General features: G+C 72.6%; 199 protein-coding genes (2 of these 199 cut by a window edge). 94 read left to right on the top strand and 105 right to left on the bottom strand.

What is annotated here, in order from left to right; translation table 11 throughout:
• Together OG439_RS06195 and OG439_RS06190 are read left to right on the top strand one after the other, a co-directional pair.
• Positions 1-897 carry the 3' portion of an aldo/keto reductase gene (locus OG439_RS06195; RefSeq protein ID WP_326948385.1) on the top strand. Its footprint begins 9 nt before the window's first position, so 897 of the gene's 906 nt are visible here — the last part of the coding sequence; the start codon falls outside the window, past its left edge; it ends in the stop codon at positions 895-897.
• Positions 898-982: 85 nt separating this feature from the next.
• A complete protein-coding gene (locus OG439_RS06190) occupies positions 983-1,375 on the top strand; it encodes a hypothetical protein (RefSeq protein WP_326948384.1) in 393 nt (130 codons plus the stop codon).
• Between the two features lie 30 nt (positions 1,376-1,405).
• Here OG439_RS06190 and OG439_RS06185 read toward each other — a convergent pair whose 3' ends face one another.
• Positions 1,406-2,062, bottom strand: a complete 657-nt coding sequence (locus tag OG439_RS06185) for a TetR/AcrR family transcriptional regulator (RefSeq protein WP_326948383.1) — start codon at positions 2,060-2,062, stop codon at positions 1,406-1,408.
• Positions 2,063-2,174: 112 nt separating this feature from the next.
• On the opposite strand from OG439_RS06185, the gene OG439_RS06180 reads away from it, so the two are divergent.
• Both OG439_RS06180 and OG439_RS06175 read left to right on the top strand, forming a co-directional pair.
• Positions 2,175-3,509 carry an MFS transporter gene (locus tag OG439_RS06180; protein ID WP_326948382.1) on the top strand — a complete coding sequence of 445 codons (1,335 nt, stop codon included), beginning with the start codon at positions 2,175-2,177 and terminating at the stop codon, positions 3,507-3,509.
• Positions 3,506-4,327: an SGNH/GDSL hydrolase family protein gene (locus tag OG439_RS06175; RefSeq protein WP_326948381.1), complete on the top strand. Its 822-nt coding sequence runs from the start codon at positions 3,506-3,508 to the stop codon at positions 4,325-4,327. The genes OG439_RS06180 and OG439_RS06175 overlap by 4 nt, the downstream gene beginning before the upstream one ends.
• Here OG439_RS06175 and OG439_RS06170 read toward each other — a convergent pair.
• Complete coding sequence (locus OG439_RS06170; RefSeq protein WP_326948380.1) at positions 4,324-4,788, bottom strand: hypothetical protein; 465 nt, start codon at positions 4,786-4,788, stop codon at positions 4,324-4,326. The two genes, OG439_RS06175 and OG439_RS06170, sit on opposite strands and share 4 nt — an antisense overlap.
• A complete protein-coding gene (locus OG439_RS06165) occupies positions 4,785-6,029 on the bottom strand; it encodes an MFS transporter (RefSeq protein WP_326948379.1) in 1,245 nt (414 codons plus the stop codon). Before OG439_RS06165 ends, OG439_RS06170 begins: the two co-directional genes overlap by 4 nt.
• A gap of 59 nt (positions 6,030-6,088) precedes the next feature.
• Between OG439_RS06165 and OG439_RS06160 the strand changes: the two genes are divergently transcribed.
• Positions 6,089-7,216: an ROK family transcriptional regulator gene (locus OG439_RS06160; RefSeq protein WP_326948378.1), complete on the top strand. Its 1,128-nt coding sequence runs from the start codon at positions 6,089-6,091 to the stop codon at positions 7,214-7,216.
• On the opposite strand, the gene OG439_RS06155 is transcribed toward OG439_RS06160, so the two are convergent.
• Entirely contained in the window at positions 7,197-7,709 is a 513-nt protein-coding gene (locus tag OG439_RS06155) for a GNAT family N-acetyltransferase (RefSeq protein ID WP_326948377.1), read from the bottom strand. The two genes, OG439_RS06160 and OG439_RS06155, sit on opposite strands and share 20 nt — an antisense overlap.
• A gap of 49 nt (positions 7,710-7,758) precedes the next feature.
• Between OG439_RS06155 and OG439_RS06150 the strand changes: the two genes are divergently transcribed.
• Positions 7,759-8,589, top strand: coding sequence for a helix-turn-helix domain-containing protein (locus OG439_RS06150; protein ID WP_326948376.1), 831 nt, complete (start codon positions 7,759-7,761; stop codon positions 8,587-8,589).
• Positions 8,590-8,651: 62 nt separating this feature from the next.
• On the top strand, positions 8,652-9,284 hold the full coding sequence (locus OG439_RS06145; protein ID WP_326948375.1) for a dihydrofolate reductase family protein: 633 nt from the start codon (positions 8,652-8,654) through the stop codon (positions 9,282-9,284).
• Here the strand turns inward: OG439_RS06145 and OG439_RS06140 are convergent.
• Both OG439_RS06140 and OG439_RS06135 read right to left on the bottom strand, forming a co-directional pair.
• A complete protein-coding gene (locus tag OG439_RS06140) occupies positions 9,264-12,125 on the bottom strand; it encodes an AfsR/SARP family transcriptional regulator (protein WP_326948374.1) in 2,862 nt (953 codons plus the stop codon). The two genes, OG439_RS06145 and OG439_RS06140, sit on opposite strands and share 21 nt — an antisense overlap.
• Before the next feature lie 77 nt (positions 12,126-12,202).
• Complete coding sequence (locus OG439_RS06135) at positions 12,203-13,438, bottom strand: NAD(P)/FAD-dependent oxidoreductase (protein ID WP_326948373.1); 1,236 nt, start codon at positions 13,436-13,438, stop codon at positions 12,203-12,205.
• Between the two features lie 148 nt (positions 13,439-13,586).
• Between OG439_RS06135 and OG439_RS06130 the strand changes: the two genes are divergently transcribed.
• The gene (locus OG439_RS06130; protein WP_326948372.1) at positions 13,587-14,345 is read left to right on the top strand and encodes an SDR family oxidoreductase; all 759 of its coding nucleotides are present in this window, start codon (positions 13,587-13,589) and stop codon (positions 14,343-14,345) included.
• Here the strand turns inward: OG439_RS06130 and OG439_RS06125 are convergent.
• A complete protein-coding gene (locus OG439_RS06125) occupies positions 14,323-15,036 on the bottom strand; it encodes a VOC family protein (RefSeq protein WP_326948371.1) in 714 nt (237 codons plus the stop codon). The two genes, OG439_RS06130 and OG439_RS06125, sit on opposite strands and share 23 nt — an antisense overlap.
• Positions 15,037-15,206: 170 nt before the next feature.
• On the opposite strand from OG439_RS06125, the gene OG439_RS06120 reads away from it, so the two are divergent.
• The gene (locus OG439_RS06120) at positions 15,207-15,983 is read left to right on the top strand and encodes an oxidoreductase (protein ID WP_326948370.1); all 777 of its coding nucleotides are present in this window, start codon (positions 15,207-15,209) and stop codon (positions 15,981-15,983) included.
• A 28-nt stretch (positions 15,984-16,011) separates the two neighbouring features.
• Here the strand turns inward: OG439_RS06120 and OG439_RS06115 are convergent, their stop codons facing one another.
• Both OG439_RS06115 and OG439_RS06110 read right to left on the bottom strand, forming a co-directional pair.
• Entirely contained in the window at positions 16,012-16,902 is an 891-nt protein-coding gene (locus OG439_RS06115) for a LysR family transcriptional regulator (RefSeq protein WP_326948369.1), read from the bottom strand.
• Positions 16,899-17,513, bottom strand: coding sequence for a TetR/AcrR family transcriptional regulator (locus OG439_RS06110; RefSeq protein ID WP_326948368.1), 615 nt, complete (start codon positions 17,511-17,513; stop codon positions 16,899-16,901). The genes OG439_RS06115 and OG439_RS06110 overlap by 4 nt, the downstream gene beginning before the upstream one ends.
• Before the next feature lie 90 nt (positions 17,514-17,603).
• On the opposite strand from OG439_RS06110, the gene OG439_RS06105 reads away from it, so the two are divergent.
• The 4 genes from OG439_RS06105 (at position 17,604) to OG439_RS06090 (ending at position 21,453) form a co-directional block, all read left to right on the top strand.
• Positions 17,604-18,341 (top strand): SDR family NAD(P)-dependent oxidoreductase, encoded by a 738-nt coding sequence (locus OG439_RS06105; protein ID WP_326948367.1) that lies wholly within the window; start codon positions 17,604-17,606, stop codon positions 18,339-18,341.
• On the top strand, positions 18,338-19,210 hold the full coding sequence (locus OG439_RS06100; RefSeq protein WP_326948366.1) for an alpha/beta fold hydrolase: 873 nt from the start codon (positions 18,338-18,340) through the stop codon (positions 19,208-19,210). Before OG439_RS06105 ends, OG439_RS06100 begins: the two co-directional genes overlap by 4 nt.
• Positions 19,207-20,040: an NAD-dependent epimerase/dehydratase family protein gene (locus OG439_RS06095; RefSeq protein WP_326948365.1), complete on the top strand. Its 834-nt coding sequence runs from the start codon at positions 19,207-19,209 to the stop codon at positions 20,038-20,040. Before OG439_RS06100 ends, OG439_RS06095 begins: the two co-directional genes overlap by 4 nt.
• A 213-nt stretch (positions 20,041-20,253) precedes the next feature.
• Complete coding sequence (locus OG439_RS06090) at positions 20,254-21,453, top strand: MFS transporter (RefSeq protein ID WP_326948364.1); 1,200 nt, start codon at positions 20,254-20,256, stop codon at positions 21,451-21,453.
• Positions 21,454-22,047: 594 nt separating this feature from the next.
• Here OG439_RS06090 and OG439_RS06085 read toward each other — a convergent pair.
• The 5 genes from OG439_RS06085 to OG439_RS06065 form a co-directional block, all read right to left on the bottom strand.
• Positions 22,048-24,879, bottom strand: coding sequence for a helix-turn-helix transcriptional regulator (locus OG439_RS06085; protein WP_326948363.1), 2,832 nt, complete (start codon positions 24,877-24,879; stop codon positions 22,048-22,050).
• Between the two features lie 645 nt (positions 24,880-25,524).
• The gene (locus tag OG439_RS06080; RefSeq protein WP_326948362.1) at positions 25,525-26,088 is read right to left on the bottom strand and encodes a YbhB/YbcL family Raf kinase inhibitor-like protein; all 564 of its coding nucleotides are present in this window, start codon (positions 26,086-26,088) and stop codon (positions 25,525-25,527) included.
• Positions 26,085-28,337 carry an MFS transporter gene (locus tag OG439_RS06075; RefSeq protein ID WP_326948361.1) on the bottom strand — a complete coding sequence of 751 codons (2,253 nt, stop codon included), beginning with the start codon at positions 28,335-28,337 and terminating at the stop codon, positions 26,085-26,087. Before OG439_RS06075 ends, OG439_RS06080 begins: the two co-directional genes overlap by 4 nt.
• A gap of 27 nt (positions 28,338-28,364) precedes the next feature.
• Entirely contained in the window at positions 28,365-28,805 is a 441-nt protein-coding gene (locus OG439_RS06070) for a MarR family winged helix-turn-helix transcriptional regulator (RefSeq protein WP_326948360.1), read from the bottom strand.
• Between the two features lie 80 nt (positions 28,806-28,885).
• The gene (locus OG439_RS06065; RefSeq protein ID WP_326948359.1) at positions 28,886-29,425 is read right to left on the bottom strand and encodes a helix-turn-helix domain-containing protein; all 540 of its coding nucleotides are present in this window, start codon (positions 29,423-29,425) and stop codon (positions 28,886-28,888) included.
• A gap of 77 nt (positions 29,426-29,502) precedes the next feature.
• Here OG439_RS06065 and OG439_RS06060 point away from each other — a divergent pair, with 77 nt between their 5' ends.
• From OG439_RS06060 to OG439_RS06050, 3 genes are all read left to right on the top strand, one after another.
• Positions 29,503-30,390: an alpha/beta hydrolase family protein gene (locus tag OG439_RS06060; protein ID WP_326948358.1), complete on the top strand. Its 888-nt coding sequence runs from the start codon at positions 29,503-29,505 to the stop codon at positions 30,388-30,390.
• 61 nt (positions 30,391-30,451) lie between these two features.
• Positions 30,452-31,264: a CPBP family intramembrane glutamic endopeptidase gene (locus OG439_RS06055; RefSeq protein WP_326948357.1), complete on the top strand. Its 813-nt coding sequence runs from the start codon at positions 30,452-30,454 to the stop codon at positions 31,262-31,264.
• A gap of 170 nt (positions 31,265-31,434) precedes the next feature.
• Positions 31,435-34,602 carry a family 78 glycoside hydrolase catalytic domain gene (locus tag OG439_RS06050; protein ID WP_326948356.1) on the top strand — a complete coding sequence of 1,056 codons (3,168 nt, stop codon included), beginning with the start codon at positions 31,435-31,437 and terminating at the stop codon, positions 34,600-34,602.
• Positions 34,603-34,870: 268 nt separating this feature from the next.
• Here OG439_RS06050 and OG439_RS06045 read toward each other — a convergent pair whose 3' ends face one another.
• Entirely contained in the window at positions 34,871-35,656 is a 786-nt protein-coding gene (locus OG439_RS06045) for an FAS1-like dehydratase domain-containing protein (protein ID WP_326948355.1), read from the bottom strand.
• A 22-nt stretch (positions 35,657-35,678) separates the two neighbouring features.
• On the bottom strand, positions 35,679-36,836 hold the full coding sequence (locus OG439_RS06040; RefSeq protein ID WP_326948354.1) for an acyl-CoA dehydrogenase family protein: 1,158 nt from the start codon (positions 36,834-36,836) through the stop codon (positions 35,679-35,681).
• 189 nt (positions 36,837-37,025) lie between these two features.
• On the opposite strand from OG439_RS06040, the gene OG439_RS06035 reads away from it, so the two are divergent.
• Both OG439_RS06035 and OG439_RS06030 read left to right on the top strand, forming a co-directional pair.
• Complete coding sequence (locus OG439_RS06035; protein WP_326948353.1) at positions 37,026-38,561, top strand: hypothetical protein; 1,536 nt, start codon at positions 37,026-37,028, stop codon at positions 38,559-38,561.
• Complete coding sequence (locus OG439_RS06030; RefSeq protein ID WP_326948352.1) at positions 38,558-40,015, top strand: MDR family MFS transporter; 1,458 nt, start codon at positions 38,558-38,560, stop codon at positions 40,013-40,015. The genes OG439_RS06035 and OG439_RS06030 overlap by 4 nt, the downstream gene beginning before the upstream one ends.
• A 58-nt stretch (positions 40,016-40,073) precedes the next feature.
• On the opposite strand, the gene OG439_RS06025 is transcribed toward OG439_RS06030, so the two are convergent.
• From OG439_RS06025 to OG439_RS06015, 3 genes are all read right to left on the bottom strand, one after another.
• Positions 40,074-41,534, bottom strand: a complete 1,461-nt coding sequence (locus OG439_RS06025) for an alpha/beta hydrolase (protein ID WP_326948351.1) — start codon at positions 41,532-41,534, stop codon at positions 40,074-40,076.
• Positions 41,535-41,643: 109 nt separating this feature from the next.
• The gene (locus OG439_RS06020) at positions 41,644-42,021 is read right to left on the bottom strand and encodes an STAS domain-containing protein (RefSeq protein ID WP_326948350.1); all 378 of its coding nucleotides are present in this window, start codon (positions 42,019-42,021) and stop codon (positions 41,644-41,646) included.
• Positions 42,022-42,326: 305 nt separating this feature from the next.
• Entirely contained in the window at positions 42,327-43,349 is a 1,023-nt protein-coding gene (locus tag OG439_RS06015) for a fatty acid desaturase family protein (RefSeq protein ID WP_326948349.1), read from the bottom strand.
• Between the two features lie 234 nt (positions 43,350-43,583).
• Here OG439_RS06015 and OG439_RS06010 point away from each other — a divergent pair, with 234 nt between their 5' ends.
• Positions 43,584-43,823, top strand: a complete 240-nt coding sequence (locus OG439_RS06010) for a hypothetical protein (protein WP_326948348.1) — start codon at positions 43,584-43,586, stop codon at positions 43,821-43,823.
• A 19-nt stretch (positions 43,824-43,842) separates the two neighbouring features.
• Here OG439_RS06010 and OG439_RS06005 read toward each other — a convergent pair whose 3' ends face one another.
• Positions 43,843-44,661 carry a phytanoyl-CoA dioxygenase family protein gene (locus OG439_RS06005; RefSeq protein ID WP_326948347.1) on the bottom strand — a complete coding sequence of 273 codons (819 nt, stop codon included), beginning with the start codon at positions 44,659-44,661 and terminating at the stop codon, positions 43,843-43,845.
• Between the two features lie 73 nt (positions 44,662-44,734).
• Between OG439_RS06005 and OG439_RS06000 the strand changes: the two genes are divergently transcribed.
• Complete coding sequence (locus OG439_RS06000) at positions 44,735-45,730, top strand: LacI family DNA-binding transcriptional regulator (protein ID WP_326948346.1); 996 nt, start codon at positions 44,735-44,737, stop codon at positions 45,728-45,730.
• Between the two features lie 101 nt (positions 45,731-45,831).
• Positions 45,832-46,659 carry an SCO6745 family protein gene (locus OG439_RS05995; protein WP_442792284.1) on the top strand — a complete coding sequence of 276 codons (828 nt, stop codon included), beginning with the start codon at positions 45,832-45,834 and terminating at the stop codon, positions 46,657-46,659.
• Positions 46,660-46,669: 10 nt separating this feature from the next.
• Here the strand turns inward: OG439_RS05995 and OG439_RS05990 are convergent, their stop codons facing one another.
• Both OG439_RS05990 and OG439_RS05985 read right to left on the bottom strand, forming a co-directional pair.
• Entirely contained in the window at positions 46,670-47,224 is a 555-nt protein-coding gene (locus OG439_RS05990) for a hypothetical protein (protein ID WP_326948343.1), read from the bottom strand.
• Positions 47,225-47,231: 7 nt separating this feature from the next.
• Positions 47,232-48,095 carry an alpha/beta fold hydrolase gene (locus OG439_RS05985; RefSeq protein WP_326948341.1) on the bottom strand — a complete coding sequence of 288 codons (864 nt, stop codon included), beginning with the start codon at positions 48,093-48,095 and terminating at the stop codon, positions 47,232-47,234.
• Positions 48,096-48,511: 416 nt separating this feature from the next.
• Between OG439_RS05985 and OG439_RS05980 the strand changes: the two genes are divergently transcribed.
• Complete coding sequence (locus OG439_RS05980) at positions 48,512-52,555, top strand: glycoside hydrolase family 3 C-terminal domain-containing protein (RefSeq protein ID WP_326948340.1); 4,044 nt, start codon at positions 48,512-48,514, stop codon at positions 52,553-52,555.
• A gap of 28 nt (positions 52,556-52,583) precedes the next feature.
• Here the strand turns inward: OG439_RS05980 and OG439_RS05975 are convergent, their stop codons facing one another.
• The 4 genes from OG439_RS05975 to OG439_RS05960 all read right to left on the bottom strand — a co-directional run bounded on the left by OG439_RS05975 (position 52,584) and on the right by OG439_RS05960 (position 55,881).
• Positions 52,584-52,895 (bottom strand): hypothetical protein, encoded by a 312-nt coding sequence (locus OG439_RS05975; protein ID WP_326948339.1) that lies wholly within the window; start codon positions 52,893-52,895, stop codon positions 52,584-52,586.
• 178 nt (positions 52,896-53,073) lie between these two features.
• Positions 53,074-53,652: a LutC/YkgG family protein gene (locus OG439_RS05970; protein WP_326948338.1), complete on the bottom strand. Its 579-nt coding sequence runs from the start codon at positions 53,650-53,652 to the stop codon at positions 53,074-53,076.
• A complete protein-coding gene (locus tag OG439_RS05965) occupies positions 53,649-55,088 on the bottom strand; it encodes a lactate utilization protein B (protein ID WP_326951498.1) in 1,440 nt (479 codons plus the stop codon). The genes OG439_RS05970 and OG439_RS05965 overlap by 4 nt, the downstream gene beginning before the upstream one ends.
• A 67-nt stretch (positions 55,089-55,155) precedes the next feature.
• The gene (locus tag OG439_RS05960) at positions 55,156-55,881 is read right to left on the bottom strand and encodes a (Fe-S)-binding protein (protein ID WP_326951497.1); all 726 of its coding nucleotides are present in this window, start codon (positions 55,879-55,881) and stop codon (positions 55,156-55,158) included.
• A gap of 519 nt (positions 55,882-56,400) precedes the next feature.
• Here OG439_RS05960 and OG439_RS05955 point away from each other — a divergent pair.
• From OG439_RS05955 to OG439_RS05940, 4 genes are all read left to right on the top strand, one after another.
• The gene (locus tag OG439_RS05955) at positions 56,401-58,005 is read left to right on the top strand and encodes a beta-1,3-glucanase family protein (RefSeq protein WP_326948337.1); all 1,605 of its coding nucleotides are present in this window, start codon (positions 56,401-56,403) and stop codon (positions 58,003-58,005) included.
• Between the two features lie 85 nt (positions 58,006-58,090).
• Entirely contained in the window at positions 58,091-58,699 is a 609-nt protein-coding gene (locus tag OG439_RS05950; protein WP_326948336.1) for a TetR/AcrR family transcriptional regulator, read from the top strand.
• A gap of 81 nt (positions 58,700-58,780) precedes the next feature.
• On the top strand, positions 58,781-59,185 hold the full coding sequence (locus OG439_RS05945) for an ester cyclase (protein ID WP_326948335.1): 405 nt from the start codon (positions 58,781-58,783) through the stop codon (positions 59,183-59,185).
• Positions 59,182-59,868, top strand: a complete 687-nt coding sequence (locus OG439_RS05940; protein ID WP_326948334.1) for an SDR family NAD(P)-dependent oxidoreductase — start codon at positions 59,182-59,184, stop codon at positions 59,866-59,868. The genes OG439_RS05945 and OG439_RS05940 overlap by 4 nt, the downstream gene beginning before the upstream one ends.
• 35 nt (positions 59,869-59,903) lie before the next feature.
• Here OG439_RS05940 and OG439_RS05935 read toward each other — a convergent pair whose 3' ends face one another.
• Both OG439_RS05935 and OG439_RS05930 read right to left on the bottom strand, forming a co-directional pair.
• On the bottom strand, positions 59,904-60,809 hold the full coding sequence (locus OG439_RS05935; RefSeq protein WP_326948333.1) for an NADP-dependent oxidoreductase: 906 nt from the start codon (positions 60,807-60,809) through the stop codon (positions 59,904-59,906).
• Positions 60,810-60,865: 56 nt separating this feature from the next.
• Complete coding sequence (locus OG439_RS05930) at positions 60,866-61,357, bottom strand: MarR family winged helix-turn-helix transcriptional regulator (RefSeq protein ID WP_326948331.1); 492 nt, start codon at positions 61,355-61,357, stop codon at positions 60,866-60,868.
• Between the two features lie 68 nt (positions 61,358-61,425).
• Between OG439_RS05930 and mug the strand changes: the two genes are divergently transcribed.
• The 3 genes from mug to OG439_RS05915 all read left to right on the top strand — a co-directional run bounded on the left by mug (position 61,426) and on the right by OG439_RS05915 (position 65,053).
• Positions 61,426-61,986, top strand: coding sequence for a G/U mismatch-specific DNA glycosylase (mug, locus tag OG439_RS05925; protein WP_326948330.1), 561 nt, complete (start codon positions 61,426-61,428; stop codon positions 61,984-61,986).
• 235 nt (positions 61,987-62,221) lie between these two features.
• A complete protein-coding gene (locus OG439_RS05920) occupies positions 62,222-63,382 on the top strand; it encodes a 4-hydroxybenzoate 3-monooxygenase (protein ID WP_326948329.1) in 1,161 nt (386 codons plus the stop codon).
• 15 nt (positions 63,383-63,397) lie between these two features.
• Positions 63,398-65,053, top strand: a complete 1,656-nt coding sequence (locus OG439_RS05915; RefSeq protein WP_326948328.1) for a methyltransferase — start codon at positions 63,398-63,400, stop codon at positions 65,051-65,053.
• 676 nt (positions 65,054-65,729) lie between these two features.
• On the opposite strand, the gene OG439_RS05910 is transcribed toward OG439_RS05915, so the two are convergent.
• From OG439_RS05910 to OG439_RS05875, 8 genes are all read right to left on the bottom strand, one after another.
• Complete coding sequence (locus OG439_RS05910) at positions 65,730-66,347, bottom strand: hypothetical protein (RefSeq protein WP_326948327.1); 618 nt, start codon at positions 66,345-66,347, stop codon at positions 65,730-65,732.
• A 26-nt stretch (positions 66,348-66,373) separates the two neighbouring features.
• Positions 66,374-66,922, bottom strand: a complete 549-nt coding sequence (locus tag OG439_RS05905; RefSeq protein WP_326948326.1) for a hypothetical protein — start codon at positions 66,920-66,922, stop codon at positions 66,374-66,376.
• Positions 66,923-67,165: 243 nt separating this feature from the next.
• Positions 67,166-69,880, bottom strand: coding sequence for a BTAD domain-containing putative transcriptional regulator (locus OG439_RS05900; RefSeq protein ID WP_326948325.1), 2,715 nt, complete (start codon positions 69,878-69,880; stop codon positions 67,166-67,168).
• 199 nt (positions 69,881-70,079) lie between these two features.
• On the bottom strand, positions 70,080-70,754 hold the full coding sequence (locus OG439_RS05895; protein WP_326948324.1) for a hypothetical protein: 675 nt from the start codon (positions 70,752-70,754) through the stop codon (positions 70,080-70,082).
• Between the two features lie 66 nt (positions 70,755-70,820).
• Complete coding sequence (locus OG439_RS05890; RefSeq protein ID WP_326948323.1) at positions 70,821-71,474, bottom strand: hypothetical protein; 654 nt, start codon at positions 71,472-71,474, stop codon at positions 70,821-70,823.
• Between the two features lie 33 nt (positions 71,475-71,507).
• A complete protein-coding gene (locus tag OG439_RS05885) occupies positions 71,508-71,882 on the bottom strand; it encodes a hypothetical protein (protein ID WP_247050018.1) in 375 nt (124 codons plus the stop codon).
• Between the two features lie 62 nt (positions 71,883-71,944).
• Complete coding sequence (locus OG439_RS05880; RefSeq protein ID WP_326948322.1) at positions 71,945-72,313, bottom strand: roadblock/LC7 domain-containing protein; 369 nt, start codon at positions 72,311-72,313, stop codon at positions 71,945-71,947.
• A 365-nt stretch (positions 72,314-72,678) separates the two neighbouring features.
• Complete coding sequence (locus OG439_RS05875) at positions 72,679-75,120, bottom strand: DUF7617 domain-containing protein (RefSeq protein WP_326948321.1); 2,442 nt, start codon at positions 75,118-75,120, stop codon at positions 72,679-72,681.
• A 371-nt stretch (positions 75,121-75,491) separates the two neighbouring features.
• On the opposite strand from OG439_RS05875, the gene OG439_RS05870 reads away from it, so the two are divergent.
• Positions 75,492-76,241, top strand: a complete 750-nt coding sequence (locus OG439_RS05870; protein ID WP_326948320.1) for a dienelactone hydrolase family protein — start codon at positions 75,492-75,494, stop codon at positions 76,239-76,241.
• 3 nt (positions 76,242-76,244) lie between these two features.
• Here the strand turns inward: OG439_RS05870 and OG439_RS05865 are convergent, their stop codons facing one another.
• Positions 76,245-77,162 carry an NADP-dependent oxidoreductase gene (locus OG439_RS05865; protein WP_326948319.1) on the bottom strand — a complete coding sequence of 306 codons (918 nt, stop codon included), beginning with the start codon at positions 77,160-77,162 and terminating at the stop codon, positions 76,245-76,247.
• Positions 77,163-77,287: 125 nt separating this feature from the next.
• Between OG439_RS05865 and OG439_RS05860 the strand changes: the two genes are divergently transcribed.
• Positions 77,288-78,139 carry a helix-turn-helix transcriptional regulator gene (locus OG439_RS05860; protein ID WP_326948318.1) on the top strand — a complete coding sequence of 284 codons (852 nt, stop codon included), beginning with the start codon at positions 77,288-77,290 and terminating at the stop codon, positions 78,137-78,139.
• 5 nt (positions 78,140-78,144) lie between these two features.
• Here OG439_RS05860 and OG439_RS05855 read toward each other — a convergent pair whose 3' ends face one another.
• From OG439_RS05855 to OG439_RS05845, 3 genes are read right to left on the bottom strand one after another with little or no spacing between them, the layout of a single operon-like run.
• Positions 78,145-78,444, bottom strand: a complete 300-nt coding sequence (locus OG439_RS05855; protein WP_326948317.1) for a hypothetical protein — start codon at positions 78,442-78,444, stop codon at positions 78,145-78,147.
• The gene (locus OG439_RS05850; protein ID WP_326948316.1) at positions 78,437-78,772 is read right to left on the bottom strand and encodes a DUF3253 domain-containing protein; all 336 of its coding nucleotides are present in this window, start codon (positions 78,770-78,772) and stop codon (positions 78,437-78,439) included. Before OG439_RS05850 ends, OG439_RS05855 begins: the two co-directional genes overlap by 8 nt.
• Positions 78,773-78,815: 43 nt before the next feature.
• Positions 78,816-79,301 (bottom strand): hypothetical protein, encoded by a 486-nt coding sequence (locus tag OG439_RS05845; RefSeq protein ID WP_326948315.1) that lies wholly within the window; start codon positions 79,299-79,301, stop codon positions 78,816-78,818.
• A gap of 165 nt (positions 79,302-79,466) precedes the next feature.
• Here OG439_RS05845 and OG439_RS05840 point away from each other — a divergent pair, with 165 nt between their 5' ends.
• The 5 genes from OG439_RS05840 (at position 79,467) to OG439_RS05820 (ending at position 88,606) form a co-directional block, all read left to right on the top strand.
• Positions 79,467-80,468: a LacI family DNA-binding transcriptional regulator gene (locus OG439_RS05840; protein WP_326948313.1), complete on the top strand. Its 1,002-nt coding sequence runs from the start codon at positions 79,467-79,469 to the stop codon at positions 80,466-80,468.
• Between the two features lie 179 nt (positions 80,469-80,647).
• Positions 80,648-81,019: a hypothetical protein gene (locus OG439_RS05835; protein ID WP_326948312.1), complete on the top strand. Its 372-nt coding sequence runs from the start codon at positions 80,648-80,650 to the stop codon at positions 81,017-81,019.
• 17 nt (positions 81,020-81,036) lie between these two features.
• Entirely contained in the window at positions 81,037-82,140 is a 1,104-nt protein-coding gene (locus OG439_RS05830; protein ID WP_326948311.1) for a DUF5005 domain-containing protein, read from the top strand.
• 11 nt (positions 82,141-82,151) lie between these two features.
• Complete coding sequence (locus OG439_RS05825) at positions 82,152-85,745, top strand: discoidin domain-containing protein (protein ID WP_326948310.1); 3,594 nt, start codon at positions 82,152-82,154, stop codon at positions 85,743-85,745.
• Between the two features lie 56 nt (positions 85,746-85,801).
• Positions 85,802-88,606 (top strand): NACHT domain-containing protein, encoded by a 2,805-nt coding sequence (locus OG439_RS05820; RefSeq protein ID WP_326948309.1) that lies wholly within the window; start codon positions 85,802-85,804, stop codon positions 88,604-88,606.
• A gap of 3 nt (positions 88,607-88,609) precedes the next feature.
• On the opposite strand, the gene OG439_RS05815 is transcribed toward OG439_RS05820, so the two are convergent.
• Positions 88,610-89,572: a GlxA family transcriptional regulator gene (locus tag OG439_RS05815; protein WP_326948308.1), complete on the bottom strand. Its 963-nt coding sequence runs from the start codon at positions 89,570-89,572 to the stop codon at positions 88,610-88,612.
• Between the two features lie 71 nt (positions 89,573-89,643).
• Here OG439_RS05815 and OG439_RS05810 point away from each other — a divergent pair, with 71 nt between their 5' ends.
• Complete coding sequence (locus tag OG439_RS05810) at positions 89,644-90,222, top strand: HD domain-containing protein (RefSeq protein WP_326948307.1); 579 nt, start codon at positions 89,644-89,646, stop codon at positions 90,220-90,222.
• Positions 90,223-90,263: 41 nt separating this feature from the next.
• Positions 90,264-90,590, top strand: a complete 327-nt coding sequence (locus OG439_RS05805; protein ID WP_326948306.1) for a hypothetical protein — start codon at positions 90,264-90,266, stop codon at positions 90,588-90,590.
• Here OG439_RS05805 and OG439_RS05800 read toward each other — a convergent pair.
• Positions 90,587-91,363 (bottom strand): endonuclease I family protein, encoded by a 777-nt coding sequence (locus tag OG439_RS05800; RefSeq protein ID WP_326948304.1) that lies wholly within the window; start codon positions 91,361-91,363, stop codon positions 90,587-90,589. The genes OG439_RS05805 and OG439_RS05800 overlap by 4 nt on opposite strands.
• A gap of 230 nt (positions 91,364-91,593) precedes the next feature.
• Between OG439_RS05800 and OG439_RS50010 the strand changes: the two genes are divergently transcribed.
• Both OG439_RS50010 and OG439_RS05795 read left to right on the top strand, forming a co-directional pair.
• Positions 91,594-92,004, top strand: coding sequence for a nuclear transport factor 2 family protein (locus tag OG439_RS50010; protein ID WP_442788228.1), 411 nt, complete (start codon positions 91,594-91,596; stop codon positions 92,002-92,004).
• A 51-nt stretch (positions 92,005-92,055) separates the two neighbouring features.
• Positions 92,056-94,905 (top strand): AfsR/SARP family transcriptional regulator, encoded by a 2,850-nt coding sequence (locus OG439_RS05795; protein ID WP_326948303.1) that lies wholly within the window; start codon positions 92,056-92,058, stop codon positions 94,903-94,905.
• A gap of 101 nt (positions 94,906-95,006) precedes the next feature.
• Here OG439_RS05795 and OG439_RS05790 read toward each other — a convergent pair whose 3' ends face one another.
• Positions 95,007-95,237: a hypothetical protein gene (locus OG439_RS05790; RefSeq protein WP_326948302.1), complete on the bottom strand. Its 231-nt coding sequence runs from the start codon at positions 95,235-95,237 to the stop codon at positions 95,007-95,009.
• A 249-nt stretch (positions 95,238-95,486) separates the two neighbouring features.
• Between OG439_RS05790 and OG439_RS05785 the strand changes: the two genes are divergently transcribed.
• The gene (locus OG439_RS05785) at positions 95,487-96,737 is read left to right on the top strand and encodes a helix-turn-helix domain-containing protein (protein ID WP_326948301.1); all 1,251 of its coding nucleotides are present in this window, start codon (positions 95,487-95,489) and stop codon (positions 96,735-96,737) included.
• 174 nt (positions 96,738-96,911) lie between these two features.
• Here OG439_RS05785 and OG439_RS05780 read toward each other — a convergent pair whose 3' ends face one another.
• The 12 genes from OG439_RS05780 to OG439_RS05725 all read right to left on the bottom strand — a co-directional run bounded on the left by OG439_RS05780 (position 96,912) and on the right by OG439_RS05725 (position 125,595).
• The gene (locus OG439_RS05780; RefSeq protein WP_326948300.1) at positions 96,912-108,428 is read right to left on the bottom strand and encodes a non-ribosomal peptide synthetase; all 11,517 of its coding nucleotides are present in this window, start codon (positions 108,426-108,428) and stop codon (positions 96,912-96,914) included.
• Positions 108,429-108,439: 11 nt separating this feature from the next.
• Entirely contained in the window at positions 108,440-109,651 is a 1,212-nt protein-coding gene (locus OG439_RS05775; protein WP_326948299.1) for an MFS transporter, read from the bottom strand.
• Between the two features lie 23 nt (positions 109,652-109,674).
• Entirely contained in the window at positions 109,675-110,847 is a 1,173-nt protein-coding gene (locus OG439_RS05770) for a cytochrome P450 (RefSeq protein WP_326948298.1), read from the bottom strand.
• A gap of 353 nt (positions 110,848-111,200) precedes the next feature.
• A complete protein-coding gene (locus OG439_RS05765) occupies positions 111,201-111,986 on the bottom strand; it encodes a thioesterase II family protein (protein ID WP_326948297.1) in 786 nt (261 codons plus the stop codon).
• Positions 111,983-112,249, bottom strand: a complete 267-nt coding sequence (locus OG439_RS05760) for a phosphopantetheine-binding protein (RefSeq protein WP_326948296.1) — start codon at positions 112,247-112,249, stop codon at positions 111,983-111,985. The genes OG439_RS05765 and OG439_RS05760 overlap by 4 nt, the downstream gene beginning before the upstream one ends.
• 1 nt (position 112,250) lies before the next feature.
• On the bottom strand, positions 112,251-112,445 hold the full coding sequence (locus OG439_RS05755; RefSeq protein WP_326948295.1) for an MbtH family protein: 195 nt from the start codon (positions 112,443-112,445) through the stop codon (positions 112,251-112,253).
• A gap of 18 nt (positions 112,446-112,463) precedes the next feature.
• Positions 112,464-116,774, bottom strand: a complete 4,311-nt coding sequence (locus OG439_RS05750) for an amino acid adenylation domain-containing protein (RefSeq protein WP_326948294.1) — start codon at positions 116,772-116,774, stop codon at positions 112,464-112,466.
• Positions 116,771-121,513: a non-ribosomal peptide synthetase gene (locus OG439_RS05745; RefSeq protein WP_326948293.1), complete on the bottom strand. Its 4,743-nt coding sequence runs from the start codon at positions 121,511-121,513 to the stop codon at positions 116,771-116,773. Before OG439_RS05745 ends, OG439_RS05750 begins: the two co-directional genes overlap by 4 nt.
• 161 nt (positions 121,514-121,674) lie before the next feature.
• Positions 121,675-122,928 (bottom strand): glutamate synthase-related protein, encoded by a 1,254-nt coding sequence (locus tag OG439_RS05740; RefSeq protein WP_326948292.1) that lies wholly within the window; start codon positions 122,926-122,928, stop codon positions 121,675-121,677.
• Positions 122,925-123,920, bottom strand: coding sequence for an asparagine synthetase A (locus OG439_RS05735; RefSeq protein ID WP_326948291.1), 996 nt, complete (start codon positions 123,918-123,920; stop codon positions 122,925-122,927). Before OG439_RS05735 ends, OG439_RS05740 begins: the two co-directional genes overlap by 4 nt.
• Positions 123,917-125,182 (bottom strand): methylaspartate mutase, encoded by a 1,266-nt coding sequence (locus tag OG439_RS05730; protein WP_326948290.1) that lies wholly within the window; start codon positions 125,180-125,182, stop codon positions 123,917-123,919. Before OG439_RS05730 ends, OG439_RS05735 begins: the two co-directional genes overlap by 4 nt.
• Positions 125,179-125,595 (bottom strand): cobalamin B12-binding domain-containing protein, encoded by a 417-nt coding sequence (locus tag OG439_RS05725; protein WP_326948289.1) that lies wholly within the window; start codon positions 125,593-125,595, stop codon positions 125,179-125,181. Before OG439_RS05725 ends, OG439_RS05730 begins: the two co-directional genes overlap by 4 nt.
• 206 nt (positions 125,596-125,801) lie before the next feature.
• Here OG439_RS05725 and OG439_RS05720 point away from each other — a divergent pair, with 206 nt between their 5' ends.
• The 3 genes from OG439_RS05720 to OG439_RS05710 are packed head-to-tail and all read left to right on the top strand — an operon-like array spanning position 125,802 to position 129,263.
• A complete protein-coding gene (locus OG439_RS05720) occupies positions 125,802-126,830 on the top strand; it encodes a TauD/TfdA family dioxygenase (RefSeq protein ID WP_326948288.1) in 1,029 nt (342 codons plus the stop codon).
• The gene (locus OG439_RS05715; protein ID WP_326948287.1) at positions 126,830-128,482 is read left to right on the top strand and encodes a non-ribosomal peptide synthetase; all 1,653 of its coding nucleotides are present in this window, start codon (positions 126,830-126,832) and stop codon (positions 128,480-128,482) included. Before OG439_RS05720 ends, OG439_RS05715 begins: the two co-directional genes overlap by 1 nt.
• A 13-nt stretch (positions 128,483-128,495) precedes the next feature.
• Positions 128,496-129,263, top strand: a complete 768-nt coding sequence (locus OG439_RS05710) for a thioesterase II family protein (protein WP_326948286.1) — start codon at positions 128,496-128,498, stop codon at positions 129,261-129,263.
• Between the two features lie 37 nt (positions 129,264-129,300).
• Here OG439_RS05710 and OG439_RS05705 read toward each other — a convergent pair whose 3' ends face one another.
• The gene (locus OG439_RS05705; protein ID WP_326948285.1) at positions 129,301-130,149 is read right to left on the bottom strand and encodes a phosphatase PAP2 family protein; all 849 of its coding nucleotides are present in this window, start codon (positions 130,147-130,149) and stop codon (positions 129,301-129,303) included.
• Between the two features lie 88 nt (positions 130,150-130,237).
• Between OG439_RS05705 and OG439_RS05700 the strand changes: the two genes are divergently transcribed.
• Together OG439_RS05700 and OG439_RS05695 are read left to right on the top strand one after the other, a co-directional pair.
• Positions 130,238-131,866: an FAD-dependent monooxygenase gene (locus tag OG439_RS05700; RefSeq protein WP_326948284.1), complete on the top strand. Its 1,629-nt coding sequence runs from the start codon at positions 130,238-130,240 to the stop codon at positions 131,864-131,866.
• 79 nt (positions 131,867-131,945) lie between these two features.
• On the top strand, positions 131,946-132,377 hold the full coding sequence (locus OG439_RS05695) for an ATP-binding protein (protein WP_326948283.1): 432 nt from the start codon (positions 131,946-131,948) through the stop codon (positions 132,375-132,377).
• 45 nt (positions 132,378-132,422) lie between these two features.
• On the opposite strand, the gene OG439_RS05690 is transcribed toward OG439_RS05695, so the two are convergent.
• On the bottom strand, positions 132,423-132,857 hold the full coding sequence (locus OG439_RS05690) for an SMP-30/gluconolactonase/LRE family protein (RefSeq protein ID WP_326948282.1): 435 nt from the start codon (positions 132,855-132,857) through the stop codon (positions 132,423-132,425).
• Positions 132,833-133,798 (bottom strand): ricin-type beta-trefoil lectin domain protein, encoded by a 966-nt coding sequence (locus OG439_RS05685; RefSeq protein WP_326948281.1) that lies wholly within the window; start codon positions 133,796-133,798, stop codon positions 132,833-132,835. The genes OG439_RS05690 and OG439_RS05685 overlap by 25 nt, the downstream gene beginning before the upstream one ends.
• 277 nt (positions 133,799-134,075) lie before the next feature.
• Here OG439_RS05685 and OG439_RS05680 point away from each other — a divergent pair, with 277 nt between their 5' ends.
• From OG439_RS05680 to OG439_RS05640, 9 genes are all read left to right on the top strand, one after another.
• A complete protein-coding gene (locus OG439_RS05680) occupies positions 134,076-135,851 on the top strand; it encodes a serine/threonine-protein kinase (RefSeq protein ID WP_326948280.1) in 1,776 nt (591 codons plus the stop codon).
• Positions 135,852-135,940: 89 nt separating this feature from the next.
• Positions 135,941-137,128, top strand: coding sequence for a right-handed parallel beta-helix repeat-containing protein (locus OG439_RS05675; protein WP_326948279.1), 1,188 nt, complete (start codon positions 135,941-135,943; stop codon positions 137,126-137,128).
• 6 nt (positions 137,129-137,134) lie between these two features.
• On the top strand, positions 137,135-137,926 hold the full coding sequence (locus OG439_RS05670; protein ID WP_326948278.1) for an FHA domain-containing protein: 792 nt from the start codon (positions 137,135-137,137) through the stop codon (positions 137,924-137,926).
• Positions 137,923-138,180: a hypothetical protein gene (locus OG439_RS05665; protein ID WP_326948277.1), complete on the top strand. Its 258-nt coding sequence runs from the start codon at positions 137,923-137,925 to the stop codon at positions 138,178-138,180. The genes OG439_RS05670 and OG439_RS05665 overlap by 4 nt, the downstream gene beginning before the upstream one ends.
• Positions 138,181-138,348: 168 nt before the next feature.
• Positions 138,349-138,999: a hypothetical protein gene (locus tag OG439_RS05660; RefSeq protein ID WP_326948276.1), complete on the top strand. Its 651-nt coding sequence runs from the start codon at positions 138,349-138,351 to the stop codon at positions 138,997-138,999.
• Positions 139,000-139,102: 103 nt separating this feature from the next.
• Positions 139,103-139,900 carry a universal stress protein gene (locus OG439_RS05655; RefSeq protein ID WP_326948275.1) on the top strand — a complete coding sequence of 266 codons (798 nt, stop codon included), beginning with the start codon at positions 139,103-139,105 and terminating at the stop codon, positions 139,898-139,900.
• Positions 139,901-139,979: 79 nt separating this feature from the next.
• Positions 139,980-140,420: a flavodoxin domain-containing protein gene (locus OG439_RS05650; protein ID WP_326948274.1), complete on the top strand. Its 441-nt coding sequence runs from the start codon at positions 139,980-139,982 to the stop codon at positions 140,418-140,420.
• A complete protein-coding gene (locus OG439_RS05645) occupies positions 140,417-141,355 on the top strand; it encodes a universal stress protein (protein ID WP_326948273.1) in 939 nt (312 codons plus the stop codon). The genes OG439_RS05650 and OG439_RS05645 overlap by 4 nt, the downstream gene beginning before the upstream one ends.
• Entirely contained in the window at positions 141,352-142,251 is a 900-nt protein-coding gene (locus OG439_RS05640) for a universal stress protein (RefSeq protein WP_326948272.1), read from the top strand. Before OG439_RS05645 ends, OG439_RS05640 begins: the two co-directional genes overlap by 4 nt.
• A 25-nt stretch (positions 142,252-142,276) precedes the next feature.
• Here OG439_RS05640 and OG439_RS05635 read toward each other — a convergent pair whose 3' ends face one another.
• The 5 genes from OG439_RS05635 to OG439_RS05615 all read right to left on the bottom strand — a co-directional run bounded on the left by OG439_RS05635 (position 142,277) and on the right by OG439_RS05615 (position 146,639).
• Positions 142,277-143,272 carry an inorganic phosphate transporter gene (locus OG439_RS05635; RefSeq protein WP_247049941.1) on the bottom strand — a complete coding sequence of 332 codons (996 nt, stop codon included), beginning with the start codon at positions 143,270-143,272 and terminating at the stop codon, positions 142,277-142,279.
• Entirely contained in the window at positions 143,272-143,886 is a 615-nt protein-coding gene (locus OG439_RS05630) for a DUF47 domain-containing protein (protein ID WP_326948271.1), read from the bottom strand. Before OG439_RS05630 ends, OG439_RS05635 begins: the two co-directional genes overlap by 1 nt.
• A 115-nt stretch (positions 143,887-144,001) precedes the next feature.
• Positions 144,002-144,646, bottom strand: a complete 645-nt coding sequence (locus OG439_RS05625; protein ID WP_326948270.1) for a phosphate signaling complex PhoU family protein — start codon at positions 144,644-144,646, stop codon at positions 144,002-144,004.
• A gap of 11 nt (positions 144,647-144,657) precedes the next feature.
• Positions 144,658-145,614, bottom strand: coding sequence for a threonine ammonia-lyase (locus OG439_RS05620; RefSeq protein WP_326948269.1), 957 nt, complete (start codon positions 145,612-145,614; stop codon positions 144,658-144,660).
• Between the two features lie 2 nt (positions 145,615-145,616).
• Positions 145,617-146,639: a LacI family DNA-binding transcriptional regulator gene (locus OG439_RS05615; RefSeq protein WP_326948268.1), complete on the bottom strand. Its 1,023-nt coding sequence runs from the start codon at positions 146,637-146,639 to the stop codon at positions 145,617-145,619.
• 219 nt (positions 146,640-146,858) lie between these two features.
• Between OG439_RS05615 and OG439_RS05610 the strand changes: the two genes are divergently transcribed.
• Genes OG439_RS05610 through OG439_RS05585 form a run of 6 tightly spaced genes read left to right on the top strand, consistent with a single transcriptional unit; the run spans position 146,859 to position 154,569 of the window.
• On the top strand, positions 146,859-148,508 hold the full coding sequence (locus tag OG439_RS05610; protein ID WP_326948267.1) for an ABC transporter substrate-binding protein: 1,650 nt from the start codon (positions 146,859-146,861) through the stop codon (positions 148,506-148,508).
• Positions 148,509-149,507 carry an ABC transporter permease gene (locus OG439_RS05605; RefSeq protein WP_326948266.1) on the top strand — a complete coding sequence of 333 codons (999 nt, stop codon included), beginning with the start codon at positions 148,509-148,511 and terminating at the stop codon, positions 149,505-149,507.
• On the top strand, positions 149,504-150,400 hold the full coding sequence (locus OG439_RS05600; RefSeq protein ID WP_326948265.1) for an ABC transporter permease: 897 nt from the start codon (positions 149,504-149,506) through the stop codon (positions 150,398-150,400). Before OG439_RS05605 ends, OG439_RS05600 begins: the two co-directional genes overlap by 4 nt.
• Positions 150,397-151,383 (top strand): ABC transporter ATP-binding protein, encoded by a 987-nt coding sequence (locus tag OG439_RS05595; RefSeq protein ID WP_326948264.1) that lies wholly within the window; start codon positions 150,397-150,399, stop codon positions 151,381-151,383. The genes OG439_RS05600 and OG439_RS05595 overlap by 4 nt, the downstream gene beginning before the upstream one ends.
• Complete coding sequence (locus OG439_RS05590) at positions 151,380-152,129, top strand: ABC transporter ATP-binding protein (RefSeq protein ID WP_326948263.1); 750 nt, start codon at positions 151,380-151,382, stop codon at positions 152,127-152,129. Before OG439_RS05595 ends, OG439_RS05590 begins: the two co-directional genes overlap by 4 nt.
• A 31-nt stretch (positions 152,130-152,160) precedes the next feature.
• Positions 152,161-154,569 carry a glycoside hydrolase family 2 protein gene (locus OG439_RS05585; protein ID WP_326948262.1) on the top strand — a complete coding sequence of 803 codons (2,409 nt, stop codon included), beginning with the start codon at positions 152,161-152,163 and terminating at the stop codon, positions 154,567-154,569.
• A 3-nt stretch (positions 154,570-154,572) separates the two neighbouring features.
• Here the strand turns inward: OG439_RS05585 and OG439_RS05580 are convergent, their stop codons facing one another.
• Positions 154,573-154,962 (bottom strand): hypothetical protein, encoded by a 390-nt coding sequence (locus OG439_RS05580; RefSeq protein ID WP_326948261.1) that lies wholly within the window; start codon positions 154,960-154,962, stop codon positions 154,573-154,575.
• Between the two features lie 123 nt (positions 154,963-155,085).
• Between OG439_RS05580 and OG439_RS05575 the strand changes: the two genes are divergently transcribed.
• Positions 155,086-156,201, top strand: a complete 1,116-nt coding sequence (locus OG439_RS05575) for a GDSL-type esterase/lipase family protein (protein WP_326948260.1) — start codon at positions 155,086-155,088, stop codon at positions 156,199-156,201.
• Positions 156,202-156,237: 36 nt separating this feature from the next.
• Here OG439_RS05575 and OG439_RS05570 read toward each other — a convergent pair whose 3' ends face one another.
• A complete protein-coding gene (locus OG439_RS05570; RefSeq protein WP_326948259.1) occupies positions 156,238-157,230 on the bottom strand; it encodes a glycoside hydrolase family 26 protein in 993 nt (330 codons plus the stop codon).
• A 193-nt stretch (positions 157,231-157,423) separates the two neighbouring features.
• Here OG439_RS05570 and OG439_RS05565 point away from each other — a divergent pair, with 193 nt between their 5' ends.
• On the top strand, positions 157,424-158,731 hold the full coding sequence (locus tag OG439_RS05565; protein WP_326948258.1) for an extracellular catalytic domain type 1 short-chain-length polyhydroxyalkanoate depolymerase: 1,308 nt from the start codon (positions 157,424-157,426) through the stop codon (positions 158,729-158,731).
• Positions 158,732-158,857: 126 nt separating this feature from the next.
• Positions 158,858-160,792: a hypothetical protein gene (locus tag OG439_RS05560; RefSeq protein WP_326948257.1), complete on the top strand. Its 1,935-nt coding sequence runs from the start codon at positions 158,858-158,860 to the stop codon at positions 160,790-160,792.
• A gap of 46 nt (positions 160,793-160,838) precedes the next feature.
• Here the strand turns inward: OG439_RS05560 and OG439_RS05555 are convergent, their stop codons facing one another.
• On the bottom strand, positions 160,839-161,132 hold the full coding sequence (locus tag OG439_RS05555) for an STAS domain-containing protein (RefSeq protein WP_247049910.1): 294 nt from the start codon (positions 161,130-161,132) through the stop codon (positions 160,839-160,841).
• A complete protein-coding gene (locus tag OG439_RS05550) occupies positions 161,132-165,223 on the bottom strand; it encodes a SpoIIE family protein phosphatase (RefSeq protein WP_326948256.1) in 4,092 nt (1,363 codons plus the stop codon). Before OG439_RS05550 ends, OG439_RS05555 begins: the two co-directional genes overlap by 1 nt.
• Positions 165,224-165,391: 168 nt before the next feature.
• On the opposite strand from OG439_RS05550, the gene OG439_RS05545 reads away from it, so the two are divergent.
• Entirely contained in the window at positions 165,392-166,606 is a 1,215-nt protein-coding gene (locus OG439_RS05545; protein WP_326948255.1) for an SGNH/GDSL hydrolase family protein, read from the top strand.
• 4 nt (positions 166,607-166,610) lie between these two features.
• Here OG439_RS05545 and OG439_RS05540 read toward each other — a convergent pair whose 3' ends face one another.
• Together OG439_RS05540 and OG439_RS05535 are read right to left on the bottom strand one after the other, a co-directional pair.
• Positions 166,611-169,217 carry a hypothetical protein gene (locus OG439_RS05540; protein WP_326948254.1) on the bottom strand — a complete coding sequence of 869 codons (2,607 nt, stop codon included), beginning with the start codon at positions 169,215-169,217 and terminating at the stop codon, positions 166,611-166,613.
• A gap of 211 nt (positions 169,218-169,428) precedes the next feature.
• The gene (locus OG439_RS05535; protein ID WP_326948253.1) at positions 169,429-169,809 is read right to left on the bottom strand and encodes an ATP-binding protein; all 381 of its coding nucleotides are present in this window, start codon (positions 169,807-169,809) and stop codon (positions 169,429-169,431) included.
• A 190-nt stretch (positions 169,810-169,999) separates the two neighbouring features.
• Here OG439_RS05535 and OG439_RS05530 point away from each other — a divergent pair, with 190 nt between their 5' ends.
• On the top strand, positions 170,000-170,482 hold the full coding sequence (locus OG439_RS05530) for a DUF6292 family protein (protein WP_326948252.1): 483 nt from the start codon (positions 170,000-170,002) through the stop codon (positions 170,480-170,482).
• Here OG439_RS05530 and OG439_RS05525 read toward each other — a convergent pair.
• Positions 170,374-171,324 carry a DMT family transporter gene (locus OG439_RS05525; protein WP_326948251.1) on the bottom strand — a complete coding sequence of 317 codons (951 nt, stop codon included), beginning with the start codon at positions 171,322-171,324 and terminating at the stop codon, positions 170,374-170,376. The two genes, OG439_RS05530 and OG439_RS05525, sit on opposite strands and share 109 nt — an antisense overlap.
• Before the next feature lie 66 nt (positions 171,325-171,390).
• Between OG439_RS05525 and OG439_RS05520 the strand changes: the two genes are divergently transcribed.
• Entirely contained in the window at positions 171,391-171,963 is a 573-nt protein-coding gene (locus tag OG439_RS05520; RefSeq protein WP_326948250.1) for a TetR/AcrR family transcriptional regulator, read from the top strand.
• Positions 171,964-172,043: 80 nt separating this feature from the next.
• Entirely contained in the window at positions 172,044-172,982 is a 939-nt protein-coding gene (locus OG439_RS05515) for a PfkB family carbohydrate kinase (RefSeq protein ID WP_326948249.1), read from the top strand.
• A 70-nt stretch (positions 172,983-173,052) separates the two neighbouring features.
• Here the strand turns inward: OG439_RS05515 and OG439_RS05510 are convergent, their stop codons facing one another.
• Together OG439_RS05510 and OG439_RS05505 are read right to left on the bottom strand one after the other, a co-directional pair.
• Positions 173,053-173,436: a VOC family protein gene (locus OG439_RS05510; RefSeq protein ID WP_326948248.1), complete on the bottom strand. Its 384-nt coding sequence runs from the start codon at positions 173,434-173,436 to the stop codon at positions 173,053-173,055.
• A 31-nt stretch (positions 173,437-173,467) separates the two neighbouring features.
• On the bottom strand, positions 173,468-174,433 hold the full coding sequence (locus tag OG439_RS05505) for a TIGR03557 family F420-dependent LLM class oxidoreductase (protein ID WP_326948247.1): 966 nt from the start codon (positions 174,431-174,433) through the stop codon (positions 173,468-173,470).
• 155 nt (positions 174,434-174,588) lie between these two features.
• On the opposite strand from OG439_RS05505, the gene OG439_RS05500 reads away from it, so the two are divergent.
• Positions 174,589-174,741, top strand: coding sequence for a hypothetical protein (locus tag OG439_RS05500; RefSeq protein WP_326948246.1), 153 nt, complete (start codon positions 174,589-174,591; stop codon positions 174,739-174,741).
• 3 nt (positions 174,742-174,744) lie between these two features.
• Here OG439_RS05500 and OG439_RS05495 read toward each other — a convergent pair whose 3' ends face one another.
• The 5 genes from OG439_RS05495 to OG439_RS05475 are packed head-to-tail and all read right to left on the bottom strand — an operon-like array spanning position 174,745 to position 178,849.
• Complete coding sequence (locus OG439_RS05495) at positions 174,745-175,074, bottom strand: DUF4387 domain-containing protein (protein ID WP_326948245.1); 330 nt, start codon at positions 175,072-175,074, stop codon at positions 174,745-174,747.
• Complete coding sequence (locus tag OG439_RS05490) at positions 175,067-176,443, bottom strand: acyclic terpene utilization AtuA family protein (RefSeq protein WP_326948244.1); 1,377 nt, start codon at positions 176,441-176,443, stop codon at positions 175,067-175,069. The genes OG439_RS05495 and OG439_RS05490 overlap by 8 nt, the downstream gene beginning before the upstream one ends.
• Positions 176,440-177,384 (bottom strand): phosphoglycerate dehydrogenase, encoded by a 945-nt coding sequence (locus OG439_RS05485; RefSeq protein ID WP_326948243.1) that lies wholly within the window; start codon positions 177,382-177,384, stop codon positions 176,440-176,442. Before OG439_RS05485 ends, OG439_RS05490 begins: the two co-directional genes overlap by 4 nt.
• Positions 177,381-177,572, bottom strand: a complete 192-nt coding sequence (locus tag OG439_RS05480; protein WP_326948242.1) for a hypothetical protein — start codon at positions 177,570-177,572, stop codon at positions 177,381-177,383. Before OG439_RS05480 ends, OG439_RS05485 begins: the two co-directional genes overlap by 4 nt.
• Positions 177,569-178,849 (bottom strand): MFS transporter, encoded by a 1,281-nt coding sequence (locus tag OG439_RS05475; protein WP_326948241.1) that lies wholly within the window; start codon positions 178,847-178,849, stop codon positions 177,569-177,571. The genes OG439_RS05480 and OG439_RS05475 overlap by 4 nt, the downstream gene beginning before the upstream one ends.
• 122 nt (positions 178,850-178,971) lie before the next feature.
• Here OG439_RS05475 and OG439_RS05470 point away from each other — a divergent pair, with 122 nt between their 5' ends.
• Together OG439_RS05470 and OG439_RS05465 are read left to right on the top strand one after the other, a co-directional pair.
• On the top strand, positions 178,972-179,694 hold the full coding sequence (locus OG439_RS05470; protein ID WP_326948240.1) for a GntR family transcriptional regulator: 723 nt from the start codon (positions 178,972-178,974) through the stop codon (positions 179,692-179,694).
• Between the two features lie 205 nt (positions 179,695-179,899).
• Positions 179,900-180,304 (top strand): histone-like nucleoid-structuring protein Lsr2, encoded by a 405-nt coding sequence (locus tag OG439_RS05465; protein ID WP_247049881.1) that lies wholly within the window; start codon positions 179,900-179,902, stop codon positions 180,302-180,304.
• Between the two features lie 119 nt (positions 180,305-180,423).
• Here the strand turns inward: OG439_RS05465 and OG439_RS05460 are convergent, their stop codons facing one another.
• Genes OG439_RS05460 through OG439_RS05450 form a run of 3 tightly spaced genes read right to left on the bottom strand, consistent with a single transcriptional unit; the run spans position 180,424 to position 182,194 of the window.
• A complete protein-coding gene (locus tag OG439_RS05460) occupies positions 180,424-181,695 on the bottom strand; it encodes an MFS transporter (RefSeq protein WP_326948239.1) in 1,272 nt (423 codons plus the stop codon).
• Positions 181,692-182,039 (bottom strand): VOC family protein, encoded by a 348-nt coding sequence (locus OG439_RS05455; protein WP_326948238.1) that lies wholly within the window; start codon positions 182,037-182,039, stop codon positions 181,692-181,694. The genes OG439_RS05460 and OG439_RS05455 overlap by 4 nt, the downstream gene beginning before the upstream one ends.
• Positions 182,039-182,194 carry a CopG family transcriptional regulator gene (locus tag OG439_RS05450; protein ID WP_247049876.1) on the bottom strand — a complete coding sequence of 52 codons (156 nt, stop codon included), beginning with the start codon at positions 182,192-182,194 and terminating at the stop codon, positions 182,039-182,041. The genes OG439_RS05455 and OG439_RS05450 overlap by 1 nt, the downstream gene beginning before the upstream one ends.
• 113 nt (positions 182,195-182,307) lie before the next feature.
• Here OG439_RS05450 and OG439_RS05445 point away from each other — a divergent pair, with 113 nt between their 5' ends.
• Positions 182,308-182,550, top strand: a complete 243-nt coding sequence (locus tag OG439_RS05445) for an aminotransferase class III-fold pyridoxal phosphate-dependent enzyme (protein WP_326951496.1) — start codon at positions 182,308-182,310, stop codon at positions 182,548-182,550.
• Between the two features lie 40 nt (positions 182,551-182,590).
• Here OG439_RS05445 and OG439_RS05440 read toward each other — a convergent pair whose 3' ends face one another.
• A complete protein-coding gene (locus OG439_RS05440; RefSeq protein ID WP_326948237.1) occupies positions 182,591-183,583 on the bottom strand; it encodes an SDR family NAD(P)-dependent oxidoreductase in 993 nt (330 codons plus the stop codon).
• A 5-nt stretch (positions 183,584-183,588) separates the two neighbouring features.
• Positions 183,589-184,611, bottom strand: coding sequence for an NAD-dependent epimerase/dehydratase family protein (locus OG439_RS05435; protein WP_326948236.1), 1,023 nt, complete (start codon positions 184,609-184,611; stop codon positions 183,589-183,591).
• An 86-nt stretch (positions 184,612-184,697) separates the two neighbouring features.
• On the opposite strand from OG439_RS05435, the gene OG439_RS05430 reads away from it, so the two are divergent.
• The gene (locus tag OG439_RS05430) at positions 184,698-185,252 is read left to right on the top strand and encodes a TetR/AcrR family transcriptional regulator (protein WP_326948235.1); all 555 of its coding nucleotides are present in this window, start codon (positions 184,698-184,700) and stop codon (positions 185,250-185,252) included.
• 18 nt (positions 185,253-185,270) lie between these two features.
• On the opposite strand, the gene OG439_RS05425 is transcribed toward OG439_RS05430, so the two are convergent.
• Both OG439_RS05425 and OG439_RS05420 read right to left on the bottom strand, forming a co-directional pair.
• Positions 185,271-185,921 (bottom strand): hypothetical protein, encoded by a 651-nt coding sequence (locus OG439_RS05425; RefSeq protein ID WP_326948234.1) that lies wholly within the window; start codon positions 185,919-185,921, stop codon positions 185,271-185,273.
• A complete protein-coding gene (locus OG439_RS05420; RefSeq protein WP_326948233.1) occupies positions 185,918-187,150 on the bottom strand; it encodes a 2-isopropylmalate synthase in 1,233 nt (410 codons plus the stop codon). The genes OG439_RS05425 and OG439_RS05420 overlap by 4 nt, the downstream gene beginning before the upstream one ends.
• Positions 187,151-187,466: 316 nt before the next feature.
• Between OG439_RS05420 and OG439_RS05415 the strand changes: the two genes are divergently transcribed.
• Positions 187,467-188,213, top strand: a complete 747-nt coding sequence (locus OG439_RS05415; RefSeq protein WP_326948232.1) for a GAF and ANTAR domain-containing protein — start codon at positions 187,467-187,469, stop codon at positions 188,211-188,213.
• Between the two features lie 34 nt (positions 188,214-188,247).
• On the opposite strand, the gene OG439_RS05410 is transcribed toward OG439_RS05415, so the two are convergent.
• Positions 188,248-188,472, bottom strand: a complete 225-nt coding sequence (locus OG439_RS05410; protein ID WP_326948231.1) for an Hsp70 family protein — start codon at positions 188,470-188,472, stop codon at positions 188,248-188,250.
• 335 nt (positions 188,473-188,807) lie between these two features.
• Between OG439_RS05410 and OG439_RS05405 the strand changes: the two genes are divergently transcribed.
• The 8 genes from OG439_RS05405 to OG439_RS05370 all read left to right on the top strand — a co-directional run bounded on the left by OG439_RS05405 (position 188,808) and on the right by OG439_RS05370 (position 193,513).
• A complete protein-coding gene (locus OG439_RS05405; RefSeq protein ID WP_326948230.1) occupies positions 188,808-189,278 on the top strand; it encodes a YbaB/EbfC family nucleoid-associated protein in 471 nt (156 codons plus the stop codon).
• Entirely contained in the window at positions 189,275-189,586 is a 312-nt protein-coding gene (locus tag OG439_RS05400) for a hypothetical protein (protein WP_326948229.1), read from the top strand. Before OG439_RS05405 ends, OG439_RS05400 begins: the two co-directional genes overlap by 4 nt.
• Positions 189,583-189,960, top strand: a complete 378-nt coding sequence (locus OG439_RS05395) for a hypothetical protein (protein ID WP_326948228.1) — start codon at positions 189,583-189,585, stop codon at positions 189,958-189,960. The genes OG439_RS05400 and OG439_RS05395 overlap by 4 nt, the downstream gene beginning before the upstream one ends.
• Positions 189,961-189,965: 5 nt before the next feature.
• On the top strand, positions 189,966-190,712 hold the full coding sequence (locus OG439_RS05390; protein ID WP_326951495.1) for a WXG100 family type VII secretion target: 747 nt from the start codon (positions 189,966-189,968) through the stop codon (positions 190,710-190,712).
• Positions 190,709-191,302, top strand: coding sequence for a DUF3558 family protein (locus OG439_RS05385; RefSeq protein WP_326948227.1), 594 nt, complete (start codon positions 190,709-190,711; stop codon positions 191,300-191,302). Before OG439_RS05390 ends, OG439_RS05385 begins: the two co-directional genes overlap by 4 nt.
• A 62-nt stretch (positions 191,303-191,364) precedes the next feature.
• Positions 191,365-192,027, top strand: coding sequence for a hypothetical protein (locus tag OG439_RS05380; protein WP_326948225.1), 663 nt, complete (start codon positions 191,365-191,367; stop codon positions 192,025-192,027).
• Positions 192,028-192,086: 59 nt separating this feature from the next.
• The gene (locus OG439_RS05375; protein ID WP_326948224.1) at positions 192,087-192,659 is read left to right on the top strand and encodes a TetR/AcrR family transcriptional regulator; all 573 of its coding nucleotides are present in this window, start codon (positions 192,087-192,089) and stop codon (positions 192,657-192,659) included.
• A gap of 77 nt (positions 192,660-192,736) precedes the next feature.
• Positions 192,737-193,513 (top strand): SDR family NAD(P)-dependent oxidoreductase, encoded by a 777-nt coding sequence (locus OG439_RS05370; RefSeq protein ID WP_326948223.1) that lies wholly within the window; start codon positions 192,737-192,739, stop codon positions 193,511-193,513.
• Positions 193,514-193,765: 252 nt separating this feature from the next.
• Here the strand turns inward: OG439_RS05370 and OG439_RS05365 are convergent, their stop codons facing one another.
• The 8 genes from OG439_RS05365 to OG439_RS05330 form a co-directional block, all read right to left on the bottom strand.
• Positions 193,766-196,036: an FtsX-like permease family protein gene (locus tag OG439_RS05365; RefSeq protein ID WP_326948222.1), complete on the bottom strand. Its 2,271-nt coding sequence runs from the start codon at positions 196,034-196,036 to the stop codon at positions 193,766-193,768.
• Positions 196,033-196,713, bottom strand: coding sequence for an ABC transporter ATP-binding protein (locus OG439_RS05360; protein WP_326948221.1), 681 nt, complete (start codon positions 196,711-196,713; stop codon positions 196,033-196,035). Before OG439_RS05360 ends, OG439_RS05365 begins: the two co-directional genes overlap by 4 nt.
• A complete protein-coding gene (locus OG439_RS05355; RefSeq protein ID WP_326948220.1) occupies positions 196,710-197,231 on the bottom strand; it encodes a PadR family transcriptional regulator in 522 nt (173 codons plus the stop codon). Before OG439_RS05355 ends, OG439_RS05360 begins: the two co-directional genes overlap by 4 nt.
• 56 nt (positions 197,232-197,287) lie before the next feature.
• Positions 197,288-197,521 carry a hypothetical protein gene (locus OG439_RS05350; RefSeq protein ID WP_326948219.1) on the bottom strand — a complete coding sequence of 78 codons (234 nt, stop codon included), beginning with the start codon at positions 197,519-197,521 and terminating at the stop codon, positions 197,288-197,290.
• A gap of 186 nt (positions 197,522-197,707) precedes the next feature.
• On the bottom strand, positions 197,708-198,484 hold the full coding sequence (locus OG439_RS05345) for an MHYT domain-containing protein (protein WP_326948218.1): 777 nt from the start codon (positions 198,482-198,484) through the stop codon (positions 197,708-197,710).
• Between the two features lie 32 nt (positions 198,485-198,516).
• Complete coding sequence (locus OG439_RS05340) at positions 198,517-198,906, bottom strand: DUF742 domain-containing protein (RefSeq protein WP_326948217.1); 390 nt, start codon at positions 198,904-198,906, stop codon at positions 198,517-198,519.
• A complete protein-coding gene (locus OG439_RS05335; RefSeq protein WP_326951494.1) occupies positions 198,903-199,409 on the bottom strand; it encodes a roadblock/LC7 domain-containing protein in 507 nt (168 codons plus the stop codon). The genes OG439_RS05340 and OG439_RS05335 overlap by 4 nt, the downstream gene beginning before the upstream one ends.
• Positions 199,410-199,414: 5 nt before the next feature.
• Positions 199,415-201,838: a sensor histidine kinase gene (locus tag OG439_RS05330; protein ID WP_326948216.1), complete on the bottom strand. Its 2,424-nt coding sequence runs from the start codon at positions 201,836-201,838 to the stop codon at positions 199,415-199,417.
• Positions 201,839-202,447: 609 nt separating this feature from the next.
• Here OG439_RS05330 and OG439_RS05325 point away from each other — a divergent pair.
• The gene (locus OG439_RS05325; protein ID WP_326948215.1) at positions 202,448-203,323 is read left to right on the top strand and encodes an SAM-dependent methyltransferase; all 876 of its coding nucleotides are present in this window, start codon (positions 202,448-202,450) and stop codon (positions 203,321-203,323) included.
• A 169-nt stretch (positions 203,324-203,492) separates the two neighbouring features.
• Complete coding sequence (locus OG439_RS05320; RefSeq protein WP_326948214.1) at positions 203,493-205,172, top strand: SIR2 family protein; 1,680 nt, start codon at positions 203,493-203,495, stop codon at positions 205,170-205,172.
• Between the two features lie 3 nt (positions 205,173-205,175).
• Here OG439_RS05320 and OG439_RS05315 read toward each other — a convergent pair whose 3' ends face one another.
• The 6 genes from OG439_RS05315 to OG439_RS05290 all read right to left on the bottom strand — a co-directional run bounded on the left by OG439_RS05315 (position 205,176) and on the right by OG439_RS05290 (position 212,392).
• Complete coding sequence (locus tag OG439_RS05315) at positions 205,176-205,340, bottom strand: hypothetical protein (RefSeq protein ID WP_326948213.1); 165 nt, start codon at positions 205,338-205,340, stop codon at positions 205,176-205,178.
• 236 nt (positions 205,341-205,576) lie between these two features.
• On the bottom strand, positions 205,577-206,401 hold the full coding sequence (locus OG439_RS05310; protein WP_326948212.1) for a DUF3592 domain-containing protein: 825 nt from the start codon (positions 206,399-206,401) through the stop codon (positions 205,577-205,579).
• Between the two features lie 9 nt (positions 206,402-206,410).
• Complete coding sequence (locus OG439_RS05305) at positions 206,411-206,938, bottom strand: hypothetical protein (RefSeq protein ID WP_326948211.1); 528 nt, start codon at positions 206,936-206,938, stop codon at positions 206,411-206,413.
• A gap of 54 nt (positions 206,939-206,992) precedes the next feature.
• The gene (locus tag OG439_RS05300) at positions 206,993-210,067 is read right to left on the bottom strand and encodes a hypothetical protein (RefSeq protein ID WP_326948210.1); all 3,075 of its coding nucleotides are present in this window, start codon (positions 210,065-210,067) and stop codon (positions 206,993-206,995) included.
• A gap of 1 nt (position 210,068) precedes the next feature.
• Positions 210,069-211,085: a hypothetical protein gene (locus tag OG439_RS05295; protein WP_326948209.1), complete on the bottom strand. Its 1,017-nt coding sequence runs from the start codon at positions 211,083-211,085 to the stop codon at positions 210,069-210,071.
• Positions 211,082-212,392, bottom strand: a complete 1,311-nt coding sequence (locus tag OG439_RS05290; protein ID WP_326948208.1) for a hypothetical protein — start codon at positions 212,390-212,392, stop codon at positions 211,082-211,084. The genes OG439_RS05295 and OG439_RS05290 overlap by 4 nt, the downstream gene beginning before the upstream one ends.
• A 58-nt stretch (positions 212,393-212,450) precedes the next feature.
• Between OG439_RS05290 and OG439_RS05285 the strand changes: the two genes are divergently transcribed.
• The 5 genes from OG439_RS05285 (at position 212,451) to OG439_RS05265 (ending at position 219,374) form a co-directional block, all read left to right on the top strand.
• Positions 212,451-213,704 (top strand): low temperature requirement protein A, encoded by a 1,254-nt coding sequence (locus OG439_RS05285; RefSeq protein ID WP_326948207.1) that lies wholly within the window; start codon positions 212,451-212,453, stop codon positions 213,702-213,704.
• A 634-nt stretch (positions 213,705-214,338) separates the two neighbouring features.
• Positions 214,339-215,922: an AMP-binding protein gene (locus OG439_RS05280; protein ID WP_326948206.1), complete on the top strand. Its 1,584-nt coding sequence runs from the start codon at positions 214,339-214,341 to the stop codon at positions 215,920-215,922.
• A gap of 459 nt (positions 215,923-216,381) precedes the next feature.
• A complete protein-coding gene (locus tag OG439_RS05275; RefSeq protein ID WP_326948205.1) occupies positions 216,382-217,479 on the top strand; it encodes a J domain-containing protein in 1,098 nt (365 codons plus the stop codon).
• Positions 217,476-218,081, top strand: a complete 606-nt coding sequence (locus OG439_RS05270; RefSeq protein ID WP_326948204.1) for a LysE family transporter — start codon at positions 217,476-217,478, stop codon at positions 218,079-218,081. The genes OG439_RS05275 and OG439_RS05270 overlap by 4 nt, the downstream gene beginning before the upstream one ends.
• 87 nt (positions 218,082-218,168) lie before the next feature.
• Positions 218,169-219,374, top strand: a complete 1,206-nt coding sequence (locus tag OG439_RS05265) for an IS30 family transposase (RefSeq protein ID WP_326948203.1) — start codon at positions 218,169-218,171, stop codon at positions 219,372-219,374.
• A gap of 31 nt (positions 219,375-219,405) precedes the next feature.
• Here the strand turns inward: OG439_RS05265 and OG439_RS05260 are convergent, their stop codons facing one another.
• Positions 219,406-221,865 carry a M14 family zinc carboxypeptidase gene (locus OG439_RS05260; protein WP_326951493.1) on the bottom strand — a complete coding sequence of 820 codons (2,460 nt, stop codon included), beginning with the start codon at positions 221,863-221,865 and terminating at the stop codon, positions 219,406-219,408.
• A gap of 210 nt (positions 221,866-222,075) precedes the next feature.
• Here OG439_RS05260 and OG439_RS05255 point away from each other — a divergent pair, with 210 nt between their 5' ends.
• The 3 genes from OG439_RS05255 to OG439_RS05245 are packed head-to-tail and all read left to right on the top strand — an operon-like array spanning position 222,076 to position 223,920.
• Positions 222,076-222,723 (top strand): DUF998 domain-containing protein, encoded by a 648-nt coding sequence (locus OG439_RS05255; RefSeq protein WP_326948202.1) that lies wholly within the window; start codon positions 222,076-222,078, stop codon positions 222,721-222,723.
• A 37-nt stretch (positions 222,724-222,760) separates the two neighbouring features.
• Positions 222,761-223,525, top strand: coding sequence for a LuxR C-terminal-related transcriptional regulator (locus OG439_RS05250; protein WP_326948201.1), 765 nt, complete (start codon positions 222,761-222,763; stop codon positions 223,523-223,525).
• Entirely contained in the window at positions 223,522-223,920 is a 399-nt protein-coding gene (locus OG439_RS05245) for a hypothetical protein (RefSeq protein WP_326948200.1), read from the top strand. The genes OG439_RS05250 and OG439_RS05245 overlap by 4 nt, the downstream gene beginning before the upstream one ends.
• A 3-nt stretch (positions 223,921-223,923) precedes the next feature.
• On the opposite strand, the gene OG439_RS05240 is transcribed toward OG439_RS05245, so the two are convergent.
• Positions 223,924-224,577, bottom strand: a complete 654-nt coding sequence (locus OG439_RS05240) for a GTP pyrophosphokinase (RefSeq protein ID WP_326951492.1) — start codon at positions 224,575-224,577, stop codon at positions 223,924-223,926.
• Positions 224,578-224,840: 263 nt separating this feature from the next.
• Between OG439_RS05240 and OG439_RS05235 the strand changes: the two genes are divergently transcribed.
• Positions 224,841-225,083: a hypothetical protein gene (locus OG439_RS05235; RefSeq protein ID WP_326948199.1), complete on the top strand. Its 243-nt coding sequence runs from the start codon at positions 224,841-224,843 to the stop codon at positions 225,081-225,083.
• On the opposite strand, the gene OG439_RS05230 is transcribed toward OG439_RS05235, so the two are convergent.
• The 3 genes from OG439_RS05230 to OG439_RS05220 all read right to left on the bottom strand — a co-directional run bounded on the left by OG439_RS05230 (position 225,080) and on the right by OG439_RS05220 (position 228,627).
• Positions 225,080-225,952 carry an LLM class F420-dependent oxidoreductase gene (locus tag OG439_RS05230; RefSeq protein ID WP_326948198.1) on the bottom strand — a complete coding sequence of 291 codons (873 nt, stop codon included), beginning with the start codon at positions 225,950-225,952 and terminating at the stop codon, positions 225,080-225,082. The genes OG439_RS05235 and OG439_RS05230 overlap by 4 nt on opposite strands.
• 77 nt (positions 225,953-226,029) lie before the next feature.
• Positions 226,030-227,163 carry an adenosylhomocysteinase gene (locus OG439_RS05225; protein WP_326948197.1) on the bottom strand — a complete coding sequence of 378 codons (1,134 nt, stop codon included), beginning with the start codon at positions 227,161-227,163 and terminating at the stop codon, positions 226,030-226,032.
• Positions 227,164-227,310: 147 nt separating this feature from the next.
• Entirely contained in the window at positions 227,311-228,627 is a 1,317-nt protein-coding gene (locus OG439_RS05220) for an alpha/beta hydrolase (RefSeq protein WP_326948196.1), read from the bottom strand.
• Between the two features lie 155 nt (positions 228,628-228,782).
• On the opposite strand from OG439_RS05220, the gene OG439_RS05215 reads away from it, so the two are divergent.
• On the top strand, positions 228,783-229,013 hold the full coding sequence (locus OG439_RS05215) for a hypothetical protein (protein WP_326948195.1): 231 nt from the start codon (positions 228,783-228,785) through the stop codon (positions 229,011-229,013).
• Here OG439_RS05215 and OG439_RS05210 read toward each other — a convergent pair.
• Positions 229,004-229,134, bottom strand: the final stretch of a protein-coding gene (locus tag OG439_RS05210; protein ID WP_326948194.1) for a hypothetical protein. It continues 877 nt past the right edge of the window; 131 of the gene's 1,008 nt are visible here — the last part of the coding sequence; the start codon falls outside the window, past its right edge; its stop codon occupies positions 229,004-229,006. The genes OG439_RS05215 and OG439_RS05210 overlap by 10 nt on opposite strands.

The raw sequence follows: 229,134 nt of genomic DNA, 5'->3' as shown, positions 1-229,134 counted from the left end.
CCCCCCATCGCCACCACCGCTCCGCTCGCCGGCCGCACCGTCAACCGCGTCGGGTACGGGGCGATGCAGCTCGAACGCCTGCACGACGACCGCGACGCGGCCGTCACGCTCCTGCGCCACGCGATCGACCTCGGCGTGAACCACCTCGACACCGCCGAGTTCTACGGCAACGCCTTCGTCAACGGCGTCATCCGCGACGCGCTCCGGCCCGGGGACGACGTGCTGGTCGTCAGCAAGGTCGGCGCCGACCCCAACCCCGGCGGGCCGATCCGGCTCCGCCCCGCGCAGCGCCCCCACGAGCTGCGCGCGAGCGTCGAGGACAACCTCAGGACCCTCGGCACCGAGCAGATCGGCGTCGTGAACCTGCGCCGCCTGGACACCCGGCCCGGCCTGAAGGCCGAAGGTGACCAGCTGGTCGACCTCGACGACCAGCTCGAGGTCATGACGGCGCTGCGCGACGAAGGCAAGATCGGCGCGATCGGGCTCAGCAGCGTGACCCTGGAGATCCTGCGCCGGGCGCTCCCGGCGGGCATCGCCTGCGTGCAGAACGCGTACAGCCTGGTGAGCCGCGAGGACGAGGACATGCTCGAGCTCTGCCTCGCCGAGGACATCGCCTGGGTGCCGTTCTTCCCGCTCGGCGGCGCGTTCCCGGGCCTGCCGAAGGTGACCGACGAGCCGGCCGTGCACACCGTCGCGGAGTCCCTCGGCGCCACGCCGTCGCAGATCGGGCTGGCCTGGCTGCTGCACCACGCGCCGAACGTCCACCTCATCCCCGGCACCGCGACCGCCAGGCACCTCGAGGAGAACGTCGCCGCCGGTTCGATCGGGTTCGACGACGCGACGCTCGCCATCCTCGACGCCGTCCCGTCGCGCTCCCAGGACATGGCGCTCGGCTGAGCCGTCGGTATGTCCGGAGTGCCGGGCCCGACCGCGGCGTGAGATGCTCCTCTCGCTGGAAGGTCTTAGGCGAGAGGCGGAGCGGGTGACCACCTGGACCGATGTGATCAACTTTGTCCGGACGCGGTACGAAGTCCTGGAGGAGCAAGGCGACTGGCTGCGGTTCCGCCTCGCCGGGCCGCAGGACCGGACGCAGCAGGCGACGGTGCACCACCTGCCCGAGCTGGACGGCGGCGCGTGGGTCGAGATCTCCTCGCCGGTCGGCTGGGCCGACAAGATCGACCTGCGGCAGCTGCTGGAGCTGGCCGGGGCCGCGGCCGCCGGCGGCGCGGCGGTCGTGGACGGGGTCGCGCTGCTCAAGCACACGCTGCCCCTGGAGGACCTCAGCATCGAGCTCGAGTTCGAGCGTCCCCTCAAGACGCTCGTCGCCCGGGCGGACGCCTTCGAGCACGAGCTGACCAAAGCGGACGAGTTCTGATCCCGCGCTGATAGGCGGCCGTGGCCGGGGTCAGCCGGCCAGGCCGCCGATCAGGAGGTCCACGACGCTGCGCGCCAGTGCGTGGATCTCCTCGGCCGGCTGGCCCTCGATCCGACGGAACCACGTGTCGACGGCGTTGAGGTTGCTCAGCAGGGTCCGCGTGGCCAGCGACGCGTCGACCGCGCGCAGGGAGCCGTCGGCGAGGCCGGCCTCCACCACCTTCCGGAACAGCTGCTCGTAGTCGCTGCGCAGCTGGTTCAGCTCCTGCAGTGCCGCGACTTGGCGCGCCTTCAGCGCGGTCGCCACCTGGCCGCGCACCGCCTGGTGGACGACGTGGTGGTAGGCCAGGTCCTGCATCAGGTTGACCACGTGCGCCTCCGACATCGCCACGAGCCGGTCGCGACCCGTGCCGTCGCCGTGGGCGAGCACCTCGATCCGCTCGCGCACGCGCCCCATCGCCTCCTCGTAGACGGCGAGGAAGATGTCGAACTTCGACCGGAAGTGGTAGTACACGAGGCCTTTGGTCGCACCCACGTCGCGCGCGATGTCGTCGATCGTGGCGTTGGCGAACCCGGTCGCCATGAAGGCCTCCGCCGCGGCGTCGAGGATCCTGCTCCGCGCACCGGGTTCGACGTCGGGGCTCGCGCTCACCTGGTCGTCCTCCTCGTTCTTCAGGTGTCCCATCATCCCATGTCCGGCTCGGGCTGTTGACACCAACACGCGCCGAACCCTACCGTGATACTCCGTAGTATTGCAGGTCAGACGGTATCAGCGTGAGAAGTCACCTGAAAGGCGTCCAATGACGAACGCACGAGACCTCCTGCACGAACTCGCCACCAAGAAGGCCGTGACCCGGCTGCTGCCGGTGCTCGGCCTCGCCTACTTCATGTCTTATGTGGACCGGACGAACGTCGCGCTCGCCAAGACCTCGCTCGCGGCCGACATCGGCCTCAGCGCGGCCGCCTACGGGCTCGGCGCCGGCCTGTTCTTCATCAGCTACGCGCTGCTCGAGGTGCCGAGCAACCTGATCCTCTACCGCGTCGGCGCGCGCCTGTGGATCACGCGCATCGCGATCACGTGGGGCATCGTCTCCGCCGCGATGATGTTCGTGGGCGACGACGTCTCGTTCTACATCCTGCGGTTGCTGCTCGGCGCCGCCGAGGCGGGCCTGTTCCCGGCGATGATGTACATGGTCACGCAGTGGTTCTCGCAGAAGCACCGCGTCACGATCGTCGGCCTGATCTACGTCGCGCCCTGCGTCGCGGTCATCATCGGCTCCCCCGTCGGCGGCGCGCTGATGGAACTGCAGGGTGTCGCCGGGCTGCGCGGCTGGCAGTGGATGTTCCTCGTCGAAGGCCTGGTCACCGTCCTCATCGGCATCGTCGTCTGGTTCGCGCTGCCCAGCCGGCCCACGGACGCGAAGTGGCTCACGGCGGAGGAAGCGGCCATGCTCTCGGAGCGGGCCGTCGGCGACACCGCGGCGTCGCCGACGCGCGTGCGCGGGAACCTGCGCCGGGCGTTCGGCCACCCGACCGTGCTGCTGCTCGGCGCGATCTACCTGATCAACCAGTCGATCGGCGGCGGGATCGGCTTCAACTTCCCCGCCTACATCCAGTCGCTCGGCCTGCAGAGCCCGTTCCTGATCGGCCTCGTGGCGGGCAGCGGCGGCATCTCGGGGCTGGCCGGGGTGCTGTTCTTCCCCTGGTTCAAGCGCCGGTACGGCCACGAGGTGACGCTCATCGGGATCTGCGCCGGCGCCGTGCTGCTGGTCCTCGTGGGCTTCCTGGTGTCGCGGAACCCGGTGTGGAGCATCAGCTTGCTCTTCATCTCGAACTTCTTCGCCTTCGGCACGCTGCCGCTGTTCTGGTCGGTCGCGATGTCACGCCTGTCCGGCCTGATGGCCGCGGCCGGGCTCGCGTTCATCAACATGCTCGGGATCACCGGCGGCTTCGTCGGGCCGTACGTCTACGGCCTCATCGAAGGCTCCACGGACAGCCTCGTCGCGCCCTACTACGTGTTCGCCGCCGCGGCCTGCGTCGCCGTCGCCCTGGTGCCGGTGCTGGGCATGTCGATCCGGCGCGCCGCGGTGCAGGACCAGGCCGTCACGGCGAGCGAAGGGCAGCCGGTCCAGTGAGGTACGTGCTGGTGCTGGTGCTGCTGGCCTGCCTGGCCGCCGCACCGGCGGAGGCGAGCGGGCGGATCCGGTACGTGGCGCTCGGCGACTCGTCGGCCGCGGGCCCGCTGATCCCGGATCAGATCGACGCGACGTGCCTGCGCTCCAACAGGAACTGGCCGCACGTCCTGGCCGGCCGGCTGGGCGCGACGCTGACCGACGTGACGTGCTCCGGCGCGACGACCGCCGACCTCAGCGGGCGGCAGGCCGGGATCGTCGCACCGCAGTTCGACGCGCTGCGCCGGGACACCGACCTCGTCACGCTCGCGATCGCCGCCAACGACATCGTCCTCAGCTCGGCGTTCGTGACGTGCGCGAGCCCGGACGGGCCCGTCGTCCCGTCGTGCCGGGACCAGTACACCACCGGCGGCGTCGACCAGTTCCAGGCGCGGATCGCCGCCACCGCACCGAAAGTGGCCGCCGCGCTGGCCGAGATCCACCGCCGCTCCCCCGCCGCCCGCGTGGTGGTCGTCGGCTACCTGACCTACTGGCAACCGGGTGGCTGCTACCCGGCCGACCCTTACACCGCCGCCGACGCGAACTACATCCAGGCCACGTTCGACCGCCTGATGGTGATGCTGGTCGGCCAGGCAGCCCGCACCAAGGCGTCCTATGTGGACATCCGGAACCCGAGTGCCCGGCACGGTTTGTGCGCGGCACCCGCGACCCGGTGGCTGGAAGGCGCGGTGCCGGCGTCCCCGGCGTACCCGTACCACCCGAACGCCGCGGGCATGGCCGCGGCGGCCGCGATCATCGCGGCCGCCGGGGTCGCCCGCTAGGAGGTGAGCAGGCCGCGGATCCGGTCGTACTCCGCGGCCATCTCGGGGGTGGCCAGCATGTCGTCCAGATCGGCGGACACCTGGAAGTCGACGTCCTCGATCGAGCGGATCGCCAGTTCGTAGAGCTCGCCGCGCCGGCCGCCCTGGAGGTAGCTGTTCCAGTGCATCAGGGCGGTCAGCGCGGCGACGATCCCGCGGTCGAGGTCGTCGTCGACCAGGATCCCCGCGTCGATCCGCTCGATCAGCGCCCCCAGCTCGCCGGCGTCGACGGTCAGGATCGACTCGCGGGCGGTGGCCAGCGCGGCCCAGGCGTCTTCGGAAAGTTCGTCCGGTACGGCGTCTTCCACGGCTTCTTCCCGGAGCAGCCGGGTGATCGTCGCGGCGCCGAACGCCGCGGCGCTCTCGTCGCTCGCCGCGATGACGAGGTTCAGGATCGCCGTTTCCAGTTCCGGGTATTTCACCCGCCGGACCCTATCCGGTCCCCTTCCGCGACCGCCGCCGGCCGGGCGGCCCGACGGCGCTCCACCGCCAAGCCCGCCACGGCCAGCGCGAACCCGATCGCGCTCACCACGACGCCGGCCCATGCCGTCGCGCGGTAGCCCAGGCCGACCGCGATGACCACGCTGCCCAGCGCCGCGCCGATGCTGTTGGCCGCGTTGAACGCCGACTGGTTGAGCGCCGCCCCCATCAGCTGGGCGCCCGGCGCCACCGCGATCAGCCGCGCCTGCAGGACCGGGCCCAGGAACAGGATCGTCCCGCCGATCAGGAAGGCGCCGGTGAACAGCCCGAACGCCGAGCCGGCGGTCAGTCCGAAGTAGACGTTCGCGACGATCACCGCGCCGAAGCCCGCCACCATGGCCCGGTGCAGGTTCCGGTCGGCGGACCAGCCGCCCAGGACGTTGCCGACGGTCATGCCCAGCCCGACGGCGACCAGGACCCAGGCGACCGACCCGGACGACAGCCCGGTGACCGACGTCGTGATCGGCGCCAGGTAGCTGTCCACCGCGAAAAACCCGGCGATCCCGATCGACGCGGTCGCCACGACCAGCCACACCTGCGGCCGCCGCAACGCCCGCAGCTCGTCGGCCGGCGACCCGCCCGAGGCCGGCGCGTCCGGCACCGTGAGCGCCACGGCCAGCAGCGCGAGCAGGAACACCCCGGCGATGACCAGGTACGCCGTCCGCCAGCCGACGGCCTGCCCCAGCCGCGTGATCACCGGGACGCCCGCCACGTTGGCGACGGTCAGCCCGCTCAGCACCACCGCGAACCCCCGGCCCTCGCTGCCGGGCCCCATCAGCGACGCCGCCAGCAGCCCGGCCGCCCCGAAGTACGCGCCGTGCGGCAGCCCGGCGGCGAACCGGGCCGCCAGGACCAGCCCGAACGTCGAGGCCAGCGCGGACGCCGCGGTGCCGAGCACGAACAGCACCAGCAACCCGAGCACCAGGCGTTTGCGCCGCAGCCGCGCGGTGATCGTGGCGATCAGCGGCGCGCCGACGACCACGCCCAGCGCGTACGCGGTGATCATCCAGCCGGCGTGCGCGACGGCGTCCGGTTCGGACCGGGCGTACTCGGCCCCGAGCACGCTGCGCGCGATGTCCGGCAGCAACCCGGCCGGCACGAACTCGGTCAGCCCGATCGCGACCGAGCCGAGGGCCAGTGCGAGCAGCGCGGCCCAGCGGCGCCGGCGGGTGAGATCCTCCATTCCGGCGACTTTAGCAACGCTGTTGCGTTAGTTCCAGACACCGGCGGTAAGGTGACGCGGTGCACCTGGCTTTCCTGCGGGACTACCACGAGGCCCTGGTGATCGCGCTGGCGCGAACCTTGCCCACCCTCGAGCGGGGCACGGTCGCCGAGGTCACCGGGCTGACCCCGCAGGCGGTGTCGAAGGTGCTGGCGCGCCTGGTCGAGGAGGGCCTGCTCGAACCGGCCGGCGTGCGGCGGCCGGCGCTGGGCAAACCGGCCGCGGTCTACCGGCTCGTCCCCGAAAGCCGCTGGGCGATCGGCGCGCAGGTCACCCGCCGCGAGCTGCGCCTGGCCCTGACGGACCTGGCCGGCACCGTCCGCGCGTCCGCCACGACCCCGCTGCCGGACGACTTCACCCCGGAGCAGCTGCTGGTCCGGCTCGCTGCCGGCGTCACGACGATGATCGCCGAACACCGCCTGAGCGCACCCGAGCCGGCCGCCGGCGCGGACCCGGCCCGGATCCTGGCGGGTGTCGGCGTCGGCATGATCGGGCCGCTCGACCAGTCGAGCGGCACTGTCCGCGGCGCGCACCGGCTGCGGCACTGGCGCGACGTCCCGCTGGCCGAGCTCGCCGAACGCGCGCTGGGCCTGCCGGTGGTGGTGGACAAGGACGTCACGGCCGGGGTCACCGCCGAAGCCTGGCGCCGCGGCCCCGCCTTCCGCGACGCCGCCCTGGTGGTGGTCGACGCCGGGGTCGGCGCCGGCCTGTGGCTGCGCGGCGCCGCCCACCGCGGCGCGCACACCAACGCCAGCGAGTTCGGCCACACGGTCGTCCAGCTCGACGGGCCGCGATGCGCGTGCGGCCGGCACGGCTGCCTGGAAGCCGTCCACGAACGGGCGGCCGACCCCGCGGCGGCCGCGGCCGTGCTCGCGACCGGCGTGGTGAACCTGCTGCAGACGCTCGACCTGGGCCACATCGTCCTCGGCGGCGCCGACCTGCTCCGCCACGGCGACGTCTACCGGGACGCCGTCGAGCACGCGGTGCGCACCCAGCTCCCCGGCGCCGACTGGCTCACCGTGGAGGTCAGCTTGACGACGCTGGGCACCGACGTGGTCGCGGCCGGCGCGGCCATGCAGGTGCTCAACACCCGCTACGGCCTGCCCGATCCGGCGGGCCTGCAGCCACTCACCGGCCGGCCGGCCTGACCGGCGACCACCGGCCGAGCCACTGCTGGGCGCCGTACGCCTCGTACGTCTCCACCTCGGTGAACCCCAGCTTCGCCGCGAGCCGCATCGAGGGGACGTTGGCGGTCTGGGTGCGCAGCGCCACCGGCTCGCCGGGGCGAACGCCGGCGAACCAGCCGAGCGCCGCCGCGCACGCCTCGGTGGCGTACCCGTGGCCCCACGCCGCCGGCAGGAACAGGTAGCCGAGCTCGGTCTCCGCGTCGCGCCGGTCGAGCGTGATCATGCCGATCATCGCGCCGTCGAGGTCGGCCGCGAAGAGGCCGAAGCGCCGCCCGGGCACCTCGGCCACCGTGCGCTCCAGCTCGTCGCGCGGCTGCGCGCCACCGATGTAGCCGCCGACCTCAGGCGAGGCGAACAGCTCGACGAACGCCGCGCGGTCCCGGGCTTCGGACTCGCGCAGCACGAGCCGCTCGGTCCTGATCGGGGCCGGGGGCCAGGGTCCGGGCTCGGTCATGGCGGGCAACCTATCGCGCGGGCCGGACCGGCCCGGCCACACTGGGCTCATGGAGTACGTCGGCCAGGTGCCCGCCCCGCCGCTCGACCGGTTCGTCGACGACGTCTACTGCCAGACCGGCGTGCCGGGCCACCGGCTGATGACCGTCCCGCCGATGCCGTCGGCGCACCTGTTCCTCAACCTGGGCGCGCCCGTCCGGCTGTACGACTCCGACCCTTCGGTGCCGCCGGCGGTGTTCGCCGACGGGTGGTTCATGGGGATGTGGACCCGGCGCTTCCGCGTCGAGTTCCCCGCGCGGGTGCGGCTCGTGGGGGTGCACTTCAAGCCGTGGGGGCTGTCGCCGTTCGTCGGCGTGCCGGCCAGTGAGCTGCGGGACCGGTGGGTGCCGGTCGACGCCGTCTGGCACCGGTCCCTCGACCGGATCCGCGACCGGCTCGGGGAGCTCGCGTCGGCCGGCGAGACGCTGCGGGTGGTCGAGGAGGAGCTGCGCGCCCGGCTCGCCGAGGCGCCGGCGCGTGGTCTCGACCTGGTCCGGCACACCGGCGGACGGCTGGCGACCTCCTACGGCGCGGTCCCGGTCGGCGCGCTGACCGAGGCCGCGGGGGTGAGCGGCAACCACCTGGCCGCGCAGTTCAAGGCCCACGTCGGGATCACCCCGAAACGGGTGGCGCGGATCTACCGCTTCGCACGGCTGATCCTCTCGGTGGACGCGCTGGGCCCGGCCGGCTGGGCGGATCTCGCGCACCGCGTCGGCTACTTCGACCAGGCGCACTTCGGCAAGGAGTTCAAGGACTTCACCGGCCACACCCCGACGGAGTTCCTGGCCCTGCGGCGCCGGTTCCCCGCCGAAGGGCCGTTCCCGCCGATGCCCGCCGAGTGATTTTTACAAGCGCGGCCCGGCCCGGGACACCAAGATCGAGCGAGACGACCTGAGGAGGGCCCGTGGGCACGGTGATCATGCAGAACGTGGTGTCGGTGGACGGCTTCATCGCCGACGAGCACGACGACGTCGGCCCGCTGCACGAGTGGTACTTCTCCGGCGACACCCCGATCACCGAGACGCCACCCGACGAGGAGTTCGACCATTCCGGGACGGGCAACGGCTTCCGGGTCTCGAGCGCGTCGGCGCCCTACGTCCGGGCGATGTGGGAGAGCATCGGCGTGATCGTCATGGGCCGCACGCTGTTCGACCTGATGAACGGCTGGGAGGGGAAGCCGCCCGCGGGTGAGCACGTGGTCGTGGTCTCCCACCGGCCCAAGCCGGCGGGCTGGCACCCCGAGGCGTCCTACCACTTCGTCGACGACCCGAAGGCGGCGATCGCCAAGGCCCAGGAGCTGGCCGGGGACCGGACGATCGCGGTGAACGCGGGCGAGGCGGGCAGCCGGATCTTCGCCGCCGGTCTGGTGGACGAAGTGGCGATGGACGTCGTGCCGGTGGTGTTCGGGTCGGGCAAACGCTTCTTCGCCGGCATCGAGGGGCAGCAGTTGCTCGAGGATCCGCACGTGGTCATCCAGGGTGACCGGGTGCTGCACCTGAAGTTCAAGGTGCGCCGCTCACCAGCCGGCGGGGCGTAGGTGGGGCAACGACTTCGGCCGGTCCAGGTCGAGCTGGGCGGCGATGTCCGCGGCGGCCCGCTCGTGGTCCCGCGCCGCTGACGGGTCGTCGCCGGTGCGGGCGAGTTCGGCGTGGGCCTGGGCTCGTTCGTGGAGGTGCTCGCCCCGGACCACGATCGTGAACTGCTCGACGGCCTCGGTTCCGTGGCCCAGCGCGAGCTGGGTCCGGCCCAGCTCGATCCGGGCGTAGGCCTGGAGGCGGACGTCGTCGTCGAGCATGGTCACCGCGGCGCGCTGCGGCTCCAGGGCGTCGTGGGCGCGTCCGGCCACGCGGTGGGCCGTGCCGATGAGCACCAGGGCCTCGGCTTCGCCTTCCCGGTCGCCGATCCGCTGCCGCAGGTCACGGGCCTGGCGGAGGTGGCCGAGGGCCTCTTCGCCGTCGCCGAGCGCGATGAGGCACCGGGCCAGCGCGGTGAGCACGTGGTCGTTGGGGCTGAACCGGCCCAGCTCGTCGCAGCCCGCGTAAGCCGTGCGCAGGAAGGCCAGCGCCGGCTCGTAGTCGCCGTTCAGCCAGCGGACGACGCCGCGGGTCCAGCAGGTGATGATCCGCGCGTCGATGCCGAGCGGGGACAGGCGGGCGAGGCCGGCCAGCTCGTCGGCCGCCGCCTGCGCGTGCCGCGCCGCCGGCTCGTGGTCGCCGCGTTGCAGGTGCATCAAGCCGAGCAGGGCGAGGGTGTGCGCGTGGGACTCGGTGTTCTCCGGCTGCTTCGCCGACGCCGTCAGCAGGTCGAAGGCCCGCGAGGTGTGGCCGGCGGACCAGTGGGCCAGCGCCAGCAACGTGCTCAGCAGGCCTTCGCCGCCCTCGGCCGTCTCCTGCGCCGCGGCCAGGCTCTGCTCCAGCAGCTCGATCGGGTCGCCGCCGAGGTCGCGCTCCAGGAAGTGCCAGAAGGAGATGGCCAGCTGCCAGGCGTGGGTGCCGTAGCCCTCGGCCGCGGCGCAGCGCGTCGCGGCCAGGAGGTTGCCGCGCTCGGCCAGCAGCCACGCGTGCGCCGCCGCCGCTTCCGGGCCGCCGGCCTCGAAGCTGGCCGCGGCGTCGGTGACGGCCGCCAGGTAGTGGTCGAGCATCTTCCCGGTCATCCGCGGGTCGTCGGAGAGCCCGCGGGCGTACTGGCGCAGCAGGTCGTGCTGGCGGTACCGGCCGGGCACGGCCTCCTCGGCCAGGTGGACGTCGACCAGCCGCTGCAGGGCGTCGTCGGCCCGGCCCACCGGCGTGCCGGTCATCGCCGCGAGGACGGCGGTGTCCGCGTCGGCGCCGGGATGGCGGCCCAGCGCGTAGAAGAGCTGCTGGTCTTCCGGGGGCAGGTGCTCGTGGGACATCCGGAACGCCAGCGCCACCTCGCGGTCGGCGAACAGCTTCGGCAGCCGCCGGCGCGCGTCGGCCAGCTGCGCCGACAGGTACGCGATCGGCCAGGCGGTGCGGTGCGCGAGCCGGGCGCCGGACAGCCGCAGCGCGAGCGGCAGGCCCGCGCACAGGCGGACGATGCGCGCCACGGCCTCGGGTTCGGCGGCCGCCCGGTCGGTGCCCACCAGCCGGGCGAAGAACGCCGTGGCCTCTTCCTCCGGCAGGACGGCCAGGGAGATCGGCCGGGCCCCGGCGAGGTCCGGCAGCCGGGCCCGGCTCGTCACGATCACGAGGCCGGGACCGGCGGGCAGCAGCGCGGCCACCTGCGTCTCGTCCACGGCGTTGTCGAACACGACCAGGAGCCGCAGCGCCGCGGTCTTCGCCCGCCACTGCGCTTTGGCGTCGCCGGTCGCCGCGAGGCCCAGCTGGCCCAGCAGCACGTCCAGCGCCTCGTCCGCGGTCAGCGGCATCTTGCCCGCGCTGTGCCCCTGCAGGTCCACGAAGACGACGCCGTCGGGAAAGCGGTCGGCCAGCAGGTGCCCGGCGTGGACGGCGAACGCCGTCTTGCCGACCCCGGCCATCCCGTCGACCGAGTAGACGGTGGCCCGGTCGCCGGTCGACGTCACCAGGCGGGCGAGCTCGGCGGCCCGCCCGGTGAAGTCCGGGAGGTCGCGGGGCAGGCAGTTGCGGCGGGCCGGGGTCCTTCCTGCACTGGCGGGCGGACGCGCTTCGCGATCCCGCCCGAGCAGCCGCCGGTGCGTGTCCGTCAGCGCGGCGGTCGGGTCGATGCCCAGGTCCTCGGACAGCCGGGCGTGGACCTCCCGGTAGTGATGGAGGGCGTCGGCCGTCCGCCCGGCCCGGTGCAGGGCCGTCATGTACAGGCCGGCGATGCGCTCGTCGTAGGGGTGTCCGACGGCCAGGGCGGCGAGCCCGGCGACCAGCTCGGTGCCCTCGCCCAGCCGCAGCCGCGTCTCGGCCAGGTCGAGCTGGGCCGCCAGCCGGGCCCGCTCCAGCCGGTCGCGCTCGGCGTCGGCCCAGTCGCCGGTCAGGCCGGTCAGCGCCGGTCCGTGCCACAACGCCAGCGCCTCGGTGAGGGTCGACACCACGCGCGCGTCGTCGCTGTCCGCGCCGGCCCGCGCGCAGAGGTCCTGGAAGACGTACAGGTCGACCGGGAGCGGCGTGGCGTCGGCGATCAGCGCGTAGCCGCCGGACCGGCGGACGAGGCTCACCCCCGGCACCGCGCTCACGGCGCGGCGCAGCCGGGAGATGTAGCTGTGCACGGTTTCGCGGCCGCGCAACGGCACCGCGGCGCCCCACACCCGCTCGGCGAGCCGGTCGGTCGACACGACCCGGCCGCGCTCGACGACCAGCGCGGCCAGCACGCACCGCTGCCGCGGGTGCCCGAGGTCCACCGGAACGCCGTCGACGGACGCGGCCACCTCCCCCAACAACCGCAGCACCGCACTCACCTCCCCGAGCGTCACGGAAACCGGACACAGCGTATACGCTCCGTCAGAGGCTCGGCACCGCCTGTTCGTCAGCCGGTCAAGTCGGCCAGCAGCGCCGCCGCCGCGCGTTGCCCGGACACCAGCGCTCCCTGCACCGACGGCGTGTCGCGGTGGTCGCCGCAGACGTAACGACCGGGGGCGAGCCGCACCGGACGTCGCAGCGGCGCACCGGGCCCGAACACCGGCAACGCCCGGGGCAGCGCATACGCGGACAGCAGGTCCCAGCCGCCGGTCCCGGTGCCGTAGATCCGGGCCAGCCGTCGCCGGACCTGCGGCTCCAGGCCGGCGTCGGTGCGATCGGGCACCGACGCGGAGATCAGCGCCGAGCCGCTCGGGGCGTACCCCGGGGCGACCTCGCTGAGCACCGCGGTGTTGAGCAGCAGCTCGTCGAGCCCGTCGACCAGCAGCGTCGGCGACCGCAACGGCGTCGCCGCGGCGCGGTAGTAGAACGTCGTCACCGCGTGCCAGGCGGGCGCCTCGACGCCGGGCAGCAGCCGGGCGGCGGTGTCGCCGTCGGTCGCCACGATCACGGCTCGCGCGGGCAGGTGCTCGCCGTCGCCCGTGCGGACGCCGTCGGCGGTGATCTCGGCGACCTCGACGCCGGTGCGGACCGTGCCGGGCGGCAGGCCGTCGGCCAGCTGACGCGGCAGGGCCTGCATGCCCTCGGCGGGCAGTACTCCGCCGCCACGCAGGAAACTGCGCCACAGCAGGTGGAACATCCGCGCGGACGTCCGCAACGACGGGTCGAGGAACACCCCGGCGAGGAACGGCCGCAGCACCTGCTCGACCGTGGCCGCGCTCAGGCCCCAGCGCCGCAGCTCCTCGGCCGTGCTGCGCCCGGCGTCGGCCCGGACGGTCGCGTCCGGCGCCAGCAGATCCCGGGCGGCCAGGGCCGCCATCCGCGCGGCGTCACCGGGGTGGCCGGCGGCGAACCCGGCGGCCCCGCCCACCGCGGGCAGCCCGTGCCACGGACCAGCCAGCCACCGGCGGCCCGTCTCGGTCACGGCGATCGTGCCGCGGGTGAACGGCTTGGGCCGCAACGCTTTCACGTCGACCAGCCGCCGCACCGCGGGGTACGCGGGCAGTAGCACCTGGAACCCGCGGTCGAGCCGGAACCCGTCGACCACGTCGGTGCGGACCCGGCCGCCGACGTCGTCGCCCGCCTCCAGCACGGTGGTCCCGATCCCGGCCCGGTGCAGCCGCGCCGCGGCACTCAGCCCCGCCAGCCCACCCCCGACGACGATCACACCCGATTCCCCGGCCATCCGCGCTCCCTTCGTCACGGTGCGGGGTTCCCGGCCCGGCCGAGTCCAACCGCGCCGGTCGCGAACCTCACCCACGCGAGGCGGGGATCGCCGGTCCCCCGATGTCCGCTCTCTGCCACCGCGCGGGCGGGTGCGTGATGCTCGGAGCATGGACATCACCGGAAACACCCTCTTCATCCCCGGCGCCACCAGCGGTATCGGGCTGGCGCTCGCGCTCGCCCTCCGGGAGCGGGGCAACACCGTGATCGTCGGCGGCCGGCGCACCGACCGGCTGGAGAAGATCGCCGCCGAGTACCCCGGCATCGGCACCGTGCGGATCGACACCACCGACGCCGCGAGCATCCAGGCCGCCGCGAAGGACGTGCTCGCCCGCTACCCCGAGCTGAACGTGCTCGTCACCATGGCCGGCGTGATGCGCGTCGAGGACTGGCACCGGCCGGAGTCGTTCCTGGAGTCGGCCGAGGAGGTCGTGACGACCAACGTACTCGGCCCGATCCGGCTGATCGCCGCGTTCGTCGAGCACCTGCGGAGCCGGCCGGACGCCACCATCGTGACCGTCTCGTCCGGACTGGCCTTCACCCCGCTCAAGGTCACCCCGAGCTACAACGCGTCCAAGGCGGCGATCCACATGCTCAGCGAATCCCTGCGGCTGCAGCTGGCCGACACCACCGTGGACGTGCTGGAACTCGTGCCGCCGTCGGTGCGGACGGACTTGCTGCCCGGTCAGGCCGAGAGCGAGCACGCCATGCCGCTCGACGAGTTCGTCACCGAGGTCATGACGATCCTGGAGACCCGGCCGGAGGCGAAGGAGATCCAGGTCGAGCGCGTCAAGTTCCTCCGCTACGGCGAAGCCCGCGGCGACTACGACCAGGTCGTCGCGACGCTCAACCAGGCCGATCCCCACTGAGCACGCGGAACTCGGTGCCGTCCGGATCCGCCAGCACGACGGTGCCGTCGTCGCGGACGCCGAGCCGAGCGGCGCCGAGGGAGATCAGCTCGTCGACCGCCGCCCGCTGGTCGCCGTCCGCCGGGAGCAGCTCGAAGCGCTGCCGGTTCGGCACCTCGGGCGTGCCATCCCACACGTCCCACGCGAGTTTCGTGCCACCGCGCGGTGACTGGATCGCGGTCTGCTCGCCCTGGTCCCACACCAGGGGCCAGCCCAGCGCCTCGCTCCAGAACCGGCCGACCTGCCGGGAACCGGCACAGGTGAGCTCACCGAGCGGGCCGCACCCGGCGAGGTAATCGTCGCCGGGCTCGATCACGCAGAACTCGTACCCGGCCGGGTCGCCCAGGACGACGTGCCGCTCCTCGGGACGCTGCCCGACGTCGACGTGACGGCCACCGAGCCCGATCGCCGTGTCCACCGTGTGCCGCTGGTCGTCGAGGTCGGCGCTGGTCAGGTGCAGGTGCATCCGGTTCGCGCCGAGCCGGCCGGCGCGGCCCGGGACGAACCGCAGGCCGAGCTGGGCGTCCCCGCCCGGCAGCAGCACACCGCCGGCGTCCTCGACGACCTCCCGGCCGAGCAGCCCGGCCCAGAACCCGGCCGCTCCAGCCGGGTCGTCCGCCTCGAAGGTCACCGCAAGCAGTCTCGAACGCATCACCGGAACGTAGACACCGCCCCAGGTGAGGGCAAGGCAATATCGACCCGGTTGCCCGCAATGGCGCCATAGGCGTTCCCTATAGCGGCTGCTGACAATTCGACTTTGCTTCCCGTGCTTTTCCGGACCTACCGTGGCCAAGACGAACACGGTAAGAAAGGACCGGTGGCATGACCACGATCGGAAACGGATCGGGACCGCGGGAACTCGCGGGAAAACGAGCCCTGGTCACGGGTGGCACTCGCGGCATCGGCGCGGCCGTCGTACGCCAGTTCCTGGACGCGGGCGCCGAGGTGCTCACGACCGCCCGCTCGGCGACGAGCACGGTGCCGGACGGAGCTTCCTTTGTGGAGGCCGACGTGCGGACGCGGGCCGGGGTGGAAGCGCTCGCCGCGGCCGCGGAGGAGGTGCTCGGCGGGGTCGACGTCCTGGTCCACAACGCGGGCGGGGCGCGACCGCACGCGGACTCGTCGGCCATCACCGACGAGGAGTGGCAGGACGCGCTGGACCTGAACTACCTGGCTTCGGTCCGGCTGGATGCGGTGCTGCTGCCGGGAATGCGGGACCGGCGCGCGGGGACGATCGTGCACGTCTCCTCGGCCGCGGTGCTCACCCCGGTCGGGCCGTTCCTGCACTACACGGCCGCGAAGGCGGCGCTGGAGAACTACAGCCGGGGCCTGGCGCTGGAACTGGCGCCGCTCGGCATCCGCGTCAACGCCGTTTCCCCGGGCCGCACCGCCACTCCCGGCGGTGAAGCGACGCGGGAACAGTGGGCGAGCCTGAGCGTGGCGCCGGCCGAAACCAACGCCGGGGACACCACGCCGCTGGGGCGCGACGGCCGGCCCGGGGACATCGCCGACGCGGTACTGTTCCTCGCGTCCGACCGGGCGAGCTGGCTGACCGGACGGAACCTCATCGTCGACGGCGGGGAATTCCCGATGGGCTGACGCTGTTCCGGGGAATTGTTCCCGGCCGTCAGGACACCGGCGAGAAAGAATGCGACCAGGTTTCCCGGCGCAGCAGTTCGAGCAACGCCGTTTCCGCCGGTCCCGGGCCTTTCCGGAGAACGGCGACAACGGGCTGGGTCACGGCCGGGAAGACCGGGCGGACGAGGTGCGCGTGGCCCTCGGGCACCGCCGAGGCCGGGACGAGCGTCACACCCAGCCCGGCGGCGGCCCACCGCACGGCCGTCGCCGTCTGGGACACGCGGGCGACCGCGCTCGGCGTCACGTCGTTGTCCCGCAACACGTTCAGCAGCACGGCGTCGAGCGCGCCGTCCCGGTCGAAGCGCACCCACGGCTCCCCCGCCAGCCCGCTCAGCTCGACCCGGTCCGCGGCGAGCCGCGGGTGCCCGGCGCCCAGCACCACGACGAACTCCTCGTCGCCGAGGTGGTGGGCGTCGTCGGGGGTCTGCTCGCACGCCGCCATCAGGGCGAGGTCCAGCACGCCCCGGCGGCCCAGCCGGTCCAGCTCGGCGGAGCTCGGCTCCTCGAAAACGGTGACCTCCAGCCGCGGGAAGCGGCGGCGCAACGCGCCCAGCGCGCCCGGCAGCTGCCGGGTGCCGAAACCCAGCTGCACCGCGACCGTCAGCTCGCCGACCAGCTCGTCGGCCCCGGCCCGGGCCGTCGCCCGCGCCCGCCGCGACGCGTTCACCGCGACCTGCGCCTCCCGCAGGAACGCGCGGCCGACCACCGTGGGCACCAGGCCGGACGGCGTGCGGGCGAACAACTGCACGCCGAGCTCCCGCTCCAAGCCGCGGATCTGCTGCGACACCGAGGGCTGGGCGACGCGCAGCCGTTCCGCCGCCGCCGTCACCGAGCCCTCGTCGGCCACGGCGAGGGCGTACTCGTACTGCCGGAGGCTCATCGGGCGCTCGCGGCGAACGAGTGGATGTAGGCCAGCGCGGCGTTCATCGACGCTTCGAGCGGCCGCACGTCAAGCATGGTCTGCGAGAGCAGGACCCCGCCCTGCAGGGCGGCGAGCAGCGAGAACGCGAGCTCGTCGAGGTCGGCGCCGGCCCGCAGCTCGCCGCGGTCGCGCATCGCGCGCAGGCCCTCCAGCAGGAGGTCCTTCCAGCGGAGGAAGCCGTCGGCCAGGTCGGTCCGGGACTCCTCGTCGCTGACGCTCAGCTCGCCGGCCAGCGCACCGAGGTTGCAGTCGCTGCGGCAGCCGTTCTCGCGCTGCCGCTCGATCCCGGCGTCGGCCCAGGCCCGCAGCGCCTCGAAGCTGTCGAGCGCCGAGATCCGCGGCAGGCCCGAGTCCGCCTGCCGGGTGATGACGGCCCGGATCAGCGCCTGCTTGCCGTCGAAGTAGTGGTAGAGCTGCGATCCGCTCACGCCGGCCGCGGCCCGCACGTCCTCGATCCCGGTGCCGGCCACGCCGTGACGGGCGATGAGCTCGGTCGCGGCTTCGATGATGCGGTCCCGGGTGGCGCGGCCCTTCGGTGTCAGGCGACGCGGTTTCGGCGCTTCGGTCACGGCGTCAGCCTACCGCAAGACTGGGTTGCGCAATCCAGAAACCGTCCCTACTGTTCTGGACAGAACAACCCAGAAAGTGAGGCCGACCCCATGTCCCCCACCCGCACCGCCCTCGTGACCGGCGCCACCGCCGGCATCGGCCGGGCCGTCGCGCTCGACCTCGCCGCCCACGGCATCGACGTGATCGCCCACGGCCGCGACCCCGAACGCGGCGCCCAGCTCGTCAAGGAGATCACCGCGGAAGGCGGCACCGCGCGCTTCGTCGGCGCGGACCTGACCGATCCCGGCGAGGTCGTCGCGCTCGCCGCAGCAGCCGGCGACGTGGACATCCTGGTCAACAACGCCGGCAGCTACGCGTTCACGAGCACGCCGGACACGACCGCGGACAGCTTCGACCGGCAGTTCGCGCTCAACACCCGCGCGCCGTTCCTGCTGGTCGGCGCGCTGGCGCCGGCCATGGCCGAGCGGGGGCACGGCACGATCGTCAACATCACCTCGACCGCGGCGACCTCGCCGGCGCCGATCGGCGGCGCCTACGGGGCGTCCAAGGCGGCCGTCGAGCTGCTGACGCGCTCGTGGGCCACGGAGTTCGGCGGCCGCGGCGTCCGGGTCAACGGCGTCTCCCCCGGCCCGGTCCGCACCGCGGGCACCACCGCCATGCTCGGCGACAACGTCGACGTCCTGGGCCGGGCCAACCTCCGCGGGCGCATCGGCGAACCCGAGGAGATCGCCCGGGTGGTCCGGTTCCTCGTGGACTCCGACAGCAGCTACATCAACGGCACCGTCGTCGTCGCCAACGGCGGCGAGCCGAGCGGGCTGCCCGCATGAGCACCTACGAATGGCTGCCCGAGGGCTTCGACGTCCGCACGGCCGACACGAACGGCGTCCGGCTCTCGGCCGCGGTGGGCGGCCACGGTCCGCTACTGGTGCTGCTGCACGGCTGGCCCCAGACCGGCCGCGCCTGGGCCCGGGTGATGCCCGCCCTCGCCGAGGACCACACGGTGGTCGTCCCCGACCTGCGCGGCACCGGGGCCAGCGAGCGGCCCGCCGGCGGCTACACCAAGGTCAACCAGGCCGACGACGTGCGCGGCCTGCTCACCGCACTCGGCCTGACCGGGCCCGCGGTGGTCGTCGGGCACGACATCGGCAGCATGGTCGCCTTCGCCTGGGCGCTGCACCGGCCCGCGGACGTCGCCGCCGTCGTGCTGCTCGACGCCTTCCTGCCGGGGGTCGACCTCGAGGAGTCGATGAACGTCGTCACCGGGGGTTCGTGGCACTTCGGGTTCTTCATGGCGCCGGTGTTCCCCGAAATGCTCCTGGACGGCCACGAGCGGGAGTTCGTCGAGGCGACCTTCACCGCCCGGAGCACGCCCTCGACGTTCACCGGTGAGGAACTCGACTTCTACGCGCGCTCCTACCGCGGCCGGGACCGGCTGCGCGGCGGTTTCGGGCACTACCGGACCCTGCTCGACGACGGCGTGGAGAACCGGGGCGTCCTCACCGAACGCGGGGTGAGCGTGCCGGTCCTGTCCATCGGCGGCCGGGATTCGGTGGGCGGGCAGACCACGGAAGCCCTGCGCCCGTACGCCAAGGACCTCACCGGCTTCATCGCCCCCACCGGCCATTTCGTCGCCGAAGAGGCCCCGGATTGGTTCGTGCGCACCCTGCGCGAGTACCTCGCGGGGGCCCGGCCGTGAAGGTCCTCGTCATCGGCGCGACGGGCTTCGTCGGCGGCGGCGTCGCGCGGCACCTCGCCGGAGCGGGCCACGACGTCACCGGCCTGGCCCGCTCCGGCGAAGCGGCCGGACGCCTGACGCGCCAATGCATCACGCCGTTGCGCGGCGACGTCGACGGCGGCCTCGCCGAGGTCGTCGCGGCCGCGACGGCGTCCGGCGCGGTCGTCTTCGCCGCCCAGCTCGACGCCGAGGCCGAGGAGCGCGTCGTCACGCGCCTGCTCGACGCGCTCGCCGGCTCCGGGAAGACGTTCCTGTTCACCTCCGGCAGCGGGGTCCTCCTCCAGCGCACCGGCGGTGCCTGGAGCGAAGACAGCTTCGCCGAGGACGACCCGTTCACGGTCGAACCGCTGGCCGCGCGGCGGCTGGCGGTCGAGGAGCTGGTGCGGGCCGCGGCCGGCCGGGACGTGCGCGCGATCGTCGTGCGGCCCGGCATGGTCTGGAGTCCGGGCGACCACGGCCACGTGCCGCTGATCCGCCGGTCGGCCGAGCGGACCGGCGCCGCGTGCTACGTCGGCGAAGGCCTCAACACCTACTCCCACGTGCACCTCGACGACGTCGCCCGGCTCTTCGGGCTCGCGCTGGCCCGGGGCACCGCCGGTGCGCTGTACCACGCGGTCGCGGGCGAGACCCCGACCCGGTGGATCGCCGAAGCCGTGGCCCGGGAGCGGGGGTGCGCCACGCGAAGCCTCACCCCGGCGGAGGCCACGACCGTCTGGGGTGCCTTCGACGCCCTGATCCTCGCCGCGTCGAGCCGGTGCCGCGCCCCGCGCAGCCGCCGGGAGCTGGGGTAGGCGCCCCGGCACACCGACCTGCTGGGCGCGGTCGGCGCACCCCCGTCCGGCCGTGCCGATGCACGCCCGTTCGCGGGCGTCCGAGACACCGCACTCCCTTGAGCTGCAACGGAACTTCATAGATCCGTCAGGTGACGGATGTCTGTTGTGGTCCGATCGCGAAGCATTGCTTCACGGGGCTCCACGCTCCGGCCTCGATACCGAGGAGGAGCGATGTCCCGTGCTACCCCTGTTTCGACCGTCGTGATCTTCATCTTGGCCCTCAATCTGCGCCCGGCCGTGACGAGCCTGGGCGCGGCCCTGCCGGACATCTCGGTCGCCGGGAGCCTGGTCGCCGCCGTGCTCGTCGCGCTGCCCCTGTGGGCGATCGGCCTCGGCGGCTGGGCGTCGCCCTGGCTGTGCGCCCGGATCGGGACGCACCGGATCGTCACCGTGTCCCTCCTCGGGCTGGCGGCGTCGCTGTTCGCACGGGTCCTCGGCGGCCCGGTGCCGCTGCTGGCCGGGACGGCGCTGGCGTGCCTGGCCATCGCCGCGCTCGGCACCGTGCTGCCGATGCTGGCCAAGGGGTCGGCCGCGTTCACCCTCGGGCTCGGGCTGGGCAGCACGGCGGGGGCGCTGATCACGCCCCTGGCGGTGCTGTCGTCGTCGTGGCGGGTCGGCCTGGGCGTGTGGGCGCTCACGGCCCTGCTGGCCCAGCGGGTGTGGCGGCGCACGCACGTCGAGTTCCTGGCGCCGAAGGTCGCGACCGGACCGGTGCGGGCCCGCGCCCTGACCCTCCACTTCGGACTCATCTCGACGGTCACCTTCCTGGTCATGGGCTGGCTCCCGGGAATCCTGCGCAGCGCGGGTGTGCCGCCGGCGAGTGCCGGCGCGTACCTCGCGCTGTCGATGGCCATGGGGCTGCCCATGATGTGGCTGGTGCCCGGCTGGACGCGCCGGTGGCGCAACCAGACCCTGCTCGTCGTCGTCCTGGCCGCGCCCAACGTCGTCGGCGTGGCCGGGCTGCTCATCGCACCAGCCGCCGCGCCCTGGCTGTGGGCCGCGGCCACCGGCGCGGGCATGGGGTCGCTGGCGTTCGTCCTGACGACGATCTCGTTGCGCAGCAAGGACAGTTCCCTGGCGCTGTCCGCCGTGGTCCAGGGCGTGGGGTACGTCATCGCCGGCTTCGGCGTGCTGGCCTGCGGCTGGCTGCACACGCACACCGGCGGCTGGCAGATTCCGCTGGTATTGGTGCTGGCGATCCTGCTCGGCCAGGTGGCCAGCGGGCACATCACGGTGTCCCAGCGGGTTCCGGCGGAACCGGAACCCGAACCGGCGCCCAAGCCGGAACCGGCTCCGGAGCCGGCACCGACGCCGGCCCCGCACGTCCTGCTCCCGGTGCACCAGCAGGACGCGCCCGAGGCCGCGGCCTGATGTTCCCTTCCCGGCCCGCTCCAGGCGCACCCCTGGTCGGGGTGCGCCCGGAGTTCACCCGTTTCAGCGATGGCGCTCGCTCATCAGTTCGATAACGTGGAGGGCGTGACGACAACCACGCGCATTCCCGCGGATCGGCCGAGCACTCTCGGCCCGTTCGTGGCGGCCGTGTGGCGGTGGTTCCGGCGCTTCCACCGCGCCGCGTCAGCCCGAAGCGGACCGATGCCGGGCGGCTTCCCGCGCGATGTCGATGCGCGAGTGGACATCGAGCCTGGTCAGAATGTGCGACAGGCGGAGGGCGTGACGACAACCACGCGCATTCCCGCGGACCGGCCGAGCACCCTCGGCCCGGTCGAGACGACCGCGCGCCGGTCGTTCGGCCGCTTCCGCCGCACGAAGTCAGCCCGAAGCAGACCGGTGCCGGGCAGCTTCCCGCGCGATGTCGATACGCGAGTGGACATCGAGCTTGGTCAAGATGTGCGACAGGCGGAAGGCGTGACGACAACCACGCGCGTTCCCATGAATCGGCCGAGCACCCTCGGCCCGGTCGAGACGACCGCGCGCCGGTTGTTCAGGCGCTTCCGCCGCGCCGCGTCAGCCCGAAGCAGACCGATGCCGAGCGGCTTCCCGCGCGATGTCGATACGCGAGTGCACGTCGAGCTTGGTCAAGATGTGCGACACATGCGTGCCGACCGTGCGCGGCGACAGGTACAGGCGGGCCGCGATCTGCGGGTTCGACAAGCCTTCCACGACGAGCGCGGCGATCTTGCCTTCCGTCGGGGTCAGGCTGTCCCAGCCGTGGGTGATCTGGCGGTGCTTCACCGTCGGGCCGCGCCGGATGCCGAACGCCCGGAACCGCGCGCGCAGCCTCGCGACGTCCCAGTGCGCGCCCAGCTCGGCGTAGAGGTCGAGGGCGTAGGTGAAAGCGGCCCGCGCCGAGCCGCGGTCGTCGGACCGGGTTTCGGCGAAGGCGATCGCGGCGGCTTCCAGGGCCTTGGCCCGCGAGAGCGGGCGGCCCGCGTCGCGGTAACCGTCGGCGGCCTGCAGCAGCGTCGCCGCGTCCAGCTCGAGCAGGCCGTGGCAGTACGAGGCCAGCGCGAGGCGGTGCGGCACGGTGGAACCGGCGGCGATCTTGCGGACCCGGGCGTCGATCTCCACCGCGGTCCGCGTGTCGCCGGTCGCCGCGGCCAGCCGGGCGGCGTCGGCGAGCAGGTCCTCGCCTTCGTCTTCGCCGGCCAGCGCGTCGGTGAGCGCGGCGAGCGCCCGCTCGGGCAAGCCGTCGTGCTCGAAGGCGAGGCTGCGGGCCCGGGCCAGGGACTCCACGACCCGGCCGCCGATGCGTTCCGAATACGGCGACGCGACGTCGAGGTGCTTGCGGGCCGCGGGTCCGTCGCCGCGGTGGAAGTGGATGATCGCGGCGACCCCGTGGTCGCAGCACGCCACGCTCGGGTCCTTGAGGTCGTCCGGGACCACGTCCACCTCGGCCAGCGCGTCGTCCCAGCGGCCGGTGCCCAGCAGCAGCTGCCCGAGCGCGCTCTGGGCCTGGGTCAGCCGCACGACGCTGCCGGTGCGGTCGGCCAGCTCGCGGGCGCGCGTGGCGGCGGCGAGCGCGTCGGTGTAGCGGTCGAGCGCCCCGAAGGTGACCGACTGGTTGATGCGCAGCAGCAGGCCGAGGTCGGTCAGCGCGGGATCGCCCTGCGCCTTGGCCATCGCGCGTTCGAACAGCGGCAGCGCCGCGGTCCACTCGCCGCGCATCATCGCCACCAGGCTCAGCACGTGCAGCGCCCACCCGGTGGCCCAGCGGTCCTCGACCTGGCCGGCCTCCTCCAGCGCCTCGGTGGCCACCCGGCTGGCGGTGACGACCTGGCCGAGGTCGCGGTGCGTGCGCGCGATGAGCACGAGCAACCGGGCCCGGTGCCGGGGTTGCAGGCCCGGCCGGGCCACCGCGTCGTTCAGCGCCGCCAGGGATTCGGCGGAGCGGCCGGTCATCCCGCGGCACTGGGTGACCGTCGTGTGCAGGTCGACGAGCAGGTCGGGGTCGTCGAGGTGTTCCAGTGCGCGGCACGCGATCCGCTCGGCCTGGCCGAAGTTGCCCAGCCGGTAGTGCGCGTCGGCCAGCCGGCAGGTCAGCGCGGCGGTCACGGCGTCACCGGGGCGCGCGTCCCGCACCGCGCGGCGCAGGAGCGCGACGGCGACCGCGGGCGCCTGGCCGATCAACGGCGCGGCCACCTCCAGCAGCCACTGCACGGCCCAGGCCGGCACCGGCACCCGGCTGTCGGTGGTCGACACCATCGGCAGCAGGTGCAGCGCGACCCGCTCGACCGGCGCGCCCGCCTCGGCCAGGGACCGCGCGGCACCCTGGTGCCAGGCGACCCGGACCGACGTCGGCATCTCGTCGTACAAGGCCTTGCGGATCAACGGGTGCCGGAACGCCAGGTCGTCGCCGGCCGCCACCAGCACCCCGGCGGTCCGGGCCTCGTCGAGGGCGGGCAGCAGGCCGGGAAGCGGGGAGCCCGTCACGGTCACGAGGTCCCCGACCGAGAAGCCGACCCCGAGCAACGCCGCCGCCCGCAGCACGGCCCGCGTCGGCTCCGGCAGGAAGCCCAGCCGGTCCGCGATCGCCTCCGGCAGGGAGTCCGGGGTGTCCCCCTCGGCGAGCTGGGCGACACCGGCGTCGTCGACGTCCAGGCACGAGCCCCTGGTCAGGGCGTCGAGCAGTTCGGTGAGGTACAACGGGTTCCCGGCGGCGTCGTCGGCCAGCCGCTCCAGCTCGGCCCCCGGTCTGCCGCCGGCCAGCGCGGTCACCAGCTCGATCACCGCCGGTTCGGCCAGCCGGCCCAGTCGTAACCGCTCGGCCGGGCCGACGATCCGGTACAGCGAGCGCAGGTCGTCGCGGCGCGGGACCGGGCGCAGCACGCCGATCAGCAGCAGCGGAAGCTGCCGGACCGAGCGGGCGAGCCGGCCCCACACGGCCACCGTCGTGCGGTCGGCCCACTGCAGGTCGTCGACGACCAGCACCACCGGTCCGTCCTGGCAGAGCTCGTCCACCAGCGCGAGCAGCTGCTCGGCGGCCGCGGCGGCGAGGTCGGCGCCCTTGCCCGCGACCGCACTCCCGTGCAACAGCCCGGAGATGGCACTACGACGGGAATCCTTCGCGGACGGCGTGATGTGCAACGCGTCCAGCAGCGGCAGGAGCGGCAGCGCCTGGCCCAGCTCGTCGCCGGCGCCCCAGTAGACCTGGCAGCCCATCCCGGTCGCGGCACCGCCACCGGCGCGCACCAGCGCGGACTTGCCGATGCCCGGTTCGCCGTCCACGAGCACGGCGCGACCACGGCCCGCGACCACCTCACGCACCCAGCCGACCAGCCGGGAGACCTCGTCGTCCCGGCCGATCAGGAGCTCGGCACCCTCCGTGAGCGGTCGCACAGGGGAGATAATAGGAGGGAAACTGTTACCCAACAAGATGTACACTGTGGTTGCCGGAACGTCGGCCGGGGTTGCCGAACCCTCCTCACGGGATAATAACAATTCGGCAATTGATCGGCTTTCCGGTTAAGCTCCATTCCGCCACTTGTCGTTGGGGGGTCATTAACCGCCCGTTGACCACCGGTTGCCCCGGCTCTGCGATGGTCCATCGAGGCCCGAACAGATCAGTCACGTACAATTGACCACCGGAGGAATCGATGCGGGTTCACCGAGCGGTCGCCGTCGGCGCCGCAGTTGCCCTGAACGTTTTGGCCCTGGCCGTCCTGGGTACTTCCCCCACGGCTGCTGCCCGTGACGAGAACGTGACATCGGCCCCCGTGAGCACGGCCGTTCCGGACGAAATGGGGTACAACCGCGTTTCGACCGACGAAATGGGTTACAACTAGGTCTCCCCGACCTCCCCGGCCACAGAATGGGTTACAACTCGGTCACCCCGACCCGACGGCCGCAGCCGGATCAATTCCCGGCTGCGGCCGTTCCGTGTCCCGGAGCGGCTCGTTCGATGATTTCGATGAATCGCCCCGGACTTCCCGTATCGTTTGCCGCGTCCGCGCCGGGTTGCCGATTAATCCGCGGGCAACCGGGTCAGCGTTCGAAAACGCCGGTCAGCCGGCCGCGGGCGAGAACGGGGCCGGTGATCACGGGCAGCAACGTGCGGGGCCGCGCCCGCTCCGGTGACGGTGAGTCGGGAACCGGCGCGGACAGCGCGAAGAGCTGGAAGACGTAGTGGTGCGGCCCGTGCCCCTTGACCGGCGCGGGACCGTGGTAGCCCCGGCCGATGGTGGATCGCAGCACCCGGACCCCGGGACCAGGCTCTTTCGCCGTCAGGGCACCGGTTTCCAGCGGTCCGGCCGACGGATCGGCCAGCGCGACGCAGTGCACGGCGGGCTTGCCCAGCGGGACGTCGACGTCTTCGACGACCACGAGGAGCTGGGCGGTGCCGGGCGGAAGCGTCGTCCAGGCCAGCTGGGGAGACCGGTCGGCGCCGCCGACGTGCTTGGCGCACTGCGCCAGCGGCATCGGGCCGCCGTCGGCGAAGTCCCGGCTGGTGAGCGTCAGCTGTTCCGGACCCTGGAGGTTGGGCAGGTTCCAGGCCAGGTGGGTGTCGCCGGCCCGGCGGTTGCGCAGGAGCCGGCCGAGCAGCGTCATCGGGTCGCCTCGACCATGCCGATGACCTCGGCGGTGGTGGCGGTTTCGCCGAGCTTGGGGAAGACGCGTTCGACGCTGTGCCGGTGGGCGACGGCGTCGGGGTCGGTCATGGCGTCGGTGGCCAGGACGACGTGGTAGCCGTGGTCGGCGCCCGAGCGCGCGGTCGACTCGACGCCGGAGCTGGTCGAGATGCCGGCGAGCACGATCTGGGTGACGCCCAGGTCCCGCAGGAGCGTGTCGAGGCCGGTGTCGTGGAACGCGCTGCGCCGCCGTTTGGTGATCAGGTGGTCGGTCGGCCGGACGTCGAGGTCGTCGACGAGGTCGGCCCAGCCGGCCGGCGGCGGGGCGGTGCTCGCGGCCCGGCCGGCGTCGGTGCGTCCCGGCGCGCGGCCGGTGACGTTGACCAGGACCACGGGCAGCTCGTGCCGCCGGAACTCGGCGGCCAGGTAGGCCGCCTGCTTGACGGCCGCAGTGACGGCGGGATCGCGGTGGGCGTCGACGATCCCCTGTTGCAGGTCGATCACGACGAGCGCGGACCGCGGGTCGATGGTGGTCAGTGGCACGGTGGTTTTCTCCTGTGAGGATCGGCTGGTGGCGCCGCGCAGCAGGGACGCGATCGCGGCGAAGAAGGCGAGGGCGGCACCGAAGGCGAACACGATGACCAGCCCCGAGTGGAAGGGCCCGGAGATCAGGTTCGGGAAGAACTCCCGGCCGGTCAGGGTCTGCCGCTGGGCCGCGGTGAGGCCGGCCAGGGTGCCGCCGGGTTCGAGCAGGTGCTGGATCGGGTTGACGCCCAGCTGGGCGGCGAACAGGGACGACACCGGCGGCAACGCGCCGATCTGGCCCGCGACACCGGCCGGGACACCCTGCTGCTGCAGGCCGGCGGTGAGCGTGTGCGGGAGGTTGCTCGCCAGTCCGGCGATCATCAGCGAGAAGAACACGCCGATGGAGACGGCGGTGCCGGAGTTCTGGAAGGTGGCGCGCATGCCCGAGGCCACGCCGCGCAGGTCCGCGGGCACGCTGCCCATGATCGACGACGAGTTGGGCGAGGCGAACATGCCGCTGGCGATCCCGTTGAGCGCGATCAGCAGCGCGAACACCCCGTAGCCGAAGTCGATCGGCAGGAGCATCAGGCCCAGGAAGCTGGCGCCGAACAGCGCCGCGCCGCCGGTGGCCAGGCCCCGGGAGCCGAACCGGTCGGACAGGTAGCCGGAGATCGGTCCGGCCGCGAGGAAACCGGCCGTCAGCGGCAGCATGAAGATGCCGGCCCACAACGGGGTGCTCTCGTAGTCGTAACCGTGCAGGGGCAGCCAGATCCCCTGCAGCCAGATGATCAGCACGAACTGCAGGCCGCCGCGGCCGATCGAGATGGCCAGGCCCGCCAGGTTGCCGAAGGTGAAGGCGCGCAAGCGGAAGAGGCTCAGCTGGATCATCGGGGCTTTGACGCGGTTCTCGATGACGACGAAGGCGGCCAGCAGCACCAGTCCCCCGGCGATCAGGATCTGGACGAGCGGGTTGCTCCAGCCCATGGTGTGGCCGCCGTGGGGCTGCAGCCCCGCGGTGATCGCGATCAGGACCGCGCTCAGGCCGACCGCGAAGGTGACGTTGCCCCACCAGTCGATCCGGCCGCCGCCGCGCTTTCCGGTCTCGCGCAGGGTGCGGTAGGCCCACACCGTGAAGAACACGCCGATGGGCACGTTCACCCAGAACACCGCGCGCCAGTCCCAGGCCGCGAGCAGGCCGCCCGCGACCAGGCCGATGAACATCCCGCCGAGGCCCGCCACCTGGTTGATGCCCAGGGCGAACCCGCGCTGCTCCGCCGGGAAGGCGTCGGTCAGGATCGCGGCGGAGTTCGCGGTCAGCATCGACCCGCCGACGGCCTGCAGCACCCGCCAGGCGATCAGCCACAGAGCGCCGTGACCGCCGTCGAAGGGGTCGAAGGACAGCAGGATCGAGGCGAAGGTGAAGACCGCGAAGCCGGCGTTGTAGATCCGGACGCGGCCGTACATGTCGCCCAGGCGCCCGACGGTGACCACGAGGACGGCCTGGACCAGCCGATACCCCATGATCATCCACAGCAGGTAGGCGATGTTCCCCGGGGCCAACGGATCCAGGTGCACGCCCGTGAAGATCGCGGGCAGGGCGATCAGCACGATGGAACCGTCCAGCGCGGACATGAAGACGGCGGCGGTCGTGTTGGTCAGCGCCGTCCACTTGTACCGGTCGCCGGCCGCGCGCGTCTCGGTCATCGGCTCGCTCCCTCGTGGTTTCGCGTGTCAGAGGTGCTGGGCCAGCCGGTCCAGCAAGGGCGCGGCCGCCGCGAGCCGCGCCAGCTCCGCCGGGGTGAACTCGCCACCGGTCAGGGCCCGCGCGATGAGCTCGGCCCGCGCGTTCCGCTTGTCCCGCAAGGCCTGCCGACCGGCTTCGGTGACGAGCAGCACCGCCCGCCGGCCGTCGTCCGGGTCCGGCCGGCGTTCGACGAGGCCGCGATCCCGCAACGCGCCGAGCGTCGCCCCCATCGCCTGCGCGGTGATCTGCACTTCCCGGGCGAGCGCCGAGGAAGTGGTGGGACCCGAGCGGTCCAGCAGTGCCAGCGCGGTGCGCTCGGGCATCGTGAGGCCACCCTCGGCGGGCACCTGCCGCACCCGTCGCACCAGCACGCTGACACTCGCCAGCAGGACGGCGGCAACCTCGCCGGGATCCGGATCAACTGTCATATACTAAGGCTACCTTATCAATCTGCCTTAGTAAATTCCGGGCGCGCTCACGCCGGCCTCGGCGAGGTGTGCGGCCGGCCTTAGCCGGCGCTTGCCTGGGGTTCGTCCGGGACCACGACCAGGCTGACGACGCGCCGGATGCGGCCCTCGCGGACGTTCTCGAACCGCGAGACGACCGCCTTCTCGATCTCCTCGACCATCGCGGCGAACTCTTCTTCCGTCAGCCACACCGCCGCCTGCCGGTAGACGACGCCGTCCGCGTGCGGGTCGGCGTCCGGGTGGGCCAGGTAGCGGTCGAAGTCCCCCAGCAGCGACGCCGCGAACGTCGTGTACGACCGCAGGTGGTCCTCCTTCGACATCGCCGCGCGCGCCTCGGGGTCGACCACCGCCTCCTCCTTGCGCACCCGGTAGCTGCGCTCGATCGTGCCGCGCACCCGCCGCTCCTGGGCCACCTCCAGCACCCCGGCCTCGGCCAGCACCGCGATCTGCCGGTACATCGTGGCCGGCGCCACGTCGGGGATGCGCTCGCGCAGCTGCGCGGTGGTCAGCGGATCGGCGTCGAACAGCGCTTGCAGGATGCGCATCCGGACGGGGTGCAGGAGGAGATCGGCGGTCGCCATGGACCAATGTTCTCACATACGATACTGTTCTCACAGTCGAGAACATTTGCACGATCGAGAATAATGGGGGACGACTCATGCGGGACGTCGACACGACGGTCACCGCGGACGACGGACTGCCGCTGGCCGGCACCCTGACGCTGCCCGCGGGCGCCGGCCCGCACCCGGCCGTCCTGCTGCTGCACGGATCCGGACGGCTGGACCGGGACGCCGGCACCCGCCGGCTCCGCACGGGGTACGGCCCCGCGCTGGCCGAAGCCCTTGCGCACCAAGGGATCGCCTCACTGCGTTACGACCGGCGCGGCGTCGGCGCCACCCCCGGCGACTGGCTCGCGACCGGGTTCGCCGACAATCGCCGCGACGCGGCCGCCGCCGTGCGCGCCCTGGCCGCCCGGCCGGACGTCCGGGCCGACGCCGTCGGCGTGGTCGGGCACAGCGAAGGCGCCGTCCACGCCATGGCCCTCGGCGCGCACGCCGACGTCGCCGCAGTGGTGCTGCTGGCCGGGTTCGCCCGTCTCGGCGAGGACGCCCTGCGGTGGCAGGCCGGGATGATCGTCCGCGACCTCCCCGCGTTCGCGCGACCCGCGCTGCGGGCCTTCGCCCGGCGACAGCTGGCCCGGATCAAGACCACGGACGCCACCCGGGTCGCCGGGATTCCGGTCAACGCCCGGTGGACGCGCGAGCTGCTCGCCCACGACCCGCGCCCGGACCTCGCGGACATCCGGGTGCCCGTCCTGGCGATCACCGGCGGGAAGGACGTCCAGGTCGACGCCGCGGATCTGGCCGAGATCCGCCGGCTGGTGCCCGGCGAGGCCGAGGTCCACCGGATCCCCGACCTCACCCACCTGTTGCGCCGCGACGCCGGCCGCGCGTCGGTGCGGTCCTATCGCCGGCAGTTGCGCCGTCCCGTCGACGCCGACCTGCTCGCCCAGGTGTCCGGCTGGCTCGCAAACCGACTCGAGTAACTCTGAAAAACGAATTGTTCCCGGGCTCGATGCTGCCCATTTTCGAACGAAAGGCATTCGCGTGACCACCATTTCCCCGGTTCGGCGGAAAAGCGGGCTGGCACTTTTCTGGACCGTCACGTTCACGACGAGCTGGGCGTTCTGGCTCGTCGCGATCCTGCTCGGCGGACCGCCGACCAGCTCCCCCACCGTCGTGCCCTACCTGCTCGGCGGCTTCGGCCCGGTGTTCGGCGCGATCGCCGTCCGGGTGCGGCGCGCCCGCCGCGGTGAACCCGCCCCGGTGCACGCGGTCGGCTCCCGGCCGGTCGTGCGGTGGTTCTGGATACTTCCCTTGCTGGTACTGGCATCCGCGACCGTCGTCGCCGCCGTGCTGCTCGCGGACGTCCTCGGCGGTCCCCCGCTGAGCCTGACGACGGGACAGCACCTGGTCACGACCGCCGGCGGGCCCGTGGCCTTCGTGATCAGCATGCTGATCGGCGGCCCGCTGGCCGAGGAGCCCGGCTGGCGCGGCACGGCTTATCCGCGCCTGCGCGCGTCGATGACGCGGCTGCAGGCCGGTTTGCTGCTGGGTGTCATCTGGGCCGTGTGGCACCTGCCGTTGTTCTTCATCACCGGCACGATCCAGGCTTCTTTCGGCCTGTTCAGCTTGAGCGGTCTGCTGTTCATTCTCGGTGTCATCCCGATGGGACTGCTGACCGTTTTCGCCTACGAACGCGGCGGTGTTCCGGCGTCGATCGCGGTCCATTTCGGCGTCAACACGACCATCGCGCTGCTGACCGTCAACGCGCCACTGGCGCAGGCGATCGTCCTGGTCGTGCAAGCCGTTGTCGCGCTCGTGTTGCTCGGCCGCGGTCCCCGCCCGGCGCGGGCCTGACGCGGCCGGAGCCGGCCGGCGGTCGCCGCGGAGGCGACCGCCGGCCTCTTGTCACCAGGTCGGAGTTCTGCCTACCATCATCCTCGCCACACGGGTTGAAACGATTCATTTCGTCGGGGATCGACCGCCGCCCTGTCAACGGAGAGAGGAACGCGATGTCTTCGCGCCTGATGACGGCTTCGTTGGCCCTGCTCACCTTCCTGGTCCTGGGGGTGGCGCCCGTCGAGGCGTTTCCCGCGCTCGGCGACGTCCAGGCCGGCGGCCTGCAGGTCGAGCACCAGACCGACCCGCTCGGGGTCGACGTCGCCCGGCCGCGGTTCGGCTGGGCGCTGACCGCGAAGGACACCGCGCGTCAGTCGGCGTACCGGATCGTGGTCTCCACCGAGGCCGGCGGGCCCGCGAACGTGTGGGACAGCGGCGAAGTGCGGTCGTCGCAGTCGTTCGACGTCACCTACGCCGGCCACGCCCTGAAGGCGCGGACCCGCTACTTCTGGCGCGTCCAGGTCTGGGACGCCGCCCGGCACGCTTCGCGGTGGAGTGCATCGGCGTCGTTCGAGACGGCGTTCCTGGCGCCGGGCGAGTTCCAGGGTGACTGGATCGGCGCGCAGACGACCGCGACGCCGCCGTCGCTGACCGGCGCGAGCTGGATCTGGTACCCCGAAGGGAATCCGGCCGACTCGGCACCCGTCGGCACGCGGTACTTCCGGCGTGCGTTCGACCTGCCCGCCGGCGACCGGATCACGTCGGCCCAGCTCGAGCTCACGGCCGACGACAGCTTCACCGTGTCCGTCAACGGACAGCAGGTCGCCGCTTCGCCGCACGTCGGCGACTCCTGGCGGACGGCGACCGTCGTCGACGTCTCGACGGCGCTGCGTCCCGGCCGCAACGTGATCGCGGCCGAGGCGACCAACGCCCAGCCCGGGCCGGCCGGCTTCCTCGGCAAGCTCCGGGTCGAAAGCTCGGGCACCCCCTTCGACCTCGTCACCGACGCCTCCTGGAAGTCCGCGAACACCGCCGCGACCGGCTGGCAGCAACCGGACTTCGACGACGCGGCCTGGCCGCAGGCGCTCGTGGCCGCCGCGTACGGGTCCGGTCCGTGGGGCAGCTCCGTCTCCACGCCTCCCCCGCCGGAACCGTTGCTGCGCAACGAGTTCACCCTGAACAAGCCGATCAGGTCCGCTCGCGCGTACATCGCCGGTCTCGGCTACTACAAGCTCTACCTCAACGGCGCTCGGGTCGGCGACCATGAGCTGGACCCCGGGTTCACCGTCTACGACAAGACCGCGCTGTACACGACCTACGACGTCACCGCGGCCCTGCGCGCGGGCGGCAACGCGGTGGGCGTGAGCCTGGGCCGCGGGTACTACGCGATGACGAACCCCGACGAGTGGGTCGCTTCGCCGTGGCACAGCGAGCCCAAGCTGAAGCTCGAGCTCGACGTCACCTACCAGGACGGCAGCACCAAGCGGGTCACCAGCGACAACACCTGGAAGGTCGCCGACGGGCCGACTCGCACGGAGTCGCTCTGGTTCGGCGAGACCTACGACGCGCGGCTGGAGCGGCCCGGCTGGACCGCCACCGGGTTCGACGCCACCGGCTGGCGGCCCGCACTGCCGGTGACCGGACCCGCCGGGACGCTGCGCGCGGAGGCGTTCCCGCCCATCAAGGTGACCGACGACCTGCCGATCACCGCCGTCACCACGCCGCGCGACGGCGTGCACGTCTACGACGTCGCCGGCCCGACCGCGGGCTGGGCGCGAGTCGGCCTGCGCGGGCCCGCCGGCGCCCAGGTGACGATCACTTACGGCGAGAAGCTGAACCCGGACGGCACGGTGGACAACGTCGGCGGGTTCGGCATGCAGCTGCAGTCCTACACGTACATCCTCAAGGGCGACGGCTTGGAGAGCTACCAGCCCAGCTACAGCTACGCGGGCTTCCGCTACGTCCAGGTCGCCGCGCCGGCGGGGGTCACCGTCGCGTCGGTCGACGCCGAACGCGTCCACACGGCCGTCGCCACCACCGGCGACTTCACCAGCTCCAGCCCGCTGCTCAACCGCTACGACGACGCCGAAGCGAACACGATCCTGAACAACCTGCACTCCGTCCCGACCGACACCCCGATGTACGAGAAGCGGCCGTACACCGCGGACGCGCACCTGTCCGCCGACTCCGCGATCGCCCACTTCGACATGCAGGACTTCTACGAGAACTGGATGCGCGAGCACCGCGACGACCAGAACCCGGACGGGTCGATCGGCCAGACCGTGCCCGCGACGGTCGGCGGCAAGCAGGTCAAGGACCCGGTCTGGTCGGCGAGCTTCGTCCTGATCACGTGGGACCTCTACTGGTACTACGGCGACACCCACGCCCTCGCCGAGAACTACGACGCGATGAAGGCGTGGCTCGCCTTCTACGAGCAGGACATCGCGAAGACCGGGAACATCTACACCGGCTTCAGCTACGGCGACTGGCTCGCGCCCGGCGCCGCGAACCCGCCCGAGGGCACCCGGCTCTCCGGCACGGCCTACATCGACAAGACGGCCACGACCATGGCCAAGATCGCCCGCGCTTTGGGCCACGAAGCCGACGCCAAGCACTTCGACGCCTTCGCGGGCACGGTCGCGAACGCGCTCAACACGACGTTCCTCGACAAGGCGTCCGGGGCGTACTACGACGACCGCGCGGCCGGCTACCGCCAGACGTCGAACCTGCTGCCGCTGAGCCTCGGCATCGTCCCGGCGCCGAACCGCCCGGCCGTGGTCGCGAACCTCGTCAATGACGTCAAAACGCGTGGCGTCCACCTCAACACCGGGGCGCTGGGCACGAAGATCATCCTCCCGGCGCTCACCGACGCCGGGTACGGCGACCTCGCCTACCAGGTGGCGACGAACCCGACGTACCCCGGCTGGGGCTATTGGTTCACCGGTCTCGGCGCCACCACGATGTGGGAGGAGTGGGCCGCCACCTCGCGCTCGCACGACCACGCCTTCCTGGGCACTGTCGACGACTGGCTCTACCAGCGCGTCGCCGGGATCGAGCCGGCGGCGCCCGGCTACACGGCGGTCAAGATCCAGCCCCACCCGGTCGGCGACCTCACGACCGCGTCGGCCCACGTCGAGTCCCCGCTCGGCCAGGTGAGCTCGGCGTGGACCCGAGACCACGGCCGTTTCACCCTGCGCGCCGGAGTGCCGGTAGGAGCGACGGCCGAGATCTCGGTGCCGGCCCGCGACGCCCGCGCCGTCCAGGCACCCCCGGGCGCCCGGTTCGCGGGGGCGCAGAACGGTTACGTCACCTACCGGGTCGGCTCGGGCGACTACGTCTTCCTCTCGACCTTGTGAGGATCGGCCGGGAACGGGTCAGCTGACCCCGGCACCCGCGTGACACGGCCCGTCACCGACGTGATCCGAGCCGGAACTCGCGTGATCAGGGCCGTGACTCGCGTGATTGAACCCGGAAGTCGCGAGTTCCGGCTCTGATCACGCGAGTTCCGGCCCCAGTCACGTGGGTTACGGCTTCGATCACGTGGGTGACGGGGGCGTGTTCGTTGTCCATGCTTCCAGCGTCGCCGGTCTCCCCTGGCGCAACCAGGCCGTGGTGCTCCCTGGCTCAGTGCAGCGTGCCGGTGGCGGTCTGCCGGCCGTGGTGGTCGCGGACGGCCGTCGTCACGCCGTCCGCCGCGATGTCGGCGCGGGCGATCAGGCCCTGGTGGTCGAACAGCGGTGAGACGAGCCGGTAGTCGAAGGTCTGGTCGCCACCACGGCCCGCCGCGCGGGCGGCTTCCGCCATGGCCAGGGCCTGGAGCGGGCCGTGGGTGAGCAGGCCCGGATAGCCCTCGACGTCGCGGCTGTAGTCGCGGTCGTAGTGGATGCGGTGGGCGTTGTAGGTCAGGGCGGAGAAGCGGAACAGCAGCGTCGGCGTCACGTCGAGCGCCCGGTCGCCGGCTGCGGGCGGGACCACCGGACCGTCTTCGGGCAGGCTCGGTAGGCCGGCTTCGCGGTAGACGACGTCCTGCCGCTCGTCGACCACGACCTGCCCGCGCTGCGAGATCCGGTGCGCGACGACGACGAACGTCAGCGTGCCCGATCGGCCGTGTTTCTCCGTCGTGGACAGGACTTCCGAGTGCCGGGTCGCGGGTTCGCCGCAGCGCAGCGCCCCGGACGTCCGGACCCGGCCGCCCGCCCACATGCGACGTCGTCCCGGGCCCGGCGGGGCGAGGACCCCGCCGCGCACGGGGTGGCCGTCCGGGCCGAGGTCCGCCTGCGCGGGCCGCTCCAGCAGGTACAGCCAGTGCCACAGCAACGGAAGCCCGGCCTCGACGTCCGGCAGCGGCACCCCGAGCAACGCGGCGAGCGCCTCCGCCGGCTCGGGCTGGATCAGCTCCGTGCGGTCCATGTGTCTCCTTCCGCGCGAGGGTTCAGGACGGGAGCGGGTGCCGCTTGACGAGCTGGCGCGCGATGACGTTCCGCTGGATCTCGTTGGTGCCCTCGCCGACGATCATCAGCGGCGCGTCACGGAAGTACCGTTCGACGTCGAACTCGGTGGAATAGCCGTACCCGCCGTGGATCCGCACCGCGTCGAGGGCGATCTCCATGGCCGTCTCCGACGCGAACAGCTTCGCCATCCCGGCTTCCAGGTCGGCGCGCTCGCCGGAGTCGTACCGGCGGGCGGCGTGGTGCACCAGCTGGCGCGCGGCCTCGAGCTTGGTGGCCATGTCCGCCAGGAGGTTGCCGACGGACTGGTGCTGCCAGATCGGCTTGCCGAAACTCTCGCGCTCCTGGGCGTAGCGCAGGGAATCCTCGAGGGCGGCGCGCCCGACACCCAGCGCCCGGCAGGCGACCTGGATGCGGCCGATCTCCAGCCCGCGCATCATCTGCGTGAACCCGCGGCCTTCCGTCCCGCCGAGCAGCGCCGTCGCCGGGACGCGGAAGTCGTCGAAGGCCAGTTCGCAGCTCTCGACGCCCTTGTAGCCCAGCTTCGGCAGGTCGCGCGAGACGTGGAAGCCGGGACCGGGCTCGGCGAGCAGGATGCTGATGCCGCTGTGCGCCGGGTCCGCCGCGGGATCGGTCTTGCACAGCAGCGCGATGAGCTGGGAGCGGCGGGCGTTCGTGATCCACGTCTTGGAGCCGTTGACGACGTAGGCGTCGCCGTCGCGGCGGGCGGTGGTGCGCAGGGCCTGCAGGTCGGAGCCGCCGCCGGGTTCGGTCAGGGCCATCGTCGCGCGGATCTCGCCGGTCGCCATCTTCGGCAGGTAGGCGTCCCGCTGCTCCGGCGTGCCGTGGTCGAGCAGCAGCTTCGCCACGACGGTGTGCCCGCCCATCGCGCCGGCCAGGCTCATCCAGCCGCGGGCCAGCTCCTCGGTGACGGCGGCGTAGCACCGCGCGGACACGTGCGCCTCGCCCCACGGTCCGGGGATCGCGAGGCCGAAGATGCCCATCGCCTTCATCTGCTCGATGAGCTGCTCCGGGTAGACGTCGCCGTGGTCGAGCTCCCGCGCCACGGGCCGCACTTCGCGGTCGACGAACTCCCCCACCAGGGCGACGATCGCCACTTCCTCTTCGGTGAGCCCGTCCATGACGACTTCCTCTCTGTGGCCGGCCTGCCGGGTAATGGTGGCCCAGCCGGCGGGCGAACGTGCACCAGCCGCCAGTTCCGCGGCGGCGGGGTGCTCCCGCCGGGAGGAGCGTGTAGGCCCGGGCCGCACCCCCGAAGATCCACCTGTATCGTGAATCAAGCAGTTGCTTTAAACACCGGAAGGGAACCCATGACCGGCTTCCGGGCTCGGCGGCTGACCCGGCCCGCGCCCCTGCGGGGGTCGAACGGCATCGCCTTCGGGCCGGACGGGCGCCTGTACGCGGCGCAGTTCCTGGCCGGGCAGATCAGCGCCGTCGACGTCGCCTCCGGTGACGTCGAGGTGATCGTGCCGGCCGGTGGGCCGGTGCAGGCGCCGGACGATCTCGCCTTCGGCGCGGACGGCTCGATGTACGTCACCGACCTGGTACCCGGCCGGGTCTGGCGACGCCGGCCCGACGGCGCGTTCAGCCTGGTCACCGACCAGGTGCGGCTGCCCAACGGGATCGCCTGCGTCGGCGACCGGCTGTTCGTCAACGAGATGATCCCGGGCGGGCGTCTGCTGGAGCTGCGTGACGACGGGCCCGTGGTGCTCACCGGCGGGCTCGCCATGGGCAACGCCATGCAGCTCGGCCCGGACGGCCACCTCTACTACCCGCACATGATGACCGGCGAGGTCTTCCGCATCCCGCCCGACGGCGGCGAACCGGAGCTCGTCGCCGCGAACGTGCACGAGCCCGTCGCCGTCCGCTTCGACCAGGCCGGTGTGCTGCTCGTGCTCTCCCGCGGCGTCGCCGGCATCGTCACCCGTGTCGACCTCCACAGCTCCGGCACCGAATCCCTCGTCACCAGCGGGATTCCCGGGCTCGACAACGCCGCCTTCGACGACGGGAACCGGATGTACGTCTCCAGCTACACCGGCGGCGGCATCACCGAACTGCACCCCGACGGGCGCACCCGCGAGATCACGCCCCGCGGCCTCGCCGGCCCGTTCGGCGTGACGATCGACCTCGGCGGCGGCGTGCACACCGCCGACCACTACCGCGTCGCCCGCCCGCGCACGCCGGACGACGACGTCGCCACCACCGGGCTGCTCACCTTCGCGCACGGCATCACCGCCGACGGCGACCTGCTCCACCTCACCTCGCAGTACGGCCAGGTCCGGACGTACGACCGGACGACGCGGGCCGTGCGCACCCGGGCGTCCGGGCTGGACCAGCCGCTGGGGATCGCGCTGCGCCAGGACGGCGTGCTCGTGGTCGCCGAAGCCGGGGCCGGGCGAGTGCGCACCATCGACGCCGACGACACCGTCGGCGTGCTCGCCGAGGGACTCGGCCGCCCGGTCGACGTCGCGGTGGCCGATGACGGGCGCTGGTACGTCAGCGACGAGGACCGCGGCGCGGTGTACCGGCTCGACGGGGAGACGCCGGCCGTGCTCGCCGACGGGCTCGACCGTCCACAAGGGATCGTCGTGAGCGACGGCCGGTTGTTCGTCGCCGAAACCGGGCGACACCGGGTCGTCGAGGTCGACCTGACGACCGGGGAAAGCCGGACCGTGGCGGACCTTCCCGGGACCGGTCCGTCCACAAGGGACCAACCCGCGCTGTTCACTCACGGCATGCCGGGCGTGCCGCGGCCGTTCGCCGGCCTCGCCGCGGCGGCCGACCGCAGCCTCTACCTCGCCGCCGACGGCGTTCTCCTGCACCTCATCCCCGCGGAAACGCCGTGACCGCGCCGGGACGCCGGCAGATCCTCCAGGCACTCACCGGCCTGCTGCTGGCCCTGTTCGTCTCGACGCTGAGCAGCACCGTGGTCGCCACCGCGCTGCCCCGGATGCTGCGCGACCTGCACGGCTCGCCCACCCAGTACGCCTGGGTCGTCACCGCGACCCTGCTCGCCGCCACCGCCGCGACGCCGATCTGGGGCAAGCTCGCCGACCTCTACAGCAAGAAGTCCCTCATCCAGCTCACCGCCGGCGTGTTCATCGCCGGCTCGATCGCCGCCGGCCTGGCCCAGGACGCGGGGCAGCTGATCGGCGCCCGCGCGCTGCAGGGCATCGGCGTCGGCGGCCTGCAGTCGCTGGTGCAGATCGCCATCGCCACGATGATCCCGCCCCGCGAACGCGGCCGGTACGCCGGTTACCAGAGCAGCGTCACGGCGTTGTCCACGATCGGCGGGCCGCTGCTGGGCGGCTACCTCGTCGACACGTCGTGGCTGGGCTGGCGGTGGTGCTTCTTCATCGGCGTGCCCTTCGCGGTCGTCGCCATGATCCTGCTGCAGCTGACCTTGCGCCTGCCGGTCGTGCGCCGTGACAACGTCCGCATCGACTACTGGGGCGCCACCCTGATCACCGGCGGGGTGAGCCTGCTGCTGATCTGGGTGTCGTTCGCCGGCGACTCGTTCGCCTGGGTCTCGTGGCAGAGTGCCGTCATGGTCGGCGGCACCCTGGTGCTGCTCGCGCTGGCCGTCCGGGTCGAGCTGCGCGCCGCCGAACCCGTGGTGCCGCCGCGCATAATCCGGCAGCGCACCACCGCGCTGGCCGTGCTCGGCAGCCTCGCCGCCGGCACCGCGATGTACGGCGCCGCGGTCTTCCTCAGCCAGTACTTCCAGGTCAGCCGCGGGCACTCCCCCACCGAGGCCGGGCTGCTGACCATCCCGATGATGGCGGGCATCCTGGTCTTCTCGATCGTCGCCGGCCGCCGGATCAGCCGCACCGGCCGGCTGAAGCCGTTCCTCGTCACCGGCGCCGTCAGCCTCGCCGCCGGGTTCGCCGGGCTGGGGCTCATCGACGAGCACACGCCGCTGGTCCTGATCGGTGTCGCCATGCTCCTGATCGGCGCCGGGGTCGGCATGACGCTGCAGAACTTCGTCCTCGTCGTGCAGAACGTCGTGCCGCTGCAGGACATCGGCGCGGCGAGCGCCACCGTGTCGTTCTTCCGGTCGCTGGGCGGCACGATCGGCGTCGCCGTGCTCGGCGCGATCCTCGCCCACCAGGTCGCCGGCAGCACAGCCGAAGGTGTCCCGGCGCCGGCCGCGTACGGGGCCGCCACCGGGCACATCTTCGCCATCTCCGCGGGCGTCGCGCTGCTGGGCGTGCTCGCGGCGGTCCTGCTCAAGCCGGTTGTGCTGCGCACCAGCCTGGACGTGCCCGCCCCGGCGAAGGACTCGTCCACGACCGGGTGACGTAAACGTTTGCGGGCCCGGCCGGTTTCAAAGCCGGCCGGGCCCGCAAACGCGTCGATCAGGAGGTTTCCGCCGCGCAGGACGTGTCGTGCGCCGGGCGCTCGCCCGTGACCAGGAAGTCGGTCACCGCGTTGTTGCCGCACTTGTTCGGCGCGACCACGTAGGCGCCGTGGCCACCCTGGTCGATGGTGACCATCCGGGCCCGGTCACCGAACGCCGCGCGCAGCTTGCGGGCGTTCACCAGCGGGGTGCCCGGGTCGCGCCGGTTCTGCACCAGCAGGACGTTCGACGGGCCGTTCCCGGTGATCCGCACCTTCGGCTCCGTCGCCGGGGCCTGCCAGTACGCGCACGCCGAGATGTTCGCCGAAGCCGCGCCGAGCATCGGGTAGCGGACGCGGTCGACCGCGACGTCACGCTGGTAGCCCGCCACCGACTTCGGCCAGACCGAGTCGGTGCAGATGACGGCGAACCGGGCGGCGAAGGCGTTCTCCGTGGCGGCCTCCCCGGCCAGCGTCGGCACCTTGCCCTGGTCCAGCGACTGCCACGCGGCCGCCAGCATGGGGAACGAGGTGTCGCCGTAGGTGAAGCTGAAGTTCAGCCCGCGGAAGATCCCGCCGGTGAACGCGCCGACCGGCTTCTTGTCCAAGCGGGCGGCCAAGTCGTAGAACTTCGCCGTCACCTGGGCGGGCGTGGTACCCAGCCCGTACTCCGGGTGCGCCGCGGCGAACTTCGCGAAGTCCGGGAACCGGTCTTCCAGGCCCCGGCCGAACGCACGCATCGCGTCGACGTCGTAGCCGTCCGGCCCGAGGTTGCTGTCCAGCACGATCCGGTCGCTGCGCCGCGGGAACATCGTCGTGTACACCGCGCCCAGGTACGTGCCGTACGAGCCGCCCAGGTAGGAAACCTGGGTCTCGCCCAGCGCCTCGCGGATGCGGTCCATGTCCCGCGCGGTGTTCGCCGTGGTCACGTGCGGCAGCATCCACCCGGTCTTCGACGTCGCGCACTGCTTGGCTTCCGCCTTCGCGACCCGCGCCTGCTTCACGACGTCGGCCGCGTCCTTCGCGTAGGGCAGGTTGCCGATCGCCTGCTGCTCCGGCGTCAGGTCGCAGGTCACCGGCGTGCTGTGCCCGACGCCGCGCGGGTCGAACCCGATCACGTCGTACGCGTCGCGCACGCTCTGCGGCAGCGGGGCCGGCAACCCCTTGAGCGTCATCAGCTGCGGGTAGTCCCAGCCCCCGACGCCGGGCCCGCCCGGGTTCGTCAGCAGCACCCCGCGCCGCTTTTCCGGGTTCTTGCTCGGCATCTTCGACACCAGGAGGTCGATCTCGCGCCCGCCCGGGTCCCGGTAGTCCAGCGGCACCTTCAGCGTCGTGCACTGCAGGTCCGGGGTGGGGAACGTGGTGGCCGGACAGGTTCCCCACTTCAGGGTGTCCGGCGGCGACGGCGCGGCGGACGCGCTCGGCACCAGGGCCGTCGCGGCGACCGCGGCGATCGCCGCGGCCAGCAAGAACTTCTTCATCGGTGTCCCTTCTCGTGGCGCCCCCTCGGCGCCAGGCGATGGTCGAATCCCATCGTGGACAGGGCTCACCGAACAGTGCGAAGGCATCACCAGTGGGCGTGACGTGACGTCACTGGTGGCGTTGCCTCGAGTGCGGGACGCTGGGCCCGGCTGCGGTGTGCAGCCCCCGCGTGCCGCCGACCGCGTCCGCCAGCCGCGCGTAGACGGGGACACGCACGTCGAGGGCGAACAGGCGCAGCACCCGGTTGACGGAGAAGGAGCGCGTCACGAGGGCGATCCGGCGCTGTTCGGCCCGGGCGCGGGCCGCGGCGCCTTCGAGGACGCGCACGCCGGCGATGCCCAGGACCGGGACGTCCGACAGGTCGACCACCGTCGTCGCGGGCAGATCCCGCCAGAGGGCGCGCTGCAGCAGCCACGCCGTGGTCCCGTCGAGGATGCCGGTCGCGGCGACCACCAGCACCCCGGCCCCGGCCTCGCTCTGGCGCACCAGCAGCCGCGGCCCGGCGGACCGGCGCGGCTCCCGACTGGCAGGTGTTCCAGGGAATGGCTGTGCAGGAATCATGGCGCGGTCTCCCGGAGGCGTGGACAGGACCGTCCGCGCGGGGCCTGGGCGCCGACCTTCACTCTCCCGCCACCGTAATGCCCGCGACGGCGCGTCACAAACGCTGACGACGGGTGAGCGCCAGGTCAACCCGTGCGGCCGACACGGTTCGCCCGGTCGGCTGACGCCCGTGACCCTACGGTGATGCGCCGGCCGGTCCCGGTGGCCCTCCCGGCACTGTCCGAAGTGGACTAGTGCGCTACGCGGAGCGGTGCACTGACGTCGTGCAGGTAACGCAGGACGTAGTAGTAAGTTTTGAACAACCCGCACTGGGCGTAGTCGATCCCGTGGTCGTCGCAGAACTTCCGCACCAGCGGCTGCGCGCGGCGCAGGTTGACCCGCGGCATGCTCGGGAACAGGTGGTGCTCGATCTGGTAGTTCAACCCGCCGAGGGTGAAGTCCACCCACGGGCCGCCGCGGACGTTGCGGCTGGTGAGCACCTGCTTGCGCAGGAAGTCGAGCTTCGTCTTGTCGGTGTAGGTGGGCATCCCCTTGTGGCCCGGCGCGAACGAGCAGCCCATGTACACCCCCCACAGCCCCTGGTGCACGGCGATGAACGCCAGCGCCACCGGCGGGGACAGCACCACGAACACCGCGCCGAGGTAGACACCGATGTGGGCGAAGAGCAACACCGCTTCGAGCCGGCGGTGCTTGACCTCGTCGTCGCGCACGGCCTGGATGCCGGCCCAGTGCAGGCTCAGCCCTTCCAGCAGCAGCAACGGGAAGAACAGGAACGCCTGGTACTTCGACGTCCAGCGCACGAGCCCGCGCTTGTCACCCGTTTGCCCGCGGGTGAAGGCGAGCAGCGGGATGTCGATGTCGGGGTCCTCGTCCTCGTGGTTGGGGCCGGCGTGGTGACGGGTGTGCTTGCCCATCCACCAGCCGTAGCTCATGCCGACGATCCCGCCGAGGGCGTAGCCCAGCCGGTCGTTGGCCCGGCCGGTGCGGAAGATCTGGTTGTGCCCCGCGTCGTGGCCGAGGAACGCGATCTGGGCGAACATCACGGCGAAGAACACCGCGGTCGCCAGCTGCCACCACGAGTCGCCCAGCAGTACGAACGCCACGCAGCCGCCGGCCAGGGCGAGCAGCGTGAGGCTGATTTTCACCGCGTAGTAACCGTAACGCCGGTCGAGCAGTCCTTCGCTGCGCACCAGGCGGCCGAGATCACCGAAGTCGTTGCGCGACGTCGCGCGCGCGCCCGCCTCGGCGCTCATCGGAGACGTAGTCATGTGTTTCCTTCCCAGTCCTGCGGCGCCGAGGACTGGGGCGACCACTTGTCTACCCGCGCCGGATTCCCGGACGCGGCTCGCGCTAAACAAGATCACGCTGTGCCGCGCCTCTCCCGTCTCGTTTATCGGGGAGCCGTCCGGGTAGCCGATCGCACTACAGGCCGATGTCCGCGTCGGTACCGCCGAGGCACGGATCTGCCTCTACCCCCGGAGGTTCGCATGACCCAAGACCGCGACCAGTCGCCGCAGCGAGACAGCGGGTCGCCCCCGACGCAGGAAGCGGCGGAGAACGAAGCTCGCGAGCCGGTTCCGCCCGTGGCGCCTTACTCGGCCGCGCCGCCGCCCTCGGCGCCGCCCGTGGCACCGGCCGCGACGCCACCCGTCGCGCCCTACTCGGCCGCGGCCGGACCGGGCGGGTTCGCCGCACCGCAGCCGCCGGAACCGCCGGAACAGTCCTGACCCACGGCCCGGGGTCGCGTCACTCGCCCATCACCAGGCCTTCGATCGTGTGCTTCTGGGTGATGGGCGTCAGGGTGCCGACGATCGGGCAGCGCAGGTGGGCGCGCACGGACGCCGGCAGCGACGCCCAGTACCCACGCGTCACGGCGGTGTCGTGGTGGGCGTCGTGGCCCGCGCCCGGCGCGTCGAGGCCCAGCACGAGGACCGGGCGGGCCTTCCTCGACCGGTTCGCGGTGCCGCGGTGCACGGTCAGCGCCGACCGGATCGAGATGTCCCCCATCTTCGGGAACTTGCGCGTCGCGCGCTCCCGGTAGCGCGGGTAGGTCTCGCGCGCCGGGAACATGCCGTGCTCGAACGCGCCGCCGTCGTCCCGGTGCGTGCCGGGGGCGATCTCGAACGGCCCCATGTCCGGTTCGGTGTCGACGGCGGTGACGTTGACCGCGAGCGACGTCAACGCGGTCCCCTCCGGAGCCGGGAAGTCGCGGTGCCACGGCTGGTCGGCCGCGCCGGCCAGCGGGACGTCGAAGCCGACCTCGACGATCCGGTACTCCGGGCCCAGCACCGCCTCGGCGATCGCGGTGATCCACGGGTGGGTGGCCAGGTCGGTGAACCCGCGCAGCTGCTCCGGGTGGATCTCGACGTAGAAGCGGTTCGGACCGCGGCCGACGGCACCGTCCGGACGGGCGCGGGCCTCGGCGAACGCGGTGTCGATGTCCTCCCCGAGCCGCGTCACCCAGTCGCGGGTGAAGGCGCCCGGGAGGCCGATGATGCCGTCCTCGTGCAGGCGCTCGGTGTGGGACTCGACTTCGGCGGCGGTGAACGGGGTCACCCGGGTCATCGGCGGACCTCCTGACGGCGTGGCCGCCAGTTTGCAACGTGGCATGCCACGTTGCAAGGGTTAGGGTACGAAGATGAGCCCGAAGCTGCGTGACGTGGCCGAGCACGCCGGGGTGTCGGTGCGGACGGTGTCCAACGTCGTCAACGGGTTCCGGTACGTCGCCCCGGCGACCCGGGAGCGGGTGCAGGCGAGCATCGACGCGCTCGGCTACCTGCCCAACCTGGCCGCCCGGACGCTGCGCCGCGGCCGGACCGGCCTGGTGGCGCTGGTGATCCCCGAGATCGACTCGCCGTACTTCGCCGAGCTGGCCGCGCGGACCGTGCGCATCGCCGGCGCCCGGGGGCTGACGGTGCTCATCGACCAGACCGACGGCGACGCCGAGCGCGAGAAGCAGCTGCTGCACGGCAAGCGCAGCCAGCTCGTCGACGGCGTGCTGTTCAGCCCGTGGGCGGTGGCGCCCGCGGAGCTGGCCGCCCGCACCGACACGGTCCCCCTGGTGCTGCTGGGCGAGCACGACGGCACGGCGGGCGTCGACCACGTCGCGATCGACAACGTCGCGGCCGCGCGCGAGGCGACCGGGCACCTGCTGGCGTCGGGCCGCCGGCGCGTCGCGGCGGTCGGCATCCAGCCGGAGTCCCTGAACGCGACCGCCCGCCAACGTCTCGCGGGCTACCGGACCGCGCTGGCCGGCGCGGGTCTGCCGGCCGACCCGGAGCTGGAGGTGCCGGTCCCGCGGCTGCACCGCGCCGACGGCCACCGCGCGATGCTGCGGCTGCTGGACTTGCCGCAGCCCCCGGACGCGGTGTTCTGCTTCACCGACGAGCTGGCGCTGGGCGCCCTGCGCGCGGCGGCCGACCGGGGCGTCGCGGTGCCGGATTCCCTGGCGCTGGTGGGGTTCGACGACATCGAGGACGGCCGTTACAGCGTCCCGTCGCTCACGACGGTGGCCCCGGACAAGGACCGCATCGCCGAGCTGGCCCTGGACCGCCTCACCCGGCGGGCGGGCGCGACGGAACCACCGCGGTCGATCGTCGCGCCGCACCGCCTGGTCGTGCGCGGCACGAGCTGACCAGCCGCCGCTGCGGGGACCGGTCCCCGCAGCGGCGGGATACAACCTGCCGATCGATCCACCGCGCGGTGCGCGACCCGGGCAAGACCGTAAGGAAGCACATGACTCACCTCGCTCGTCGCATGTTCGAGCTCCTCGAGCCGATCTGCATGGTCACCTTCGCCGCCGACGAGAGCAACGAGGAGCAGGCCGCGCTCGGCCACCGCACCTACTGGGACGGCTACTTCGCCGGCCGCGCCGCGCCGCTGGGGCGGGTGCCGGCGCAGGTCGTGCACGCGGCGTTCTACAACTTCGCCGACGGCGAGGCCGCGCGGCACATCCCGAGCGCGTGGGAGACGATCCCGCCCGAGGCATCGCTCGCCGCGCGGGAGCGGGGCAGCGCGGCGTCCCTGCGGCGGATCCTCGGCGACGAGCTGGCCGGCTCCCCGGGCCTGGTGCGCGCCGCCGACCTGACGACCAAGGCCGCGACGAGCGCGCCCACCGCGGGCCGGGTGATGTACGCCGGGATGCGCACCGTCGCGGTGCCGGGCGACCCGGTCGCCCGGCTGTGGCACTCCGCGACCATGCTGCGCGAGCACCGCGGAGACGGGCACATCGCCGCGCTGGTCGGCGCGGGCATCGGCGGCACGGAGTCGCACGTGCTCAGCGCGCTGGACATGGACATCCACCCGGCGGAGTCGTTCGGGCGCATCCACCACCTGCCGAAGGAGCGGCTGGCCGAGGTCATGGCGGGCTTGCGCAAGCGCGGGCTGGTCGACGCCGAGGGCCGGTTCACCGACGCGGGCCGCGAGACCAAGTACCGCATCGAAGCCCTGACCGACGCTCTCGCCGCCCCGCCGTACGAAGCCCTGTCCCCTGCCGAACTCGACGAGCTGATCACCGAGCTGGAACCCATCACCGCGCGGCTGGTGGCCACGGGATCCCAGTGACGACAGGGTTTCAGCCGACGACGACCGGGACGTAGCTCAGCGCCCGGATCGCCGCGGCGATCTCTTCGGGCGACGCGTCGATCGTGTAGGTGAACACGACGAACGAGCTGCCGTAGCGCTTCGCGTGCGATTGCGCGAATCGGTTCGACGTCGTCCTGCGCCGGGACATCGAGTCGAAGATCGCGATCGCGGGCACCGCCGCCCGGTCGCGGGGCACGAACGCGACCACCCGGCCCGGCGTCAGGAGGTACAGCCAGCGGGGCTTGAGCCGGCTGATCCGCACCTCCGCGAGCGCCGGCCACGGCACCGTGGCGAACCCCCGCGCTTCGACGCCGTCCGGGCCGCACCGCAACTGCCACGGCTTGCCGCGGGACCGCACCAGCGAAACGACGCTCAGGGCCAGCACCACGACGAACACCGCGGGACACGCGATCGCCAGCCACGGCGCCAGCAGGCCGCGCAGCGCGATGAAGACCTCGAACATGAGGAACACGACCAGCACGCCGAGGGACGGCAGCTGTCCCTTGATCGACGGTCTCAGCAGCAAATCCCGCGACTCCCCCATGCCGTCATCATGCCCGAAGGAACTCACGGATGGCCCGGACCACCTCACCCGGTGCCTGTTCGGCCTGGTGGTGTCCGGAATGGACGGCCACACCGCGGAGTTCGCCGGCGATCCAGGGGCGCCAGATCTCGAGGGGGTCGCCGTGGATGTCGATGTCGTCCTCGGTCGCGGCCAGCAGCAGGGTCGGGCAGCGCACCTGGCGCCCGGCCGCGCGGTCGGCTTCCTCGTGCTCGCGGTCGATCCGCAGGCCGGCGCGGTAGTCCTCGCACATGCCGTGGACGACGGCGGGGTCCCGCAGCGCCGCCCAGACGTCGGCGTGGTTGTCCTCGCCCATCTCGTACGGCAGCGGCGTGCGGTACCAGGCGCCGGGGTCGGCGTTGATGACCCGCTCGGCCGGTTTGTCGGTCTGGGCCAGGAACCACCAGTGCCACCACGCGCGGACGAAGTCCTCGTTGAGCCGTTCGAGGTGCTCGGTGACGGGCAGGCCGTCCATCACGACGAGCCGGTCGATGGTGCCCGGGTGGTCCATCGCGGCCCGGAAGGCGACGAGCGAACCGCGGTCGTGGCCGGCGATCGAGAACCGCTCGTGCCCGAGGTGGCGCATCAGGGCCACGATGTCGCCGGCCATCGCCCGCTTGGCCGACTGCGTGTGCCCGGGCTCGTCCGGCGGCAGCGTCGACTGCCCGTAACCGCGCAGATCGGGGCAGACGACGAAGTGGTCGTCGGCCAGCTCCGGCGCGACCCGGTGCCAGGTGGTGTGGGTCCGGGGGTGGCCGTGGACCAGGACGACCGGCGGGCCCGACCCGCCGTGCCGCACCCGCAACCGCACCAGTCCGACGTCGACGGTCTCCAGCGTGAAGCCACTGAACACGCGTGCTCCTCTCCCGCGAAACGGCGCGCTGCCGCCCTGACGGACTACCCACCCGGCCCGCGCCGTAACGGGCCGCCCGTGACTGTCCGCTTCCTGACAAAAGCCTGGCGATCAGCACGTCTTGACCCTGCGCGGATCCGGGTCGTAGGCTCAGCGGACTTCGATTGAAACGTTATAAGTCCGGTTCCGGACGCGGATTCGTCGCGCGCAGAATTCCGAGAGGATCACGCATGCCCCTGCTCACCGGCGAGCACCGGTCCGGCCGTTCACGGCGACGTTGGACCGCCGGGGTGCTGGCGGCGCTGCTCCTCACCCCGGCCGTACCCGCGGCCGCGGCGGAATCACCCCAGGCTTCCTGTCCGTGGCTCGGGTCTAAAGCCGCGCCGGCCGAGCGGGCCGCGCAGGTGCTCGCGCAGATGACCACCGACGAGAAGCTGTCGATGACGCACGGCTCCCAGCTCCCCGGGTACGCCGGTGTGGTCGCGCCGATCCCCCGGCTGTGCGTGCCCGCGCTGAACCTGAACGACGGCGGTGCCGGCGTGGTCATGGGCGGGACGACGGCGCTGCCGGCCCCGGTGGCCGCCGCGGCGAGCTGGGACCCGGCCGCCGAACTGGCCTACGGCAAGGTCGTCGGCGCCGAGGCCAAGACGAAGGGCGTCGGCGTCAACCTCGGGCCCGACGTCAACCTCGTGCGCGACCCGCGCGGCGGGCGCGTCTTCGAGATGGCGGGCGAGGACCCCTACCTGGCCGGCGCGATGGCGACGCAGTACGTCCAGGGCGTGCAGTCCCACTCCGTGATGACCGACCTCAAGCACCTGGTGGCCAACGACACCGAGCAGAACCGCAACAACGCCGACGCGATCATCGACGAGCGCACCCTCAACGAGATCTACTACCCGGCGTTCAAGCAGGCGGTGCAGCAGGGCAACGCGGCATCCATCATGGCCGCCACCAGTCTCGTGAACGGCGTGCACGCCAACGAAAACGCCACCCTGCTCAAGGACACCGCCAAGCAGGACTGGGGCTTCGACGGCTTCGTCGTCACCGACTGGGACGGCGCCCGCAGTACCGTGCAGGCGGCAAACGCCGAACTCGACCTGACCATGCCCACCCCGGGCAACTTCGGGCAGCCCCTGGCCGACGCCGTCCGCTCCGGAGCGGTCAGCATGGCCGTGCTCAACGACAAGGTCGCGCGGCTGCTGACCGAGGAGTTCGCCTACGGCCTCTTCGACACCGTCGCCGGATCGCCGGCCGCGACGGCCACCACTCCCGAGCACGTCGCCACGGCTCGCGACATCGCGGCGGCGGGCACCGTCCTGATGAAGAACCAGGGCGGCGTCCTCCCGCTGAACCCCTCGGCGACGCCGTCGGTCGCGGTGCTCGGGGCGGCCGCGAAGGACGCGCCGATCACCGGCGGTGGCGGCAGTTCGCACGTCCCGGTCGACCCGGCGGCGGTCGTCACCGTCGCCGACGGCCTCGCCGCCCGGCTGGGCACCGCGGGCCGGGTCGACTACGCCGGTTCCTGGGCGGCGAGCGCGTCGTCCTCGGCGAGCGCGGGCGACCAGCCGCGCAACATGGTCGACGGCAACCCGGCGACCCGGTGGTCCAGCGGCGTCCCGATGGCGCCTGGGCAATGGGTAAGTGTCGACACCGGAGCGCTCCACCCGATCGACCAGGTCACGATCGACGCGGGCAACGGCACCGACTACGCCCGCGGGTACGAGGTCTCCCTTTCCACCGACGGGACGTCGTGGGGCGCGCCGGTCGCGTCTGGCGCGGGTACCGGCCAGCTGATCACGGCGACGTTCCCGGTCCAGCAGGCGCGCTACGTCAAGGTCACGCAGACGGGAACGGCTTCCAGCTGGTGGTCGATCACCGAACTCGCCGTATCCGCGAACGGCATCCCCTTGGCGCACAACGGGCTCACCGTGCCGGGCGTGACCGACAAGCTGCCGACCGTCCCGTCGGCGCAGTTCAGCACGGCGAGCGGGCAGCCGGGCCTGACCACCGAGTACTTCAACAACCTCGATCTGTCGGGCAAACCGGCGCTGACGCGCGTCGAGCCGAACGTCGACGACCACTACACCCAAGCCCCGGGTCCCGGCGTCAACCCGGCCGGGTTCTCCGTGCGGTGGCGGGGTTTCCTCACCGCTCCCGTCACCGGCACGTACACCTTCTCGATGGCCAACACCGGCGGCGTCCGGATGACGGTCGGCGGCCAGCCGGTCTTCCAGGACTGGGCGCAGTACGGCCCCGGCGTCTCCGCGATCCGCCTGCAGGGCGGCGTCAAGACGCCCATCACCGTCGAGAACTACCAGCCGGTGAACGGCCCGGCCGGGCCGGTGGCCGGGACGCCGACCAGCCCGCCCGGCAACGGGTCCGTCACCCTCGGCTGGCAGGTCCCCGACGTCGCCGCGATCGCGGCCGCCGCGGCGCTGGCCAAGCAGGACAGCGTCGCCGTCGTCGTGGTCAACGACGACGAGAGCGAGGACGGTGACCGGCAGAACCTCACCCTGCCCGGCGCGCAGGACGACCTGGTGGCCGCCGTCGCCGCGGCCAACCCGCGCACGATCGTCGTGCTCAACACCGGCGCGCCCGTGCTCATGCCGTGGCTCGACTCGGTGAGCGGCGTGCTCGAGTCCTGGTACGGCGGCCAGCAGAACGGCGCGGCGCTCGCGTCCGTCCTGTTCGGCGACGTCGACCCGTCGGGCAAGCTGCCGCAGACGTGGCCCGCGAGCATGGCGCAGCTGCCGACCGCCGACCCGGCGCGTTACCCCGGCGTCGTCGACGTCGCGACCAACACGACCGCCTTCCACTACAGCGAAGGCCTGGACGTCGGCTACCGCTGGTACGACGCCCACAACCTGACGCCGTTGTTCCCGTTCGGATTCGGCCTGACGTACTCGTCGTTCGCCTTCAGCGACCTCGACGTCTCACCGCGTCTCGCCGTCACCGCGGGCCCGGTGAAGGTCACGGCGACGGTGAAGAACACCGGCACGCGCACGGCGTCCGAGGTCGCGCAGCTCTACGTCGGCGACCCGGCCAGCGCCGGCGAACCGCCCAAGCAGCTCAAGGGGTTCCAGCGCGTCACGCTCCAGCCGGGCCGGTCCCAGCGCGTCACCTTCACGCTCGCGCCGTCGGACCTGCAGACGTGGGACAGCAAAGCCCACACTTGGACGACGAACCCGGGCACGTACCGGCTGTTCGTCGGCGACTCGTCCCGGAACCTGCCGCTGACGTCGTCCTACACGCTGCTGCAGTCGACCGGCGCGCGGACCGTCACGGCGGCCGCGCCCCCGACGCTCGATCCCGCGCACGGCACCGTCGTCACCACGACGCTCACCCCCGGCGGTACTCAGCTGCTGACCCACGTCCAGCTCGGCCTCGACCTGCCGAGCGGCTGGCAGGCGAAGCCGCTGACCCCGGCGACGTTCCCTCTCGCCACGCCGGGCGCCCGGTTGCAGACGTCGTGGCTGGTGACTCCGCCGGCCGACGCGCAGAGCCGGTTGTGGCGGCTGACCGCCTCCGCGACGGCGAACGGGGGCTTCCGCTCGACGTCCGGGCTCCAGGTCACCGTGGGCCCGCTGGTGTCGGCGCAGTTCACGTCGGCGACCAAGATGGCCCAGCCGGGCACGAGTTTCGGCGCCACCCTGACCTTGCGCAACACGACCGACGCACCCGTCACGGTGGCCGCGCACATCGACGCTCCGGCCGGGGTGACCGTCACGCCCGCGCAGGTGCCGGTGGTGCTGCGCCCGCGGTCGACGTCGACCACGGCGCTGACCGTCACGGTCGGCAGCGGCGCGAAGTCCGCGTCCCTGGATCTGTCCGGCACCGTCAGCTCGTCGGGACGTGACCGGCCGTTGCAGGGCAGTTCCCTCGCCCTGCCGTTGCCGTTCGGATCGCTCGCCGACGCGTACGACAACACCGCCGTCAGCGCAGATGCGGCACCGCAGAGCGCGAACTTCGACGGCTCAGGCTACAGCTACTCCGCCCAGGCCCTCGCCGAGGCCGGTCTCGTGCCGGGCAAGCCCGTCACGCACGGACCTGTCACCTTCACCTGGCCGTCGGGGTCGCCCGACAACGTCGTCGCGGCGGGCCAGCACATCGCGGTGGGCAAGAGCGGGTCGCAGCTGTGGTTCCTCGGCTCGGCGAACAACGGGAGCGGGTCGGGCGCCGGGACGATCACTTACACCGACGGCAGCACGGCGCCGTTCACGCTCGGTCTGACCAACTGGACGCCGAGCACTCCCCTGCCCGGCAACGAACTCGTCGCCACCGCGCCCCGGTGGAACCGGCCCGCGGGCAGCCCGTACCCGGCGGAGACCGCGGTGAGCGTCTACGCGACGCCGGTGCCGCTGACCGCGGGCAAGACGGTCGCGTACGTGACCCTGCCGACCACGGTCACCGGCGACCAGGCCGGCACCCGGCTGCACGTGTTCGCCTTGGCCGTCGCGTGAGGCGCCGGACGTGGACGGTGTCCAGGTTTCAGTCCCGCCACTGCTTCGCGGGTGAGACGCCGGGGAGCGGCTTGCCGATGAGGGCGAGCGGGATGATGAAGCCGACCTGCCCGAGCGCGACGGCGAGGGTGGCGATCGCCTTCTCGTCGTAGTGCACGCACGCCTGCGCGTACAGCTCGCCGGGGACGCGTTCGCCGTGCGGACTGGCGGTGAAGACGGCTTCCGCCAGCGCGAAGGCGACCCGTTCGGCGCCGGTGAAGTGCGGCGCGTCCCACCAGGACGCGACGGCGGTGATGCGCGCCCCGGCGGGCGGTTGTGACTGGCGTGGTTTGCCTGGCACCCCGAAGTCTGATTGTGACTACGGCAGCGGATCACGTGTCAAGGCGGGAAAGCGTGCCTTGACACGTGCTCGGCTGCCGTGTTGTGGCTTCGGATCGGGGTGCTGGGCGGGGGCTGGGTGCCCTCGGGCTTTGGGTGGTTTGGTGCGCTCTTCGCGCTTCACCGTGACCCGCCGTTCCTCACTCCGTGACGACGATGACGTGCAGGGTTCTTGGGCCGTGTACGCCCTCCACCCTCGTCAGCTCGATATCGCTCGTCGCGCTTGGGCCGCTGATCCACGTCTGCGGGCTCGTCGGGTCCAGTGCTGCCACCGCCTGGGGGACTCCTGGGACGATGTCGCGCTCTCGCAGTACGCACACGTGGACGACCGGGACCAGGGTCAGTGCTCGGCGTCCCTGGCCGGGGCCGTGGTCCAGGACCAGGGTGCCCGTTGTGGCTATGCCCAGTGTTGCCGTGGTGACCACCGCGTCGAACGTGGTCAGGTCCGGTGCGTCAGGGCTTCCGTTCAAGGTGATCGGGAAGCCCTTTGGTACCAGGACGTTCTGTGCTGAGCCCAGGGCTTTTCGGATGGCTTCGGGTAGCTCGGCCGGTGTGCAGCGGGTCAGCGCCGCTCGGTAGTCGACCACTCGCTCGGCGAACAGGTCCACTGTGTCCGGTGGTGTCACCGTTCGGTAGCCGCGTGGTACCGGGGCTTCCGTGCGGTCCGTGTTCTGCAGGGCGCCTCGGACGGCGGCCAGGATCTCTTCGCGCGCGGTCATGGGCGGCCTTCCCTGCGCCACCACGTCCGGAACGACTCTCGTGGCGGGGCCGGCAGGTCTCGGGCGTTCGTCCACAGGGAACCCGGCCACGGGAGGCGGCTCACCGCTCGGCGGCCGCCCGGGAGCACTCGCTTGCCGAAGCGGGTCAATGCTCGGCTGGCGATGCTCAGTCCGCGTTCCGCGACGCCCAGGCGTCGGGCGTCCGACAGCAGCCAGGATGCCGACTTCATCGCCAGCGCCTCGGGTTTCGGGGCGCCCTCGCGGTGGGCGTCGACGACCTTCGCGCGCAGGTGGACCAGGACCTCGGGGATGTCGATGCGCACCGGGCAGGCTTCGAAACACGCGCCGCACAGGCTGGAGGCGTACGGCAGCGAGTCCGTCTGCTCGTCGACGCCGACGCCCTTCAGCAGCGGGTTCAGGATGGCGCCGATCGGGCCCGGGTAGACCGAGCCGTACGCGTGGCCGCCCGTCCGCTCGTACACCGGGCAGACGTTCAGGCACGCCGAGCAGCGGATGCAGCGCAGCGCCTGGCGGCCGACCTCGTCGGCCAGCGCGCGGGTTCTCCCGTTGTCCAGCAGCACCACGTGCATCTCCTGCGGCCCGTCGCCGGGCGTGACGCCCGACCAGGTCGAGGTGTACGGGTTCATCCGCTCCCCCGTGCTGGAGCGCGGCAGCAGCTGCAGGAAGACGTCCAGGTCGGTCCAGGTCGGCACGATCTTCTCGATGCCGACGACGGAGACGAGCACCTCCGGCAGCGTCAGGCACATCCGGCCGTTGCCCTCGGACTCGACGACGACCAGGGTGCCGCTGTCGGCGACCGCGAAGTTCGCGCCGGACACGGCCATCCGCGCCCGCAGGAACTTCTCCCGCAGGTGCGAGCGCGCGGCGGCGGCCAAGTCGGCGGGCTCGTCCGACAGGCCCGGGGGCGCGTCGGCCATGTTCCGGCGGAAGATCTCGCAGATCTCCGCGCGGTTGCGGTGGATGGCGGGCACCAGGATGTGGCTCGGCAGGTCGTCGCCGAGTTGCACGATCAGCTCCGCGAGGTCGGTCTCCCACGCGGTGACGCCCTGCTCGGCCAGTGCCTCGTTGAGCCCGATCTCCTGCGTGGCCATCGACTTGACCTTCACGACCTCGTCGACGCCGTGTGTGTGCGCGATCTTCGCGACGATCGCGCACGCCTCCGCGGCGTCACGCGCCCAGTGCACGGTCGCGCCGCGCGCCTGCAGGGACGCTTCCAGCTGCAGCAGGTACTCGTCGAGGCGGCGCAGCGTGTTGTCCTTGATCGCCGCACCGGCCACCCGCAGTTCCTCCCACTCCTCGACCTCGCCCACGACGGCCGCGCGCTTGGCGCGGATGGTGCCGGTGGCGTGCGCGAGGTTGCGGCGCAGCTGGGTGTCGGAAAGCGCTTTCCGGGCCGCCTCGGGAAAGGCCGGCATGCCGACGAACGTCGCGCTCACGCATCCTCCTGTGCCGTGCGGGACACCCGGGCCGGGCGAGTGGTGCTCACGCGTCCTCCTCGGTCGAAGCGAGCACGTCGGCCAGGTGCATCACGCGCACGCCGCTGCGTTCGTGCGAGAGCAGGCCGCCGATGTGCAGCAGGCACGAGTTGTCCCCCGCCACCAGCACCTCGGCGCCGGTGCCGCGGACGTGCCGGGCCTTGTCCGCGCCCATCGCCGTCGACGTCTCGGCGTTCTTCACCGCGAACGTGCCGCCGAAACCGCAGCACTCCTCGGCCGCCGGCAGCTCGACGAGGTCCAGCCCGCGCACCTCGCGCAGCAGCCGCAGCGGCTTGTCGCCGACGCCGAGCAGCCGCAGCGAGTGGCAGGTCGGGTGGTAGGTGACGCGGTGCGGGAAGTAGGCGCCCACGTCGGTCACGCCGAGCACGTCGACGAGGAACTCGCTCAGCTCGTACACCTTCGGCGCCGCCGACGCGAGCCGCTCGTCCCCCGCGCGGCGCGCGACGATGGCGTGCTGGTGGCGGATCGACCCCGCGCACGAGCCGGACGGCGTGACGATCGCGTCGTAGCCCGCGAAGGCGTCGACGAACGTCCGCACCACCGGCACGGCCTCGTCGAGGTAGCCGGTGTTGACCATCGGCTGCGCGCAGCAGGTCTGCCCGGCCGGGAAGTCCGCGTCGACGCCGAGGCGGCGCAGCAGCCGGAACACCGACTTGCCGGTGTCGGGGAACAGCGAGTCGTTGACGCAGGTGACCATGACGGCGACGTTCAGTCCCGGCCGCCGCACCATCGTACCCTCCGCATTGAAAGGTTTCACAAACTCGACGCGGTGACGCTACAACGCACCCGAAGGCGAAGTCAATGAACCGGCACAACACCACTTCGCAGCCTGACGGCGTGAGTTGTGACGTTTCAACACGCCGCTCGACGGTCGAAGTCCGCCCGGCGGGCCGGCAGCGGGGTCCGACGTCGCGGCCCGGAAGGCCGTGGTCGTCCAGCTCGCGGCCGCGTCGAGCGAGCCCGACGCCGGCCGGGTCCGCCCTGTCAACGGCCGCCAGGGCAACGGCGCTGCACGAGAAGCTCTCAATACGTCTAGACCATTGACCCGGTGAGTGGCACAGGCCTACCGTCGCGCTACTCCGTCGACGATCGTCGGCCCGTGAAAACGAGTTCAGCCGTTCCTGTCCGAAGTGTCCGCGCCCTTCGCGACGGCGCGCGCTGACAACGTTGTCGCGTTCCGCTTTCGCGTTTTCCGATCGGAGTCACCCCACCCCGGACAAAGGAGTCGCCGATGCGAACTCGAAGAAAGCTGACCGCGATCATCGCCGCGCTCGCGGCGGTCGCGGCGACGGCCGTATGGGGCGGCGTCACCCCCGCCGCCGCCTCCGGTCCCGCGCTCCTGCCGTTGTCCATCACCAACAACACCGGCCGCGGCGACGCCGTCTACCTGTACGTGCTCGGCGTCAACCTCAGCACCGGCCGGCTCGGGTACGTCAACGCCGGCGGCACCTTCACCGCGTGGAGCCCCGGCGGCAACCCCCCGACCCCGGCACCCGACGTCTCCATCGCCGGCCCGGGCAACGGCGGCAGCACGACGATCCAGGTGCCGCGCAACATCTCCGGCCGCGTGTACTTCTCGATGGGCCAGCGCCTGAACTTCTACCTCACGCCCGACGGCCTGGTCCAGCCGGCGCCGTGGGCCGGCGGCGACTCGAACCGCGACATCCTGTTCGACTGGAGCGAGTTCACCTACAACGACGCCGGTCTCTGGCTGAACAGCTCCCAAGTGGACATGTTCGCCATCCCGCACACGGTGAGCGTCACGACCGGGGCCGGCGCGGTGAACTCGACCGGCACGCTCGTCGCGAACGGCCGGGACAACGTCATCAACGGCATCAAGGGCCAGTCCGGCTGGGGCGGTTCCGTCTACACCCGCTCCGACGGCACGGTCCTGCGCGTCCTCGCCCCCGGCAAGGCGGCCGACGCGGGTCAGCTCAGCAGCACCTACCTCGACCCGTACATCAACTCCGCGTGGAACGCCTACACCGGCAAGACGCTGACCGTCGTGCCGTTCGGGGACCAGCCGAACACCAAGTACTTCGGCCGCACCTCCGGCAACGTCATGAACTTCACGAACAGCGCCGGGCAGCAGGTGGCGTCGTTCCAGAAGCCGTCCTCGGCCAACGTCTGGGGTTGTGACGGCGCACTGGCCGCCCCGAACGACCAGGTCGTCGGCCCGATCTCCCGGACGCTGTGCGCCGCGCTCAACCGCGGCACGCTGGGCACGATCGACACCCAGCCCAGCAGCAACGCCGGGGACTTCTACAAGAACAGCCCGACCAACCAGTACGCGCGGCTGGTGCACGCGAACATGGCCGACGGCAAGGCCTACGCGTTCGCCTTCGACGACGTCGGCAACTTCGAGTCCCTGGTGAACGACGGCAGCCCCCGGGCCGCGGGCATCACGCTGAACAGCTTCACCGGCGGCGGCGGGACGACCCCGCCCCCGACGTCGGGCAACCGGCTCATCAGCAACTGGAACGGCAAGTGCATCGACGTGCCGAGCCAGAACTTCGCCGACGGCGTCCACCTCCAGACCTGGGGGTGCAACAACACCGTGGCCCAGAACTGGACGTTCTCCGGCGGCACGCTGAAGACGCAGAACAACATGTGCATGGACGTCGCCTGGGGCTCCACGGCGAACGGGGCGGTCATCCAGATCGCCACGTGCAGCGGCAACGCCGCCCAGCAGTTCGTCCTGAGCGCGGCGGGCGACCTCGTCAACCCGCAGGCCAACAAGTGCGTGGACATCCAAGCCTGGAACGGCAACGACGGAGCGGCCCTCGCGCTGTGGGACTGCACCGGCGGAGCGAACCAGAAGTGGCACCAGGGCTGACCTGGTGACGACCGTGGTGGCCCTCGCGTGTTGGGGCCACCACGGTTCCGCATCAATCGATGCGGAAAAGCGTAAGCTACGGCAGGTGGACACCAGACAGCGCCGCCCGAGCGGCCGGCCGCGGGGATTCGACGCCGACGAAGCGCTCGAGCGCGCCCTGCTGGTCTTCTGGGAGCAGGGTTACGAGGGTGCCAGCCTGGCCACCCTGACCGACGCGATGGGCATCTCCACCACCAGCATGTACGCGGCCTTCGGCAACAAGGAAGAACTGTTCCGCAAGGCCCTGGAGCGCTACACCGAGGGCCCGAGCGCCTACCTGGCCCGCGCCCTCGACGAGCCGACCGCCCTCGGCGTCGTCACCGCGATCTTCGCCGGCACCATCCGGACCACCACCCGCCCGGCCGGCCCCCACGGGTGCCTGGGCGTCCAGGGGGCCCTGGCCACCGGCGACGCCGGCCGCGGCGCCCGCGACCTCCTCGTCGAGTGGCGCGACAACGGCTACACCCACATCCGCGACCGATTCGGCCGAGCCGTCGACGACGGCGACCTGCCACCGGACGCCGACCCGGCGGTGCTCGCCCGCTACGTCACGGCCTTGGCCTACGGCATCGCCGTGCAGGCCTCCAGCGGCGTCGGCCGCGCCGAACTGCAGGACATGGCCGACGCCGCCCTGCGCGCGTGGCCGCCTCTCTGAGCGGCCGCCCACTTCTGTAGTGACCGATGCGGAACGTGCTACGGTGAATTCTGTATCAATCGATGCAGAAAGGGACGTCCGATGTCCGACAGCGCTCTGCGCGCGTTCTACCTGCGCTACCTCGCCGAACTCAACGCCCACCGGTTCGGGCGGATGGACGGGTTCATCAACGACCGGACCACGCTGAACGGCGAGCCCGCCACCCGGGACGACCTCCTCGCCGTGCAGCGAGCCGACGTGGCCGCGGTCCCGGACCTGCACTGGGAGCTGCAGGAACTGCTCTTCGACGGCGACCGCCTCGCCGCGCGGCTGGTCAACACGGGCACGCCGGCGCAGGAGTGGCTCGGCGTGGCCCCCACCGGCGCCTCGTTCGAGATCACCGAGTACGCGATCTACCAGGTGCGCGACGGGCGGTTCGTCCACATGACGGCGCTGCACGACGCCGGCGAACTCCGCCGTCAGCTCACCTCGAAGGGAAACTCATGACCGTCACGCTGATCACCGGGGCCAACAAGGGCATCGGTTTCGAGACCGCCCGACAGCTCCTGGCCCTGGGGCACACCGTCTACGTCGGAGCGCGCGACAGCGAGCGCGGCGAGAAGGCCGCCGCCGACCTCGGCGCCCGGTTCGTGCAGCTCGACGTGACCGACGACGCCTCGGTGCACGCCGCGCTGGCCACGATCGGCGCGGCCGAAGGGCGGCTCGACGTCCTGGTGCACAACGCGGGCGTCCTCGGGAACGAACCCCTCGACGGCCCCGCGGCCCTGCGGGTGTTCGACACCAACGCCGTGGGGATCGTGCGCGTCACGGAAGCGGCGCTTCCCTTGCTGCGCAAGTCTTCGAACCCCACGGTGGTCACCGTGTCGAGCAGCGCGGGATCGTTCTGGGCGGTGACCAACCCCGACCGGCCCGAGTTCCACCTGCCGCTGGCGCTGTACTCGGCGTCCAAGACGGCGGCGACCATGCTGACGGTCCAGTACGCGAAAGCCCAGCCCGGCATCAAGTTCAACGCCGTGGAGCCCGGCACCACGGCCACCGACATGACCGCGGACTTCGGGATCGGCCGGTCGCCGGCGGAGAGCGCCCGGGCCGTCGTGCGCCTGGCCACCCTCGACGCGGACGGCCCGACCGGCACCTTCTCGGACGAGAACGGCCCACTGCCCTGGTAGTCCCGGCGCGACTGCCGCGCCGGGACGCCGGGACGTCAGCCGGCCATCAGCACCAGCCGCTCGCGCACTCCTCCTGCTTCCAGGAGCCGGTGCGCCTCGGCCGCGTCCGCCATCGGCAGCTCGCGGTGCGCGCGTAGCCGCAGCTTTCCCTTGGCCAGCAACGTCATCACCTCTCCGAGCGCCGCCGGCGCCTTCGCCGCGTCCGGGCCCGACAGGCGGACGCCGAAGTCGCCGGCGGCCGGGTCGGAGAGGGTGACGACCCGGCCCGGGTCGCCCGTCAGCTCGACCGCGTCGGCCAGCACGCCCTTGCCCGCCGCGTCCAGGACGGCGTCGACGTCGCCCAGCTCCCGCACCCGCGCGGTGACGCCGGGGCCGTACCGGACCGGTGTCGCGCCCAGCTCCAGCACCAGGGCTTCGTCGTGGGCGCCGACCACGCTGAGCACCTTGATCCCGCGGGCCACGGCCAGCTGCGTGGCGACGACGCCCACCGCGCCACCGCCGCCGAACACCAGCAGCGTGCCGCCGGCGGGCACGGCCAGCTCGTTCAGCGTGCGGACGGCGGCCTCGGCCGAGCTGGGCAGCGCCGCCGCGTCGGCCCACGAGACCGACGCCGGCTTCGGCGTCCAGATCGACGCGACGACGTGCTCGGCGTAGCCGCCCAGCTCGAGCAGGAAGGCCGCCACCTCGTCGCCGACGGCCACGCCGGTCGTCCCCGGCCCGAGTGCGTCGACCGTCCCGGCCACCTCGAAGCCCAGCACCGGGACCGCCGGCAGCGCGAACGCCTTGAGCAGGCCCGAGCGCAGCGGCAGGTCCGTCGGGCTGATCCCGGCCGCCGCCACCTTGATCCGGATCTGCCCCGGGCCCGGCTCCGGCGTCGCCACCGGCGACCAGCGCAGCACCTCGGGCCCCCCGAATCCGGTCATGACCACCGCGTTCGACATGTCCGCTCCTTCCACCGCATTACGTGACATGTCATGCAAGCGGGGAAGGGCCGCGACTATTCCCCCAGCGTCCGCGGGTCCGGCAGGGTCCCGTGGTCGAGGACGTTCTCGTAGACCTGTTCCAGCGCTTCGGTGAGCGGCGCCAGCAGGTGCTCGGGCAGGCCGCCGAAGAACAGCCGCTTGACGAGGTCGACGTGCCCGGGCGCCGCGGCGGCCAGCGCGTCCCGCCCCCGCGACGTCAGGAAGACCTCGGTCACGCGCCGGTCGCCGGGACTCGCGCCGCTGTCGACGAGGCCGCGGTTCCCCATCCGCTTGGCCTGGTGCGACAGCCGGCTGCGCTCCCAGCCGAGCAGCGCGGCCAGCGCGGTGATCGGCATCCGGGCATCGGGCGCGTTGCCCAGCGCGGTGAGGACGTCGTAGTCGGCGAGCGAGAGGTCGTTGTCCGCCTGCAATTGCCGGTTGATCTCGTAGGTGAGGCGCAGCTGGAGCCGGACGAAAGCCAGCCACGCGCGGCTCTGCTCCCGGTCGAGCCAGCGGTCATCCGTCACACCCGCAGATTACATGACACGTCACCCACCGCCGTCCGCCGCGAGCGCCCTGCGTAGAGTCCGAAGCCGTGCCCGACGCCGATCCGCCCGCCGCCCTCCTCCCGGACGTGCTCGCCGACGGCCTGCGGGTGGTGTTCGTCGGCATCAACCCCGGCGGCGGCTCGGTGGCGGCCGGGCACAGTTTTCACAGCGCGGGCAACCGGTTCTGGCCCGCCCTGTACCGCGCCGGGTTCACGCCGAGGCTGCTGCGCGCGGAGGAGGAACGGCTCCTGCTGGGCTGGGGCATGGGCATCACGAGCATCGTGCGCCGCCCCACGGCCCGCGCCTCGCAGCTGTCCCGCGCGGAATTCGTCGCCGGCGGGCAGGACCTGGCCGAGCGGATCGCGGCGATCCGCCCGCAGTGGCTGGCGATGCTGGGCGTGATGGGCTACCGGGCGGCCTTCGGCGCGCCGAAAGCCCAGCTCGGCCCGCAGCCGGAGCCGATCGGCGGCGCGCGCGTGTGGATCGTCCCCAACCCGAGTGGCCTCAACGCGCACTACCCGCCCGTGGCGCTCGCGGCGGAGTTCGCCCGGATGCGCGCGGCCGTCGGCATGCCCGACCGCTCCGGCGTCCTCGACGAAAGTCCGTAAGGGGACCCGGATAGTTCGGTCGCCTCGGTGGGCCCTCGACCACGTCGCCGTCGGCGCCGGGCTGCGAGGTCGACGTGCTGCGGTCCCGGATTTAGCAGTCCTCTTCGGACGGACGATCCCGTATGGGTGATCAATCGCGCCACGAGGGCCGACACGCGGGGTCGGCGGGCGCGGGCCTGGTTCGGGCGGCCCGGGCGGGCCGCCCTTCTCCGGGAAGGGAACGGGCCGGGAACTCATGGCCGATCGGACATCGGTGCTCATCGTCGGCGCGGGGCCGGCCGGGCTGGTGCTGGGCAACCTGCTGCGCGCCGCCGGGATCGACACGCTCGTCCTCGAACGCGGCGGCCGGGACCAAGTGCAGGCCCGGGCGCGGGCCGGTTTCCTCGGCGCGAACAGCGCGCGGGTGCTGACCGAGCACGGCCTCGGCGCCGGGATGCTGCGTGACGGCAGCACGCACGGCACGTGCGCCTTCCGCGACGAAGGCGGCGAGTTCGAGCTGCGGTACGACCGGCTCGGCCGCGGCGAGCGGCACACCGTCTACCCGCAGCACCGGCTCGTCACCGACCTCGTCGAGGAGTACCTCGCCCGTGGCGGCGAACTGCGCTTCGGCGTGACCGTCACGGACGTCGACGCCGAGACCGCGACCGTCGGGTTCCGCGACGAGCACGGGAAAACCGGGCAGGTGAACGCCCGGTTCCTCGCGGGCTGCGACGGCAGCAACGGCGCCACCCGCAAGGCCGTCCCGGCGCCGGCGCACTGCGCGCGCGACCACGGCATCTCCTGGCTGGCCGTGCTCGCCGAGGCGCCCCAGAGCATGCCGGCGGTCACCTACGCCCTGCACGAGCGCGGGTTCGCCGGGCACATGGCGCGCAGCCCCACGGTGACGCGCTACTACCTCCAGGTCCCGCCCGGCGACAACGCCGCGGCCTGGACGGACGAGCGGATCTGGACCGAGCTGGCCGTCCGCATGCGCACCGGTGAGTTCGGCGCGCTGCGCCAGGGACCGGTCACCGAGCGCCGGATCGTGCGCCTGCGTTCCGACGTCGTCGACCCGCTGCGGCACGGCCGGCTGTTCCTCGTCGGCGACGCGGCCAGCCTGATCAGCCCGTCGGCCGCCAAGGGCGCCAACCTGGCGATCATGGCGGCCGAGGTGCTGGCCGCCGCGCTCACCGACGCGCTGCTGCGCGACGACGAGCAGGCCCTGGCCGCCTACTCCCGCACCTGCCTGCCCCGCATCTGGCGGGCGCAGGAGTTCTCCCACTGGATGATCGGCCTGCTCCACGACCAGGCGGGCGCCGGGCCTTTCGGGTCCGCGCTCCGCCGGACCCGGCTCGACAACCTGCGTGATTCCCGCGCGCACCAAGACTTCTTCGCCGAGAACTACGTCGGCATCTGACCTCCAGGAGTGCCCATGACCGCGACGCTCGTCCCCACGCTCGCCCCGGAGGACCTCGCCCGCCTCACCGCGGCGCGGGACCTCGTCCGGGCCGGCGACACCTCCTCGGTGCTCGCGACGGCCCTGCCCGCGTTGCCCGCCGCCGAGCGCGCCGCGCTGGCGGCGCACGCGCCCTTCTCCCACGTCGGGCTGCTCGTCTTCCCGGCCACGCTGGACGGGCTCGGCGCGGAACTGGCCCGCCACGGCCTCGAAACCGGGCTGATGAGCCACAGCGTCGTCGTCCGGGAGCGGCTCGCCCGCCGCTACGGCGTGCCCGCCGACGACCTGACGGTCGGCATCCTGCGCGCCCCGGTGACCGACCGCGACGGCCGGCCGTGCGCGCTGGAGATCTTCGTCCTCGTCACGCCGCCGGACCTGGCTCACATCGCTGCCGACGAACGCCGCCACGGCCGGGAAGACCACTTCGCGCTCGCGGTGCCCCGGGCCGACCCGATCATCCTCAGTGGACTGTGTGCGGCGATCGCCGGACAGCTGCGCCCGGACGGCGGGGGTTACAACGGCCACGAAGACGCCACCGTGCTCTACTTCCGCGACGCGCACCACCCCGCGCCGGCCTACCGGCGGCTGGAACTCCTGTGCGCGGGCGAGTTCCCGCGGGTGCTCGCCGCGCACCAGCGCGCGTCCGAGCCCGGCACGGAACTGCTCGGGCTGCTGACCGGCGCCTGGGCCACCCAAGCCGTCGCCACGGCCGTCGAGCTGCGCCTGCCGGACCACCTGGCCACGACCGCCGGCCTCGACGCGCTGGCCACCGCGACCGGCACCGACCGCGAGAGCCTGGGCCCGCTCCTGCGGTACCTGACCACCCTCGGCGTCGTCCGCGCGACGGCCGCGGGGCACGTGCTCACCGACGTCGGTGCGCTGCTGCGGACGGACGTCGAAGGGGGCATGAGCGCGATCGCCCTGATGTACGGCGGCCCGTTCTACCGTTCCTTCGCCGCGCTGACCGACGCCGTCCGCACCGGCGAAGAGTCGTTCGCGAAGGTCTTCGGCGCGCACCACTTCGCCCACCTGGCCGCGAATCCCGAGCTGGCGGACCTGTTCCACCGCTCGATGGCGGCCAGCAACGCGATGTTCGCCGAGCTCACCCGCGTCGTCGACCTCTCGGCCGCCGGCGTCGTCGTCGACGTGGCCGGCGGCAACGGCGCGCTGCTGTCCCGCGTGCTCGACGCCCACCCGGCGGTCACCGGTGTGCTGATGGACCGCCCGGAAGCCCTGGCCGTCGCCGGCCCGGCGCTGGCGAAGCACGCGACGCGCTGCACCCTCGTGCCCGGCGACTTCACGAAAGCCGTTCCCGGCGACGGTGACGTCTACCTGCTGTCCCGCGTGCTGCACGACTGGGACGACGAGCGGTGCCACACGATCCTCACGACCTGCGCCGCCGGCATGCCCGCGGGCGCCGAACTGCTGATCGTCGAGCGCCTGCTGCCCGCGGAGAGCGGGACGGCGTCGCTGGCGGTGCCGTGGGACATCCACATGCTGTGCAACGTCGGCGGCCGCGAACGCAGCGAGTCCCATTACCGCGCGCTGCTGGCCGGTGCGGGCTTCGAGCTGGCCGACGTCCGCCCGCTGGCGCTGGACGCGTACGTCCTGCGCGCGGTCCGGACGCGCTAGGACGTGTCTGACAAAGGTTTCGGCTGGTGACTTGAGACACTGCCGGTCGTGTCGCGGTTTCAGTTGCTCCCGGACGATCAACGGGTGTTGATCGAAGACCTGTTGCCGGTCCGTGCCGACAGTGTCCGGTCCGTGGCAGACGATCTGGACCTGGCACCGCCGGATGGCCGGCGACGGAACCTGGGACACCGTGCTGCAACGCCTGCTCACCGAGGCCGACGCGGCCGGCCTGGTGGACTGGGCGGTGTCGCTGGGCTCGACGATCGCACAAGCGCATCGGCACGCCACCAACATCACTCGTCCCGCAGGGGCTGGGTCGAACTACACGGGTCTGCCGACCGAGCCGCCTGACCATGCGATCGGCCGTTCCCGCGGCGGGTGGAGCACCAAGGTGCACCACCTGGTCGACGGCAGCGGCCAGCCGCTGGTGGCTCTGGTCGGTCCCGGTCAGGCCGGAGACGCACCGATGTTCCCGCACCTGATGCGGCATCTGCGCGGTCGCGGCACTGTCGCGGCGATCCCCGAGCCGGCTGATCGGATCGAGTACCGCACACGCCGCGGTTCCCGCGGCGGACCCCGCCCGCGTTCGACTCGATTGGACCAAGACATTGTCAGACGCGCCCTAGGCCCACCGGCCGCCGCCCGGTTTGCCGGGCGGCGGCCGGTTTTCGTGGCCTCAGCCGCAGTGTTCGGCGCGCTCCTGGTCGGTCATCGCCGCCGTGTGCTGCGTGATGTCGCCGGTGGAGCCGGGCACCGGGCCGTCCGCGTCGAAGTCCTGGTACCAGATGTAGTGGTCGTAGAACCGGTCACCGAAGTGCATCTCGTAGGTGCCGTGCACCCGCTGCAGCTTCGGCGCGCGCTCCACCCAGCCCTTCTCCCCCGGCCGGACGTCGACGTTGGTCGCTTGCCCTTCGGTGTGCGACGACTCCCAGGTGTGCTGGTACGACGTCTCGATGGACACCTTGAACACTTCCGAGAAGCCGTACTCGGCCGAGAGCGACACCCCGAAGCTGTTCGACTCGCCGGTCGTGTCCGACCAGTTCACCGTGCTGCGCTGCAGGTCCTGCGTGCAGTTGTAGGCCGCCTCGCCGACCTGGTGGCCGTCGCCGGTGTGCTCCTCCGGCGGCCCGGCCGGGTGGAACACGCAGGAGTCGGTGCCGTTGTCGCACTTGTCGAGCAGTTCCCGCGGGGTGGGCTGGCCCTCGGCGGACGCCCCCGGGGCGGTGACGAAGAGTCCGGCGGCGGTCAGCAGACCGATGCCCGCTGCCGTCAGTGCCGTGCGCTTGCCGGTCATGGTCGGCATTCCTTTCGTCGGGGGGATCAGCTGAAACCGATGGACTGGGTGCGGTTGTCCATGTAGGACCCGATGTTGCCGTTGTTCTCCTTGAACGGGCCGTCCCGGTCACCGCTGAGATTCGGTTCCGGGTAGAGCCAGAGCCAGCAGTCGCCCCACGGCTGCACGGACGTGATCCGGTTCTTCCAGTCGTCGCCGAGGTCGAACTGCCAGTTCACCCAGCCGTCCTTCTTGCACAGCTCGGGTCCGGTGATCGTCAGCGAATCGCCGCTGTAGTCCGCGCCGTCGAAGAACGTGCCCTGGATGACGTCGCCCTTCGGCTGCGCGGCGAGTTCCGAGCGCAGCGTCAGATCACGTGCCGCCGCATGCGCGTCGGCCGGCGCCGTGGTGATCGTGCCCTGCGAGGCATAGGAAATCACCTGTTGGTAGTCGGAAAAACACTGCTGCGTACCGGTTTCCGAGTTCAGCACGCAGTGCCGGGCAGCGTCGGCCGCACCCGCCGGAGCGGCACTCACCACCGCGGCCGTCGTCGCGGCCGCGGCCGTCGCGGCGATTCTCTTCCAGTTGTTCGTCATGGCGATTCCTTTCCCCGGTTCCGGTGCCGTGATATGCCCGGAATTTGCGTAATGTCGATGATTTCGACGTTAGCGCAGGGTGATCCACGTCGCGCCCGCGCTGCCCACGGTTACCGCCGGGCTTGCCTCTTAGTCTCCGGCGAATGCCGCAAGGTTGGGCGACGCGATCGAAAGTGTCACAATGGCCCGGTGCCGCAGGTCCGCCCGCGGCACGGATCATCGTGTCCACATCGGACTGTGACGCTACCGCTCGCCGAGCCTGCCTTCGGCCAGCCGCTCCTGGACGCGGGCGTGACGGAACTGGTAGACCCCACCCGCCTGCCGAAGCACGCCGCGGCGGTGGGCGTCGTCGAGGAAGTGCATCAGGCGCCACGGGAGGCGGCCGGTCGCGACGAGCCAGGCGTGGTGGACGAAGTAGTTTCCCCACGCTCGGGTCACCAGGACGGCCAGGCCGATGCCGCCGCCGAAGCACACGCCGACCACGAACGGCAGGACCGGGTTCGTCGCCGCCGGGAACACTTGGCCGCCGGCGATCGCGCCCGCCAGGCCGTAGCACACGGCGGCGACGCCGCGGGCCATGAACCAGCCGAACAACGCGCCCGCCAGCCCGCCGGCGATGCCCAGCGCGACGTCGTAGCGGCCACCCAGCACCGGCAGGAACCGCGTCTGCGCGGTGAACGCGAACGCCATCCCGTCGAACAGCCCCAGCGACACCAGGAACGAGACGGACAACGCGATCGCGCCGGTCCGTTCGTTGCGCAGGATCGTCCGCGGGCTCGACACGCGGCTGGCGTCGACCGGCTTCGCGAGCCACACGTGCACCGCGAACACCAGCCCGAACACGAGCGCCAGGAAGGCGACCAGGCCGGTGGCCAGCGACCAGCCCAGCCCGAGCAGGACACCCACGACGGCCCCGATCGCGAACCGCCCGGCGAACTTCCGGGTGGCCCCGGCGAAGCGCAGTTCGGTGCGTAGCGGTTCCGGCGGACGCGCGAAGCGGTGGGTCAGGTAACCGGCGCCACCGAAGGACAGGGCGTAGATCGCCGCCAGCGCCGGGCCGTCGTCGACCCAGCCGGTGACGACGAACAACACCGCGATCAGCAGCCCGACCAGGCCCGACCGCGTCCCGGCGGGCACCGCCCGGTACAGCCGCCACCAGGCCAGGTCGCGGCTGCGCGTCTGCTCGAGGTGCCAGGCCAGGAACCCCAGCCAGCGTGCCGCCTGCGCCGCGGTGTAGCGCCCGGACGGGCTGGTCTTCGGGTTGCGCCCCGGCGGCTGCGGCACCCGGGCGTAGGCGTTGGGGACGAACGAGTCGAGCAGCTGCCCTTCGAGGGCGGCCGCGTCTCCGGCGTCGAGCAGCTCCGCGGGATCCGCGCCGGGCCGGCCGTAGCCGATCCGCGCGAGGTCGACCATCAACGGCGTCCGCAGCACCCGGGCCAGTGCCGCGTCCGGCTCCCGGCGCAGCCGGTCGGCCACCGGGCGCCAACGGTCGTGATCGGCGCCCTCCCGCGCGGAGAGGTAGGTGATCGCCTCCTGCCGGGCCACGGGTTCGAGCCGCACGACGGTGGCGGCACCCAGGACCGTGCCGGACTCGCGGGTGACCTGCTCGTACTCGGCCGAGCGGCAGGTCAGCACCAGCGAGCGGCCCAGGGCCATGGTCTGGTCCAGCGCGTCGAGCGCCGCGACGCGCAGGTCGGGCGGCATCTCGTCGAGGCCGTCGAGGACCGGGACGACGTGGCCGCCGAGGACGAGCCGGGTGGGCGCGCCGGGCCCGTACTCCCGGGCGGTGAGCAGGGCCGGGTGGTTGTCGGCGAGCCGGTCGGCCAGCCAGCGGTCGAGGTGTTCCCGCCGCGGGTCCCAAGAGGCCAGCGAGAGCAGGACCGGAACCGGGGCACCCGGGGCGCGGGTACGCAGCAGCTCCAGCGTCAGCATCAGGGCGAGCACGGACTTGCCGGAACCGGGATCGCCGAGCACGACCAGCTGCGGCACCGGCAACGCGGTGTACGTCCCGGCGATGTCGTCGAGGTCGCCCCGCAGCGCCGGCTTTCCCGGCCGGGCGGCGGCCGACCAGCGCAGGACGATCGGCTGCGGCCGGTGCAGCGACCGCAGTTCGGCTTCCGCGCGCCACTGCCACGTGACGGCGTCGGCCAGCTCGGTGACCGCCCGGCCGAGGTGGCGATCCGGCGTGGCCGCCGCCTCGGGGGCGACGTCGGCCGGCGCGCTGGGCGTGGCTTCGGTGAGGATCTGCTCGTGGAGCCGTCGCAGGCCGGGGTTCGGGTCGACGCCCAGCTCGTCGGCCAGCCGCCGGCGCAGGCCGTGGAACAACGTCGAGGCTTCGGCGTAGCGGCCCTCCTTCGCGAGGGCGCGCATCAGCAGCAGGTGGGACAGCTCGCGCATCGGGTGCTCGCCGCAGAACTCGGTCAGCTCGCGGACGACCTCACCCGTCTCGCCGAGCCGCAGCTGCCAATCGGCACAGAGCTCCACGGCGTCGAAGCGCTGTTCGTCGAGCACCGCGGCCCGGCCGGCCAGCGCGGACGTCCGCAGCCCGTCGAGCGCCGGGCCCCGCCACAGGGCGAGCGCGTCGCGGATCTCCTTGACGGCGTCGGCGAGCTTCGCCTGCCCGGCGAGCCCCCGGGCCACCGTGACGTGACGACGGAAGCGAAGGGAGTCGAGATCGTCGATCCCGGTCTGCAGGCGGTAGCCGGGGCCGTCGGTGACGATCATCCCGCCGGTCTCGCCGAGCCGGCCGCGCAGCGCGGAGACGCAGTTGCGCACCTGCTTCACGGCCGTCGCCGGCGGCTCGTCCTCCCAGAGCGCGTCGATCAGGCGCTCCACCGGGACGACGGCGTTGGGGTTGAGCAGAAGGGTGGCGAGCGCGCGCTGCTCGCGCGGGCTCGCCAACGTGACCCGATCCCCGTGCACCCGCGCTTCCAGTGTCCCGAGAACACGGAACCTCATCGTTTCCCCCCTCGTCCTCCAGGCTAGCGCCCGGCGTCCGGACCTCGAAACGCCCTGGTGGCGCGCGGGATGCCGGCGCGAGGACGAAACGAGGACGGCGTCCGGAAACCTGGAGGCCCGGCGACCGAGGGGGCTGCCGGGGCGACCCGGTGGTGGGCGTGGCACTGGGGGTGGCGCCCACCACCGGCCGTCGTGACGATCAGGAGGCGACGGAGTCGATCAGCCGGTTGAACCGGAGCCGCGAGGCGCGTTCGACCCCGGCGAGGATCCCGGCGCCGCCCATCGCGATCTTCGCCCACGTGGGCAGGTGGATCGGCGAGGTGAACGCGCCGACGTGCGCGGCGACGAGCGGGATCCGGGTGAGGGCATCCGCGCCGTGGAGCAGGCTGACGGCGAGCGCGACCAGGAGGACGACGAGGGACACGGCCCCGACGACGGCACTGGCGCGGGGGTAGCGCTGCCCGAACCGCGCCCGCAGCCCTTCCTGGGACCGGCGGTGCGGCCGCAGCGCGTGCTCGGAGCCGTCGCCGGCCACGAACCGCAGGCGCTTCAGGCCGAACGCGCTGGTGGCGACCTCGATCACCCCGCCGGGCACCGGGAAGGTCGCCGGCAGGTTGGAGCGGGCGACCTGGACGCCGTCCCGGTACAGCGCGGCCGGGCTCTTCCCCGCGCCCCTTTCGTGCTGCCGCCGGCTCTTCGCATCGGCGAGGTACCGGACGTCGACCGCGTACGCATGGCTGTTCGCGAGGTCGAGGAAGAACAGCGAACGGGAGAAGAGCTGCCAGGGACGGTAGTCGCGAAGCGCGCTCCCGTCCCCGGGCCGCACCCTGCCGAGCTGAAAGCGCCGTCCGAGCTTCTTGGCCGTCGAAGTCATGCCTCGATTCCAGCCGTCCTCGCGGCCGGACGGCAGTGTCACCGCGTCACAACACCGCCGTGACATTCATGAAGGCAGTTCCACCTCGAGGCCCATGATCCGGGCGGTGTGCCGACGGCGGATCCAGCGGCGGGCGGTCGTCGTCTCGGGAAGTTCGTCGGCGAACGCCTTGCGCTGGGCCGCGGTCGCCGCGCGCCAGCGCATGGTCAGCGCCGGGCGGACCGGCGGGACCCAGCCCCGCGCCGACTCGTGCGCCGCGGCGAGCCGGGTCTCGTAGCCGGCCGCCGGGCGGTAGCCGAGCTCCAGGTCGATCAGCGGCTCGGCGCCGCCGGCGTGGTGGTGGCACCGCGAGAGCATCCGCGCGATCTCCTCCAGCGTGATCTTCAGCGCCGTGGGCACCTGGTCCTGCCACCGGCCGGGGTGCGGGGCGGCCGGCTCGCCCGCCGGCACGACGATCACGGCCCGGACCGCCGTCCCGGCCAGCTCGACGCGGATCCGGCGGCCACCGGCGTCGGCGAAGAACCGCGGCACCCGGCCGGCCACCCCGGTGCCGGACCACGTCCGCACCCACTGCGTCACGCCGCCGGGCGGGTGTTCCGACAGCACGAACGTGAACTCCAGGTCTTCGCCGGCGAGGCTCATCCGCACCGGGAACAGGGGCCCGAGGTCGTCCATGAACGCCGAGCCGATGACGAGTGCGGCGCTGGAACCGCCGGTCAACGCCGCCTCCTCCCCCGGTGGCCGCGCGGCCGCCTATACCTGCAGGTCCGCTTCGATGCGCTTGAGGTAGTGCCGGGCCAGCGCCAGGTTCGCCCGCTCCCGGTCCAGCACCAGGTACAGGAACAGGGATTCCCGCGACGACACGGTGTTCAGCAGCCGGATCAGGTGGTACTGGCGGTGCAGCGTGATCAGGATGTCCTCGATGTTGTCGTTGAGCGCGAGCGAGGACATCACCCGCAGCTTCGCCCGCACGACCTCGGTGTTGCCGGCCGCGGCGACCTCCAGGTCCAGCCATTCGCCGCTGCCGCTCGTGCCGAGCGACATCCCGCTTTCGTAGTCGACCAGCGCGACGCCGACGGCGCCGGCGATCGACATGGCTTCCTTCAGTGCGGTGTCGATGTTCGTCATGACGTCACTTCCTTCTGTGAAATGGTGGTCGACGGCCTCGCGGTCCCGGTGGGCGCCGTGCTTCATGCGGCCAGGATCGAGCTGATCCGCTCGATGACGGGCCGGCACTCGAACAGGAGCCGCCCGACGTTGAGTCCCTTGTCCCCCAGCACGACCATCAGCGCCAGCCGGCCGATGGCGTAGACGGCCATGTAGCCCTCGCTGCTGAACACCACGGTCTGGTGCAGCGTGCCCTGCCCGGTGATCTGCGCGGCCTGGCGCGCGATCCCGAGGTCGGCGGCCGCGAGGGCGGAGATCTTCGCCGGGTCGACGGTGTCGGCCGCGTCGGCGAGAATCGGTATCCCGTCGACCGCGGCCAGCACGGTGTCGGTCACCCCGGCGACGTTTTCGCGCAAGTTCCGCAGTTCGCCGGCCAATGCGTCGAAGTCCACAGTGAGTTCTTTCTTCCGGAAATGGCAGAAGATCCAGGCGATCAGCCATTCGGATCGCTCTTCCGACGGCAGACCATACCGTCGGCACCACTTTTCGCCTATCGACTCCGGAAGACCCCGACGAGAGCTACACGATCGAGTGAATCGACCGCCGGTTTCGTAACAACGGCTATTCGATCGGATCGATTGCCGTCGATTGATCACGCGCACGGTGAACCGGTGGTTTCAAACTCCCGGACCCTTGCCGTGAAGAGCCGAAATGCCGCCCGCGAGATCGTGGAAACGAACCACGACCACGGGCGGCATCCCGATTTTCGAAACCGTCACTCAAGGCGACGGGTCAGCACCTTGCTCCATTGAGCCCATCAGAGGATGCAGAGCAACGAACACGCCGTCGCCGAGGACCACTCCGATTGTGTCGGCGGCGTCCCGGACGGGACGTTCACCGGCACGTAGCTCGCCTTCGCGCGGTTGGTGAGCGGGAACAGGCTCAGCAGCGCGTACGTCGAGCAGTACACCTGCTTGGACGTTCCGGCCGCCAGCGTGAACGGACCCGTCTGGCACGACGGCTCCACGCTGTCCACCACCTGGCCGGCCGTGATGCCGACCGGGCCCTGGTTCGTCACCGTGATCCGCCAGTACGCCGTCGCGTTCAGCAGGCCCAGGAGACCGACCGGGGCCTGCTTGGCCCACGGTCCTGCCCCGCCGGGTCCGCACTTCGACGCCGTCGCCGAGGCGCAGATCTCCTTCTGCACCACCACCTTCGGCGTGCACGCGGCGCCCGGCGCGACCGGGAGCGTCACCGTGTTGGAGGTGAACGCGCCCGTCGTGTCGGTGCCGGTGGCCGTGTTCGCCACCGACGTCACCGCGCAGTCCGCCGCGATCGTCGTCGAGAAGCACAGCTGCGGCGCGTCACCCGCGTAGTCGACGACCAGCTGCGGCTGGTTGCCGCCGCCGAAGTCGGCCGCGCTGGTGAGCACCAGCGACGTCGTGACCGTGATCGACGGGTGCGCGGCGGCCGAGACGCCGGTGAGGTCGACGGAGCCGTCCGGGGCGAAGCCGGGCGTCGGGACGACCGTGCCACTCTGGTCGACGACCGTGACCCGCGACGCGGCCAGGTCCACATTGGATGGTGTGATGCCGGTCAGCCGCGCGGCCGTGTACCCCTGGACGTGCCCGGTGCCGCCGTCGCAGTAGAAGTCACCCGGCTTCAGCGTCACCTGACCGCCGGAGCGGACGCACGGCGTGGCGCCGGTCGCCGGGTCCATCGAGAACAGCACACCCGCGTCGCCCAGGCCGATGAGGCAGCCCGTGGGCGGGTCGTAGGTGTAGCCGTAGTCCCGAGTGGCGCCGCCGTTCGCCGCCGGGTGCGTGATCGGGCCGGGCAGGCCCGCGCACGCGGCGCCGGTCGTCCAGTCGTGGCACAGCGCCGCCCCGGCGAATCCGCCGTTCCAGAGCGCGAGATAGCTGCGCAGGTGGCCGGCCGGGTCGGTGACGACCTCCGGGTTGAAGACCCACACCCCGGCCGGGAGGGCCGCCGCGACCGGCGGCGCCGGGAGCGCCGAGCCGTCCAGCGCGAAGCAGGTGGTGACTTCCGTGGCGCCGTTCGTCGTCGAGCACGCGCCCACCGGGGCACCCGCCGTGCTGAAGAACGTGTAGGCGTTGTAGGTGTAGTTCCCGGGCGGGCCGGTCGGTTTCGACGCCGCCCAGCCGGCGCACGCCGTCGCCGTCGCGGGGTCGAAGCAGCCCAGCGCGGGCCGGCCGACGCCGGGGACGGAGGACGACGCGAACACCTTGCCCGCCACGACGGTCATCGAGCCGTAGATGTGGGCGAGGGTGTTCCCCGGCTGGTTGTTGCTGGGCGGCACGATCGGCGCGTACGGCTGGCCGCCGCAGGCGCTCTTCGTGGCGATGGTCCAGCAGACGACCGCGCCGGTGCTCACGACGCCGTACAGGTTGCCGCCGCTTTCCACGAGGCCCGCGATGCTGTTGACGGCGGACGGGGACCCGCCGGTCGCGGTCAGCGGCCAGTACCCGCAGTTCGCCGCGGCGGCCAGGTCGAGGCAGCCGACCCCGACGGAGGCGGCGGTGAGGGCCGGGTAGTAGACCTGCGCGGGCGCGGCCGGGTTGCGGAAGTACTGCGGGGTCAGGGTGCTGGCGATGTCGCCGGTGTTGCCGGTGCCGAGCGGGCCGGGCGCGGTGTTGAGCGGCTTCGGCCACGGGCCGCCCGGGCAGCGCTGGCCGGTGCCGGCGTCGGTGCACACGAGCTTCGCGTTGGCGGGGTTGACGTGGTGGAAGACGTTCCACGCCTGGAGCGTGCCGTCGGAGGTGCGGTTCAGCAGCGGGGTGAAACCGTCACCGCCGGTCGCCGTCGCGATCGTCTGCACGGGCGGGGTGAGGGCGCCGGACAACGCGGTCGCGTCCGCACCGGAACGCGGGTTCGTCGCGCGCACGGCCGTCACGCCGGAGGCGGGTTCGGTGCCCGTGAAAGCGCTTCCGTCGGTGGACCACGACGGCGTCCAGCCGGGCGGCGCGTGCAGGGAGCCGCTCTGGTAGGCCTGTCCCGCGGCGACGGCGTCGGTGATGGTCGCGGGGCCGGTGGTGCTCGCGCGGTCGTCGTAGCCGACGACCCAGTTCGCGGTGGCGCCGTGGTCCGCCGGGGATCCGGTGCCCTGCACCGATTTGGTCAGTCCCGAAAGAGGCGGGGCGGCGGGGGCCGCCGCCGCGGGCGAGGGGAAGGCGGCAGCCATGAGCACGAGGGGCAGGGTTGCCGCCCCCAGGCGGCGCGCACGCATGCGTCTTCGCATGAACGTTCCTCGATTCTTTTCCGATTTTCCGAGCCGGAGGAAAATCGTATGCCGCGCGGGGAAACCGTTGAAGGGACGACACCCGGGCGCCGAGGGGGCCGACTCCTTCGGCGCAATTCGTGACCGCGGCGAAATGGTGGACACCCGCTCCGGCGATGACCGTTTCGCTTTACCGTCACCTGGACGCCGGTACGCCGTCACTCGTCCGAGTTACGTCCGAATTGTCCGGCAGGCTAGAGTGGGGGCCATGACTACCGGGACGGCCTCGCGCCACACACGGAACGGTTACCCGGTGCTCTTCTGAGCCGCGCGGGCGCCGCCCCCGTCGGGTCGATCACCAGCTCCACCCATCGACCACGACAGGAGAAGCCATGCCCAGCACCACCCTGCGGATTCCCACCCCGGACGGCCAGGCCGACGCCTTCGCCGCCTTCCCCGGCGACGGCGAGCGGCACCCGGGTGTGCTGCTCTACACCGACGCCTTCGGCCTGCGGCCCGAACTGGAGAGCAAGGCCCGCGAGCTGGCCGGGCACGGGTACTACGTGCTCGTCCCCCACCTCTACTACCGCCACGGCCCGGCGCCGGTGATCGCTCTGCCCGAGCACATCGGCGAAGAGGTCCGGCCCGCGATCATCACCCGGCTGATGCCGCTGCTCGAGGAGCACACCACCGAGCGGATCCTGCGTGACGCCGACGCCTACCTCGGGTTCCTCGCCGCTCAGCCCGAAGTCGCCGCCGGTCCGGCCGCGGTGCTGGGCTACTGCATCGGTGGCGCCCTGGCGCTGCGGACCGCGGCGGCGTTCCCCGGCCGGGTGGCCGCGGTCGCCGGGTTCCACCCGGGCTTCCTCGTCACCGACGCGCCCGACAGCCCGCACCGCCTGCTCTCGGACCTCACCGCCGAGGTCCACCTCGGGCTGTCCGAGAACGACATGCGCCCCGAGGCCGTCGACGAGCTCAACAAGGCCCTGGCCGCCACCGGCGTCGGCTACTCCACCGAGATCTACCCCGGCAGCGTCCACGGCTACACGATGTCGGACACCGACGCCTTCAACCCGGTGGCGCTGCAACGACACTGGGACCGCCTGCTCCCGCTCCTGCACCGCACCCTCGCGGCCGGCTGAGGCTCACGGCCGCAGCACGATCTTGCCGTGGGTGTGCCCCCGTTCCAGCTCGCGGAAGGCGTCCCGGACCCGCTCCAGGGGGTAGGTCCGGGCGATCGTCACCTCGAGCTCGCCGCGCGCGGCGAGCCGGGCCAGTTCGCCGACGACGACCGCGCAGGCCGCCGCGCCCTCCCCGGCGGTCCGCGCGCCGACCCGGGCCGCGGCCGGCCAGTCGCGGATCGTGTCGATCCGCTCGGGCCGCACGCCCAGCTCGACCGCCAGGTCGACGTAGCCGGCGCCGACCGTGTCGATGAACGCGTCGACCTTTCCGTCGGCGGCCTGCCGGATCCGGTCGGCCACGCCGTCGCCGTACGCGACCGGGATGACGCCGTGGCCGCTCAGCCAGGCGTGGTTCGGCGCGCTCGCCAGCCCGATCACGGTGGCGCCGCGGCGGCGCGCGAGCTGCACGGCCAGGGACCCGACCCCGCCCGCCGCGCCGGACACGACGACCGTGTCGGCCGGTCCGGGGTCGACGGTGAACACCGTGGCGTAGGCGGTCGTGCCCGCCACGTACAGCGACCCGGCGACGTCCCAGGGCAGACCCGTCGGCCGCGGGGTCAGCCGCACGTCGTCGACGGCGACGTACTCCGCGTGGCTCGCCCGGTCGTGGGTGAAGCCGAGGACCTCGTCGCCCACCGCGAACCCGCGCACCTCCGGCCCGGCCTGCACGACGACCCCGGCCAGGTCGCTGCCCTGCCCGGAGGGGAACGTCGCCGGCCAGCGCCCGTGCCGCGCGCCTTCCCGGATCATCACCTCGCCGGGCTGGATCCCGGCCGCGCGGACCTCGACCAGCACCTGGCCGGGGCCGGGCACCGGGCGCGCCACGTCGTCCACCCGCAGGACGTCGACCCCGCCGTAGGCGTGGAACCGCACCGCTTTCATCGTCTGCTCCCTCGTTCCGCTCACCCCACGACCGTGCTCCGGTTCCGGCGATCCGGGAACGGAGCGGTCCACCTAGGACCGGCGGTCCGATGATGCGGCCGGCGAACGGTGCTATCCATGGACGCATGGGAATGCACCGCGGCGAGCTCGCCGACTTCCTGCGCCGGTCCCGGGAGCGGCTGACCCCGCGCGACGTCGGGCTGGTCGAGGGGCCGCGGCGGCGGACGCCGGGACTGCGCCGCGAGGAGGTCGCGGTGCTCGCCGGGATGTCGGCCGACTACTACATGCGGCTCGAGCAGGCCCGCAGCCCGCAGCCGTCGGACCAGCTGCTGGGCGCGCTGACGCGGGCGCTGCGACTGACCGCCGACGAGCGGGACCACCTCTACCTGCTCGCCGGGCACCGGCCGCCGGAGGGCGCGCGGGCCGGGGAGTACCTGCGGCCGAGCCTGCTGTACCTGCTCGACCGGCTGGACGGCGTCCCGGTCCAAGTGCTGAGAGACCTGGGCGACCTGCTGGCGCAGAACGACCTGGCGCTGGCGTTGTTCGGGTGCGTGTGCACGGTGGCCCCGGAGGACCGCAACGTCGTCCTGCGCTGGTTCACCGAGCCGGCCGTCCGCGATCACTTCATGGCCGAAGAGCACGAAGAGCACAGCCGGGAACTGGTCGCCGACCTGCGCGCCGCCGTCGCCCGCCGCGGCGACGACGAGGCGTCACGCGCGCTGGTCGCCCGGCTGCGCGCGGCCAGTGCCGAGTTCACGGCGTTGTGGGACCGGCACGAGGTCGCGGTGCGCCGCGCCCACCGGTACCGGCTGCGCCACCCCGGGCTCGGCGCCATCGAGTTCGACTGCGAGCTGCTGGCGACGCCCGCGGCGGACCAGCGGCTGCGGGTCTTCACCCCACCACCCGGCGGCACCGACGCCCTGGACGTGCTGCGTGTGCTGGGCCCGCAGCACCGCTGCGAGGAGGAGCCGGCCTGAGCGGATCAGCCCAGCGCATCCAGGCCGTCCTGCCAGCGTTGCCGCCGCTGCGCGGAATCCTGCTCCCACCAGGGCGTGCCACGTTCACCGAGTGCGACCTTGGCGGTGTGCACACGAGACCGGGCCTCGCGTTCGGCGTCGATGTCCTGGCCGCGGCGGGCCGTGCCGACGTCCCGGCGCGCCCGCATCAGCAGGCTGCGCAACCGGGCCGCGTCCTCCTCCGGGATCTCCGGATCGGTGGCCCGCCACCGCCGTCCGTCGACGACGATGAAGCGCCCGTCCGGCGTCCGCTCCGGCTCAGCCATCGACGTGCCGGATCCGGATCGGTCCCCGCCACTCGCCGTCCGGATCGAGCGACCGGCCGCCTTGGGTGAGCCGCACCTCGCCGGCCCGGGCGAGTTCACGGGCCAGCTCCCGAGCCCGCGGCAGCAACGGCCGCCAATCGTCGGCGACGGCCCGGGCGGCGTCGGACGGACAGGTGCTGCTGCCCGCACCACGCCCGATGGCCAGCCCGAGCATGGCGGCGCGCAGCTGTTCGTCCGGCACGTCGGCGGTCAGGGCGACCCGGGCCTGGTCCGCACCGGGGCCGCCACCGTCCCGGGCCCGTTCGAGTTCCCGCCGCGGATCGCTCATCACGCCAGCATCGCACCGCTCGCCGGGCACCGCCGGGTTCGCGCTACGCCGCGTGCCACCACGGCACGTCCGTGTCCCCGAAGACCAGCACGAACAACGACACCGGGAACCGGCCGTCCATGGGCCGGAAATCGACGGTCGTCTCGATCTCCCCGGCACTGAGCAACCGGACGCCGGCCTCTCGGAGCACGGCGACGACGCGCATCTCCGACGGCCGGTCCGGGTTCGCCTCGACGACCACGTCGGCGCGGACGATTTCGTCGTCCGCCGGGCAGTACACGAGCAGTGCGAAGGGCCCTACAGCCGACAACCACAGCAACCAGCCCGGTGACCGGCGACCGGTCGTCAAGACGTACGAGAAGCTGACGTCGTCCTCACGGTCGGTCCAGTCCTCCACCCGCAGGAACTCCTGCAGCCGCGCCATGACCGGCTCCCACGGCCGGGTGGCCAACGCGTCCTGGAAGAAGCCGTAGTCCGGCTTCCGCAGATCTCCGTAGGCGCGCCGGGCGTGCGCCAGGAACTCCTCCACGCTCTCACCTCCTCCTGGTGCCATGATGCCCGCACGTTCCCGGGTGAATCCTGTTGCCCGGCAAAGACTCCCGGCTGAGGTAGGGTCGCCGCCGTGACGCGAGCCTCGGATGCGGAGCGGCCCGGCGCCGGCCGGCGTGGACCGGCGCCCACCGGGCGGCCCACCATGCGTGATGTCGCTTCGGCCGCGTCCGTGAGCGTCAAGACGGTGTCGCGGGTGGTGCACAACTACCCGTTCATCAGCGACGACGTGCGCGGGCGCGTCCAGGCCGAGATCCGCCGGCTCGGGTTCCGGCCCAACAGCAACGCCGTCGGCCTGCGGCGGACCGACCGGCCCGCCGGCGGCATCGGCGTGCTCGCCGCGGACCTGGCCGACCCGTTCTACGCCGGGATGCTCAGCGCGATCGAACAGGTCAGCACGGCGCGGTCGTTCACCACCCTCGTCGCCAGCTCCGACGAGGATCCCGCGCGCGAACGCGGGCTGCTCGGCACGTTCGTCGAGCGCCGCCTCGACGGGCTCATCGTGGTCTCGGCCGACCGCCGGCACGACCACCTGCGCCCGGAGCTGGACGTCGGCACGCGGATCGTGTTCGCCGACCGCCCGCCGCGGCGGCTGCCGGTGGACTGCGTGCTGGCCGCGCACGCCGAGGGCGCCGGCCAGGCCGTGACGCACCTGCTCGGGCAGGGCCACCGCGCGATCGCCTACGTCGGCCACTCCCCCGTGATCCACACGGCCCGGGAGCGGCTGCGCGGCTTCCGCGCGACGCTGGCCGAGGCGGGCCTCGAACCCCACGCGGTCCGCACGGACGCCGTCGACGCCCCGGCCGCCCACCGGGCCGCCGCCGAGCTGCTGGCCGCACCCGACGCCCCGACGGCGTTGTTCGCCGACAACCCGCGTCTCGTCGGCGGGGTGGCCCGGGCCATCGCCGAGTCGCGCGCGCCACGGACGGCACTGGTCGCGTTCGACGACTCGGAACTGGCCCAGGTGCTGGGCGTGACGGTGGTGGCCCAGGACCCCCGCGAGCTGGGCAGGAGGGCGGCCGAGCTGCTGTTCGCCCGCCTGGACGGCGACCGTTCACGCCCGCGGCGCGTGGTCCTGCCGACGACGCTCGTACAGCGTGGATCCGGCGAGGGCCGGGGTGTCGCGTTGCGCTCGGCCGAGCACTGACCGGCTGCCCGGAACCACGTCACAACGCGTCGCCGGCGCGCTCGGCCCGGCGGTAAAACCCGCACCGGACAGCGGTTCTGTCCAGTTCTGGCCATTGACAACGCTGACAACGCCGTCCGAGACTGGGCCGCGTTGCCAACGTTGTCAATCGGCACGTCCGATCTTCGAGGGAGCCCTCCGTGGCCGTCTTCCATCGCCGCCCGGTCCCGTTCGCCGCCGTTCTCACGGTGGCCGCCGCGATGACCGCGGCCCCGGCCGCCGGCGCCGCGCCGTCGTCGTTCCGGACGTCCTTCGAGACCACCGACCCCGCCCCGACCTGGGAGAACACGCCCGAGACCCCCGCGAAGGGCGTCGTCCCGGGGGCCGGGGAGATCACCCCGACCGCGGCCACCGACCACGATCTCGCCACCACCTGGCAGGTCCCCTCGGCCCACGGCACCCTGACGGCCGATCTAAGCGGCACCTACAAGTACTTCAAGCTCGACCTCGCCGCCGCGCCCGGTGCGGCCAAGACATCCGTCGCCGAAGTCGAACTGCTCGGTCACCGCTGACCAACTGAGGAGCGACCATGAAGTTCCGCCGCACCCTGGCGCTGTCCGCCGCCGTCACCGCGTCCCTCGCCATCGCCGGACCCGCCGCCGCGACGAACCGTCCACTTCGGATTCTCGGTGCCACTGCCGACACCGCGCTCACCCAGCGCTGGCAGGACTTCGGCAGGCGCCCCGGCGTCGGCTGGGCCGCGGCCGACGGCACCTACTCGACGCGGCTGCCGTCCGGTTTGGACGTCTGGCTGTACAACGACACCTTCTTCGGGCCCGTGCGCGCCGACGACAGCCTGCCGGAGTCCTCGCCGTTCACGCACAACTCGGCCGTACTGTCCACACCGGACGCGAAGCACCTGCTCACCACGATCGCGCCCGGACCGCCGGGGCACCCGAAGTCCTTGGTGGGCCCGACGCCGAACAGCCCGGGCGAGCCGAACGACTACTGGTACTGGAACGGCGACGGCATCGTCGACGGCGGGAAGCTGCGGGTCATCGAGTTCGAGCAGGCGCCGACCGACGACCCGCCGCCGTTCAACTTCGCCTGGACGAAGACCAAGCTCGCGACGCTCGACCCGTACACGTTCCGGCTGGAGAAGCTCACCGACGTGGCGTCGGTCGGCAACGTCCAGTGGGGCACCGAGCTGACGCGCGACGGCGCGTGGACCTACATCTACGGCGTCGAGGGCGAAGGCTTCACGAAGTACCTGCACGTCGCCCGCGCGCCGATCGGCCGGCTCGACGGGCCGTGGCAGTTCCGGACCGCGACCGGCTGGTCGGCCGACCCGGCGGCGTCGGCACGGCTGCTCGGCAACGTCGGCAGCTCCTTCGGCGTCACGCCGGTGGGCGGCGAATACCTGCTGACGACGTTCGGCTCGGGCCTGGAAAGCACCATCCACGCCTACCACGCGACCAGCCCGGTCGGGCCGTTCACCGGTGGCGAGACGATCTACACCGCGCCCGAGGCCGGGAACGGGCGCTACACCTACAACGTCGCGGCGCACCCCGAGATCAGCCGGCCCGGCGAGCTCGTCATCTCCTACAACACCAACAGCGAGAAGCTGGCCGACCTCTACGCGAACATCGACAACAACCGCCCGCGGTTCGTCGATCTCAAGCTCTCCCGATAGGAGCCCGGACCGTGAGCGGTTTGTCCCGTCGTACGTTCCTGCAGTCCAACGCCGTGCTGCTCGCCGCGCTCGGCGTGCCGGCCGCGCTCCCCGCCGCGGCCGAGGCCCAAGCGGCGACCGACCTGGCGCGGTACCGGCCGGTTACGGTGTCCTCCACGGCGTACGCGCCGACGCCGGCGTGGTTCGCCGTCGACGGCCTGGCCGAGACCGGCGTGAAGGGCTCGGGCTGGCGGGCGGGCGCGGGCGATCCACAGTGGATCGCCGTGGACCTGCAGGCCGCCTGCCGGATCGAGTCGGTGGTGCTGGTGTTCGAGGCGACCGCCACCGACCCGGTGTTCACCCCGGCGTCCGGGATCAACCCGTTCCTGAACACCACCGGCTGGGAGGTGCTGTCGAGCTGCGCGGTCGCGTTCACCCTCGACGTCTCGGCCGACGGCCGCACCTGGCAGTCCGTCCACGACGCCACCGACTCCCCCGGCGGCTGCGTCGAAGTCACGCTGGCGAAGCCGGTCACGGCCCGCTGGGTGCGGCTCACCGCGAAGCAGCAGGCGAACGCGAACCCCTTGGGCGTCAACGCTTTCGAGGTCTACGGCCGGTCCGACCACCCGCGGCCGGACGCCACCGGCTGGACCGACTGGGGCCGCCACACCACCCGGCCGCCCGGCCTGGTCACCGCGGCGGACGGCACGGTCGCGGTCGAGTCGGGCTGGACGCTGACCATGGACTCGCGACTGCCCTCGGCCGACGGCGCCGCGCTCGCCCGCGCCGGTGTCGACACGTCGACGTGGCTGCCCGCGACCGTGCCCGGCACCGTCCACACGGCACTGGTCGAGCAGGGCAAGCTGCCCGAACCGACCTCCGGGTTCGGCAACATGCGGGCCCCGGAAGCGCTTTCGCGGCACAGCTGGTGGTACCGCCGCGAGTTCACGCTGCCCCGCGGGTTCGACGCCGGCCGCCGCGTCTGGCTGGAGTTCGACGGGATCGACCACCACGCCGAGGTCTGGGTCGACGGCACCGCCGTCGGCTCGCTCACCCACCCGGTGGCACGCGCCGCCTTCGACGTCACCACGGCGTTGCGGGGGAAGGACGCGCACGCGCTGGCCGTGCGGATCGACCCGATGCCGCACCCGGGCAACCCCGGCGACAAGGGCCCGGACGGCGTCTCGACGTTGAACTCCAACGCCGAGCAGCAGGACCTGCCCGGGTACATCTCGATCAGCGGCTGGGACTGGATGCCCGGCGTCCGCGACCGCGGCGCGGGCATCTGGAACCACGTCCGGCTGCGCTCGACCGGCGACGCCGTGCTCGGCGAACCGCGGGTCGACACGCGGCTGCCGAACCTGCCGGACACGTCGGTCGCCGAGGTGACGCTGGTCGTGCCCGTGCGCAACGCCGCCGCGACGGCCCGGACCGTGACGATCGCCGCCGAGCTGGCGGGCGCCCGGGTCAGCCGCCGCGTCACCCTCGCGGCGGGCGCGGCGGCCGACGTCACGTTCACCCCGGCGACCGACCCGGCGCTGCGGCTGCGGCGCCCGGAACTGTGGTGGCCCAACGGGTACGGCGATCCGACGTTGCACCCGTTGACGACCACGGCAAGCGTCGGCAGCCAGGTCAGCGACCGCCGGACCGTCCAAGCAGGACTGCGGCAGTTCGGCTACACCGCGACTCAGCCGATCGTGATCGACCCGGCCACCGACCATTCGCCGCCCCAGACGGTGGAGTTCGACCGGACGACCGCGCGGTACCTCCGGATCCAGGGTGGGAAGCGCGCCACCGGTTACGGCATCTCCCTGTGGACACTGTCCGTTGTGGACGGTACTGGACCGGACCTCGCGCAGGGCAAAACCGCGACAGCGTCCTCTGAGGACAACGCGAACGACAAGGCCGGCAACGCGGTGGACGGCCGTGACGACACACGCTGGTCGTCCGGCTACTCCGACAACCAGTGGCTCCAGCTGGACCTCGGTGCCGCGGTGGCGTTCGACCGCGTGGTGCTCACCTGGGAGACCGCGTACGCGCTGACGTTCACCGTGCAGGTCTCCGACGACGGCGCGACCTGGACCGACCTCAAGAAGGTCAGCAACTCCGGCACGCCGCTGCAGATCAGCGTCAACGGCGTGCGCGTACTGGCCAAGGGCGGCAACTGGGGCTTCGACGAGCTGCTGCGCCGGGTGCTCCCCCACCGGATGGCCGACGCCGTCGCGCTGCACCGCGACATGAACTTCACGATGATCCGCAACTGGGTCGGGTCCAGCAACCGCGAGGAGTTCTTCGCCGCCTGCGACGAGAACGGCATCCTGGTGTGGAACGACTTCTGGGCCGGCGACGCGATCTTCCCGCCGGACAACGACGTCTTCCTCACCATCGCGACGGACACGGTCGTGCGGTACCGGCACCATCCGTCCATTGTGGTCTGGTGCGCCACCAACGAGAGCGACCCGCCCGCCGCGATGGACGCCGGCCTGCGGAAGATGCTCGCGGTGCGGCAGCCGGAGCTGTGGTACCAGGGCAACTCGGCCGGTGGTGTCGTCACCGGGCACGGGCCGTACTCGTGGATCGACCCGGCGCGCTACTTCGACGGCGACACCTACTCGATCGGCAGCTACGGGTTCCACAGCGAGATCGGCCTGCCGACCGTGCCGGTCGCGGAGAGCATGCGACGCCTGGCCGGCGACCAGCCGTCGTGGCCGATCGGCGACGTCTGGTTCCACCACGACTGGTGCACCCGCGGCGGCCAGAACCCGGACACCTACCGCGGCGCGATCGAGGACCGCTTCGGGCCGGGGACCTCGCTCGACGACTTCTGCGCGAAGGCCCAGCTCGTCAACTACGAGAGCATGCGGGCGATCTTCGAGGCCTACAACGCGGCCCTGTGGGACGACGCGTCGGGCGTGCTGCTGTGGATGTCGCACCCGGCGCACCACAGCACGGTCTGGCAGACCTACGACTACGACCTCGACACCAACGGCAGCTTCCACGGCGCGCGCAAGGGCTGCGAGCCGCTCCACGTGCAGGCGCGGCTGTCGGACTGGCAGGTGCACGCGGTCAACCAGACCGCGCAGACGCTCGACGGCGCCACGGTGCACGCCGAGCTGCTCGACCTGCGCGGACGCTCGCTCGGCACGCCGGTGTCCGCGCCGGTGTCGGTACCGGCGTCGTCGGTGAAAGCGGCCTTCACCGTGCCGTTCACCGCCGCGCTGCCGGCCTTGCACCTGCTGCGCCTGCGGCTGGTCGGGCGGGACGGCGCCGAGCTGTCGCGCAACGTCTACTGGCGCTACCGCACCCCGGCGGACGCGCGCGAGCTGACCAGGACCCCGGCCGACGTCTCCCTGCACGCCGGCCCCATCCGGCGTAACGGCGACCGCAGCGAGGCGGTGGTGACGCTGCGCAACACCGGCCGCGTCGTCGCCGCGGGCGCCCGGGTCTCGGCCCGCGACGCGCGCACCGACGCGCGGGTCCTTCCCTTGCGCTGCAGCGAGAACTACCTGTGGCTGCTCCCCGGCGAGACGGCCGCGGTGACGGTGTCGTGGCCGTCCCACGCCCTCGCGTCGGGCCGCCCGCGGTTCGTGGTGGAGGGGCTCAACGTGCCGCGCCGCACCAGCTGACGGATCGCCCGCGAACGTCACCGAAACGGTGAAACACCCCGTATCGTCTGGTCACCATGGGGAGTCGAGCCGGAGCTGTGGGCAAGTTCGCGCTGGTGGTGGCGGGGGCCGCACCCGCGGTCGTGGCGGTCTGGGCCGGCCACCCGGTGCTGTCGGGCGTGCTGCTGGCCGCGTACGCGCTGGTCGTCGGGCTGCTGACGGTCACCGGGGAGATCGCGCGGGAGCTGCGCGATCGGTGGCGGGCGCGGATCGTGGACCGCGTCGACCGCTGGCTGGTCCGGCGGTTGTCCCTGTTCGGCCGGCGGTACCGGGAGTTCGTGCTCGGCAGCCTGCGGTTCATCGACCTCAAGGGCCTCGCGACCATCGGCTTCCACACGCCGGAGCTGGACGAGGTGTTCGTCGACGTCAGCCTCACGTTCCGGCCGCCGCAGGACGTCGCCGACAGCCTGCTGCCCGACCTCCGGGCGAGCGCCACCGACCGGCAGTCGCTGCAGGACTTCCTCGACCGGCCGCGGCCGGTCGTGCTGGCCCTGGTCGGCGCGCCCGGCAGCGGGAAAACCACCCTGCTGCGGCACACCGCGCGGCGGATCTGCCTCGCCCGCCGCGGCCGGCACCGGCGGGTGCCGATCCTGCTGCACCTGCGTGACCACGTCGACGCGGTGCTGTCGGCGCCGGACACCGGCCTGGCGGACCTCGTGCGCGGCGTCGCCGGGCGGAACTGCGGCGAGGAACCGCCCGGCTGGTTCGAGCAGCGGCTGCGTGACGGCCACTGCGTGGTGCTCCTCGACGGTCTGGACGAGGTCGCCCGGCAGGAGGACCGCCGCAAGGTCGCGGACTGGGTCGAGCGCCAGATCCAGCACCACCCGAAGAACGACTTCGTGATCACCTCGCGCCCGCACGGCTACCGGACCACGGGCATCGGCGGCGCGACCGTGCTGCAGGTCCGCAGTTTCACCGACGACCAGGTGAAGCGCTTCGTCGAGGGCTGGTACTCCGCGGTCGAGCGGTACAGCACCGGCGACCGCGCCGACGAGGTGCGGACCCGGGCCGCGGCCGCCACCGAGGACCTGCTCGAACGGCTCGGCGAGGCGGTCGCGCTGCGCGACCTGACCGCGAACCCGTTGCTGCTGACGATGATCGCCAACGTGCACCGGTACCGCGGCGCCCTGCCCGGCAGCCGCGCCGACCTCTACTGCGAAATCTGCCAGGTCATGCTCTGGCGCCGCCAGGAAGCCAAGAAGCTCCCGATCGAGCTGGGCGGCGACAAGAAGGAGATGGTGCTGCGCAGCCTGGCGTACTCGATGATGCGGGACCGGGTGCGCGACCTGGCCCGCGCCGACGTCCTGACCGAGGTCGGGAAGGCGCTGCGGCGGGTGTCCCGCGACCTCACCGCGGAGGCGTTCCTCGCCGACGTCGGCTCCAACGGGCTGCTCGTCGAGCGGGAGAGCGGGCTGTACTCCTTCGCCCACCACACGTTCCAGGAGTACCTCGCCGCCGTCCACACCCGGGACAAGGGCCTGGTCGACGTCCTGACCGGCGCGGTCGACGACCTGTGGTGGCGCGAATCGACCCTGCTGTACGCCGCGCAGTCCGACGCCGACCCGATCGTCCACGCCTGCCTGCGCGTCGGCGGCGTCACGGCCCTGTCCCTCGCCGTCGACTGCGCGGAGCAGAACAGCGAACTGGCCCCGGAGCTGCGCAGCCGGCTCGACGAGTTCCTCGAACCCGCGGCCCGGCCCGGCGAGGACGCCGGGCACCGCCGGCTGCGGGCGGCCGTGCTGCTGACCCGGCAGCTGCGTCCGCAGGTCCAGGTGGGCGACGGCGGCCGGGTCTGCGCGCGGCCGGTCACCGGCGGTCTCTACGACCTCTACCGGCTGGACACCAGGGCACCCGCACCGGACGGGCCGCCGGCGCCCTCGGACGCCGCCGTCACCGGCGTGCGGGGCAGCGACGCCGCCGCCTTCGTCCGCTGGGTCAACCACGTCCTCGTCGGCGAGGCCGTCTACCGCCTGCCCCGGCGCGCGGAGCTCGACGACCCGGCCCGCAGCCGCTCGGTCGCCCCCTGCGCCTGGCTGGAGGGCCTCGACCTGTGGCTGGCCCCCGGGACCGGCCACCCCCACCTCGTTCCCGCGCGGACGCTCGTCGACTACGTGCGCGACGACATCACCCGGTCCACCCCGAGCCTGCTGCGGCCGCTGCTGCTCAAGCTGATCCCGAACGACCGCGTCCGCTCGATCGGCCACACCCTGCCGCCGGCCGGGCTCCGGAAGCTGGCCCACGACCTCGCGGTGGAACACGACGCCGTCCTCGATCTCGCGGACGAGCTCGACCTGACCGTGGACCGGGATCTCGACAGCACGCTGATCCGCGTCCTCACCCCCGAGCTCGCGCGGATCCGGATGCTCAGCCTCGACCAGGTGCTGGGCCGGGCCCTGGCCCACGCCCAGGCCGGCCTGCTGCGGTCCGCCACCCCCGCCACCGCCTGGGCGAAGAACCTCGCCGCCGCCTTGACCGAGGAGGCGGGGGCCGCGGCCGCCACCGCACCACAGTCCCCGGAGGCGTTGGCGGGCAAGGTGTCCCGGGCGCGGGAGCACACGACGGGGTCGTCGTGGGCCCGCCAGGTCGCCGCGAAGCTGGAGCTGGAGTCACGGCCCGTGTTCGCGCGGGAGCGGCCCCTGACCTCGAATTCGGCCACCGCCCTGCGGCTCGCGGCGTTGTGCCTCGCCGCGGAGATGCGGGCGCACGACCAAGCTGAGCTCGGGGCCGCGTTCCACGAGATCGCCGCCGGCGTCACCCTGCTGCAACGCCGGGCGGCCGGCCAGGCGCCGCCCACCGAGCGGATCGTCCTCGCCCTCGCCTGATGCTCAGGGGCCCGGCTGGGTGCCGCTGTGGTGGAAGAGCGTCCGGTACTCCTGGGGCGACGTGCCGATGTGGCGGTGGAAGGCCGCCCGGACCGACGACGGCGCGCCGAGCCCGGTGCGGCGGCCGATGCGTTCGACGGACAGCGTCGTCGTCTCCAGCAGCTCGCGCGCGCGGTCGATGCGCGCGTCGGCCAGCCAGGCCATCGGCGACGTCCCCGTCTCCTCGCGGAAGCGGCGGATGAGCGTCCGCCGGGACACGTGGGCGCGCCGCGCGAGGACGTCGATGCTGAGGTCCTCGCCGAGGTTGCCGAGCATCCAGCTCCGCAGCGGGGCGAGCCGGTCGCCCGTCGCTTCGGCGCGCAGCTGCTCGACGAACTGCGTCTGGCCGCCGGTGCGCCGCGGCGGGGCGACCAGGAACCGCGCGCGGCTGTTGGCGGCCGCGGGGCCCTGGTCGAGGCGCACGAGGTGCAGGCACAGGTCGACGCCCGCGGTCACGCCGGCCGAGGTGAGGATGTCGCCGTCGTCGATGTAGAACCGGTTCGCCACGACCTCGACGCGTGGGTACAGCCGCCGCAGGAGATCGGCGTACTTCCAGTGCGTGGTCGCGGGACGCCCGTCGAGCAGCCCGGCCGCGGCGAGGGCGAACGCGCCCGTGCAGATGGAGACGAGCCGGGTGCCGCGGCCGTGGGCCGCCCGCAGCGCGGCCAGGACCTCGGCGGCCGGCGGGGTCTCGACACCCTCGAAGCCCGGGACGATCACGGTGCCGGCGGCGGCCACCGCGTCGAGCCCGGCCGTGGCGGTGACGGTGAAGCCGTCACCCGGCACCGGCCCGGGCCCGCCGGTCGTGCAGACGGTCATCGCGTAGAACGGGTCCGTCGCGAAGATCTGCGTCGCGATGCCGAATTCGAGCGCCGGCACCCCGGGCAGGACGAGCACCGCCACCTGGTGCCGGTCCGCCGTGGTCATGGCCCGATCATAGCGCCGATTGGCACTCGGGCCACTTTCGTGCGCCGCGTCTCCTTCCTACGGTCGGAGTCATGAACGACGTACTCGCGCTGCCCACCGGCCCGCTAGCCGAGGCGAGCCTCCGCCTGGCCCGGGAGTCGGAGAGCGCCCCGATCGCCGACCACAGCGTCCGCAGCTTCCTGTTCGCCCGCCTGGTGGCACGACGGGAAGGCAGCGTGACCGACGCCGCCTACGACGAGAACCTGCTGTTCGCCGCGTGCGCGTTGCACGACCTGGGCCTGGGTTCCCGGGCGGGCGGCCGGGCGCGGTTCGAGGTGGAGGGCGCGGACCTGGCCGCCGCGACGCTGACCGGTCACGGCGTCGCGGCCACCGACGTCGACCGCGTCTGGGAGGCGATCGCGCTGCACTCGTCGCTGGGCATCGCCGACCGGTGCGGGCTGCTGACTTCGTTGACCCACAAGGGAATCTTCACCGACGCGGGCCTCTTCGCCGACGTCGATCCCGGCTCGCTGCGGGAGGTCTACGCCGCGTACCCCCGCCCGTCGGGCAACCGGTACCTCCAGGACGCGATCGTCGAGCACGCGTCCCGTTCGAAGGCGGCGGCCCCGCCGTACTCGATCGCGGCGGAGCTGCTGCGCCAACGCGGCTGAGAGCCCGTCACCGCCGGGGCGCCGCCGTGGACCTTCGCCGCGTGCGAGCCGCCGCACATCAGCGGCACCAGTTCGTCGGTGGCCAGTTCGGGACGGACGGCTCCCGCGTCGCGGGCGCGGTCGAGCAGCCGGCCGGCGATGGGTCAGTGCCCGAGCAGGCGGGCGCTTTCCTCGGCTCTCCGCAGAGCCGTCAGCAGCGCGGCGCGGCCGGTCCGGACCACGCCGTCCGCCGCGCCCATGACCGCCTCGCCACCGCCCTCGGCGCGGACGTCGTGAGCTGGCCGGGCGCAACGCACAGCGTGCACCTCGACCACCCCGACGAGGTCCTCGCGACGGTGCGGAACCTCGTCACCCGCGTCCGGAGCTAGCCGTAGATCGCGTCCGCCCACTCCGGGTGGTCGATGAACGGGTTGCGGTTGTGCTGGAACCGGTCGTAGATGACCTGGTTGCGGTGCTGCTCGGCGGCGTCCGGCGGGTCCTGGGCGTTCCAGGCCAGCAAGACCGAGAGCCGCCCGATGTTGGGCGCCGAGCCGTTGTCGACGCTGTCGTTGGGTTCCAGATCGGGATAGCCCTCGGTGCCGTCGTAGCGGACGGCCATGTAGAGCACCATCCGCGCCACGTCGCCCTTGACGGCGTCGCGCGGCTCGAAGGAGTCCGCGTCGGTAAGGCTCCCCGGGGCCTCGGCGACCGGGGAGCCGCCGTCGTCGAAGTCCTTGTTGCCGCGCTCCGCGTTGACCGAGACGTCTTCGGCGCGCAGGTGGTGCAGGTCGGTGCCCGGGCCGGTGGCCGTGCCGAAATCGCCGTGGGACTTCGCCCAGACGTGCTCCCGGTTCCACTGGTCCGGGTCGCCGCCGTTCGCGGTCTTCGCCTGGGAACGGCCGCTGTAGATGAGGATGACGTTCGCCGGGTCGGCGGGATCCTCGTCGGCGGCCTTGATGCCGTCCCACACCTCGTCGTAGGTCAGTTTCGTGTTGGTGCTGATGATGCCGTGCAACGCGGTCTTGAGCTCGGCGCCGGTCTTGCCGAGAGCGGCCTGGTAGTAGTCGTCGGCCGGCGCCGCGGCCGCGGCGGGCGCCAGGCAAGTGGCCCCGACGACCGCGCCGAGCGCGAGGATCACCGGGATACGGCGGGGTGTGCGCATGGACGGTTCCTCTCCCCAGAGACACCCGCCCGGACCTGGCCCGAGACGAGTGTTGACACGTTGTCCGTCTAGTTGGAAAAAGACTGCCATACGTGTCAATAGGGCTGGCTGCAACGATCGGCGGGATAGCCCGCGGATAGCGGCCCGCAAGCCGGCCCGGCCAGACTGGGCGCACCCGCCGGCCCCGGTCGCGGGCCGACCCCGGGACGACTCAGTGGAGGGACGCCGAAATGGCGCCTGCGGGAGCAGGGGAACACGCCCGGCCGAGTGCCGGCGCCGTCGCACTCGGAATCGACCACGTGCGGCTCAGCTACCACTACCTCGATATCGGGGACATCGACGGATACGGTTCCCTTTTCACCGCCGACGCCGTTTTGCACTATCCCGGAATAGCGCCGTTACGGGGTCGCTGCGCCATCGAAAGATTCCGCGCGGCCCGACCCGGACGGCGGCACACCCTGCACAGAGTGACGGTGACGCACGGTGAGGTAGTGACGGTCGGCGACTTAACCACGACTGGGCCGAACGGCGGGCGTACAAATACCGCCTTCGTCGACAGCTTCACGCTTTCGGACTATGGGCTTATCACGGCCCAGAAGACAGACTTCCGTTCCGGGGGAAATTCACGAGCGGTCGGGTGAGGCGGGGAAGCCCGGCCCTCCCCGGCCACGGAACAGTCATTGAGGAACAGTGTGAGTTCGACGAGCGTGCCCTCCGGCGAGCAGCCCGTCTACCGGATCCTCGGTCCCCTGGAGATCCGGGACGTCGCCGGTGGCGAGCTCCGCATCCCGCCCGGCCGCCAGCAGACCGTGCTCGCCACGCTGCTGGTCGACGCGAACCGCGTGGTGAGCCTGGACCAGCTCATCGAGGCCATCTGGTACGACGATCCCCCGGCGACGGCGCGGACGCAGGTCCAGATCTGCGTCTCCCGGCTGCGGCGTGCGCTGGCCGACGCCGTCGGCCCCGACACGCTCGTGACCCGCGGCCCCGGGTACGAACTGCTGGTGGCCGACGGCCAGCTCGACGCCCGGACGTTCGCCGACCTGGTCTCCGCCGCCGCCGAGCAGACCCGCGCGGGCGCGCTCGAAGACGCGTCCCGGCTGCTCGACGCGGCACTCGCGCTGTGGCGCGGCCCCGCGCTGAGCGGCACCGGCAGCCGGCTGCTGGAGGCCAAGGCCAGCCACCTCGAGGAGCAACGCCTCAACGCCCTCGAAGCCCACTTCGACCTGGGGCTGCGGCTCGGCCGGCACCACCAGCTGATCGGCGAGCTGGCCAGCCAGGTGACGGCGAACCCGCTGCGGGAACGGCTGCGCGGCCGGCTGATGCTCGCGCTCTTCCGGGCCGGGCGCCAGGCCGAGGCGCTGGAGACCTACCGCGTCGGCCGCGAGCTGCTCGTCGACCAGCTCGGCCTCGAGCCCGGCGACGAGCTGCGCCGGCTGGAGTCCGCGATCCTGGCCGACGACGCCGGGCTGCGCCGGAGCCCGGCACCCGAGGCGCCCGCGGCCCCGGCGCACCCGCCGGTGGTGCCGTTCCAACTGCCGACCGACATCGCCGACTTCACCGCCCGTGACGCGCTCATCGAGCAGACCGAACAGCTGCTGCTCGGCCACCCGGGCCGGCGCGCGACACCGGTGGTGGTGCTGGCGGGCAAGCCCGGCGTCGGCAAGACCGCGCTCGCGGTGCACATCGCGCACCGGATCGCCGATGACCACTGCCCCGACGGCCAGCTCTACTGCGACCTCGGCGGGACCCGAGCCCACCCGGCCGACCCGCTCGACGTGCTCGGCCGGTTCCTGCGCGCCCTCGGCGTCCCCGGCCCGGCGGTGCCCGGCTCGGTCGACGAACGCGCGGAGATGTACCGGCACCGGCTGGCGGGCAAGCGGATGCTCGTGGTGCTCGACGACGCCGGGTCGGAGCGCCAGGTCCGCGACCTGCTGCCGGGCACGGCCAGCTGCGTCGTGCTGGTGACCAGCCGCGTCCGGCTCACCGGGCTGGCCGGCGCCGGTGTCCTGGACGTCGACGTGCTCGATCCGGACCAGGCGACCGGGATGCTCGCCATGATGATCGGGGCGGAGCGGGTGGCCGCCGAGCCGGCCGCCGTCGCCGCGCTGGTCCGGCTCGTCGGCGGGCTGCCGCTGGCGCTGCGGATCGTCGCCGCCCGGCTCGCCGCGCGGCCGAGCTGGTCGCTCGCGTGGATGCTGGAACGGCTGTCCGACGAACGCCGCCGGCTCGACGAGCTCGCGCACGGCGAGCTGATGGTGCGGGCCAGCCTCGCGCTGACCTACGACGGCCTGGCCGCCGACGCCCGGCGGCTGCTGCGGCTGCTCAGCGCCCTGGACCGGCTCAGCTTCCCGGTGTGGGTGGCCGCGGCGCTGCTGGAGGTCGACCCGCTGGAGGCCGCTGACCTGCTCGAACGGCTCGTCGACGCGCAGATGCTGGAGATCTCGGCGGTCGAGCGGGACAGCAGCCCGCGCTACCGCTTCCACGACCTCATCCGGCTGTTCGCCCGCGAGCAGCTCGACGAGCACGAGCAAGCGAGCGGCCGGCGCGCGGCGCTCGCCCGCGTCGCCAGCGGCTGGCTGGGCCTGGCGTGCGAGGCGCACCACCGGATCTACGGCGGCGACTTCACCGTGCTGCACGGCTCGGCACCGCGGCTGCGGCCGCCCGACGGCGCCGTCGACCGGATCCTGGCGGACCCGCTGGTGTGGTTCGAAGACGAGCAGGACAACCTGTGCTCGATCGTCGCGCTGGCCGCCGAGGCCGGGCTGGACGAGCACGCCTGGGACCTCGCCGTCACGATGGTCGCGCTGTTCGAGAACCGCTGCTACTTCGACGACTGGGAGCGCACGCACCGGCAGGCCCTGACCGCCGTCCGCGCGGCGGCCAACCGCCGTGGCGAAGCGGCTTTGCTGTGCTCGCTGGGTTCCCTGCACCTGAGCCGCGCGCACCCGGACGCCGCGGCCGAGCCGCTCGCCCGCGCGCTGGCGACGTTCGAAGACCTCGGCGACGCCCACGGCAAGGCGATGGCCCACCGCAACCTGGCCCTGGTCGACGAGGCCCGCGGCGCGGACCCGCAGGCGCGGTTCGAGCGCGCGCTCATCGAGTTCCGGGTCGCTGGGGACCCGGTCGGCGAGGCGTACGTGCTCGGCCGGCTCGCGCAGACCGAGCTGGACGCGGGTGACGAGGACCGGGCCGGGACGTACCTGGCCGAAGCGCTGCGGATCTGCGACCGGACGGGGACGCCCCGCGTCGAGGTCCAGCTGCGGTACCGGCTGAGCGGGCTGATGATGCGCCAGGGCCGGCACGAGGAGGCCGCCGACGTGCTGACGGAGCTGCTGACCCGGGCCCGCGCGGCCCGCGATCTCGCGGGCGAGGCGCGCATCCTGCACCGGCTCGGCCTGGTGCACGCGCAGCTGGGTCGCCGCGACACGGCGGAACGGCTGCTGGTGGAGGCGCTGGAGCTGCACGAGCGGATCACCGGCGGCGCACCGGATGACGGGGTGCGCGCCGACCTCGCGGCATTGCAGGCACTGCCTGGGTGACCGGGTCGCCCGGCTCGCGTGCGGTGCCGGTTGTCGTGAGTGGCAATGAGGGTTCTAACCCTCGTTACCACTCACGACGGCGTGGGCGGCGACGGCCGGGGTCACCACGGGGTGTCGGACGCGGTGCCGGTCCAGGGCGTGTCGCCGGTGCCGGTCCACGGGGTGTCCGACGGCGCCGCCCAGGGGGTGTCGGCCGGGCCGGTGCTCCAGGGCGTATCGGTGGCCGTCGCCGTCCACGGGGTGTCCGCGGGCGCCGCCTGGGCCGTCGTCGCGGCGAGGACCGGGAGGAGAACCGCCGCGGCGATCGCGGTGAGGGCCGGGAGAATACGCACCGTTGTCTCTCTTTTCGTTCGTGAGCTGATGAATTTCTGCGCTACCTGCCCCACCGACGTTAGGAAAGCCCGGCATCGCGCCGCTATCGCGTGGGTGTCACAGTCGTTATCGTCCGGGTTATCGCCCCCGCAGTGGCTCCGTGATACCGCCGGGATAGCCGTGCTCACGATGCTCGTCCCATGGTGGAAACCGCATCCGGACAGCCGGGCCCCGTGATCGGGAACGGCGCTGACAGGAACGGACGATTCGTGCAGCGGAAATTCGGTGAACTGCTGAAGGCGCATCGCACAAAACGCGGTGCCACCCAGCGTCAATTGGCGGACCTGTCCACGGTGAGCATTCGCGCCATCCGCGATCTCGAGTCCGGGCGGGCGCACCGGCCGCGCCGGGACACCGTGCGGCTGATCGCCGACGGCCTCGGCCTGCGGGGCCGCGAACGCGCCGACTTCGAGGCGGCGGGCTACCACGTCGCGGCCGGCGACCTGCGGCTCCGGTGCGCCGACCCGGCACCACCGCCCACGCCCCTGGACGCGCTGCTCGGCCGTGATGAAGAGGTCGCCGCCGTCCACGACCTCCTGGCCGCGGGCAGCCACCGGCTGGTGACCATCACCGGGCTGGGCGGCGTCGGCAAGAGCCGGCTGGCCCAGGAGGTCGCGGGCGGCGTGCACGAGTCCGGCGGCGTCCTCGTGCTGTGGTCGTCCGAGCGGAACCCGCTGCTGAGAACCGGCGGGCCCGGCGACCTCGCCGTGCTCATCGGCGACCGCCCGGCCCTGCTGGTCCTCGACGGCCACGAACCGGACCGCGTCCGGCTGGACGATCTGGCCGTCCTGCTGCGCGAATGCCGCGGGCTGCGGGTCCTCGCCACCGCCCCGGCGCCGTTCGGCCTGCCCGGCGAGCGGGTCTTCCCGCTGACGCCGCTCGCCGTCCCCGAGCCCGGCACCGACGACCCGGTCGCGCTGGCGGCGGTGCCGTCGGTCCGGCTGCTGGTCCGCGAAGTCCGCCAGGTCCGGCCGGGGTTCACCCTCGACCGCACGACGGCCGCGGACGTCGCCGCGCTCTGCCGCCGTCTCGACGGCATCCCGGCCGCACTCGAGGCGGCCGCCTGCTGGTTCCTGGTCTACGAGCCGGCGGCCGTGCTGGAGCACGTCCGGACCGACCCGTTCGCCCTGACCGCGGACCACCTGCCGGGCCTCCGCGACACCCTCGACTCGGCGGTCCGCGGCCTGGACGCGGCCGAGGTGTCCCTCCTGGCCCGCCTCACGGGCCTCGACGCGGGCTGGTCGGTGGTCGACGTGGCGGGCCTGACGGGAATCCCGGCCGCGGCCGGCGCCCGCTTCGTCCGCCGCCTGGTCCAGCACGGCCTGATCCGCCCGGCCGGCCCGGACCGCACCCGGTTCCGCACCCTGGACCTGGTCAACGCCCTGGGCCTGGACCACCGCCTGGCGGTCTGCCAAGCCTCCGCCGGCGGCGGCTCCCGGGTCTGCCGTGGCTTGTCGTGAGTGTTTAGGAGGGTTAGAACCCTCCTAAACACTCACGACCGGTACCGGTGTGGCGCGTGTGACTTCTGGTGCGGCGGGGTTGGCCTGCGGTGGCCGGGGTGCCGGGCCTGCTTGGCGCGGACCAGCGATGTCCCGGTCGTGAGTGTTTAGGGCGGTTCTAACCGCCCTAAACACTCACGACCAGCCTGACTCGGCCAGCCGCGCCGCCACGACGGGGCCGATGCCGGCCAGCGATCCGGGCCGCATCAGCTCGCCGTGGCGGGCCGCGACTTCGTGCACCGCCACCCGCCCCTCGACGTACGGCTCCCACGCCGACGGCGACGGCGAACCGGCGTGTTTCCCTTCCGTGGCGCGGAAGAACAGGACGTCCCCGGCGAACCCGCTCGGCCGATGCGTCCGGGCGAGCGTGCTGTTGTGCGCGAACACCTCCGGCAACGCGTCCACCGCCCCCGGCGCCAGCGCGGCCAGCGGGCTGCCCTCCGCGAGCAGGATCGACCGGAACTCCGGCAGCTCCAGCGGCGCCGAGTCCGGCCGCGCGGACAGGTCGTGGCCGAGTGAGCCCAGCAACGCGGCGAGCGGCTCATCCGACGGCGCGGCACCCGAAGGCGGGTAGCCGTCCAGCATCGCCAGCAGCCCGACCTCCTCGCCTTGGGCCTGCAGCTGCGCGGCCATCGCGTGCGCGACCTGCGCGCCGAACGACCAGCCCAGCAAGTGGTACGGCCCGTGCGGGCGCACCCGGCGGATCTGCTCCAGGTAGTCCTTGACCAGCTCGTCGACGGTGCCCGGCCGGCGGTCGGGCTGGGTCAGGCCGCGCGACTGCAGCGCGTACACCGGCCGGTCGACGTGCGCCAGCAGGCCCGAGTACACCCAGCCGATGCCCGCCGCCGGGTGGACGCAGAACAGCGGCGCCCCCGCGCCGTCCGCACGCAGCGGCAGCAGGACGGCCAGCTCGTCGCGGTCGGTGCCGGTGGCCGTGCCGGTACCCAGCCGCCGCGCCAGGCCGGCGACGGTCGGGGTCTCGAACAGCACCCGGATGCCCAGCTCCGTGCCCAGTTCCCGGCGGATCAGGCTGATCAGCCGCCCGGCGAGCAGCGAGTGGCCGCCGAGGTCGAAGAAGCCGTCGTCGACCGACACCTCGGGCACGTCGAGCACCTCGGTGAACAGCCCGCAGAGCGCGCGCTCCAGGGCCGTCCGCGGCGCGCGGCCCGCCGCGGCGACCCGGGCCGGGGCGGGCAGCGCCGTCCGGTCGAGCTTCCCGTTCGGGGTCAGCGGGAGGTCGTCCAGCACGACGAACGCCGACGGCACCATGTTCGCGGGCAGGAACGCCTCGGCGTGGAGCTTCGGCGAGACGCCGGACTCCGCGGCCAGGTACGCGACGAGCCGGTCGTCACGCAGCACCGTCACCGCCTGCCGGACGCCGGGGCAGCGGCCGAGCACGGCGTCGATCTCGCCCAGCTCGATCCGCACCCCGCGCACCTTGACCTGCTGGTCGGCCCGGCCGAGGAAGTCGAGCCCGCCGTCGCGCCGCCGCCGCACGACGTCGCCGGTGCGGTACATCCGCTCCCCCGGCCCGCCGAACGGGTCCGCGACGAACGCGCTCGCGGTCAGGCCCGGGCGGCCGAGGTAACCGCGCGCGAGCCCGGCCCCGGCCAGGTACAGCTCCCCCGGTACCCCGGCCGGCACCGGGTTCAGCCGCCGGTCCAGGACGTAGACCCGGGTGTTCGGCACCGGCCCGCCGATGCCGGGCGGCCCGTCGCCGTCCGGCGTGACGTCGCCGCCGGTGGCCATCACGCTGCACTCGGTCGGCCCGTAGCCGTTGACCAGCCGGAAGCCGTCTCCGGCCGACGGACGGCGCCGCAGCCGGTCACCCCCGGCGACGACGACCCGCAGGTCCGGGCCGGCGAACCCGGGTTCGTCGAGCATGAGTTCCAGCCGGGGCGTGGGCAGGAACGCCACGGTGATCCCGGACCCGGCGAGCCACTCGGCGAGGGCGCCGGTGTCGTCGAGCACGCGCTGCGCCGGCAGGTGCACCGACGCGCCCGCGGTGAGCAGCGGCCAGGTCTCGAAGACGGCGGCGTCGAACCCGAGTGCGGCCACGTGCCCGCCCCGATCGGCGGCGGTGACGCCGAATTCTCCTTGGTACCAGGCACAAAGGTGAGCGAGCCCGGTGTGGTCGAGGACCACGCCCTTCGGCTTGCCCGTCGAGCCGGAGGTGTAGATGACGTACGCGGCGTCGCGCGGGCCGAGCGAAACCGGCGGCGCCTCGGCCGGCTGGGCCGCGATGGCGGCGGCTTCCGTGTCGAGGCGCAACACGCGGGCGGTGCCGGCCACCCGCGCGGCCAGCGCGGTGGTCGTGATGACGATCGGCGCGGCGGCGTCGGCGAGCATGTACGCCAGCCGGTCGGCCGGATAACCCGGGTCGAGCGGCACGTACGCACCCCCGGCCCGCATGACAGCAAGCTGGGCGACGAGCAGTTCCGGCCCGCGCGGCAGGCAGACGCCGACCAGCGTGCCCCGCGCGATCCCGAGGTACCCCGCCAGCTGGTTGGCGCGCCGGTTCAGCTCCGCGTAGCCGAGTTCGCCGTCTTCACTCACGACTGCGACGCCTTCGGTGCGGGCGACCTGGTCCGGCACCGCACGCCACGGCCCGAAGTCCACCGGGTCCGGCGCGGCCAGCAGCCGCCGTCGCTCCCCCGGTGCCAGCAGCTCCAAGCCGCCGATCGGGGTGTCCGGCGACGCGACCGCCGCCGTCAGCAGCCGGACCAGCCGCGCCGCGATGCCGTCGACCGTCGAGCGGTCGAACAGGTCGGTGCGGTACGTGAGGCCACCGCCGATGCCGGACGCCCGGCCGGGGTCCAGCTCGTGCAGCGACAGCGCGAGGTCGAACGCCGCGGTCCGCACCGCGACCGGTTCGCCGCTGACGCGCAGGCCGGGCAGTTCGAGGTCGGCGTCGTCGGCGTTCTGCAGCACGAACAGCACCTGGAACAGCGGGTGCCGGGCCAGCGACCGGGCCGGGTTCAGCTCGTGGACGAGCCGCTCGAACGGGACGTCCTGGTGCGCGAACGCGCCGAGGTCGGTTTCGCGGACGCGGGCGAGCAGCTCGCGGAACGTCGGCTCCCCCGCCGTGTCGACGCGCAGGACCAGGGTGTTGACGAAGAACCCGACGAGGTCGTCGAGGGCTTCGTCGGTGCGGCCGGCGACCGGCGTGCCGATCGGGATGTCGTCCCCGGCGCCGAGCCGGCTCAGCAGGACGGCGAACGCGGCCTGCAGCACCATGAAGAGCGTGACACCGCCGTCGCGCGCCAGCTCCCGCAGTCCATTGTGGAGTCCGGCGTCGATCTCGACCGGCACGGAGTCGCCGTGGTGCTCCGCTACCGCCGGCCGCTGCCGGTCGGCCGGCAGCGCCAGTTCCTCCGGGAGCCCGGCGAGGCGCTCGCGCCAGTACGCCAGCTCGGCGCCGAGGATCGAGCCGTCGTCGTCCGGATCACCCAGGACGTCGTGCTGCCACAGGGCGTAGTCGCGGTACTGGACCGGCAACGGTGTCCACTTCGGACGCTCGTCCGCGCACCGGGCGGTGTAGGCGGCCGAGAGGTCGCGGACCAGCGGGCCCATCGACCAGCCGTCGCTGACGATGTGGTGCTGCACCAGCACCAGCACGTGGTCGTCCGCGCCGAGCGCGAGCAGCTCGGGCCGGAACGGCCGGTCGGTGGTGAGGTCGAAGGTCGCGGCCGCGGCCGCGTCGAGTGCCTCGGAAAGGTCGGACTCGTCGATCGCGCGGACGTCCAGGGGAATCTCGGAGACGTCCAGGATCTGCTGGCACGGGCTGCCGTCCAGCTCGGGGAAGATCGTGCGCAGGGACTCGTGGCGGCCGGTGACGTCGGCGAGCGCGCCGGCCAGGGCGCCGCGGTCGAGCTGCCCGGTGAGCCGCAACGCGCAGACGACGGCGTACCCCGCGTCACGGCCGTGCAGCTGGTTGAGGAACCAGAGCCGGTGCTGGGCGTGGGACAGCGGGATCCGGTCGGGCAGCGGACGCGGGCGCAGCGCGGGCCGGACGGGCCGGCCGTGGTCGATCCGGGCCGCGAGCCCGGCGACGGTCTGCGCCTGGAACAGGTCCCGGATCCCCAGCTCGACGCCGAGCGCGGTGCGGGCCCGGCTGATCAGCCGGGTCGCCAGCAGCGAGTGGCCGCCGAGGTCGAAGAAGCCGTCGTCGATCCCGACCCGGCCGGCGCCGAGCAGCTCGGCGTACAGTCCACAAAGGATCTCTTCGGCCGGGTCCCGCGGCGCGCGGTACGAGCCGGCCTCCGCGTCCGGGACGGGCAAGGCGCGACGGTCGATCTTGCCGTTGGGAGTCAACGGGAACTCCGTCAGCGCGACGACCGCGGCCGGGACCATGAACTCCGGCAGGACGGTCGCGAGACGGCTTCGGACACCGGTCGCGTCGCCGGTGTAGTACAGGACGAGCCGCCGGTCCCCCGGGACGTCCTCGCGCACGACGGCGACGGCCTGCGTGACACCCGGGTGCCGGGCCGCCGCGCCGGCGACTTCGCCCAGCTCCAGACGTTGCCCGCGCAGCTTGACCTGGTCGTCGGTGCGGCCGAGGTACTCCAGCTCGCCCGCGTGGGTCCAGCGCACCAGGTCGCCGGTGCGGTACATCCGCGCGCCGGGCGTGCTCGGGTCGGGCACGAACCGTTCGGCGGTCAGGCCGGGGCGGTGCAGGTAGCCGTCGGCGAGCTGGATCCCGGCAAGCCAGAGTTCACCGGGCACGCCGGGCGGGACCGGGGCGAGCCGCCCGTCGAGCACGTACGCGCGGGTGTTCCACACCGGACGTCCGATGGGGACAGTGGATTCTCCTGAAGTGAAAGGATGATGGCTCGCCTCGACGGCGAACTCGGTCGGTCCGTAGAAATTGGACAGTCGCGCGGGCAGCGTCGCCGCGCACCGCTCGGCCAACGCCGGGGTAAGCGCTTCACCGCCGCAGAAGATCTGCCGCAGCGGGGTTTCACCGGAACCGGGTTCCGAGAGGAACGCTTCGAGCATCGCCGGGACGAAGTGCGCCACGGTGACGCGTTCGGCGCGGATCACGTCGCGGAGGTACGCGGGGTCGCGGTGCCCGTCGGGCCGCGCGATCACCAGCGTCGCGCCGGTCAGCAGCGGCCAGAACAGTTCCCACACCGAGACGTCGAAGCCGGACGGCGTCTTCTGCAGCACCCGCTCGCCGGGGCCGAGGGGGTAGTCGGCCTGCATCCACGCCAGGTGGTTGACGATCCCGGCGTGCGACATCAGCACGCCCTTGGGCCGCCCGGTCGACCCGGACGTGTAGATCACGTACGCCGGGTGGCTCGCGGTGATCGCGGGCAGCGGCCCGTCGCCGATGAGGCGGGTCTCCTCGGTCAGCACCAGCGACGGCCGCGCGTCGTCGAGGAGGAAAGCGATCCGCTCGGCCGGGTAACCGGGATCGACCGGCAGGTAGGCCGCGCCGGCGCGGTGGACGGCGTGGACCGCGACGACCAGGTCGAGCGACCGCGGCAGCTGCACCGCGACGACGTCGCCGGGCCGGACGCCGTGGCCGCTCAGCGCCCTGGCCAGGTTCTCGATCCGGGCGTCGAGTTCGGCGTAGGTCAGCGACTCGCCTTCGAACACCACCGCGATCGCGTCAGGCGTCCGCGACACCTGCCGGGAGAACAGTTCCGGCAACGTCTCCGACGAAAGGGGCGCCTCGGTCGCCGTCCACTCCGCGAGAGACCGGCGGTCCACATCGGACAGGAGATCGATACGATCGACCGGGGTGTCCGGCTCGGCGACGACGACGGACAGGAGACGGACCAGCCGGTCGGCGAGTGCGTGGGCGGTGGCGTGGTCGAACAGGTCGGCGGCGAAGGACAGCGAACCCGTGATCCCGCCGGCGTGCTCGGCGAGGTTCAGGCCGAGGTCGAACTTCACCGCGTCGGAGTCCAAGACCTCGGAGGTGACGTCGAGGCCCGGCAGGCTCAGCTCCGCGTCGCCGGTGTTCTGCAGGACCAGGAACACCTGGAACAGCGGGTGCCGGGCCAGCGACCGGGCCGGGTTCAGCTCGTGCACCAGACGCTCGAACGGGACGTCCTGCCGCGCGTAGGCGGCGAGGTCGGTCTCACGGACGCGGCCAAGCAGGTCACGGAAGCTCGGGGCGCCACTGGTGTCGGTCCGCAGGACGAGGGTGTTGACGAAGAACCCGATGAGGCCGTCGAGGGCCTCGTCGGTGCGGCCGGCGATGGCCGTGCCGATCGGGACGTCCTCGCCCGCGCCCGACCGGGTCAGCACGGTGGCGAGCGCGGCCTGCAGCACCATGAACAGCGTCACCTGCGCGGAGCCGGCCAGCGCGCGCAGCCGGTCGCTCAGGTCGGCGCCGATCTCCACCGGCACCGAGTCGCCCCGGTGGGACGCCACCGCGGGGCGCGGCCGGTCGGACGGCAGCGGCAGCTCGTCCGGGATCCCGGCGAGCTGTTCCCGCCAGTAGGCCAGCTGGGCGGCCAGCAGCGACGCCGGATCATCGGCGTCGCCGAGCAGATCCCGTTGCCAGATCGTGTAATCGCCGTACTGGACCGGCAGCGGCGCCCACTCCGGCGCGTGGCCGTCCCGGCGCGCGGTGTAGGCCTCGGTGAGGTCGTCGACGAGCGGGCCCATGGACCAGCCGTCGGCGGCGATGTGGTGCAGCGTCAGCAGGAGCACGTGGTCGTCCGGCGCGTCGGCGACCAGCGACGCGCGGAACGGCGGCTCGCACGTCAGGTCGAACGGCCGTGCTTCGGGGGCCGTCAGCTCCGGCCGCCAGCCGTCCAGGACCACCTGGTGCGGCTCGCCGTCGACCGACGGGAAGATCGTGCGCAGGACTTCGTGCCGCTCGGCGACGTCGCCGAGGGCCGCGCTCAGCGCGTCCCGGTCCAGCTCGCCCCGCAGCCGCAGCGCGAGCGGCATGTCGTAGGCGCCGGTGTCGTCGCCGAACTGCAGGATGAACCACAGCCGTTGCTGCGCCGGGGAAAGCGGCATCAGCTCGGGACGTGACAGCGGTCGCAGCGCCTGGCGGGCGGCGTCCGCTGTGGACAGTCGCGGGGCGAGCGTGGCGACGGTGGGCGCGTCGAACAGGTCACCGATGCCGATCTCCGCGCCGAACGCGGCGCGGATCCGGCTGACCAGCTTCGTGGCGAGCAGGGAGTGGCCGCCGAGGTCGAAGAAGCCGTCGTCGATCCCGACTCGCTCGACACCGAGGACGTCGGCGAAGAGTCCACAAAGGATCTCTTCACGGGCGTCACGCGGTTCCCTCACGGCTCCGGTGACGAGATCCGGCACGGGAAGAGCGTTGCGGTCCAGCTTGCCGTTCGGCGTCCTCGGCAGCTCGGCCAGCGTCACGAACGCCGACGGCACGAGGTGCCGCGGGACGAACGCCGCGACGTGGTCCCGCAACGCGTCCGGGTCGGCGTCGCCGACGACGTAGGCGACCAGGCGCTGGTCACCCGGCCGGTCCTCGCGCAGGACGACGGCCGCCTCGCGCACACCCGGGTACTCCGCGGCGACGGCCGCGATCTCGCCGGGTTCGACGCGCAGGCCGCGGAGTTTCACCTGCTCGTCGGTCCGGCCGAGGTAGTCCAGCTCGCCGCCGGCGGTCCAGCGGACCAGGTCGCCGGTCCGGTACATCCGCGCCCCCGGCCCGCCGAACGGGTCGGCGAGGAACCGGTCGGAGGTCAGGCCGCCGCGGTGCAGGTAGCCGTCCGCGAGCTGCGCGCCGGCCAGGTACAGCTCCCCCGGCACGCCCGGCGGCACCGGGCTCAGCCGGCCGTCCAGCACGTACGCGCGGGTGTTCCACACCGGCGCGCCGATCGTCACCGGTCCGGTGCCGACGGCGTGGGCGGTGGCGTCGACGGCGACCTCGGTCGGGCCGTAGAGGTTGATCAGCTCGGCGGTCAACGTGGTCGCGCAGCGGCCGGCCAGCGCGGCGGTCAGGACTTCGCCGCCGCAGAACACCTGCCGCAGCGCCGGGCAGTCCTCTTCGGACAGCCCGAGGATCCCGTCGAGGATGCCGGGCACCACGTACAGCACGGTGATGCGCTCGGCGCGGATCGTGTCGAGGAGGTACGCGGGATCGCGGTGCCCGTCGGGCCGCGCGACGACCAGGGTCGCGCCGGCCAGCAGCGGGCGGAAGAACTCGAGGACGGAGACGTCGAAGCTGGACGGCGTCTTCTGCAGCACCCGGTCACCGCCGGTCAGCGGGTGTTCGGCCTGCATCCAGGCGAGGTGGTTGGCGATCCCGGCGTGCGACATCAGCACGCCCTTGGGGCGGCCGGTCGAGCCGGACGTGTAGATCACGTAGGCCGGGTGGTCCGGGGTGACGGCGGGCAGCGGGCCGTCGCCGTCCAGGTCCGTGCCGGGGGTGAAGACCAGCGCGGGCCGGGCGTCGGCGAGCATGAACGCCACCCGGTCGGCCGGGTAGCCGGGGTCCACCGGCAGGTACGCCGCGCCGGCGCGGTGCACGGCGTAGACCGCGACCACCAGGTCGATCGAGCGCGGCAGCTGCACCGCGACGACGTCGCCGGGCCGGACGCCCCGGCCGCTCAGGGCCCGCGCGAGCCGGTCCACCCGGACGTCGAACTCCGCGTACGTCAGCGAGTCGCCCTCGAACACGACGGCGGTCGCGTCCGGCGTCCGTGCCACCTGCCGGGCGAACAGCTCCGGCAGCGTCGCGGCCGGGACCGGCGCCGCGGTGTCGTTCCACTGCGCCAGCTGCCGGTGGTCCACATCGGACAACAAGTCGGCACTGTCCACTCGCGACTCCGGGTTCGCGGCGACCACCTGCAGGAGACGCACGAGCCGGTCGACGATGTCCTGCGCGGTGGCGCGGTCGAACCGGTCGGTGGCGAACTCGAGGCTGCAGCCGAGCCCGGCGCGGCGATCCTCGACCGTCAGGCCGAGGTCGAACTTGGCGGTGCCCGACACGGTGTCCCCGGCCGTCACGGTCAGGCCCGGCAGGGTCCACTCGCCGTCGGCGGTCTCGTTGCCGAGGAAGGAAAGCAGCACCTGGAACAGCGGGTGCCGAGCCAGCAGGCGCGGCGGGTTGAGTTCTTCGACGACCCGCTCGAACGGCAGGTCCTGGTGGGCGAAGGCGCCGAGGTCGGCGTCGCGGACGCGGGTGAGCAGCTCGCGGAACGTCGGCGCGCCCGAGGTGTCGGTGCGCAGCACGAGGGTGTTGACGAAGAAGCCGACGAGGTCGTCGAGCGCTTCCTCGCCGCGGCCGGCGACGGGCGTGCCGATCGGGACGTCCTCACCCGCGCCGAGCCGGGTCAGCAGCAGCGCGAACGCCGCCTGGACGACCATGAACAACGTGGCCTGGTTGTCCCGGCCCATAGCCTTGAGCGCGGTGTGGGTGGCCGCGTCGACGTCGGCGGAGACGACGTCCTTGCGGTAGCTGGGGATCGCCGGGCGGGGCCGGTCGGCCGGGAGCGCGAGTTCGTCGGGCAGCCCGGTGAGCGTCTCGGTCCAGTAGTGCAGCTGGCGAGCAGCCAGGCTGTCCGGGTCGGCCTCGTCGCCGAGCAGGTCGGCCTGCCAGAGCGCGTAGTCGGCGTACTGGACCGGCAGCGGCGACCACGTCGGCGGCTGCCCGGTCAGCCGGGCGGTGTACGCGGTGGCGAGATCGGCCATCAACGGGCCGGTCGACCAGCCGTCGGCGGCGATGTGGTGCAGGCAGAGCACGAGAACGGACTCGTCGCCGGCGCGGAACAGCCGCGCGCGCAGCGGGATCTCGTGGGCCAGGTCGAACGCGGCGCTCCCGGCCGCCTCGGCCAGTACGGCCGGCTCATTCGGCGCGCAGTCGACGACTTCGAGCACCTCACCGGGCGGCAGGACGTGCTGCCACGGCTCGCCGTTCTCCACCGGGAACACCGTGCGCAGGGTCTCGTGGCGGGTGACGACGTCCCGGCAGGCGGCGGCCAGCGCGAGGACGTCGACCGGCCCGGTGAGCCCCAGGGTGAGCGGGATGTTGTACGCGCGGTCCTGGCCCTCGATCCCGGCCAGGAACCACAGCCGTCGCTGCGCCGACGACAGTGGCACGCGATCCGGGCGCGATCGCGGGGTGAGGGCCGGGCGGACCGGGCCGGGCGCCTGGGCGTCGAGGGTGGCCAGGATCCCGGCGACGGTCGGGGCGCGGAAGAGCGCGCGGACGCCGAGTTCGGCGCTCAACGCCGTGCGGACGCGGCTGATCAGCTGGGTGGCGAGGAGCGAGTGGCCGCCGAGGGCGAAGAAGCCGTCGTCGAGGCCGACGCTGTCGATGCCGAGGACGTCGGCGAACAGCGCGCAGAGGATCTCTTCCCGGGCGGTCCGGGCGCCGCGGAAGATCACCGGCGCGGCCTCGGGAGCGGCTTCCTGTGCCACGGCGTCGACCCGTGCGAGATCGAGCGTCCCGAGTGGACGATCCGGATCGGACAGCGCCAGGTCGAGCAGGCGCACCAGCATGTCCGCCATCGCGTCCACAGTGGACTTTTCGAACAGGTCCACGGCGTACTCGAACTGGCACGAGACGCCGTCCGCGTGCTCGGCGAAGACCACGCTGAGGTCGAGCTTGGCGGTCGCCAGGTCCAGGGGAACCGGCTGGACGTCGAGGCCGGGCAGGGTGAGCGCCGTCCCGTCGTCGTGCTGGAGGACGACCATGACCTGGAACAGCGGGTGCGCGGACCGGCCGGCGCCGAGGCGGTCGACCAGCCGGTCGAACGGGACGTCCTGGTGGGCGTAGGCGTCGAGGCCGGTGTCGCGGACCCGGGCCAGGAGTTCGGTGAAACCGGGATCGCCGCTCAGGTCGGTGCGCAGGACCAGGGTGTTGACGAAGAACCCGACGAGGTCTTCCAGGGCTTCCTCACCGCGGCCGGCCACCGGGGTGCCGAGCACGATGTCGTCGCCCGCGCCCCAGCGGTGCAGCACCGCGGCCAGCGCCGCCTGGAGGCCCATGAACGGCGTGCAGCGCGCGGCGCGCGTCACCGCGACGAGCCGGGCGTGCAGGTCAGCGGGGATGTCGATCTCGACGAGCCCCGCAGCGCCGGTCGTACCGCCGGTGCGGTGCGCGGGCAGGACCATGCGTTCGGGGATGCCCGCGAGCCGTTCGGTCCAGTAGGCGAGCTGGGCCGAGAGCAGGCTGTCCGGGTCGTCCTCGGTGCCGAGCACCTCGCGCTGCCACTCGCCGAAGTCCAGGTACTGCACCGGGAGCGGCTCCCAGTCCGGCGCCTCGCCGTCGAGACGCGCCGTGTAAGCGCTTGCCAGGTCACGGCCGAGCGGGCCGAGCGACCAGCCGTCGCAGGCGATGTGGTGCAGCACGAGCAGCAGGATGTGCTCGTCCGGGCCGAGTTCGAACAGCGTGACGCGCAGCGGGAGGTCCGCGGCGAGGTCGAAGGGCCGGGCGATCGTCTCGGCGAGATCGTCGCCGGACCGGACGTCGAAGATCAGCCGTTCGATCGCGTCCACAGTGGACAGGACTTGCTGGCCGGGTATGCCGCCGTCGACCGGGATGACGGTGCGCAGGACCTCGTGGCGGCCGAGGACGTCGGCGACCGCCTGCCGTAGCGCGCGGCGGTCGAGGCGGCCGCGCAGGCGCAGCGGGAACGGGACGTTGTAGGTCGCACTGGGGCCTTCCAGCTGGTCCAGGAACCACAGGCGCTGCTGGCCGAACGACAACGGACGCACGGGAAATCCCTTCACTGGGGCAGGCGCAGGGCCCGGGCCGCGAACACCGGCCCGCCGAAGGCGAGCAGGGCGCTGCAGATCCAGGCGACGACGGGGGTGGTGAAGCTGGCGATGGCGCCGGACACGGCGTAGGCGAGCGGCGCGCAGCCGATGCCGGACAGCGACACCATCGACATGGCGACGCCGAGGCGGTCCATCGGTGCGGCCTGCTGGTAGAGCGTCACCGCGGCCGGGCCGTTCTGCCCGGAGCACACGCCCAGCGCGACGGCCATCGCGGCCATCGCCCACAGCGACGGCACCAGGACCATGCCCAGCAACAGGACGGCGATGCCGATCCCGCTGCCGACGAGCCGCACCGAGATCGGCACGCGGTCGCCGAGCAGGGCACCGAGCCCGGCGGACACCAGCGCGCCGGCCGCCCAGCAGGCGATGAGGAGACCGACCGCGGAGACGGCCCAGCCGCGTTCGATGACGACCTCGGGCAGGCCGGGGTTCATCGGCCACGCGAACGCGAAGTCCAGGCACAGCCCGGAAAGGAACAGCAACCGCAGGCGGCGGTCGGCGCGCAGCAGCTTGAGGCCGTCACCCGAGCGGCGCCACAGCGGAACGCTCGACACGGTGCGCGGCGCGTCGATCGCCCTGGTCGCCGGGGCGAGGCAGACGAGCGAGACCACGCAGCCACCGCAGACGACGGCGAGGGCGACACCGAGGTGCCCGGTCGCGACCAGCCAGGCGCCGAACGGCGACCCGAGGATCGGGGCGAACCGGGCGACCATGGTGCGGACCGAATTCGCCGTGCTCAAGCGGTCTTTCGGGACCATGCGCGGCATGAGCGTGCCGAACGACGGCGACCCGAGCCCGAGCATCGCGCCTTCGAGCGCCGCGACGACGACCAGCAGCGTCACGGACTGCGCGGACAGCGCGACCACGACCGAGACGGCCAGCACGGCGATCCGCACCGACGTCGTGCGCAGCAGGACCGAGCGGGGCCCGAAGGCGTCGCAGATGACGCCGCCGAAGATCATCGCGAGCGCGCGCGGCACGGACTCGGCCAGGGTCACCCAGGTGACGGCGGCCGTCCCGCCGAGCTGGGCGGCGGCCCAGACGGCGGCGATGAAGAACACCTGGTCGCCGATCAGGGAGACGCCCTGGCCGGTGAGCAGGAGGCCGACCTTGCCCCACATCGCGGCGGGCTTGGTCTCTCGCACGGGTGCTTGTGTCATGGCTGGTGTCCGTTCCGTCGCGCTCAGCGGGCCCGCAGGCGCACCGGGAGGTGGTCGAAGCCGAAGTTGATGATCGAGCGGTTGTGCACCGCGTCGCCGGCCGGTTCCAGCACGGCGACCTGATCCAGCAGGGCGGCGTAGATCGCTTTCAGCTCGGCCTTGGCCAGCGGCGCGCCGATGCAGTAGTGCGCGCCGACGCCGAGGGCGAGGTGCCGGTTCGGCGACCGGTCGAGCAGGAGCTCGTCGGGCCGGTCGAACATCGTGGGGTCGTGGTCGGCCGACCACGTCCAGACGGCGACCTTGTCGCCCGCGTCGATGACGTGCCCGCCGAGCTCGACCTGGGTGGTGGCGGTGCGCAGGACGTGCAGGCCGACGGAGGTGAACCGCAGCAGCTCGTCGGTGGCGAGGTCGAGGTCGGCGCCGCCGGCCAGCGCTTTCCAGAGGTCGGGGCGCTGCATCAGCGCGTGGACGCTCATGGCCGCGGTGTGCCGCACGGTCTGCACCCCGCCGACGACGATGTTGTCGAGGTTGAGCACGACGTCCTCGATCGGCAGGCGCCGGCCGTTGATGCGGTGGGTGGCGAGGGTGCTGATCAGATCGTCGGCGGGGTGCTTGCGCCGCTGGACGACCTTCTCGAACAGGTAAGGCAGAAGCTTCTGATGCCCGGCGCGGCGCGCGTCCGGCGTCTGGGCGAGAAAGGCTTCGTCGCAGACGGAGACGACCAGCTCGCGGTCGTCGCCGGGAATGCCGAGCAGATCACACATCACGACGAGCGGCACGGTGGCGAGGACGTCGACGAGATCGGCTTCACCCTGCTCGACAGCGTCTTCGATCACCTTGTTGGCCAGCTCGGTGATGCTCTGAGCCGCGCCGCGCACACCTTTGGGTGAGAAATACGGCAGGACAGGCGCCCGGAGTTCACGATGCCGAGGCCCGTCGGAGAGCGCCATCATCTTGTCCGCACCGGCCGGGGTGCCACCGGTCCCGAGCAACGACCCGCCGGTGGAGCTGAAGGTGGCCGCGTCGGTGAGGACGCGGGAGCCGAGGTCGTAACCGAGCACGGACCAGACGGCCCCGTCGAGCGCGGTTTCGGTGCGGTGGACGGGAGCCTGAGCCCGCAGATCGGCGACGATGCCGCCGACGTCGGGCCGGGCCCAGAGGCCGGGATCGGTCAGATCGACGGTGGCGGTGGACACGAGTGCCTCCTCAGGCGGGCATTTCCGGTGGTGCTGGCGGGTTGTGGGGGCGGTTCCGGTGGTGCGGTGCGGACGGGTGCGGCAAGTCCGGTGGTTTCAGGGCGGGTCCGGCAGTGCGGGGCCAGGTGCAAGCAGTGCGGCAAGTCCAGATGGCGCGGGGGCAGGTCCGGGCACTGCGGGGCCAGGTTCGACAGGTCCGGGTGGTGCGAAGATCTGGTCCGGCGCGGCGCGGGTGCAATTGGTCTGACGGGTCCGCTGACGTAGCGCAAGCGCCGGTAACGATCGCCGGGCTTCGGGCGGGCGGCGGTCTGGCGGTCGTGAGTGGTAATTCGGGTTCTAACCCGAATTACCACTCACGACCGGCCGAGGTGCAGGGTGCGGAGCAGGTCGGCGGGGCCGGCGGACAGGGGTGTGGCCAGGAGGTGGCCGCCGGGTTCGGTTGATGCCGTGAAACAGCCCGTTGTTGCCTCGGCCCAGCCCGCCAGCGTGGCCGGTCGGAGCGCCGTGTCGTCTGCGCCGGCCACCGCGTGGATGGCGAAGTCCGGCCGTGGGCTCGGGTGGTAGCGGTAGCTGCGGCAGACCGTCAGGTCCGTTCGGATTGTCGCCACCGCCAGTTCGCGGATCGTCTCGTCGTCCGGCAAGGCTGTGGCCAGGCCACACCGCTCCAGGAGGTCCGCAGCGCCCTCCGAGGTCGGCGGGATCGAGCCCGGCCAACCCGGCGGTGGAGCCGCGCATGCCGGGATCACGATCCGTGGCCGTGAAGCCGCCGGTAGCGAGCGGGCCACCTCGAATGCCAGGAGCGCACCGAAGCTTTGGCCGTAGAACAGTGCTCCCGGCTGCAGGTACGGGGCGAGGCCGTCGATCACCGCCGTGACCAAGGCGGCGAAGGTGGCCGGCATCGGGTCGACAAAGCGACCGCCGCGGCCCGGCAGACGGATCGCCCAGACCTCCAGGGTTGGGGCCAGCGCCGCCGCCAGGCCCGCGAAGGCCGTGACATCGCCGCCTGCGTGCGGGAAGCACACCGCCTGCGGAGTCCCGGCCGGCAGCGGGTGCGGCCGGTAGCACCAGTCCCCCGCGATCGCGGGCCGGGGACCTGCCGGTCCCGCGATCGGCGGTAGCGGGCTTGGTGCGAGCGTCATCGGGTGCCCCGGCGGCCTACCAGCGCGACCGTCGGCCGGGCTGGGGTTTGGGTGGCCGACTGGACCGTCTTGACGAAGTCGGTGAGGGTTCTGGCGGACATCAGGTCTCTCAGCGACAGGTTCACCGCGAACTCGTCCCGGACCCGGTACACCACCCGCAACGCCGTCAGCGAGTGGCCGCCCAGCTCGAAGAAGCCGTCCTCCGGGCGGACTTCGGGGACGCCCAGCTCTTCCGCCCAGACCGCGGCTATCGTCTCCAGCATCTCAGACGCCCAGCGCGACGCGCAGGCTCTTCGGGCGGATGTCGGTCCAGGTCTTGTCGACCCAGGCGACGCACTCCTCCCGGCTGCCGCTCTTTCCGGCGGCGTGCCAGCCGGCGGGGGTGGGCAGCTCGGCCGGCCAGATCGAGTACTGCTCCTCGTCGTTGACGACGACGGTGAAGTCCTTGAACGCGTCCATTGTGGAGTCCTTCCTGGGTCAGCTGACGGGGATCGGCGCCGCGAGTGCGGCGAGTTCTTCGGTGTAGGCGGTGACGTAGGCGTCGGCGAGCTCGTCCGGGACGAGGGACCGCAGGTGGTCGACCGCGAGCAGGATGCGGTCCGACGACGGGTCCTGCACCAGTGCGACGCCGAGTGCGAAGTTGGTCGGCTCGTAGCGCATGTCCGGCTCGCAGCCGATCCGGTCGTCGACGATGCTCGTGGCCGAGCCGGCCAGCCGGCCGAGGGCGTGGAACCGCAGGAACGCGAAGCACGTCTCCAGGCGCGGTCCGGCCATGAGCCGGGCCAGCTTCGCGAACGGGACTCGGCGGTGCGGCAGCAGGGCGACCTCGGCCTCGTGCAGGTCGCGAACGAGGTCCGGCGCCGTGCCGTCCACCACCAGCGGGACGGTGTTGAGGAACAGCCCGTACGCCTCGGTGCCGCTGCGTTCTTCGAGACGGCCGTTGACCGAAAGGCCGGTGGTGACGCGGTCGCGGCCGGTGATCCGGTGCAACGCCCGCACGTGCGCGGCCAGCGCCGCGGCCTTGATCGGGACGCCGGCCGCCGACGCGATCGCCGCGAGCTGGGCCGGGGCGTCCGGCAGCACGCGCTCGACCGTGCGCGGGATCTCCGCCGTCGCGGCCTCGGAGCCGCCGTCGGCGGACCAGAGCGCGCCGTCCGCGCCGTCGAGGTGATCGCGCCAGAACTGTTCGCTTTCCTTCGACGCCGTCGCGGCCTGTTCGGTGAAGACGAAGTCGCGGAACGTCGACGCGGGCGGCGGCGCGAGCGGGGCGTCCGGGTCGGCGTGGCGTTCCAGGATCTCGGTGAGCAGTGAGGTGAAGCTCCAGCCGTCCAAAATGGAGTGGTGCTCGGCGATGGTCAGCTGGAAGACGTCGTCGGCCAGACGCTGGGCGGCGACCCGGAACAGCGGCGGCGTCCGGAGGTCGAAGCGCATCGCGCAGAACGCGTCGAACGCCTCGGTCACGGCGGCGCGTTGCTCCACTTCGGACTGTCCACGCAGGTCGGCGGTGTCCACCGGCGTCGGGACTTCGGCGTGCACGAGTTGCATCGGCTGCCGGTAGCCGACGACGTCGAGGCTCGTGCGCAGCACCGGGTGCCGGGTGATGACCGCGGCCACCGCGGCGTGCAGGGCCCGCTCGTCGAGGCGGCCGGCGACGCGGTAGCTGTTGACGTTGTGGTAACCGCCGGCGTCGCCGGACAGCTCCATGTGGTAGATCATCCCGAGCTGCATCGCGGCCATCGGGTAGGCGTCGACGACGTCGCCGGGCAGCTTCGCGACGTCCACTTCGGACAGTCCGGCGAACGGCTCCACGACCGCCTTCTCAGTCGCACACGGCCGCAGCAGCGGCGCGAGGCCGGCCGGGGTCGGCGCGGCGAACAGGTCGGGCAGGGTGAGCGTCCAGCCGCGGTCGCGCAGCTTGCCCGCCAGGTGGACCGCGCGGATCGAGTCGCCGCCGAGGTGGAAGAAGTTGTCGTGCACCCCGGCGTCCGGGACGCCCAGGACGTCCGACCACAGCTCGGTGAGCAGCCGCTCCCCCGGCGTACTCGGGGCGGTGTAAGCGATCGCCGACGTCGCCGCGGCCGGCGCGGGCAGCGCCGCGCGGTCGAGCTTGCCGTTGACCGTGACGGGCAGCCGGTCGAGCACGGTGACCGTCGCCGGGATCATGTGTTCCGGCAACGACTTCGCGAGGAACGCGCGCAGCTCGGCGTAGTCCGGTACGGCTCCGGTGACGTAGGCCGCGAGCCGCTCGTCGCGCACCGTGACGGCGCAGGCGTCGACCGCGGGGTGCGCGCTCAGCGCGTGTTCGATCTCGCCGAGCTCGATGCGGAAACCGCGGAGCTTGACCTGGCTGTCGCACCGGCCGACGTACTCGAGGCCGCCGTCGGCGAGCCGGCGCGCGACGTCGCCGGTGCGGTAGAGCCGCGCGCCCGGCGTCGCGGAGAACAGGTCCGGCAGGAAGCGCTGCGCGGTGAGCCCCGCCCGGCCCCAGTAGCCGTGGGCGAGCGCGCCGCCGCCGATGTACAGCTCGCCCGGCACGCCGGTCGGGCACGGCCGCAGCCAGTCGTCGAGCACGTGCGCGCTCAGGTGCGGCAGCGGCGTGCCGATCAGGCTGCGTTCGAAGCGGGTCACGTCGTGGGTGGTGACGTGCACGGTGGTTTCGGTGATGCCGTAGAGGTTGCACAGCGACGCCGTCAGCCCCAGCGCGGACCAGCGCCGCACGACGGCCGGATCGAGGGCCTCGCCGCCGAGCATCACCTGCCGCAACGCCGGCAACGCGGGCCCGGTGCGGAGGGTGAGTTCGAGCTGGCGCAGCGCCGACGGCGTCTGGCAGAGGCACGTCACGGCTTCGTCCGCGAGCAGCGCGGCGAACGCCTCCGGCGACCGGCTCGTCAGGTACGGCACGACGACCAGGCGGCCCCCGTGGTGCAGCGGTCCCCACAGCTCCCAGACCGTCCAGTCGAAGGCGTAGGAGTGGAACAGCGTCCACACGTCGGTCTCGGTGAACCCGAAGTGCGCGCGCCCGGACTCCATCAGCCGTCCGACGTGCTCGTGGGCCACGGCGACGCCCTTGGGGCGGCCGGTCGAGCCGGAGGTGAAGATCAGGTAGGCCAGGTCACCGGGCCGGACCGGCACGCCCGGCCGATCGTCCGGCAGACCGGAGAGGTCCCGGCTGAGGTCGAACACGGGCCACGGACCGGAAGTGGCCTGGTCGGTGACGACCAGCCGCACGCCGGTGTCGCCGAAGACGAAGGCGGCGCGATCGTCCGGAGCCGCCGGATCCACCGGCACGTACGCGGCGCCGGTCTTCAGCACGGCGAGGATGGCGACGACGATCGCGTCGGTGCGGTCCAGCAGCAGGCCGACGCGGTCGCCGGGGCGGACGCCGTCGGCGATCAGGGCGTGCGCGAGCCGGTTGGCGCGCCGATCCAGTTCGGCATAGCTAAAGGAAACGCCGTCGAAGGTGACGGCGGGACGATCGGGGAACCGGTCCGCGGCGTCCTCGAAGGACTCGTGCAGGCAGCGCGGCACAGACGCCGTGACCTCGGCGGACCACGACGGCTCCAGGTCGATCTTCCACAGTGGACTGTCCGGTTCGGACAGCACGACGTCCAGGAGGGTGCGCCAGTGACCGGTCATCCGGTCCACCGTGGCCGCGTCGAACAGGCTCGTGCGGTACTCGACTTCGCCGCGCAGCTCGCCGTCGTCGAAGGTGGACCAGGTGAGGTCGAACTTGCTGGTGCCGTTGTGGTGCACCCGCCGGGTCGCGGTGACCGGCCCGAACCGCAGCGGTTCGGAGTCTTCCGCGTGCGCGCCGAAGACGACCTGCACCAGCGGTGCGTGCCGGGCCGAGCGTTCGAGGGCCAGCGCGTCGACCACGACGTCGAAAGGGACGTCCAGGCAGGCGTACGCGTCGAACGCCGTGTCACGCACCTGCTCCACGAGCTCGCGGAAGCTCGCGGCGCGATCCACGCGCAGCCGCAAGGGCAGGATGTTGACGAAGTAGCCGATCAGGTCGGCCAGCTCCGGCCGGTCGCGGGTCGACATCGGCGTGCCGACGACCAGGTCGGCCACGCCGGTGTAGCGGTTCAGGAGCGCGGCGAACGCGGCCAGCTGGACGACGAACGGCGTCGCGTCCGCGTCGGCGGCCAGCTCGCCGATCCGGCCGGCGAGCCCGGCCGGGAGCGCGAACGCGCGGGTGTCGCCGGCGAAGTCCTGCTGCGCCGGCGCCTCCCGGTCGGTGGGCACCGCGAGGCGTTCGGGTGCGCCGTGCAGCTGCTCACGCCAGTAGTCCAGCTGGTCGTCGTGCGGTTCGGCGACGCAGTCGGCGTACTGAGTGGACAGTCGCGGTAGGACCGGTTCGCGTTCTTCGACGATGGCCGTGTAGCTCTCCGCCAGCTCGCGCTCGAAGATGCCGGACGACCAGCCGTCCCAGACGATGTGGTGGACGACGAGAACCAGCGTCGTCGTGTCCACCAGGGACGCGCGCAGCAGTGGTCCGGTCTCGAGGTCGAAGCCGGTGCTCATGTCCGCGTCGCCGCGGTGCAACGGGACGCGGACGTCGTCGTGGACCGTCTGTTGTGGACCGTCCGGGCCGAAGGAGAACGTCGTGCGCAGGACTTCGTGCCGCCGGACGATCCCGGCGATGCTCCGCTCGAGGACGTCCGGGTCGACGGGCGCGTCGAAGGTGAACACCCACGGCACGGTGTAGGCGGCGGAGCCGGGGTTCCAGCGGTCGAGGAACCACATTCCGCGCTGGAGCGCGGAAACGGGGACGGTGCGGCCGGTCATGCCCGCACCTCCAGCCGCTGCGCCAGGGCCCGGACGGTCCGGGCCGCGAACACCAGCCGCGGCGCGACGCGGGTGCCGGTCTCGGTCGACAGGCGCAGGGCCACGCGGACGGCGGCCAGGGAGTTGCCGCCGAGCCGGAAGAAGCTGTCCTCGACGCCGACCGCGTCGAGCCCGAGCACCTCGGCCCAGACCGCCGCGACCAGCTGCTCGGCCGCGGTGACGGCCGGTTCCGCCGGCGCCTCGGCGGCGACCGACGCCGGCGCCGGAAGCGCGGCCCGGTCGAGCTTTCCGTTGGGGGTCAAGGGAAGTGCGTCCAGGACCGTGACGCTCTCGGGGATCATGTAGTCCGGCAGCAGCGTCGCGAGGTGGTCGCAGACGTCCTGGTACCCGGGCGGGGTGTCCCGCGCGACGACGTAGGCGGCGAGCCGGCCGTCGTGGGCGACGACGGCGCTGTCCTTGACGCCCGGGTGGTGGGCCAGTGCGGCGGCGACCTCACCGGGCTCGACGCGGAAGCCGCGGATCTTCACCTGGTCGTCGGCGCGGCCGGTGATGGTCAGCGTGCCGTCCGGGGTGCGGCCGCCGACGTCGCCGGTGCGGTACATCCGCGAACCCGGCGGGCCGAGCGGGTCGGGCAGGAACCGGTCCGCGGTGAGGCCCGGCTGCCCGGCGTACCCGAGGGCCAAGCCGGCGCCGGTCGCGTACAGCTCGCCCGCGGCGGACGGCCGGAAGTGGTCGTCGAGCACGCGAATGTCCTTGTGCGCCACGGGGACGCCGATGGGGAGCGCCGGCGCGGCCAGGTCGGCGGGGCCGACGACGTGGCAGGTGGTGAAGCCCATGCTCTCGACCGGGCCGTAGCCGTTGACGATCCGCATGTGCGGGTACCGCTCGGCCAGCCGCGCCACGTGCGGCACCGAGGCGCGCTCGCCGCCGGTGAAGACGACGCGCAGGCCGGCGAAGATGGCGGGGAACTCGTCGACGAGGAAGTTGAACAGACTGGCCGAGAGCTGCAGCTGCGTGACGCCGTGGCGGGCGACGAGCGTGGTCATCGTCTCCGGGTCCGGCCGCTGGCCGGGGTGCAGCACGCAGGTGCCGCCGAACAGCAGCGGGCCGTAGACCTCCAGGCCGAAGGCGTCCCACGACACCGGCGAGCACTGCAGCCACACCTCGCCGGGCGCGAAGAGCGCGTAGTCCTGCTCCAGGTACGTCCCGGCCAGGGCGCGGTGCGACGCCGCGACGCCCTTCGGCCGGCCGGTGGACCCGGACGTGAACATCACGCAGGCGACGGCGTCGGCGCTGACGGAGAGGCTGAGGTCGTCGTCGGGTCCGTCGGCGGCGGCCACGAACTCGCGGTCCACGACCAGCCGGGCGTCGACGGCGTTGACGGCGTCCGCTCGGCGAGCCTCGGGCAGTTCCGGGTCCAGCAGCGTGTAGCCGGCACCGGCCTTCAGCACGCCCAGCAGCGCGACAACGAGGTCGGCGTCGCGGTCGATCAGGACGGCGACGACGTCGCCTTCGGTCACGCCGTGGGTGCGCAGGCGCCTCGCGACGCGGTTGGCCCGCGCGTTCAGCTCGGCGTAGGTCAGCTCGGCGTCGCCGGAGATCAGCGCGACGGCGTCCGGGGTCCGGGTGGCCTGGTGCTCGAACAGCTCGTGGACCGGGACGTCGAGGCCGGCCGGGGTGACGTCCTCGTGGAGCGGCACGTCCGGGTCGGTGACCAGGTCGGCCACCGCCGTCCGCCACTGCGCGCCGAGGGCGGCGAGGGTCGCGGCGTCGAACAGGTCGGTGTCGTACTCGATCCGGCCGGTGAAGCCGGTGCCGTCGTCCTCGACCGACCACGACAGGTCGAAGCGGGACAGCTCGTTGACGTGCAGCCTGCGCTCCACCGCGGCCGGCCCGAACGGCTCGGGGCTCGGGTCGGCGGTGTGCATCTCGAAGACCAGCTGGAACAGCGGGTTCCGGTCGCCGGAGCGCTCCCCCAGCACCCGGCCGGTGATGTCTTCGAGGGGGACGTCCTGGTGGCGGTAGCCGTCGAGGGCGACGCCGCGGACGTGCTCGAGGACCTCCCGCAGGGTCACGTCCTGCTCGATCCGGAACCGCAGCGGGACGAGCGTGATGAAGTAGCCGATGAGCGCGTCCAGCTCCGGGCGCTCGCGGACGCTGACCGGGGTGCCGACCACGAGGTCGGCCGCGCCGCCGGTGCGGTGCACGGCGAGCACGAGCCCGGCGAGCAGCACCATGAACGGCGTGGCGTCGGCGTCCCGCGCGAACTCCCGGACGGCCTGGGCGAGGTCGGCGTCGAAGGCGAAGCGGTGGTAGCCGCAGCGCTGCGCGGGTTCGACGGGACGCGGGTGGTCGGGCACGAGGGCCGGGCGGTCCGGGACGCCGCGCAGGTGCTCGGCCCAGTAGTCGAGCTGGGACTCGGCGATGCCGTTGTCCCGCAACCAGTTCGCGTAGTCGGCGTACTGGATCGCGAGGTCCGGCAGGCGCGGCGCACGGTCGTCGAGCAGCGCGGTGTAGTACTCGCGCAGCTCCCGGTCGAGCACGCCGAGGGAGCCTTCGTCCCAGACGATGTGGTGGAAGACGAGGATGAGGCTCGCGGTGGTTTCCGACGTCCGGACCAGGCGGGCGCGGAGCAGCGGGCCGGTTTCGAGGTCGAACGGAATGCGGGCGTCGGCGGCGATGAACGCGGCCGCGTCCGAAGCGTCGGTGATGGTGAACGGGACCTCGAGGTGCGGGTGGATCACCTGCCGGGGCAGGGTTCCGGCGACCTCGAAGGTCGTGCGCAGCGCCTCGTGGCGGTCGACGACCTGCTGGAGCGCCTTGTGGAGGGCGTCGGCGTCGAGGGGGCCGGTGAAGTCGAAGACCCACGGGACGTTGTAGGTGGACGTGCCCGGCTGCCAGGCGTCGAGGAGCCACAGACCGCGCTGGAACCGCGAGAGCGGGCCTTCGGACGCGGGGGCGCGGACCGGGCCGGGGCGGTCGTCGCCGACGCCGTCGTGCATCGCGGCGGCGAACGCGGCGAGCGTCGGCGCGTCGAAGATCTGGTACGGCGACACGGGTCCGAAGACCTCGAGGACGCGGCCGGCCACGCGGACGGCGGTGAGCGAGTCGCCGCCGAGGTGGAAGAAGTTGTCGTCGAGGCCGACGCGCGGCACGCCGAGGACGTCCGCCCAGATCGCGGCGAGCAGCTGCTCGTCCGGGGTGCGCGGGGCGCGGTGGCCGGTCTCGGCGCGGGCGGGTTCCGGCAGGGCGGCGCGGTCGACCTTGCCCGCGGCGGTGAGCGGCAGGTGGTCGAGGGGCGTCAGGCTCGCCGGGATCAGGTGGTCCGGCAGGGACTGGGCCAGGAAGTCGCGCAGTTCCGGGTAGCCGAGGGTGCTGTGGGTGACGACGTACGCGGCGAGCTGGGTGCCGTTCGCGGACTCGCGGGGCACGACGGCGCAGGCGGTCACGGCCGGGTGCCGGGCCAGGGCGTTCTCGACCTCGCCGGGCTCGACGCGGAAGCCGCGGATCTTGACCTGGTCGTCGGCGCGGCCGAGGAACTCCAGCTCGCCGTCGGCGGTGCGGCGGGCGCGGTCGCCGGTGCGGTACATCCGGCCGCCGGTGACCGGGTCGGGCAGGAAGCGCTCGGCGGTGCGGCGGCCGTCGCCGAGGTAGCCGGTGGCGAGGAGGGAGCCGCCCAGGTAGAGCTCGCCCTCGTCGACGGGCTGAAGGCGGTCGTCGAGCAGGTGGGCGACGCGGTCGCCGACGGGGGTGCCGACGGTGATCGCCCGGCCCGGCCGGACCTCGTGGACGGTCGAGGTGATCACGGTTTCGGTCGGGCCGTAGGCGTTGAGCAGCCGGACGCCGGTGCGCTCGGTCCAGGCGGCGGCCGCGGCCGGGGAGAGCCGGTCGCTGCCGGAGATCATGGTGCGGAGCGTCTTCGGCACGGACTTCATCGCGGCGACGAGGTCGTTGAAGTACCCGGCGGCGACGTTCGCGACGGTGACCCGCTCGGCGTCGAGGAGCTGCCAGAACTCGTCGGCGGAGAGGAGCTTCGCTTCGGGGACGACCAGGCAGGCGCCGGCGGTGAGCGCGGTGGTGATCTGCTCGACCGCGACGTCCACCGTGGACCGTGCGAAGTGGAGGACGACGTCGTCGGCGCGGAGGCCGAAGCGGGCGGAGATGGCTTCGACGTGCGCGGCGAGCGGCCCGTGCGCGACGGCGACGGCCTTGGGTTCGCCGGTGGTGCCGGAGGTGTGGATGAGGTAGGCGAGCCGGTCGCCGGTGACGGGCAGGTCCGGCGCGGTTCGGCGGTGCGTGGGCGCTGCCGGGTCCGGCAGGCCGTCGGTGCGCTCGGTGGCCAGCAGGTCGCCGCCGTCGAGGATGAGGTGTGCGCCGGCCAGTGCGGTGAGGCGCTCGTTGCGTCCGGTGGGCGCCGCCGGGTCGAGGGCGAGGTGGACCGCTCCGGCCCGCCAGACCGCGAGCAGGCCGGTGACCTGGTCGAAGCGGTCCGTGCCGCGCACCGCGACGACGTCACCCGGTCGCACGCCCGCGGCGGCCAGGCGGCCGGCGAGGTCCGCGGTCAGCTCGTCGAGCCGACCGTAGGTGAGCACCCGGTCGCCGGAGCGCAGCGCCGGGCGGCCCGGCCACCGGGCGGCGATCCGCGCGATGCGCACCGGCACCGCGACCGGCGGGCCGGTCAGCTCGCCGAGGTCGAAGGAGTCGATCGTCACGGCCGGTTTCTCGTCCTGCACCGACATGCTGGGCTCACCCCGAACTGACCACAAAGGACGGACATGGACTGCGGCTGCCCTGTCGTGAGTGGTAATTCGGGTTAGAACCCTCATTACCACTCACGACCAGCCGCGGCAGCCTCGCGGGCTGCGGAGTGCTGGGCGCGAAGCGCGCCACTGGGGAAAAGCTAAGCCGTCGGGACGGCCCGGACCGGCAGGTCGAGCGGCAGTTCCCCGGCGGCACCGGAGGCAGCGGCAGCGGGCCAGAGGTCGTCGGCTGTCAGGGCGTCGGGGCGGTACTTGCCCAGGGCGCTGATCAGCAGTCTTGCCTCCAGTGCCAGGGCCGCCACCAGCCGTACCAGGCCTTCCGTGCGGTCTTCGTCGACCGCCAGCAGGGCCGCTCGGCCCAGGGCGGCCGCGCGGACGCCGTGTGCCAGGGCCTTGACCACCCGAGTGCCCTCCCACATGCGGCCGCCCGCCAGCAGGCAGCCCGATGGGGGGCCGATCCGGCGGAGGCATTCCGCCAGCGGCAAGCCCACGTGGTCCAGGAACGCCGTGGGCGCCCAGCCCGTGCCGCCTTCCGCGCCGTCGACCGTGACCGCGTCCGCGCCCGCCGCCCAGGCGGCACTCGTGGCCTCCGCGATGTCCCGGCCCGGTGGGAGCTTCACCCAGACGCGGGCCCGCGGGAAGTTGTTGCGCATCAAGCGGATCTGCTGACGCAGGATCTCGCCGGTGAACGTCCCCGGGCTGCCGGAGCGCAACACGCGGTCCTCGAAGAGGTCCGTGAGCGCGTACTGGCTGTCGACGCGGGCCGCCGTGGCCGCGTCCAGCAGGGTCATCCCGCCCAGGCCCGGCTTCGCACCCTGGCCCACCTTCAGCTCGAAGCCCAGCCGGCCGGTGGCCAGCAGCTGCGCGGACGCCGGGTCGCTGTACACGAGGTTCCAGACTTCGGCGTCGGCGTCCTCGGTGCTTTGCTGCACCACGACGCCGCCCAGCCCGTCCGGCACCTCGTCCGTGTACGCCCGGACGCGGGTGAGCAGCGCGTTCGTGTACCCCTTGACCGGCACGACGTTCTCGCCGACGACCATCGGGATGCCAAGCCGGCCGGCTTGGCGCGACGCCGCCACCGCCAGGTCGCCGCCGCCGAGCTGCGTCGAGCCGAACGCCGACAGGAACACCGGCAGCGACGACGCGAAGCCGCCGATCGCCGTGGTCAGGTCGACGTCGGAGAACAGCGGCTCGCGGCCCAGCTCGATCAGCTTCTCCAGCCGCAGCGGCACGAACACCGGCGGTACCAGCCGCGCCCGGTCCAACGCGTCGCCATCGGGAGAGACGCCGCCGAACGCCTCGCCGCCGTACGCGGATTCCGCCGGGAACACCGCCGCCGCTCCTCGTACGGCTCGGTCCCGGACGGCCGCTTCGGGGAAGCCCGCCGCCTTCACGGGGCCACCAGGCCCGGGACCTTCGGGTAGGCGTTGACGCGCCACACCGCGTCGAGGCCGGTGAGGAACCGGACGAGCCGCTCCAGGCCCAGCCCGAAGCCCGCGCTCGCGGGGATGCCTTCGCGCACCATGTCGAGGTACCAGCCGTACTTCGCCGGGTTCTCGCCCGTCTCCCGCATCCGCGTGACGATCCGGGCGTAGTCCGACTCGCGTTCGCTGCCGCTGGCCAGCTCGCCGAAGCCGCCGGGCGCGAGGAGGTCGAAGTTGCGCAGGATGCCCGGCTCGGTGGTGGCTTCGCGGTCGTAGAAGCCGCGGGAGCCCTTGGGGTAGTCGTCGACGAAGAACGGCTGCGACGCCTTACGGGACAACAGTTCTTCACCTTCCCAGTCGATCTCGGCGTCCGGGCTCTGCGGGTGGCCGAGGTCGTGCAGCCGGGTGACGGCGGCGGCGTGCGTCATCCGGCCGAACGCGCCGGCGAGGACGTCGGCCAGGTCCGCGAGGTCGCGGCCCAGCCCGGTCAGCTCGCCGGGGACGGTCGCGAGCACGTGCTTCACGACGTGCGTCACCAGCCGTTCGGCGACGCCCTGGGCCTGCGCCCGGGTCGCGCCCGCCAGCTCGACGTCGATCTGGTGGAACTCCGCGAGGTGCCGGCGCGTCGAGCACGTCTCGACCGGTTCGGCCCGGACGTTCGGCGCGATGTAGAAGATCTTCGAGAACCCGAGCAGCGACGCCTGCTTGTACAGGATTCCGCTGGTCATGAGCTTGTAGCGGTGGCCGTAGTAGTCGACGTCCAGCTGCTTCGAGCCGCGGACGCCGGGGTCGGTGACCGGGCCGATCACCGGCGGCAGCAGCTCGGTGAAACCCTCCCCGCCGAGGAACTCGCGCACGGCGATCAGCACCTGGTGCTGCACGCGCAACGCGCTCTGCGTGACGGGCGAGGCGAGGTGCACGGGCAGCGCGGGTGGCAGTTCGCCGTCGTGGGTGTCGGTCATAACGCTCCTCCGGGTCGGGCCCCGGCCCGGACGGGCGGGGGCGTGTCGAACTTCCGTTCCACGTGCGACAGCGCGGCCAGCAGCTCGGCCGAGCCGGTCCGCCGCGACCGCGCGCCACCGGGTGCCGGGCCGATCGGCAGGCCGCCGGTGTCCGCCCACTGCAGTCGGCCGGCGGGGTCGAGGTAGCTGCGCGCCCGCCCGGCGTTGTCCGGGTGCAGGCAGTAGGGGATGTCGAGCAGGCCGCGGGCGAACGCCGCCGGCAGCGCGCCGGCTAGGTCGTCTTCCAGGGCCAGCACGGCCTCGACCAGCGTCGCGGCTTCGGCGTGGATCCCGGTGTCCTCGACGTCGGCCCCGGCGGCGGTCGCGGCGGCGACGCGGGCGGCGAGTTCGAGCGCGTCGACGTTCTCCCCTATGGTCGGGATCCGGTGCGCCTCGGCGGCCGTCTTCACGATCAGCCGGGCCGCGCCGGAGCGCACCGCGAGGCGCGCGGCGGACGTCAGCAGCCGGGCGGCGCCGGCCGGCGTCCGCGGGTAGACGCCCATGTAGGCGTAGAGCACGACGTGCCACTCGACGCCGGGCAGGTACCGCGCGGCCAGCAGGCGCAACGCCCGCACCGCTTCCTCGTCCTGTGCCGGGTCGGTCTGCTGCGCGTAGCTCAGCGAGACGCTGCGGATGCCTTGCTGCGCGAAGAAGATCGCCTCCAGCACGCTGATCGCGACCAGCATGCCCGGTGGGCAGAGCTGGCCCAGCATGCAGCCACCGAACGTCTCCAGGTGGGCGGTGTCGCCCGCCGCCGTCAACTGCGAGCAGGCCGCCACCCAGTGCCGCATCGCCGTCCGCAGCGGGGTGCGGCTGTAGGGCAGGCAGTACGAGACTGGCCCGCCCTCGGTCGCGTCGAGACCGGCCGCGACCAGCGTCGCGACGATGTCCTGCGGCCGGGCCGAGCCGTGCCGCACCTGGACCGGGAAGTCCGGGCCGAGCACGCCGTCCAGCATCGCGCGGGTCGCCTCGGGGCCGTGGGTGACGAGCGGGAAGCCGTTGAGCGGCGCGCCGCCGGCCAGCGCGCGGGCCGCCGCGACGAGGTCGCCGACGCGGGTGTAGCTGTCGAGCGTCAGGGTGCCGACCGTGGTGGCCGCGGCGTCGCGGGTGGCCAGCAGCCCGGCCCGCATGGCCGACGGCGCCGGAAAGCCCATCCGCGGCTGGACGACCAGGCGGCCCGCCGCGTGCTCCCGGGCGACGAACGCCCCGAACGGCACGCTCACGACGTCACCCGCACCGGCAGGTCGGCCAGGTAGCGGCGGAAGGCACCGATGTCGCCGTCGCCGAAGACGCGGTCGAAGCCCGCCTCCCGCAGCACGGACTCGCGGCCGCTGGTGCCGTCGACGCCGAGCTTGCCGCCGATGACCAGCGCCGCGCCGGCCAGCACGGCCCGCAGCCGCGGGGCCAGCCGGAGGCCGTCGGTGTGGCCGTGGCCGTTGACGGTACTGAGCACCACCAGGTCCGGGTCCAGCCGGCGGCACTCGCGCACCACCAGGTCGTCCGGGACGCACGCGCCGAGGTTCGTCACCGCGAAGCCGAGCTCTTCGAGCAGCAGCTGCAGGTACACGAGGTTCCAGGTGTGCGCGTCGGACGCCGTGCTGCTGACCACGGCGACCGGGCGGAGTTCCGAAGTCACGCTCCCGAACCTAGGAGCGGCACCCGGGCCCGACCGGCAGTTGCGGCGGCAGGACGGCGGCGACAACCCGGCGCGGGCGGAAACTGCCGCCGCACTGCCGCACCGGCTGCCGCCGCGCGGCCGCGAACCCGCCTAGCGTCGGCGGACGAGCGAACCGGGTGGTTCCACTGTGGACGCCCGCTGCGGGTCAGGCGAAAGGACAAACGATGGGTTCCCTGGGCGTCAAAGAGTTCCTGCCGCTCGACTGGGTGGTCGAGCCCGGCGAGCCGGCGAGTGCCGAGGTCGGCGGGCTGACCGGCCTCGACGACGCGGTGGCGTGGCTGGCCGCGGCGGCGCCGTCGCTGCGGGCGGCGTTGCACCGGCACGGCTCCCTGCACCTGCGCGGCCTGCCGATCGCGAGCGTCGACGACTTCGGCGTCGTGCGCGACACGCTGATGCCGGCCCGCACGCCGTACCGCGAGAAGGCGACGCCGCGCAGCGACTTCGGCAACGGCGTCTTCTCGTCCACCGACCTGCCCGCCGCGCAGCGGATCCGGATGCACAACGAGAACAGCTACACGCTCACCTTCCCCGGGCTGCTGATGTTCTCCTGCCTGATCGCGCCGGCCGACGGCGGGGCGACGCCGGTGGCGGACGTCCGGAAGGTGCTGCGCGCGCTGCCGCCGGAGCTGGTGGCCAAGGTCCGCGCGCACGGCTGGCTGCTCAACCGCAGCTACTCCGAGCACATCTCCACCGACTGGCAGACCGCGTTCGCCGCGACCACCCGGGAAGACGTCGAACGCTACTGCGCCGAGAACCTGATCGCGTGCCGCTGGCTCGACGACGGCCACCTGCGCACCAGCCAGGTCCGCCCCGGCGTCATCAGCCACCCGGTCACCGGCGAGGAGGTCTGGTTCAACCACCTGGCCTTCTGGAACGAGTGGTCACTCGACGAGGAGCTGCGCGAGACGCTGATCGACGAGTTCGGCCGCGACGACCTGCCGTTCAACACCGCGATCGGCGACGGCTCCCCGCTGACGCGCGACGAGCTGGCCGCGCTCGACGCCGCCTACGACTCGGCGACCGTGCGCAAGCAGTGGCAGCCGGGCGACCTGCTGCTCGTCGACAACATCCTGTCCACGCACGGACGCGACCCGTTCCGCGGCGACCGCAAGATCGTCGTCGCGATGGGTGAGCCGGTCGACGTCGCCGGCTGCGCGCCGACCGTGCCCCCGGCCGCGAACGAGGCGCTCTGATGGCCGGCCTGCTCCCCCGCTTGCGCGACGCGGTCCGCCGCGCGCCCGAGCGGATCGCCGTGCGGGACACCGCGTCCGCGTTGACCTTCGCCGAACTCGACCGCCGGACCGCGGCGCTGGCCGGTGCCCTGCGCGCGCACGGCGTCGGCCGCGGCGACCGGGTCGGCGTCGGCCTCGGCCGGGGCACCGATCTGGTGGTGGCCCTCCTCGCCGTCTGGCGGACCGGCGCCGCCTACGTCCCCCTCGACCCCACCTACCCGGCCGACCGGCTCGCCTTCATGGCCGGTGACGCGGCGATCCGCGCCCTGGTCTCGACGACCACCCCGGCCTGGCTCCCGGCGGACGCCGTCGTCGTCGACCCCGCCGCCGAGGGCCCGCGCACGGACGACACCGCCGTGTCGGACCTCGACGCCGCCTACGTGATCTACACGTCCGGCTCGACCGGGCGGCCCAAGGGCGTCCCGGCGCACCACGGCGCGGTGGCCGCGCTCGTCGCCGCGCTGGAGCAGGCGGGGATGTACGCGGGCGAGCCGCGGGTCGTCGCGTGGAACGCCAGCGTGTCGTTCGACGCGTCCGTGCAGCAGTGGGCGCGGGTGTGCCGCGGCGACAGCGTCGTCGTGCTCGACGACGACCACCGGACCGACCCGGCCCGGCTGGTGGCCTGGCTGGACGAGTGCGCCGTGACCGACCTCGACCTGACGCCGTCGCACTGGACGGCGTTGCGCGAGCACCTGCTCGGGCGCTCGCTGCGGCTGTTCATCGGCGGCGAGCCGATCCCGGAACCGATGTGGCGCGAACTGGCCGAAAGCCCCTTGGAGGCGCTCAACCTCTACGGCCCCACGGAGTCCACTGTGGACGCCACCGCCACCTGGATCGCCGGGCCCGGCGGGCCGCACATCGGCGTGCCGCTGGCCGGGATCCGGGCCCACGTCCTCGACGACGCCCTGCGCCCGGCCGCGGCGGGCGAGCTGTACCTGTCCGGGCCCCGGCTCACGGCCGGGTACCTCGGCCGGCCGGGCCTCACCGCCGAGCGGTTCGTCCCCGACCCCTTCGGCGAGCCCGGCACCCGGTTGTACCGGACCGGCGACGAGGTCCGCTGGTCCCCCGGCGGCGCCCTGGAGTTCACCGGGCGGCGCGACCGCCAGGTGAAGCTGCGCGGGTACCGGATCGAACTGGGCGAGATCGAGGCCGTCCTGCGCGACGCTCCCGGCGTCACCGCCGCGGCCGTGGTCCTGCGCGACGACCAGCTGGTGGCCTACCACGTCGGCGGCGAGCAGCCGCAGGTCGCGGCGGCCGCGAAGCTGCCGGAGCACATGGTCCCGACCGCGTACGTCCGGCTCGACGCGCTGCCCCGCACGGCCAACGGCAAGCTGGACACCGCGGCCCTGCCCGCGCCGGTCGCCGAAGGCGGCGCGGCGCCCAGCGGGCCGGTCGAGGAGCTGATCGCGGACGTCTGGTCCGAGGTGCTCGGCCGCGACGGCGTCGGGGCCGACGACGACTTCTTCGCCCTCGGCGGGCATTCGCTGGTGGCGCTGCGCGTGGTGGCGCGGCTGAAGAAGAACTTCGGCGTCCCGGTGTCCACCAAGGACGTTTACCGGCACCCGCGGCTCGCCGACCTGGCCAAGCACGTCACGGCGCTCGGCGCGAGCTGAAAGGAGCACGGCGATGGACAACCTCCCCAACATCGTGGTCCGGGCCCGGCCCAATCCGGACGCGACGAAGACGTTGGTGTGCCTCGGTTTCTGCGGCGGCGGCTCCGGGCCGTACCTGCCGTGGGCCGACGTGCTGCCACCCGACGTCGAGCTCGTGACGATCTGCTACCCGGGCCGTGACGGCCGCTTCCTCGACGACTTCGCCCCCGACTGGGACGCGCTCGCCGACGACGCGACCGAAGCCGTGACGGCGGCCGCCGCGCCCCGGCCGTACCTGCTGTTCGGGCACAGCATGGGCGGCTGGATGGCGTTCGACGTCGCGGACCGCCTGCAGCGCCGGGGCGGCCCGCTGCCGGAGACGCTCATCGTGTCGTCGGCGAACGCGCCGAGCCGCGGCCTCACCCCGCGGGACATGTTCCCCGCGCAGCAGGACACCGACGAGCAGCTGGTGATGTGGATGCGCACCAACGGCCTGCTGCCGGGGTACGTGCTCGACGACCCGGAGCTGAGCGAGATGGCCCTGGAGCTCATGCGGGCCGACATCCGGGTGCGGGACACGTTCGGCTACACCGAAGGCGCGACGGTCGGTGTCCCGCTGCAGGTGCTCACCGGGGCCGACGACGACGTGATCGTGCCGGAGACGGCCGCGCAGTGGAAATCACTGGCCCGCAACGGGTACCAGCACGTCGAGCTGCCCGGCGGGCACTTCTACACCCCGGAGATCTGGCGGACCCTGCCGACGCGGATCCCGGCCCTCGCGCCGGTTCCGGCGGCTCGCTGACGCCGGGGCGGGCGGTCGCGGCCGCCCGCCCCGGTCGTCACGGGATCTCGAGGCGGCGCCAGGTCCCCAGGAACGCCAGCGCGGCGGCCACCGACCCGGCCGAGGCGAGCGAGCTCGCGGCCAGGTAGACCACCCAGGTGTTGTCGCGCAGGGTCGCGTCGAGGCCGTCCTGGCTGAGTGCCGCGCCGATCAGGAACCCGCCCAGGGCCAGGAAAACCAGCCCGGCGAGGGAAGCGACGACCACGACGAGCACCCGCGGGATCCGGCGGCGGCCCTCGTACCGGCGGACCACGCCGCGGCGGGCGAGCCACCACGACGCCAGGCAGGCGAGCCCGAGGGCGATCGCGTCCGCGGCGAGGGTGTCGGAGAGGCGGTGCCACTTCGCCGTCACCGTGTAGGCGCCGATGCCGACCGCCCAGGACAGCAGCAGGACCATCGTCACGCCACGCCAGCGGTAGGGCACGACGAGCAGCGCGGCGAAGAGCACCGTCATGGCGATCGTGGTGTGCCCGCTGGGCATGCTGTTGTCCGCGTAGTGCCCGGTGAGCGGCACGAGCGACGGCCGCGGCAGCACGAACCGCTTGAGCCCCTGCGTGACGACCTGGCCGGCGACGATCACGCCGACCGCCGCGACCGCGAGAGCCGGGCGACGGCGCAGCAAGCCGATCACGGCCACCAGCACGACGGCGACGCCCAGGGAGTACAGGGTGATCCGCGACAGGCTCTGGTCGGCCGCGGTCTGGTCGCGCGCGGCGGCCTGGTCGGCCCCGCGCAGGGCCGCGTTCTCCAGCTCCTGGCCGGTGACGGTCAGCACCGCGAGGACGTAGACCAGGATCAGCGCGACGAGGCAAGCGGCGGCGACGATCAGCCAGCGGCGAGCGGGCAAGACACCTCCATCGACGACGATCGCGTTACTCTATCTGGACTAACGGATGCCCGCCGCCGGAAGATCACCGCGCTTTTAGACTGTCGGCATGACGAGTTACGCGGACGCGCCCCCCGAGGTGGAGACCACGGAGGTCGTCATCGCCGGCGGCGGCCCGGTCGGCCTGACCCTCGCCCACGAGCTCGGCGCGCGGGGCATCGGCTGCGTCCTGCTCGAACCGCGGCCGGCGCCGAGCCTGGCGTCGCCGCGGTGCAAGCAGCTGAACCCGCGGTCGATGGAGCTCTTCCGGCGCCTGGGCATCGCCGGCGCCGTCCGGGACAACGCGCCCCTGCCGTTCGGCTGGTCCGACTCGGCCGTCTTCTGCACCTCGCTCACCGGGCACCGGCTGGAACGCTTCGACGGCGTCTTCGCCCTCAGCGACGTCCAGCGGACGGAACTGGCCGAGCCCGCGCTGTGGTGCGCGCAGAACCACGTCGAAGAAGCCTTGCGCGACACCATCACCCGGCGGGAGACGGTCAGCGCGCGCTGGGGCTGGACGCTGACGGGTCTCGAGCAGGACGACACCGGCGTCACCGCCACCGCGACGGACGACACGGGACGCGAGCGCGTGGTGCGGGGCCGCTACCTCGTCGGCGCCGACGGGGCCCGCAGCGCCGTCCGGCGGGCGTGCGGCATCCCGCTGGCCGGGCGGAGCCACGAGATCCGCAACATCCAGGTCATCTTCGACGCGCCCGGGCTGTCCGCCCGCCACGAGCTGGGCCGCGCCGTCCAGTACTGGGTGGTGAACCCCGAGGTCAACGGCCTGATGGGCACCCTCGACACCGAAGACCGGTGGTGGGCCATCATCATCAACGCGCCGGAGGACGCCGACGCCGCGTGGTGCGAACGGGCCGTGCACCGGATGGTCGGCGCGCCGGTGCCCGTCGCCGTGACCGCGACCGATCCCTGGACGGCCCGGCTCCTGGTCGCCGACCGCTACCGGGACGGCCGCTGCTTCGTGGCCGGGGACGCCGCGCACCAGAACCCGCCGTGGGGTGGGTTCGGCGCCAACACCGGCATCGGCGACGCCGCCGACCTCGGCTGGAAGCTCGCGGCCGCGCTGCGCGGCTGGGCCGGCCCCGGGCTGCTCGACTCCTACGGGACCGAACGCCGGCCGATCGCGCAGCGGGCCATCGCCGAGGCCGAACGCAACATGCGGGTGCTGACCGGTGAGCTCGCCGTGCCGGGGCTGGACGACGACGGACCGGACGGCCTGGCCGTGCGAGCCAAGACAGCGGAGCTGATCCGGCAGGCCAAGACGGCCGAGATGTACACCCTCGGTTTTGTGCTCGGCACCGCGTACCCCGAGTCGCCGCTCGTCGTTCCCGACGACGGGCCCGCCCCGGCTTCCACCGGCACCGAGTACCGGCCCTCCGGCGCCCCGGGGAACCGGCTGCCGCACCTCTGGCTCGACCGGAACCGGTCGCTGCAGGACGAGTTCGGGCCCGGGTTCACGCTGCTGGAGGTCGCCGCGCCGGCCGCGCCCGAATGGGACACGGCCGCGGCGGCGGCCGGCGTGCCCTTGAAGCGCTACCGGCTCAACCGGCCGGACCTGCACGGTCTTTACGGCGCCCGGTACGTCCTGGTCCGGCCCGACGGGTACGTCGCCTGGCGCGGCCAGACCTCCCCCGATGATCTCGGCGCCGTGCTGGACCGCGTCCGGGGTTGTGCGGTGTGACCCACCAGGGCGGTTGAACTCCCCCGGATGGGGGCAGTCAAGTAGCCCGTAGCCGTCTCTTTCCCCGAGGAGACCGATCATGAGCCTCGACGCAACACCCACCGAGTCCGGTGTCCTCGCCGACGTGGACGAAATCGACGAGACCGTCGAGACCACCGTCAATGCCGACCTCAAGGAGCTGGCGAGGGTCCGCGGCTGGGCTCGCGCCGTGCTCCCCGACCTGACCGCCGAGCTGCTGACCGACATCGTGATGGTGCTCGACGAGCTCGTCTCCAACGCGCTCCGCCACGCCAAGCCGCCGATCCGGGTACGCCTGCGCCGCAACCGCGGGAAGCTCCGGATCGAGATCGACGACGGCTCCCCCACCGCCGCCGCTCCGACGTCGCCGTCCTCGAAGGGTGGCCGCGGGATGCGGATCATCGAGAAGACGAGCGTCGCCTGGGGGCAGCTGCGCCGTCCCGGCGGGAAGACCGTCTGGGCCGAACTCGCCCTGTCCGCTCGCCGGTCGTGAGTGCGTAACAGTGTTAGAACACTGTTACGCACTCACGACCGGCGGCTAGTACGGCCAGCCCGGCACGTTCAGCCGGATGCTGTACAGCCCGAAGTTCCCGTTGTCGCCGCCCGTGGACGGCGTCCCCGACGTGACGTAGAGGGTCTTCCCGTCCGGGCCGCCGAAGGCCGTGTTGGTCGTGTTCCGGCCGGCCGAGATCGTGCCGAGGGCCTGGCCGGCCGCGGAGAACACGTGGACCTTCCCGTCTCCGAAAGTGGCTTGGTAGACGTTGCCGGCGCAGTCGATCGTGCCGCCGTCCGCGCCCGCCACCGACGCGAAGTCGCTGCGAGCGCCCGTGCTGCCGTCGGTGTTGACGGGGTACTTGTAGATCTTGCCCGTCGCGTTGCCGCCGACGTACAGCGTCTTCCCGTCCGGGGCCAGCTCGATGCCGTTCGGCTCGCGGATGGTGTCGTCGATCAAGCTGACCACACCGTCGCGCACCCGGAAGACGCTCGTCCTGCCCGACATCTGGTCGGCCGGTTCGCGCGCTGGAAGTCCGGGTCGGTGAAGTAGACGGTGCCGTCCGCGCCGGCCGTCACGTCGTTCGGCGAGTTGAACAGGTGCCCCTGGTAGTTCGCCGCGAGCGTCGTCCGCCGACCCGTCGCCAGGTCGTAGGAGGAGACGCTGCGCTGGTCGTGCGTCGCGGCGACCACGGACTTCCCGTCGCGGCTGATGGCCAGCCCGTTGCTGCCCGCGCCGGCGATCGCGGTGGCGAACGCGCCGGTCGACGGCGTGAACCGCACGACGTCCGACGGCTGGACGTTCTCGGCGCCCGCCCCGTCGTGCATGTTCGTCAGCAGCAGGGTCTGGGTCGCCACGTCCCAGGTGGGCCCCTCCAGGAAGTTGAAGCCGTCCTTGATCTTCGTGGCGGTCGGGGTCGACGACGGCAGCGGCGTCCCGAAGGGACCCAGCGGGCAGGGACCGTTCGCGGGCGGGACCGTCGTCGTACCGGGCAGCACCCACTGCTGGTTCGCGCCGGTCGAACACGTCCAGATCTGCAGCTTGGTGCCGTCCGCGCTGGACACGCCCGCGGCGTCCAGGCACTTCCCGGACCCGGCGTTGACCAGCCGGCCCGCGTCGGCGGTCCAGCGCTGGGCGCCGGTGCCGTTGCAGTCGTAGACCTGCACCGCGGCACCGTTCGTGGCGGACGCGCCCGCCACGTCGAGGCACTTGCCGAGCGCGGCGATCGACCCGTCGTCACCGGCGGTCCACTGCTGGGCCGTCCCGCCGGTGCAGGTCCACAGCTGGACCCGGGTGCCGTTGGCGGCCGAGCCGCCGGTGACGTCGAGGCACTTCCCGCCGATCCCGGTGACCGCGCCCGTTCCCGCCGCCGCCGCGCCGGTGACGCCCAGCCCGGCCGCGGCCAGCACCGTCACGGCCACGGCGAGGACCCGCCCGGCCGCCGTCCGGGGCCGGGACTTGCGTCGTTCTGGGACACCTGACCTCGGGAACATGCCGCTCCTACGATCGTGTGCGGAGGAATCCGCTGCGACAGTGGCGGCTGTCAGGACAAATCGGGTGACCGGGTGGTCTCGCACCGTGACGGTAAGTTGGTATTACTTGCGAAGTCAAGAACGGGGTGCCGCTCACCGAGACCACCCCCGCCACCGTCGTGACGTGCCGCGTGCGGGGTGCCGGGCCGTTTCGTAGACTCCGCGGGTGGGCAGTGGTCGCGTCGTAGCCGACCGGTACCGGCTGGAGGAGGAGCTCGGACAGGGCGGCATGGGCGTCGTCTGGCGGGCCTTCGACCTCGAACTGGGCCGGCAAGTGTCGCTCAAACGATCCCTCGACGCCGACGCCGGGCAGATCCGGCGGGAAGCGCGCATCGGGGCCGGTCTGCTGCACCCGAACGTCGTCACGGTGTTCGACACGGTCACCGACGACGTCGACGCGCGCTGGCTGGTCACCGAGTACCTGGCCGCGCGCAGCCTCGAAGAGCTCGTCGACGACGGCGGCCCGCTGCCCGAGGACCGGGTCCGGCGGATCGGCGCGCAGCTCGCCGCGGCGCTCGCGGCCATGCACGCCCGCGGCATCGTCCACCGCGACGTCAAACCGGGCAACGTCCTGGTCACCGAGGACGACGTCGCCAAGCTCACCGACCTGGGGATCGCCCGCTGGACCGAGGTCACCCGCACCGGCGGCGCCCAGCTCACCGGCACCCTCGGGTACGTCGCGCCGGAGGTCGCCGGCGGCGGCGAGGCCGGTCCCGAATCCGACGTCTTCTCCCTGGGCGCCACCCTCTACGCCGCGGTCGAGGGCCGGTCGCCGTGGGGGTCGGGCGAGGACGGCCCGTTCGTGCAGATGCGCCGCGCCGCCGGTGGGCGGCCCGCCCCGGCCGAGCGCGCGGGCCGGCTCGGCCCGGTCCTCGACGCGCTGATGGCCCGCCACCCCGCCGACCGGCCCACTGCGGCCGAGGCCGTCGCCCTGCTCGAAGCGGACACCCCCGCGCCCCGGCGGCCGCGACGCCGGTTCCGCCGCCGGCTGCTCGCCGTCGGCGCGCTGGCCGCGGTGCTCGCGCTGGTGGCCGGGTTCCTGCTCAGCCGGCCGCCGTCGGCCACCCCGGCGGGCGGGCCGAACACGCTCGGCGCCGATCCGGCCGCGACGGACCCGTGCGCGGCGATCTCGGTCGACTCGCTCACGCGGTTCGGCCAGCCGTTCATCGACCCCGAGCTGAAGAACTTCGGCACCTGCGTGGTCACGACCACCCTGGCCGACGGCACCGGCCAGGTGCAGACGACCCTCGACCTGACCGGCCCGCTGCGCTACCCGACCCGGCCCCCGGTGCCCGGCCGGATGGGCGACATCGAACGCCCAGAGGCCCGCGACGGCGCCTGCGAGCGCAGCATCTCGCTGGCCGACACCAACCGGATCGACGTCACCTCGCGCCCGGTGACCCGCGCCCAGGACGCGCCCCTGTGCACCATCTCCGACTCGGTGCTCTCCGACGTGCTGCCCAAGCTCGCCAACGGGCCCCTCCCGCGGCGTGACCGGCCGTTCCCGGACTGGTCGCTCGCCCACGTCGACGCCTGCGGCCTGCTCGACGCCGCGGCGACGGCGAGCGTCTCGGTCCGAGCCTCGCAGACCGACCGGGAGTTCGGCGGGTGGGGCTGCACCTGGGAGGACGACCCCCGCACGATCACCGTGCGCTACACCCGGGAGTGGCCGATCGAGCCGGACACCGACGTGCCCGGCGAGCGGATCCGCGCCGGCACCCGCAGCGCCGTCGTGGCACCGGTGCCGGGCGACCGGCCCGCCTGCGCGGTGCAGGTCGTGCACCGCTTCTACACCCCGGCGCTGCCGGTGCTGCGCGGCACCGAGCCGAACCGGGAGGAGATCGCCGTCGTCACCCTCGAAGACGCCGGCGCGGCCGGCGGGAACGCGCTGTGCGGGGACGCCCGGACACTGGCGGCCGCGCTCGCCGGACGGCTGCCGTGAAGCGGGGACCGGTCCCAGGCGGGCTCGGCTAAAAACAGGGCCAGGCCAGCGCCGGAGCCGCCGGCGGGCCGGAGGGGGACGAGGTGGCGATGCGGGGTGTGGCCGGCGTGGTGCTCACGCTGGCGGCCATGGTCGTTCCGACGGCCGTGGGGGCCGCCGGAGCGGGTCCGCGGACCCTCCACGTCGGGCCCGGCGGCGAGTACGCCACCGTCCAGGCCGCGGCCGACGTCGCCCGCCCGGGTGACACCGTCGCGATCACGGCCGGGACCTACCCGGGTGGCCTCACCATCCGGCACGACGGCGGCCCGGGCCGGCCGATCCGGTTCACCGGGGTGGGCGGCACCGCCGTGCTGACCGGCACCGGTGGCGACGCCGGCCTGCTCGCGGTCGGCAACCACTCCTGGCTGGAGTTCCGCGGCCTGACCGTCGCCGGTTCGACCGGCTTCGGGGTGTACGCCGAAGGCGCGCACGACCTCGTGTTCGACCACTTCGGCGTCGACGGCTCGAGCGACGGCGGGCTCGTGCTCGTCGCCACCCGCCGTGCCGCGATCCGGAACTGCGACATCCGCGGCACCAACGCCCGCGGCACCTCCGCCGACCACGAGGCGCTCAGCATCGCCTCGGGCTCGTCCGACGTCGAGGTGTCCGGCTGCCGCGTGCACGACAACGGCGAGGAGGGCATCGACGTCAAGTACGACGACGACGCCCGCGTGAAGATCCACCACAACGTCGTCACCGGCAACCGCGGGCCGAACATCTACGTCGACTCTTCGTCCACTGTGGACGTCTACGCCAACGTCGTGAGCGGGACCCGCAACGCCGGCAAGGCCGGGATCGGTCTGGCCGTCGAGGACTACTCGGAAACCCGGCTGCTCTCGGGCGTGCGGGTCTTCGACAACCTCTCCACCGGCAACGCACAGGCCGGGCTGGACCTGTGGGTCGAGTCGACCGGCACGATGCGCGACCTCACGGTCGTCAACAACACCTTCGCCGGCAACGCGAAGGGCTCGGTGCACGTCGGCGGCGACCGGTTCGCCGGGACGAACACCCTGCGCAACAACGTCTTCGGCGACGGCCCGGTGACCGCCGGGCCGTTCACCGCCGACCACAACCTCACCGGCGACCCCGGGTTCGCCGCCCCGGGTGACTACCACCTCGCGCCCGGCTCGGCCGCCGTCGACACCGGCAGCGCCGCGCTCGCCCCCGCCTTCGACCTCGACGGTGTCCCCCGGCCCGCCGGCGCGGGCTTCGACATCGGCGCCTACGAGCGGAGGTAGCAGCCCGTGCCCGCCGAACGCCTCGACCCGCACCGCCAGCGCAGCCTGCGCCACGGCGTGACCGCGTCTGTACCGGGCACGCTGAGCGCGCTCACCGTCACCGGCGGCATCGCGGTGCCTCCGGCCGCCGGCCGCCGGGTGAGCTTCGGCCGCAACCGCCTGGAGGTCGACGTCTGCGTCGGCGAGGACGACCTGCGGATCAGCCGGGTCCACGGGCTGCTGACCCACGACCGGGACCGCTGGTGGCTGAGCAACACCGGCCGCTCGCCGATCCGGCTGTCCGACAGCGTCCTGCTGCACCGCGACAGCGAGCCGCTGCCGCTGGCCGCGGGCTACACCGCGTTGTTCCTGCGCGGGACGCGCGACCGCGAGCACGTGCTGGAACTGCTGGTCTCCGACGGGGAGGACACGGCCACCGCGCCCCGGCCGACCCACCCGACGGCCCCGCCGAAACGCTGGCGGCTCACCGCGGAGGAGCACCTGGTGCTGGCCGTGCTCGGGCAGCGCTACCTCGGTTACGACCCGCAGCCGCTGCCCTTGTCGCGCCAGCAGGCAGCCGCTGAGCTCGGCGAGCGGCGGCCGCGCGAGAGCTGGACGGCCAAGCGCGTCGAGCATATCGTTTCCCGGGTCCGGCAACGGCTTTCCGACGCCGGCGTGCACGGTCTGCGGCGCGAGGAGGTGGGCGAACCGGTGGGCCTGACCCTGACGGTGAACCTGCTCCGGGAGCTGGTGCTCTCGACGACGCTGGTGCCGATGGACCTGGAATGGCTCGAGCTCCCCGACCCGCCCACGACGTGACCCCGCCGCGAGCTTCCCGCTTCGACGCGGTGCTCGACCGGCTCGCCGGTGGTGCGGCGACGCGGCTGTCGCAGGCGGAAGCGCGGCCGGCGGAGGGCTTTCCCGCCGGAGCTGCGCGTCCCGTCGGCCGGTGCGGGCGGCCCGGTGAGGTCGTCGGCGTCGTCGTGCCCGGCGGGACCGGCACCGCCCGCGTGCTCGGCGTCGACGCGCTGGAGCCACTGCCGGCGAAAGCGGGATACGACCGGTTCGCGTGATCGTCCGGCGCCGGTGAGCACCGCCCGTTCGGTCCACAAAGGACAGTTTCGGAGCCGGTCGCCGGGAGCTGTCCCTGCCGGAAACCGGTTCCGGGGCTACACTCGGGATACGCCTCGGACCCCGGCGCCGTCGTGCTCGGGTGGTCGTTCACCAGGACTGAGGCGCTCATGTTCACTCGTATCACCAGGATCGTGTCGATCGCCGCCGGGACCGCGTTCGGCGCGGTCGGGCTGGTCGTGCTGCCGGCCGGCGCGCTCGTCGGGTGGGGCATGCTCGGCCTCGCGGCCGGGGTCAGCGCGTGGCTGGCGGTGACGGGCTTCCCCGCGGTGCGCGAGCGGCTCGCGGCGACCGGCTCCGCGGCTTCCGCCGTGACGATCGGGGTCGTGACCGGCCTCGGCGCGCTCGGGGCCGGCGTGGCGATCGGCGGGTTGGTGGCCGTCGCGGGCGGGACGGCGGCCGCCTCGTTGCTGGTCGTGGCGGCGACGGCGTGGGCGGTGTGGCGGTTCCGGCCCCGCCCGGCGCCGAGCGCCCCTCCGGCCGCACCGGTCGTGGTGGAGGAACCCCCAGAAGCCTCCGGAGGCCCAGGAGTCACCGGAGTGACCGACCTGTCCACGGCCGAGCTGTGCCTGGCGTGGCGGCGCAGTTACGGCGAACTCCTGCGCGCCCCCGACGAGCCGGCCCGCCGGCGCGTGGTCCGGTCGCGGCGGGCCTACCTGGACGAACTCGAACGCCGGGACCGCGAGGGGTTCGCCCGCTGGCTCGGCAGTGGGGCCCGCGCGGGCGGCGACCCGCAGCGGTACCTGGCCGCCGGCGGGTGACCATTGGTCCCGGCCGAGAGGTCTTCGTGCTCTGACGCGCCGGCCCGCCAGGCGACATGCTGGCCGGAGTCGCCGTCCGGGCGACGGACGTCAGGAGGCGGTGATGGCCGACCAGGCCGCGGTGATCGTCGGGGTGGACGCCTCGGAAGGGTCGCTGCGCGCGGTCCGCTGGGCCGCGCACGAGGCGGCTCGGCGCGGCGCTGACCTGCGGTTGTTCCACGCGTGCGTGGTCGACCCGGGCGACGAGGCCGAGCCGCTGCCCGAGCACGTGACCCGGCGGACGCGGCACGCGGCGAAGATCGCCCGCACCGCGGCGCCGGGCGTCGAGGTCGACGTCCACGTGGAGCTGGGGCTGGCGGTCGACCTGCTGCTCGCGGCGTCCGGGACCGCGCCCCTCATCGTGCTCGGCTCGCACGGCCTCGGCGGCCTGCGCGGCGCCCTGACGGGGTCGGTCACCCTCCGGGTCGCGGCCGGCGCGCACTGCCCGGTGGTCGTCTTCCGCGGCCAGGCCGGGCCGCAGGGCCCGGTCGTGGTCGGCGTGGACTCGTCGCCGGCGAGCGAGGAAGCTCTGCGGTTCGCGGCCGACGCGGCCGTCGCGCGCGGGGTGCCGCTGGTGGTGGCCCACGCCGGCCGGCCATCCGACCCGGGCACCGAACCCGAGGACCGGCGCGAGCTCGACGAGCTCGTCGCCGGCCTGGCGCAGAAGCACCCTGACCTGGACGTCACGACGCGCGTCGTCGAGGACCGTGAGCCGGCGCGCGTGCTGATGGCCGTCGCGCCCGACGCCCAGCTGATCGTCGTCGGCAGCCGCGGCCGCGGCCCGGTCGCCGGGGCCGTGCTGGGCTCGACGGGCAACGACCTGCTCGCGCGCTCGGCCTGCCCGGTCGCCGTGGTCCACTAGCGGGTGCAGGGTCCTTCGCCGGTCCGGGCGAGGTCGTTGGCCTCTGCTCCCGGGGCCGCGGCCGGGTGAGGGTGGAAGCATGAGAATCCTCGTCGCGGTGGCCACCCGGCACGGTGCCACCCGGGAAATCGCCGAACACCTCGCCACGTCGGTCGGCTCCGCGATGACCGACGCCGGAGCGGCCGCCGATGTCGAGGTCCGGGACGTCGGCCTCGTCCCGTCGCTCGAGGGCTTCGACGCCGTGCTCCTGGGCAGCCCGGTGGAGAACGGGCAGTGGCTCGCCCCGGCGCGGACGTTCGCGGAGTCCTTTTCGGACGGTCTGCGGTGGCTGCCCGTCTGGCTGTTCACCCGCGGCCCGGTGGCCGAGGGGCACGAACCCGCCCGCGAGCTCGTGCGGCAGCTGGCGGCCCGGGACCACCGGGTGTTCGACGGCACGGACGACCGGCCGCTGATCCGGGCCTGGGGCCACGAGATCGGCACGATCCTGGCCGTCGCGGCGGTCGCCGAGAGCACGCGGTGACCGCGCCGCGCGGCGCGGTCGTCGCCGGGGTCGACGGCTCGGCCGCCGCGGTGCACGCCGCGGTCTGGGCCGGCGCCGAAGCGCGCCGCCGACGGCGGCCCCTGCGGCTGGTGCACGTCCACGCGCTGCCGCAGGTGCACACCCCGATCGCCGCCGGCACCCACGACCGGGTGCGCGCCGGGCTGGCCGGGCGCGCCGAAAGCCGGCTCGCCGAGGCGCGGGCCGCGGTGCTCGCGCAGTCCCCCGGCCTCGACATCCGGACCGCCGCGCGGGAGTGGAGCCCGGTCACGGCGCTCGTCCAGGAGTCGCGGAACGCGGAGCTGGTGGTGCTCGGGTCCCGCGGGCTCGGCGGCTTCACCGGGATGCTCGCCGGCTCGACGGCGGTGTCGGTGGTCGCCCACGCGCACTGCCCGGTCGTCGTGGTGCGTGGCCTGGCGCCGGCGGCGGGACCGGTCGTCGTCGGGGCCGACGGCTCGGCCGACAGCGACGCGGCGCTCGCGTTCGCGTGCGAAGAGGCGCGGCTGCGCGGCTGCGCGCTCACCGCGGTGCACACCTGGAGCGACATCGTCGCCGACGGCGTCCTGCGGTCCCATCCGTTGCAGGACAACGGATCCGAGATCGACCAGGCCGAACGGGCCAAGCTCGCCGACCAGGTGGGCGGCTGGCGGGAGAAGTTCCCGGACCTGACGATCGACCTCGACGTGACGCGCGGCCGCCCGGTCCGGACGCTGCTGGAGCGCGGCGAGCACGCGCAGCTGCTCGTGGTCGGCTGCCGGGGCCTCGGCGGCTTCACCGGCATGCTGCTGGGCTCGACCGGCCAGGCGCTGATCGCGCACGCGCCGTGCCCGGTCGCGGTCGTCCGGCCGCAGGCCGCGGAACTGCCCGACGCCGACCGCCCGACGCCGACCGCCCGAGGAGCCGAGGAGACCCGATGAAGGACAGGAACCGGACGGTCGTGGTGGGCGTCGACGGCTCGGGCGCGTCGATGGCGGCGGTGGCGTGGGCCGCGAAGGTCGCGTCCGCCCGCCACCTCGAGCTCGAGATCGTGCACGGCCTGCGGTCCACCGAGCTCGGTCAGGACGGCGGCATCGCGGGCACCGACGTCCTGTTCGACGCGGTGCGCCAGGACGGTGACCGGGTTGTCGCCGGCTCCCGCAAGGTGGCCGCGTCGATCGACGAGGACCTGGTGGTCACGGCGAAGACGCCGGCCGAGTCCCCGGCGCCGCTGCTCGTCGGGCTGTCGCGCCAGGCGCGGATGGTCGTCGTCGGCGCGTCCGGCTCGGGTGGCTTCACCGGGATGCTCCTCGGCACGACCGCGGCCACCCTCGTGAACCACGCGCACTCGCCGGTGGCGGTGATCCGGGGCCGCCACGGCACGGCGCACGTCCCGGAGTCGGGCCCGGTCGTGGTCGGGGTCGACGGGAGCGCGACGAGCGAGCTCGCGATCGCGGCGGCGTTCGAGGAGGCGTCGTTCCGCGGCGCGCCCCTCGTCGCGGTGCACGCCTGGAGCGACGTCACCTACGAGGACTTCTACGGCGCGGTGCGGATCATGCCGCAGTGGGAGTCGGCGCGGGAGGACGAGGAGCGGCTGCTGGCCCAGCGCCTGGCGGGCTGGCAGGAGAAGTACCCGGACGTCGGGATCCGCCGGGTCCTGTGCCGCGACCGCCCCCGCCACGCCCTGCTCGAAGCCGCGCAGACGGCCCAGCTGGTCGTGGCGGGCAACCGCGGCCGCGGCGGCTTCGCCGGGATGCTGCTCGGTTCGACGAGCCAGGCTTTGGTGCAGCACGCCGCCTGCACGGTGCTCGTGGTCCGGCTGGAGTCCCGGCGCTGAGCAGCGGCTGCCGCGGGCCCCGTGCTCAGGTGAGGGCGCTGATCCCGAAGAACACCGCCGCCGACACCGCGGCCGCCGCCGGGAAGGTCAGGACCCAGCCCAGCACGATGTCGCGGGCGATGCCCCAGCGCACCGCCGAGAGCCGCCGGGTCGCGCCGACGCCCATGATCGCCGCGGTGATCACGTGCGTCGTCGAGATCGGGGCCTTCACCGCGAACGCCGTCACGTACAGCACCGACGACGCCACCGACTCCGCGACGAACCCGTGCGGCGGGTCGAGCGGGAACACCCGGCGCCCGAGCGTCCGCATGATCCGCAGGCCGCCGGAGTACGTCCCGAGCGACAGCGCCGCGGCGCAGGCCAGGGTCACCCACAGCGGGACGTCGAACGTCTTCTGCTGCCCCGCGGCCACCAGGGCCAGCACGATCACGCCCATGCCCTTCTGGGCGTCCTGCAGGCCGTGGCCGAGCGCGAGCGCCGACGCGGAGACGATCTGGAAGCGCCGGAACACCCGGCCGCTGCGGTGCGGGTTCGCCCGGCGCAGCAGCCACAGCGCGCCGACCATCGCGAGGTAACCCAGCACCAGCCCGAGCAGCGGCGAGGCCACCATCGGGATCAGCACCTTCTCGGCGATGCCGGCCCAGTGCACTGTGCTCGCCGCGGCCAGCGCGGCCCCGACCATCCCGCCGATCAGCGAGTGCGAGGACGACGACGGGAGCCCGAAGTACCAGGTGATCAGGTTCCAGACGGTCGCGCCCACGAGTGCCGCGAAGACCACGGTGAGCGCGTCCGGGCCGACCGGGACGTCGATGATCCCCTTGGCCACCGTCGCGGCGATGCCGGTGGACAGCAGCGCGCCGGCCAGGTTCATCACCGCGGCCAGGACGAGCGCGGCCCGCAGGGTGAGCGCGCGCGTCGACACCGCGCTCGCGATCGCGTTGGCCGCGTCGTGGAAACCGTTGGTGTAGTCGAAGACCAGGGTCAGCACGATGACGGCGACCAGGGCGGCCGTCCCGGTCACTACGACTCCTTGACCGCGATGGTCTGCACCACGTCGGCCACGTGCTCGAAGGCGTCGGCGGCCAGCTCGAACTGCTCGACGACCTCCTTGGTCTTCAGGACTTCGAGGGCGTCGGCGCCGGGTTCGAACAGCTGGGCCAGCACCCGCCGGTAGATCCGGTCGGCCTCGTTCTCCAGCTCGTTGACCTCGATCCAGTACGGCTCGAGCTCGCCCACCTTCGCCAGGCCCGGCATCGCCTCCGCCGTCAGCTCGGCACACCGGCCGAGCGCCTGCACCAGCAGGTCGACGCCGGGCGGGAACGCCTGGATCCGGTAGAGCACGGCCAAGTCGGCGGCGGTGTCCATGAAGTCCAGCACGTCGTCGATCTTCGAGGCGAGCGCCTGGATGTCCTCGCGGTCGAACGGCGTGACGAACGAGCTGTTGAGCTCGACCATGATCGTGTGCATGAGCTCGTCACCCTGGTGTTCGACCTCGTGCAGCCGGCCCGCGATCGACTCCCGGTCGGCGGGCTCCGCGGCGACGAGGTCGCGCAGCAGCGCCGTGGCGGTCACGAGGTTCTTCGCCGCGTCGGTCAGCAGGTCGAAGAACTTCGTGCCCCGTGGGGTGAAGCGCATGGATGGGGTCCCTTCTTCAGCGCACCGCGATCATGCCCGGTCACCCGGGCTCCCGCAGGCTCGGGGCGCGACTTCCGGTGGAAAGCAGACACTCACTCCGGTGTCCGCGGACGGTCTAACCGGGGAGGTCTCCGGTGTTGGCGAACTCCAGCCGCTTGGCCACCGAGACGGTCTGGTCGGCGAAGCGTTCGTAGAACCGCGTCGCCAGGGCCGCGGCGACGGCCTCGCCGTGGCCGTGGCCCCAGCCGGCACCCGTCATCCCGGACAGCAGCTCGGCGTGCAGCGCGTCGACGGCTTCGTCCGCTTCGCGCAGGTCGCGGTAGCTGCCGCCGGCGCCCGTGCGGATCTGAGTCGCGACGCCCTCGGCCATGCCGGCGGTCAGCTCGCCCATCCGCAGGAACGTCGGGTTCAGCTCCGCGGGCACGGCGTGGTCGGGGTGGGCGTAGCGCGCGCTGTCGGCGATGTGCGCGGCCAGGTCGCCCATCCGCTCGATCCGCTCCGCGCAGTAGACGACCGCCAGGACCTGGCGCAGGTCGCCGGCGACCGGGGCCTGCAGGGCGAGCAGCGAGTAGGCGTCCTCTTCGCACCGCGCGCGGTGGGCGTCGAGGCCGGCGTCGGCGGCGATGACCTGCTCGGCGACTCTGAGGTCGGCGTTCAGCAAGGCCTCGGTGGCCTGCCGGATCGCCGTCGCCGCCAGGTCGCACATGGTCGCCAGCAGCTCGCTCAGACGTTTCAGGTCGTCGTGAAATCCTTCTCGCACGACTCGGCAGCCTACGGGAGGCCGGTGCCGAGCCAGCGGTGGTAGGCGGCCAGGTCGACGTTGCCGCCGCAGACGACGACGCCGACGTGCCGGCCGGCGAACCGGTCCCGGTCCTCGAGCACCGCCGCGACCCCCAGTGCCGCCGACGGTTCGACGACCAGCCCCGCGTGCTCCAGCAGCAGCCGCATCCCCGTGATGATCGACTCCTCCCGCACCAGGACGGCGTCGTCGGCGACGAGCAGCAGGTCGCCGAGGACCTCCGGGATGGGCCGCCTGCCCGCGACGCCGTCGGCGATGGTGCTGGTCGAGTCGGTGGTGACGACGCGCCGTTCCCGCCAGGACCGCGTCATCGCCGGCGCGCCCGCCGGCTGGACGCAGACGACTTCGACGGCGGGTGCGCGCGTCTTCAGGACGTGGCCGATCCCGGTGGCCATCGCGCCACCGCCGAGCGCGATCAGGACGGTGTCGAACGGCGTGTCCAGCAGCTCCAGGCCGATCGTCGCCGCGCCTTCGCACGTCTCGAGGTCCAGGCTGTCCTCGACCAGCCGGATCCCGTCGTGCTCGGCGATGGCCACGGCCCGTTCGCGCGCCTCGTCGAAGTCGCCGTCGACCAGCTCCAGCCGGGCGCCCAGCGCGCGGATGCGCTCGAGCTTGACCGCGGGCGCGGACCGCGACGCCACGACGGTGACGGCCACCCCGCGGCCCCGCGCGGACCAGGCGAGGGCCTGGCCGAGGTTGCCCGCGCTGGCGCACACCGCGGCCCGCCCGCTCAGACCGTTCACGACGACTTCGGTACCGCGGCCCTTGAAGCTGCGCACCGGGTTCGCCGTCTCCAGCTTGACGCTCACCCGGCAGCCGAGCGCCCGCCCGAGCGGCTCGCAGGGGTACAGCGGGGTGTCGAGGAAGACCGGGTCGATCACCGCGCGAGCCGCCTGGATACGGCCGAGGTCGAGACGCGTTCCGGGCATCGTCAGCGGTCCTGCGGAGCCCGGCCGGTGCTCGCCCGGGGCATCAGGATCGGCGCCGGCGCCTGGACGTGCCCGGCCGCGCCGACGGCCAGGATCTCGTTGAGCGTCTCGATGGCCAGCACGCCGTGCTGGGTGATGTGCCGGTCCAGCGCCGTCACCGCCGGGCGGACCAGCTGGCACAGCGCCGAATCGTCCCAGGACACGATGGACAGCTGCTCGGGCACGGAGACGCCCATCTCCTGGGCCGCGGCCATCGCCGACAACGCCATCACGTCGTTGTCGAAGATCACCGCCGTCGCGCGGTCGCGCTCCGACAGCAGGCGCCGCGCCGCCCGGGCGCCGCTGTCGCCCGAGTAGTCGCCGTGGACGGTCTTCGACCACTCCAGCCGGTGCGTCTCGGCCGCCTTGGTGAACGCCTCGTCCCGGCGCAGCGTGTGCGCGAACCGGTCCGGCCCGGCGACCCGGGCGATCCGCCGGTGCCCGAGCGCCGCGAGGTAGCCGACCGCCTCCTCCATCGGGGCCGCGTCGTCGGCCCACACGCACGGCACCTCGGCCGACTGCGGGTAGCCGAGCGCGACGGCGGGCAGCCCGATCTCGGCCAGGACGCCGGTGCGGATGTCGTTCTCGTGCAGGTCGACCACGATGACGCCGTCGACGCGCCGCTCGGCCCACCAGCGGCGGTAGGTCTGGATCTCGGCGTCCCGGTCGTCGGTGACGGCCAGCATCAACGCCGTCGAGGGGTCCGAGCGCAGCGCCATCTCGATGCCGGAGACCAGCTGCATGAAGAACGGCTCGATGCCCAGCACCTGGGCGGGCCGGTCGACGATCAGCCCGATCGCGCCCGACCGGGACCGGGTCAGCGCGCGGGCGGCGGTGCTGGGCCGCCAGCCCATCCGGTCGGCGATCTCCAGCACGCGCTCGCGCGTGGCCGCCGACACCCCCGGCTTCCCGTTGAGCGCGTAGGACACCGCTCCCGTCGACACCCCGGCCGCGTCCGCGATGTCCGAGATGGTCAGCCGCTTCATCGTGCTCCTCGGATAACTCGCTGACTCAATCGCTTCACCTCGCACGAGGCTACCCCGACATCGTTTCGGTCCATTGACATGACGTGACCGAGGTTACAAGATGTGAAGCGCTTAACCCAGGCCCGCCCCCGATCGCCGCCTGACGACACCAAGCTCTCCCAGCGCGACGTCAACGTGGCCGTCCATCGAGTTAACCGCTTAAGCACTCCTGGAGTCCCCATGAAGGCCGGAAGGCACCGCCGCCTGCTCGCCCCCGCCGCCGTCGTCCTCGCGCTCGGCCTCGCCCTGAGTTCGTGCTCCAGCACCGCGACCAGCGCCGACGGCGTGATCATCACCGCGAACACCGGCGCGTCGGGCGCGTTCGTCCGCAACTTCAACCCGTTCCTGCCCAACCAGGCCCAAGCGGGCTACGGCGGCACCGTCTACGAGTCGCTGCTGTTCTTCGACATGGCCGAACGCCGCCCGCCGGTGCCGCAGCTGGCCACCGCGGCGACCTTCTCCCCCGACGGCCGCACGCTCACCGTCACCACCCGCGACGGCGTGAAGTGGCAGGACGGCCAGGCGTTCACCGCCCAGGACGTCGCCTTCACCTTCGACGCCATGATCAAGCACCCCGAACTGAACACCAACGGGCTGACGCTGGCCGCCGCGGCCGCGCCGGACGACCACACCGCGAAGATCACCTTCGCCCAGCCCGCGTTCAACCAGCTGTGGGGCGCGGCGGGCCGCACCCTGATCGTGCCGAAGCACATCTGGGAGAAGATCGCGGACCCCGCCACCGAGCTGAACCCGAACCCGGTCGGCACCGGGCCGTTCACCCTCGACTCGTTCTCGCCGCAGACGTTCCTGCTGAAGAAGAACCCGAACTACTGGGAGCAGGGCAAGCCGGCCATCGACGGCGTCCGTTTCATCTCCTTCAGCGACAACACGAGCGCGAACCAGTCGCTGCTGGCCGGGAAGATCGACTGGGGCAACACCTTCGTGCCCGACCCGCGGAAGAACTGGGTCGCCAAGGACCCGAAGACCCACCTCGTCCCGTCCGCCGGGATCTACCAGACCAGCCTCGTGCCGAACCTGACGGCGTGGCCGACGAACGACCTCGCCGTGCGGCAGGCGATGAACCTGGCGCTGGACCGCAAACGCATCGTCGACACCGTCTACTTCGGCATCGCCAAGGTGCCCAGCCCCGAGCTGCTGCAGACCCCGCGGGACGACGGCTTCCGGATCACCGGCCCGGTCACCCGCGACCCCGCCGCCGCGCGGGCCGCGCTGGAGAAGGCCGGCTACACCCGTGGCGGGGACGGCATCTACGTCGACAAGGGCGGCCGCCGCCTCGACGTCTCGATCAAGGTCGTCACCGGCTACACCGACTACATCCAGGCGTTGCAGCTGATGCAGCAGCAGCTCGCCGAAGCCGGGATCGCGTTGACCGTGCAGCAGGTTTCGAGCGCCCAGTTCAACTCCGACCGCTCCACCGGCACCTTCCAGCTGCTCATCGACGGCCTGGGCGGCAAGCCCGACCCGTACCAGCTCTACAACCAGGTGCTCGCCTCGGCGACCACCGCGCCGATCGGGCAGAAGGCCGCGTCGAACTGGTCGCGCTTCTCCGACCCGCAGGTCGACGCCGCGCTGGCCGCGATGGCCGGCACCGACGACGAGGCCGTGCTCAAGCAGCGCGCCCAGGAGATCGGCCGCGTGATGCTGGACAAGCTGCCCTATGTCCCGGTCTTCCAGAACAGCCCGAACGCGACGTTCCTCGCCACGAAGGTCACCGGCTGGCCGACCGACGACAACGCCTACGCGCTGTCGCGGGCGGACAGCTTCCCCGACACCGGGTTCGTCGCCAAGAACCTCAAGCCGGTCAAGTAGATGCGGTTCCTCGGCAAGAAACTGATGTTCTACGCGGTGGCGCTGCTCGCGGCGCTGTCGCTGAACTTCCTCATCCCCCGCCTCGCGCCGGGCAACCCGGTGGACGCGGTGCTGGCCCGGCAGTCGTCGATGGCGCCGGTCTCCCCGGAGGCCCGGCACTCACTGGAACTGCTGCTGGGCGTGACCGATCGGCCGCTGTGGCAGCAGTACCTGGCCTACCTCGGGCAGATCTTCACCGGCGACCTCGGCCGCTCGGTGACGTTCTTCCCGGCGCCGGTCGGGGACATCATCGGCCAGGCCCTGCCGTGGACGCTGGGCCTGGTCGGCGTGGCGACGGTCGTGTCGTTCACGCTCGGCATCTCGCTCGGCGCGCTGGCCGGGTGGTTCCGCCGCGGGGTCGTCGACTCGCTCGTCGCGGGGTCGACGATGCTCGCCGCCATCCCGTACTTCTGGCTCGCGCTGGCCGCGCTGTACTTCCTCTCGGCCGGCCTGGGCTGGTTCCCGCTCGGCCTCGGGTACGACGTCGAGATCGAGCCCGGCTGGTCGGGCGAGTTCGTCGGCGACGTCATCTACCACGCGCTGCTGCCGGCGCTCACGATCGTCGTCAGCTCGCTGGCCGGGTGGCTGCTGGGGATGCGGAACATGATGGTGTCCACGCTCGCCGAGGACTACGTCGTCACGGCGCAGGCGAAAGGCCTCAGCCTCCGGCGGGTGATGGTCACCTACGCCGCCCGCAACGCCGTCCTGCCGAGCGTGTCCGGCGTCGCGGTGTCGCTCGGGTTCGTCGTCGGCGGCGCGATCGTCACCGAAGCCGTGTTCTCCTACCCCGGCATCGGGTTCACGCTGCTGCAGGCGGTCCGCAACAGCGACTACCCGCTGATGCAGGGCATCTTCCTGATCATCACCCTCGCGGTGCTCGGCGCGAACCTGCTGGTCGACCTGCTCTACGCGGTCATCGACCCGCGCGTGCGCACGACGGCGAAAGCAGGTGCCCGATGACCCAGGCCGTGATCACGCCCGTCCGCGGCGCCGGGCGCGTCTCCGCGCTGACCCGGCGGCCGAAGTTCCTGCTGGGCGCCGGCATCGTGGCGGTCTACGCGGCCGTCGCGGTCATCGGGCCGCTGCTGGTCGGCGACCCGCACGCGACCGGCGACGACCTCCTCGCCGGGCCGTCGGCCGCGCACCTGCTCGGCACCACCAACAACGGGCAGGACGTCTTCGCCCAGCTGATCGTCGGCTTCCGCTCGTCGCTGCTGGTCGGGCTGCTCGCCGGCACGGTCACGATGCTGCTCGCCGCGCTGGTCGGCGTGGTCGGCGGATACGCGGGCGGCTGGGCCGACGAGGTGCTCAACCTGATCGGCAACGTCTTCCTCGTCATCCCGGCCCTGCCGCTGATCGTCGTCGCCGCCAGTTACCTGCACTCCAGCGGGATCGCCGTGATCGCGCTGCTGATCGCGGTCACCAGCTGGGCCGCCTCCGCGCGGGTCCTGCGTGCCCAGACGGCGTCGCTGGCGCACCGGGACTACGTCGACGCCGCCCGCGCGTCGGGCGAACGCGGCTGGCGGATCGTGGTCGTCGAGATCCTGCCGAACCTCTACCCGATCCTCATTTCGCAGTTCGTGTTCGCGATGATCGGCGCCATCCTCGGCGAGGCCGGGCTGTCGTTCCTCGGGCTCGGGGACCTCAACTCCGTCACCTGGGGCACGATGCTGTTCTTCGCCCAGAACGGCGAAGCGCTCTCCCAAGGCGCGTGGTGGTGGTTCATCCCGCCGGGCCTGTGCATCGCGGTGCTCGGCGCGGCCCTGACGCTGCTGAACATCGGCGTCGACGAACTGATCAACCCGCGGCTGCGCGTGCAGCGCCGCGGCGGCGCCCAGGGGGACATCCGATGACGCCCGTGCTCCAGGTACGCAACCTGCACGTCGACTACGAAACCGCCACCGGGCCGGTGCACGCCGTCTGCGGCGTCGACCTGGACGTGCACCGCGGTGAGCTGGTCGGCATCGTCGGCGAAAGCGGTTGCGGCAAAACGACGTTGGCGTACGCGATCACGCGGCTGCTGCGCGCGCCCGCGCACCTGACCGCCGGCAGCGTCACCTTTCAGGGCGTGCACGACGCCGAGCCGGTCTCGGTGACGGCGTTGACCGGCGGCGCGCTGCGGAAGTTCCGCTGGGACCGGATGTCCATGGTGTTCCAGGGCGCGATGAACGCCCTCAACCCCGTCCAGCGGGTCAGCGCGCAGCTGCAGGACCTCTTCCACGCGCACCGGCCGCAGCTGACCAAGGCCGAACGCCGGGCGCGGGTGGGCGAACTGCTCGACCTCGTCGGCCTGCCCGAGCGCGTCGCCCGGTCGTACCCGCACCAGCTGTCCGGCGGGATGCGGCAGCGCGTGATGATCGCGATGGCCCTCGCGCTCGACCCCGACGTCGTCGTGATGGACGAGCCCACCACCGCGCTGGACGTCCTCGTGCAGCGGGAGATCCTCGACGCGCTCGCGGAGCTGCGTCGGCGGCTCGGGTTCGCGGTCGTCTTCATCACCCACGACCTGTCGCTGCTGCTGGAGATCAGCGACCGCATCGCGGTGATGTACGCCGGGCGCGTCGTCGAGCTCGGCGACAGCGTGAAGCTGCGGGAGAAACCGCAGCACCCGTACACGGCCGGGCTGCTCAACGCGTTCCCGACGCTGCGCTCGGAGCGGCGCGACCGGCACGGCATCCCCGGCCACCCGCCGGACCTGGCGGCGCCGATCGCCGGGTGCGCGTTCGCCGACCGGTGCGGGTTCGTCCGCCCGGAGTGCACCACGACCGACGTCACGCTGCGGCCGGTCGGCGGCACCGACGTCGCCTGCCACCTCTACCAGGAGGTCTCGGCATGACCGAGCTGAGCGCGCACGACCTGGTGCGCGACTACTCCGGGTTCCGCGCGGTCGACGGCGTCAGCTTCACCGTCACCTCCGGGCAGACCCTGGCGCTGGTCGGCGCGAGCGGCAGCGGGAAGTCCACCATCGCCCGGATGCTGTGCGGGCTGGACCGGCCCACCTCCGGGACCATCACGATCGACGGCGAGCCCCGCCGTCCCGGCTACCGGGCGCTGCGGGAGTACCGCAAGCACGTGCAGCTGGTGTTCCAGGACCCGTTCGCCTCGCTCAACCCGGTCAAGCCGGTGCACCACCAGCTGGCGCGGCCCCTGCGCGTCCACGGGCTCGACGGCGACCGCCGCGCCGTGCTGGACCTGCTCGACCGCGTCCACCTGCGGCCCGCCGACCAGTACGCGGACAAGCTGCCGCACGAGCTGTCCGGCGGGCAACGCCAGCGCGTCGCCATCGCGCGGGCCCTCGCGCCCCAGCCGAAGGTGCTGCTGGCCGACGAGCCGGTGTCCATGCTGGACGTCTCGGTCCGGCTGGACATCCTGAACCTGCTGGAGGAACTCAAGCGGGACAACGATCTCGCCGTCCTCTACATCACCCACGACCTCGCCACCGCCCGGCACTTCTCGGCCACGACCATGGTGCTGAACGCCGGGCGCGTCGTCGAGATCGGCGACTCCGACCAGGTCATCTTCCACCCGGCGGACGACTACACCCGCCGGCTCGCCGCCGCCGCGCCCGACCCGTGGCGCTGACCCCCTCCCATCCACCAGAAGGGACCCACCCGTGCGGATCGACCTCGGCGCCCGCGACTGGACGCTGCGCGCCTGCGGACCTCTGACCCACGTCCCGATCGAGCTGGCCCGCCGGCTCGCCGAGGGCATCCCGGCGGCCGTGCCGGGCACGGTGCACACCGACCTGCTCGCCGCCGGGCTCATCCCGGACCCCTACCTCGACCGCAACGAGGACGAGCTGCAGTGGATCGGCCTCACCGGCTGGCGCTACGAGACGACGTTCGACCGCCCGGCCGCGCCCGGCGTCGTCGAGCTGGTCTTCGACGGCCTGGACACCGTCGCCGAGGTCGAGCTGAACCACCACGTCATCGCCACCACCGTCAACATGCACCGCTCCTACCGCGTCCCGGTGACCGACCTGCTGGCCGACGGCAACACCCTCGCCGTCACGTTCAGCTCCGCGGTCCGGTACGCCCGCGCGGAACGCCGTCGCCTCGGGGACCTGCCCAATCTGGGCAACGACGAGCCGTCGAACTTCATCCGCAAGATGGCCTGCAACTTCGGCTGGGACTGGGGGCCGAAGCTCGTCACCGCGGGCCTGTGGAAGACCGCGGCCATCGACGTCTGGGACGTCGGCCGGCTGCGTCAGGTCCGGCCGCTGGTGTCGGTCACCTCCTCGGGCGACGGCGTGGTCGAGATCAACGCCGACGTCGACGGCTCCGACGATCTCGTGCTGCGGGCGCGGGTGGGCAGCGTCGAAGTTTTTGGTCCCACCGGGTCGGCGTTGTCGCTGACCGTCGAGCAGCCGCGGTTGTGGTGGCCGCACAGCATGGGCGAGCAGCCGCTGTACCCGCTCACCGTCATTCTCGAAGCCGCCGACGGGTCCATTGTGGACACGTGGTCGCGGGAGATAGGTTTCCGCACCATCGAACTCGACGACCTGGATGGCGCGTTCACCTTCCGCGTCAACGGCGTCCCGCTGTTCGTCCGCGGTGCCAACTGGATCCCCGACGACTGCTTCCCGCACCGGATCGACGCGGCCCGCTACGACCGCCGCGTCCAGCAGGCCATCGGCGCCCGCATCGACCTGCTGCGCGTGTGGGGCGGCGGGATCTACGAAAGCGACGACTTCTACGCCGCCTGCGACCGGCGGGGAGTGCTGGTGTGGCAGGACTTCCTGTTCGCCTGCGCCGGCTACCCGGAGGACGAGCCGTTGCGCGGCGAGGTCGAGGCCGAAGCCCGCGAGGCCGTCGTCCGGCTCGCGCCGCACCCGTCACTCGCGTTGTGGTGCGGCAACAACGAGAACTACATGGGCTGGTTCCACTGGGGCTGGCGGACCGAGCTCGCCGACCGGGACTGGGGCGCCGGCTACTACGAGCACCTGCTGCCGGACATCGTCGGCGAGCTGGACCCGACCCGGCCCTACATCCCCGGCAGTCCGTGGTCCGGCGACCCGGCCCGCGACACCCAGGACGACGACCACGGCTGCGTGCACATCTGGGACGTCTGGAACGAGCGCGACTTCAGCGGTTACCTCGAGCGCGTCCCCCGGTTCGTCTCGGAGTTCGGCTGGCAGGCCCCGCCCGCCTGGGCGACGCTCACCGCGGCCGTCCACGACGACCCGCTGACGCCGGAGTCGCCGGGCATCCTGCACCACCAGAAGGCCAAGGACGGCAACGGAAAGCTCGCCCGCGGGCTCGCGCACCACTTCGCCGCGCCGGCGTCCGCAGAGGACTGGCACTACCTCACGCAGGTGACCCAGGCCCGCGCCATCCGCACCGGGATCGAGCACTTCCGCGGGCACCGGCCGCACTGCATGGGCACGATCGTCTGGCAGCTCAACGACTGCTGGCCGGTGACGTCGTGGAGCGCGATCGACGGCGCCGAGCGGCGCAAGCCGCTCTGGTACGCGTTGCGCGAGGCCTACGCCGATCGCCTGATCACCATCCAGGAGCGGGACGGCGGCCCAGCCGCGATCCTGGTCAACGACTCCGCGTCCGCCTGGGAGGCCCCCCTCGAACTGCGCCGGCTCACCGTGGACGGCGAGATCCTCGCCAAGACCGGCACGACGGTCCGGGTGCCCCCGCGCGACACCGTGACGCTGCCGTTCGGCGACGTCGGCGTGGCCGGGGACCCGGCACGGGAACTGCTGGTCGCCGACACGGGCACCGAACGCGCGATCCGGTTCCTCGCCGCCGACCTCGACATCGCCTACCCCGAACCCCGGTTCGACACTACCGTCACCCGGACCGCGACGGGCTACGACATCACCGTTACCGCCCGGTCCCTGGTCCACGAGCTGGCGGTGTTCGCCGACCGGCTGGCCCCCGACGCCGAAGCGGACCAGTGCCTGCTCACGCTGCTGCCCGGGGACCACGCGACGATCCGGGTGACCACGCGCTACCAGCTCGATCCGGCGCGGCTGACCGCTCGTCCGGTGCTGCGCTGCCTCAACGACTGAGGGTCAGGAGTCGGTGGTCTTGGCGCACGACACCGGCTGCCCGGGCCCCGGCGCGGTGGCCCGGGCCAGCTCCCGCTGGGCGTCGAGCAGGATGCGGCAGGTGAGCGTGAGGCCGCCGGTCGGCGTGGCGGTGATCTCCGCCTTCTGACCGGCGGTCACCACCACGTCCTGCTTCCACGGCACGCCGACCGGGCCCTGGACGCTCTGCTGCGCGACCTCGTCCTTGTAGCGGTCGGGCGAGTTCGCGTAGCCGACCTTCGCCAGCGTCCCGTTGTCCTGCCCGGTCACCTCGTAGGTGATGGCCCACGACTTGCCGGTCGGGTTCGAGCACCCGGCGACGCCGACCAGCGCGCCGCAGAGAACCACCGTCCCGACCACTCCCCTGATGTCCATGCTCCGACGGTAGAGCCGGCGCCCCGGCCCGGCATCGCACCGAAGACTGACATCCGATAGTGCGATGGTCGTAGCTCACCTGGCGATCTTGACAGCAATGGAATGCCGTTCCAGACTGGCGGCATGCGATGGCAGCCGACGTGGACCCAGGCGATGACGGACTTCCGCGGCGAAGACGAGGAGCCGCCGTTCGCCGACGTCACCGTCCGCATGACGGTGCCCGCGAGCATCGGCGGGCGCCACATCCGGGCGGAGCTGAGCAACCGGTTCGGGGACGAGCCCGCCGTGATCGGCCACGGCGCGATCGGCGTCGGCGGCCGCTGGCTCGACGTCACCTTCGACGGGCAGCGCACCACGAAGATCCCGGCCGGCGAGTCGCGGTGGACCGACCCGGTCGAGCTGACCGTCGGCCACGGCGACCACGTCGAAGTCGACCTCCACCTGCCCGAACCGACGCCTTACGCGACCGCGAACGGGTTCCGGTTCCAGCGCTCGGCGACCCCGGGAGACGTCGTGGGTTCGCGGCAGTTCCCGGCGGCCGAGACCGGGCTCGCCGCCGAGGGGACCGGATGGTCCCTGCCATCCGGCGGGCCGTTCCTGCGCGCCGTCGAGGTCGCCGGCACGGAGGCCGCCGCGGTGATCGTGTGCTTCGGCGCGTCCATCACCACCATGGGCTGGCCGCAGCTCACTGCCGCGCGGCTTCCCGCCGGGGCGCGGATCGCCGTCCTGAACCGCGGGATCCCGGGAAACCGGATCCGGCACGACGCCCCGTCCGCGCACCCGTCCTGGGGCCGGTCCGGGCTGTCCCGGTTCGACGACGACGTCCTCGGCACCACCGGCGTCACCCACGTGGTGCTCGCCCACGCGGGCAACGACATCGGCCTCCCGGGAGACCACGCGCCGCTCGGCGAGCTGCCGACGGCCGCGCAGCAGATCGACGCCTACCGGCAGCTCGTCGATCGGGCGACCACGGCCGGGCTCGGCGTCGCGCTCGCCACGATCACGCCCATGGCGCCCGAGCTGGGCGACGACCGGGAGCGGATCCGCCGTGGAGTGAACGACTGGATCCGGACGTCGGGCCACGAGTACGCCGACTTCGACGCGGTGCTCCGCTCCGCCACGGACCCCGCGCGGATGGCGGCCGAGTACGACGCCGGCGACCACCAGCACCCCAACGTCACCGGCGAAAACCTGCTCGCCGACGCGATGGCCGAAGTCATCCCGCGGTTGCTGCGGTGAACCGGGTGCCGGGAGCGCCTCCCGGCACCCTGGACGTCAGCCGCGCTGCATCTCGCCGAGCACCAGCACGCGCCCGTCGAAGTACGTGCGCTGGATGGCCGCGTTGGAGTTGCTGCCCTGCAGGTACTCCGACCACTCCATGAAGTACGTCCACTTCGGCTGCGACGCCAGCAGCTCCGGCGACGGGATCGTCCCGGTCTCGCCCAGAGCGATCGGCTTGCCGTGCGAGACGTTCAGCATCGCCTGGTAGTCCGAAGAGGACGAGTTCGCCTTCATCCAGACGTCCAGCGCCGCGACGTCGACGTAGCCGTCACCCGGGTAGTAGCTCGCGATCGACCCCATGTTGACGTCCTTGACCGCCCAGTCCCACACGATGCTCGTGAGTCCCTTGCTCACCAGGTAGTCGTGGGTGATCCGGTAGAGGCCGGCGCTGCCGCCCAGGCCCGGGCGCCCGCCCCACCACGCCCAGCTGTCGTTGAGCTCGTGCAGCGGCCGGAACAGCAGCTGGACACCCGCGTTCTGCAGCTGCTGCAGGTAGGGCACGATCTCGTCGAGCCGTGCCTTGTACCGGTTGTTGAGGTTCGAGCCGTTCGTCATCAGCTCGCTCCACTGGGCGTCGCTGAGCTTGCTCATCACCCCGGAGGACCAATCGCACGAGCTGCCCTGGGTGGGCGGGCACATGTGCCAGGTCATGGTCACGACCGCGCCGTGGCTCCATTCGAGCTTGGCCTGGTCGATCACCGCCTGCCGGTTGGCGACGTCCGAGCCGCCGAAGAAGAAGTCACCGCCCCACAGACCCGGGTACTGGCCGGTGATGTCGTGCGCCTTGCCGGTGTAGAACGACGGCTGGTTCGCGGGTTCCTTGTTGTGCTGCCCGGCGATCGTGTACTGGCCGGAGATCTGCTTGAGGTAGTTGAGGGTGCCACCGGCCCGGGGGCCGGCGACGGCGGCGCCCGGTGTGGCCAAGGCCGTGGCGACGAGCGCGGCCGCGGCGAGGATCGTACGAGTCTTGCGCAAGCGTGGGGACACAGGCTGACTCCTCTGCGGTGAGGGCGTGTTAAGCGCTTAAGCATGACAGCTCCGGCGTATCCCCTGTCAAGACATCCCGCGACAATCCACCGCGGCTTGTCCTGCTCATTGACAATCATTGACCGGCGATAACACCGCTGTTCTACTGGCAAGACCGGTGCTTAAGCGGTTGATCTCGGGAACGGAGTTCGCCTTGTACCTCAAACCCATCCTCGTCTTCGCGATCGCGGCCGCCACACTCTGCGCCGCCCCCGCGGCGCACGCGGCGACCGCCGGCCCGCTCACGGGCCTGGCCGGCAAGTGCGCGACGGTCACCGGCGGCGCGACCGCCGACGGCACCCGGATCCAGCTCGGCACGTGCACGTGGTCCGGCGCGCAGAGCTGGACCGTCCAGGACGACGGCACGATCCGCGCGCTCGGGAAGTGCCTCGACGTCCAGGGCGGCTCGGCCGCGAACGGCACCCCGATCCAGCTGTGGAGCTGTCTGGGCAACACGCACCAGAAGTGGAGCTACGACAGCACTTCCGGCCGGCTCGTCAACCCGGCGACGGCCGGGTGCCTGGACGTCACCGGGCAGTCGAGCACCGACGGCACGCCGTTGCAGCTGTGGACGTGCAACAACCAGACGAACCAGCGGTGGACGCTCCCGGATGGTCCGCCACCGGCCTGCCCGCGCACCCCCGGACAGTCCGTCGTCCCGGTCGACTACGGCGGAAAGCGTTACCCCGTCACGGTTTACGTTCCCGCGAACGCCCCGGCGACCGCACCGCTCGTGCTCAACCTGCACGGCAGCGGCAGCAGCGGCGCCGGTCAGCTGAGCTACTCGAACATGGCCGCGGCCGCCGACGGGTACCTCGCGGCGTTCCCCGAAGGGGCGATCTCCTACCAGGGCGGCCTTTCGTGGAACGTCCCCGGCGTCGGCACGCCACCCGCCGGGGCGCGCGACGACGTCGGCTTCCTCGACCAGGTCATCACGACGCTCACCGGTGCGCTCTGCGCCGACCCCCACCGGACCTACCTCACCGGGTACTCCGGTGGCGGCCGGATGACATCGGCGTTCGCCTGTGCCCACCCGGATCGGATCGCCGCGATCGCCCCGGTGGCCGGGCTGCGCGCGGGCCGGCCGACGCCCGGGAACACGTCCGTCCCGGATCCGGCGTCCTGCCGGCCGGGCGTGCCGGTCCCGGTGATCGCGTTCCACGGCAAGCAGGATGCCACCAACCCGTACGACGGCGGCGGCACCGACCTGTGGCAGTACTCGGTTCCGGTGGCGCAGCAACGCTGGGCGTCCATCGACGGCTGCGGCACCGGCCCGTCGACCACCCAGGTGAGCACGCACGTCACGCTGACGACGTACTGCGACGTGCAGCTCTACACCGTAGCCGACGGCGGCCACACCTGGCCCGGTTCCCCGCAGGCCAAGCCGGAGAACGGCAACACCACCCACGAGATCGACGCGAACACGCTCATGTGGCGGTTCTTCGCCGCGCACTCGCGCTGAGACCCGGTTTTCATCACACCCGTTTGACATAGTCCACAGTGGACAGAAGTGGGGCGAATCCAGCTGAACCGCCCGGGGTTTCCCGCCGTGTGCAGTGGTGAGGTGGCGACCCGAAAGGAGGGGCTGATGCCCCACTTGCGCACGTCCGGACGACACCGCAAACCGGCGACGATCGGACTAGTCGCCCTGCTGGGAGTAGCGGCCGCGACCGCGACGGCGATCGCCCTGAGCAGCCCGGCAAGCAACGCGGCGACGGAGAACTGCACGGGGCTCGACACGGCACTGCAGAACAACCTGGGTTTCATAGCAAGCCAGCAGCTGACCCCGGACGCCCAGTCCCCGGCCCGCATAGCCAACCGCCAGGCGGTGGTGGACCAGATCCAGCAACGCAGGCAGGACGCGGGCTGCCAGGGAGCGGTAGCGGCAACCCAGGCGGCGGTCAACTGCGCGGCAGTGGCCGGAGCCGCGGACGAGGTCGCGGTGGTTGACCAGAAGGGCATGGCCGGCCAGGCCGGGGGCGTGGAGCAGAACGGCATGGCCGACCAGAACGGCGCGGCCGGCGACAACGGTGCCGAGCAGAACAGCATGGCTGACCAGAACGGCGCCGAGCAGAACGGAATGGCTGACCAGAACGGTGCCGCGGGCAAGAGCGGCGCGGCAGGTAAGAGCGGTGCCGCGGGCAAGCACAGCGCGGCGGGCAAGGACGGCGCAGCCCAGAAGGGCGCAGCAGGCAAGAACAGCGCGGCTGCGGGCGAGAACGGTGCAGCTCGGAAGGATGCGACCGGCGAGAACGGCGCGGCCGCGAACGGCATGGCTGCCCAGAACGGCGCAGGCGCCGAAGACGGCGCGGCACAGAACGGCATGGCCGACCAGAACGGCACGGCGGACCAGAACGGCACGGCGGACCAGTCCGAAGCAGCCGACCAGGCCGCAGCAGCGGACCAAGCCGCGGCGGCCGACCAGGCGTGCGCGGTCGTGCAGCAGTGCCTGACCCAGGAAGCCGCGACCGCGGACACCAACGGCATGGCCCAGCAGAACGCGACCACCGGCCAAACCGGCGCGGCAGACCAGAACAGCATGGGCAACCAGAACGGCATGCAGAACGGTGCGGCCGATCAGAACGGTATGGCCGCTCAGCAGGGCATGGCTGACCAGAACCAGGCCACCGGCAAGAACGGCGCTGCCGACAACGGGATGGCCGGCCAGAACCAGGCAGCAGCTCAGAACGAGGCCGCCGACCAAAGCGGTGCGGCACAGAACGGCACGGCCGGCCAGCAGGACGCGGCGGCCCAGAACGCAGCCGCCCTCCAGAATTGCGCGGCCGTCCTGAGCTGTGTGGCCCAGGCCGATCCCAACGCGGCGGCCGACCAGAACGGCATGGCCACCGGGCAGGCCGGGGCGGCTGACGAAAACGGCATGGCCCAGCAGAACGGTGCGGCCGACCAGAACGGTGCGGCCAGCCAGAAGGGTGCGGGCGGCCAAAACGGTGCAGCCGGTCAGAACGGGATGGCCGACCAGCAAGGCGTGGCGGACCAGTCCCAGGTAGACCAGAACGGCATGGCTCAGCAGAACGGTGCGGCCGACCAGAACGGCGCAGCCGATCAGAAGGGTGCAGCCAAGAACAAGGGCAAGGCCAAGACGAACGCCAAGGACGCCGCCGGTCAGGAGGCCGTGGACCAGGCGGCTGTGGACCAAGCGGCCGCCGTCGCGGTCGACTGTGTTGCCCAGGCCGCCCAAGCCGCCGAAGGCGACCAAGCCGCCGCGGGCGACCAGGCGACCGAGACCCAGACCGAGACCCAGGCCACCGGTGGCGCTGAGACCGTCTGCCCCGGCTCCACCGTCACCCTCTCTGGTGAGGCCGGCTCCCCCGCGGCGTCCAGCAATCAGTTCGCCGCCGGGACCATGCTGAAGGTCACCAACCTGGACAACGGCAAGTCCATCACCGTCCCGGTTACCTCGACCTCCGGCAGTTGCGCCCTGCTCAACAACACGGCGTTCAACCAGATCCACGAAGCCGGCAAGCAGCTCATCCGCAACGCGAAGATCCAGAAGGTCGGCTGACGGACCCCGGGGCGTGCGTCAGCAGGAGGTCGACGCACGCTCCGGGTCACTGGCGAGGCTGGTGGACCTTCACTACCTCGCTCAGCCCCGAAACCGTCAGCACCGGGGACAGCAACGGGGAAGCCACGAGTTCCAGGTGGTCGGCGTGGTCGAACAACACCGCGATGCCCGCGCTGTCCAGGTACTCGACGTCCGTCAGGTCCAGGACGAGCAGTTCCGTGGTCTCCTCGAGCGCCGCGGCGAGCGCCGGGGCGTTGCTCATGTCGATCTCACCGCCGGCGGCCAGGACGGTGGTGCCGTCGGGACGTCGTTGCGGGACAAGTGAAAGCGGAGTGGTCATCACACGATCCTGGTCAGCATGTCGACGGTGGTACCGGTGGCGGTGGTGTTGATGGTGACCTCCTGCATCATCGCGCGCATGAACGTGATGCCGTGGCCGCGGGAGGAACCGGGGGCCGCGTCCGCCGCCTTCCAGCGGCCGGTGTCCGCGATCGTGAGGCGCAGGCTGTCGGCGAAGGCTTCGGCGCGGAGCAGGACGACGTCGCCCGGGGTGTCGCGGTGGCCGTGCTCGATCGCGTTGGCGCAGGCTTCGCCCGCCGCGACCAGGACGTTCTGCGCCTGCTGGGCGTCGAGCTGGCACTGGCCGAGCCAGGTGCGCAACGTCTTGCGGACGCGGCCGAGCTCGCCCGCCTCGGCCGGGAAGCTCACCTCCAGCGGCCCGGGGTGGCGGTAGAGCAGCAGGGCGACGTCGTCGTCGTAACCCGCGGTGGGCGCCAGGCGCCGCATGAGATCGCCGGCCAGGTCCTCGACCGCGTTCACCCGGCCGTCGTGCAGGACCTGCCCGGCCCGCTCGATTCCTTCGTCCAGCGACCGTTTTCGCCGCTCGACGAGACCGTCGGTGTACAGCAGCAGGGTCGCGCGGGCGGGGATGGTGTGGACGGCTTCGGGGCGCGGGCGGCCGGGGCGGACGCCGAGGGGCACGGACCGGCCGCCTTCGAGCAGCAGCGTTTCGCCGTCGGAGAGCGCGAGGATCCCCGGCGGGTGCCCGGCCGTGCTGTAGGTCAGCTGCCCGGTCCCGGGGTCGAGCACGCCGCAGAAGACGGTGGTGCACAACGCGCCGTCGAGCTTGGCCGCGAACTGGTCCAGCGCCATCAGCGTGTGCGCCGGCCGCGGGTCCTGCAGCAGCAGCGCGCGGCACGCGCTGCGCAGCTGCCCCATCACGGCGGCCGCGTGCAGCCCGCGGCCGACGCAGTCGCCGACGACGATCCCGATGCGCCCGTCGGACAGCGTGACCGTGTCGTACCAGTCGCCGCCGACCTCCAGCGGCCGCGTCGCGGGTTCGTAGCGGACGGCGAACCCGGTGGGCAGGTCGGCGGGGCCGAGGATGGCCCGCTGCAGGGCAACGGCAGTCTCGCGCTGCTGGTCGATCTGGTGCGCGCGGCCCAGGCTCGGCCCGATGTGGCCGGCCAGCAGCGACAGCAGCAGCCGGTCCTCGTCGGTGAACGGACGGCGGTCGCCCAGGTCGATCAGCAGCGCCAGCCGGCCGTGGGGGTGTTCGAGTACGGTCCCGGACCACGTGTGGCCGGAAACCGGGGCCAGCAGCGAGCCCTGCCGCAGCTCGCCGAGCGCGCGGCGCTGGTCGTCGGGCAGGTTTTCCCAGGTGACGGGCGGGTCGGCGTAGGTGCGCGTGGGTTCGTCACCGGCGCCGAACACCGAGGCGACGACGCCTTCGGCGCGCCAGAGGTCCTTCAGCTCGCTCAACGCGCCGGCCATCGCGTCCGTCAGCGTCGTCGCCTCGGCCAGCCGGGTGCTCATCGACGCCAGGGCGCTATCGCGCTGGATCGCGTAGTGCTCGGCGGTGACGTCGCGGAAGGTGCCGACGATGACGGCCCGCCCGGTGTCCGGGTCCTGGGCCTGGGCGAACGCGGCGCGCGCCCACAGCCGGTGGCCGTCGCGGTGGGTGACGGGGATCGTGTAGGTGCCGTGGGTCCGGCCGAGCAGGGTCGCGAACGCCTCGTCGACCGCTCGATAGCCTTCGGGATCGGTCTCGGCGCTCGGCCACCACGGGTGCACCGGGTGGTAGGGCAGCCCGTCGGTGCTGTAGCCGAGGATGTCGGTGAACGCGGCGTTGATCTCGATCACCGCGCCGTCGGCGTCGCAGACGAAGAAGGCCTCCTGCAGCGAATCGACCAGCGCGGTGCGCCAGCGGGCCTGGTGCGTGCGCAGCCGCGCGAGCTCGACGTTGGCCCGCACCCGGGCGAGGAGCTCCGCCGCCGCGAACGGCTTGATCAGGTAGTCGTCGGCGCCGGCGCGCAGGCCTTCGATCGAGGCCTCCTGCCCGGCGCGGGCGGACAGCAGCAGCGCGGGCATCGACGCGGTGCGCGGGTCGTCGCGCAGCGCCGCGACCAGCTCGATGCCGCCGAGCCGGGGCATCATGACGTCGCTGACCACGAGGTCGAACGCCGTCGCCCGGGCCGCTTCCAGCGCTTCCTGGCCGTCGGTGACCGCGTCGACCTGGTAGCCGGCGTCGCTCAGCAGCCGCGTGAGGTACTCGCGCATGTCGGCGTTGTCGTCGGCGACGAGCACCCGCGTCGCCGACGCGGGGGCCGAGAGGGGCCGCGTCTCGCCGTCGGCGTCGGGCGTGCTGGGCAGCCAGCGCAGGGCTTCGTGGACGTAGGCGGCGGCGTCCGGGGCCTCGGTGCGGCCACCCGCCGGGATCAGCGCCTCCGCGGGCAGGTGCGCGGAGCCGAACGGCAGCCGGATGGTGAAGGTGGTGCCCGCGCCCTCGACGCTGCTCGCGGTGATCGTGCCGCCGTGCAGGTCGACGATCTCCTGGGCCAGCGCCAGCCCGATGCCGCTGCCTTCGGTGGAGCGGGCGCGGGCGTTCTCGATGCGGTGGAACCGCTGGAACAACCGGGGCAGCTCGCCTTCGGGGACGCCGATCCCGGTGTCCGCGACCGTGACGGCCGCCTGGTCCCCGTCGGCCCGCATCGTGACGGTGATGGCGCCGTCGAAGGTGAACTTCAGCGCGTTGGACAGCAGGTTGAAGATCACCTTCTCCCACAGGCCGCGGTCGAGGTACACGGGTTCGCCCAGCGGCGGGCCGTCGACGTCCAGGCGCAGCCCGGCCTTGTCGATGGCGGAGCGGAACACCCCGGCGAGCTCGGCGGTGACTTCGGCCAGGTCCACCGGTTCGAACCGGGCCTGCATGCGGCCGGCCTCGAGCCGGGAGACGTCCAGCAGGGTGTTGACGAGCTTGCCCAGCCGCACCCCGTTGCGGTGGATGACGTCCAGCTCCCGGCCGGTGCGCTCGTCGGTGCCGCCGACGCGGGCCCGGAGCTCGTCCAGCGGGCCCATGATCAGGGTGAGCGGGGTGCGGAACTCGTGGCTGATGTTGGAGAAGAACGCCGTCTTGGCCCGGTCGAGCTCGGCCAGCTCCTCGGCCCGCCGCTGCTGGGCGTGGAAGCTGCGGGCGCCGCCGATGCCGGCCGCGAGGTGCCCGGCGACCAGCTCGACGAACCCGCGGTAGCTCTCGTCCGGCGCGCGGTAGCGGTTCAGCCCGGCCACCAGGAAGCCGTACGGCGTGCCGCCCTGCCGCGCCAGCGGGACCAGCAGCGCCTGGGTGGGCGGCTCCGGCCAGTCGCCCGCGGGCAGCTCGGCGAAGGCCGCCAGGTCGACGAGCACGGACTCGCCGCCGGGCGGGGCCGGCCACACCGCGGCGGGATCGTCGGCGGCGAGCGTGGCGGGAGCCGCGGGATGGTCCGCGGCGATGCCGGTGAAGGCCGCGCGCCGGACGACGCCGTCGTCGCCGAAGAGGTAGGTCAGCGTGAAGGGCAGGTCGCGCCGGTTGCGGTCGAGCTGCCGGCCGGCGAAGGCCAGCGTCTGCTGCTCGGTGCGCACGACGGCCGGGTCCGAGCCCAGGTCGCGCAGCGTCGAGAGCCGCCGGTCGGCGATGACGCGGTCGGTGTCCTCGCGGACCACGCACAGCATGCCGACCACGACGCCGTCGTCGTCGCGCAGCGGGCTGTAGGAGAACGTGTGGTACGACTCCTCCGGATAGCCGGACCGCTCCAGGTAGAGCAGCAGGGCCTCGTCCCAGGTCGCCTGCGCGGTGGCGAGCACGGTGGCGATCCGCGGGCCGATGTCGCCCCAGATCTCGGCCCACACCTCGCTCGCCGGCCGCCCGAGGGCCCACGGGTACTTGCGGCCCAGCGTGTCGCGCCGGTAGGCGGCGTTGCAGAAGAACGTCAGGTCCGGGCCCCAGGCCATCCACATCGAGAACCGGGACGACACGAGGATGTCCACCGCGGTCCGGAGGCTCTGCGGCCAGCCGGACGGCGGGCCGAGCGGGGTCGCCGCCCAGTCGACCGCGGCCAGGTCGCGGCCGACGTCGCCGTCGGCGAAGAACACGTCGTCGTCGGAACCGGCCACGTACGCCCCTCCCTCACGGTGCACCCGGGCCGGTCGCCGGCCGTCCCCCGGATTCTACGACCCGGCCGGGCCGGGCACGAACCGGTCCCGCACAAACAACTTCTGGTCATTTCCGGAAACGCGCGGTAAAACTGTGGTCTCCCCACCGAAGAAGGTGATTTTCCCGTGATGACCAAAAGGGCCCTGCTGGCCACGGCGACAATAGTCGCACTGATTTCGGGCAGCATGAACACCGCCGTTGCCGAAACCGATTCCGCCGCAGTTCAACGGGTTTCGGCCTGGTCGCCGAGCATGACGATCGGCGGCCCGAACTTCACCGACCGGACGCTGCGGATGGTCGTGCACCCCAGCGTCGGCGGTGCCGCCCTACGCGTGCACCTGTCCAACCTGCGCGGCACCACTCCCCTCGCCGTCGGCGCGGTGAGCCTCGCACTGCAGGCCGGCAAGGCGACCGCCGTCGCGGGCTCCGGGCACGCGGTGACGTTCTCGCACGCGAAGACGTTCACGATCCCGGCGGGCCAGGAGGTCGTCAGCGATCCGGTGCCGCTGTCCGTGCAAGCGGAACAGAACCTGCTCGTGAGCCTGTACCTGCCCCAGGCGACCAGCTCGGCGACCTGGCACTCCGACGCGTTCGACGTCTCCTACCTCTCGAAGCCGGGCGACTTCGCCGCCGACACCGAGGACGGGAACTACGTCGCCGCAACGACTTCCTGGTACTACCTGTCCGGTTTGGACGTCGTCTCCCCCGCCGCGCGCGGCACCGTGGTGGCCTTCGGCGACTCCATCACCGACGGCTACAACACCCCGGCGAGCGCGTACCGCCGCTGGCCGGACGACCTCGCCCGCCGGCTGGCCGGGCCGCACCCGAGCGCCGTGGTCGACGCCGGCATCGGCGGCAACCGGGTGCTGACCGACGTGCCGAACATCTGGCAGGGCGTCAGCGCCCTCAAGCGGTTCGCCCACGACGCGCTGGCGCAACCCGGTGTCCGGACCGTGATCCTCCTGGAAGGCATCAACGACATCGGCAACAACGCCGGCCCCGGCGGCGTCCCGCTGACCGCGCAGCACCTGATCGACGGCTACCGCGAGCTGATCCGCCAGGCGCACGCGGCCGGCGTGCGGATCATCGGCGGAACCATGCTGCCGGACAAGGGATCCGGCGGCTACAGCGAGCACGGCGAGACGATCCGCCAGGCGGCGAACGCCTGGATCCGCACCGGCGGGCAGTTCGACGGCGTCGTCGACTTCGACCAGGCGACGCAAAACCCCTCCGATCCCGGAGCACTGCAGGCCGGCTTCGACTCGGGTGATCACATCCACCCGAACGAAGCCGGCATGCAGGCCATGGCCGACGCGGTCGACCTGCGGCTGCTGAACCGCTGAACCATTATTTGACGCGGAAGCCGTCCACCAGGAAATAGGTTCCGCTCTTCTTGGAAACGGTCAGCGTGTGCCGCCCGGCGGCGAGCCCGGTCACCGAATAAACGGGAAACCGGGTTTGCCGCTGGGCGGTGTTCGCGCTGACGGTTCCCTTGTCGGCGCCGTCGAGCGTGACGCCGATATCCCCTTCGTCGGAATTGGTCTCGGTGAGGAGACTGATGCCGGTCCCGGTGAAGGTGATCGACGCGGAAGCACCGTCCTGCTGGGTGTAGTGCACGCCGTTCTCGAGGTCGCCGTAGGTGCGCGAGCCGCTCGAGGACCAGCTCCCGGTGTAGGAGATCCGCAGGTCGTCGTCGTCGAGCACCTTGCCCGGCGGGGTGCCCGGCCCGGCCGCGTCGATGATCGCCTGCGCAGCGGGCGGCCAGCGGCCGTCGGTGACCACCGTGGACGGCGTGAGGTCGATGGCCGTGCCGTTGTTGTTGTAGCGGTCGGTGTCGGTGAAGTTGCCGTGGATCGAGTCGTCGTGGATGGTCGGCGTCCACAGGTTCAGCCACAGCGAGCCGTTGCTGAACTCCACCACGTTGTCGTGGGTGTTCCACAGCGAGCTGCCCTCGTCGTGGTAGATCATGTTGCAGCCGTTGACGCACTCGCCGAGCACGTTGCCGACGAATTCGGACGGCGACGCCTGTCCGCCGAGGGTGTAGACCGGGCCGCCGTCGAACAGCACGCCCATCACGCTGTGCACGTGGTTGCCGATGACATGGTTGTCACCGGTGTAGGTCGTGCCGTGCAGGCACGGGTCGGCCAGGCCCTGCTGGGCCTGCAACGCGCAGCTCGACGCCCAGCCCCAGCCCCAGCCGATCGACACGCCCGAATACGGCGTGTAGCCGATGTCGTTGTGGGACAACGTGGTCCCGCGGCTGTGGCCGACCCAGACGCCGACCGCGTCCTGGTACTCCTGGCCCGGCCGCTGCACGATGTTGCCGGAGACACTGTTGCCGCTGGTCATCAGCGCGGGCTGGGTCTGGTAGTAGTCGTCGACCTCGCCCACCGCGACCCCGCTGCCGCCGATGTCGGTGATCGAGCTGCCCGACACCGTCGAGCCCTGGGTCTGGTCGGCGAGGTCGATGCCGCTGGTCCCGGTGTGCTGCACGGTCACGCCGGTGAACGCGATCCGCGCGCCGCGGTGCACCTGCACGGCGGCGGGGATCCGCGTCGGGGTGCGGGTCGCCGGGTCCCAGAGGATGCCGGCCTGGTTGTCGACGTAGCCCGCGGTGCTCGGGGCGGTCCAGGTCGTGTAGGCGAACGTGATCCCTTCGAAGGCGATGTCGTGCACCGGCGCGACGACGTCGGGGATGACGGTGAAGCCGTCGATCAGCAGGTAGTCGCCGCCGGCCTTGACCACGCGGACCGTGTGCTTCCCCTTGGCCAGCCCGGTGACCGAGACGACGGCCTGCTGCGCGAGCCGTTCGGCGCTCTTCGCCGACACCGTCTGGTTCTTGACGCCGTCGACGTAGACGTCGATGTCGCCTTCGTCCGTGTTCGTCTCGGTCAGGACCTGGAGTCCGGTGCCGGTGAAGGTGTAGCTGAACGCGTCGCCGTCGTTCTGGGTGTAGTGGACGTCGGCGCCGAGGTCGCCCAGGTGCCGGCCGTTCGAGTAGCTCCAGGCGCCGGTGTAGGTCGCGCGCCAGTCGGTGTCGTCGAGCGGCGCGAGGTGCCCGGGGGTGCCGGCGAGGTCGAGCAGCTCCGGCGCGACGGGCAGTTCGACGTCGGCCTTGGCGAGGTCCTCACCGGGCCGGGGCACGTAGTAGAGGTAACCGGCGTCGCCGTCGAGGTAGAACTGGCCGGGCGTGCCGAGCAGCTGGTAGGCGTTTTCGAGCCAGGTCACGCGGTCGAGGCTCGGCAGGCCCGCGCCGTTGAAGGGGAAGCTCGGGTTGGGCACGGAGTTGTGGTTGTTGTTCCAGCACCCGGGGTCGACGGTCAGCGCCGACCCGCCCGCGGTGCCCGGCGTGATCGAGGCGAGCGGGCAGCGCAGCTGCTTCCAGCCGTTGTTGGCGACGACCTCGACGCCGGGCGCGTTCGTCCAAGTCGTGTAGGTCGCGTCGGCGGTGGTGAAACCCGTGGCGGACACGGAGAACCCGCCCGGGTCCTGGGCCGCGCGGGCCCGCTGCGCGCGGACGCCGTTCACGAACAGCTCGCGGCTCGCGGTCCCTTTCGGCACCGTGGCGCGGTAGATGTTCTTGGCGGCGTCCGTCTTCCGGAAACCTCCGACCTTCAGCGCGCCGCTGAAGACCGGGGCCTGCCCGGGAGCCGCGCGGTAGACGACGCGGTGGCCCGGCGTGCCGGAGTCCTGCACGCCCAGCCGCAACGGCGTGGTCAGCGAGTAGGTGCCGCCGCGCAGCTCGACCACGACGTCCCCGCGGGCGTGCTGGACGAGGCCGCGGACCCGGTCACGGGCGGTGGGGAGGGCGCACGGGGAGGAAGAACTGCAGGCGGAGCCGTGCCCGGCAGGGGCGGCGTAGAGGACGTCCGGAGGTCTTCCGGGAGTGGCGCCGACAGCCGCGACAACGGCTGCGGCGGTGACCAGGTGCGCGACGACGGTGGCGATTCGCATCGGGGTTCTCCGGCTGAGTCAGAGGGCAGACATCTGATGAATATAGCCGGACTCACTGCTTCGAGGGATACCCTGGATCGACCGGTTCGCGCACGTGAACCGGCTCTGCGTCACGGAAACCGGACGTCACGCGACAAGGCAGGACAAGATGCACTGCCACTCTTGACAGCGCAGAGTTCCTACCTTTGGGTGGACCGCCGAGCGGTCGACGTCAGGACGCGACGGGGATTTCGGCCCACACCGTCCGGCCGCCGTCGCCGCGGTGGAAGTGGCCGCGGCGGTGGGAGCACGCGGCGACCAGGGTCAGTCCGGTGCCGATCGGGGTGGGCAGCGGCACGGCCGGGTCGAACCAAGCGGCGCCGCCCGCGTCCTCGACCCCGATCCAGACCGCGGAGTCGGAGCGCAGCAGCCGGACCCGCGCCGGCCCGGCGGCGTGCCGGACGGCGTTCGTGGCCAGTTCGTTCATGATCAGCACGATGTCGGTGATCGTTTCGTCCGGGAGATCGCCGGCCGCCGCCAGCCGCTCGCGCGCCCACGATCGCACGAGCCTGATTTCTCTCGGATTCACGTCGAAGTCGAAGCTCTCACGCATCACGTTCTCAGCTCCCCCGCGGTGATCGGAACACCCTCTGATTCCCCCAGCCTGACGCCTCTCACACGCGGCCGCACCAACATCGCACGAACGGACGCGTCAGCTCAGGAACATCGTTCGACGATTTCGTGCGTATCCGCCGGAAAAACGGGTAGTAGACGGACATCGTCGAAGATCAGGCAGGTGAACCATGAACACCGACTTCTCGGACGAAACCGCACTAGTCCCCTATTTGCGCGCCGTCGCCACCGAACTCGGATTGCTGAACGAGGACGCCGCGGTCGAGCCCGCCGAACCGTTGTACGGCCAGATCCGCTTCGCGGGCCGCCCGGCCGACGGCCCCGCGAAACCCGAACTCCTGACCTGGGATCGCCGCCACGGCTGGCAGCTGACGGCGGCCGAGGGCAGATCCGGCTCGATGCACGTCGTCGCCACGTTCCCCGGCGAGGTCCGGCCGGCTCCGCGGGCGGTCGCCGACTTCACCCTCGACGCCCTGGCCGCGCGCGGCGAGCGGCTCATCCGCCGCCAGTGCGACGGCGACCGGCTCAGCGTCCTGCTGGACCGCTACGCCGAACCGCCGTCGAAACGGCGTCCGCGCCGGACGCCGGCCACGCCGGTGCGGTGGCACGGCGGGGCTCCGCGCGCCGCCGACACCGCCCGCTCGCGGCTCTGAGGCCGCCGGGAGACCAGCCAGGTGGCGGCCAGCGCCAGGGCGAGCCCGGTCCCGGTCCACGCGCTGAACGGCTCGCCGAACATGAGCGTGCCCCAGATCGTGGTGGCCGCCGGCACCAGGAACATCAGCGTGTTCACGGCCGTGACGCCGACGCGGTCGAGCAGCAGCCAGTAGAGCCCGTAGCCGCCGAACGTGGCGAAGACGATCAGCCACGCCATCGCGAGCCAGAAGCGGGCCGACGCCGGTGGTAGCGCGGTGCCCGTCGCCACCGCCAGAGCCGTGAAGACGACGGCCGAGGTGGTGCAGTGGATGGCCACCGCGCGCACCGGCGACGGGCGGTCGCGGGTGCGCCGGTCGAGGAAGGTCGCCGCGACCAGGCAGCACATCCCGGCGAACGGCACCAGGTAGGCCCACAGTGGCGTGCCGTGCCCCGACGTCGCGTCCGACCAGGTCACCATGGCGACCCCGGCCGCGCCGACACCCAAGCCGGCCCACTGCCGTCCGCTGACCGCGACGCCCAGCAGCGGCCCGGCGAGGGCGGCGACGACGAGCGGCTGGACGCCGTCGATCAACGCCGTTGTCCCGGTGTTCACGCCCAGGCCGATGGCGCAGTAGACGGTCAGCAGGTACCCCGACTGCGACAGCGCCCCGACCAGGATCTGCCGCCCGAGCCCCGCTGTCCCGCCGGCGCCCGAGCGGACCAGCCACGGCGCGAGCAGCAGCGCCAGGGGCACGAACCGCCACATCAGGACCGTCGCGACCGGCGCGTCCGCGGCCCCGAGCTTCGCGCCGATGAAGCCGGACGACCAGCACGCGACGAACAACGCGCCGAGCCCGATCACCGATCCGGGTATACCGATCTGTTTAGTCATTGGCCCGAGACTACACCGATCGGTATAGTCGAGGCCATGGACGAGGTGATCGAGTGGACGCCCAAGGCCCGCGCGGTGCTGGCGGCGGCGGAGGAGCTGTTCTACGCGCACGGCATCCACGCGGTCGGCGTCGACCTGATCGCCGAGCGCGCCGGGGTCACGAAGAAGACGCTCTACGACCGGTTCGGCTCGAAGGAGCGGCTGGTCGTCGAGTACCTCCGCGAGCGCGACAGCCGGTGGCGTGCGTTCCTCGCCCCGCTGCTGGACGCGGCCGGTGACGACCCCGCCGCCCGGCTCCGCGCCGTGTTCGACGCCTCCGCCCGGTGGGCCGCCCGCTACAGCGGCAACGGCTGCAGCATGATCAACGCCCACGCCGAGATCAACGACCCGGCGCACCCCGCCTACCGGGTGATCGTCGACCAGAAGGCGTGGATGCTCGAACTGTTCACGACCATCGCCACCGCGGCCGGCGCCGCCGACCCGAGGTCGAGCGCCCGGACCCTCATGTTGCTGCACGAAGGGGCGCTCGTCACCGACGGGATGCACGGTTTCGAGCGCCCCTACGCCCACGCGCGGGACGCCGCGGCGCGAGTCCTCGGGGCCGCTTGAGCCGGCTCACCTACCCGAACGAGCGGTTTGCCGTGCTCGCGGCGCGGGGTAGCCGACCTGCGGAGCCGAGGAGGCACTACATGCCCAGCGAAGTCGTGGTCGTCGGCCAGGTCGCTCGTGACCTGGTGGTCGAAGTCCCGGACGCACCCGACGCGGGGTCGTCGGCCGAGGTGCAGCACCGGCAGGAGGTGCTCGGCGGGAAGGGCGCCAACCAGGCCGTGGCCCTGAGCCAGCTGGGCACGTCGGTGTCGCTCGTCGGGGTGGTCGGCGAGGACCTCGTCGGCGACGCCCTGCGCGCGCGGGCCCGGGCCGACCGCATCGGCACCACGCACGTGGTCCGCCGGCGCGGCGCCGAGACGGCGCTGATCGTCGACGTCGTCGACGAGCACGGCCGCCGCCGCTACCTGGAGCACATCCCGGCCGCCACGCTGGTGACCGAGACCGACGTCGCCGCAGCCGCCGCGCCGATCTCGGCCGCCTGCTCCCTGATCGTCCAGCTGCAGCAGCCCGCGCCGGCGGCGTTGCTGGCCGCGCGGCTGGCGCACACCGCGGGCACCCGCGTCGTGCTGGACGGCGCGCCGGAAGACCCGGACCTGACCGATGAGCTGCTCGCCCTGTCCGACGTCGTGCGCGCCGGCGCCCACGAGACCGAGACGCTCACCGGGCAGCCGGTGGCGGACCTCGAGACGGCCGTCCGCGCCGCGGCCGAACTGCGGCGGCGCGGGCCGTCGCTGGTCGTGCTCGAGGTGTCCGGACAGGGCACCCTGTTCGCCGGGCCGGACGGCACCTGGTTCGTCCCGGACGTCGAGACCGACGTCGTCGACACCACCGGAGCCGGGGACGCGCTGGTCGCGACCCTCACGGCGGCACTGACCCGCAGGCGCCCGCTGGAGACGGCGGCCTGCCTCGCGGTCGCGGCAGCCGCGGCGACGACCGAGCACGCGGGCGGGCGACCCCGCTTGAGCCGCCCGGCCCTCGACCGCCTACGGCCGGAGCACGCCGAGGAAGTCCAGGCCTGACCGGGTTTCCGGCCCAGTGCGCGGGACCGGCCACCCCGTCGGTCCGGCGGTGTCCACTTCGGACTGCCGCTCAGGCCGCCGGGTCGACGCGGGTCCGCAGCAGGCAGAACTCGTTGCCCTCCGGGTCCTGCAGGACGTGCCAGCTCTCGTCGCCGGTCTGCCCGACGTCGGCCGGTCTGGCGCCCAGCTCCAGCAGCCGGCGCAGTTCGGCGTCCTGGTCCCGGTCGGTGGGGCTGACGTCCAGGTGCAGCGGCAGCTTCGCCGCCTTCCCCGACCCGCCGACGCCGAGGACGAGCGTCGGCTGCGGGCCGCCGAAGCCGGTGCCGGGCGGGCCGATCTCGATGCCGTCGGGCTCCCGGCCGATCTCGACGTAGCCGAGCACGGCGGCCCAGAACTTCGCCAGTGTCTCCGGGTCCCGGGCGTCGATGACGATTTCGCTGATGCGGCAGGCCATCACGTCACCCTGCCAGAGACGCGCCCATTCCTCAGTGGAACTCCGGCAGGACGTACTCCTGCCAGCCGCGGAAGAAGCCGTCGTGGTCGGCACCGACCTGCTGGACGTAGATCTCGTCCACCCCGGCGTCGACGTACTGGCGCACCCGCTCGGCGTGGGCCTTCGGGTCGTCGCCGCACACGATCGCCTCCGCGACGTCCGCGCGCGGGACGAACGACGTCGCGGCCTCGAAGTCCTCGGGGCGCGGCAGGATCTGGGCGAGCTGGCCGGGCAGGACGTCGTTGGGCCACAGCCGGTGCGCCTGGTCGAGCGCGGCGTCGGTGTCGGCGTCCCAGCAGACCTTCATCCCGGCCTGCACCGGCTTGCCGCCGCCACCGGACTCGCGGAACGCGCGGACGAGGTCGGCGTCCGGCACGACCGTGCAGTAGCCGTCGCCGATGCGCCCGGCCAGCTCGGTGGCCTGCGGCCCGAACCCGGACACGTAGATCGGCACCGGCTCGGCCGGCACGGTGTAGATCCGGGCGTCCACCACGTCGTAGTGCTCACCGTGGTGGCTGATCGACTCGCCGCGCGCGCCCGCCGCGTGCAGCAGGCGGATGACCTCGACGGCCTCCTCCAGCATCGCCAGCCGCTGCCCGGCCGAGGGCCAGGGGTCGCCGAGGATGTGCTCGTTGAGCGCCTCCCCCGAGCCGACGCCCAGCACGAACCGGCCGTCGAGCTGGACGGCGGCGGTCGCCGCGGCCTGCGCGATCACGGCCGGGTGCAGCCGGACGGTCGGGCAGGTCACCGCCGTCGTGATCGGCAGGGAGACGGCCTCGGACAGGGCGCCGAGCACCGACCAGACGAACGGGCTCTGGCCCTGGGCGTCGTTCCAGGGGTGGAAGTGGTCCGAGATCCACAGCCGCTCGAAGCCGGCGCGCTCGGCCGCCCGGGCCTGGGCGACGAGCTCGCGAGGGCCGTACTGCTCGCAGGACAGGAAGTAGCCGATGGACGTCATGCCGGCTGGTTACCCCGGCGGCCGGGCCCGCACACGAGCGTCCCCCACACCGGTGACTCGCGTCGCCCCGGCGCGACCGGACGGTGATGCTTCCGCCGAGTGGATCGCCGGGCTGCGGGGTACCCACGCGACACATCGACCGAGAGGAACGCGTCATGGGACTTATCGTCGGCCTGCTGGTCATCTGGGCCGTGCTGGTGGTGCTCGGGCTCGTCATCAAGGGCCTGTTCTGGCTGATCATCGTGGGCGCGATCCTGTTCGTCGCGACCGGGGTGATCGGGTTCGTGCGCCGCAAGGCCGTGCGCTGAACCTCACCCTCCGGCAGCTCGGCCGGGCAGCTCCAGGAGTGCCAGCGGCACGTGGTGCTGCCCGGCGTGGACGTCGCGGTCGCGCAGGCTGCCCTGGGGAATCGGGCGGGGGAAGGAGATCTTGACGACGTTGAGCGCCGGGATGCGGAAGATCTGCACCCCGGCGGCCGGGACGCCGTACAGCCGCGCGATCACGGTCTCGTTCAGGAACTCCTCGTCGGCGGCGACGAGGTAACCCGCGTCGTCGCGCAGGAACACCTCCATGGTGACCCAGAACGGGCCCGCGTTCTTCGAACGGACCTCGGTCGCGAGGTCTTGCAGGGTGTCAGGCATCGACGCGGGCCTTCCGGATGGTGGTGCGGAACATCGTGGTCGGGGTCTCGGAGTCGACGACGTGGTTGAGCGCGAACTCGTACACCGGCCCGCGCTCGGTCTCGGCCGGCGAGGTCGGGAACGCGAGGCTCGGCAGGTACGGCATGTCCGCCGTCGGCAGGTGCAGCATCAGCGGGTTGGCGATCTTGGCGACGGCGGTCGCGGTGGCCTGGTCAGCGGCGTGCACCAGGAGCATGACGCCGACCTCGCGGGCCGGGGTGGTCGCGGGGTCCAGGTCCTCGAGGATCGCGTTGTGGCCGTAGAGCCGGACGTCGAACTCGTAGTCCCCCTCCCCCAGCGCGAGCGTCTGGTGCACGCGCTCGACAAGCACTTTCTTCAGCAGCGCGGCCCAGTCCTCGATGCCGGCCAGGATGTGCGGGTCGCGGATGGCCGTGAACGACATGGTTTCGTAGCCGGTGAGCCGGGCGCCTTCGAGCTTGATCGTGTGCTGCGCAGCGGGTTCGAACACCGAGCCCTCCACGCGCACGATCCGGTGGTCGACCTCGCGGTAGGTCGCGCGTGAGACGTCGAGGGTGCCGGCGGGCTCCCGCATCCGGAACGGGTTCGCGGTCTCGTAAAGCATGTGCGCGGCGACCGACGTCGGCGTGCACGACGCCGCGGGGTCGAGCGGCTCGATCGTGAAGCCATCCTGGTCGATCCGCGCGAACACGCCGCCGGAGCGGGGGTTCGTCGTGCACTGGCCGCCACACTCGACGATCTTTGCCGCGTGCCAGACCGGGCCGGGCGGGAGCCCTTTCAGCAGCGCGAAAGCGGCCGCGACGGCGGTGTCGGTGGCCCGCCCGGCCAGCACGACGTCAGCACCCGCGCGCAAGGCCTCCTCGATGGGTTCGTGGCCCATCATCCCGACGACCCGCACGCAGCCGTCGAGGGTCGCGCGGTCGAGCGGCCCGAGCGGGGGCAGCGGGTGGATCGCCCCCTCGGCGAGCCGGCGCCGGAGGTAGGCGGGGTCCTGTTCGCTGTGGATCGTGGCGACGGTCAGGTCGAGCCGGTCTTCGGCGAGGATCCCGGCGGTGATGTCCGCGAGCCAGTCGACGCCGCTGTCCGCTCCGCTGGTGCCGCAGGACCCGACGATGAGCGGGATGCGGGCCTTCGCCGCCGCGCGCAGCAGCAGGCGCATGTCGCGGGCGACCGCGGCGGTGGACGTCTTCGGGGTGCCGGACCCGAGGTAGTGGGGCCCGGAGTCGGTCGAGCCGCCGTCGACGGCGATGACGTCGGCGCCGAGCGCGAGGCCGCGTTCGACCGTTTCCGGGGCGAACCCCGCGCCGATCATGCCCGTGGGCACGAGGACGCCCACTGCCGTGTCGTTCACTGATCTCTCCTAGCTGTTACGGGGGTACGGGGTTCGCCGCGCAGGGACGCGAGCAGTTCGTGCGCCGCCGCGATGGCGGTGGCCCGCCGGGCTTCGGCGGTCTGGCCGGCGAGGTGCGAGTACACGGTGATGCCGGCCACCCCGCGCAGCGGACTGTCGGCCGGTAGCGGTTCGGCCTGGGCGACGTCGAGGGCGGCACCGGCGAGCCGCCCCGCGGTGACGGCCCCGGCCAAGGCGGCTTCGTCGACGAGTGCCCCGCGCGCGGTGTTGACGAGGATCGCCGTGGGCTTCATCAACGCCAGCGCGGCGGCGTCGACGAGGTGGCGGGTCCGCGCGGTCAGCGCGGTGTGCAGCGACACGTAGTCCGCTTCGCGCAACAACTCCGGCAGCTCGACGAACTCGACGCCGGGCGCACCGCCGTCCGGGTAGGCAGTGGCGCACAGGATCCGCATCCCGAACGCCCGCGCGAGCGGGACGACGGCCCGGGCGGCCGGGCCGTGCCCGACGAGCCCGAGCGTGGCGCCGCGCAGCTCGCGGCCGCTCTGCCTGGGCCACCCGCCTTCGCGCACTCCCACGGCCGACTCGACCAGCCGCCGGGCGCCGGCCAGCAGCAGAGCGAGCGTGTACTCGGCGACGGCGTTGCTGTTGACCCCGGGCAGGTTGCTGACCCGGATGCCGAGCCGGGCAGCGGCATCGACGTCGACCGAGTCGTACCCGACACCCGAGCGGACGACGGCCCGCAGCAGTGGTGCGCGTTCGAGGACGTCCGCCGTCAACGGGTCGGTGGAGACGATGGCACCGACCGCATCGCCCAGGGCCGCGGCCAGTTCGTCACCACGCGCTCCCGGGCGGTAGCGGATTTCGTGCCCGGCGGCGGTGAGGATGGTGTCGGCCTCGTCGCCGGGGTGGGTGTAGTCGGTGGTGACCAGAACCGTGCTCACAACACCGCCGCCCTTCCTTGGTGGATCGGCACCACGGCGCCGCGAAGCGCAAGACGGCCGACACCACGAGCCGCAGCCGAACCACCCGCACCCCCGCCGAAACCGACCACACGGCCCGCGCCGGCCGACGCCACCGCAGCCTCGCCGCCGGGGCGGGTGTGGTCGGTGGTGACCAGAACCGTGCTCACAACGCGGCTCCCGTCTCGCTCGAAGACCGGCGCCGCAGCAGTTCTATGCGGACCACCGCGGCCAGGGCGAACACCGCGAGCAATGCGGCGTCGATCGGCATGAGGCGCCAGCCGGTCACGTCGACCATTCCGCCCACCACCGCGGGGCCCAGGAAGCCGCCCGTGGCCCAGCCCACCGTGTACAGCGCGGTGTACGTGCCCAGGACCCGGCTGGACGGCGCCAGGTTCCACAGCACCACCGCGCCGTTGATCACGAAGCCGGCCGCGCCGATGGCGGCCACGCACAGGGCGACGATCGTCGCCGTGGGGGTGTGCAGGAGCGTGCCGATCGTCAGGGACACCACGAAGACCGTCGCGCCCAGCGCCATCACCCGGACCCGGCCGATCCGCTCCGACAGCAGCGCCAGCGGGTACGCCGCGAGCAGGAACGCCACCCCGCTGGGCAATGTGAGCCCGCCGGCGCTGCCGCGGGACAGGCCGAGCGCCTCGATGCCGTAGTTGGTGATCAGCGACCGGGACGCCGCCCAGGCGGCGCCGAACAGGAGGATCGCCAGGATCACCAGCAGCCGGGTGCGGTCGGTGTCGCCGGCGATGTCCCGCAGGATGTCGCGCATGCGCGGTTTGGGCGTGTCCTCCCGCGCCGGTTCCCGGTCCTCCGCCACGGCTTCCCGGTAGGCGCGCGAAGTGCTGTCCCGGACCCGCCACACCAGCACCGCGGCGGACACGAGCATCAGGACCGAAGGCACCGAGAAGGCCAGCTTGGGGTGCGAGTCGACGAGGAACGTGCTGATCAGCGCCGAGACGATGATGGTGAGGCTGGACGCGATCTTCACCGCCGCGTTGGCCCGGCTGCGGCGTTCCGGGCGGATGAAGTCGGGCAGCAGCGCCTCCCCCAGCGGCTTGAAGCTGTTCGCCACCAGCGCGTAGGCGAACATGAGCGCGATCAGCGCCGGCAGCGACGACGCGAGCGGGATCGTGGCGAACAGGACGGCGGCGATCGGCATGCCGACGGCCAGGTACGGGATCCGCCGGCCCCAGCGGGTGCGGGTGTTGTCCGACCGGTTGCCGATCCAGGGCTGGATGAACAGGCCCAGCACGTTGTCCATGCCCATCAGCAGCCCGATGACGGCGGCGCTGCCGACGTGCTCGCGCAGCAGCGGTGGCACCTGCGCGTCGTAGAAGTTCCACGTCGATTCCTGGGCGAAGACGGCCAGCGCGACGTAGAACGTGATGCGCCGCCCGCTCTTCCGCCCCCTCGGGGTGTCCACTGTGGTCATCGCAAGTCCTCCGGGGGCCGCGGCCGCTTCGTCGCGTCGGCGCTGTCGTCACCCTAGAGATGCTATAGCAAAACTGTCAACGGTGGCATAACGGGATGCCATGGCTCGGTTAAGGTGAGGACATGAATCAGCAGTCACCGGCCGCCCCGGTGGCGGAGACGCTCGCCGACCGCACCTACCGCGCGGTGCAGGGCGCCATCGCCGCGGGCGACCTGCGCCCGGGCGAAAAGGTCACCGAACGGGGCCTGGCCGAACGCTTCGCCGTCAGCCCCACCCCGGTCCGCGAAGCGATCCGGCGCCTGGAACAGGACGGCCTCATCGAACGCGCCGGGCCGCGGACGGTGGTCGTCGCGATGATCGGGGACGCCGCGATCCGGGACCTGGCCGAGGTGGAGGTCGCCCTGCGCGGGCTGGTCGCGCGCTTCGCGGCCCGGCACGCGACGAAGGGTCACCTGGTCCGGCTCGACGCGCTCCTCGACACCGCCGACGACCTGGTGATCGTCATGCGCCAGCGGCACGCCGACGGGCAGCGCGTCGAGAACTACGTCCACACCCTGCTCGACGTCTTCCAGCAGTTCAACGACGAGGTGAGCGCGTGCGCCGGCAACCCGGTGCTCGTCCGGCTGCTGGAGCAGAGCCGGGTGTTCTCCCGCGCCGAGCGGCGCAGCCGCCTGATCGAGCACGTGCTGGCCGACGACCGGTTCGGGCTCGACCGCTACTCCGGCCACCGCGCGCTGGTCCGCGCCCTGCGCGCCGGCGACGCGGCCACCGCGGAGGAGCTCGTCATGGCGGACGCCCGCGGCGGCCTCGACGACCTGCTCCGCTCACCCGAGCGGCCCGGCTGATCAGGCGGAACGAACGCGGTCGTCAACGGCGACGCCCGCACCAGCCATAAACGCCGTCCGCCCGGCCCTGTGACATTTTCACGATACTTGTTCGCGTTTTCGGGAAATTGCGATAATACCGGTGGGTATGTATGATCCACAGTGGATCCCGCATATCGTGCTCCTGGTCACCACGGACACACAGTCAACCGGTTGGAGAATTCCCATGGCGCAAAAGGTCCTCGTCGAGATGCTGGACGACCTCGACGGCAGCCCCGCCACCCACACCATTCCCTTCGGCCTCGACGGCGTCAGCTACGAGATCGACCTCTCCGACGACAACGCCACCGCCCTGCGCGGGGAACTCGCGCGGTTCATCGCCGCGAGCCGCAAGACCGGCGGCCGCAAGGTGCGCGTCGCCACCGGGCAGTCGACGGCGAGCAGCGCGGACCGTGAGCGCTCACGCGCGATCCGCGCCTGGGCCGGGGAAAGCGGCTATGAGGTCTCCGAACGCGGCCGCCTCTCCTCCGAGATCGTCACCGCCTACGACGAGGCGCAGCGACAGGCCGCCGAACCGGTCGCGGCCCGCAAGCGCACGCCGCGCAAGAAGGTCGCCGCCGTGAAGAAGTAAGGCATGACAGCCGTTCAGCGGCGCGGCCATGGGCCATTCCGCGTAATCGACGTCGTTTCGAGCGGGAATCGGTCCGGTCGGCGCCGCCCGGATTCACCGATACCCCGCCGGAATGATGGCTACCCGGCGGTCGATGTCCGGCTCGCGGCACCCGCGGCCGCGATCAGGGCGAGCGCGAACAGCACGTAGGCGGCGACCAGCCCGCCGGTGGTGCCGGCCGAGCTCAAGGTGCCGCCGACCGCACGGCCGAGGAGCTGGCCGACGCATTCGGCCGTGATGACCGCGGTCGCCAGCTCCGTGGCCGTGAATCCGCTCGAGCCCGCGGTCGTCGCCCGGATGTACAGGCTGGGGTATGCGAGCCCGACGCCGATCCCGGCCGCGGTCCACGCGCCGAGGACGACGCCGAACGAGCCGCCGGTGGCCAGCTCGACCGCCGGCACCGCCGTGCCGAGCGCGGTCAGGCTCAGACCGGCGACCGGAAACGCCGACGTGCACCGCGTGGCCAGCAGGCTCGTCACCGCCCACCCCAGCGGGGCGGCGCTCAGCACGACCGCCGCTTGCCCGAGGCTCATCCGGAACCCGCTCGTCAGCAGCACGGTGATCAGGCTGTCCGCGCCGAAGTAGCCGGCCGCGAACAGCACCATCGCCCCGAGCGCGGCGGGCGTCCCCCGCCGCAGGCGCGCGGTTCCCGCGGGCAGGATCGCGACCGTCCCCGCCACCGTGAGCACCGCGCCGGCGATCGCGAGCGGCCACCACCCCGCGCTCAGCACGACGCACGTGGCGCCCAGCGGCACCGACAGCGTCCGGCCTAGCGGGCGCGGCGCGGCCTCGACGGCCGGGTCGTCCCGGACGGCGCGCACGACCAGCAACCGTCCGAAAAGGACGAACGGCACCGGCACCAGCAGGGTCCAGCGCCACCCGACGAGGTGTTCCAGGCCCAGCGTCGCGGCCGGGCCGGCCAGAGCGGGCACGATCCACATCGCCGACGACGCCGCGACCACCCTGATGCGCAGCCGTTCGTCGAGGTGCCGGATCGCCGAGCTGATCCCGAACACCGCCAGGAGCCCGCCGGCCAGGCCGCTGGTGAACTGCCCCAGCGCGAACACCCACGCAGCCTGAGCGGACGCGGCCAGTGCGAGCCCACCGAGGTAGGCGAGCATCCCGGCGGCCAGGGTGCGCCGCGGGCCCAGCCGGCCCAGCACCCGGCTCGCCAGCGGGAGCGCGACGAACAACCCCAGTGTCGAGCCGGCGATCAGGAGCCCGAGCCGGCCCCGCGCGTCCAGGTCGTCGGCGACGACGGGCAGCAGCGTGGACGCGACGAACCCGGTCACGGCGGCCGCGAACTCGAGCGCGACGATCCCGGCGGCGAGCACCGGCGGGGCACCTCTCACGTGTACAGCTCTCGGTCGTACCGGTTGATCTGCACCCACACGCCGTCGGGATCCCGGACGCGCAGCGAGAAGCCGAAGCCTTCGTCGGTCACCGGGCCGGGCTCGAACCCGGCCGCCCGCAAGCGATCCGCGACGTCCTCCAGCGGCTCGTCGGCCTCGAACGCCAGCTCGCACCGGCCGGCCTCCTCCGCGGTCCCGCGGTGCAGGGCCAGCGTGCCGCCGTCGGCGGGCAGCTCGATCCAGCCGCCGGGGCGCGACGCCGGCCCGGCCTCCAGGCCAAGGGCCCGGTAGAACCGCGTCAGGGCCTCGACGTCCGCGCTGTAGCGGATCGGCAGCACGCGCATCACGATCGCTCCTCACCGCGTCGCAGGTACTCCTCGAGCGCGTGCTCGACGAACGCCGAGAGCGACTCGTCGGCGTCGACGGACGCGTGCTTGACCCGCCTGATGAGCTCGGGCGGCAGGTAGACGCTGAACTGCCGTTTGACGGCTTGAGTCATGCCCGCATGCTAGCATGCCTTCATGCCCGTTTACGGGCATCGCCGTGACGCGCAGCGGGCCTGCGTCCGGCTCGGGCTGCGGGCCGCAGCTGTGACGCTTCGCTCTCTCCGGGATCACGCCGGACCTGGTGACGCTGGACAAGCCGATGGGCGTGGGCAACCCGATCGGCGCCGTCGTCACGCGGCGCAAGATCGCCGACGTCCTGGCGGGCCGCTACGGGTACTTCTCGACGTTCGCCGCGGCCGCGGGCCACGCGGTGCTCGACATCCTGGAGCCGACCGGCCTGCCCGCCCAAGCCGTCGCGGTCGGCGAGCACCTCCGCCGCGGCCTGCGGGAGCTGGACTCCCCGCGGTGACGTGCTGAAGGTGCGCCCGGCGACACCGTGCACCGGGCCGTCACCGCGCCGGGAAGCTGACGCCCGTCAGTTCCTCGCTCACCGACCACAACCGCGCGGCCGCGGCCGGGTCGATCGCGTGCGGGGACACGCCCGCCGGCGGGACTTCGCCCGTCCCGTGCCGGCTCGCGTCGTGGTCGAGCTCCGGCGCCACCGGCGCGATGTTGTTGTCCAGGCAGTACACCCCGCCGAGGCCGGCCAGCTGGGGGCTGACCGCGCACCACACGCTGGTCGACGCGCCCTGCTGGACCGTCTTCTTGCCCGCGTACGGATCGATCACCGGCTTGCCGTCGTCGTCGACGAGCTTCATCGCCCGCAGCGTCTCCGGGGTGGCCCAGCCGCTCAGGTTGGTGTCCACAATGGATCCCGGGTGGACGGAGAACGCCTGCACCCCACGGCGATCCAGCTCGAGCGCGAACAGGATGTTCGCCGTCTTCGACTGGCCGTACCCGAGCATCGGGTGGTACTCGCGGCGTTCGAAGGCCAGGTCGTCGACCACGACCGGCGACAGCCGGTGCGCCGCCGCGGACACCGACACCACGCGGGCGCCCCGGGCCAATGCCGGCGAAAGCCTTGCGGTGAGCCGGAAGTGCCCGAGGTGGTTGGTCGCGAAGTGCGACTCGTTGCCGCGCGCGTCGCGCGTCAGGGGCACGCCCATGATCCCCGCGCTCGTGACCAGGATGTCCACCGCGCGACCCGACGCGAGGAACCGCCGCGCGAACGCGTCCACCGACGCCGGGTCGGCGAGGTCGAGCCGGTCGATCTCGACGCCGTCGATGCCTTCGAGCATGCCCGCGGCCCTGGCGGGATCGCGCACGGGAACGACGACGTGGGCACCGCGCTCGCGCAGCACCCGGGTCGTCTCCCGGCCGATGCCCGAGTGCCCGCCGGTGACGACGGCGAGCTTGCCGGTGAGGTCGACGCCGGCGGCGACCTGCTCGGCCGTCGACGCGGCGTCGAACGGCGTGTCCTCGATGGGATTCTGGGGGCTCATGGGCGTCACTTCCCGACGACGTCGTGGTCGATGAGGCTGCGGGCGCAGTCGAGGACGGCGACCTCCGCCGGCCGCGGTGTCCAGTCCAGCAACGACTTCGCCTTCGCCGTGCTGTGGCGGCTGCGGCGGCCGAGGGAGGGCATGATCTCCCGCAGCGAGCGGTCGAACAGCGCGGACACGCGGACGGCGAGGTCCGGCAGCTTGCGCGTCGGGACCTTGCGGCCGTCCTCGCCGAGGCCGTCGCGCAGGATGCGCGCGATGTCGTGCATCCACAGGAACTCGCCGGTCGCGAGGAACCGCTGGCCGGCCGCCGCGGGGGCGGTCATGGCGCGGACGTGGACGTCGGCGAGGTCCCGCACGTCGACGACCTCCAGGCCGATGCGCGGGGTGCCGGGCATCGCGCCGGCCAGCAGCCGGGAGATGATCCGGACCGAGCCCAGCGTGTCGGGCGACAGCACCGGCCCGAACACCGCACCCGGCAGCACGGTGGCGAGCGTCATCGGCCCGTCGTAGGACTTCATGAACTCCCACGCCGCCAGCTCGGCCGCCGTCTTCGAACGCCGGTAAGCGGGCAGCTTCGGCGCGTCCAGGTCCGTCCACAGTGTCTCGTCGGTGACGCCGTCGGCGGTGTAGGACGTCGGGCTGGCCGTGTTCGCCGCCGACGTCATGACGACCCGCTGGACCCCCGCCGCGGCCGCGGCGCGCAGCACCCGCAGCGTGCCGTCGCGGGCCGGGACCAGCAAGGCCTGCGCGTCCGCGCCGTCCGCACCGAGCGGTGAGGCGACGTGCAGGACGTGGCCGCAGCCGTCGAGGGCTTCCTCCCAGCCGTCGTCGCGGGTCAGGTCCGCCACCGCGAACTCCAGGTGGTCCGTCCGGTCCGAGACGGACGCGACCGCCCGCCGCACGCGGTCGCCCCGGCTCGCGTCACGCACGGTCGCCCGCACGTCGTAACCGCGGCCGAGCAGCTCGGCGACGCACCAGCCCGCCACGTAGCCGGTCCCGCCGGTCACCAGCACCGAACCCGACATCACGTCCTCCTCGCTTCGTTAGCCGTTCGGCTAACGAAACCAGCGTAGCACCACCTCCGGTCCGCCGCGGGCGCTACGATGACCAGGTGGCGGCGGTACGGGCGGCGCAGGCCGAGAAGACCAGGCAGGCGGTGCTGGACACGGCGCGGAGGCTGTTCCTGGAGCACGGGTTCGACGCCACTTCGCTGCAGCAGATCGCCGACACGATGGGTGTCACGAAGGCGAACGTCTACTACTACTTCCGCACCAAGATCGCGATCCTCGAGGCCCTGCTCGAACCCACGGTTGCCGCGCTGGCCGCCGGGCTCGACGCGCTCGAGCAGATCGCCGACCACGACGAGCGCCGCGAATCCTTCGTCACGCACTGGGTCGGCCAGGTCGTCACCGCGTACCGCACGCTGGCGCCGATGAGCCACGCCGACCCGATCGTCCGGCGGCACCCCGGCATCAGCCGCACCCTCGACGAGCTGGCCGACCGCGCCCTGCACCTGCTGTTCGGCCCGGCGCCGACAGCCGACCAGATCGCGGCCTACTCGCTGATCAGCGACCTGGGCGTGGTCACGCGCCGCCTCGACGCACTGCCCGACGACGAGCTCCGCGCCGTCCTCACCCGGCTGTGCCTGCGGGTCGTGCGGGACTGAGCCGAACACCGAGGGTGCTCAGGTGACGTAACCGGCCCGCAAGTGCGCGAGGTAAGCCTCCGGGCCGCCGTGTGCGCGGTCCTGAGCGCCGAGGCGGGTGTGCGTCAAGCTGCGATGCCGGCTCACGCGCAGTGTGGTGGTCGCCGCGCGCCCGGCCGCGGGCGAGTCATCGGCGCTCTCGAGGACGTGCACCTCCGGCGGGAACATCGCGCGCGCCTCGGCGGCAGAGGCCGCCGGCGGGTGCCCGGTGCGGTTGGCGCTGCTGACGTGGAGGTGCCCGACGTCCGTGAGGATCGGGCGCACCGGGTCCCCGCACGCGCCGAACACCAGCGCGTGGCCGTCGCGGGTGGCCGGTGACGCCCAGCCCGGCGCCCGGCCGCTCACCACGGGCAGCAGCAGCGTCAGCCGTTCGCGCACCAGGAGCTCGCGGACGAGCACCCGGGTGGCGTCGTCGAGATCGAGGGCGGCGGCGAACTCGGACCAGGGCTCGTCGTCGACGAGCCACAACGCGACGGCTTGGTCCGCGGGGCGGCCCTTGGCGGTGTTGACGACGTCGGGCGCGGTCGCGGCGACCACCGAGGTCAGCGGGTACGGGTTCGGGAACACGACCGCCGAGCCCGCCCGCAACGCGTCGGCGGCTGCGGCGGGCTGCGTCAGGATCGCCGTCACGTCGCCGGCACCGCGGCGGTCGCGCGGAACGCGTCGACGAACCCGACGAGGCTCTCGACCGGGACGACCGCTTCGTTGCGGCGGAACGCTTCGGCCTTCACCCAGGCCAGCGCCGCCGCCGTCTCCGCGCGGTCGAGCACCAGGCCCGCCCGTTCGCCGACCGCGCGCAGCACCCGGGTACTGGCCAGGTGGGTGAGCACCACCGTCGGCTCGATGCCCAGCACCGCCGGGTCGAAGGGCTGGAACGTCGCCGGCCGCACGAACGGCGTGCCGGTGGAGATCGTGCCGACGCCGGTGCCGACGATCGGGGTGGTCACCGTCAGCGGCAGGCCCGTCTCCGCCGCCACCGCGCGGGCGATCGCGGGAATCCGGGTCAGGTCGGGTGCCGTGTGCCAGAGGTCGGCCTCGCCCAGCAGTTCGGCGGTGCGGTGGGCGAGCAGGAACAGGAGCTGCTCGGTGGCGACCATGCCGCTGCGTTCCGCGACGCCCAGCCAGGAGCTCGACACCACCCGGACGCCGGCCCGGACCGCCGCCAGCGTGTTCGCCAGGCCGAGCCCGAGGTCGTTGTGCAGGTGCGAGGCCAGGACGACGTCGTCGGCCACCCGCTCGAGCAGTGCCTGGAACAGCTCGGCGCACCGCTCGGTGAGCAGGTCGCCGGTGGTGTCGGCGACGACGATCACGCCGGCGCCGGCCTCGGTCAGCGCGTTCGCCGCGCCGGCCAGCACGTCGACGTCGGCGCGCGGCGCGTCGGCGAAACACACGTCCGGGATGACGCCGGTGCCGCCGTCGCGCACGGCCCGCACCAGCGTGACGGCGTCGGCCAGCGCGTCGACGGCGGGCCGGTGGACCATCGCGTCGGCCATCACGTCGGAGGCGGGCACCACGATCATCACCCGCGCGTTCGGCGTACCCCGCACCGCGTCGCACGCTTGCCGCACGTCGTCGAGGGTGGCCCGGCAGACCGCGGCGGGACTCACGGACCCGGCCGTCTCCACCGCGACCCGGCGGGTGGCGGCGAACTCTTCCGCGCACACCGCGGGGAATCCGGCCGCGAACACGACGTGCCGGGGCCCGTCACCACCGAAGACCCGGCCGTGCTCACGGGCCAGCCGGACGCGGAAGTCCCCGCTCATCAGGGTTTTGCCCTGCGCGCCGTCGCGGGCCGACTCCTCCCACAGCACCAACCGCCCGCCCAGCGCGGATTCCCTGACCAGATCCGGCGTACCCATAGTCGTCCTCGTCCTTCCCGGCGGTCCGGATGCGCCACCGGAACGAAGACAAGTGAACGGGGCCGCGGCAGACCGCGTCAAAGTGCCGACGCTCACACAGTGTCCCGAAGATCCGCATTTCGGTAACGGTAAGTGGCCGAGGCAAGAGCGGGACCCGCGAGAATCCCCTCGGACGGCGGATCGACGGCTCACCACCGCGTGAGGATCACGTGACACCGCCGCCGTTTCCCGGCTCGATGATCAGCCGATCGGACGATTAGTCTTCGGCGTACCCGCACGCCCGAGACCGAGCGCATTGCCCCCGAAGGAGCGCCCCATGGACGAGAACCTGCTTGACGAGCGGGACGCCGCACGGCGAGTGGACGACGTCACCACCGCGTTGGACCGGCTGGCCGGCACCTTCAAGGAGGAAGAAGCGCTGACGGTGGTCCTGCAGCGGGTGTGCCAGCAGGTCGTGCACGCCGTGCCGGACGCGGAACTCGCCAGCATCACCCTGCTGCGCGAGGGCAACCCCTACACCGCGGCGTCGACCGGTGACAGTGCGCACCACATCGACCAGGCCCAGTACGACGCCGGGCAAGGCCCCTGCCTGGAGGCCGCCCGGACCGGCGAGCTCCAGCGGGTCAAGGTGACCGAAGCAGCCCAGCAGTGGCCCGAGTTCGCCGCGGCCGCCGCCGAGTCCGCTGTGCTCGGCTACCTGTCCGCGCCGCTGTTCATCGACCGCGAGTACCACGGTTCACTCAACCTGTACGACACCGGCGGCAACAGCTTCGGCGCGCTCGACGGGGCCCTGCTGGCGCTCTACACCACCGCCGCCGAAGCGGCACTGCGCAGCACCCGCCGACACCAGACGGCCCGCGAGACGATGGAACAGCTACGCACCGCACTGACCTCCCGAGCGGTGATCGACCAGGCGAAGGGCATCTTGATGGCCCTACACCAAATCCCGGCCGGCGACGCCTTCGACCTGCTGGTCAAGGCATCACAGGAGAAGAACCTGAAGCTGCGCGAAGTCGCCCAGGACTTCCTCACCACCGCCTTGGCCGCCCCGAACCGCCCTTGAGCGACCGTCGCCCGCCGTCCCAGCGGCTCCTGCGTCAGCGCTTCACCGTGGGCCCAGAATCCGCGACGACCGGGATCAAGGCCGCGTGCGGATCCGGCTGCGCCACCACGCGGGCCGCGTCCGCGTCGATCAGCACGCACTGGCCCTTGCCTCTGGCCAAGTCCTTCACGGTCACCTGCACCGTGCTGTCCGCGTCGATGTCGAACCTGACCTCGATCCGCGGCACGCCGCGCCGAGCGCGCTCGGGTGCCTGGCTCACCCGGATCGCCGGCCGGTCAAGCCGGTCGAAGTCGAGCCGACGACCAGTTCGATCTCGCGCTGCGACACAACGATTCCTTCACGGGACAAGTGGCCTGGTCGTCAGTAAGTCGGCGACCGCGCCCCCGTGTTACGCGGGTGACGGCCGCTCGCTGCCTGTCATCTTCAGGGCGCGGTGGTGGGCAAAGTGCCGTCGACAGGAGTCCCGATCGGCTACGCTGGCCCGCATGGGGTGACCGGCCCGCGACCACCAGTGACGGCCGCGGGTGTCGACCTCGGAAGTGCGTGTCGGGAACGTGGGGAGGCGACACCGACGTGGTTTTCAGCGCGGACACAATGCGACGACAGGCCGCGGAACTGGACGAGGAACTGAGGCGGGTCCGGTTCACCGGCCAGTCCCGCGACGGCGCGGTGACCGCGGCCGTGAGCGGCCACGGCCGGCTCTTGGATCTCAAGATCAGCACCGCGGCGATGCGCGGCGCCCACCCGCATACGGTCGGACCGGACGTGGTGGAGGCCGTGGCGGCCGCACGTCGGCAAGCCACCACTGTGGCCACCGCGAAGATGCGCGCGGTCCTGGACAAGGACCAGGTGTGGCGGCCCGCTCCAGCCCCGCCACCAAGCGGCGTCGCCGTCGACCACCGGGTCGGCCCCGCCCACGACGACCGCACGCGACCGGACCCGGTCCAGCCGAACCTTTCGCCGGCGTCCGCACGTCCCCGGCGGGTGGAGGTCGAGGAGGAGAACTTCGAGAACCTCGACTTCCTCGGCGACAGCGGCGAAAACGAGGAACGGGGACGCTGGTGAACTACCAGGACGAGCTGTACAGCCTCGCGCGGGAGATCGACGCCGCCGTGGCCGCGGTCGCGCAGACCGCTCACGGCGCCGAACAAGCTCCGCTGCAGTGGCGGCTGCCGGGAGAACTGGGCTCGGTGACCGTGTCCGGAGCCGGCGACCTGACCGCGGTGACCCTCGACGTCGCCGAGCTGCACCAGTACTCCGCCGACGCCCTGGCCCGCACCCTGCTGCAGGGCATCCGGGACGCCGAAAACCGAGCCGATCGGCAACGCGGCGACACCGTCGCCGCGTTCGTCACCGAAACGGGGCTGGCATGACCTTCGACCCCAACGACATCTCCGGCCGCGGCTACCGGGTCTACCCCGAAGCCTTGCGCAAAGCCGCCGATGACGTCGCCGGTGCCGCCGACCTGGTCACCACGTTCGCCCGGACGGATCTCGCCGGGACCCTGCTCGGCGAGTTCGATCTGGGCTTGCCCGGGACGTTGACCACGATCATGCCCGACATCCACGGCGCGGGAACGGCCGAGCAGTACAACCGGGCCATCGAGACCATCCGCGGGGTTTCGGCGAAGAACGCCGAGACGCTGCAGCAGCTTTCTCGGGCTCTGCAGACCGCCGCCTCCTATTACGAACAGCAGGACGCCGCCGAGTACGAGCGGCTCAAGAAGCTCGAAGGAGGCCTTCCGTGAGCGACATGCCCACGCCGTGGACGACGGGCCCGCCGGCGCCGGTCACGACACCTCAGGCGGGCCTGCCCTACCCCACCGACTCCGACGCGACGATCCGCCACTGGGCCGAGTTCATCGGTGCGCACGGCATCGTGACCTTGCTGGACAAGCTCCGCGTGTTCGTCGCCGGTGACATCGGCAAAGTTCTGCAGCTCGCCGACAGGTTCGCCAATGAGTCGTCCCTGTCGGACGCGGCCAATCAGCTCAGCGATGCCCAGCTGACCTTGTCGAAAGCCTGGCACGGCGACGCCGCCGATCAGTTCGGCGCTTACGCCGACAAGGCCGTGACCATCCTGGGGCAGAACCAGAACTCGCTGATCAGCCTGACCAACACGATGTCCGCCATCGCCCAGACGATCATCGAAACCTACAAGACTCTGCTCACGACCATCGGCAAATGCGCGATCAACCTCGCTCAGCTCGGCGGGAAGATCGGCATCGCCATCGGGGTGTCGACGGCGATGCCCCCGCTAGCCGTCATCGAGTTCAAGGACATCGCCGATGCGGTCAACTCCGCGTTCGCGACGTTCTGGACCGACTGCCTGACCCTGCTCGGTGGATTGATGACCGACATCGGAAAGCAGCTCGGCAACCGTCTTCAGCTGTCCGTCATCGAAGCCAACTTCGCCACCTTGCCCGACGTCGGCGACAGCAACGACGTCATCGACGATCCGGCCCGCTGGCAGGTCAAGCCGGGAGCCACCCACTCATGACCCATCACCGCACCCGCTGCGCTGTCGTCGCCGCCCTGCTGGTCTTGGGGCTGAGTGCCGGCTGCTCGTCCGGCCGGCCGCCGGTTCCGGCGCAGCCGTCGGTGTCGGTCCCGCCGATCCCCGGGGTCGGGATGAGCGGAGCCGGCCGGTTCCGGGCCGATCCGTGCGCCGCGGTCACGGTCGAGCAGCTCACCGCCCTCGGCTTCACCGGCGGTGAACGCAGCCGCGACGGCAACCGGTGTGTCACCACGTTCGGCGCCGTCGCCAAGGTCAGCACCTCGAACCTGGGCGACAGCCTGCAAATCCTGTACCAAGAGCACACCCTCGGCCACGACACCGGCAACCACTGGGAGCCGATCACCGTCGAGACCATCTACCCGGCCGTCATCGTCGCCATCGACGAGAACGTCCCCAGCAAGCAAGCCGACGGCCCGCGCGGCTGCACCCTCGCACTCGCCGCCGACAACAGCACCCTCGTCCACATCAGCGCCGCCACCGCCGACCAGCCCGAAGCCGGCCCGTGGCAGCACGACCCCTGCGGTGCCGCGCAGAAGATCGCCGCCCTCGTCGTCGCCAACCTGACCGCGTAACCGCGCTGTCCCTGCTTCCGTCTGTGCCCCAGCACGTTCGGGCTGTCTGCTTGGATATCGAGGTGACCGTGTACGACCTCGCTCGTCGCCTGCCCGCCATCACCGACCTGCGCGCGCTGTGCCGTGCGCTGGCCGCGTTGGACGTCGTGCTGAGCCCCGGCAGCGAAGACCGGTACCACCTCTACGACACCGCCTGGGCGCCTGGTGAGGAACTGGCCTCCATGCGGGACGGCGCGGGCAACGAATACTCCGTCGTGTTCACGGCCGCGGGGGCGTACGTGCGCGGTTTCGACCACGAGTCGCCGATGAGTCCCTACGCCACCGACGACGAGGAACCGTGGCCCGGTGTTCTCGACGCAGTGCCCGAAGTATTCCGGAAGTGTGTGGCGGAACCGGCGTTCTCCGACGAGTACGGCACGCCGTACGTCACGGTGTGCCTGTGGCGTGAGCACGGCGACACCCTCTGGCAGCACGGCGTCATCGCGTTCCCCGACAAGGGCGACGACGGGGCCGACTGGCTGTTCGCCCTGCTGACCGACGGCACACCCAGGGCATTCCGGGAGTGGGCGCAGGCTTACTACGAAAGGCCGATCGACCTCGACGCGGTGCGCCACATCTACGCCGGGCACCCGCTGACCGCGAACGTCGTGACCGCGCTCAACTCCACCACCACCCTGGCGACCGTCGCGGATCGCGTCGCCGCAACCGGCTACCCGATCGACTGACCGGCTGCCGGCTGGCGACTCACCTTGACTCCCTACCAACTAGAAGGTAGAAATATCGCGTGACCACGACAGCGGATCGGATCCTGGACAGCGCCCAGACGCTGGTGCAGGTTCGGGGGTACAACGGCTTCTCCTACGCCGACATCAGTGCCGAGCTGTCCATCACGAAGCCGAGCATCCACCACCACTTCCCCACCAAAGCCGCACTGGCCGAGGCGCTGATCGCGCGCTATCGGGAACGGTTCGCCGTAGCGCGGAAGGAAGTCGACGACGACGCGGCGGGCGCGCGGCAGCGCCTGGTGGGTTACGCCGGGCTGTACGCCGAGACCTTTGCCCAAGGCGGCCGCATCTGCCTCTGCGGCGTCTTCGCCGTGGACGCGGAGAGCCTGCCCGTTCAGGTACGGCAGGCGACGGACGCGTTCTTCGCCGATCAGCGGCAATGGGTGGCCGGCGTGCTGGCCGAGGCGGGCATGCCCGCCACCCGGACCGGTGCGGCGGCCGAGGCTTACCTGGCGTCCCTGGAGGGAGCACTGCTCCTGGCCCGCGCTCACGGGCAACCGGACGGCGACGCCGGACGGGACCGCGATGTGGTCCGGTCGGTGGCGGCGACCCTGGTCGACGCCCTGCTCTGAAAACGCACCACCGCAACACTTTTTCGCATGACCACTCAACCTTCCAACTAGTAGGTAGTCAGATGAGGAGAAACACCATGGGACAGGACTTCACCGGTCGCAAGCTCGTCGTAGTCGGCGGCAGCAGCGGCATGGGCCGTCAGATCGCCGAGGACGTCGTCACCCGCGGCGGCAGCGCGGTCGTCATCGGTTCCCGCCCCGAGCGGGTCGAGAAGACCGTGGCCGACCTGGCCGCCCACGGACAGGCCTGGGGCATCACCGCCGACCTGCGCGATCCCGCCGAGGTGACGCGGGTGCGCGAGGAACTGACCGGCCAGCACGCCGACACGACGTTGCTCGTCAACGCGGCAGGCGTGTTCAGGCCGCTGCCGTTCCTCGAACACACCCCCGCCGACTACGACGCCTACCTGGACCTGAACAAGGCCACCTTCCTGATCACCCAGACCGTGGCGCAGAACATGGTGACCAGCGGCCGCGGTGGCGCCATCGTCAACATCGGCAGCATGTGGGCGAAGCAGGCCATCGCCGCGACCCCGTCATCGGCGTACTCGATGGCCAAGGCCGGCCTGCACGCCCTGACCCAGCACCTCGCCCTGGAGCTGGCCACCCACAAGATCCGGGTCAACGCCATCTCCCCGGCCGTGGTCGCCACCCCCATCTACGAGGGCTTCATCCCACCGGCCGAGGTCGACACCGTCCTGGCGGGATTCAACGACTTCCACCCGATCGGCCGGATCGGCACCACCGAGGACGTCTCCGCCGTGGTCACCTTCCTCCTCTCCGACCAGGCGGGCTGGGTCACCGGCGCGATCTGGGACGTCGACGGCGGCGTCACGGCAGGCCGAAACCAGTAACCACCGAGGCCCTGCCAAGCCTGTACGGGTTTGCCGGTTCGGAGCCCGTACAGGCCCTCGAAGCCGCCGTCGCCGCGCTCGGTGGCTCCTGCAGTACCTCCGCGAAGCCGCGCGGACCCCCGAAAGCGCAGGTCTGGTCCGCTACCAGATGAACCGCGGCATCGTCGTCGCGGACGTCGCCGGGCCGGATGTCGCCCGCACAGCCGTGGAGCTGGCCGGAGTCGACGAGCCCTAACGAAGCCATGCCCCCGGTCATTCCTCCCTTAGCTGTTCCAGGCTTGTCGTCCGCCAGAGGGCTGGGAGGGTTACCGCTGTTACGGCCAGTACTGCTATTGCCGCTGTTGCGGTCAGGAACAGGATTGCCGAGATGTCGACCGCCAGCTCGCGGTGTCCCACTGACCTCAGCAGCAGCCAGTCCAGGGCGATTCCTTCGATCACCGCGATGACCACGCCCACCGCGACCGGGATTGCCATCTGCCACAGCAGTGAGCGGGCCAGTACGCCACGTCCGACGCCGTTGGCCATCAGGGCAGCCAGGCTGCGGCGTCGTTCTCTCAGTTGCTCCCAGGCTGCGATCATCAGGCTGCCCGCGGCCAGCAGCAGCACCAGGATCGAGCCCACCGACAGCACGCGGGTGATCAGCGCGTACGTGCCGTCGCGTTCTGTGCCGACCGAGGAGACTATGCCGTTCCAGCCCAGTTGTCCGACCGTGTTGCGCAGCTGCTCCACCACGTCCGGGCCGGCCGCGGGGATCGTGATGTTCGAGATCAGCCCGACGCTTGTCGCCGGGGCCAGTGCGGCCGGGGTGGCCAGCAGGGCCGCCGGGTGTTCTGTTGATATGGCGCGGAAGCGGTCCGCCGGGACCGTCCACTGTGGTGGGACGCCTGGGTCGGCGCGCCGGGCGCCGGCGAACCAGGTTCGGTCGCCCGGGGCCGGGTGGTAGGCGTTCGCTTCGGGGGTTCCGACGGCGAACACGTCGCCGTCGCGGCAGTCCCCCGGTGCTCCTTCGGACCGCAGTTCGGCGCAGCTTCCTAGGATGAGCTGGGTCTCCGCGCCGGCCGCGTTCACCAGCGTGCCCGAGGTCGTCACCGGGACGCCACGCGCTCCCGGCAGCTCCTGGACGGCGGCGGCGAACACCTGGACGTCGGTGAGGCTCGACGCGAAGTTGCTCGCCAGCACCCGGACGCTTCCCGGGTCGAGGTGGTCGCTCTCGGCGCGGACGTAAACCCCTTGCAGGGCAATCGATCCGGCCAGTACCACGGCGATGCCGCTCACCAGGCGCGCCGCCGTCGCGCTGTCCACCTGCAGCCGGCGGACGGCCAGCAGCCAAGCGGGCGAACCGCCGCGCAGCCGGCCCGCGACCCGCTCGACCAGCCACGGCAGCACCAGCGGGACGGTCATCAGGAGCAGGACCACCCCGCCGATCACCGCCGGGTCGCCGGCGTCGGCCGACACCTTCTCCCAACGGGTCGCCAACAGGACCACGCCCACGACCGCGGGCAGGGGCCGCCACCAGAACTTCCGCGGGGCCTGGATCCCGCGCCGCACCACGCCGAGCGGCTCGATGACGACCCGCCGCAGCGCGAACGCGGCCACCGCGCACGCCAGCACCGGCAGCAGCACCGCGATCGGCACGCCGAGCCGCCAGTCGGGCACGACGTCTTCGCCGAAGATGCCGCCGCGGAAGGCGGACACGGTGATCAGCGGGACGAGCGCGCGCACCACCAGGAACAGGACCCCGCCCGCCACGAGCCCGGCGAGCGCGCCGAGCAGCGCCTCCCCCGCGGCGATCCGCACCACCTGGCCGCGGTCGGCGCCGACCAGGCGCAGCGCCGCGAGCCGCCGGTCCCGCGACGCCGCGGCGAGCCGGGTGCTGGCGACCACGAAGACGACAACCGGGACGAGGCAGGTCGTCGCCCCGACCACGACCAGCAGCAGCTCCAGCGCGGTCAGGTCGCGGTGGCCGGTGAGCGGCCCGCCGACGCGGTTCACCGCGACCGCGGCCGGCTGCGCGGCGGCGGTCGCGGACCCGAGGTAGAAGTACAGCTCGTTCGGGCCGGTCAGCCCGGCGTCGCCGATGGTGCCGATCACGGGCTGCGGGAACCGCCCCCGCAGCTCCTCCCCCGCCGGCGACGCCAGGAGGTCGGCGAGCGCCGGCGACAACACCGCTTCACCGGGTTTCGGCAGCACGCCCACCCCGGGAAACGCGGGAGCGCGCGGCCCGGTCGGCTGCACGAGGACGCCCTGCAGGCCCTGGCCATGGAACTCGTCCACCAGCTTGACGGCGTAGACCGGGTCGACTCCGGGCACGGTCGCGGCGCCCGCGGCCCCCATCCGCGCGGCCGCCCGGTCTTCCCGGGCGCCGAGCAGGTGCGGCACCGACGTCGCGGTCAGCAGGACGGCGACGCCGAGGCCGACCCCGGCCGCTGTGAGCGCGAGCCGCGTCAGGGCCGTGCGGGCCCCGCCGCCACCGAGCGCGAGCCGCATCCCGAGCCACAGGTCGTCGCACCAGCGCCGGATCATCGGGTCGCCTCGAGCTGCCGGGTGCGGCCGTCGCGGACGACGACCTCGCGGTCCGAGTAGGCCGCGACGCGGGGTTCGTGCGTCACCAGGACGATCGCGGTGTTCCGCTCGCGGGCCGCCGACGTCAGCAGCTGCATGACCTGCTCGCCGTTGAGCGAGTCCAGGGCGCCGGTCGGTTCGTCGGCGAAGACGACCCGGGGGCCGGTCACCAGGGCGCGGGCCACGGCGACGCGCTGGCCCTGCCCGCCGGACACCTCCCCTGGCCGCTTCCCGGCGATCTCCAGCAGGCCGAGCTCGCCCAGCAGCTCCCGGCCGCGCTCAGCGGCGACGCGCCCGCGCTGACCGTTCAACCGCAGTGGCAAGGAGACGTTCTCCAGGCAGGTCAGCTCCGGGACGAGCTGGCCGAACTGGAAGACGAACCCGAAGTCGGTGCGGCGCAGGGCGGAGCGGGCACGGTCGGTCAGCCCGGCCAGGTCGGCGCCCTCGTAGCGGACCGCTCCGGCGTCGGGCCGGACGATCCCGGCCAGGCAGTGCAGCAGCGTCGACTTGCCCGACCCGGACGGCCCCATCAGCGCGACGACCTCCCCGGCCCGCACCCGCAGGCTCGCCGCGGCGAGCGCTTCCGTCGGGCCGTACGTCTTCCGGAGATCGGTGGCTTCGAGCAGGACGCCGGTCACGCGATCTCCTTCGCCAGCTGGTCGAGCCGGGCGGCGGTCAGTTCCAGCCAGCGGAGGTCGGCCTCCAGGTGGAACAGCGCGTGGTCGCAGATCAGCTGGTCGACGAGGTCACCCCGGGTCTTGCGCCGGGTCAGCTCGCGCATCGCGTCGAGGTGCGCCGAGCGCTGGACGTCGAGGACCTCCGACGCGGGCCGGCCGGACAGCAGCGCGAGCACGACCTTGGTGTAGAGCGTGTTCTGCAGGTACGCGTCGGGCTTTTCCGCGGTGGCGAGCCAGCCCGCGACGTCGGCGACCCCGGCCTCGGTGATCGCGTACCGCTTCCGCTCGGGCCCGCCGTCGACCTCGACGCCGTCGGCCTCGACGAGCCCCTGTTTGAGGAGCCGCGCGAGGGTCGAATAGACCTGCCCGTAGTGGACCTGACGGTCGTGCCCGAAGCGGTCGTCGTAGGCGCGCTTCAGGTCGTAACCGTGGCGTGGGCCGCCTTCGAGGAGCCCGAGCAGAGTCAGTCCGATCGACATGCCGAGGACTATACACAGTGTGTATGACGGCCGTTTATACACCCCGTTCATAGCGATCAACGACGACGTTCGGCACCCTTCGGCGATCGGAAAGCGGCCACGTCGAACACCACGGTCGTCGTCACGACGGCCCGGACGCACCCCTGCGGGCCGGGGACGCACGCGGTCCCGATCCGGCGCACCGAGACCGTGCGCCAGGACCACGCGCAGCCGGTCGCGCAGGCCGGCGTCGCGGCCTCGGCCGGCACCGGCGTGTCCAGCGCGAAAACCACCAGAACGGCCGGCAGCAACGTCCTCCCCCGCACGCGGCGGCGTCGCTCGCGCGTCAGCGGACCGGTGCCCGGCTCGGCGCCCTGCTCATCCCTCGTACTCGGCCCATCGGAAACCTCCCCGTTCCCGGCTCCGCGGATCGGAGCGCCGGGTCAGGCTGCCGCGAGGACCGTGCGGATTCCTTGCGCTGACCTGCAACGCGCAGGTCAGCGGGCTACCAGGGCTTCCTCCGCCTTGACGGGCCGCTCGGCGGCGGTCCCGACGGCCGGCGCGATCAGGACGGCGCACAGCGGCACCGCCATCGCGATCGCCGCGAGGACGAACACCGGGAACAGGAACGAGAACACCTCGGTGCCCGCCGGGTCCGGGGCGGACATGTCCATCTGCATCCGCACCGCGGCCATGCCCGTGTAGTGCATGCCGGTGACGGCGACGGCCATCACGAACCCGGCGGCCACGCGCAGCACCAGGCGGTTCAGGACGATCGCGAACCAGAGCGCGGCCGTCGCGGCGACCACGGCGATGACCACCGACAGCACCACCAGCGGCGTGTCGTAGGTGAAGCCGCCCTTCACGCGCAGGGCCGACATGCCCGTGTAGTGCATGACGTTGACCGCGAGCCCGGTGATGAGGCCGCCGAGCAGCAGCCGCCAGCCGATCCGGGCCTGGCTGCCCGCCACCAGCAGCCCGACGAACACCGCCGCGACCGCCAGCAGCGCCGACAGCACGGTGCGGAAGACGTCGTAGCGCACCGGCATCCCCGGCGTGCTGAAGCCGAGCATGGCGACGAAGTGCATCAGCCAGATGCCGACACCGCCGATCGACACCGCCGCCAGGACCAGCCACCGCAGACGGTGACGCGGGTCCGCGGCGTGCCGGGCCTGCACGGCGCAGGCGAGACCGAGCACGCAGCCGACCACCGAGGTGAGGTAGGCGAGCACGAGCAGCCAGCGCCCCAGCGCGAAGTTCTCCGCGTGGTCCATGGGTCAGTCCTTCCTCCGGGGCACGGCCGGGGTCAAAGATCCTTCAAGCCGTGCAGCACGCGTTCCATCAGGTCGTGGCGCTCGCCCCAGGACGACGTGTCCGAAAGGGTGTCGCGGACGATGACCAGCCTGTCCTCCATCAGGTCCGCGACGAGCACGCGGACCACGCCGAGCGGCAGCACCAGCAGCGCGGCGATCTCCATCAGCGACCGGGGGCGGGCGCACAGCTCCATGACCTGGGCCAGCGCACTCGTCGAGTGGTAGGCCTCGGTCCGGCCGGCGGCCGTCGTCTCCACGAGCGCCTCGACGGCGATCTCGACCACCGGCGCCGTCCGGCCCTCGGTCCAGGAGTAGGGCCGCGCGAGCGACGGGGCGTGGCGCGGCTCCTCTCCGGCCGGGCCGAACGGCGGGTACTCCGTCACAGGCGGTCCTGAGCCACCGGCATCTCACGCGCGGGCACGTCCACCTTCTGCCCGACCCGCTCGACCAGCATCGTCATCTCGTAACCGACGAGCCCGATGTCGCAGCCGGTCGTGGCCAGCACGACCAGGTTGGAGCCGTCGCCGACGCTCATCAGCAGCAGGAACCCCTGCTCCATCTCGATCACCGACTGCACCACCCGCCCCGCCGTGAACAGCTCCGCGGTGCCGAGCGACAGGCTGTGCAACCCCGCCGCGATGGCCGCCAGCTGGTCCGCCCGTTCGCGCGGCAACGTCTCGTCGGCCGCGACGAGCAGTCCGTCTGCGGACACCAGCACGGCGTGCGCCACGCCCGAGACGTCCTGCACGAACCCGTTGACCAGCCAGTTCAGCGTGGCCGTGCGCTCGGGTGGCGGCGGTGAGCCGGGGAACACCCCCAGGGTGCCGCTCAGCGTGCGGCTCGCGGCCTCGGCGCCGGGGGCGCGCCGCTGGTGAACCTCGGGCAGTTCCGTCATCGCGGATCCACTTCGTCCTTTCCGGATTCTTCGGCGCGTGTCGCGGTCTGCTGTCGCGCCGCGCGCATTCCCTGGTAGTGCCGGGACAGGCTGTTCCGGACGGCGGAGGCGTCCCGGAACCCGCCGCCGGGATCTTCACGCACCCGCGGCACGACCGCGCCGGGCGCGAGCTGCGCACCGGGCCGCCGGGTCGGCAACCCGGCGTCGGTCAGCTTCGGCGCCACCGGCGGTTCGAGAGCGTCTTCCGCGGCGTGACGCGCGTGCTCCGCCGCCGGGGTCGCCCACTCCGCGGCCGGTTTCGGCTTCGGCTTCGGCGGCGGCGTCACGGCCGCCGGGGGCGGCGCGGGAGCAGCGGGGGCCGGCGGCGGTACCGGGGCGGCCGGCAGCCCGGGCAGGGGTTCGATCGGCTCGGTGAACCAGCTCGTGACGACCTGTTCGAAGATCGGCGTCGGCGCCTGCGGCGGCACCAGGACCGGCCGGGAGGACCCGTTGCGGCGCATGACCGGTTCAGCTTGCCTGCCGGCGCCGATCGGCCGGGCCAGGTCGGCGAGGATCAGCGCGCCCGGCACGTGCACGCTGGCGGTGACGCCCCGGTGCCGGCCGCTCGGGCCGGTCGGGCGCAGCCGCACCGTGACGCCGTGCAGCGAGGCGAGCCGGCCGACCACGAACAGGCCCATCCGCCGGGTCGTCTCGGGACCGACGGACCCCGCGGCGGCGAGCCGCTCGTTGACCGACGTGATCTCCTGCGGCGTCATGCCCAGGCCCTGGTCGACGACCTCGATGAGCAGGCCGCCGTCGGCGCCGCGGTCGGCGGTCAGCGCCACCTTGTGCTCCGGCGGCGAGAACCGCGTCGCGTTCTCCAGCAGCTCGGCGAGGATGTGCACCACGTCCGCGGCCGCCTCGGGCTGCACCGAGCTGCGCGGCGCGTTGCCCATCGCCACCCGCCGGTAGTCCTTGACCTCGGACGTCGCGGCCCGCAGCAGGTCGCGCGTCGGCACCGGCTCGCGGCCCTGGCGGACCGGCCGGCCACCGGCGAGCACGTGCAGGTTCTCGCCGTTGCGGCGCAGCCGGGTGGCGATGTGGTCGATCCGGAACAGCTCCTCGAGGCGGGCCGGGTTCTGCTCCCCCGACTCGAGGTCTTCGATGATCGACAGCTGCTGCTCGACCAGCGACTGGCTGCGCCGCGACAGCGTCATGAACATCTCGCTGACCTGCTTGCGCAGCTCGGCCTGCTCGACGGCGAGGCGGACGGCCTGGCGGTGCATGTCGTCGAAGGCACGGGCCAGCTGCCCGATCTCCTCCTCGGTCTGGACCGGCACGGCCGGCACGGCGCGCCAGTCGACCTCCTTGCCGTCGCGGACCTGCCGGACGGTCTCCGGCAGCTGCTCGTGGGCGGCGTGCAGGGCCGCCGCGCGCAGCCGGCGCACCGGCCCGACGAGCGACCGCACGACCAGCAGGGCGACGGCGAGCGCGGCGAGCAGCGCGCCCAGGACCAGCGCCGTGTCGCGCAGGGAGTCGGCGCGGGCGCGGTCGGCCGCCGACGACACGTTGTCGGCCAGCTGCGTCGCGACGTCGTTCAGCACGCCGGTCACCCCGGGGACTTCCGCGGTGATGGACGGGAGGAAGGACGACAGGGCCGCCGTCCCGGTGCTCTCGGGGTCCTGCAGCGTGCCGAGCCGGTTCGCGGCGGGGCTGGTCGCGGCGGTGAACCGGGTCCGCAGGGCGCCGGTCAGCTGACGGCCGGCCTGCTCGCCGAGCACCGTCTGCTCGGCGGCGGTCAGCACGGCCGCCGGGCGCAGGGTCGCGTCGTCCGGGCTGGCCTGCGCCGCCCGCACGTACGTCTCCTCGGTCGCCAGCTCGGCCCGCAGGTGCACCAGCAGCCGGGCGGTGTCCGCGGCGACGGCGGTGTCGCTGCCGACGTCGGCCGGGACGAGCGCGGGCACGAGGTCGCCGAGCGAGGCGATGATGTCGTTGTACCCCGCGGCCTTGGTGCGCACGTCACCGTTCGCGGCGCCGGCGGCGCGGATCCCGGCGAGCTTGCCGAGCGCGGTGTTCAGCGAGCGGCCGGTGTCGGCGGGCAGCGGCGCGAAACCGGTTTCGCGCTGGATGGCGGCCACTTTCGCGTCCACCGCGGCGGTCAGCGTGTTGGGCGCCCCGCCCGGTACCGCGACGGCGGCGACCATCTCCTGGCTCAGCGACGCCGTCAGGTCGACCGTGTCGTGCAGGACCGGCAGCCGGTCGCGCGCCGCGCTGAGCGTGGTGGCCCGGTCGAGCTCACCCTGGATCCGGACCACCGCCAGCGCGACGGCGACCAGGACGGGCAGCAGCAGGACGACGCTGATCTTGGTGCGGACGCTCCAGTGCGCCGGCCACCACGGGGCGTCGGCCGGCCGGCGTGGCGTGGACCCTCGTTCAAGCATGGTGGAACCGCTCGATTCCCAGCCGACGCGCGGCTGACGTCGAACCCGGACAGGACGAGATCACCCCAGGGCCGATCACGCACCGTCTCGAACGATCTTGGACACCGGCACCCGAACCGGTGAAATTGCGGCTTTCCCATTGACGTGGCGTGACCGAGCCGGGTTGCAGAGAACATCAACTCCGGCGCCCCTGTCAAGCCCGACACCGACATTTTCGACAGCTCGGCGCGAATTCTTTCCGACACGCCCGTACATATCACGCATCGTGTCCCGCCGACTCCGCCTTGCACACCGTACAAGCAGGTTCGCGCAGCTCCGCGCCTTGCTTAGGCTGGCTCACGATGTGCCCGAAGGGATCTTTTCCGGCGTCGGCAGAATTACCCACAACCGTTACACAGTCGCGACATCGGCACAATTTGACAAAGAGCACCGAGCATTGTTCGTTATTAATTTCCGGCCCGCACCCCGAGTGCGTCGCACACTCTCGAACATCACAGCCGGTGACGCACACCACACGCCCTGATTCCGGGCAAAACACTCACGGCACGCACCCGATCGGTCGCGCAGTGTCATGCTGGTGGGACGCAGCGATCTTCGGGAGGGTCACGGATGAGCGGGACGCACCAGCAGTGGGACATCGTCACCAGCGTCGGCCTGACCGCGCTCGCGGTCGCGTCCGCGCGGGCGATCGCGACGGGTTCCGCCGGCGGCCTCGTCGACGACCCGTTCGCGGCCGAGTTCGTCCGCGCGGCGAACCCGCCCAAGCCCCTGCCGACCGGCCCGGCCGACGTGGACGGCGACAAGATGTGGAGCGCGATGGCCGGCTACATGGGCCTGCGCTCCCGCTTCTTCGACGAAGTGGTCGTCACGTCCGACGCCCCGCAGGTGGTCATCCTCGCCGCCGGCCTCGACGCCCGCGCCTACCGGCTGGACCTCGACGGCCGTGACGTCTTCGAGGTCGACCAGCCGCGGGTCCTGGCGTTCAAGCAGCAGGTCCTCGACGACCTCGGCGCGCTGCCCCACTGCCACCGCCACCCGGTCGCGGCGGACCTGCGCCACGACTGGCCGGCCGCGCTGGAGCAGGCGGGCTTCGACCGCACCCGCCCGACGGTCTGGCTCGCCGAGGGACTCCTGCCGTACCTGCCCGCGCGGGCCGAGGAGGAGCTGTTCGAGGTGGTCCACGCCCGTTCCGCGCCGGGCAGCCGCTTCGGCGTCGAGCAGGTCCCGGGCGGCGACGTCGAGGGCATGAACCGGAGCATGGAGGCGATGCAGGCCGCCGAACGCCTGGGCATCAGCATGGCGGGTCTGCTCAACACCGAGCCCCGCCGCGACCCGGCAGCCTGGCTGGACGGCCAGGGCTGGCGCGTCACCACCGACATCGCCGACGCGCTCGCCACCCGCTTCCGCCGCCCCCTGCCGGCCTACCTCAACGACACGATGGCGAAGGCGGAACTCATCCGCGCCGACCTGCCGTATTCGCAGTAGCCGTTATTGACAAAAGACTGACACATTCCGCGAACTCCGAGTGACCACCCACTCGGCCATTAGCGTGATCTCTTCGGGCCGCGTAACAAATTCGGTGCCGCACCCGACCGTGCCGGAGCACGGGTGCCAAGATGACACCACGGTCACCGCGGAACGCACGAGGTCATGCATGCCAGAGAGATTCCGGTCCAAAATCGTCGACGCCAGCGCGTTCGACAAAGGGGACACGTTTTCTTTCGAAACGCAGCCGTACCTCACCGAGCTGTTCGAAGCGGTGCGCGACCGCACCCGCCCGCTGACCATCGTGGTCGGCGCGGGCGTCTCGATGAACTCGAGCCTGCCCTCCTGGCCGTCGCTGATCGCGAAGATGACCGAAGCGATCGACGACGAGGACATCCGCACGATCGCGCTGGCCGACCGGTCCGACCTGATGCGCAAGGCCGAGATCGTGCTGCAGCTCATCAAGGACGCGAACCGCAACATCCAGGACCACGAGGTGATCCGGGACGCGCTCTACCAGCGGGACCTGCGGGTGACCCCTGGACTGCTGGCGCAGTCGATCGCCCGGCTGGCCTACACCCGGCGCACCGACTGCCGCCTGCTCACCACGAACTTCGACATCATCCTCGAAGAAGCGCTCCTGGCCTACTTCGCCGAAGCTGACGTCAAAGCGTTCTCTATCCGGCCCGGCGGCAAGAAGGACTGGGCCGCGTGGAACAAGAAAGCCGGCCACATCGGCGTGCTGCACCTGCACGGCCTGGTCCGGCAGGCGCGCAACCCCGAAGAACCGATCATCCTCACCGAATCCCAGTTCCTCAAGTACGGCGCGGAAGTCCGGGCGATCCTCACCGATTCGATCAAGGACTCCTGCACCATCTTCATCGGGTTGAGCATGTCCGACCCGAACCTCGTGGGCCCGCTCTACGGAAGCGCGCCCACGAATTCGCTGCGGTTCTCCCTCGTCGTGCCCCCGGCGGTGAAGAACGTCTCCACGACCCGCGCCGCGGCCTACGCCATCAACTCCGCTCGCTACCTCGAGCAGACGCTGGGCCTCAAGCCCATCTTCCTGAAGTCGTACTCTCAGCTCAACCAGGCGATCTCCGACCTCGCGCTCGCCGTCGTGGAACCCGAGCGGTACCGGCCGGAGAACGAGGTCGAGGACTCCCTGGTCTACAACCGGCGCTTCGCCAAGGCCCTGGACGACTGCTACACGGCCGTCGGCTGCGAGCCGGACGCCGAGATCCCGGCCGGTCAGGCCGCGGAGGACCTGACCACGAAACTGCACGACGCCCTCAGCATCCCCGGCGGCCCGCTGGACGTCCTCGAAAAGCTCTCCCTCGAGTACGACGACCACGTCCTCGGCGGCAACGCGGGCGAGAACTTCGGGCTCTTCCTGTGGCTGCGCAGCCGGCTGCAGGAGAACGGCCGGCGCCGCTACACCATCAACCTCGTCGGCACCTCCGTCTACACGCACCGCGAAGAATGGTCGCTCCGGCACCACGTCACCATCGACCGGGGTTCCGACTTCGCCGCGGCCCAGGCGGTGTTCACCGGAAACCTCCAGGCGGCCAACCTCAGCCCGTCACCGATCGCGCAGATCTGGCGCGGCATTCTCGCGGCGCCCATTCTCGTTTCGGGAACCGGGAGCGAGAAAATGATCGGGCCCGACGCCGCGGACATCCTCTCGGTCGGCGCGATCACGTTGAATTCGACCTACGTCATCAAGGCCAACGGCGAAGAAGTGCCGCCCGAGCACCTGTCGCTCATCAGCAAACTGGATTCCGAGCGCTACAACCATCTGCTCGTCAGCCTCCAGCGGGCCGCGGAGCACGCCATGGACCTCGGCTGAGCGCTACTTCTTCTTGTGCGGCTTGGCCTTGATCACCGGCACCGGGCCGGGCACGGTCACGTAGACGGAACTCCCGACCCTGCGCCGCGGCGACTGGCCGATGATCGGTTCACCCGGGCTCGACGTCGGCGAGGCTTCCGGCGCGCAGGCCGCTGCATCCGTGCTCATGGCGTCAGCACACCCTTTCGCGCCGCGTACGGGATTCCTCTGCGGGAACGATGACACAACGCCCTGGAGAAAAGCTCGAACCGCTTCCCAGGTTACGCCGACCGGGGGACGAATCCGTCCAGGTGCTCATGCGATCACCCCTCCGTGGCGGTGTCACATTCCGCGCCGATGGTGCTACGGGTCGTAGTAGTGCGCGCAACCGCTCAATGCCGGAGTCGCCGGCCCCGAATCCGGCGTTACAAAAACGGCGGGTAGCGGATCGCATGGTCGTCCGGGTCGGGTTCCACCAGTACCGCGCCCGGGTCCTGCGGGTCGTAGCGGACCCGGACCTTGGTGCCGCGGGCCGGGGACTGCATGACCGGGGTGACCATCGTCGTCACCACCGTGCGCTCGCCCGTCTCCGCCGGGAAGCGGACGTGGACCGTGAAACGCGGGTTGCCCATGACCCAGACGTTCGTGAACTCGACGTGCGTGACCTGCCCGGTCACCAGGCGGCCGCGCTGGGTCAGGGCCTGCGCGCGGTCGTCCGCCTCCGCCGTGGTGAGGAACGCCCGCAGCAGCACCACGACCATCACCAGCGCCACGAGCCCGGCCACCGCGGGCACCAGGTACGGCTCGTAATAGACGACCCAGTCGACGTCCGACCAGGGCTCGGGTGTGCCGTCGAGGAACGGGAGCCGCTGGCCCACCGCCTCCGGCCGCGTCCACGACGGGATCGCCACGCCGCTGCCCAGCGCGATGCCGAGGGACGCGGCCAGCGAGCTCGCCCGGAAGCCGGCGCCCATCCGGCCCAGCGACACCCCGCCGCTCCACAGCATCGCGAAGCCGAGGGACGACGCCGCCGTGACCGAGAGGCTGAAGAACAGCACCAGGGACACCGCCGGGCCCGCGTCGGCCCCCCACGCGCCGACGCGGTTCAGCGACATCAGCCGGAACGTGTCCAGCAGTCCGAGGGCGCCCGACCAGCCCGCGACCGCCCAGGCGAGCGTCGTGGGCACCCCGAGCAGCCACAGGCGGCGGCCGGTGCGCCGGGGGTTCTCCGGCAGGCCGAATGCGAACACGCCGGCCCCCTAGACGATCGGGCCGAACACGGCGACCTTCGCCGGGTCGGCCGGGTCGACGCGGGCCTCGTGACGGGTGCCGGGCGCGTACTGCTGGATCGTCGCCTGCGGTGCGATCAGCTGCGCGACCGTCCGGTACGGGACGCCGCCGGTGCGGGTGACCTCCAGTGTGGCGGTGTACTGGGCCTGCCCGGCGATCGTCCGGCCGGTCGGCTCCAGCGCGCGGACGACCAGGGTGGCCGGCTCGCACGTGTCGTAGAGCCGGCGCAGCTCGGTGCCGTAGGCCTGCAGCTCCTGCTGCTGGCGCAGCTGCTCCTCCATCGGCAGCGCCAGGAACGCGGCCATGTCCGGGTCGGCGTTCAGGCTCCGGAACGCCTGCGCGGCCGCCTGCGGCGTCGGCAGCTGCGGGGTGATGTCGTAGCCCTGGGCGGCGGCCGCCCGCCGGAACTGCTCGGCGTGCTGCTGGAACTCCTGCGCGCCGCGGACCGCGCCTTGCTGCGTGGCCTCGTTGACCTTGTCGCGGATCTTCTTGAACATCGGGTCCCTGCCTTTCGCTGTGCGGTGTGTGCACAGCTTCGGCGGGCCGCGCTGCTACCGAACCCAGGTTTGCCCGTCGGCGGCGGCGTCGAGGCAGGTCAGGGCCGCCCAGAAGACCGGCGAACGGGCCGGCTCGGGCCGTTCGCGCCACCGCGCGAGCCGGTTCCGCTGCCACTCGCACAGCTCGGTGACGGGGTCGTCGCCGGCGAGCGCTGTGTCGACGGCGACGACCAGCTCGGCCATCGGGTCCGCGCCGGGCACGGCGGCCGACGTCGGCAGCGCCCAGACGGTCGCGGCGACCAGCCCGGCCCCGGCCGCGACGGCGGCGAGCAGCACGCCGAACGGTTCGGCCAGGCCGAAGTCGCTCGCGCTGCCGCAGCCGATCAGCGCCACCCGCGCCGGCATGGCGTCCACTCGCGACAATGCGAGATCGGCGGCGGTGAACGGCCGGTGCGCCCCGATCGGCGCGGCCGTGCCGGGCAGCTCGGCCGCACAGGACAGGTGCAGGGCGGTCTGCGCGCCGTGGTCGTCGCGCACCCGGCTGACGTGCCCGACGAACACCAGCCGCGAGCACGGCCCGGCCAGCAGCTCGGCGAGCAGCCGCCGGTCGGTGTCGGTCCGCCGGACGAGATCGAGGCCGTTCGCGGCGGCCGGGTGAACCGGACCGGCTTCGAGCTGCGCGTCCAGGTGCCGGATCAGCGGCGAGCTGTCACTTTGCTTGCCGAGCACGGACCCCAGCTCACCGAAAGCGCTCTGGCCCGGAATCCGCGGATCGAGCAGGTAGACGGGCGGCCCGTCGGCGGCCGGCGGCTTGCGCGGGATCCCGGCGGGCGCGAGCAAGGCGACGTCGGCGACGTCGAGGACGCGGTCGTCGCCGTCGAAACAGGAGTCGACCTCGTCGATCGTGCCGCGGGTCGGCCGCCGGTCGGGCAGGGCGAGCAGCCCCCACGGGACGTCGGCGAGGCGGGGCGAGGGCTGGACCCGCAGCAGCGGCCGTCGCCCGGACGCCCGCCGGAGCCGTTCGACGAGGTCGGCGGGCAGCAGGTTGAGGGCGAGCACCCGAGCCAGCCGCTGTTCCCCGGCGGCGCTGCCGAGAGCGTCGTCGGCCAGCGACCTTCGCACGGCGTCGGCGACGCTCTCCCCTTCGTGCGGCGTCGGCGAGGCGGCCGCGATGAAGCCGCGGACGGTCTCGACGAGTCCGGCGTCGATGGGGTGGGTGTGGACGGTGTCGAGGTCCTCGGTGGTCCGCCAGCTGAGGAAGGTGTGCCCGGCGTCGGCGAAGCGCAGGACGAAGGTCTCGCGTCCCGGCTCGGCGGCGGGCCAGGTGGCGACGGTCTCGGTGGCCTGGCGGCGCAGGTGGTACCGCTCGGCGGCGAGGTCGAGCCAGCGGTCCAGTTCCATGGGCTGACGAGGCGACCAGCGCAGGTCGGGCGGCGGGGCGAGCCGGAGGGGCAGGCCGGAGGTGACGGCGCCGAGCGCGGCCAGAGGCAGCCGGTCGTCGGTGACCGCCTCGGGTCGCGACCGCCTGCGAGCCTGGGCCGGTGAGCCAGGTAGCGCGGAAACACCAGCCGTCGCCGGATCCAGCGTCGGCAAGGTGCCGGTCAGGTCGAGCGAACGGTTCTCCGTGTACGCCCCGACCGCGCACGTGCGCTCGATCAGCTCCGCTGTCAGCCGCGTTTCGCCCAGCTGGGCCAGCACCGTCATCAGCAGCTCCGTCGCCGGGCCCGCGACGCCGCTCGCCCACGCCGTGCGTGCTTCGGGCGCGGCGAACTCGAAGCGGTACTCCTGTGCCGCCAAGGCCACCGGCAGCAGCAGCTCCAAGGCCACCCGCGGGTCGTCGCCGCTCGCGTGGTCGATCGTCGCCGTCACGAAGTCCGCGCGCAGGCACTCCAGCCACTCCCCCGACGCCCGCGCCGACTGCTGGGCGCGGGCCGCGTGCTCCTTCGCCGCCGGCCAATCGCCCTCGGCGGCCGCGCAGCGGGCCAGCGCGAGGTCCAGCCGGCGCGCGCCCGGGGTGTCGCCGTTGGCCGTCCACAGCTTTCCCGCGTGCTCGAACTGGTCCCTGGCCTGCGCGACATCGCCCGCGAGCAGCAGGAGCGTGCCCAGCGCGTGGCTCGCCTCGGCCACGTCGCCGGTCAGGCCGGCCGCCGCCAGCTCGTCCCGGGCCGCGACGATCGCCGCGATCGCGCCCGGGAAATCCCCGTCGAGGGCCCGGGTTTCCGCCAGCTGGACGTCGAACTTCGCCGCCGTCGGGCCGCCGTGCCGGGCGCTCAGGCGCAGCAGGTCCGCCGACGCGTCCGCCTCCTCGCCGCCCGCCTGCCGGACGCGGGCGCGTTCGGCGCGCGCCATCGCCTGCAGCGACACGACCTGCTCGCGCACCTCGTCGACGTCCGCGATGCGCGCCAGCGCCGCCAGGATCCCCTCGATCGCGGCCCGCGCGCCGGCCGGGTCGCCCGCCGCCACCTGCACGCGCACGTCGAGGATGCGCAGCTCCAGCTCGTCGGCGCCGTGCGGGTCGAGCTGCTCGCGCGGGAACTGCCCCGGCTCGGCCGCCTTCCGGAACGCCGCCCGGCGGCGCTGGTCCGCGAGCAGCTCGCGCGCCCGCGGCAGGTCACCCTCCTCCGTGGACAGTGAGATGAGCACGCGTTCGGCGATCTCGCGTGAACCTTCGATCATCCGCAGCTCGACGTACTGTCCGAAGTGGACGATGGCCTTGGTGATCACGCCGAAGACGGTCAAGACGGCTTCGGCGCACTGCCGCGCGTTGCGCAGATCGCCGGCGGAGTAGCAGACCGTGGCCAGGTCGCTGACCGCGGCGAGGTCGAGGTCGGTCCGGTCGAGCCGGTGCGCGAGCTGCCGCATCCGGGCGTACTGCCGCTGCGCACCCGCGACGTCCCGCGCCGCGGCGAGCCGCTTCGCCACGCCTTGGACGTTGACGGCTTCGACGAGCAGTGCGTGGTACTCGGCCTCGGTCAGCGAGCACGCGGGAACCTCGCCGTAGCGCGCCGGATCCAGGCCGAAATGTGTTGCGACACAACGACAGTTGTAGCCGTGCGAACTCGACCCGGCCAGTTCGGGCGGCAGCGGCCGGTCCGGCGGGGTGAGCGGCGGCGGGAAGCCGGCGAGCACGTCAGAACTCCTCGGCGGCGTCCCCGGCCGCCGCGCGTTCGGCCAGCGTCCACACCCGCGGCGGTCGCGCCCGCACGAGCGAAACCACGGCCGCCCGGTCCGCCGGTGTGGTGCCCGTGACGCCCTCCGCCGCCACGCCCACGACGAGTCCGATGTGGACGTCCGGGGTCGCCGCGAGCCGGGTCGCGGCCGCGTCGAGGGCCACGCTCCCGGCGAACTGCCCGGCGCCGAGGGCCAGGGGGACTTCCGCGAATGGCGCGCCGTCGTGGGTCGCGACCGCGGTGAGGACGGCGTCGGCGAACGCGCCGGCGACCTCGACCTCGAGCCGCCCGGCGGCGACGATCCGCCAGGTCACGGTGTCTTCGGCGGCGTCGAGAACGCCCGGGGGCACGCGCGCCCAGTCGACGCTCGCGCGGCCCTCGGCCAGCACGCCGGCGCCGGGCGAGCCCGGGCCGGTGCCCGCGGCCAGTGCGTAGGCGCGTTGGCCGCCGGCGATTTCCGGCTCGGCCGCGGCCTCGGCGCGCTCGACGTCGTCCTGCGCGTCGAACCAGGCCGACAGCCGGGTGCAGAGGTCGCGGACTTCGCCGGCCGGCCCGGTCAGGGCGCCGCCCGCGACCGCCGCGTCGAAGAGTTCCGCCGGGGTGGCTTCGAAGCCGTCGAGCAGCCCTTCGGCGACGTCCTCGACCGCCGCCGTCGCGACGGCGGCTTCGAGGTCCAGCAGGGCCGGGTCCAGCGACGGAACGCCGAGCCGCGGGCCGGCGGGCCACCAGCGGCGCGCCCAGAGCAGCAGCGCGAGGGTGGCGAGCTCCGGCCGGGCCGGGACGTCGGCGTGCCCCTGCTCCAGTGCGGTTCGGGCGGCCTCGGGCCCGACCAGCCGGGTCAGCCACGGTTCCGCGGCACTCGCGTCGGTGAGTTCGATCCGCATCGACGTGGCCGCACCGGCGAGGAGATCGGCGAGGGCGAAGCGGACGAGACCGCCGTCCGCGGCGACGACGGGCGTGTGCACCGGGTGCGTCACGACGCGGCCTCCAGCTCCGGCAAGCGGGCGACGAGCGCGCGGCGCACCTTCGTCCGCAGGTCGAGGGAGGTCGAGCGGACGACGCCGGTGACGAGGTCGCGGACGTCCGCCGCGTCGGCCGGGGTCTCGCCGCGGACGTCGAAGCCGTGCAGCCGGATCCAGAGACGGCCGAGGAACTGCTTGGCGAACTCGCGCAGCTCGCGGACGAGTCCGGGGTCAGGCCGCGGGGTGAGCGGGGTGCCGCCGGCCAGCGCGCGGCGGGCGTGCAGGACGTAACCCTCACGCGCGACCTGGGCGTTGAGCCGCCGCGCGAACTCGGGTACGGCCGTGGCCGCGGCGCCGTCGAGCGGCCGGAGCGCGGGTGCGACAACCACGCCGAGCGCAAAGCAGCCGGCGAGGGCGGGCCTTTCGAGCCCGAAGCCGGCGGCGACCCGGCTCAGTTCGTCGTCGACGAGGTCGGCGACGGGCGCCCGGTCGTCTGCGGGGGTTCGCCGGAGGGTGGCGCGCACCCGCCGTTCGACGCTGCGTTCGAGGAGTTCGGCGCCGGTTTCGTCCCGGCGGCTCAGCGGCGGCACGGCGGTGTGGTCCCCGCGCTGCAGCCCGAGATCGGGGGCGGTCGTGCCGGAGATCTCCTGGACGGCCTTGGCGACGGCGGCCGAACCGCCGGATCGGCGAAGGGCCAGGCCGAGCGCGTGCCCGGCGCCGGATTCGGCGAGCGCGCGCCAGGCGGAGTCGGCGAGGGTTTCGACGAACTCCGCGAGCTGCGTGATGTCCTCAGCGGAGAGCAGGTCATCGGCCGGGGTGGCCGCGTGCCAGCGGCGGTGCAGCTCTTCCGTCAGGTCGGCCGCCACTCGCGGGTCGGCCAGGTAGGCCGCCAGCTCGTCGGCTCCGGTCGCGCGCTCGCCGTGCAGGTCGCGCAGTGCTGCCGCCGCCGTCTCGGCCGCGTCCGGGCCTGGGGTGCCGAAGCCCGTTGCCAGCTCGTAGGCCAGCGGGAAGCACACGTCCTGGACGTTGCCCGCCGTGATCCGCAGTGCTCGGCGCTGCTTCTTCAGGTGGGTGAACCACTCCGCCGTCGCGTGCAGGCGGGGTGCGTCGGCGAGCAGCAGCTGCGTCACCTCCGCGGCCGACGCCTCGTCCAGGAGGGGGCGGCCCAGGCGGGGACGGGCCGCGGTGCGGACGACCAGGGGGTCGATGATCTTCTTGACCGTGCGGGTCAGCGGGCCGCCGTCGGGCGCGGACAGGACGGCCACGCCGGGGATCCGCTGCCAGGCCTGCGCCAGCACCACCGAACGCAGTTGCGGCTTCACGATCACCCTCCCCCTCTCCGATCGCACCCTATCCGAGCCGCAGTGCACAATCTCGGCTGTGACCGAAGATCAGGACAGCGCCGGGCACGGCAGACGCGTCGGGTGGGTCGAGCTGTACTTCGACCTGATCTTCGTGTTCGCCGTCAGCCAGGTGACGCACGCGATCGTCGCCGAGCCGAAGTGGGTGCACGTCGGCGCCTCGCTGGGCCTGTTCGCCACGCTCTGGTGGACGTGGATCGGCTTCGCACTGCTCTACAACCGCGTCGGCGACGACACCCGCGTCGTCGACCGGCTGTTCGTGCTGGCCGGCACGGTGCCGTGCGCGATCGCGGCCACCCAGGCGCACCACGTCTTCGAGGGGCACCCGGCGGGGTTCGCGGCGGCGCTGGCCGGGGTCCGCCTGATCCTGGCGGCGGCCCACCGGTGGTCCGGCCGGAGCAAGGCCGAGGTCCGCCGGATCGCCTGGGGCTACACGGCGTCGGCGGTGCTGTTCACGATCTCGGCGTTCACCCCGCGGCCGTGGGTGTTCGTGCTGTGGGCGTTCGCGCTGATCCAGGAGGCGGGCTTCCTGCTGCTGGACGGCGGGAGCGACCGGCGGCGCGGCGGCCACGACGCTCCCCGGCCGTCGCGGGCCGCGAAGATGCGCTCGCTGCTCGCGCCGTCGAGCAACCCGGGGCGGGCGGTCGATTCGGGGCACCTGTCCGAGCGTTTCGGGCTCTTCATGATCCTGCTGCTCGGCGAGCTGGTGATCACGGTCGGCGGCGCGGCGCTCGACCGCCCGGCCGACGACCTCGGCTACTGGCTCGCCCTGGTCGGCGGCCTGGTCCTCGCCGGCGCGCTGTGGTGGGTGTACTTCACGTCGGCGGCGGAGATCTACGAGCGCATGCTCGACCTCTCCGGCGGCAACCCCGCGCTGGCGTACTTCCTGTACGCGGGCGGGCACCTGATCCCGGCGTTCTCCCTGCTGCTCATCGCGGCCGGGGTGGACCTTTCACTGCACGAGTCCCCACCGGTCTCGGCCGCGTGGTTCATCACGGCCGGCCTGACGGCCTACCTCACCGGGACGCGTGTGTTCTCGATGCAGCCGCGGAAGTGGTACGTGAACCTGCTCCAGATCGCGGCGCTGGCCGCCACGGTGAACCTCGCACTGCTGCGCCACGTGCTGTCGGCGCCAGCGGTGGTGGCGGTGATCGCGGTGTGGGCGGTCATCAGCGCCGCCATCTCGGCGAGGGTTCGGCACGGAGTGCTGGAGGATTTGTCGAACGACCCGGCGGCCTTCTTCCACGCCTCGGAACACGACTCGGGAATCTGACCTCAGGCGGCGCTCGCCGGGCGGTGCTGCCCGGTCGGCCGCCGGACGCGGTCGAAGCGGCGACCTCACGCTGTTCGGTCCGGCATCGCGCTCGCGCTCACCCTGGCCGCGGCCGCGACACAAGCACGAACCCCGGTCACAGCAGCCGGACAACGGCCACGGCCACGGCGCAAGCACGAACCCGGCGCGCGAGCGCGACCGGGGCGCCTGTGCGGACGACAGTCCCGCCGTGGGGACCGGGGCGAGTGGCCGGCTGCAGCGGTACGAGCGATAGCCCCGGCGTGCGCGACCGCGGCGCCCGTGCAAGCGACAGCCCGGGTGCGCGACCGCAGCGCCCGCGCGAGGGGTGGCCGCGGCGTGCGTGGCCCGCTGCGGCGGTGCGGCCTGGCGGGCGCCGCGACCATCGCCCCCGGAGCCATCGCGCACTGTGGGGCCCGCCTGTCGCGCTTCGGAGCGCCCTCGGCAGCCGGTCATCGACTCTCGCGAGGCGTTGTCACTGTGCGCTGTCCCAGGTGAACGCAGTGGCATCGCCTTCTTGTCGTCGCCGTCAGGGGTGCGGCATTGCGTCTTCTCGACGGTCGCAACGGGTGCTACTTTTCTCCTGGTGCAGGTCGTTCCGACCCGAGGAGCCGTGATGCCGCTTTCTCCCAGCGCTCACACCGACTCGTTCTGCCGCGATCGGCTGCCGCCCGAAGCGCAGTGGCCTCGGCTGGTGTTCGACCTGCCGGAGCTGCGGTATCCCGATCGGCTCAACGCCGCCACCGTGCTGCTCGACCACACCCTCGCGCGCCTCGGGCCGGATCGGCCGTGCCTGCGGTCGCCGGACGAGACGTGGACCTACGGGGACGTGCTCGCGCGCGCCAACCGGATCGCGCACGTGCTCACCGCCGACCTCGGCGTCGTGCCCGGCAACCGTGTGCTGCTGCGCGGGACCAACACCCCGTGGCTCGCGGCGTGCTGGCTGGGCGTGCTCAAAGCCGGGGCGGTCGCCGTCACGACCGTGCCGATGCTGCGCCGCGGCGAGCTCGACAAGATCGTCGAGCGCGCGGCGCCCAGCGTCGCCCTCTGCGACGAGCGCCTGCTCGACGAGCTGCCGCCCGGGCTGCCGGTGGTCTCCTACGGCACCGAACTCGCCGGACGCTGCGCGCGGCACCCAGCGACCTTCGACGACGTGCCGACGGCCGCCGACGACGTCGCGTTGCTCGCCTTCACCTCCGGCACCACCGGGTCGCCGAAGGCGACCATGCACTTCCACCGCGACCTGCTCGCCATCGCCGACACGTTCTCCCGGCACGTCCTGCGGCCCGCCGCGGACGACCTGTTCTGCGGCACCCCTCCCCTCGCGTTCACCTTCGGCCTCGGTGGCCTTCTCGTGTTCCCGTTGCACGCCGGCGCATCGGTGTTCCTGCTCGAACGCGCCACCCCGAAGGAACTGGCCGCGACCGTCGCCGAGCAGGCGGTGACCGTGCTCTTCACCGCGCCGACGGCCTACCGCGCGATCCTCGGCGCCGGCGACGGCCCGCTGCTGGCCGGCGTCCGCCGCGCCGTGTCCGCCGGCGAAGCCCTCCCGGCCGCCGTGGCCGAGCAGTACCACGACGTCGTCGGGCGGCCGCTCATCGACGGCATCGGCAGCACGGAGATGCTGCACGTGTTCATCTCCGCCGCCGACGACGCGGCCCGCCCCGGCTCGACCGGCACCGTCGTGCCCGGGTTCCGCGCCACCGTGCTCGACGAAACCGGCCACCCGGTGCCCGACGGCACGCCGGGCCTGCTCGCCGTGCAGGGGCCCACCGGCTGCCGCTACCTCGGCGACCCCCGGCAGGCCGACTACGTCCGCGACGGCTGGAACCTCACCGGCGACACCTACGTCCGCGACGCCGAGGGCTACTACCGGTTCGTGGCCCGCAGCGACGACATGATCGTGTCCTCCGGCTACAACATCGCCGCCCCCGAGGTGGAAGAGGTGCTGCTGACCCACCCGGACGTCGCCGAGTGCGCTGTGGTCGGCACTCCCGACCCGGAGCGCGGGTCGGTCGTGACGGCCTTCGTCGTGCTCCGGCCGGGCGCCGAGCCGGGGCCGGACCTCGCGCACGCGCTGCAGGAGCACGCCAAAGCCGTTGCGGCGCCGTACAAGTACCCGCGCCGGGTGCGGTTCGTGGACGCGCTGCCGCGCAACGCCAGCGGCAAGCTGCAGCGTTTCCTGCTGCGCGAGCGGTGACGCAAGCGCTGACGCGGGTGGTGAACGGGGTGACGGGCCCGCTGCCGAGGTGGGGTGGCGGTGGGCCCGTCACGTTCGTGGGGTGCCGGGGACATGTCTCCAACGTACCCGAGAATCGAACACCTGTTCGCGTCCATTCAGGTGGATTCCGGCTACGCAAAGTCAACGCACCCCGGTAAAACCGCGCCGTTACACCACTTTCGAGCGACAAACAGTCCTCAGTGGACACTAATGGAGCACCGGAAACGTGACACGCACCCCGGACGGGGACCACGTCACGCACCCGGCAACCTCCGCCGGGCACCCCGGTGACCGCACCGGCGGCGCGCGGTAAAACTCCGGACACCGCCCTGACCTGGCCTCCGGGACCATCACCCTGCCGTGCCGCGGAGGCGGTGACCGGCCCCGCGACCCGACCCCATAAAGTCTTCGCGCAGCCATCCGGAGGTGAACGCCAGCGTGCCCGAGGTCGACTACTACGAGGTGCTCGGCGTCCGCCGCGACGCCACGGCGTCCGACGTCAAGACGGCCTACCGCAGGCTCGCCAAGACCATGCACCCGGACGCCGGCGGCACGGTCGGCACGTTCCGGCTGCTCCGCGAGGCCTACGACGTCCTGAGCGACCCCGTCAGCCGCGACCGCTACGACGCGGGCGGCGCCACCGTCGTGCCGGTGGTCCCGGTGCGGCCGCGGCCCCGGCGGCGCTTCGGCGACGAGCCCGGCTTCGTCCCCGATCTGCCCGATCTCGACGCCGAAGACCTGACCTGGTGGCACTTCGCGGGCGAAGACACCCGGATGCGGCACGGCCGCCGCCGCGGCCCCGGGCACACGCCGGTCGTCGTCGCCGTGGGCGGCATGGTTTTGGTGCTGCTGCCGCTGGTCAGCGGGGTCGAGTTCTCGCCGCCGGTGCTGATCGTCTGGCTCATCCTCACCGCCGGCACCGCGCTGCTGGTGCAGCGGCTGGCCCGCGGCTACCTCCGCGCGTCCCGCGCCCGGGACGCCTTCGCCGAGGAGTTCGGCGGCCGCACCGTCTTCGGCGCCCCCGGCACCGAGCGCGACGAACTGGCCGAACGGCTCACCGCCGAGCTGCTGGAGACCTACCTGACCCGGCTGCCCGGCGCCCGGATCTTCCACGGGCTCGCCTGGCCGGGCTCGGTGTTCGCCGACGTCGACCACGCCGTGCTGTGCGGGAAGCGCCTGGTGCTCATCGAGTCGAAGATCTGGCTGCCCGGGCACTACGAAACCGCCGAGGACGGCCGGCTGCTGCGCAACGGGCGGCCGTTCCGCGGCGGCGGCAGCCGGCTCACCGAGAGCCTCGCCGCCTACCGCGACCTGCTGCCCGGCGTCGCGCTGCGCGGCGCGATGATCGTGTACCCGAGCCGCAGCGGCGACCTGACCACGGCCGACCCGGACGACGTCGCCGCCCCGCCGATGACGCCGGAGACGTTCCTGCACGAGATCGGCGACTGGCTCGCCGCCGAACCGTCCACTGTGGACCACGACGCGCTGCGAGCCGTGCGCGACCAGGTCGTCGGCGGGGGCGGCCGGGCGGCGTGAGCCCCGCCGCCACCCTCGGCACGGTGCTGCTGGCCTACCTCCCCGCGGCCGTCTCTCCCGGCCCCAACTTCGTCCTCATCGCGCACACCGCGGCGGCCGGGACCCGGCGCACCGCCGTGTCGGTCGCGCTCGGCGTCGTCGCCGCGGGCGGGCTGCTCGCCGCGGTCGCCGTCTTCGGGCTGGGCGCCGTGCTGGCACGCACGCCGTGGCTGGCCACGGCCCTGCGCGTCGTCTGCGGCGCTTACCTGGCGTGGCTGGGGATCCGGCTGTGGCTGCGCGCCCGCGCGCCCGAATCCGCCCCACCGGCGGCTCGTGGCGGCGCGTTCCGCCAAGGCGTCGTCAGCAACCTGACCAACCCGAAGGCCGCGGCGTTCTTCGGCAGCGTCCTGACGGCGACGCTCCCGCCGAGCGAACCGGCGGGGATCAAGGTCGCGGCGGTCGCGCTGATCGTCACCGCGTCGGCCGTCTGGCACCTGTCAGTGGCGCTGTTGTTCTCGGCCCCGGCCACCCAACGCTGGTACGAACACGCGAAACCGGCCCTGAACCGCGTCGTGGGCACGATCCTCGTCGTCCTCGGCGTCGCCCTGGCCGTAACGCCGTGAAGGCCTCCTTACCGGCCATAAGAGCCGGTAAGGAGGCTCGGAGTCATGGAGTCGTTGCAACACCGCCCAGCGAAGGGTGGAACTGCGATGACACGGGTACGAACCCATCGGTGGCTACCACGCTCGGCGCAGCTGCTGTTCTGGCAGCAGATCCGGGCAGGCCTGACCGCGAAACCGGCCGCGCAAGCGGCCGGTTTCGCCCCCGCCACAGGCGGGCGGCTGTTCCGCCAAGCTGGCGGGGTGATCAGCAACGCACCCCACCAGCCCGGGCCGGTCCGGCTGACCATCGCCGAGCGGGAAGAGATCGCCTGTCTGAAAGCCGCAGGTCACGGCCCACGCGCCATCGGCAGAACGATCGACCGGCCGGCCTCGACAGTGTCACGGGAGCTGGCCCGCAACACCGGCCTGACCGGCCACTACCGGGCCAGCAGTGCCCAGCACGCGGCCGAGGAACGCGCGAAACGACCCAAACCGGCGAAGCTGCGCGCCGATCCGGCGTTGCGGGCGGCGGTGCAGGCCGGACTGGACCGGAAGTGGTCGCCGCGGCAGATCTCCGAGAGACTGGTGCTGGACTTTCCCGACCGGCCGGAGATGCGGGTGTCGCACGAGACGATCTATCAGTCGCTGTATGTGCAGGGCCGGGGCGCGTTGCGCCGGGAACTGACCGCGGCACTGCGGACCGGGCGGGCGTTGCGGATGCCGCGGCGGCAGGCCCAAACCCGGCGGGAACGCCCGTCGGGCGGGATCCAAGACATGGTCAACATTTCCGAGCGGCCCGCCGACGTCGCTGACCGTGCGGTGCCGGGGCATTGGGAAGGCGACCTGATCCTGGGCAAGGACAATCGGTCCGCGATCGGGACGCTGGTGGAACGCTCGACCCGGTTCGTGATGCTGCTGCACCTGCCCCACGGGCGGGACGCAGCCACCGTCGCCGCGGCGATGACCGAGATGATCCAGACGTTGCCGCCGCTGCTGCTGGGCTCGCTGACCTGGGATCAGGGCAAAGAAATGGCCCATCACCGGAAGATCACCCTGGACACGGGGTTGCAGATCTACTTCTGCGATCCGCATTCGCCCTGGCAGCGCGGCAGCAACGAGAACACCAACGGTCTGCTCCGGCAGTACTTTCCCAAAGGCACCGACCTGTCCCAGCACAGCGCGGATGATCTGGTGCGGGTGGCGGAGGAGCTGAACGGGCGGCCTCGGGAGACCCTCGGCTGGCGGACACCAACCGAGGCCCTCACGAAGCTACTGTCAGATCAACAAACACCAGGTGTTGCAACCACTGCGTGAATCCGCCAGGCCTTCACGGACCTCCGAGGAACTACCGGACGCCGCCCGACGCGCGCTGCTTCTGCGCGTGCGCGGACCGGGTGCAGACCTCACCGACGTCGACCGTCTGGCCGCGGTCGGCGAAGACGTCCGCCACACCGACGAGCTTGCCCTTCGGCGACGTGCAGGTCAGCTGGTAGGCCTCCTTCGTGCCGTAGGTCGGCGGGACGGGCGAGGAGAACGAGACGTCGCCGGTCCAGTCGTCGACGGCGTTCGGGTCGGCCTGGTCGTAGTTGACCACCACGGCCTTGTAGTCGCCGGCCGGCGGGTCGAACAGCACGGCGTGCTCGGACGTCGTGCCGCCGTTCGCCGACGAGCTGACCAGGTTGCCGGCCGCGTCGTAGATGAACAGGTCCCAGTCGGTCGAAGTGCTGGCCCAGTTGATGTTGACGCTGAACTTCCCGTTGTCCACCTTCGGCAGGCCGTCGACGTGGAAGGTGAACGAGTCACCCGCGGTGTCGGCCGGGTAGTTCTGGTTGATCGGCGGCACGCCTGCCGGGTTCGTCACCGCGTAACCCTGCTGAGCCGGGCCCTGCGGGTCCCGCCCGTAGCGGCCGGCGACGTAGGGGCGCGTCGACGGGTTGACCGACCACGCGAACCGCCCGCCGGTGGTGGTGAGCTTCGAGTTCAGGTCGTCGGTGACGTAGATCGGCGGCTTGGTGGTGCCGTCGGCCTGGATCACCGGCGACGTCGGCGTCTGGAACGTCTTGTGCAGCTTGAGCTGGTACCCCTTGGGCGCCGAACCGATCAGCGTCGAGTGCTGCTGCGGGTCGGCGGTGTTGGCCAGCATGTCGAGCAGCGCACCGCGGTTGCCGCCCTTGCCCGCCCCGGTCGTCGGGGCCAGCCCGGCGTACTCGGCGACGACGGCGGTCTCGTAGGCCTCGTGGAAGCCGGCGCCGCCGACCTCGATGGTGAAGCCCCAGCCGCCGGTGGCCCAGTACGACCAGTCCTCGGTGGTGCCGGTCGTGTCGTAGAGCGCCCAGCTCGGCTCGCTGGTGTAGCCGTTGCGCGAGGCCAGCTTGTCGCCGAGCGCCTTGAAGGCCGGCTCCTCCAGCGGCGGCCGCACGTCGGCCACGCCCGGCGGGCGCAGCACCAGGGCCGCGTTGGTGTGCCAGGTGATCAGGTTGGTGACCTGCCGCGACGAGACGATCGAGCGGACGTTGCGCGACTCCGGCTCGGAGAACGGCGCCGAGCCGCGGAAGGTGTCGCCGCTCCAGGCCACTTCGGCCCCGTTGCCGCCCCAGAACCCGGCGTAGTTGCGGTTCGGGTCGGTGCCGCGGATCCGGCCGGCGGGGTTGGCCTTGCAGACGCCGGTGGCGTACTGCGGCGGCGAGTCGCCGACGTTGCAGTTCTTGCGCTTCATCTCGTAGTCGAACCGGGAGAAGTCGCCCTTGGGCTCGGCCTCGCGGGAGATGTCGAAGCCGTCCGGGTTCACGATCGGCACGATGATGTTGCGCGTCTTGCCGACCATGCCGCGGATCTGGCTGTCGTGGGCGTAGCCGTTGATCAGCTCGTACGCCCACTCCATGACGTGCTCGCCCGCCGGCCACTCCCGCGCGTGGTGCACGCCCATGGTGAAGTCGACCGGCTTGCCGTCGGTGAGGTTCTTGACGTCGGTGGCGATCTCCAGCCCCATGACGTCGCGGCCTTCCCAGGTCGACTCGGGCATGGTGAACGCCGAGACGAGGTTCGGGTTGGCGCGGGCCAGCTCCTTCATCTCGTACTCGTAGTCGTAGAGGTGGCGGTAGCTGGTCCGGCCCGAGGGCAGCACCGACTTGGGGGTCTTGGCCGCGTACTCGCGGTCGGTCTTCGCGTCGGCGACGGACTTGGCCGACAGGTCGGCCTGGACCACCGTCGACTTGAGGCCGCTGTTCTTGAGCGTCTGACGGTCGGCGTCGTCGGCCAGCACGACCTCGACGCCGGTCGCGTCACCCTTCTCGGTGACGTCGAGGCCGAGGCCGGTGAGCTTGCTCTTGTCGGCGCGGGTGGGGGTCTGGACGCGGACCAGCTGCGCCTTCTGCGCGGTGGTCGGCGTGCCCTGCGGGGTCAGCGCCAGGAAGTCGACGCCGAGCTGGACCTGGCCGGCCGAACCGCCGTAGCGGCAGCCCTGGACGACGAGCTGCTGGCCCTTCTTCACGAAGCTTTCGGCCAGTTCGTGGGAGCGCAACGCCGTCGAAGCGGCGACGACCGCCCCGGTCGCCTTGTCGAACACGGCGACGTCCCAGTCGCCCTCGGCGCCCGACGTCGCCTTCAGCCGGGCCTGGACCAGACCGTCCACAGTGGACGTGAGATCCCGGCGATCGGTGCCCGAAGTGCCCTTGGGCTGCAGCTTCGCGAAGCACGAGCGGGGTACTGACTTGTCGGCGCGCAGGATGTTCTGCGCCGCCCCGGCGGTGCCGGTCGGCAACACGGCGAACGTGCCGGCCAGCGCGATGGCCGAAGCCAGCAGCACCAGCCGTCTTGGTGAATTCCCCACGGGTAGAGACCTCCTTGACCGAGGCCGGCACAGCAAGGACGTACCGGTAGCGAGTGACCGTAATGGACGAAAACCGGCCGGGGTAACCGCCGTAAGTCGTACTGCCTTCACCCGTTCTTCACACGGACGGCCGCGCAAAAGGACATTTCACCGGGAGTTCAACCACCGGTCGGCTACTGTCGGTTCATGGTCACGGTCCCTGCGCGACGGACGTCCGTCGCGGTGTCGCTGGCGGGTATCGCCGCGCTCGTGGTGGGTGCCGCGCTGGTGCTGTTGCTGCAGGTCATCCCGCCGACCGACGAGATCAGCGCGACCCGCCGCACGATCAGCGAGTACGGCCTGTCCGACCACAAGTGGCTGTTCGACATCGCGGTGGTCCTGGTGGCGTTCGGGTCGGCCGCGGGGCTCGCGGTGCTGGTCAACCAGCGCCGGCTGCCGGTGGCCGCGACGATCCTGGGTGCACTGTGGACGATCGGCCTGCTGGTGATCGTGGCGTTCCCGAAGCCGGACTGGGCGACGGTCTCCCGCTCGGACTTCGGCGGCACGCTGCACCGCGTCGCGAGCGTGGTGGCGTTCGTCGCGCTGCCGCTGGCGGTGCTGATCGCCTCGCGCACGGCGTTCCCGGCGTCGCCGGGCCGTCGCTGGCTCGCGCGGGTACTGGCGATCGCGTCACTGGGCTGGTTCGCGGTGATCCTGGGCGCGGTCGTGGTGGCGGCGGCCGAGGACGGGCGTTGGTGGACGTTGATCCCGCTGGGGCTGGTGGAACGCGGGATGGCGCTGACGGAGCTGATCGCACTGGGTGCGCTGCTGGCACCGGTGACCGCGCGGGAGTAACCACCGGTCCGGCCGCTTGTCCGGTGCCGGACGGGCGGTGGACAGTGACGAGGTGGACGAAAACGGGCAGACTTCGGTAACCCCACCCGCACAGCGGGAGGATGTGACCGCGCTGCTCGCCGCCGCGAAAGCGGGAGATGCCTCGGCACGGACGAGGCTGCTGACCGAGCTCATGCCCACCATCCGGAGGTTCCTCACCGCTTCCGGCTTCGGCTATGCCGGAGGCGAGCCGATCATTCTTGCGGTCGCGTCGGATCTATTTCGGGAACTCGACCGGTTCGACGATGAAGAAACACTGCTGAACTGGCTCATGAGCGCTGTACTGCGGAAACGCACTCAGGCAGCGCTCTCGGACTACGTTCCCGACCCGCAGCAACGTGCGCTTGTCACCGGCCCTGAGCCGCGCCTGACACGCCGGGAGCAGCAGTTGCTGCGAGCCATGGCCACGAACGAGAGCTACCAAGCGATCGCCGACGAGCTCGGAATTCCGGTCGGCAGTGTCGGGCCTACGCGGATGCGCCTGCTTCAGAAACTCCGGCAGTCTCCGGAAACCGTGTCGCCCATCGAGCCCCGGGCAAACCTCGAAGCCGCACTGCGAGCCCACCTCTCCGCCCCGGAATCCCCCGCCCCCCGGCGTGGCCTGCGTCGCTTCCTCGGCCTGACCACACCGGCGCCGCCCGAGGTGCGCCCCGGTGACCGGACGATCGCGGCCGTCCGGGACGTCACCGGCGCCGGGCGGGATGTGCTGCGCGAACTCGACGAAGTGCTGACCATCACTCGCGAAAGCGAGGACCGGACATGACCGAGCGGGCCCCCTCCCTCGCCGACGAATGGCTCGGCACACAGGTGCTCGACCACGTCCGTGACCTCTACAAGGACTACCCCGACACCGCGGACCGCGTCTTGGGGCTCGTCGAACTGCGGCTTCAGCAGCGCTACGAGGCCGAGACCGTGGAGGCCCGGCACCGCCGGAAACTCGAGTGGGCGTGGTTCGGGTTTCGCGTGGCTTCCGCGCTTCTCGGCTTCGGTGCGCTCGTGGTCTTCGCGCTCGTCGCCGTGCAGTTCATCGGGCACGGCGCGCCTGTCGAGGCCGGGGTCTCGCTCGGTGCCGGTGCGGTGTCCGTCGTGGCGATCTTCGTCACCGGGCGGGCCGCCGGGCCGCTGTTCGCGCCGCGACCCCCGCCGGGCAAGGAGTAACGCCTAGCGGATCCGTTCGTGCAACGCGGCCATCCGGGCGTCCAGGTCCGCTGCCGTGGCGGCGGCCGCGGACAGTTCGCCCGCGAAGTCCGGGGGGACGCTGTCGCGGTACTTGTACGACAGCTTGTGCTCGACCGCCGCCCAGAAGTCCATTGCGATGGTGCGGAGCTGGACCTCCACCTTGACCTTCTCCACCCGGTCGGACAGGAACACCGGGATGCGCACGATCAGGTGCAGGCTGCGGTAGCCGTTGGCCTTGGGGCGGGCGATGTAGTCCTTGGTGCGCAGCAGTTCGACGTCGTCCTGGGCGGTGAGCATGCGGGCCACCGCGAAGACGTCGTCGACGAACGGGCAGACCACGCGGATGCCGGCGATGTCGTCGAGCGCGCGGGCGGCGGAGACCCAGTCGCTGCCGAGGCCGCGGCGGTGCACCTTCTCCTTGATCGCCTCCGGCCGCTTCACCCGGCTCGTGATGTGCTCGATCGGGTCGTGCCGGTGGACGAAGTCGAACTCCTCGCTGAGGATCCGCAGTTTCGTCATCAGCTCTTCGATGGCGAACTTGTACATCAGCAGGAAACGCGGGAGCTGCCCGGCGACGGCGAGCTCTTCGGCCGCCTCGCTCAGAGAAGCGTGCTCGGCCGCCGGATCGGTGGTCACTGAACCCTCGTCGTAGGAGTCGTCGGTCATTTCCGCGCGTCACGTTACTGCGCTTGACCCGATCAACGGGCGGCGACGGGCCGGAGTTCCCGCCGGTCACCGGATCGTGGAGTCCCGCCGGTCCCGCGTCAGCACGACCTTGGTCTTCGCGAGGCCCCGGTCCGGCCGAGCCCGGCCGGGTGTTCGGGGTCGAAGGTGCCCCACTGGGCGTTCGGGACGGCGATCGCCCGGCGGCGTCGTTGACCACGACCAGGTCGTGTGTCATGCCGCGGCCGATCAGGTGGGCTTCGACACCGGCGCTGCGCGCGCTCCGCGTGCCGGCCCGGCTGATCCTGGCCGAACGCAGCGTGATCCACCCCGCGCGCGACGTCGAGCAGCGGGTCAAGGCGCTCGACCCGCTGCTCGACGTCGAAGTCGTGTCGCGCACGACCCATGCCCTCTCGCTCCAGCGACCCGGGCTGGTGACAGCCCGGATCCTCGAAGCGGACCGGCGAGTGGCGGGCTAGAACTCCGCCAGCTGAGACACGGCCGGGGCCATGCCGTCGATCCAGGCGGCCGGCGCCCCCGTGGTCGGGGTGATGATGGCCGTCTGAATCCCGAGCTTCGCGTAGTCGGCCATGCTGCGGACGAACTCGTCGCGGGTGTCCGGCGTCGGGCGCGGGTTGTTGGCGAGGATCGTCGTGCGGATCTCGTCGTAGTCGCGGCCGACGGCGTCGCAGTGCCCGCGCAGCACGTCCAGCTTGTGCGCGACGTCCTCGGGCGAGGACGCGAACAGGTTGCAGGCGTCGCCGTACTGCGCGACCAGCCGCAGGGTCTTGCGCTCCCCGCTGCCGCCGATGAGCACCTTCGGGCGGTTGATCGGCTGCGGCGAGCAGAGCGTCTCGGCCAGCTGGTAGTGCTTGCCCTCGAACGGCCCGTTGTTCTCCGGGTCCCACATCTGCGCGGTGATGCGCAGGGTCTCCTCCAGCCGCTCGAAGCGCTCGGCGACCGGCGGGTACGGCACGCCCATGCCGTGGTGCTCGCGCTCGAACCACGCGGCCCCGATCCCGAGCGCGGCCCGGCCGCCCGAGAGGACGTCGAGGGTGGTGACGATCTTCGCGAGCAGGCCGGGGTGGCGGTAGGTCACGCCGGTGACGAGCAGGCCGAGCTCGATCCGGGACGTGTGGGCGGCGAGGAAGCCGAGGGTCGTGTAGCCCTCGAGCATGTTGGACTCGGCGGGGAGGCCGGTCGGCTCGATCTGGAAGTAGTGGTCCATGAAGGACAACCAGGTCGCACCGGCCTCCTCCGCCGCGGTGCCCACGCGGGCGAGCTCGCCCGCGATGGCGGTCGTCCCGCCTTCGATGTCGAAGATGGGAAGGTGAAAACCGAGCTCCATGAAACTTTCTCCTGACGTGCGGTCGGCGTACCCGTCACGTTAGGACCTGGAGCGCGCTCCAGGGCAAGTCCCGGGTTTCAGCGGAGCCGTTCGACCAGGTCCGTGGCGATCCGCCGTTCGACGGCCGCCGGGACCGGCTGGACCGCCGGGGCCAGCCCGCCCGCGCAGACCGCCGCGAGGCTGCGGACCTGCAGCGTCAGGCCGAGATCCATCGCCTGGATGGAGTTCCCGTTAGCGGCGGTCAGGTTGAGCATCCGGCCGTGGTCGAGGACGACGATCTCGCGGCCGCCGGTCAGCACGTGCCCGGTGCGGCGGCCGGGGTCGCCGTACTCGATGGTGCGCACGGTCGCCGTCCGCAGCGCCTCGGCGTCGATCTCCCAGGCGAAGTGGCCGACGCCGGCGAGCACGGCGCCGTCGGGCAGCGCGGCCAGCTCGGCCGCGCCGACGACACCGGGGGCGCCGGTCGCGGTGAAGACGGCTTGGGCGTCTTCGAGCACCTCCTTGGCGACGCCGACGCGGTGACCGTCCAAAATGGCCTGAAGCGCGCGCATGGGGTCGGTGTCGCACACGGCGACGCGCGCGCCGAGCCGCGCGAGGGTGTCGGCGACGCCCTCGCCGCACGGCCCGTAGCCGAGCACCGCGGCGCGCATCCCCGGCACCATCAGGTTGGTGGCGTTGAGAAAGCCCTGCACGACGCTCTGGCCGACGCCGAACTCGTTCTCCACCAGGAGCTTCAGCCGCGAGTCGTTGATCACGACGACCGGGTGCGTGACGCCACCGGGCCGCTCCCGGAGCCGGAGGCCGCCGGTTGTCGTCTCCTCGGTGCCGCCGAGGTAACCCGAAGGCGTCCCGGATCCGAGCAGCGACAGGGTGAGGTCGGCGCCGTTGTCGAGTGTGAGGTCCGGTTCGGTTTCGAGGACCTTCGCGACGTTGCGGGTGTGGTCGGCGTCGTCGTCGGCGCGGCGGGTGTGCACGGTGACGCCGAGCGCGCGCAGGTCGTCGGCGACGTCGTCGTGGGTCGTGCCGGGTGAGCCGGTGAGGGTGACGTCGACCCCGGCGCGGGCCAGGAGCGCGACGAGCGCGGCGGTCTTGGGCTCGACGTGCAGGCACATCGCGAGCCGCCGCCCGGCGAGCAGCGTCTCGTGTTCCCCGACGGCGGCGGCGGTCAGCGGCATGTGCTTGAGCGCCCAGCCGATGGCAGGCAGAGTCATGACTTTCCTTACGGTTGACGAAGAAACCGCGTGACGCGGTGAAAGGGGCCGGAGCGGGGCCGGTCAACCGTAGAAGTCGCAGCGGTAGGAGTGGTCACCGAAGATCGGCGCCACGAGTCCGCGTCCGCTGCTCACGCCGTCAAGCTATCAGCGCAGGGCGGTGACCAGGAAGTCCGTCACTTCGGCCGGGCCGCCGTCGCCCGTGGTCACCGGGTCGCCCGCCGCGCGCAGGCGGTTCGCGTACTCCGCCGACTTCCGGCCGCCGCCGGCGAGCAGGAACGGCGGGGCGCCCGGGCCTGCGTAAGTCAGCGGGCTCGCCTCGCGCAGGGTCGCCGGCGCGCGGCCCAGGGCGAGCAGGATCGACGCGCGGGTGACCGCGTCGAGGCCGGTGAAGTCCGTGAAGTCCGCCGGGGCGGACACGGCCGCCACCGCGTGGACCGTGCTCGGGACCCCGGCGTACTGGCCGGCGTCGAAGCCCGGCGCGGTGCCGAGGAGGGCCGCCAGCGTGCCGCCCGTGCCGGTGCCCCAGGCCCCGATGCGGGCCGGGTCGAGGTGCAGCGCCGTCGCGTTGGCCGCGAGGAAGCGGACCGCGCACTTGGCGTCGGTGAGCGGGGCGGGCCACGGCGCCGCGGGGGCGAGGCGGTAGTCGATCGAGGCGACCGCCACCCCGCGGGCCGTCAGCGCGTCGCGGACGGCGGTGAACCGCGGGCCGTCGAGCAGCGCGCCCGGGCCGACGGGCTTGCGGTTGCCGAGGAACAGGCCGCCGCCGTGCAGGTAGAGCACCACCGGCGCGGGCGTCGCGGACGGCTGGGGCTGGTAGACGTCCATGGCCAGGGGGATCCCCGCCGGGCGGCAGTACTCGACCGTGCTGGAGGTGCTGTCGAGCAGCGTCGAGGCGTTGGTGCCGGTGACGCCGTCACCGGCGGCGACCGCTCCGGCCGTGCCGGTCGCCAGGATCAGCAGGAGTACGGGGAACAGCACGATCCACGCCGACACGCGCCGCAGCGTGGACGGCCGCGGGTGCGCCCGCCGCCGGGCGACGACCAGGAGCCCGAACAGGGCGAGGAACTGCAGCGCGGCGACGACGTAGTCGGTGAAACCGACGACCGTGTCCGCCGGCTGCCACGGGTCGAACCGCGCCAGCAGGCCGAGCGGCCGGCTGACGACCCACAGCGCGAGCGCCACGGCGGCGGTCAGGGCCGCGAAGTGGGCGGTCTTGCGCGTGGGCCAGCCGAGCACGGCGGCCACGGCGACGATTTCGACCGCCGCGAAGACGCCGAACAACATCGCGTAGAGCTGCCAGAGCCGCCAGAGCGCGGGCACCGCGGCGGCCGTGGTCACCGCCCCGCTCAGGGCGGCCAGCGACGCCGTGACCAGCAGCGCACCGCGTCGCAGGGGCGGCGGGGCGTCGTACCGGGAGGTCGCCGGCAGCGGACGTGCCCGCTGTCGGTCGACGGCTGTCATGCCCCCAGTGTCACCCCGGACACCGTGCGGCGGCCACCGCGCCGGGCCGGATACGCTCGGCTCGTGCCCCGTTTCACCGGCCACGACGGCCGTGAACTCGCGGCCGCGAGGACGAAGTTGCTGTCCCCGGTGCCGTGATCCGGCAGGATCGGAACATGCCCCCGGAGCCTGATCCCACCGCCGCCACCGCCGCCATCGACGCCCTGCGCGCGGAGCGCGACGCCGCGCGTCAGGAGCTTGCCGACCTGCGTGCGTGGTTGACCGTGAAGCTCGGACTGCTGCATCGCGCGCCCGGCCCGCAGGGCATCACCGTTCTCAGCGTGGCTACCGATCGGGAGATCATCACCAAGATCGAGGAGCTGATGAAGGGCGAGGCTCAGGCGTAGCAGGCGGCGAGTGCGCCGAACGCGGCTTTCGGTTCCCAGGGCAGGCCCGGGTACGTCTCCCCCGAGCCTTCCTCCAGGACCTTCACCACGCCCCAGCTCGCCATGTCGAGATCCTCGCGGG

Source organism: Amycolatopsis sp. NBC_01307, from assembly GCF_035975215.1.
In the GTDB taxonomy this organism is placed as follows: Bacteria; Actinomycetota; Actinomycetes; order Mycobacteriales; family Pseudonocardiaceae; genus Amycolatopsis.
This window is presented reverse-complemented; position numbering and strand designations above follow the sequence as displayed.

What these genes read in the sequence shown, in the direction of transcription:
- OG439_RS06185 (WP_326948383.1), bottom strand. Translation starts at nt 2,062, where the DNA reads ATGATGGGACACCTGAAGAACGAGGAGGACGACCAGGTGAGCGCGAGC.
- OG439_RS06180 (WP_326948382.1), top strand. Translation starts at nt 2,175, where the DNA reads ATGACGAACGCACGAGACCTCCTGCACGAACTCGCCACCAAGAAGGCC.
- OG439_RS06165 (WP_326948379.1), bottom strand. Translation starts at nt 6,029, where the DNA reads ATGGAGGATCTCACCCGCCGGCGCCGCTGGGCCGCGCTGCTCGCACTG.
- OG439_RS06155 (WP_326948377.1), bottom strand. Translation starts at nt 7,709, where the DNA reads ATGACCGAGCCCGGACCCTGGCCCCCGGCCCCGATCAGGACCGAGCGG.
- OG439_RS06150 (WP_326948376.1), top strand. Translation starts at nt 7,759, where the DNA reads ATGGAGTACGTCGGCCAGGTGCCCGCCCCGCCGCTCGACCGGTTCGTC.
- OG439_RS06135 (WP_326948373.1), bottom strand. Translation starts at nt 13,438, where the DNA reads ATGGCCGGGGAATCGGGTGTGATCGTCGTCGGGGGTGGGCTGGCGGGG.
- OG439_RS06130 (WP_326948372.1), top strand. Translation starts at nt 13,587, where the DNA reads ATGGACATCACCGGAAACACCCTCTTCATCCCCGGCGCCACCAGCGGT.
- OG439_RS06125 (WP_326948371.1), bottom strand. Translation starts at nt 15,036, where the DNA reads ATGCGTTCGAGACTGCTTGCGGTGACCTTCGAGGCGGACGACCCGGCT.
- OG439_RS06120 (WP_326948370.1), top strand. Translation starts at nt 15,207, where the DNA reads ATGACCACGATCGGAAACGGATCGGGACCGCGGGAACTCGCGGGAAAA.
- OG439_RS06115 (WP_326948369.1), bottom strand. Translation starts at nt 16,902, where the DNA reads ATGAGCCTCCGGCAGTACGAGTACGCCCTCGCCGTGGCCGACGAGGGC.
- OG439_RS06105 (WP_326948367.1), top strand. Translation starts at nt 17,604, where the DNA reads ATGTCCCCCACCCGCACCGCCCTCGTGACCGGCGCCACCGCCGGCATC.
- OG439_RS06100 (WP_326948366.1), top strand. Translation starts at nt 18,338, where the DNA reads ATGAGCACCTACGAATGGCTGCCCGAGGGCTTCGACGTCCGCACGGCC.
- OG439_RS06090 (WP_326948364.1), top strand. Translation starts at nt 20,254, where the DNA reads ATGTCCCGTGCTACCCCTGTTTCGACCGTCGTGATCTTCATCTTGGCC.
- OG439_RS06080 (WP_326948362.1), bottom strand. Translation starts at nt 26,088, where the DNA reads ATGACGCTGCTCGGCCGGCTCCTGCGCAACCGCCGGGCCGGCGACACC.
- OG439_RS06075 (WP_326948361.1), bottom strand. Translation starts at nt 28,337, where the DNA reads ATGACCGAGACGCGCGCGGCCGGCGACCGGTACAAGTGGACGGCGCTG.
- OG439_RS06070 (WP_326948360.1), bottom strand. Translation starts at nt 28,805, where the DNA reads ATGACAGTTGATCCGGATCCCGGCGAGGTTGCCGCCGTCCTGCTGGCG.
- OG439_RS06065 (WP_326948359.1), bottom strand. Translation starts at nt 29,425, where the DNA reads ATGGCGACCGCCGATCTCCTCCTGCACCCCGTCCGGATGCGCATCCTG.
- OG439_RS06060 (WP_326948358.1), top strand. Translation starts at nt 29,503, where the DNA reads ATGCGGGACGTCGACACGACGGTCACCGCGGACGACGGACTGCCGCTG.
- OG439_RS06050 (WP_326948356.1), top strand. Translation starts at nt 31,435, where the DNA reads ATGACGGCTTCGTTGGCCCTGCTCACCTTCCTGGTCCTGGGGGTGGCG.
- OG439_RS06045 (WP_326948355.1), bottom strand. Translation starts at nt 35,656, where the DNA reads ATGGACCGCACGGAGCTGATCCAGCCCGAGCCGGCGGAGGCGCTCGCC.
- OG439_RS06040 (WP_326948354.1), bottom strand. Translation starts at nt 36,836, where the DNA reads ATGGACGGGCTCACCGAAGAGGAAGTGGCGATCGTCGCCCTGGTGGGG.
- OG439_RS06035 (WP_326948353.1), top strand. Translation starts at nt 37,026, where the DNA reads ATGACCGGCTTCCGGGCTCGGCGGCTGACCCGGCCCGCGCCCCTGCGG.
- OG439_RS06025 (WP_326948351.1), bottom strand. Translation starts at nt 41,534, where the DNA reads ATGAAGAAGTTCTTGCTGGCCGCGGCGATCGCCGCGGTCGCCGCGACG.
- OG439_RS06015 (WP_326948349.1), bottom strand. Translation starts at nt 43,349, where the DNA reads ATGAGCGCCGAGGCGGGCGCGCGCGCGACGTCGCGCAACGACTTCGGT.
- OG439_RS06010 (WP_326948348.1), top strand. Translation starts at nt 43,584, where the DNA reads ATGACCCAAGACCGCGACCAGTCGCCGCAGCGAGACAGCGGGTCGCCC.
- OG439_RS06005 (WP_326948347.1), bottom strand. Translation starts at nt 44,661, where the DNA reads ATGACCCGGGTGACCCCGTTCACCGCCGCCGAAGTCGAGTCCCACACC.
- OG439_RS06000 (WP_326948346.1), top strand. Translation starts at nt 44,735, where the DNA reads ATGAGCCCGAAGCTGCGTGACGTGGCCGAGCACGCCGGGGTGTCGGTG.
- OG439_RS05995 (WP_442792284.1), top strand. Translation starts at nt 45,832, where the DNA reads ATGACTCACCTCGCTCGTCGCATGTTCGAGCTCCTCGAGCCGATCTGC.
- OG439_RS05990 (WP_326948343.1), bottom strand. Translation starts at nt 47,224, where the DNA reads ATGGGGGAGTCGCGGGATTTGCTGCTGAGACCGTCGATCAAGGGACAG.
- OG439_RS05980 (WP_326948340.1), top strand. Translation starts at nt 48,512, where the DNA reads ATGACCACCGACGAGAAGCTGTCGATGACGCACGGCTCCCAGCTCCCC.
- OG439_RS05970 (WP_326948338.1), bottom strand. Translation starts at nt 53,652, where the DNA reads ATGACCGCGCGCGAAGAGATCCTGGCCGCCGTCCGAGGCGCCCTGCAG.
- OG439_RS05965 (WP_326951498.1), bottom strand. Translation starts at nt 55,088, where the DNA reads ATGCCGGCCTTTCCCGAGGCGGCCCGGAAAGCGCTTTCCGACACCCAG.
- OG439_RS05955 (WP_326948337.1), top strand. Translation starts at nt 56,401, where the DNA reads ATGCGAACTCGAAGAAAGCTGACCGCGATCATCGCCGCGCTCGCGGCG.
- OG439_RS05945 (WP_326948335.1), top strand. Translation starts at nt 58,781, where the DNA reads ATGTCCGACAGCGCTCTGCGCGCGTTCTACCTGCGCTACCTCGCCGAA.
- OG439_RS05940 (WP_326948334.1), top strand. Translation starts at nt 59,182, where the DNA reads ATGACCGTCACGCTGATCACCGGGGCCAACAAGGGCATCGGTTTCGAG.
- OG439_RS05935 (WP_326948333.1), bottom strand. Translation starts at nt 60,809, where the DNA reads ATGTCGAACGCGGTGGTCATGACCGGATTCGGGGGGCCCGAGGTGCTG.
- OG439_RS05920 (WP_326948329.1), top strand. Translation starts at nt 62,222, where the DNA reads ATGGCCGATCGGACATCGGTGCTCATCGTCGGCGCGGGGCCGGCCGGG.
- OG439_RS05915 (WP_326948328.1), top strand. Translation starts at nt 63,398, where the DNA reads ATGACCGCGACGCTCGTCCCCACGCTCGCCCCGGAGGACCTCGCCCGC.
- OG439_RS05910 (WP_326948327.1), bottom strand. Translation starts at nt 66,347, where the DNA reads ATGACCGGCAAGCGCACGGCACTGACGGCAGCGGGCATCGGTCTGCTG.
- OG439_RS05905 (WP_326948326.1), bottom strand. Translation starts at nt 66,922, where the DNA reads ATGACGAACAACTGGAAGAGAATCGCCGCGACGGCCGCGGCCGCGACG.
- OG439_RS05900 (WP_326948325.1), bottom strand. Translation starts at nt 69,880, where the DNA reads ATGAGGTTCCGTGTTCTCGGGACACTGGAAGCGCGGGTGCACGGGGAT.
- OG439_RS05895 (WP_326948324.1), bottom strand. Translation starts at nt 70,754, where the DNA reads ATGACTTCGACGGCCAAGAAGCTCGGACGGCGCTTTCAGCTCGGCAGG.
- OG439_RS05885 (WP_247050018.1), bottom strand. Translation starts at nt 71,882, where the DNA reads ATGACGAACATCGACACCGCACTGAAGGAAGCCATGTCGATCGCCGGC.
- OG439_RS05875 (WP_326948321.1), bottom strand. Translation starts at nt 75,120, where the DNA reads ATGCGAAGACGCATGCGTGCGCGCCGCCTGGGGGCGGCAACCCTGCCC.
- OG439_RS05870 (WP_326948320.1), top strand. Translation starts at nt 75,492, where the DNA reads ATGCCCAGCACCACCCTGCGGATTCCCACCCCGGACGGCCAGGCCGAC.
- OG439_RS05865 (WP_326948319.1), bottom strand. Translation starts at nt 77,162, where the DNA reads ATGAAAGCGGTGCGGTTCCACGCCTACGGCGGGGTCGACGTCCTGCGG.
- OG439_RS05860 (WP_326948318.1), top strand. Translation starts at nt 77,288, where the DNA reads ATGGGAATGCACCGCGGCGAGCTCGCCGACTTCCTGCGCCGGTCCCGG.
- OG439_RS05855 (WP_326948317.1), bottom strand. Translation starts at nt 78,444, where the DNA reads ATGGCTGAGCCGGAGCGGACGCCGGACGGGCGCTTCATCGTCGTCGAC.
- OG439_RS05850 (WP_326948316.1), bottom strand. Translation starts at nt 78,772, where the DNA reads ATGAGCGATCCGCGGCGGGAACTCGAACGGGCCCGGGACGGTGGCGGC.
- OG439_RS05840 (WP_326948313.1), top strand. Translation starts at nt 79,467, where the DNA reads ATGCGTGATGTCGCTTCGGCCGCGTCCGTGAGCGTCAAGACGGTGTCG.
- OG439_RS05830 (WP_326948311.1), top strand. Translation starts at nt 81,037, where the DNA reads ATGAAGTTCCGCCGCACCCTGGCGCTGTCCGCCGCCGTCACCGCGTCC.
- OG439_RS05820 (WP_326948309.1), top strand. Translation starts at nt 85,802, where the DNA reads ATGGGGAGTCGAGCCGGAGCTGTGGGCAAGTTCGCGCTGGTGGTGGCG.
- OG439_RS05815 (WP_326948308.1), bottom strand. Translation starts at nt 89,572, where the DNA reads ATGACCACGGCGGACCGGCACCAGGTGGCGGTGCTCGTCCTGCCCGGG.
- OG439_RS05810 (WP_326948307.1), top strand. Translation starts at nt 89,644, where the DNA reads ATGAACGACGTACTCGCGCTGCCCACCGGCCCGCTAGCCGAGGCGAGC.
- OG439_RS05800 (WP_326948304.1), bottom strand. Translation starts at nt 91,363, where the DNA reads ATGCGCACACCCCGCCGTATCCCGGTGATCCTCGCGCTCGGCGCGGTC.
- OG439_RS50010 (WP_442788228.1), top strand. Translation starts at nt 91,594, where the DNA reads ATGGCGCCTGCGGGAGCAGGGGAACACGCCCGGCCGAGTGCCGGCGCC.
- OG439_RS05775 (WP_326948299.1), bottom strand. Translation starts at nt 109,651, where the DNA reads ATGACACAAGCACCCGTGCGAGAGACCAAGCCCGCCGCGATGTGGGGC.
- OG439_RS05765 (WP_326948297.1), bottom strand. Translation starts at nt 111,986, where the DNA reads ATGACGCTCGCACCAAGCCCGCTACCGCCGATCGCGGGACCGGCAGGT.
- OG439_RS05760 (WP_326948296.1), bottom strand. Translation starts at nt 112,249, where the DNA reads ATGCTGGAGACGATAGCCGCGGTCTGGGCGGAAGAGCTGGGCGTCCCC.
- OG439_RS05755 (WP_326948295.1), bottom strand. Translation starts at nt 112,445, where the DNA reads ATGGACGCGTTCAAGGACTTCACCGTCGTCGTCAACGACGAGGAGCAG.
- OG439_RS05750 (WP_326948294.1), bottom strand. Translation starts at nt 116,774, where the DNA reads ATGACCGGCCGCACCGTCCCCGTTTCCGCGCTCCAGCGCGGAATGTGG.
- OG439_RS05745 (WP_326948293.1), bottom strand. Translation starts at nt 121,513, where the DNA reads ATGTCGGTGCAGGACGAGAAACCGGCCGTGACGATCGACTCCTTCGAC.
- OG439_RS05735 (WP_326948291.1), bottom strand. Translation starts at nt 123,920, where the DNA reads ATGACCGACACCCACGACGGCGAACTGCCACCCGCGCTGCCCGTGCAC.
- OG439_RS05720 (WP_326948288.1), top strand. Translation starts at nt 125,802, where the DNA reads ATGGGTTCCCTGGGCGTCAAAGAGTTCCTGCCGCTCGACTGGGTGGTC.
- OG439_RS05715 (WP_326948287.1), top strand. Translation starts at nt 126,830, where the DNA reads ATGGCCGGCCTGCTCCCCCGCTTGCGCGACGCGGTCCGCCGCGCGCCC.
- OG439_RS05710 (WP_326948286.1), top strand. Translation starts at nt 128,496, where the DNA reads ATGGACAACCTCCCCAACATCGTGGTCCGGGCCCGGCCCAATCCGGAC.
- OG439_RS05700 (WP_326948284.1), top strand. Translation starts at nt 130,238, where the DNA reads ATGACGAGTTACGCGGACGCGCCCCCCGAGGTGGAGACCACGGAGGTC.
- OG439_RS05695 (WP_326948283.1), top strand. Translation starts at nt 131,946, where the DNA reads ATGAGCCTCGACGCAACACCCACCGAGTCCGGTGTCCTCGCCGACGTG.
- OG439_RS05675 (WP_326948279.1), top strand. Translation starts at nt 135,941, where the DNA reads ATGCGGGGTGTGGCCGGCGTGGTGCTCACGCTGGCGGCCATGGTCGTT.
- OG439_RS05660 (WP_326948276.1), top strand. Translation starts at nt 138,349, where the DNA reads ATGTTCACTCGTATCACCAGGATCGTGTCGATCGCCGCCGGGACCGCG.
- OG439_RS05655 (WP_326948275.1), top strand. Translation starts at nt 139,103, where the DNA reads ATGGCCGACCAGGCCGCGGTGATCGTCGGGGTGGACGCCTCGGAAGGG.
- OG439_RS05650 (WP_326948274.1), top strand. Translation starts at nt 139,980, where the DNA reads ATGAGAATCCTCGTCGCGGTGGCCACCCGGCACGGTGCCACCCGGGAA.
- OG439_RS05640 (WP_326948272.1), top strand. Translation starts at nt 141,352, where the DNA reads ATGAAGGACAGGAACCGGACGGTCGTGGTGGGCGTCGACGGCTCGGGC.
- OG439_RS05630 (WP_326948271.1), bottom strand. Translation starts at nt 143,886, where the DNA reads ATGCGCTTCACCCCACGGGGCACGAAGTTCTTCGACCTGCTGACCGAC.
- OG439_RS05620 (WP_326948269.1), bottom strand. Translation starts at nt 145,614, where the DNA reads ATGCCCGGAACGCGTCTCGACCTCGGCCGTATCCAGGCGGCTCGCGCG.
- OG439_RS05615 (WP_326948268.1), bottom strand. Translation starts at nt 146,639, where the DNA reads ATGAAGCGGCTGACCATCTCGGACATCGCGGACGCGGCCGGGGTGTCG.
- OG439_RS05610 (WP_326948267.1), top strand. Translation starts at nt 146,859, where the DNA reads ATGAAGGCCGGAAGGCACCGCCGCCTGCTCGCCCCCGCCGCCGTCGTC.
- OG439_RS05605 (WP_326948266.1), top strand. Translation starts at nt 148,509, where the DNA reads ATGCGGTTCCTCGGCAAGAAACTGATGTTCTACGCGGTGGCGCTGCTC.
- OG439_RS05600 (WP_326948265.1), top strand. Translation starts at nt 149,504, where the DNA reads ATGACCCAGGCCGTGATCACGCCCGTCCGCGGCGCCGGGCGCGTCTCC.
- OG439_RS05595 (WP_326948264.1), top strand. Translation starts at nt 150,397, where the DNA reads ATGACGCCCGTGCTCCAGGTACGCAACCTGCACGTCGACTACGAAACC.
- OG439_RS05590 (WP_326948263.1), top strand. Translation starts at nt 151,380, where the DNA reads ATGACCGAGCTGAGCGCGCACGACCTGGTGCGCGACTACTCCGGGTTC.
- OG439_RS05580 (WP_326948261.1), bottom strand. Translation starts at nt 154,962, where the DNA reads ATGGACATCAGGGGAGTGGTCGGGACGGTGGTTCTCTGCGGCGCGCTG.
- OG439_RS05575 (WP_326948260.1), top strand. Translation starts at nt 155,086, where the DNA reads ATGCGATGGCAGCCGACGTGGACCCAGGCGATGACGGACTTCCGCGGC.
- OG439_RS05560 (WP_326948257.1), top strand. Translation starts at nt 158,858, where the DNA reads ATGCCCCACTTGCGCACGTCCGGACGACACCGCAAACCGGCGACGATC.
- OG439_RS05555 (WP_247049910.1), bottom strand. Translation starts at nt 161,132, where the DNA reads ATGACCACTCCGCTTTCACTTGTCCCGCAACGACGTCCCGACGGCACC.
- OG439_RS05545 (WP_326948255.1), top strand. Translation starts at nt 165,392, where the DNA reads ATGACCAAAAGGGCCCTGCTGGCCACGGCGACAATAGTCGCACTGATT.
- OG439_RS05540 (WP_326948254.1), bottom strand. Translation starts at nt 169,217, where the DNA reads ATGCGAATCGCCACCGTCGTCGCGCACCTGGTCACCGCCGCAGCCGTT.
- OG439_RS05535 (WP_326948253.1), bottom strand. Translation starts at nt 169,809, where the DNA reads ATGCGTGAGAGCTTCGACTTCGACGTGAATCCGAGAGAAATCAGGCTC.
- OG439_RS05530 (WP_326948252.1), top strand. Translation starts at nt 170,000, where the DNA reads ATGAACACCGACTTCTCGGACGAAACCGCACTAGTCCCCTATTTGCGC.
- OG439_RS05520 (WP_326948250.1), top strand. Translation starts at nt 171,391, where the DNA reads ATGGACGAGGTGATCGAGTGGACGCCCAAGGCCCGCGCGGTGCTGGCG.
- OG439_RS05515 (WP_326948249.1), top strand. Translation starts at nt 172,044, where the DNA reads ATGCCCAGCGAAGTCGTGGTCGTCGGCCAGGTCGCTCGTGACCTGGTG.
- OG439_RS05510 (WP_326948248.1), bottom strand. Translation starts at nt 173,436, where the DNA reads ATGGCCTGCCGCATCAGCGAAATCGTCATCGACGCCCGGGACCCGGAG.
- OG439_RS05505 (WP_326948247.1), bottom strand. Translation starts at nt 174,433, where the DNA reads ATGACGTCCATCGGCTACTTCCTGTCCTGCGAGCAGTACGGCCCTCGC.
- OG439_RS05500 (WP_326948246.1), top strand. Translation starts at nt 174,589, where the DNA reads ATGGGACTTATCGTCGGCCTGCTGGTCATCTGGGCCGTGCTGGTGGTG.
- OG439_RS05495 (WP_326948245.1), bottom strand. Translation starts at nt 175,074, where the DNA reads ATGCCTGACACCCTGCAAGACCTCGCGACCGAGGTCCGTTCGAAGAAC.
- OG439_RS05475 (WP_326948241.1), bottom strand. Translation starts at nt 178,849, where the DNA reads ATGACCACAGTGGACACCCCGAGGGGGCGGAAGAGCGGGCGGCGCATC.
- OG439_RS05470 (WP_326948240.1), top strand. Translation starts at nt 178,972, where the DNA reads ATGAATCAGCAGTCACCGGCCGCCCCGGTGGCGGAGACGCTCGCCGAC.
- OG439_RS05465 (WP_247049881.1), top strand. Translation starts at nt 179,900, where the DNA reads ATGGCGCAAAAGGTCCTCGTCGAGATGCTGGACGACCTCGACGGCAGC.
- OG439_RS05455 (WP_326948238.1), bottom strand. Translation starts at nt 182,039, where the DNA reads ATGCGCGTGCTGCCGATCCGCTACAGCGCGGACGTCGAGGCCCTGACG.
- OG439_RS05450 (WP_247049876.1), bottom strand. Translation starts at nt 182,194, where the DNA reads ATGACTCAAGCCGTCAAACGGCAGTTCAGCGTCTACCTGCCGCCCGAG.
- OG439_RS05440 (WP_326948237.1), bottom strand. Translation starts at nt 183,583, where the DNA reads ATGAGCCCCCAGAATCCCATCGAGGACACGCCGTTCGACGCCGCGTCG.
- OG439_RS05435 (WP_326948236.1), bottom strand. Translation starts at nt 184,611, where the DNA reads ATGTCGGGTTCGGTGCTGGTGACCGGCGGGACCGGCTACGTGGCGGGC.
- OG439_RS05420 (WP_326948233.1), bottom strand. Translation starts at nt 187,150, where the DNA reads ATGGGTACGCCGGATCTGGTCAGGGAATCCGCGCTGGGCGGGCGGTTG.
- OG439_RS05415 (WP_326948232.1), top strand. Translation starts at nt 187,467, where the DNA reads ATGGACGAGAACCTGCTTGACGAGCGGGACGCCGCACGGCGAGTGGAC.
- OG439_RS05405 (WP_326948230.1), top strand. Translation starts at nt 188,808, where the DNA reads ATGCGACGACAGGCCGCGGAACTGGACGAGGAACTGAGGCGGGTCCGG.
- OG439_RS05395 (WP_326948228.1), top strand. Translation starts at nt 189,583, where the DNA reads ATGACCTTCGACCCCAACGACATCTCCGGCCGCGGCTACCGGGTCTAC.
- OG439_RS05390 (WP_326951495.1), top strand. Translation starts at nt 189,966, where the DNA reads ATGCCCACGCCGTGGACGACGGGCCCGCCGGCGCCGGTCACGACACCT.
- OG439_RS05385 (WP_326948227.1), top strand. Translation starts at nt 190,709, where the DNA reads ATGACCCATCACCGCACCCGCTGCGCTGTCGTCGCCGCCCTGCTGGTC.
- OG439_RS05370 (WP_326948223.1), top strand. Translation starts at nt 192,737, where the DNA reads ATGGGACAGGACTTCACCGGTCGCAAGCTCGTCGTAGTCGGCGGCAGC.
- OG439_RS05365 (WP_326948222.1), bottom strand. Translation starts at nt 196,036, where the DNA reads ATGATCCGGCGCTGGTGCGACGACCTGTGGCTCGGGATGCGGCTCGCG.
- OG439_RS05355 (WP_326948220.1), bottom strand. Translation starts at nt 197,231, where the DNA reads ATGTCGATCGGACTGACTCTGCTCGGGCTCCTCGAAGGCGGCCCACGC.
- OG439_RS05345 (WP_326948218.1), bottom strand. Translation starts at nt 198,484, where the DNA reads ATGGACCACGCGGAGAACTTCGCGCTGGGGCGCTGGCTGCTCGTGCTC.
- OG439_RS05330 (WP_326948216.1), bottom strand. Translation starts at nt 201,838, where the DNA reads ATGCTTGAACGAGGGTCCACGCCACGCCGGCCGGCCGACGCCCCGTGG.
- OG439_RS05325 (WP_326948215.1), top strand. Translation starts at nt 202,448, where the DNA reads ATGAGCGGGACGCACCAGCAGTGGGACATCGTCACCAGCGTCGGCCTG.
- OG439_RS05320 (WP_326948214.1), top strand. Translation starts at nt 203,493, where the DNA reads ATGCCAGAGAGATTCCGGTCCAAAATCGTCGACGCCAGCGCGTTCGAC.
- OG439_RS05315 (WP_326948213.1), bottom strand. Translation starts at nt 205,340, where the DNA reads ATGAGCACGGATGCAGCGGCCTGCGCGCCGGAAGCCTCGCCGACGTCG.
- OG439_RS05305 (WP_326948211.1), bottom strand. Translation starts at nt 206,938, where the DNA reads ATGTTCAAGAAGATCCGCGACAAGGTCAACGAGGCCACGCAGCAAGGC.
- OG439_RS05280 (WP_326948206.1), top strand. Translation starts at nt 214,339, where the DNA reads ATGCCGCTTTCTCCCAGCGCTCACACCGACTCGTTCTGCCGCGATCGG.
- OG439_RS05265 (WP_326948203.1), top strand. Translation starts at nt 218,169, where the DNA reads ATGACACGGGTACGAACCCATCGGTGGCTACCACGCTCGGCGCAGCTG.
- OG439_RS05255 (WP_326948202.1), top strand. Translation starts at nt 222,076, where the DNA reads ATGGTCACGGTCCCTGCGCGACGGACGTCCGTCGCGGTGTCGCTGGCG.
- OG439_RS05245 (WP_326948200.1), top strand. Translation starts at nt 223,522, where the DNA reads ATGACCGAGCGGGCCCCCTCCCTCGCCGACGAATGGCTCGGCACACAG.
- OG439_RS05235 (WP_326948199.1), top strand. Translation starts at nt 224,841, where the DNA reads ATGCCGCGGCCGATCAGGTGGGCTTCGACACCGGCGCTGCGCGCGCTC.
- OG439_RS05230 (WP_326948198.1), bottom strand. Translation starts at nt 225,952, where the DNA reads ATGGAGCTCGGTTTTCACCTTCCCATCTTCGACATCGAAGGCGGGACG.
- OG439_RS05225 (WP_326948197.1), bottom strand. Translation starts at nt 227,163, where the DNA reads ATGACTCTGCCTGCCATCGGCTGGGCGCTCAAGCACATGCCGCTGACC.
- OG439_RS05220 (WP_326948196.1), bottom strand. Translation starts at nt 228,627, where the DNA reads ATGACAGCCGTCGACCGACAGCGGGCACGTCCGCTGCCGGCGACCTCC.
- OG439_RS05215 (WP_326948195.1), top strand. Translation starts at nt 228,783, where the DNA reads ATGCCCCCGGAGCCTGATCCCACCGCCGCCACCGCCGCCATCGACGCC.